Here is a 230,686-nt window from a genome sequence, read left to right on the forward strand (position 1 = left end):
CTTTCGGCTCCAGGTAAGTCATTCAGCCCAGGAATACTCTCCGAATTCCTCCCAGCTCAGCCGGGAATACATCAAGGCGCTTCCATGGCGCACTCGGCCCACACGGTCTTGCCGCTGGGCGGATACGGATCCGTGCCCCAGCGGTCCGCGAGGGCGGTGACGAGGATGAGGCCGCGCCCCGACTCACTGTCCGGCGGTGTCTCGAAGTCCACCGACAGGGCGGGCAGCCATTCACCGCGCGCGTCGGTCACCGCGATGCGGACGGTATCGGTCGCGGTGTCGAGCGTGAGACGGAGCTGGAAGTCGCGGCCCTGTACGCAGCCGTGCAGCGCCGCGTTGGCGGCCAACTCGGCGACGATCTGTTCGGCCCGGTCGGCCACGCCGGGTGACACCGGCCAGGCGCGAAGTTGTTCGACGACGAGCAGCCGGGCGAGGCGGGCGCCGCGACGGGTGGAGGAGAGCCGCTGCGTGAAGGTGTGCACGGTGGGGGCGGCGAGTCGGGGGGTGGTGGCGTTCATGAGGCCACTGTCGCGGGCGGGCGGAAGCGTGTTCCAGAGGCGAGACCCGTACGCTGCGTGAGCGTACGGACACTTTGTGTAGACAGTACGTCGATTTTGCCGTCACCCTGGGTGGATTGATCGCGGCGATGCCGCACCGTACGTACGCACCTGGAGGTGGCCGCGTATGCCGGACAGCAGTGATGTGACGGCTTGCGACCTGGAACGCGAGCCCGATCCCTCCGACAGCCTGCGGACCTTCGGGGCCGTCGTCCAGGCCCTGCGTGAGCACGCCGGCCTCAGTCGGGCGGACTTCGGGACGCGGGTCAGATTCTCCAAGCACACCGTGGAGTCGGTGGAGTTGGGCAGACGGATGCCGGACGAGTCGTTCGTGGAGCGAGCGGAGGAGGCGCTGGGTAACACGGGGGCGCTGCGGAAGGCGGCCGGGCATTTGACGCGGGGCGAGGCGGGGTTGGCGGCCTGGTTCCGGAGGTGGGCCCGGCTGGAGAAGGGGGCGGTGAGCCTGTGTACGTATGAGTGTCGGCTGGTGCCGGGGTTGTTGCAGTCGGAGGGGTATGCGCGGACGGTGTTCGACAACAGCGTTCCGCCGCTGTCGGATGAGCAGTTGGAGGCTCAGGTCGCCGCGCGGATGGAGCGGCAGAAGATGCTGTACGAGCGGCCGAACATGCCGTTCAGCTTCATCGTCGAGGAGCACCTGTTCCGGCGTCGGCTCGGTGGGTGTGAGGTGACGCGAGGGCTGCTCGACCACGTGCTGGACCTCACTGCGCCACGGAACGTGACGCTCCAAGTGGTGCCGTTGGATGCGGAGTTCCATGCGTGTCTGGACGGCCCCATGCGGCTCCTGGAGACCCCGGAGCGACGGCGGCTCGCGTACTCCGAAGGGCAGCAGAACGGTCGCCTCATTGCCGACGCGAAAGAGGTGAGCCTCCTCTACCAGTGCTATGACACACTGCGCTCGCAGGCCCTGAACCCCAAAGACTCGCGGGGTCTGCTGGAGCGACTGCGAGGAGAGCTATGAGCACGACGGAACTTGCCTGGTTCAAGTCCAGCTACAGCGGCACCCAGGGTGACGACTGCGTGGAGGTCGCCCTCACTGAGCAGGCCATCCACGTACGGGACTCCAAGGACGTGACCCGCCCGCACTTCGCCGTCGGGCGTGAGGAGTGGTCGCGGTTCGTGGGGTTCACGGCGGGAGCCTGAGCTGTGTTCATCCCGGCGGTCGCGTGGTCACGTACACCGCCGGGACACTGGATCAGTGGAGGTCGGGTCCGCCCGCCTCGGCTATCTCGTCGAGCAGGCTGATCTGCTCGTCGGCCTCGTCCGGTACGTCCGGGCTGTCAGGGCTGGTGTCGGGAAATGATCCGGCTGCCTCTTCGTCAGCGAGGTGCGGGTACTTGTCCAGGAGGAACCGCCGTCGGTATGCCACCTCGGCGGCGTCGACGATTCCTTCCAGGGTGGTCCAGTTGAGCGTGCTTCCGATGACGATCCCGAATGCGGGTACGGCCTTGCCGAGCCCTTTCTTGGTGAGGCGGAAGCCGAACGCCTTCGCGAACTGCTGAGAGACCTTGGTGACAACCGCGTCGTTCAGGACATCCCATGTCTTGCCGCGGAAGAGAGCTTGGGTGAGCCGCGAGATGTCGGCCATCGCGGCGTTCTTGGCGGTGGCCGAGCTTGCCGTCCCGACGTTGACGACGGACATCACGAAGAGTTTCTCGGCGGGCTCTTCGGGGTCGTAGCCGTAGAACAGCGAGACATGGCCGACGGCCCGGGAGGCGAGTCCGAGGACGACCGCGGTATCGGCGACGAAGGCGCCTGCGATCGCACCTCCCGAAGGCGCTGCGGCGGCACCGGCGGAAGCGGCGATGGCGAGCTGTCCTCCGGAGATCACCAGCCCCGCACCCGCTCCCGAGAGCGCCGCTGCCGCCGGGTAGTACACACTCGCCGCCCGTCCACGGACCGCGTCGACCTGCTCAAGGTCCAGGCGGCGCAGATCGAGCAGCGATTCGACGCCGTGCCCGCGCTTCTTGTGGAGCGCCACCACGCGTTTGGAGGAGAGGCCCGCCCGCGAGGCCCGTCCCACCGTCTTCCGTACGGATTCAGCGGCAGTGCCACTCCAGTCCGGGAGGGCGTCGGCGGCTCCGCGCGCCCCCGCGCCGACCTTTTGAGCGCCCTTGGCGACGACTCCCTGCCCCCGCGAAAGCGCAGACTTCGCCCGTGGGTGGTTCTCCAGTTGCTTCGCGGCACGCTTGCCGAGTTCCGAGACGCCGTTGGCCACTTGCTCGCCGGCGTTTCTCATCGCTCGGGACAGTGGGCGGCCCTTGAACTGCTGGACGGCACGCCATGCGTCGAGCTCGTAGTCCGACGGCGGTTGATCGGGCTGCTGCGGGTACTGCGGGTTGCTCATGGTTCCCCCTGGGCGTGGATATGGAATGGTGCTGCCCGTCTGGCCGGACTCGGTGCGCGAGGCGCGGCGGCCCTGCGGACCGGCGTGTGTACGGGACTGGGTCGTCGCGACGGCGGAGGCCGCCGTCGCGGGTGCGGAGGGCTGGGGTCGGTCTTGCTCGCGTCGGGGCCCACGTGGCGGGCGCTGGGGAGGACGAGTCCTTCCCGTAGCCGGAGGATACGACCGGAGAGGGCTCGCGGTCACATGACCGGCCGGACACGTCAGAGGCGTCGCGACGCCCGGCGCGCTTCCCCGGCCTCCGCGCGGGGCCGTCCGAGCGCGCCCCGAACGCTGCTCCTGCATTTACGGCGATCTACCAGAAGCCCCCTGGTCGGCCGTCACCGGCAGACGAGCCGAACTCGTCCTCAGCGCCCTCGATACGGCCCGGTGCCAACACGGCCCCGTGCCAACGCTGCCGGCCCGACGCTCCAGCCGACCCGGGCTGGGTCATCATCCGGACACGTACAGTCAATACAGGCCTTTCGCGTTCACCGAATGAGTCGTTGAAGCCGATATCGACGGCTTGATCGATACCGTCGGCGGCGCCCCGGACGGCGCGATCATGGAATTCCGGATCTGCCTCCGCGCGACACCGTTGATCAAGCCTGTCGGCCGTGTCATGCCTCCGGCGGCGTCGGAATCGGCGCTGCGGAAGGAGCCGCCCGGTTCCGTGACCAGCGCCTTCACGGGTCAACCGGGACCTCCCGCCCCACGGCCACGTGACCGGCCACCACGTTCGACGCAGGCCCCGGCCGGAGGCTGGAGTCGACGCGCATAGCGTCTACCGCTCATCGAGGACTTCACAGGTCACACGGCGTGTGTTTTTCGTCAAGGCACTCTCAAGTCTCAAAAGATGAGCGCAAGTTGCACACATCCCCTCTACATACCGGCCCTCATGGTCTAGATTGACCGTGCTTCAGCTGTTCGGACACATGACGACAAATAATGATCAAAAGGTTTGGCGCCACGAACAGGTTGGAGCCGCGTCCTAGACGCCAGACGTGGCAGTGATCAATTTGCAAAGCCCGTAAGGGCCTTCGGGTGCGGGGAGCACCCGGGGTTTCGGCGGGTTCCCGCGCACCTTGAGAATCCGGTGGGACCTGTCGGTCCGCCGCAGCCGGGGTGCGTGTCCAAGCAACGTGTGAACGGTCGACATTGTCGTGCGCGGGAGGCGGGGGCCTCCCGAGGAGAGAGAACAGCGCGACACGGGGGGCGGGGCCTCTCGGGGGGAGAACCGGTGCGGGGGGCGGGGGCCTCCCGGGGGGAGGGGCGGTGTTAGGCGAGCACGTCGAATCACTGGGGACCTTGGGGGGTTCTGTGCAGCGGGGGGATCTAGTCAACCCTTTTCCGTCGGCACGCGGGCAGCTGGCGAACGAGGCGATCAGCCGGCCCGCGGTCGACTGGGAACAGCGCTACCGCCGTACCGTGATCATCAGCGATACGGTGGCCACCTTCGTCGTGGTGGCGTCGATCGGCAACTTCTTCGGGGCCCGGGACGCGGCCAACTGGCACGAGAAATGGGTGATTCTCGCCTTCGGCACCGAGCTGCTGGTGCTGGGAGCGCTCGCGGTGAGCCGGTCGTGGGCTCCGGCCGTACTCGGCCAGGGCGCCGAGGAATTCCGCCGGCTCGGACGCTCGCTGTTCACGGCGGCCGTCGTACTGGCACTCGGCGGAATCGCCCTGACCTCGCGCAACATCAAACTCTGGATCTTCGTCGCGATCCCGGCGATCGCGATCGTCACCATGATCGCGCGCTATCTGCTGCGTCTCAGGCTGCACAGACAGCGCAAGGAGGGACGGTGTCTCAGACCGGTGCTCGCCGCCGGGAGCCCGGACACCGTGCGCGACCTGATCAGCAGGGCCCGCAAGCTCCCGCACCTCGGCTGGCGGGTGGACGGGGTGTGCACGACGGACGGCCTCGGGCCCGACGGTGACCACCTGGACGGAGTGCCGGTCGTCGGCCTGCTGGCGGACGTCGCCAACCACGTACGCCGCGACGGCTACCGTGTCGTCGCGGTCACGCCTGACCCGCACTGGTCACCGGACCGGCTGCAGCGGCTGGCCTGGAACCTCGAAGGCAGCGATGCCGAGATGGTCGTGGCCCCCGTGCTGATGGAGGTGGCCGGCCCGCGGCTGCACGTCGACGCCGTGCTCGGGATCCCGCTGCTACGGGTCAGCATGCCGACCTTCACCGGAGGCCGCCGGGCGGTCAAAGGGGTCGTCGACCGGCTGGGCGCGGCGATCCTGCTGATGCTGTTCGCGCCGCTGTTGGTGCTCGTCGCGACGCTCGTGCTGCTCGACAGCCGGGGCGGGGTGGTCTACCGCCAGCGCAGGGTCGGCAAGGACGGCCGCGAGTTCACCATCTACAAGTTCCGCACCATGGTCGCCGGGGCGGACCGGGCCCGTACCGCGCTGGCCGACCGCAACGAAGGCGCCGGCCTGCTCTTCAAGCTCCGCCGGGATCCGCGGGTGACCCGACTGGGAGCGGTGCTGCGCCGGTACTCGATCGACGAACTGCCGCAGCTCTTCAACGTACTCACCGGATCGATGTCGCTCGTCGGTCCGCGGCCCCCGCTGCCGGAGGAGTCCGCCGCGTACGGCCCGGACATCCGGCGGCGGCTGCTGGTCAAACCCGGGCTCACCGGTCTGTGGCAGATCAGCGGGCGCAGCGACCTGCCGTGGGAGGAGGCCGTCCGCCTCGACCTGCGGTACGTGGAGGACTGGTCGCTCGCCCTGGACACAGTGATCTTGTGGAAGACGCTGCGCGCGGTGCTCTACGGACACGGGGCGTACTGATGCGAGGGGGACTGCGGCTCACAAGCCGGTAGGCGCACGGACCGCGGGCCGGGAGGCCTGCCTGGGGGGAGAAACGGATCATGAAGGTCAGCGTTTTCGGGCTCGGCTACGTGGGCTGCGTATCAGCCGCGTGCCTGGCCAGCATGGGGCACGAGGTCATCGGGGTGGACGTCAACCAGGTCAAGGTCGACCTGGTCAACGACGGCAAGGCCCCGGTGGTGGAGGAACGTATCGGCGAGCTCATCGCCGACGTCGTACGGACCGGCGCCTTGAGAGCCACGGACGACGTCCGTGCGGCGATCATGGGCAGCGAGATCTCGCTGGTCTGCGTGGGCACGCCCTCGGAGGCCAACGGCAGCCTGTGCACCACGTACCTGGAACGGGTCACCGAGGAGATCGGCGCCGCGCTCGCCGAGCGGGGCGGGCGGCACACCGTCGTGTTCCGCAGCACCATGCTCCCGGGCACCTGCCTGAACCTGCTGCTGCCCATCCTGGAGAAGTACGTCGGCGGCACGGCCGGGGTGGACGTAGGGGTCGCGGTCAACCCGGAGTTCCTGCGCGAGGGCTCCAGCGTGCGGGACTTCTTCGACCCGCCCAAGACCGTCATCGGCGAACTCGACCCGGCGAGCGGCGACGCGGTGCGGGCGCTGTACGACGGCCTGCCGGGCGAGGTGTTCCGGGTGCCGATCCCGACGGCCGAGGCGATCAAGTACGCCGACAACGCCTTCCACGGCCTCAAGATCGGCTTCGCGAACGAACTGGGCGCCGTCTGCCAGGCGCTCGGGGTGGACTCGCACCAGGTGATCGACGTGTTCCTGGCCGACCGCAAGCTGAACATCAGCTCCGCCTATCTGCGGCCCGGCTTCGCCTTCGGCGGCTCCTGCCTGCCCAAGGACCTGCGCAGCCTGGTCCACGCGGCGCAGCGGGCCGACGTCTCGGTGCCCATCCTGTCCCACGTGCTGCCCTCCAACTCCGCCCATCTGCAACGTGCGGTGGAGATGGTCGAGCGCACCGGGAAACGCCGGGCCGGACTGTTCGGGCTGTCCTTCAAACCCGGCACCGACGACCTCCGCGAGAGCCCGCTCGTCGAACTGGCGGAACGTCTCTTCGGCAAGGGGTACGACCTGAAGATCTACGACGCCAACGTCAGCCTGTCCAGGCTGCTCGGCGCGAACCGCGAGTACATCGAGACCCGGCTGCCGCACCTCGCACACCTCCTCGCGGACTCCGTCGAGGAGGTGCTCGACCACGCCGAGGTGTGCCTGGTCGGCACCAGGGATCCGGCCGTCCTGTCGGCACTGCCCCATGGCGAGGGCCCCGTGCTCATCGATCTCATCCACCTTCCCGACGCCGAGGCGCGCCGGACCGAACCGGGGTACATGGGCCTTGCCTGGTAACACATCGTCCGACGACACGGCCGGCACCGACCGGCCCGGCCGGCGCGCGCTGATCCTCGTGGAGAACCTGTCGGTGCCCTTCGACCGGCGGGTCTGGCAGGAGTGCACGACGCTGCGCGACGCGGGCTGGGAGGTCCACGTCATCTGCCCGCGGGGAAGCAAGCGGGACACCGAGCCGGAGGCGGTGATCGACGGGGTGCGCATCCACCGCTACCCGCTGCGCGCCGCCACCGGAGGACCGGCCGGCTATCTGCGGGAGTACGGATCGGCGCTGTGGCACACGCTCCGGCTGGCCCGCAAGGTCGGCCCGGTCGACGTGGTCCACGCCTGCAACCCACCCGACCTGCTGTTCCTGCCCGCGCTGTGGATGAAGCGGCGCGGCGCGCGGTTCGTCTTCGACCAGCACGACCTGGTGCCCGAGCTGTACCTCTCCCGGTTCGACCGCGGCGAGGACCTGCTCTACCGCGGCGTGTGCGCGCTGGAACGGATGACCTACCGGGCCGCCGACGTCGTGCTCGCTACGAACGAGAGCTACCGGGACGTCGCGGTGAGCCGTGGCGGGCAGCGGCCACAAGACGTCTTCGTGGTGCGCAGCGCGCCCCAGACCGACCGGTTCCAGCCGGTACCGCCCGAGCCGGAACTCAAGCGCGGCAAGCCCCATCTGCTGTGCTACCTGGGCGTCATGGGCCCCCAGGACGGCGTCGACTACGCCCTGCGGGCCCTCGCGAAGCTGCGCGACGACCTCGGCCGGACCGACTGGCACGCGGTGTTCGTCGGCTCCGGCGACGCCTTCGACGCCATGGTGGAACTGTCCCGGGAGCTCGGCCTCTCCGAGCAGGTGCGGTTCACCGGGCGCATCCCGGACGCCGACCTGGTGCGCTACCTGTCCACCGCGGACGTGTGCCTCTCGCCCGACCCGCGCAATCCGCTCAACGACGTGTCGACCATGAACAAGGTCCTGGAGTACATGGCCATGGGCCGGCCGATCGTCTCGTTCGACCTCCGCGAGGCACGCGTCTCCGCCGGTGACGCCGCCGTCTACGCGCCCGCCAACGACGAGGCCGCGTTCGCGAAGCTCGTCGCGCTGCTGCTGGACGATCCGGCGAAGCGGGCCGAGATGGGCAGGATCGGCCAGGAGCGGATCAGCGGACAGCTCTCCTGGCGGAACTCGCAAGCGGCGCTGCTCGCCGCCTACACCGCTGCCTGCCGCGACCGCACTCCGGTGTCGGCGGGCGGCCCCGCCCGCACAGGGAGGAGGCCGCTCCGTTGAGCGACGACACGATACGCCTGGTCACGATCGGGCGGATCCTCCGCAGGCGCCGACGGCTGATCGCCCTCCTCGTCGTGGTGGGCGCGCTCGTCGGCTACGGCACCTCGGTGCTGTTCCCGCCGAAGTACACCGCGTCGGCATCGGTCCTGCTGCCGGGGCAGTGGGAGGAGCGCGAACTGCTGACCCAGGCGGAGATCGCGACCAGTTCGGTCGTGGTCGACCGCGTGGCCGCCACGCTCCACTGGCAGGGCGTCAGCGGCGGCGACCTGCGGGACCAGGTGAGCGCCGCGGCCGCCGACGGCAACATCATCAAGATCTCGGGAACGGCCGACACCCCGGAGCGCGCCCAGCGGCTCGCCGACCGGTCGGCCCAGCAGTTCGTCACCTTCGCCGCGCGCGTCGCGGGCGACAGCACCGACTCCGACGCGGCCACGGGTCCCGAGGCCCTGCGGCAGCAGGTGGAGGAGACCAACCGCCGGATCACCGACCTGTCCAAGGCCGCCGATCCGGGACAGACCGTGGAGAGCGTGCAGGCCCGCACCGCGCTCGCGAATCTGCGCACAGCGCTGGAAGAGGCCATGCAGAAACTGGACGAGGCCGACCCGGCGACCAACAAGGCCGGCATGGTGGTCATGGGACCGGCGGCCCGGCCGACCGGCGAGGCGCCACCGACCAGGGTGCAACTCATCGTCGGCGGGGCGCTGCTGGCGTTCCTGCTCACCGTCATCACCCATCTCGCCGCCGCCCGGATGAACCGGCGGCTGCGCACCGAACCCGAGATAGCCGCGGCACTGGGCTCGACGCTCCTCGGCACCGTCGACGTGCCCGAGGAACGGCCCGCGCACCGGCCGCAGGACAGTGGTGGCCGGTCGGCCCGGATCCGCCGGTTCCTCGGCGTCGACATCCGGTGGGACGTCCCGGACCCGCAGAGTTACGGCGACGAGGCCGGCCGGCGGATCCGCTACCGGCGGGTGTGCGTGCGTCTGCGCAACCAGCTGCCGGCCCCCCGGCGGCTGCTCGTCGTCGTACCGGACGGCGACGGAACCGCCCGCCGGGCCGCCGATCAGCTCGTCGCCGAGGCCCAGAGCGATCCGGTGCTGCGGGTGGTGGACGTCGCGGTGTCCCAGCCGATGGTGCCCGACCGTGACGCGGAGTCCGGCGTCCTGGTCGTGCTCAGCGCGGGCAGCTGGACCGCGGGGGAGCTCGCCGCCGTCGCCGAGGCCTGCGCGGACGCCGGACACGAGGTCGTCGGCATCGTCGTCGCCGGCACGGTCCGGGCCCGGCCGACGCAGACTGCCGACCGGCCCGCGGACAACACCCCTCTGGCGCTCGCGGTTCCCGGCAACACGACGGGAGGTCCGGCATGACGACGACTACGACCGAGGAGTCGTCGGCCGCCACTCCGCTGCTCGACCTGCACGCGCTGGTCGTGGCGGTGCGCAGGCGCCGCCGCCTCTGGGGTTCCGTGGCACTGCTGGGGCTGCTGCTCGGCGCGGCCGTGGCGGTCCTGCTGCCGCCACCGCCGAGCGCGACGGCCAAGGTGCTGGTCGTGCATCAGGAGGACCAGCCGAACGACACCGGGACGCTCATCCGTACCGACGTCGCGCTGCTCGGCACCACCCGGATAGCCGACAAGGCCCTGCAGGCCCTCAGGTCCCCGGAAGAACCGGAGGACTTCATGAAGGACTACCGGGGTACCGGCCTGACCAACAACCTGCTGCAGATCGATGTGACGGGCAAGAGCGACGAGGAAGCGGTGGCCCGCGCCAAGGCGCTGGCCGAGGCGTTCGTCGCGGACCATGTGCGAAGGATGCGGGAAGCCGCGCAGGCCGAGGCCAAGGCCCTGCTCGACCAGCGCGACCGCATGCGGGACGAGCTGACCGAGGTCAACAACGCGATCGGCGACCGTTCGCCGGAGAGCGACCCGCAGGCGTCGGCGACCCTTGAGTCCCTCTTCGCCCGCCGGGCCCTGCTCAACTCGCGTATCGCCGACTTCGACCAGCGCGCCGCGGACGCCCGCACCGGCACACCCAAGGTCATCGCAGGCACCCAGATCGTGGACGCCCCGCGCGCGGTCGAGCACTCCCTGCCCAGATCCGCCGCAACCAACGCCGTGATCGGGCTCGTCCTCGGGCTCGTCCTCGGCCTCGGGGTGGCCGCGGTCGGCACGGTGGTCGCGGACCGACCCGTACTGCGCCGGGAGATCGCGGCGAACCTGGGCGCCTCGGTCGTCGCGGAGCTGCGCTCACTACCCCGCTGGTCGGCCGGGCTGTGGCGGCCACGAAGGACCCGGGCGGCCCGCGAACGGCTCACCGCGACCCTGACCCGCGCCGTGCGCGGCTCCGCGGAACCGGTGTCACTGCTGGAACTGGGCTGTGCACGCAGCACGAGCGTGATCGCCCTGAACGTCGCCAGGGCACTGGCGGCGGAGGGGCCGGTGGTCGTCATCGACGGACTGCCCGGCCGGGAACTCGCCCACAGCCGCCAGGAGCCGGGAGGCCCGACCGTGGTCAGGGGCGAGGACGCCGCGGCCGTGCCGAAGCAGGCACGCCGGCTCGGCGTCGGCTCGGTCGCGCCCGGCACGGCGTGGACCGACCTCCAGTACCTCGGCAGCCGGACCGTGCTCGTCGTGCGGGCCGGACACGGCAGCGCCGCCTGGCTGCACACCGTGGCGCGGCAGCTCGCGGACCAGCGCATCCCGGTGATCGGTGTGGTGCTGATCGACCCCGATCCGCGCGACCGGACCGACGGCACGCTGTGGGACGGGCCGCACACCGCGCCGCGCGGCGCACATGAGCGGCCCGCCCGGCAGCACGGGGCGGGTAGGCCGTGGACGGAACGGCCCTCGACGACGGCCGCACGCGTCCCGTACAGCGACCAGGAGGCCAGGTAGAACATGTGTGGCATCGCAGGCACTTACCGATGGCCGGACGGAAAGGCCGTGACCGACCGGCTCACCGATGTCCTCGCCCACCGCGGTCCGGACGGGGCGGGCCGCTACGGCCACTTCGCCGGTGACGGCGAAGTGCAGCTCGGGCACCGCCGGCTGGCCATCATCGACCTGTCCGAGACCGGCGCCCAGCCGATGGTCTCGGACGGCCTCGCCCTCACGTACAACGGCGAGCTGTACAACGCGCCCGAACTGCGTACCGAGCTGGCGGCCGGCGGGGTGCGCTTCCGCGGTACCTCCGACACCGAGGTGCTCCTGGAGGCCTGGCGGCGCTGGGGCACGGACTGCCTGCCCCGGCTGCGCGGCATGTTCGCGTTCGCCGTCTTCGACGAGCGGACCGGTGAGCTGGTGCTCGCCCGCGACCAGCTCGGCATCAAACCGCTGTTCCTGCTCCGGCGCGGCGGGGGCCTGATGTTCGCCTCCGAACTCAAGGCGCTCGCCGCCGTGACCGGCGGAACGCTGGAAGTGGACCATGCGGCCCTTGTGGCCTCGCTGCTGTACTACTGGGTGCCGGACTCGCGCTGCGCGTTCAGCGAGGCGGAGAAGCTGCCGCCGGGAAGCTGGCTGCGGTGCCGGCCCGACGGCCGGATCGAGCGCGGCCGGTACTGGAACCTCAAGGACGTCGCCGCCGAGGGGCGGGAGCGCGCCCGCAGCGGTGATGTGCCGGACCTGGCCGCCGTCGTCGAGGAGTCGACCCGGCAGCATCTGCTCTCCGACGTCCCCGTGGCGACCTTCCTCTCCGGCGGTCTCGACTCCAGCTGGCTGACCGCACTGGCGGCCCGCCACCGGCCCGGGATCTCCGCCTACACGATCGGGTTCCGCGCCGAGGACGCCAAGTTCGAGGCGATGCCGGACGATCTGCGCTACGCCCGGCAGGTGGCCGAGCAGTTCGGCGTCGACCTGCACGAGATCGAGATCGCCCCGGACGTGCTGGACCTGCTGCCGAGGATGACGCACCACCTGGACGAGCCGATCGGCGATCCCGCCGCGATCAACACCTTCCTGATCTGCTCGGCCGCCCGGGAGGCCGGGGTCAAGGTGATGCTCTCGGGCATGGGCGCGGACGAGCTGTTCGCCGGTTACCGCAAGCACCTCGCCAACGTGCTCGCGCTGCGCTACCAGCGCGTCCCGCGACCCTTGCGGCGCGGCCTGTCGGCGACGGTGGACCGGCTGCCGGTCGCCACGGCCCGCCGCGGCTACCGGTCGGTGCGCTTCGCGAAGCGGTTCCTCTCCTTCGCCGATCTGCCGGAAGAGACCGCGTTCCGGCGCAGCTACACCATGTACGACCAGGACGAACTGCTCGCCCTGGTCAATCCGGACCTGGCCGGGACGGTCGACGACGTGCTGACCGAGCACGCGGACACCTACGAGGACAACGACCTCGACGACTTCGTCAACCGCATGTGCCTGGCCGACGCCCGGATGTTCCTGCCGGGCCTGAACCTCGCCTACACCGACCGCTCCAGCATGGCCGCGTCGACCGAGGTGCGGGTGCCGTACGTGGACGTCGAGGTGGTCAGGGCGGCGTTCGCCGTACCCGGCGACCGCAAGATCGTCGGACGGCAGGGCAAGGCCGCCCTCAAGGAGGCGGCCACCTCGATCCTGCCCCGGGAGATCGTCTACCGGCCCAAGGGCCTGTTCAGCGCCCCGCTGCGTGCCTGGATGAGCCGGGACCTGGCACCGCTGGTGCGCGAGGTGGTGAACGACGGCGTGCTCGTCAACTCCGGGATCCTGCGCCGTGACGCGCTGGCCCGCATGGTCGCCGAGGACGCCGCCGGGCAGCGGGACTTCTCCAAGCATCTGTGGCATGTCCTGACCCTTGAGTACTGGTACCGGGACGCCACCGCCGGCTCCGGCCGGAGCCAGGCGGCATGACATCACGACGGTTAGACGGCACGACGGCACGACCGCACGACGGCTTGACGGCGTAGAAATCAAGAGGAGCTCCGGTGAAACAGGTTGTGCAGAACTACAAGAGCGGCGAACTGGCGCTGCTCGACGTGCCCGTGCCGGGGTGCAAGCCCGGCGGCGTGCTGGTCCGCAGCGCCTTCTCGCTGATCTCCACCGGCACCGAGCTCATGAAGGTGTCCGAGGCCGGCATGTCGATGGTGGGCAAGGCCCGCTCCCGGCCGGACCAGGTGGCCAAGGTCATGCAGAGCGTGGCCACCAACGGAGTGCCCGCCACCTACCGCAAGGTGATGGGCAAGCTGGACTCCTACACACCGCTCGGCTACTCGCTGTGCGGGGTGGTCGAGCAGGTCGGCCCCGGGATCGACGATGTGAAGGCCGGCGACCTCGTGGCCTGCGCGGGCAACGAGCACGCGCTGCACGCCGAGCTGAACTGGGTGCCCAAGAACCTGTACACCCCGGTACCGGACGGCCTCGCGCCGCGGCACGCGGCCTTCGGCACCGTCGGGTCGATCGCGATGCAGGGCGTCCGCCAGGGCGAGCCGCAACTCGGCGAGGTGGCGCTGGTCATCGGGCTCGGCCTGATCGGGCAGCTCGTGGCGCAGCTCCTCACCGCCTCGGGCGTACGCGTCGTCGGGGCCGACCCCGACCCGGCGCGCTGCGAACTCGCCGAACGGCTGGGCGCCGCGGCCTGCGGGGATCCCGCGTCCGCGGCCGTGGAGGCAGCCGTCGCCGAACTCACCGGCGGCCATGGCGTGGACCAGGTGTATCTGGCCGCGGGCGGCGGCAGCAACCAGCCCGTCGAGCTGGCCGCCCGGCTCTGCAGAGACCGCGGCCGGGTCGTCGACATCGGCAAGTGCCGCCTGGACCTGCCGTGGAACGCGTACTACGAGAAAGAGCTCGACGTCCGCTTCTCCCGCAGTTACGGCCCCGGGCGCTACGACCCGGCGTACGAGCTGGAGGGACGGGACTACCCGATCGGCTATGTGCGCTGGACCGAGCGCCGCAACCTGGCGTGCTTCCTCGACCTCCTCGCCCGTGACCGCGTCGACGTGGAGCCCCTGATCTCGCACGTCGCCGACTTCGACGACGCCGTCGAGACCTACCAGCGCCTGAAGGACGGCGAGTTGAAGGCCGTCGCCGTACTGTTCCGCTACCCAGGACCCACAAAGGACCCGGCCGAGGCGGAGACCCCCGCGCCCACGGTGAACGTGCCGATGGTGACCGTGCCCGCGGTGCGACGCGGCGGCACAGCGCCCGCCCCGTCCCGGTCGGCCGACGCGCCGGTGCGGGTGGCGTTCGCCGGCGCGGGGAACTACGCGACGTCGATGCTGCTGCCCCACCTGGCACAGCGCGACGGCGTCGAGCTGTCCACGGTCGTCACCACGACGGCCCTGTCCGCGGCCAACGCGAAGCGGAAGTTCGGCTTCGGCGAGGCGAGCACCGACCTCGACGCCATGCTCGACGACAAGTCCATCGACGCGGTGTTCGTCGTCACCCGGCACAGCTCGCACGCCGAACTGACCCGCCGGGCGCTGCTCGCCGGCAAGGCGGTGTTCGTGGAGAAGCCCCTGGCGCTCTCCGAGGACGAGCTGGCCAAGGTGCTCGCGGCGGTGGAGGAGTCCGGCAACGACCGGCTGCAGGTGGGCTTCAACCGCCGCTTCGCACCGCTGCTCGTGGAGGCCAAGAAGCGGTTCGGCGCCCGGACCGGCCCGGCGAGCCTGCGCTACCTGGTCAACGCGGGCCGGCTGCAGCACGGCAGCTGGTACCTCCAACAGGGCACCGAGGGCTCGCGGTTCGCCGGTGAGGGCGGCCACTTCGTCGACACCGCGAGCTGGCTCCTCGACGCGGACCCGGTATCGGTGTACGCCGTCGCCGCGCCCGGCAACGAGGACCTGCACGTGGTGCTCCGCTACCCCGACGGGTCCACCGCCACGATCAGTTACGTCACCACCGGCGCGCCCGGCTATCCCAAGGAGACCCTGGACCTCGTCGCGGACGGCAAGGTGCTGCGGCTCGACGACTTCGTCCGTGCCTCGGTATATCCCGACGGCGGGGCCGGGCGTAAGCGGTGGGTCAGTTCGCGGCTGCCCAAGGCCCGGGACAAGGGCCAGAACGCCGAACTGGCCGCGTTCATCAAGGCCGTGCGGACCGGCGGGCCGATGCCGGTGCCGCTGGAGTCGCTGGTCGCCACCACGGCGGCCACCCTCGCTGTGCCGTCCGGCCTCGCCGGCGGCGCGCCGGTGACGTTGGCGAGGGCGCGATGACCGTGAGCACCACCGCGGGCTGGTACCTGCGGCGACTGTCCCGGATGGGACCGCTGGAGGTCGCCGGCCGGGCGGGCGACACGGTGCGCAGAAGGCGGTGGCGGGCGGAGCCGCCGAACTGCCCGAGCGTGACCGGCGCCCGGTTCACCGCGTCACTGCCCGCCGGGACGATCGCCGCGATACCCGCGGACGCCGCGAAACGTCTCGTGGCCGAGGCGGACCGGCTGATGGACGGCCACGCCGAGTTCTTCGGGGTGGCCCGCGACGACCTGGCCGACCCGGACTGGTGGTACGACCCGAAGACCGGGCGCCGGGCTCCGGGGGGCTACGCCTTCGACGTGCCGTACCGCAGCGAGGACGCGGCCGGGGACATCAAACAGATCTGGGAGCCGTCCCGGCACCAGTACCTCACCGTGCTCGCCGCCGCCTACGCGATCACCGGGAACGAGCGGTACGCCGAGCGCGTGGCCGGGCAGCTGCGCTCGTGGTGGGCGGTCAACCCACCGCTGCACGGCGTGCACTGGATCAGCGGCATCGAGCTGGGGATACGGCTGCTGTCCTGGGTGTGGATCCGCCGGCTCCTCGACGGCTGGCCGGGCGCGGCCCCCCTCTTCGAGGACAACCCGGTGGCGCGGAACCAGATCTGGCACCACCAGCGCTGGCTGGCCGCCTTCCCCAGCCGGGGCTCGTCGGCGAACAACCACGTCATCGCCGAGGCCGCCGGACAGTTGGCGGCGGCGTGCGCGTTCGGCTGGTTCCCCACCTCCACCCGGTGGCGGACCGACGCGCTGCGGTCCCTCGACCGGCAGTTGCGCGCCAACACCTTCGGCTCCGGCCTCAACCGCGAGCTGGCCGGCGAGTACCACGGACTCGTACTGGAACTCGGCCTGGCCGCGCTGGCCGAGGCGGACGCCGCCGGCGTTCCTGTCCCCGCGACGATCCGCCCGGTACTGCTGCGGATGACCGACGCGCTCGCCGCCGTCGTGGACAACCGGCTGCGGCCACCGCGCCAGGGGGACGCGGACGACGGACACGGCCTGGTCGTGGACGGCGCGGGCACCGACCGCTGGGCCTCGCTCCTTGCCACCGGGGACGCCGTCTTCGGCCGGCTCGACTGGTGGCCGACGGTGACCGGCACCGATGTGCGCACCCCTCTGCTGGCCGCGCTCATCCGCCCGTACGCGACGGGTCGGCCGTACGCGAAGACCCAGCCGTACCCGAAGACCCAGCTGCGCCCGGAGAACGAAACCGCACCGGCCGTGGCCGTGACCCGCCCGGCAACCCGGCCGGCCCACTTCGCCGACGCGGGCATGACGATCCTCCGGGACCCCGCCAAGATCTGGTGCCGCTGCGACGGCGGCCCGCATGGCTTCCTGTCCATCGCCGCGCACGCCCACGCGGACGCGCTGTCCGTGGAGGTCCGGCACGACGGGGTCGACGTCCTGGCCGACCCGGGGACGTTCTGCTACCACGGGCAGCCCGAATGGCGGCAGTACTTCCGCTCGACCCTCGGCCACAACACCCTGCAACTGGACGGCACCGACAGTTCCGTCTCCGGTGGCCCGTTCCTGTGGACCCGGCACGCCCGCAGCCGTGTCCTCGAAGCGGACACCTCCGACGAGGGCGTGTCCCGCTGGTGCGCCGAGCACGACGGCTACCAGGGCTCGGTGCACCGCCGCCGGGTGGAACTGACCGCCGAGACGGCGGAGTTGCGTGTGGTGGACGAGGTCCGGGGCCCGCGCCGGGCCGCGCGGCTTGCCTTCCACCTCGGGCCGGCGATCACCGCGGACCTGGTGGAGAACCGGGCCGTACTCACCTGGACGCGGGACGGTGAGAACCGCTCCGCGGTCCTCGACCTGCCAGGGCAGCTCGACTGGCGGGCGCACCGCGGTGAGAGCGACCCACCGCTCGGCTGGTACTCCGCCGGCTTCGGGCGCAAGGAGCCCGCCACCACGCTCGTCGGCAGCGGCTTCGCCGACAGCGCGCGGCAGTTCACGACCGTACTCGGGTTCCGCGACTAGGAGAGGGAGGGGAGGAAGCGTGCGATTCAAGTGGCGGAGGCGGACATTGCCTGTGGTGGCGCTGGCCGTGCTGGCGACCGGGTGCGTGAGTACGCCGAGCCCCTCGCCGGAGCCGACCGCCGCGCCGTCCACGTCCGGCGCCCGGTCCGTGGCCGGGGTGTGCGCCAAACCCGCGGCCGGACCGGCGAAGGCACCGGCGGGCGCGGTGACGATCGACCCCGCGAAGACCGGTGACCTGGCGGCCAAGACCAAGAACAGCCCCCCGAACACCACGTTCTGGCTCCGGCCGGGCACGCACAGACTCGAAGCGGACCGTTACGCCCAGGTCATCCCCAAGAAGGGAAACCGCTACCTCGGCGCGCCGGGCGCGGTCCTCGACGGCCGCAGGACCAACCAGTACGCGTTCGGCGGCAGCGCCCGTGACGTCACCGTCCGCCATCTGACCGTGCAGAACTTCGTCGCGCCGCACGACGAGGGCGTGGTCAACCACGACTCGGCCGACGGATGGGTGATCGAGCACGCCACGATCCAGCGCAACTCCGGCGCCGGGCTGATGGCCGGAGCCCGCCAGCAGGTCCGCGCCAGCTGTCTGCGCGCCAACGGCCAGTACGGCATGAACGCGTACAAGGCCGGCGGCCCCCTCAAGGACCTCGTCGTCGAGGGCAACGAGATCACGGGCAACAACACCGGCGACTGGGAGCGGCGGCGGGAGGGCTGCGGCTGCACCGGAGGCGTCAAGTTCTGGGCCGTCGACGGCGCCGACATCCGTGGCAACTGGGTGCACGACAACCGCGGCGCCGGACTGTGGGCGGACACCAACAACAACGACTTCCGCATCGAGAACAACGTGATCGAGGACAACGACGGCGCCGCGCTGATGTACGAGACCAGTTACAACGCGGTCATCCGGAAGAACGCGATCCGGCGGAACAACTGGGTCGAGGGCCGCAGGTACGCCGAGCGCGGCGACAGCTTCCCGTTCGCGACCGTCTACCTGTCCGAGTCCGGCGGCGAACCCCGGGTCCGCGCCCGCACGGACAAGATCGAGATATACGGGAACGTACTGGAGGACAACTGGTCCGGCATCACCCTGTGGGAGAACGCCGACCGGTTCTGCAACAGCCCCGCCAACACCTCGTCCGGTGACTGCACGCTGCTGATGCCGGACACCGACCGCTGCGTGCGGCCGGCGATCGCCAGAGCACCGCTCTACGGCGACTGCCGGTGGAAGACCCAGCGCGTGGACATCCACGACAACCGCTTCACGCTGGACACGTCCGTCGTCAAGTGCACGGCGAAGTGCGACCGCATGGCGGTGCTGTCCAACTACGGCACCTATCCGAAGTGGTCGCCGTACAAGGGCGAGCGGGTGGCCGAGGCGATCACCCGCAAGCAGCACAACCGGTGGCACGACAACGTGTACGTCGGACCATGGCAGTTCGTCGTCCACGACCCCAGTCGGGTGCTCGACTTCGGCCAGTGGCAGGGCACGCCCTACCGGCAGGACACCGGCAGCACCCTCGACCCACGGGCCGGTGGTTGAGATGACCGAGGACCTGCGGGGCGGCACACCGAAGCTCGTCGGGGTCGTCTGGGGCCTGCTGATCCTCAACACGCTGGGCTCCGCCGGGGCGAAGACCATCGTCCCGCTGCCACGCTCGCTCATCCAGCTGGTCACCATGGGCGCGCTGGTCGCCGCGTTCACGCTGGCCCTCGCGCTCAATCTCCGGCTGCGCATCCGGGCCAGCGCCTTCGTGCTCCTGCTCACCCTGCTGCTGGTGCCGAGCCTGATCTCCAGCCTGCAACTGGAGTCGGGGTTCGGCGCGTTGTTCCGCTGCGCCCGGCTGGCTCTCTTCGCCGGCACGCTGTGGCTGCTCAGCCGCTGGTGGAACGGCGACCTGACGTTCGTACGGCACCACATCCGGATGTACTTCGCGGTGCTCGCGTCGGTCGCCGCCGGCCTGGTCGTGTCACCGGGCGCGGCCATGCCCGAGCTGTACGGCGGACGGCTGGTCGGCGCGCTGTGGCCGCTCACCCCACCGCAGATCGGACAGTACGCGGCGGTGATCATCGGGCTCACCGTGCTGCTCGTACTGGGCCGCCGGGCCGACCGGACCAGCGCGACGGTCGTCATCGTGCCCTCGCTCGTCCTGCTCGCGCTGACCCACACGCGGACGGCCACCATCGGCATGCTCATCGGTCTTGTGCTGGCGATCGGCTCGCTCGTCCTGACCAGCGCCGCCGCCCGCCGCTTCTTCACCTGGGCGGTGCTCGTCGCCGTGGTGGGCGCGGTGGGATTCGCCTCCGCGCTGCGGGCCTGGTTCCTGCGGGGACAGAGCCAGGAGAACCTCACCAGCCTCACCGGCCGGGCCAAGGTCTGGGACGCCCTGCTGGCGGCGCCCCGGACGACGGGGGAGAAGCTGTTCGGGATGGGCCTGGGCGACAAGTCGTTCGGCGGGCTGCCGATCGACAACAGCTGGCTGGCCGTCTACCACGAGCAGGGCTGGATTGGCGTCACCCTCGTCTCGGCGGTGTTCGTCGTGCTGGGCGGGGTCGCGCTGCTGCGGCCGCCGTCGCTGCCGAGGGCCTGCGCGATCTTCCTGATCAGCTACTGCGCGATCGCGTCGTACACCGAGGCAGGCCTCGGCGACGCCTCGCCGTATCTGCTCCACCTGGCCCTGGCCGCCTCGCTGCTGGCGGTACCCGCCCCGCCCGCGCCCCTGGCGAGACCCGCGGTCCCCAGACGACATGTCCCGAGCTGGGCCAAGGAGGGGATATGACCTCGAACCTGCACGTCCTCGTGGTGCACAACCGCTACAACTCGGCACAGCCGAGCGGGGAGAACAAGGTCGTGGACCAGGAGGTGGCGCTGCTGCGCGCGGCCGGCCACCGGGTCGACCTGTTCGAGCGGCGCAGCGACGACATCGCCGCCCGGTCCCTGCTGGGCAAGGCCGCGCTGCCGCTCCTGGTGCCCTGGAACCCGGCGGTCCGCTCGGAGCTGGCCGCCCGGCTCCGTACCGAGCGGCCTGACGTGGTGCACGTCCACAACGTCTTCCCACTGCTGTCGCCCGCGGTGCTCGCCGCCTGCGCCGACGCGGACGTGCCCGTCGTGGCCACGCTGCACAACTACACCCAGGTCTGCCCGCCCGGCACGCTCCAGCGGGACGGCCGGCCGTGCACCGAGTGCGTCGGCTCCTCGCCGCTGCCCGCCGTGCGGCACGGCTGCTACCGCGGCTCCCGGCTGGCGACGGTGCCGCTCGCGGTCAGCCTGTCGGTCAACCGGCGCCGCTGGTGGTCCGCGGTGGAGCGGTTCTTCTGCATCTCCGCCGCGCAGCGCGATGTCCTGGTGCGGTCCGGCATGCCCGCCGAACGGCTGGCGGTGAAGCACAACTTCGTGCCGGAACCGGACGCCCGCCGCTCGGGCCCCGGCGAGCATCTGCTCTATCTCGGCCGCCTCGCGGAGGCCAAGGGCGTACGGCTGCTGATGGCCGCGTGGGACGAGATCGCAGCGAGCGGCGGGGTGGGTGTACCGCTCGTGATCGCCGGCACGGGGCCGCTGGAGGCCGAGGTGGCCGCCTGGGCGGCGGACCGGGACGACGTGCGGTACGTCGGCCTGTACGACCCCGCCCAGTGCCGGCGGGCCATCGCGCGGTCGGTCGCCGTGGTGGCCCCCTCGACCTGGCTTGAGGCCTTCGGTCTGGTGGTCGTGGAGGCCATGGCGGCGGGGGTCCCGACCGTGGCCGCCGGTCACGGCGCCTTCGTCGAACTCGTCGAGGACGGGGTGAGCGGGCTGCTGCACCAGCCGGGCGAGCCCGCCTCGCTCGCCTCCTGCCTGCGCCGGATCACGGCCGGACAGGAGCGCAACCAGGAGATGGGCCGGGCGGCCCGGCGCCGGTACGAGCAGGGCTTCAGCCCCGCCGTCGGCCTCGAACGCCTGGTGGAGGGGTACCGCACCGCGATCGCGGGTCGGTCGGGCGGCGGGCACGGCCCGTCGCCGATACGTGACGGAAACACTGGCTCGCGGTGGGGACACCGGCGCGAGCGGGATGGGGGCAGTAGATGACACGATGCCGACTCTGCGGCTCGGCGGCGCTGGAAAGCGTCGTCGACCTGGGAGCGACCCCGCCGTGCGAGAGCTTTCTCGCCGCGGACCGACTGGACGAACCCGAGCCGGCGTACCCGCTGCACCTGCGGGTCTGCACCGAGTGCTGGCTCGCGCAGATCCCTCCGCTGATCACGCCGGAGGACACGTTCAAGGAGTACGCGTACTTCTCCTCGTACTCGACCTCCTGGGTGGAGCACGCGCGGACGTTCGTCGCCGACGCCGTGGAGCGGGTGGGGCTCGGCCCCGACGCCTTCGTGGTCGAGGTCGCCAGCAACGACGGATACCTGCTCAAGCACGTGGTGGACCGGGGGATCCGCTGCCTGGGCATCGAGCCGTCGGTGAACGTCGGCGCCGCGGCACGGGACGCGGGGGTGCCCACACTCACGGAGTTCCTGTCCCCGGAGACCGGCGCCGCCGTCCGCGCCGAGCACGGGCCGGCGAACCTGGTCGTCGCCAACAACGTGTACGCGCACATCCCCGACGTGGTCGGGTTCACCCAGGGACTGCGCGCCCTGGTCGCCGACGACGGCTGGGTCTCCATCGAGGTGCAGCACCTGCTGACCCTCATCGAGGAGAACCAGTACGACACGATCTACCACGAGCACTTCCAGTACTACACGGTCGCGTCCGCGGCCCGGGCCCTGGCGAGCGGCGGACTCACGCTCGTGGACGTCGAGCTGCTGCCCACGCACGGCGGCTCCATCCGGCTGCTTGCCCGGCCCGCCGAGGTGGCGGGCGAGCCGGACCGGCGGGTGGCCGACGTACTGGACCGGGAGAAGGCCGCCGGGCTCCAGGAGCTGTCCGGGTACACCGAGTTCTCCTCGCGGGTCGCCAAGGTCCGCCGGGACCTCCTGAAGTTCCTCATCGGGGCGGCCGAGCGCGGCGAGAGCGTCGTCGGCTACGGAGCCCCCGGCAAGGGCAACACCCTGCTCAACCACTGCGGCATCCGGCCCGACCTGCTCGCGTACACCGTCGACCGCAACCCCTACAAGCACGGCAGGTTCACCCCGGGCACCCGCATCCCGATCCTGGCGCCCGAGCGGATAGCCGCCGACAGACCGGACTACGTCCTCGTCCTGCCGTGGAACCTGCGCACCGAGCTGGTCGAGCAACTGTCCTTCGTGCACGAATGGGGCGGCCGGCTGGTCTTTCCCATACCGGAACTCAGCATTGTCGAGGTCAAGCGATGAAGGTCGTCCTGTTCTGCGGCGGGTACGGGCTGCGCATGCGCGACGGAGCCTCCGACGACACGCCCAAGCCGATGGCGATGGTCGGCCCCCGGCCGCTGATCTGGCACGTCATGCGCTACTACGCGTACTTCGGGCACACGGAGTTCATCCTGTGCCTCGGCTACGGGGCCCGGCACATCAAGGAGTTCTTCCTCAACTACGAGGAGACGGCGTCCAACGACTTCGTGCTGCGGGGCGGGCGGACCGAGCTGCTGTCCACCGACATAGCCGACTGGACGATCACGTTCGCGCAGACCGGCATCGAGTCCCCGATCGGGGAGCGGCTGCGCCGGGTACGGCACCACCTCGACGGCGACGAGATGTTCCTCGCCAACTACGCCGACGTGCTCACCGACGCCCCGCTGCCCCAGATGATCGACCGGTTCGCCCGCCGCGACGCCGGCGCGTCGATGATGGTGGTGCCTCCGCAGTCCTCGTTCCACTGCGTCGACCTCGGCGAGGACGGCCTGGTGGGTGGCATCACCGCGGTGAGTGACATGCCGCTGTGGGAGAACGGCGGCTACTTCGTGCTCCGCCAGGAGATTTTCGACCACATCCCGGAGGGCGGCGACCTGGTCGCCGACGGATGCGGCCAACTCGCCAAGCAGGGACGGCTGCTGGCGCACCAGCACCGCGGTTTCTGGAAGCCGACCGACACCGTCAAGGAGAAGGCCGCGCTCGACGAGGCCTACGCCCGGGGCGACCGCCCGTGGGCCGTGTGGGAGCGGGACGGCGTGACCGCGGACAGAGCCGGCGTCACAGCGGGGACGGCGTGATCGGGCTCGGGTCCGGACGCCTGGACCGGATCGTCGCGGTGGGCGCGCACTGCGACGACATCGCCATCGGCGCCGGCGGCACCCTGCTGACGATGTGCCTCGCACGGCCCGGCCTCCGCGTCGACGCCCTGGTGCTCACCGGCGGCGGCGGCGAGCGCGAGCAGGAGGAGCAGGCCGCGCTCGAAGCCTTCTGCCCCGGCGCCGACCTGCGGCTGACCGTACTCAAACTCGCCGACGGCCGACTGCCCGCGCAGTGGGAGGAGGCCAAGGCCGCCGTCGAGGAACTGCGCGCGCGGACCGACCCGGACCTGGTCCTCGCCCCGCGCACCGACGACGCGCACCAGGACCACCGCGGCCTGGCGCGACTGCTGCCCACCGCCTTCCGCGACCACCTCGTACTCGGCTACGAGATCGTCAAGTGGGACGGCGATCTCGGCCGGATGGCGGCGTACCAGCCGCTGACGCCGGACACCGCCGAACGGAAGGTGCGGCTGCTGCAGGAGCACTACCCCTCGCAGCGCCACCGCCCCTGGTACGACCGGGAGGCCTTCCTCGGCCTCGCACGCATCCGCGGCATCGAATGCCACGCGCGCTACGCCGAGGCGTTCGCCGTCCACAAACTCACGCTCGACCTGGGCACAAACACACTGGGGGAATGAACCGTGCGCGTACTGCTGACCGGACACCAGGGCTACTTGGGCACCGTGATGGCCCCGGTCCTCGCCGCCGCCGGACACGAGGTCGTCGGTCTCGACGCCGGCCTGTTCGCCGACTGCGTCCTCGGCCCGCAGCCCGATGACCCGCAGGGGCACCGGGTGGACCTGCGCGACGTCACGGCCGACCACGTGGCCGGGGTGGACGCCGTGATCCACCTGGCGGCGCTCTCCAACGACCCGCTGGGATCGCTGGCGCCGGACCTCACCTACGACATCAACCACCACGCCTCCGTACGGCTGGCCCGGCTGGCCCGCGAGGCCGGGGTGCGGCGCTTCCTGTACGCGTCCACCTGCTCGGTCTACGGCGCGGCCGGCGGCGACGAACTCGTGGCCGAGGACGCCCCGCTGCGCCCCGTGACGCCGTACGCGGAGTCCAAGGTGCGGGTGGAGGACGACCTGCACGCGCTCGCCGACGACGACTTCAGCCCTGTGTACATGCGCAACGCCACCGCTTTCGGCTACTCGCCCCGGCTGCGCGCCGACATCGTGCTGAACAACCTGGTGGGCCACGCGCTCCTGTCCGGCGAGGTGCTGGTGCTCTCCGACGGCACGCCCTGGCGCCCGCTGGTGCACGCCGCCGACATCGCGCGGGCCTTCACGGCCGCGCTGAGCGCGCCCCGGGAGGCCGTGCACGACCGGGCGTTCAACATCGGCAGCGAGGTCAACAACGTCACGGTCGCCGAGATCGCCGAGCAGGTCGCCGAGGCGGTCGCCGGCTCGAAGGTGCGGATCACCGGCGAGAACGGCGCCGACCCGCGCTCGTACCGGGTGGACTTCTCCCGGTTCCGTGCCGCGATCCCCGGCTTCGACTGCGAGTGGACGGTGAAGCAGGGTGCCCACGAACTCGCCGACGCCTACCGGAAACACGGGCTGACGCGGGAGGACTTCGAGCGGCGCTTCACCCGCCTCGCCGTGCTGCGCGCCGCCTCCGAGGCCGGCTCCGTCGACGACACCCTGCGGTGGCGCCGATGACCACGCCCGGCGAGGAGATGCACGCGCTGGTGGAGCGGCTGTACCCGCTCTGCCGGAGCATCACCGGCGACGGGGTGCGCGCCACCCTGGAGATCGTCAATGAGTACGTTCCGCTGCGGGTGCACGAGGTGCCGACCGGGACGCAGGTGCTCGACTGGACGGTCCCGCAGGAGTGGAACATCCGGGACGCCTACATCGCCGACAGCGCGGGCAACCGGGTCGTGGACCTCGCCGCGTCCAGCCTGCACGTGCTCGGCTACAGCGTGCCGGTGGCGAGGACCATGCCGCTGGCCGAGCTGCGCGAACACCTCCACACCCTGCCGGACCAGCCGACCCTGGTCCCGTACCGCACGAGCTACTACGAGCCGAAGTGGGGCTTCTGCCTCGCCCAGGAGACCCTGGACGGGCTGCCGGACGGCGAGTACGAGGTGTGCGTCGACTCCACCCTCGCCGACGGACACCTCACCTACGCCGAGCACGTCGTCCCGGGGCAGGTCCCCGACGAGGTGATCGTCTCCTGCCACGTCTGCCACCCGTCGCTGGCCAACGACAACCTGGCCGGCGTCGCGGTGGCGACCTACCTGGCCCGGGCACTGGCCCGGACGACTCCGTACTACACCTACCGGTTCATCTTCGCGCCCGGCACCATCGGGGCGATCACCTGGCTGGCCCGCAACGCCGAACGGGTCGAGCGGGTCAAGCACGGGCTGGTGCTGGCCTGCGCCGGCGACTCGGGCCAGTTGAACTACAAGCAGAGCAGGCGCGGCGACGCGGAGATCGACCGCGTGCTGCGGCACGTACTGACCGCCTCCGAACGCCCGCACCGGATCAACGAGTTCACCCCGTACGGCTACGACGAGCGGCAGTACTGCTCACCCGGGTTCGACCTCGGCGTGGGCTCGCTCAGCCGGACCCCGTACGCCGGCTACCCCGAGTACCACACCTCGGCGGACAACCCGGACTTCGTCTCCCCGGAGGCGATGGCGGACACCCTCGCCGTCTGCCGCGAGGCCTTCGCCGTGCTCGACCGCAACCGGAGTTACGTCAACCTCAGCCCCTACGGCGAACCACAGCTGGGAAGGCGGGGGCTGTACGACTCGCTCGGTGGCCGCAGCGACGCCAAGCAGGCCCAGCTGGCGATGCTCTGGGTGCTCAGCCTCTCCGATGGTGAACACAGTCTGCTGGACGTCGCCGAACGGGCCGGGCTGCCTTTCGACACCGTGGCCGTCGCGGCCGACGCCCTGCACGGCGCCGGGCTGATCAAGGCATGACGCCGATGGCCACCGAGGGGGACAAGACGCCGCCACCGGCGGACCGGGCCGCGGACGCCCGCCGGTCCGCCGACCGGTCCGCCGGCCGGGGGATCGTCGGCCGGCTGTCCTGGGGACTGGCCGACCAGGCGGCCTCCAGCATGACCAACTTCGCGGTGGGCATCTACGTGGCACGCTCGCTGGGGCTGACCGCGTTCGGCGTGTTCAGCCTGGCCTGGCTGACCTACGGCGTGGTGCTCAACGTCGCCCGCGGGCTGGCCACCGATCCGCTCGTGGTCCGCTTCAGCGGCGTACCGGAGGCGTCCTGGCGCTCGGCGGCGGCCCGGTCGTCGGGCGCCGCACTCGGCGTGGGCACCGCCCTCGGCGCGGTGTGCCTGCTGGTCGGGCTCGGTCTCGGCGGGCGCGTGGGACCCGCGTTCACCTGCCTCGGCGTCGCCCTGCCCGCCCTGCTCCTGCAGGACGCCTGGCGGTTCGCGTTCTTCGCCGCGGGAGCCGGCCGCAAGGCGTTCCTCAACGACCTCGTGTGGGGCGTCGCGCTGATCCCGGCCATGGTGATCGCGGCCCGCGTGGACACCGTGGCCGCCTTCGTGCTCGCCTGGGGCGCCTCCGCCGCGGTCGCCGCCGGGTACGGCTGCTTCCAGTCCGGTATCCGGCCCCGGCCGGCCAAGGCGCGCGGCTGGCTGCGCGAACAGCGCGATCTCGGCTACCGGTACCTGGTCGAGAACGTCAGCCTCAGCGGCGCCGGCCAACTGCGGGCGTACGGGCTCGGTGCGATCGTCGGCGTCGGCGCGGTGGGCGCGGTCCGGGGCGCGGAACTGCTCCTCGGCCCGTTCCTCGCCCTCCTCATGGGCCTCTCGCTGGTCACCGTCGCGGAGGCGGCCCGCGTACTGCGGCGGGCCCCGCACCGCCTGGCCACGTTCTGCCTCCTCCTCGGCGGCGGCCAGGCCGCCGCCGCGCTGCTGTGGGGCGCGGCACTGCTGCTGATGCCGGACCGGGCGGGCGAGTTCGTGCTCGGCGACGTCTGGAACTCCGCCTCACAGCTCATCGTGCCGGCCACGCTCGGCGTCGCGGGCGCCGGCCTCGGCAGCGGCGCGGCGGCCGGGCTGCGCGCACTCGCCGCGGCCGGCCGCAGCCTGCGCTGCCAACTGTTCGCCTCCGCCTGCTATCTGGGCGGCGGCCTCGGCGGGGCCGCCCTGGCCGGCACGGTCGGCTCGGCCTGGGGCGTCGCCGCCGCGACCGTCTGCGCCTCGGGCGTCTGGTGGCTCCAACTGCGGTCCGCGCTGCGCGAGCGCCATCACAACTCCGTTTTCGAAGTGAGGACTTCATGACCGCCCAACCCAGGCTGAGCATCGGTCTGCCCGTCTACAACGGCGAGGAGTACCTCGCCGAGTCGCTCGACGCCCTGCTCGGCCAGACGTACGAGGACTTCGAGCTGGTCATCTCCGACAACGCCTCGGCCGACGGGACCCAGGACATCTGCCGCGCGTACGCCGCGCGGGACTCGCGCATCCGCTACATCCGGCTGCCCCGGAACATCGGCGCCGCCCCGAACCACAACCACGTGTTCACCGAGTGCCGCGGCGAACTGTTCAAGTGGGCCTCGCACGACGACCTGTACGCCCGCGACCTGCTGCGGGCCTGCGTCCAGGCGCTGGACGAGCGACCGGACGTGGTCCTCGCACACAGCGGCCAGGCGGTCATCGACGGCGAGGGCCGGGTGAAGGTCCCGTACGAGTACGGACTCGCCACCGACTCGCCGCACGCGCCGGTGCGCTTCCGCAGCCTGCTCTTCGAACCCGGCGGCGACGACTTCTACGGTGTGATGCGGGCCGACATGCTGCGCCGGGTGAAGCCGCACGACAGCTACCACCACGCGGACCGCACGTTCGTCGCCGAGATCACCCTGCACGGCCCCTTCCACCAGGTGCCGGAACTGCTGTACTTCCGCCGCGACCACCCCACCCGCGCCGAGCGCGCGAACCCCTCCAAGCGCTCCCGCTGCGTCAACCTCGACCCGCGCCGGGCAGGCCTCCTGCACCCGACGCCCCGGCTGCTCGCCGAGTACGTCCGGGGCTTCGCCTCGGCGATCCGGCGGGCGCCGCTGTCCCCGGCCGACCGGCGGGCCTGCTACCGCCACCTTGCCTCCTGGATGACCAGCAGGGCCCGGCCGGGCGCCGGTGAGCGGGTCGAGGACCGTGCCCCGGTCGACCCGGGCCGGCTCACCGTCTCCGTGGACGCCGTCGTCGCCGGCCGTGAGGGCAGGCAGGCATGAGGTCCGGAACTGAGGGGCCTGGGGGTGAAACCCCGGTGCGGGTCGGGCTGTTCGGCCTGCTGGGCTCCGGCAACCTCGGCAACGACGGGTCGCTGGAGGCCGTGCTCGGATACCTCCGCACCCGGCACCCGGACGCGGCCGTGGACGCGCTGTGCGGCGGGCCCGAGGCCGTCGCGGCCCGGTACCGGATCCCCGCGACCCGGCTGCACTGGTACCGCGGCGAGTACCGGACCGCGTCACGTCTGGGCGCGATCGCGGGGAAGGGCCTCGGCAAACTTGTCGACGTGTTCCGCACCGCCGCCTGGGTGCGCAGGCACGACGTGGTGATCGTGCCGGGCATGGGCGTCCTGGAGGCCACGCTGCCCCTGCGGCCGTGGGGCTTCCCGTACTCGCTGTTCCTGCTCTGCGCGAGCGGCCGGCTGTTCGGCACGCGGGTCGCGCTGGTCGGCGTCGGCGCCGCCCCGATCGGCGACCGGCCCACCCGGACCCTGGTGCGCTGGTCGGCGCGGCTGGCCGCCTACCGGTCGTACCGGGACGCCCTCTCGCGGGACGCACTGCGGGACATGGGCGTGGACACGGCACACGACGAGGTCTACCCGGACCTGGCGTTCGCCCTGCCGACACCGCCGGCGAGCCCGCCCCCGGAACAGGCTCCGGGCTTCCCGGGTCCGGTCTGCGTCGGTGTCATGGACTTCCACGGCGGCAACGACGACCGTGCCCGCGCCGAGGAGATCCACCGCCGCTACCTCGACGGGACCACCCGGTTCGTCCGCGCGCTGGTCGAGGACGGCAGGACGGTCCGGCTGCTCACCGGCGACGAGTGCGACGCGTCGGTGGTCGCCGCGATCCTCGACGCGGTGGACTCCCCGCTGGTCACCGCCGCCGAACCGGCCTCGCTCGCCGACCTGATGAAGGAGATGGCGGCGGCCGACACCGTCGTGGCGACCCGCTACCACAACCTGATCTGCGCGCTGAAGGTCGGCACACCGACCCTCGCCCTCAGCTACGCGGCGAAGAGCGACGCGCTCATGGCCCGGATGGGTCTCGACGCGTACTGCCACCCGGCCCGTGAGATCGACACCGACCGGCTCCTTCGGCAGTTCCGGGAGCTGGAGCGAGGATCGCCGGAGGTCCGGCGGACCCTCGCCGAGCGGAACCTGATCGCCGGCCGCCAACTCGACGAGCAGTTCACCGCGTTGACCTCGGCCCTGTTCCCGGCCGCCCACCGAGCCCACGCCCTGCGGGAGGCCTCATGAAAGCGACCGGAGTTTCGGCGATCGCCGGCGCGTACCTGTTCGAGCCGACACCGTACGCCGACGAACGCGGCTTCTTCTGCCGCACCTTCGACGCCGACGTGGTCCGCTCGGTGGGCCTGGACCCGAACGCCTTCATCCAGGACAGCCTGTCGCGCTCCGTCCGGGGGGTGCTGCGCGGCCTGCACCTGCGCTCCGGTGCGGGCGAGGCCAAGCTCGTGCGGTGCTCGTACGGGAAGATCTTCGACGTCGTCGTGGACCTGCGGCAGGACTCGCCGACGTACCGCAACGTGGCGTGGTTCGAGCTGTCGGACGAGACGCAGAAGACCCTCTACATCCCGGCGGGCTGCGCGCACGGCTTCCAGGCGCTGACCGGGACCGCCGACACCTCGTACCGCATCGACCGACCGCACGATCCGGCCGAGGACGTGACGATCGCCTTCGACGACCCGGAGCTGGCCGTTCCCTGGCCGCTGCCCGCCACATCGATGTCTCGGCGGGACCGGGAGGCGCCCAGCCTCGCCGAGGTCCTGAAGCAGAGAGAGAGCTGAAGCAGGCGTGGACACCGAAGCCACCGAAGCCACCGAAGTCACCGCAGCCACCGAAGTCATACAGGAATTCACCCTGCCCCGGTCCCGGCTGGCCAACGAGCGGCTGCACGCCCTGATCCCCGGGGGCGCGCACACGTACGCCAAGGGCGACGACCAGTACCCCGAACACCTGGCCCCGGTCATCGACCACGGCCGCGGGGCCCACGTCTGGGACGTCGACGGCAACCGCTACATCGAGTACGGCTCCGGCCTGCGGTCGGTCAGCCTCGGCCACGCCCACCCGCGCGTGATCGAGGCGGTACGCCGCGAACTGGACCGCGGCAGCAACTTCGTACGGCCCTCCATCGTGGAGGCCGAGGCCGCGGAACGGTTCCTGGCCACCGTGCCGACCGCCGAGATGGTGAAGTTCGCGAAGAACGGCTCCGACGCCACCACCGCCGCGATACGCCTCGCCCGCGCGGTCACCGGGCGCCCACGGGTGGCCATCTGCGGCGACCACCCGTTCTTCTCCACCGACGACTGGTTCATCGGCACCACACCCATGCCGGCCGGCATCCCGGCAGCGACCACCGACCTCACGGTGGCGTTCCCGTACGGGGACCTGGCGGCCACGGACGAACTGCTCACCCGGCACCAGGACGACATCGCCTGTCTGATCCTCGAACCCGCCACCCACACCGAGCCACCGCCCGGATACCTCGCCGGGCTGCGCGAACTGGCCGACCGGCACGGCTGCGTACTGATCTTCGACGAGATGATCACCGGCCTCCGCTGGTCCGAGGCGGGCGCCCAGGGCCTGTACGGCGTCGTCCCCGACCTCTCCACGTTCGGCAAGGCGCTGGGCAACGGGTTCGCCGTCTCCGCGCTGGCCGGGCGCCGCGACCTGATGGAGCGGGGAGGGCTGCGCCACTCCGGCGAGCGGGTGTTCCTGCTGTCCACCACGCACGGTGCGGAGACGCACTCCCTGGCGGCGGCGATGGCCGTACAGACCACCTACGTCGAAGAGGGCATCACGGCACGGCTGCACGCCCTCGGTGAGCGGCTGGCCGCCGGTGTCCGCGAGGCCGCGGCCGGTATGGGCGTCGGCGACCACGTCGTCGTCCGGGGCCGGGCCAGCAACCTGGTCTTCGCGACCCTCGACGAGAAGGGGCAGCCGTCGCAGGAGTACCGCACGCTGTTCCTGCGCCGGCTCCTGGCGGGCGGCGTGCTCGCCCCGTCGTTCGTGGTGAGCAGCGCGCTCAGCGAAGCCGACATCGAGCACACCGTCGATGTGGTGGCCCAGGCGTGCGCGGTGTACCGCAAGGCGCTGGACGCGGGTGACCCCACCCCGTGGCTGGGCGGGCGCCCGGTGAGGCCGGTGTTCCGCCGCCTGGCGTGATGTGACGCGATGTCAGCGCGGCTCTGGCTGACCGGTCGGGCGACGGCGGTCAGCCGTGCGGTCGATCAGCCAGGCCGTCGCCGGTACCACCGTGAGCGCGGTGCACCAGCCGCCGAGGACGTCGGTCGGGTAGTGCGCGCCCAGGGCGACCTGCGCCCAGCCCATGGTGGCGCCTGCCACCAGGCCCGCGGCGAGCACGAGCAGCGTGCCGAGCGCCCGGCCGAAGCCGAGCCGGCCGACCGCGAGCAGCGCCACGATGAGCGCGAACGCGGTGAGGAAGGCGGTGTGCCCGCTCGGGTAGGACAGGTTGTCGGGACCGTGGATGGTGCGTCCCACCAGGGACTTGAGGAGTGTGGCCGTCACCACGGTGACGCCGACCCCGGCAACGACGAACACGGCCGCGCGAGTTCGCCGACGCAGCAGACAGCCCGCCACGGCGACCAGGATCAGCGCCGCCGCTCCGACAGGTTCACCGAGGAAGTCAACGGCGAGCGCGACGCCCCGCCACGGCGACCGCACACTGTCCGCGGTCGGCTCGACGAACCACCTGTCCACCGTGCCGGGTTCGCTGTGACCGGCGTACATGGCTCCGAGCGCGATTACCACGAGGGCGGCGAGAACGGCGATCGACGCGATGCAGGTGCGCAGCGGCGTGGGCAGTACGGCGGGCGCCGGGCGGGTATCGGTGTCCAGGGCCACCTCTGCCTACTCCGCCGCAAGCGCTATGAACGCCGCCCACTCGCCCCGGCCGACCCGCAACACCGGCCCATCACATACGACTTTCGAGTCCCGTACGAGGACGGAGTCCAGCCTGGCGGCCACCTCCACGCAGTTACCGCCGTCCGACCCGCTGTAGCTGCTCTTGATCCAGGTCAGACGCTCGCTGCTGCTCATGTCGCTGTCTCTCCTGCCAGACGTTCGATGAGGCATGCAGACTGCTCGGTGTTGAGGGCCTGCGACCGCAGCATCCCATAGCGCAGGCCGAGGTGGCTGGCCGCGCCCACCTCGGCCACCACGACGCCGACGCCCTGTGACTCCACGTATCCGAAACGCTGGTTCTCCCCTGTCTCCAGCACGACAAAAGACCCGTTGAGGCCCAGGTGAAAGTCGCGTGCCGGGGGCATGATCTGAATCTGTACGTTCTCCAGCCCGCTCACAGTCAGCAGGTGATGCAGTTGTCTGCGCATCACCTCGGCGCCGCCGACCGAGTTGGTCAGTGCCGTCTCGGCGATGACGAACGAGAGATCCACCGCAGGAGCCCTCGTGAGGATCCTCTGCCGGTTGAGGCGTGCCTCGGTGTGGTTGTCGACGACATCCAGCTCAAGCTTTGGCCGATGGCCTGCGTACACGGCACGTACGTACTCCTCTGTCTGCAACAAGCCTGGAATCAGCAGCGGCTCGTACTCGAAGCGACTTACCGCCCCGGCCTCGATCAGCGCGAAGTTCCTGAAGAAGCGGGGCAACTTTGCCCGGTCAACCTCCTCCTGCAGCACCTCCAGGACCCCGCCCGCCTCCAACGCCCGGTCCGCCCCCGCGGTGAACGCGACCTTCGCCGGTCGCCGCCCCTGCTCGACCGAGGCCACCTGCTCCAGCGAGTAGCCGATCGCCTCGCCGAGTTGCTGCTGGTTCCACCCGGCCCGCTTGCGCAGATGCCGGAGCAGCACGCCGTACGCCGACCACGCTCCCGGCAGATCGGGCCCCTCCTCCTTCGGCTTCGCCGTGCGCGCCGTCCGCGTGTCCCCGACGTCCCGTACCGTCCTCACAGCCCACGCCCTTCCATCCCGCTCCGCACCGCACCGGTCGATGTACAACGCGGTGCGCGGAAACCGGGACACGCGCCGGACCCGTACAACGCCCGTACAGCGCCCGTACAACTCCCGTACAAACAAGGGCGCGGCCAGTCGCCGTCGCCGTACGAGCAGGGCGAAGTACGGTCGTCATCCCTGTTCAGCAGGCCATGCGCCGCCCCACGCTGACACCGTGACCCAAGATCAGCTCACCGACGGGGCGAAGTCGCCGCACACGTCCGCCCGACGGCTGGCCCTGTGCCTCAGCGGCACGAGACGCGGCGCCCGCCTGGCCCGCCACCTCACCGTCCAGCAGTTCACCGAGTGGACGGGCCTCCCGTACGACTCCGACCCGGCCCGGGCGGTCGCCCTCGTCACGGCCGAGCTGGCGTCGAACGCGGTCCGCCACGGCAGCCTCCCCGGCCGGGACTTCCGCCTGGCACTGCACCTCCTGCCCGACCACCTGCGCGTCGAGGTGACGGACACCCGCCCCGAACGCCTGCCCCCGGCCGTGACACCACAGGCCGCGGACGAGACCTCGGGCCGCGGCCTGCTCCTCGTCCAGGCCTACGCCGACCGATGGGGCCACACGGTCCACGACGCGTACACGAAGACGGTCTGGGCGGAGGTGAGCCGGGCGCGACAGGCGAGTTGACCCGCTGATCCACACGACACCCAAACCCCGTCGAGGCGCGCCACGGCGGGAACTGGTGCTGTGAAACCGGCGATGTCACCGATGCCGTAGGGCCGGAGCGGCCCTATGGTGATGCTGCTCCGAGTGGCACGGGCCCCCACGGCCCGGTCGCACGGTGTCCCACCGGGTCCAGTTCGCACGCAGGACCGTGCACCGCCCCAACGCGCCATCCGAGACAACCTCGTTGCTTCCGTGAGTGACGCCGTGTCCTTCGACTCGCGTCTTCCGACTCGCGTCGGACACGGTCGGGCAAGCCGCGGCTCGACCAGCCACAGGCACGCTCGACCAGCCATGAGCAGGGCACGCACCAACGGAGTCACCGCTCCCGTGTCACCCACGGAACCAGGTGAAAGGACCGATCGTGCAAGCATCCCCCACACCCAGACCCACCCCCGCACCCGCCTTCTCCCCGTCCCCCGGGTCCTCCGCGCGGGCGGAGCGCGCGCGCCGCCTCCGCCGACCGCGTGGCCGGCTCGTGTCGTTGCTGGCCACGGCCGCCGTACTCGCCGGTCTGACCACGTCCCTCACCGGGGTCGCGGACGCCGCGGCCAACCCCTACGAACGCGGCCCGGCGCCGACCAACGCCAGCATCGAGGCCGCCCGAGGCTCGTACGCCGTCTCGCAGACGACCGTGAGCAGAGCCGGCGTGAGCGGTTTCGGCGGCGGCACCGTCTACTACCCGACCAGCACCAGCGACGGCACGTTCGGAGCGGTGGCCATCTCGCCCGGCTTCACCGCTTCGCAGTCGTCGGTGTCGTGGCTGGGCCCCCGACTGGCCTCCCAGGGCTTCGTCGTGATCACCATCGACACCCTCAGTACCCTCGACCAGCCGGCCGCCCGCGGTGACCAACTGCTGGCAGCCCTGGACTACTTGACGCAGAGCAGCAGCGTCCGGACCCGGATCGACAGCACCAGGCTCGGCGTCATGGGGCACTCCATGGGCGGCGGTGGCTCGCTCGAAGCGTCCAAGGACCGGCCGTCGTTGCAGGCCGCGGTCCCGCTCACGCCGTGGAACACGGACAAGACCTGGCCGGAGGTCCAGACGCCCACCCTGATCGTCGGAGCGGACGGTGACACGGTCGCGCCGGTCTCGTCGCACGCCGAGCCGTTCTACACCAGCCTGCCGTCCGCTCTGAACCGTGCGTACCTGGAGCTGAACGGCGCCACGCACTCCGCCCCGACCTCGTCGAACACCACGGTCGCGAAGTACAGCCTTTCCTGGCTGAAGCGGTTCATCGACAACGACACCCGCTACGAACAGTTCCTGTGCCCGCTGCCCGCGGCGAGTACGACCATCGAGGAGTACCGAGGCAACTGCCCGCACACCGGCTGAGCCGGCCACGACCTGTCCGCCGGCCCGTTCCACCGGGCCGGCGGACAGGTCGTGCCGGGCACAGGCCTCCGTACTCGCCCGTCGCCCGGTACGGGACAGCCCCCAGCTCCAGCACCAGTTCGTCCCGGGCCCCGGCGGTGAGCGCGTCCAGCAGAAACGCACGGTCGACGCCCACACGGCCCTGATCGTCGTCACCGTCGTCGCCCACGACCACGGTTCCGTCCTCCGCCACCCTGAGCACGCTGAGGTCGCGGGGCGCGCCGTCCGGCTCCCTGGCCTCGCTCGTCCGGACAGGACCGTTCGACAACCGTATCGTGGCGCTCGGATCGGACGCGTCCGAGCCGGTACCGAGTTCGGGCCACGAGCGCGGTCCGCAGGCCGTCCCTACGGCCTGACCCGCACCGCACCCGTACCCCGCACCCGCACCGCACCCGTCCAGTACCCACGAGGAGCATCCATGAGCGACATCACGATCCGCGACGACCGGGCCCGCGGCCTCCTGGAAGCGTACGTCGGTGACGAGGTGGCGGGCCGCATCGCGTACTTCGTCCTCGATAGCCCCGGCCGTGCCCTCGTCCCGGTACATACCGTCGTGGAGCCCGCCCACGAGGGCAAGGGCATCGCCGGCTCCCTCGCCCGAGAGCTGTACGCGATCTCCGAGCGCGAGGAAGTGCCGGTCGCGCCGCTCTGCCCGTACGTCGTGAAGTGGGCCGAGCGGCACCCGCAGGAGGCGCCGGTGGCGGACCCCGCGTTGCTGGGCGCGGCGAAGCGGTGGCTTGAGAGTCATCCCGGTCGCTTCTGAGCGAGTCACCAGATGAGGGCGGTACTCACGGCGCGGGCAGGCTGGGCCGGTCGCGCCCCGCGGCGGAGCCGCACGATGTCACTGCCCCGCGCCCCTGACGGGGCCACATGGGCCCCGTGCGGTTCGCGACGGAGTGAGTGGGTGCACGGGGCACGGGTAGGCGGGGGAGAAGTCCAGAGCCGACGTTCCCTCTGGCTGGAGGACATGATGACGCAACCGTTCCCCGATCCCGTACATCCGGATCCCACGCCCGGCCCCGGCCCGGACCGACCGCAGCCCTTCCCGGACCCGGACCCGGTGCCGGCTCCGAAGCCCCGCCCGGTCCCCGGTCCACCGCCGACCCCGGTGCCGCCGCGCCCGGCGCCCGGCCCGGACCCGACCCCGCCCCCGGAACCGCAGCCGGACCCACTGGGCTGAGGGCAGCCATGAAGAAGGGTCGGGGGGGGGGGGGGGGGCGCCCCCCCCCCCCCCCCACCCCCCCCCCCGCCCCCCCCCCCCCCCCCCCCCCCCCCCCCCCCCCCCCCCCCCCCCAACCCCCCACCCGGGCCCCCCCCCCCCCCGCCCCCCCCCGCCCAGGCCCCGGGCCTGCGTCGGCGCGGTGGGGGGGGGGGGGGGGGGGGGGGGGGGGGGGGCGCGCCCCCCCCCCCCCCCCGACCCTTCTCAGGGGCGCGACCAACCTCCACCGGCCCGCGCCCCGCAACGAACCCGCAGTTCCCCAGCCCTCAGCGCCCAGCCCTCAGCCGGAGACCTCGGACCGGTCCCCGCCCCACAGCGTGTGGAACGACCCCTCCCGGTCGGTCCGCCGATACGTGTGCGCCCCGAAGAAGTCCCGCTGCCCCTGCGTGAGCGCAGCGGGCAACCGCTCCGCGCGCAGCGCGTCGTAGTAGGCCAGCGCCGCCGCGAAGCCGGGCGTCGGCACCCCCTGCCGCACGGCGGAGACCAGCACCGCGCGCCAGTCGTCCTGCGCCGCCCCGATCTCCTGGGCGAACGTGTCGTCGGAGAGCAGGCTCGGCAGATCCGCGCGCGCGTCGTACGCGGCCCGGATCCGGTCCAGGAACGCCGCCCGGATGATGCAGCCTCCGCGCCAGATCGAGGCGACCGCGCCCAGGTCGATGTTCCAGTCGTACTCGGCGCTGCCGGCCGAGACCTCGTGGAAGCCCTGCGTGTAGGACACGATCTTCGACGCGTACAGCGCCTGCTCCACCTGGTCGGCGAAGGCCGCAGCCTCCGACTCGCTCAGCGTCGTCGCCGAAGGACCGGCGAGCCCGCGGGAGGCCTCGCGCAGCGCGCTGTGGCCCGACAGCGACCGGGCGAAGACCGCCTCGGCGATGCCCGACACCGGTACGCCCAGGTCCAGCGCGATCTGCACGGTCCAGCGGCCCGTGCCCTTCTGTTCGGCCTGGTCCTGGACCACGTCCACGAACGGCTTGCCCGTCGCCGCGTCCACGTGCGACAGGACCTCGGCGGTGATCTCGATCAGGTACGAGTCGAGCCGCCCGGTGTTCCAGGTGCGGAAGATGTCGGCGATCTGCGCGGGGGAGTAGCCCGCCACGTCACGCAGCAGCTGGTAGGCCTCGCCGATCAGCTGCATGTCGGCGTACTCGATGCCGTTGTGCACCATCTTCACGAAGTGCCCGGCGCCGTCGGGACCGACGTGCGTGACACACGGCGAGCCGTCCTCGGCCTTCGCGGAGATCTTCTCCAGCATCGGACCGAGCGACTCGTACGACTCGACCGGACCGCCCGGCATGATGCTGGGGCCGTTGAGCGCGCCCTCCTCGCCGCCGGAGATGCCCGCGCCGACGAAGTGGATGCCCTGCTCGCGCAGCTCGCGCTCCCGGCGCCGGGTGTCCGCGAAGTGCGCGTTGCCGCCATCGATGATCATGTCGCCGGGCTCCAGGAGCGGGGCGAACTCCTGGATCACCGCGTCGGTCGGCTCACCGGCCTTCACCATGATCACCAGGCGGCGGGGCCGCTCCAGCGCGGCCACGAACTCCTTGGCCGTCTCCGTCGCGATGAAGTCGCCCTCACTGCCGAACTCCTCCACCAGCGCGTGCGTGCGCGCCGCCGTCCGGTTGTGGAGGGCGACGGCGTATCCGTTCCGCGCGAAGTTACGGGCGAGATTGCGCCCCATCACCGCGAGTCCCGTGACGCCGATCTGCGCTGAGTTGCTCATACGGTTTGGCTCCTAAGATCCTGAATCAGTGGTGCCGGTCCTGCCCGCCAGTATTGACCCACCGACCATCCTGACTTGCCGGTTCTCCGGCCGCACATCCTGCCTTGCCGACGATGTGTACGCAGGAAAGGCGCCCTTGCCTCAGCCTCCCGGCGAACTTCACCCCCGTACCTGCCACCGGCATGGACACCAACCGTCGTGAACGAAGGTGCATTCCTGGTCACTTGGCAGGATAGGGAGGCTGGTTGCCCTCTTGTCATGGCCTGTTAGCAGCGTTTACTTTTGCCGCTCCTGACGCTTGTTTAGGGGGCACCTTCATGTCCGTACGCGGTCGGCACCGCCGGTATCAGCCCAACAGGATCAACCGCGCGTCACTCACCGTCACGGTGGGCGGTGCCGGAATGGCGATACCGCTCATCGGAACCGGCGTCGCGAACGCGGCCGACGTGGACACCTGGGACAAGGTCGCCGCCTGTGAGTCCACCAACAACTGGAACATCAACACGGGCAACGGCTACTACGGCGGGCTCCAGTTCAGCCAGTCCACCTGGGAGGCCTACGGCGGCAGGGCCTACGCGGCCCGCGCCGACCTCGCCACCAAGGACCAGCAGATAGCCGTCGCCGAGAAGGTCCTGGACGGCCAGGGACCGGGAGCCTGGCCCACCTGCTCGCAGCGGGCGGGGCTCACGCGCGGTGGCGACAGCCCCGACATCAGCCCCTCCGGCACCTCCACGCAGACCACCAAGCGCAAGGTCGACGTACAGCCGCAGACCACGCCCCAGTCCCGGGCCGGCACCGCCGAGATGTACACGGTCGTCCACGGCGACACGCTCTCCGAGATCGCGGGCACCCGCAAGATACCCGGCGGTTGGCGGCAGTTGTACGACGCCAACCGCAGGACCGTCGGAGCGGACCCGGACCTGATCGTTCCCGGCCAGCGGCTGAGTCTGCACAGCGAGGCGCCCGGTTCGAACGGCACCTCCACGTCATCGTCCGACAAGGCGCAGACGAAGGACAAGAAGGCCAAGAAGGGGGAGGGCAAGAAGGAGAAGGCGCAGAAGACGGAGAAGGCGGAGAAGAAGACCCAGTCGGTCACACACACCCTCACCGCCCCGGTGAGCGCCGGCACCGGCACTCCGTACCACGCCGCGGGTTCCTCCTGGTCGAAGGGCTACCACACGGGCGTCGACTTCCCGGTACCGACCGGTACGTCCGTCAAGTCGGTCGGGGCGGGCAGCGTGGTGACCGCCGGTTGGGGCGGATCCTTCGGCTACCAGGTGGTGGTCCGGCACGGCGACGGCCGCTACAGCCAGTACGCCCACCTGTCCGCAATCTCCGTGAAGGCCGGGCAGAGCGTGGGGGCCGGCCAGCGCATCGGCCGGTCCGGTTCCACGGGCAACAGCTCGGGCCCGCATCTGCACTTCGAGGTGCGGACGGGGCCCGGTTTCGGCAGCGACGTCGATCCGGTCGCCTATCTGCGCGCCGGCGGTGTCAGGATCTGACTTGGGGCGTCAGGATCTGACGCAGGAGCGCAGCACCATCGGGGCGGGCAGCAGGGGCAGGCACGGAATGCCGTAGTAGAGGCCTTCGGGCCACGCCACCTCGTCCATGTCCGAGCCGTCCGGTACGTCGCCGGGCGGCGGGGGCCCGTTGGCCCCGGGCGGCGGCACCAGGGACCTCTCGCTCGCCGCGGCGAACATCCCCGCCGGGGCGCGCGGCTCCTCCCGGCCACCGGGTACCACGGCGCCGGACGCGCGCGCCTCTTCATGGACGCCCTGGGCCGTGCGCGTGGCCGGTGCGACCGGCTTGCCCCGCACCGCAGCCGCCGTGAACGAATCTTCTCGTACACCCGCCGCCGTGTACGCCTTGTCCCGCGCTCCCGAGGAGACCCGTCGCCCGGCGGAGACCGAAGCGGAAGCGGAGGTGGAGGCGGAGGCGGAGGTGGAGGCGGAGGCGGAGATGGAGATGGAGGTAGAAGCGGAGACGGCCGGCTGCTCGGGAGGAAAGAGCGCTGTCGCCTGCTCGAAGCGGCTCGGCGTGAGGTCCGCACCGGTGTCCGGGACCGCTGCCTGGACCGCGTCCGAAGCCACGGGAGCCGCTCCGGCGACCGACGCAGCCGACGCAGCCGACGCGACCGGCCGCGTACGCTCCGAGCCGGTGATCCGCTCCGTGGTGAGCAGGATCAGGCCGCCCGCGGCCACGACCCCGCAGCCGAGTGCGAGCATCGTGCCCGTTTCGCCGTAGCGGAACGTCTCACCGAACATCGTCAGACCCACGGCGGCGGCCACGATCGGGTTCACGACGGTCAGCGTGGCCAGCGGGGCCGCGAGTCCGGCGCCGCGGTAGGAGGCCTGCGACAGCAGCATTCCGGCGGTCGCCAGAACGCCGATCACGGCGAGGCTCGGCAGGTCGGCGAGGGCGACGCCACCCGTCCAGTCCACCGCGACCGTCTTCGTGAACACCGAGGACATACCGAAGGCGACACCCGCCGCGATCGCCAGCAGCACACTGCGCACGGCCGGGTGCCGGTGCGCCGCGCGGGCCGCCGTCATCAGCGCCACCACGGCACCGCCGGTGACCAGGGCCACCACGACGCGCTGGGTGCTGTTCAGGGACTGCGAGTCGGCGGTGCCGACCAGTGCCAGGATTCCGGCCAGACCGACCGTCGCCATGATCGCGCCCCGCCAGGCGGTCGCCCCGGCCCTGCGGCGGACGAAGACGGCGGCCATGGGCAGCGCGAACACGATGGTCAGCGCGCCCAGCGGCTGGACCAGACTGAGCGGCCCGTAGGCCAGCGCCACGACGTGCAGCAGTCCGCCGAGCGCGTTGAGACCGACCGCGGCCCACCAGGCGAGCTGGCGCATGGGGGCGTACGTACGGTCGGGCGTGGTCGCCGCGACGCGTTCCTGCACGATGGCCCCGCCCGCGTAGGCGACGGCGGAGACGAGGGAGAGCACCACAGAAAGCACTAGTGCGCTCATGTGTCTCTCCTCTGCGTGTGGCGGACGCGCTCCGGCGGGTGAAGAGTCCGGTGCGGCGAACGGTCGGCTTCCATGGTGATGACGATCCCTTGTGAAAGGTCCCGTGTCGTCGTACCTGAGCAGTCATTGGGTCCTACTGCCGATGGAGTACGTCTTGACCGGAGTCCTCCCCAGGTCGGGTGACACGAAGTACAACCCGCCCTCCGGCGCCGTTATGCCCCCTTGGTGTACTTGTTCTTCGTGAATCTCGATCCGGACCTCGATCGGCTCGCCGCTCTCGAAGGATTCTTCGCCCTGCGCACGGGACCACCGCACCGGCGCCCAGGACGGCCGCCGCTGCCGACGCTCGCCGAGGTCTACGCGGCACCGAGCGGCACCGCCGGGCCGGACCACGGGGAGGCGGATCACGGGGAGGCGGATCCGCTCGCTTTCCGTGTCCGCAAGGTCGTCCGGCTGCTGGCCGCGCCTGAGGTGCGCGTCGGGGTGTCCGTGGCGCAGCAGGGGCTGGCCGCCCGGCTGTGGTCGGTGGCCCTGGGCGCGGCCGTGCTCTACGGCCGGGTACCCGACCTCGATCCCCGCCTGCTGCACTGGGACGCCGACGGCAGCGCCCCCGACGACCTGTGGCTGTCGCGGGTGCGCCCGCTGCCCGGCGACGCGGCGACGATCCGGCGGCTCGTGCACCACGGCCACCTGGAACCCCTCTCGGCGGCGCTGAGAGCCCGGCACCCGGTGGCCGCGGGGCTGCTGTGGGGCAACGCGGCCTCCGCCCTCGCGAGCACCGCGCGCCTGCTCGACGGCTGGGCCGCCGCCCGCGGCCGTACGGACGTACGCGATCGGGTGCGCGCGCTCACCGCCGAACTCCTCGGCCACCCCGACCTCCGGGACACCGGAACCCTGGACGGAACCGTCTTCCGCCGACGCACTTGCTGCCTCTATTACCGGGTACCAGGTGGCGGGGTGTGCGGCGACTGCTGCTTCACCAAGGCACCGCGCTCTTCCCCAACCGACCCATCTGGGTGACCATGTGGGAACCAGCCGCAGAGACAGGGGGTTCCGGGTGCGAGTGGGACTGCTGACCCGCGAGTATCCGCCGGACGTGTACGGCGGAGCGGGAGTCCATGTCGAGTTCCTCGCCCGGGAGCTGAGGCCCCTCACCGATCTGGGCGTGCACTGCTGGGGCGAGGGCGCCGGCGGCGGGGTGGTCCGGCACCGGCCCTGGCCCGTGCTCGACGGCGCCAACGACGCGTTGCGCACCTTCTCCGTGGACCTGTCCATGGCGGCCGCGCTGGAGGACCGCGACCTCGTCCACTCGCACACCTGGTACGCCAACCTCGCCGGTCACCTCGCGAAGCTGCAGTACGGCATCCCGCACGTCATGACCGCCCACTCGCTGGAGCCGCTGCGCCCCTGGAAGGCCGAGCAGCTGGGCGGCGGTTACGCCCTCTCCAGCTGGGCCGAGCGCACCGCCGTCGAGTCCGCCGACGGCGTGATCGCCGTCTCCGGGGCCATGCGCGAGGACATCCTCGGCTGCTATCCGTCCCTGGACCCGGCCAGGGTGCACATCGTGCACAACGGCATCGACACGAGCCTCTACCGCCCGGACCACGGCACGGACGTCCTGGAGCGGCTCGGCCTCGACACCTCCCGGCCGTACGTGCTGTTCGTGGGCCGTATCACCCGCCAGAAGGGCGTGCCCCACCTCCTGCGCGCGGTGCGTGACATCGACCCTGCCGCACAGGTGGTCCTCTGCGCGGGCGCGCCGGACACCCCCGAGATCGACCAGGAGTTCCGTGTCCTCTTCGAGGAGCTGAGCCGGGTCCGTGAGGGGGTGCACTGGATCCCGCAGATGCTGCCCCGCCCCGAGGTCATCCAACTCCTCACCCACGCCGCCGTGTTCGTCTGTCCCTCGGTCTACGAGCCGCTCGGCATCGTCAACCTGGAGGCGATGGCCTGCGGAACCCCGGTGGTCGCCTCCCGGGTCGGCGGCATTCCGGAAGTCGTTGAGGACGGCGAAACCGGGGTACTGGTGTCCGTGGACGAGGACTTCGAGACAGGACTCGCGCAGGCGCTGGACTCGGTCCTCGGGGATGCCGGGGCCGCCCGGCGGATGGGCGAGGCCGGACGGCGGCGCGCGGTGGGGGAGTTCGGCTGGGACGCCGTCGCCCGGCGCACGGTCCGGCTCTACGAGGAGATCCTCAAACAGGCGTAGTCCGGGCTGCTTCGAGGCAGGCCCGGATCAATGAGGGTTAGGGGAGCGGCCATGCGTCGTGGTGGACCTTCGGTGCTCGGGATCGTACTGGCGGGCGGGGAAGGCAAACGCCTGATGCCACTCACCGCGGACCGCGCCAAACCAGCGGTCACGTTCGGAGGCACGTACCGCCTCGTCGACTTCGTACTGTCGAACCTCGTCAACGCCGACATCCTGCGCATCTGCGTCCTGACGCAGTACAAGTCGCACTCGCTCGACCGGCACGTCACCACGACCTGGCGGATGTCCAGCCTGCTGGGCAACTACGTGACGCCGGTCCCGGCCCAGCAACGCCTCGGCCCGCGCTGGTACCTGGGCAGCGCCGACGCGATCCTGCAGTCCCTGAACCTCGTGTACGACGAACAGCCCGAGTACGTGGCGGTGTTCGGCGCCGACCACGTCTACCGCATGGACCCGCGCCAGATGCTCGCGCAGCACATCGACAGCGGGGCGGGTGTGACCGTGGCAGGTATCCGCGTCCCGCGGACGGAGTCGTCGTCCTTCGGCATCATCACCCCGGGCACGGACGGGCAGACGGTGGAGCGCTTCCTGGAGAAGCCCACGGACCCGCCCGGTCTGCACGACGACCCCGAGTGCGTCTTCGCCTCCATGGGCAACTACATCTTCACCACCAAGGCCCTGATAGAGGCGCTGCAGCGGGACGCCGAGGACCCGAACTCCGTGCACGACATGGGCGGTTCGATCCTCCCTCAGCTCACCGACCGCGGCGAGGCCGGGCTCTACGACTTCAGCGACAACCATGTGCCCGGCGAGACCACCCGCGACCAGGGCTACTGGCGTGACGTCGGCACCCTCGACGCGTACTACGACGCCCATATGGACCTGATCGCAGAGCGGCCCGCCTTCAATCTCTTCAACCGCAGCTGGCCCGTCTACACCAGTTCCGGGCAGCTGTCGCCGGCCCGGTTCAACGCGGGCGGCATCGCGAGCGAGTCGATCATCAGCGCGGGCTGCCTCATCCGGGGGCAGGTCACGCGCTCGGTGCTCTCCCCGGGTGTCCTCGTCGACCCGGGAGCCGTCGTCCAGGGGTCGGTCCTCCACGACAACGTGCACATCGGGCGGGGCGCGGTCGTGCGCGGCGCGGTCCTCGACAAGAACGTGCAGGTACCCCCGGGCGCGACCATCGGCGTCAATCCGGAACGGGACCGGGAGCTCTACACGGTCTCCAAGGACGGCGTGATAGCGCTCGGCAAGGGCCAGCAGGTGCCGTAGGGGGCCGCATGGGCCACGGCCGAGATGACACGGCCCGGCCCGCGGCCTCGTGATGTCGACCACTCCGGTCTGTCTCACGCGTCACATGGGTCCCGTTCCCGCCAGCGGTAACGGTGGGAGCGGGACTTAATCTGCTGTTAACTGAGCGTAGCGCGATCGTACTTGACCGTAATCGTCCAGCCGGGATTGACTGCTGGCTTCACCCGTCGTCGACGCGAGAGCCAAGCCATTGAACGTAAGGCCCTCTGACTCCGACCTTCTCGCACCACTCGACCTGGCGTTCTGGCACATCGAATCCCGCGAGCACCCCATGCACCTCGGAGCGCTGGGCGTCTTCGCGGCCAACTCGCCCGCCGCGGGCCGGCACGCGGCCGATCTCCTCGCGGCCCGCGCGGCAGGCGTACCCGGCCTGCGCATGCGGATCCGCGACATCTGGCAGCCCTTCGGCCTTCGGCGGGCATCGGGGTTCGACCCGCGTCGGCCGTTCGCGTTCGGCGGCGCCGTCCGTGAGGCCGCCCCCGACTTCGAGCCGCTCGACCACGTCCGTCTGCACGCCCCCGCCGCCGACTTCCACGCCGTCGCCGGCGCGATCATGCAGCGGCCCCTTGAGCGCGGCAGGCCGCCGTGGGAGGCCCACGTCGTACCCGGTGTGGACGGCACCTCCTTCGCCGTGCTGTTCAAGTTCCACCACGCGCTGGCCGACGGGCTGCGGGCGTTGGCGCTCGCGGCGGCCGTCCTCGACCCCATGGACATGCCGGCGCCCCGCCCACGCCCCGCGGAGCCGGCGCGCGGCCTCCTCTCCGGCCTCGTCCCCGACGTGGCGAAGCTGCCGGCACTGGTCCGCGGCGCGCTCTCCGACATGGGCCGGGCTCTCGACATCGGCGCCTCCGTCGCCCGCGCCACCTGGGACGTACGGTCCTCCGCCGCCCTGGCCTCCAAGCCCACCGGCACCCGCCGGGTCGCGGGCGTGGCGGTGGAGCTCGACGAGATCCACACGATCCGCAAAAGTGTGGGCGGCACCGTCAACGACGTCCTCATCGCCGTCGTCGCGGGTGCCCTGCGCCGCTGGCTCGACGAGCGCGGCGACGGCAGCGAAGGCGTGTCGCCCCGCGCCCTGATCCCCGTCTCCCGGCGGCGCCCGCGCACCGCGCACCCGCAGGGGAACCGGCTCTCCGGGTACCTGATACGGCTTCCCGTCGACGACCCGGACCCGCTCGCGCGGCTCGCCACCGTACGCGCGGACATGAACCGCAACAAGGACGCGGGACCCCACCGTGGCGCGGGCGCCGTCGCCCTGCTCGCCGACCACGTCCCGGCGATCGGCCACCGGCTCGGCATGCCCGTCGTCGGCCAGGCGGCCCGGCTCCTCTTCGACATCCTCGTCACCAGCGTGCCGCTGCCCAGCCTCGGCATGACGCTCGGCGGCTGCCCGCTGACCGAGGTGTACCCGCTCGCCCCGCTGGCCCGCGGCCAGGCCCTCGCGGTCGCGGTGTCGACGTTCCGCGGGCGCGTCCACTACGGGCTCGTCGCCGACGCGGAGGCCGTCCCGGACCTCGACCTGCTGGCCAAGTCGCTGGCGGTGGAGGTGGCGGAACTGAACGCCGCCTGCGTGTCCTGAGACACATCTCGCGGGCCCGGCGGATGCCCGGGGCGCCGCGGCGCACGGGCCCGCGAGGGACCGGCCACAGGGGTGTCGGAGAGCGGTGATCATCGCGGGTTTGGTGCCTTCGGCCTGTGCTCCGTAAAATTCCGCCTTCGAAGGCGAGCGCGGTTCGAGCGCCGCGCGAGAACCCTAGGAACGGCAACGACGATGACGGTGACAGAGGACAGCCCGGCGGCACCCGCCGTGGACACGGCGCAGGCCCCGGACGGTTCGTACGGTCCCGGTATCGACCCGGAGCGGCTGGCTGTCTGCCTCGCCGTGCTCGACGAGCTGGAGAAGATCGACGTCGACCACCCCGACGCGATCGCCGTGCGCCGCGCCACCGCGGGGATCTACCGCTCGGTCAAGCAGCGTCGCAGGCAGGACCGCAGGGCCGCCAAGACCGCCCACGACAAGGCGGTCACCGAGGCCACGGCCACCGGCTCCGCCCAGCGCATCGACGACGAGACCGAGGGCGTCCTGCCGTCGTCCGGCACCGAGGCGGGCGCGATCGCGGGGATACTCCAGCGCCCGCGCTCCTGCTACACCTGCAAGGTCCGCTACACCGAGGTCGACTACTTCTACCACCAGCTCTGCCAGAAGTGCGCCGCCGACAACCGCGCCCGCCGCGACGCCCGCACCGACCTCAGCGGCAAGCGCGCGCTGCTCACCGGCGGCCGGGCCAAGATCGGCATGTACATCGCGCTCCGGCTGCTGCGCGACGGCGCGCACACCACGATCACCACGCGCTTCCCGAACGACGCGATCCGCCGGTTCAAGGCCATGCCCGACAGCGACGACTGGATCGGCCGGCTGAAGATCGTCGGCATCGACCTGCGCGACCCCGCGCAGGTCGTCGCGCTCGCCGACTCGGTCGCCGCCGCGGGGCCGCTCGACATCCTGATCAACAACGCCGCGCAGACGGTGCGGCGCTCGCCGGGCGCCTACAGCGAACTGCTCGCCGCCGAAGCGGGCCCGCTGCCCGCCGGTGAACTGCCGCCCGCCGAGGTCATCGGCACGTTCGGCTCCGGGGCCGTGTCCGCGCTGCCGGTGGCCGGGGGCGGTGCGCTGACCGCGCAGGACGTGACCGACCTCGCGCTCGTCTCCGGCTCCGCCTCCCTGGAGCGGATCGCCGCCGGTACCGCCATCGACGCGGGCGGACTCGTGCCCGATCTGCACGACACCAACAGCTGGATCCAGGCGGTCGAGGAGGTCACGCCGATCGAGCTGCTGGAAGTCCAGCTCTGCAACTCCACCGCGCCGTTCATCCTCATCAGCCGGTTGCGGGGAGCGATGGCGGCGGCCGAGGCCGGGCGGACGTACATCGTGAACGTGTCCGCCATGGAGGGTGTCTTCAACCGCGGTTACAAGGGCGCCGGGCATCCGCACACCAACATGGCCAAGGCCGCGCTCAACATGCTCACGCGCACCAGTGCGCAGGAGATGTTCGAGAAGGACGGCATTCTGATGACCGCCGTCGACACGGGGTGGATCACGGACGAGCGGCCGCATCCGGACAAGATGCGGCTGGCCGACGCGGGGTTCCACGCGCCGCTCGATCTGATCGACGGGGCGGCGCGGGTGTACGACCCGATCGTGCGGGGTGAACAGGGGGAAGATCTGTTCGGGGTCTTCTTGAAGGATTACGCGCCCGGTAAGTGGTAGTTCGCTGCGCCGGCTTGAGCGGGGACGGGGCTGGGGCCGGGGCCGCGGACAGGGTTTGAGCTGGGGCTCGGGTGCCTGGGGGCCGTGAGGGCCGTGAGGGCCGTGAGGGGTTGTGGGTCCGGTGGGGCTTGTCGCGCAGTTCCCCCGCGCCCGTCACGGGGCGGCCCTGTGTGCCCGGCGCACCCTTGTTCCGCCGTCCACCAGTAGGTCCGTGCCTGTGATCCACTCTGCTGCGTCCGAGGTCAGCCACAGGACGGCTCGGGCTATGTCCTCCGGTTCGCCGATGCGGCCGAGGGGTGGTAGGGGTGGTTCGGCGGCCGGCTCCTGGTCCGACCGGTCCCAGACGAAGCGGGCCATCTCGGTGCGTACGAGACCGGGGGAGACCGAGTTGACCCGGACCCCTGGGGCCAGTTCGCCCGCCAGTTGTTGGGTCAGATGGAGCAGGGCCGCCTTGCTGGTGCCGTAAGCGCCCAGGTCGGGGCCGACATGTGTCGCTCCCTCGGTGCAGATGTTGACGACCGAGCCGCCGTGCTTGCGCATCCAGACCCGCCACGCGTGCTGCGTCAGCCGCAGTGGGGCCTCGACGTTGACCGTGAACGCCTCGCGCCACCGGTCCGGGTCGGCGTCCATCAGCGGGCCGTAGGGCTGATTGGTCGCCGCGTTGTTCACCACCACGTCGATACGGCCGTACTCGTCCATCGCCAGCTCGGTCAGCCGACGCAGATGAGCCGGGTCGGCCACGGTGCCCGCCAGGCCCACGGCGTCGCCCAGTCGTGCGGTGGCCCGGCCCAGCCCGTCGGCCTCCCGTGCCGTGACGCACACCCGTGCGCCCGCCGCCACGAACGCCTCGGCGACGGCCAGCCCGATCCCGCGCGAGGCCCCGGTGACGATGGCGACCCTGCCCTCGAAGCCGTACGGCGACGTCATCCGCGTACCGTCTCATGACGGCCCGTCAGTCAACAGGGGCCGTCGGGCAGCGCCTCGTGGCGGAGGGGGCGGGGAGGGATCGGTGGAGTGGGCGGCGGGGGTCGGCGGTGGAAGGGGCGGAGGGGTCGGCGGTGAAAGGGGCAGAGGGGTCAGTCGACCGCACCCAGGCGGGCGTGCCGGGCCGAGACGAGTGTGAGTACCGTGCGCCAGTCCTCCAGCACTCCGGCGTCCAGGCCGGCGGTCCGGGCGGACTCGTCGGCCTGGCGCAGGATCAGTGCGTCCTCCGTGAATGGACCGTCCCGTGCCGGACCGACGGGGGCCGGCTCGTGCGGCCGGTCCTCACGGTGGAGGCGTACGAGGCCGGAGACCCGCTCGCCCAGCAGTGACCGGACCGCGTCGGCCGCGAGGCCGGCGTGACCTGTGGGTTCGCCCGGCCGCAGCAGCCGCCCGACGACGTGCACCAGCCCGGCCACCTGGAGTTCCTTGTCGGCGGGGCGACTTCGGCGCAGCAGCGCGGCGGTCTGCAGGGCGTGATCGTGCAGATCGACCGGGGTGCCGCCGAGGCAGGCGGTGTCCCGGGCTCCTCGGCAGGCGTGCAGCAGATCCATCAGCTCTTCGACTCCGCGCAGCTCCATGCGCCAGTCCTCCCTGCGGGCGAGAAAGGCCGTCGTCTCGCGCCAGCAGATCATGGCCAGATTTCAATCAAGCCAACGGGAACTGAACTGCGCGCCTGTCCGAAGGCTCGCCGGCTCGTTCAGTGGCCCCTGTCGATCCACTCCTGGAGGTTCGGGGCCTCGGCGCCGACCGTCGTCGTGTCGCCGTGGCCGGTGCGGACCACTGTCCCGGCGGGCAGGTCGAGCAGGCGGGTCCTGATCGACTCCACGATCGTCGGGAAGTGGGAGAAGGACCGGCCCGTCGCGCCGGGACCGCCCTGGAAGAGGGTGTCGCCGGTGAAGACGGTGTCCAGCTCCGGGGCGTACAGGCACACGGCTCCCGGCGCGTGCCCCGGCGTGTGCAGGACGGTCAGTTCCACGCCCGCCACGGAGAGCCGCTCGCCGTCGGACAGCTCGGCGTCCGGGAGACGGTCCGGGTGCGTCTGCTTCCACAGCGGGAGGTCGTCCGGGTGGAGCAGGATCGGTGCGCCGGTGCGCGCCGCCAGTGCCGGGGCCGCGTCGATGTGGTCGTTGTGCGCGTGTGTGCAGATGATCGCGCGCAGGGTGCGGGTGCCGAGTGCCTCCGCGATGGCGTCCGCGTCGTGCGCCGCGTCGATGACGACTGCCTCGGTGTCGTCGCCCACGATCCATACGTTGTTGTCGACGTCCCAGGTGCCGCCGTCCAGGCTGAACGTGCCCGAGGTGACGAGGTGCTCGATGCGGGCGGTCGTCACAGCTCCACCACCGATCGCAGGACGTCGCCCTCGTGCATGCGGTCGAAGGCCTGCTCGACCTCGTCGAGCGTGATGGTCTCCGTCACGAAGGCCGCCAGGTCCAGCCGGCCCTGCTGATGGAGGTCGATCAGCATCGGGAAGTCCCGTGAGGGCAGGCAGTCGCCGTACCAGGAGGACTTCAGGCTGCCGCCGCGGCCGAAGACGTCCAGCAGGGGCAGTTCGAGCTTCATCTCCGGTGTGGGGACGCCGACCAGGACCACCGTGCCCGCCAGGTCGCGGGCGTAGAAGGCCTGCTTGTACGTCTCCGGGCGGCCGACCGCCTCGATGACGACGTCCGCTCCGAAGCCGCCGGTCAGCTCGCGGATCGCCTCGACCGGGTCCGTCTCCTTGGAGTTGACGGTGTGGGTGGCGCCCATCGTGCGGGCCTTCTCCAGCTTCCGGTCGTCGATGTCGACGGCGATGATCTTCGCGGCGCCCGCGAGGTTCGCGCCGGCGATCGCCGCGTCGCCCACGCCGCCGCAGCCGATGACGGCCACCGAGTCGCCGCGGCCCACGCCGCCGGTGTTGATGGCCGCTCCGATGCCGGCCATCACGCCGCAGCCGAGCAGGCCCGCGACCGCCGGGGACACGGACGGGTCGACCTTGGTGCACTGGCCGGCCGCGACCAGGGTCTTCTCGGCGAAGGCGCCGATGCCCAGGGCGGGGGAGAGTTCGGTGCCGTCCTCCAGGGTCATCTTCTGCTTCGCGTTGTGCGTGTCGAAGCAGTACCAGGGGCGGCCGCGCAGACAGGCCCGGCACTGGCCGCACACCGCTCGCCAGTTGAGGACCACGAAGTCGCCGGGGGCCACGTCGGTGACGCCTTCGCCGACCGACTCGACGACGCCTGCCGCCTCGTGGCCGAGCAGGAAGGGGTAGTCGTCGCTGATGCCACCCTGCTTGTAGTGCAGGTCGGTGTGGCAGACCCCGCAGGCCTGGATCTTCACCACGGCCTCGCCGGGGCCCGGGTCGGGGATGAGGATCGTCCGGATCTGCACCGGCTCGTTCTTGCCGGGGGCGATGACACCGCGTACCTGCTGGGCGGCCATGTCGGGCTCCTTCACATGGACAGTGGGGCGCTGATCATGTTGGCACAGGGGCGGACCGGTGCGTCATCGCCTGTGGACAACCGAGGTGTACAGGGAGTGGGGTATGTCGAGCTGACGATCGAACAAAAGGTCGAACAAATGGTCGTATGGGTGGTCGCGGAGGGCGGATGACTTCAGATGGTTACACCTTGTTTTCAGCCCCATCGAGCGGCGGACCGCTCATTTGGTTACTCTGTGCGGGACGGACAGCTCATTTGGGTCCCACCCGCACCCACGGTCCGTCCCGGGACAAGCCAGTCACCACGGCCTGCTCTCATGTGAGTTGACCGGCGCCACCGCGTCCGAAGTGCCCTTGTTCAGACCCGAGTGGACGCAGGCGGCCGACAGCAGAGTGGTCCTGTGCGCCCCGAGGGTGACCCGACACATAAGGAGTGCGCGGTGACACCGGAGACAACGAATCTCGATCAAGGCCTCAAGGCACGGACAGAGGTCACGGACCGGGCGGAGAAGCTCGGCAGCCTGGACGTGTGGGCCAGGTCCGCCCCCATCAGGCTGGCGGGCTACGAGGACGATCTGGCCGAGCCCCACATCCTGCCCAGCGTGGACTGACCGTCGGGCCGTGACGGATGGGCCGTGACCGACGGGCCCGCGCCGTGCCGAGCCGGGACCGTCGGGTGGCCGTCCGGGGCGCCTGGCGGTGGTCAGTCGGTCGGTGGTCAGTCAGTCGGTGGGTCGGGGCCGTGCCGGTACGTCGATCCTGTCGCCTTCCGGGTGTACTGCCCCAAGAACGAAGAGTTCGGTCGATTGCAGGAGCCCTGTGCGACGGGCTGCGACGTACCGGCACGGCCCGCTCCCGCGGTGTTGTGATCGGGGGGACATGTCAAACTCGTGTTCATGCTGATCAGAGACGCCGTGGCCGACGACTGGCCGCGGATCTGGCCGTTCTGGCGCCGCATCGTGGCCGCCGGCGAGACCTACGCCTGGGACCGGGACACATCCGAGGAGGATGCCCGCGCCCTGTGGATGGCGCCGGGCAAGCGCGTGTTCGTCGCCGAGGACGAGATCTCGGGTGCCGTCGTGGGCTCCGCCTACGTCACCCCCAACTACGGCGGCCCCGCGGCCGATGTGGCCAACGCCGGGTTCATGGTCGACCCGGACCGCACCGGCCGGGGCGTGGGCCGGGCCCTGGCGGAGCACGTCCTGCGGGCGGCCGAGGCCGACGGTTACCGGGCGATGGTCTTCAACGCCGTAGTGGAGACCAACCCGGCCGTGAAGCTGTGGACAACCCTGGGCTTCGAGATCGTGGGTACGATCCCGGCTGCCTTCACCCACCCGACCCACGGCAGAGTAGGTCTGCATGTGATGCATCGAGCACTCTGACGGACGGTGTCGTGGCAATCGGGGTGCCCGTTCGGCTGCAGAGGTGCGGGGAACGGCACGGTCAGCCCTCAGCGACCCGCATCCGATCCACCACCCTCACCCCACAGCCAGCGGAGCTGTACGCGTCCAAGGTCGCAGCCTCTCCAGCTGTCCTGCCACTGCCAGCAGGACGCCCTCGCTCCCGGGCCGTCCCACCAGCTGGACAGCCCCCGGCACCCCCGAGGGCAACACCCCGAACGGCACCACCATCGCCGGCCACCCCGTCAGATTCCATGGGGGAGTCAACGGCGAGTAGTACGTGTTGACCAGGACATTCCGCAGCCAGCCCCGCTTGTGCCACTCCGCGGCGGCGGGCCCCCGCCGGGCCAGCGCGGGTGTGAGCAGCACATCGTGCTCCGCGAAGAAGGGTGTGAGCCGCTCCCGCAACTGCTGCCGGCGTACACCGGTCCGTACCGAGTCCACGAACCGGCGCCCCAGCCCCGCGTGCACCCGCGTGCGCGGTGCCAGCCGCCGGGGATCGAGCCCCTCCGCGTCCACCGCCGTCCCGGCCGTCCAGTGCGCCAGCGAGGTCGTACCCAGCCACACCGGATACGGCGGGTCCGCGCGACGCACCCGATGCCCCGCCCCGGCGAGCAACCGGGCCGCCGCACGGGCCGCCGCCGCGTGGGGCCGGGTGACGGCGACGCCCGCGAGGGGGCTGCGCACGGAGACGGCGACCGAGAGAGCGGCGGGCTCATCGGTGCGTACGGCGTCGGTGGCGGCCAGTACCGAGAACATCAGCGTTGCGTCCTCGACCGTCGTCGCCAGCGGCCCGTTCTCGGACATACCGAACCAGTCGCCGTGACCGATGCCCGCCGGAATCAGCCCGTGTCCCGGCTTCAGGCCGATCAGGCCGCAGTTGGCGGCGGGTATCCGCAGCGAACCCATACCGTCGTTGCCGAGGGCCAGGGGCACCATCCCGGCGGCGACCGCCGCAGCGCTGCCCCCTGAGGACCCGCCCGCGCTGCGTGTGGTGTCCCACGGGTTGCGAGCCGTGCCGTACACCCCCTCCGTGGTGCCGAAGACACAGAGCTCGGGGACGTTCGTCAGGCCCACCACGACGGCTCCCGCCGCACGCAGCCTGGCCACCGTGACGTGGTCCTCCCGCGCCGGGGTGTCCGGGCTCGCCGCGCTGCCGTTGCGGGTGGACTCGCCGCGTACGGCCAGGTTGTCCTTGACCGCCACCGGTACGCCCGCCAGGGGGAGGTCGGTCAGGTCCGCCCGGGACGCCACCTCGTCCGCCTCGGCGAGCGCCGCCGCCGCGCGTACGTGGCGGAAGGCGCCCACGCGCGCGTCGAGCAACTCGATCCGCGCCAGGTGCTCGGCCACCACCTCGCGCGGCGTGACCCGCTTCTCGCGGACGGCGGCAGCGATCTCGGCGGCGGTCCGGCCGGCCCAGCTGGTCACGATGGCTCCTCGGGGACGTGGTCTCAGCGATGAGTACTCATGCATACGAGACGTACTGTGCCTCGGTGTCGGCCGTCGCGTCGAGAGCCGACGTGCCGGGAGCCGTCGTGCCGGGACGCGCTTGGACATTCGATTGGACTTCGCGCTCTCGTACGACGCCCCGGACATCGGCGGCCGGGACGCCCTGGTCGCGGCACAGCCGGTCGCCGACCACCTGCAGTGGTGGCCGGCGGAGGCCGACGTGTCCATCCGGGACGGCTGGTTCTACCACGCCGACCAGCAGCCCAGGTCGGTCCAGCAGTTGACGGACATCTACTTCGGCTCGGTGGGCCGCAACGCGGTCCTGCTGCTCAACGTCCCGCCGGACGACCGGGGCCTCCTCCCGGCCGCCGACGTGATCCGCCTGCGGGAGTTCCGCGAGCGTATCGGCAGGGAGCTGCCGGAGGACCTGGCACGCGGGGCGCTCACCACTCGGTCCCCGGGCGTGATCACGGTGGACCTCGGCCACTCCCGAGAGGTGGACCGCGTCCGGCTCGCGGAGGACATCCGATACGGCCAGCCAGTGGAGGGCGTGGTGATCGAGGCCCACACCGACGGAGCCTGGAGGCGCGTCACCGAGGCGGGCACCATCGGCGCCAGCCGGATCCTGCTCCTACTCACCCCGGTACGGGCACGCCGCTGGCGAGTACGGGTGACAGCCACCCGCCACACCCCTCACCTGGCCAACTTCGAACTACACCGCTCCCACCTCTGAGAGCGAAGGCCCCCGGCCCCCAGGGCAGGGGCGCGGGGAACGGCGCGCTCAGCCACGACGAGCCCGCACACAACGAACAACCCCCGCCCCCGCCCCCCATCCCGCTCAAGCTCCGCAGGACCCGCAGGGCCCCGTACTGTCCCGCTCGATCAACCCCGGCACAGGCACCCCCACAGCCCGCGCGGGCCCCCCGTCCAACAGCGAGGTCAACTCCACCGCCGCGGTGCGGCCGAATGCCACCGTGTCCCGGGACAACGCCGACAACCACGGCTTGACCATGCGGCACAGCGCCGAGTCCTCCCAGGCCACGACCGATACGTCACCCGGTACCGAGAAGCCCAGCTCCGTCGCGGCGGCGACCCCGGCGACGGCCATCACGTCGTTGTCGTAGACCAGCGCGGTCGGCGGCGAGCCGCCCTTCAGCACGCCACCCTCCAGGACGCGGCGCGTGACGGCCGCACCCTCCGCGTCGGAGTAGTCCGTGGTCACCGAGCACACCTCCGCGAGCCCGCGCCGGTCCGCCTCGGCGCGCAGCGTACGGATCCGTCGCTCCGTGTGCGCGAGCCCGGGCAGCCCCGCGATGTGCACGATCCGCCGGTGCCCCAGCTCGTACAGCCGCCCGACGACGGACGCCATCGCCCCCGCGTCGTCCGCCCAGACCGTGGACAGACCCGGATGCCGGGCGTCCGGGGCCCCGCCGATGACCACCGCCGGCAGCCCCAGTTCGTCGAGCAGGTCGGGGCGCGCGTCGGCGGTGCGCGGGTCGACGACCAGCACCCCGTCCACGCGGTGCTCCGCCCACCAGCGCCGGTACACCGCGCACTCGTCGTCGACGTCCTCGACCACCTGGAAGAGCAGTCCGAGGTGACGCTCGGCCAGAACCTCCTGTATGCCCGAGATGAGCTGCAGGAAGAACGAGTCCACGCCGAGGGTGTGCGCGGGCCTGGCCAGGACGAGGCCGACCGTCGCCGTGCCCTCGCCGGACAGCTGGCGCGCCGCCGTGCTGGGCCGCCAGCCCAGCTGTTCGGCGACCCGGCGCACGCGGTCCCGAGTGATCTCGGAAACCCCTGGCCGGTCGTTGAGCGCGAACGAGACCGCGCTCTCGGAGACCCCGGCGCGCTGCGCGATGTCCTTCATCGTCGGCCGGCGCGCGGGAGACCGCTTGGCTGGCAACTGCTCCCCATTTCACTGAAGCCCTGCTCAATGGCGCCTCGTACTAAAGCGCTTGAGTCAGGTCACTCTAAAGCGCATTAGTGATCTGTCGCAAGAGGAGAGGGAGAGCGCCTCTGACCTGGATCTATGTCGAGCTGATGAATTTAGCGAGGCGGAATCCATTGACTTCCCCACCGCGCAGGATGCAAGGTCTGCCCGTCACCCCTGACCCACACCGTCGCAAAGGAGCCCGGTCACCGTGCGCATGCCTCGCAGAGCACTCGCCGCCGCTGTCGTCGCCCTGGTCCTGCCGCTCAGCGCCTGCGGCTCCGGGGGTGACGACAGTGGTTCCACGGACGCCTCCGGCAAGGTCGAGGGCGACATCACCTTCCAGACCTGGAACCTGCGGGCCAACTTCAAGCCGTACTTCGAGGGTCTGGTCGCCGACTTCGAGAAGAAGTACCCCGGCACGAACGTGAAGTGGGTCGACCAGCCCGCCGAGGGCTACGCAGACAAGATCAGCGCGGACGCGGCCGGCGGCACCCTGCCCGACGTCGTGAACGTCTCGCCGGACCTCGTCGCCCCGCTCGCCAAGGCGGGCCTCGCGCTCGACCTCGACAAGGCCGCCGCGAAGTACAGGAAGGAGTACCTGCCGGGTGCGTGGGCCAGCCACGAGATACCTGGCATGGAGGGCACGTACGCCTTCCCGTGGTACCTGAACACCGGCCCGCTCTTCTACAACAAGTCGCTGTTCGAGGAAGCGGGCCTGGACGCCTCGAAGCCGCCGAAGACGTACGACGAACTCTTCGACGACGCTATGGAGTTGGCGGACAAGAGTGACGGCGAGGTCGCGACTCTGGCGAACGTGCCCACCATCGAGGACTTCGGCCGTTACGGCGTCGAGTTGATGAACAAGGAAGGCACGGCCTTCGCCTTCAACGACGCCAAGGGCGTGCAACTCCTGAGTAAGTACAAGGAGTTGTACGACCACAAGGCACTCGACTCGCAGGCGCTGACCGCGACCCCCGAGTCGTCCGGCAAGAAGTTCCTCACCGGCGCCGTCGCCATGAACCCGGGCAGCGCCCTGGACCTCGGCAGGTTCAAGCAGGAGGCGCCGAACCTCTACAAGAACATCGGCATCACCGACCAGATCACCAGCACCGGCAAGGTCAACATGTACGTCATGGGTGTGATGGTGAACGCCCGGACGAAGCAGAAGCCCGCCGCCGTCGCCTTCGCGCACTTCGTCACCGACGCGCAGAACCAGATGTCGTTCGCCAAGAAGGTCGCGATCTTCCCGAGCACGGCCGGTTCGCTCGACGACCCGTACTTCACCAAGGAGGACGGCACGGACGAGACCCGCGTCCGGATCGCCGCCGCCGGCTCCCTGAAGAACGCCGTCAACTACACGCCGGTGCTGTTCAGCGAGCAGATGAAGACCGAACTGCGCAACTCCGTCGCCAAGGCGCTGCAGGGCAAGGTGAGCCCGAAGGAAGCCCTCGACAACGCTGTCAAGGCGTGTGACCGCCTGCTCCAGCAGCAGGGCTGATCGACATGTCGAGTTCCCCCAGTACGGCTCCCCCCGGCAGGGTCTCCTCCGGCAAGGCGTCCGTCGGTGCCGTTCCTCCCGACAACGGCAGCGGCGACGGCGGCAGCGGCAGTGGCGACAGCGGCGGACGCCCGGCCGGGACCGCGGCCCGAGTGCGGCGGCAACTGCCCACCAGCCCCTGGCTGTTCGCCGCCCCGGGACTGCTGGTCGTGGGCATCTTCATCCTCTATCCGTTCGTCTCGACCGTGGTCAACGCCTTCACCGACCGCCGGACCCTGATCCCCGGCGAGTTCGTGGGCCTGGCCAACTTCCGGGAGCTGCTGCACGACGAGATGTTCTGGATCGGCCTGCGCAACAGCACGCTGTACGTCGTGGGGGTGGTCCCCGCGCTCGTACTGCTGCCTCTGCTGCTCGCGCTCCTGGTTCAGAAGAACATCCCCGGCATCGCCTTCTTCCGGTCGGCCTTCTACACCCCGGTCGTCGCCTCCATCGTCGTGGTGGGCCTCATCTGGGTATGGCTGCTGGACGAACGCGGCCTGGTGAACTCGCTGTTGGAGGCGGTCGGGGTCGGCCGCGTCGGCTTTCTGAGCGACCAGTGGCTGCTCCTGCTGAGCGCCATGGCCGTCACGGTCTGGAAGGGCCTCGGCTACTACATGATCATTTACCTGGCCGCCCTCGCCAACGTGCCGCGCGAGCTGCACGAGGCGGCGGCCGTGGACGGGGCGGGCTCGATCCGCCGGTTCCTCACGGTCACCGTGCCCGCCGTCCGCTCCACGATGGTGCTGGTCGGCGCGCTCTCCTCGGTCGCCGCCTTCAAGGTGTTCTCCGAGGTGTACCTGATGGCGGGGCCCGGCGGCGGCCCCGCGGGCGAGGACACCACGCTCGTGATGCTCGTCCAGCGCACCGGCACCGGCCTGACCGGCCGGGTCGGCTACGCCTCCGCCATCTCCGTCGTCGTCTTCGTCGTCACCGTCGCGCTGATGCTGCTCGTGCTGCGCGCCGACCGGAAGGAGGACGCGTGAGTCCGGAAGGAGGACGCGTGAGTGTCGCCGACAAGGTCCGCGAGGTGCCGGCCGGCGCGGACGCGCCCCGCCGTCGTCGTCGCCAGCGCGTCACCGACGAGCACGGCAAGCATGTACGGGTGTGGGAACTCGCCCTGCGGTACGTGTTGTTGCTCGCCGTTCTGGCGCTGACCGTCGGGCCGTTCCTGTGGCAGCTCTCCACCTCGCTGAAGGGGCCGACCGAGGACATCTTCAGTTCGCCGCCGAAGTTCCTGCCGGGTGAACCGACCCTGCACAACTACGACCGGGTCGCCCGGACCATCCCCGTGTGGGACTACGCCTTCAACTCGCTGAAGGTCGCCACCGCCAACGTCGTCACGAACTGCGTGGGCGCGGCGCTCGCGGGCTACGCGCTGGCCCGGCTGCGCTACCGCGGCCGCAAGGTGGCCACGCTCGTGTTCATCCTCGCGATGCTCGTGCCCGTGGAGGGCATCATCATCGCCCAGTTCACGACCATGCGTGAGCTGGGCCTGAACAACACCCTCATCGGGGTCGTCCTGCCCGGCTGCATCGGCGCGATGAACGTCCTGCTGATGCGCAACGCGTTCCTCAACCTCCCGTACGAGATCGAGGAGGCGGCCTTCGTCGACGGCGCGAACACCTGGCAGCGGTTCCTGCGGATCGCGCTGCCCTCGGTGAAGGGCACGCTCGCCGTGGTCGCGATCTTCGCCTTCATGGGCGCCTGGGACGACTTCCTGTGGCCCTTGATCGTGCTCAGCGACCCGGACAAGTTCACTCTGACCATCGGGCTCAACTATCTGCACGGCACCTTCGCCAACGATGAACGGCTGGTCGCCGCGGGCACGATCATCGCGGTGGCCCCGCTGATCGCCCTCTTCGCCTGCCTGCAGCGGTACTTCTTCCGTGGGGTCGGCGAGGGTGCGGTGAAGGGGTGAGGCCCGCGGCTACCGGCCGTAAGCCTCGCGGGCCGGGCGCGGTGACCGGTCGCCTGGCTTGCGAGCCGCGCGCGGTGACGGTGCCACCGAGGAGCGGCGGCCGGTCGTCGGGTGCGGGCCGGTGGGGGCTGGTCGCGCAGTTCCCCGCGCCCCTGAAGGGCGGCGGCCGTGTCGCGGGACGGCCCCCGACGGCGAGCAGCCCGTACACCCCCACATACGCACCACAGAAACAGGACTAGGACTCCCGGATGTCTTCTGCCGTGCGCTTCGGCGTCAACTACACCCCGAGTGAAGGATGGTTCCACCACTGGCTCGACTTCGACCTCGACTCCGTGCGCGCCGACCTCGACTCGATCGCCGCACTCGGCCTCGACCACATACGGGTCTTCCCGATCTGGCCCTACTTCCAGCCGAACCGCTCGCTGATCCGCCCGCGTGCCGTGGAACAGCTCGTGACGCTGGCGGATGCGGCAGCCGAGCGGGGTTTGGACGTCAACGTGGACGGACTGCAGGGCCACTTGTCGAGTTTCGACTTCCTGCCCGCGTGGACGCAGACCTGGCACCGGCGGAATCTCTTCACCGACCCGGAGGTCGTCGAAGGGCAGGCCGAGTACCTGCGGACCCTCGCCGCCGCCCTCGCCGACCGGCCCAACTTCATCGGCATGACCGTGGGCAACGAGGTCAACCAGTTTTCGGCGGGCCCCCACCCGGACCCCGACCGGGCGGCAGCCGATGTGATCGACGCCTGGCTGGAGCGGATGCTCGCGGCGTGCGAGAAGGGCGCGCCCGGCAAGCTGCATCTGCACGCGGAGTACGACGCGGCCTGGTACCAGGACGACATGCCGTTCACCCCGGCGCAGGCCGCGCGGCGCGGCGCGGTCACCGCCGTGCACTCGTGGGTCTTCAACGGCACGGCCCAGCGGCACGGCCGTACCGGCGTCGCGAGCGAACACCACGCCGCCTACCTGATCGAGCTGAGCAAGGCCTGGGCCGACGACCCGTCGCGCCCGGTCTGGCTCCAGGAGGTCGGCGCACCGGCGCCGCTGGTCCCCGCGGAGCATGCCGCCGCCTTCACCGAGGCGACCGTCGCGAACGCCCTGGACTGCACGGACCTCTGGGGCATCACCTGGTGGTGCTCCCACGACGTGTCCCGCGACCTCGCCGACTTCCCCGAACTCGAATACGGACTCGGGTTGTTGAGCAATGACCGCCGCCCCAAGGACAGTGCGCGGGTGCTGGCCCGCGCCGCCCGCTCGGCCCGCGAGCACCCGTACACCCCCAAGGCCCGCAGCACGGCACTCGTCGTGCCCGACGACCCCGCCGGCCGTTCCGTCTGCGCACCGGGCGGCCCGGTATTCGAGGCGTTCTTCCGGCTCACCGCCGACGGCGCCCGACCGACCACCGTCCTCGCGTCCCGCGCGAGCGACGTGGAGCACCTCACCGCACGAGGCATCACCGAAGTCGTCACTCCCGGTCAAGTTCCGTAACCCCCACAGGAAACAAGAACTCCCACAAGGAGGCACTTGCTCGTGAACCCCACCAGACGCACCGTCCTGCTCGTCGCCGGCACCGGGACGGCAGCGGCCCTGCTCCCGGCGACACCCGCGGCAGCGGCGGAGGCGGCGACCGCCCCCGCCGCCGAGGCCGCCGCCTCGGCGCTCCAGCCGTACGCCTCCTACTGGTACCCGGACTCGTTCCCCTCGGGCTCACCGGGCGCGGGCATCACCTGGCGCAGTCTGAAGGCGTGGAGCGCCGACACCGACACCGACCTCGCCTTCAACACGGCGTCCGTGCCGCTCGCCGAACGGTTCACCCCGACGCCGGTGAACACGACGGCACGCGCCGGACAGGCCCGTATCCAGTCGCTGGTCTCCTTCGGACCCACCGCGAGCAACCCCTCGCAGGGCGCGGCCACCGCCGACTACTACGCGCTCACCCACTGGAGTTACGTCGACGAGCTGGTCTTCTGGGGCGGCTCCTCCGGCGAGGGCCTGATCCTGGCGCCGAACGCGCCCGTCGTGGACGCCGCCCACCGCCACGGCGTACCCGTTCTCGGCAATGTGTTCCTGCCGCCCGCCGCGTACGGCGGCCAGTTGCAGTGGACCCGTGACCTGGTGCAGAAGGACGCGGCGGGACACTACCCCCTGGCGGCCCAGCTCGTCGCGGTCGCCGAGGCGTACGGCTTCGACGGCTGGTTCGTCAACCCCGAGACGGGCGGCGGCAACGCGGCGCTCGCCACCGACATGCTCGGCTTCCTCACCGAGCTGAAGGCGCTCAGCGCGGCGAAGGGGCAGCGGGTCACCTGGTACGACTCGATGACCGTCAACGGCTCGGTGAGCTGGCAGGGCGCCCTCAACAACCAGAACCGGGTGTTCTACCAGGCCGCCGACACGATGTTCATAGACTTCCGCTGGTCGGCGAGCAGCCTGGTCTCCTCCGGTACGGCCGCCCAGCAACTGGGGCGTAGCCGTTACGAGTTGTGGGCGGGCGTCGATGTCGAGGCCAACGGCTGGAACCGGTCCGTGAACTGGGACGCCATGGTTCCCAGCGGCTCGGCGCACATCGTGTCGGTGGGCTTCTACCGGCCCGAGTGGACCCGCAACCACCTGCCCGCCACCCGCACGCCCGGCGACTTCCACGCCGCCGACGACCGCTTCTGGAGCGGCCGTTCACTCGATCCGGCGCGCCCCGACACCACCGACACCTGGCGGGCGCCCGCCGTCTCCGTCGCCGACCGCTCGACCGTCACCGGGCTCCCGTTCGCGAGCACGTTCAACACCGGGCACGGACTGCGCTGGTACGAGGACGGCGAGGTGACGTCGACGGCGCAGTGGAACCATCTCGGCCTCCAGGACCGGCTGCCGTCCCGGCGCTGGGTCACGCGCACGACGGGACAGCACCCCGCCGTCACCTTCGACTTCGGCGACGCCTGGCGCGGCGGCAGCAGCGTCCTGGTCGACGGCACCCTGGACGCTCCCACCACGCTGGATCTCTACGCGACCCGCCTGCCGATCGGCGCGGACACGGTCGTCGAGCTGACCCACCGGGCCGACTCGGGGAATGTGAGCGTCGAACTGGCCGTCGCCACCGCCGAACCGCCGGGGCCGGGGCAGCCGTACGCCTACACATACTTCCCGGTCACCGCCGGCGACGGCTGGCAGACCTCGACCGTACGGCTGACCGGTCTGCCCGCGGGCGGCACCGTCCACGCCCTCGGGGTCCGGCTCACCGGGGCCGGGGGTGGTGGTGCCGTGAAGTGGCGGCTCGGGGGCCTCGCCGTACGCGCTCAGGACACCGAGGCCCCGGGCACGCCCGCCGACGCGCGCGTCACCGGCGCCTCCGGGGGCGACCTGCGCCTCGCCTGGCGCGCGGCCACCGGCGGCGGCGTACGCCACTACACGCTGCACCGGGTGATGCCCGACGGCACTCGGCGTTTCCTCGGCGGAACCGCTCAGCAGGCCTTCTTCGTTGGAGGACTGACAGCGGAAGGAGGCGAGACGGCGGCGAGGTTCGAATTGCGGGCCGTTGGGGAGCTTTACACCGCGTCGGCCCCCGCGACCCTGACCCACACCTGGTGACCGCCGACCACCGGTACCACCGGTACCACCGGTAACAGCGACAACCCGCACAACGGAGTTACGGAGCACCCCGCATGCATGACGACCGCGGCCTGGTCGAAGCCCGCCTCAAGCGCGTGCTCGACGAGCGCATACGACCCGCCGTGTACCCCGAGTCCCTGCCGCTGGAAGTGGCGGTGTGGAACGCGCCCGGCGAGCCGGTGCCCGTCGAAGAGGGGCTGGCGGCCACGCCGTCCCCGGTGGCGGTCGGCGACAGGTGGGGTGCTCCCTGGGGCACCAGCTGGTTCCGGGTGACGGGGACCGTGCCCGAGGAGTGGGCCGGGAGGACCGTCGAGGCGCTCCTCGACCTCGGCTTCGACGAGAACATGCCCGGCTTTCAGTGCGAGGGCCTCGTCTACCGGCCCGACGGGACCCCCGTGAAGGGCCTCAACCCCCGCAACCAGTGGGTGAGGATCGGCGCGCCCGTCGTGGGCGGCGAGGAGGTGCGCCTGCACATCGAGGCCGCCTCCAACCCCGTCATCCTCGACTACCACCCCTTCCAGCCGACGCGGCTCGGCGACAAGGAGACGGCCGGCGGCGAACCGCAGTACAAGCTGGCCCGGATGGATCTCGCCGTCCTCGACGAGACGGTGTGGCAGCTCGTCATCGACCTGGAGGTCCTGGGCGAGCTGATGGCCGAACTGCCGGTGGAGTCCGCACGTCGCTGGGACATCCTGCGCGCGGTGGAGAAGGCCCTCGACGCCGTCGACCTGCAGGACGTCGGCGCCACGGCCGCCGCGGCCCGCTCCCAGCTGGAAGCGGTGCTGTCGGCTCCGGCCGTGCCCTCCGCCCACCGCATCAGCGCGGTGGGCCACGCGCACATCGACTCGGCGTGGCTGTGGCCGCTGCGCGAGACCGTGCGCAAGGTCGCCAGGACCACCTCGAACATGACCGCACTCCTGGAGGACGAGCCCGACTTCGTCTTCGCCATGTCGCAGGCCCAGCAGTGGGCCTGGGTGAAGGAGCACCGGCCCGAGGTGTGGACCCGGGTGAAGAAGGCGGTCGCCGACGGGCGGTTCGTGCCCACCGGCGGTATGTGGGTCGAGTCGGACACCAACATGCCCGGCTCGGAGGCCATGGCCCGCCAGTTCGTGCACGGCAAGCGGTTCTTCATCGACGAGTTCGGTGTCGACAACGACGAGGCCTGGCTGCCCGACACCTTCGGCTTCGCCGCCGGACTGCCGCAGATCATCAAGGCGGCCGGCTCCAAGTGGCTGCTCACGCAGAAGATCTCGTGGTCGCAGACCAACAAGTTCCCGCACCACACCTTCCAGTGGGAGGGCATCGACGGGACGCGGATCTTCACGCACTTCCCGCCCGTCGACACGTACAACTGCTCGATGAAGGGCAGCGAGATCGCCCACGCGGCGAACAACTTCAAGGACAAGGGCGTCGCCCGGCACTCCCTGGCGCCGACCGGCTGGGGCGACGGGGGCGGCGGCACGACCCGGGAGATGGTCGCCAAGGCGGCCCGCCTCAGGGACCTCGAAGGCTCGGCGACCGTGGTCTGGGAGGCCCCGGAGAAGTTCTTCGAGAAGGCGGAGGCCGAGTACCCGAACGCCCCGGTCTGGGTCGGTGAGCTGTACCTGGAACTGCACCGCGCCACCCTCACCAGCCAGGCCAGGACCAAGCAGGGCAACCGCCGCAGCGAGCACCTGCTGCGGGAGGCCGAGCTGTGGGCGGCGACCGCGGCCGTCCGGACGAAGTTCACCTATCCGCACGAGCAGTTGGACCGGCTCTGGAAGACGGTCCTGCTCCACCAGTTCCACGACATCCTGCCCGGCTCGTCCATCGCCTGGGTGCACCGCGAGGCCCGCAGGACCTATGAGGCGGTGGCCGAGGAACTGAACGGCGTCATCGGCGCCGCCCAGCGCGCGCTGGCCGGTGAGGGGACGACCACCCTCGCCTTCAACTCGGCGCCGCACACCCGCGACGGAGTCCCCGCCGGTGGTGCGCGGACCCCGGCCGTCGGCGGCGAGTGCACGCTCGTGCCGCGCACGGACGGCGGCTTCGTCCTCGACAACGGATGTCTGCGGATCGAGATCGACGCGCGCGGGCTCGTGGTCTCCGCGTTCGACCTCGCCGCGGACCGCGAGACCCTCGCACCCGGCGAGGCGGCCAACCTGCTGCAGATCCACCCCGACTTCCCCAACATGTGGGACGCCTGGGACGTGGACGAGTTCTACCGGAACACGGTCACCGACCTGGTCGACGCCGACGAGGTCGCCCCCGGTGACGACGGCGTCTCGGTCCGGATCGTGCGCACCTTCGGGGCGTCGAAGGTCACGCAGGTGCTGTCGCTCGCGCCGGGGGAGTGGCGGCTCGACATCGACACGGAGGTCGACTGGCACGAGACGGAGAAGTTCCTGAAGATGGCCTTCCCGCTCGACGTGCACGCCGAGCGGTACGCGTCCGAGACGCAGTTCGGGCACTTCTTCCGGCCGACGCACACCAACACGTCCTGGGAGGCCGCCAAGTTCGAGGCCTGCAACCACCGGTTCGTCCACCTGGAGGAGCCCGGCTGGGGCGTCGCCGTCGTCAACGACTCGACGTACGGCCACGACGTGACGCGTACGGTCCGTGGCGACGGCGGTACGACCACCACGGTCCGCGTCTCGCTGCTGCGTGCCCCGCGCTTCCCCGACCCCGAGACCGACCAGGGCGTGCATCGCTTCCGGCACGCGCTCGTGCCCGGTGCCGCGATCGGTGACGCCGTGCGCGAGGGGTGGCGGATCAACTCGCCCCAGCGGAAGGTCGCCGGCGGGGCTTCGGAGGTCGCGCCCCTGGTGACCGTCGCGCAGGACGCGGTCGTGGTCACCGCGGTGAAGCTCGCCGACGACGACAGCGGCGATGTCGTCGTCCGCTTCCATGAGTCGAGGGGCGGGCGCAGCCGGGCCACGCTCACTGCGGGCTTCGACGTCGAGTCGGTGACGGTGACGGACCTCTTGGAGCGTCCGCTCCCGGACGCCACCGCCCCCGACCAGGACGGCAACCGGCTGACCCTGAAACTCCGCCCGTTCGAGTTGGTGACCTTGCGGCTCAAGCGCGCCTGAGGCCGTTTTCAGGCTGCGGGCGCGTTGTGGTTGCTCGCGCAGTTCCCCGCGCCCCTAGAAACGGGGCTGCGCCCCGGCTTTCGTGCTTCCAGGGGCGCGGGGAACCGGGCGACGAGCCCCCACCGGCCCGCAGGTGCGCACCGGGCCCCGGTCTTTCGCTTCCAGGGGCGCGGGGAACTGCGCGGCCAGCCCCCACCGGCCCGCAGACGAACGCACCACCCCCGATGTCGGGCCGCCCAGCTTCAGCCCCCTAAGGCTGGAGCTGGGCCCGAAGCCACTGCTCCACCTCGCCCACATGGGCCGCCGCAGCCGCCCGCGCCGCCTCGGGATCATGCGCGACCAGCGCCCGGTGGATGGCGGCATGTTCCCGCCGGGTCCGCTCGAACGCCCCCTCCTCCTGATACCCCCGCCACACCCGCGCCCGGAACGTCCGCGAGGACAACCCGTCCAGGATGGCCGCCATCGTCTCGTTGCCCGCGGCCCCCGCGATGACCCGGTGGAACGCCAGGTCGTGGGAGAGGATCTCCTCCGGATCGTCCGTGGCGTTCATGGCCGTCAGATGCTTCTCCACCTCGGCGAGCTGGTCCGCGGTGATCCGCGCGGCGGCCAGTGCCGTCGCCGTCGACTCCAGGATCCGCCGCACCTCCAGCAGTTCGACCAGACGTGGGCCGCGCGAGAGGTCCGCGACGACCCCGAAGGTCTCCAGCAGATCCCCGGCCTCCAGCTGGGTGACGTAGATCCCGGAACCGTGCCGGGCCTCCAGTACGCCCAGCACCGTGAGCGCCCGGATCGCCTCGCGCATGGAACTGCGTGAGATGCCGAGCTGCGAGGCCAGATCGCGCTCGGTCGGCAGCCGCGCGCCAGGCTCCAGACGGCCCTCGCCGATCATCGCCTTGATCCGGTCGATGGCGCGCTGTGTCACGGTCCCCTTCTGGGGGGCCGCAGCCGGGGCCGCCGTCGCCGCCTCGGGCAGGCTCTCGTCCACGCCATGTCCTCCTGTCGCCGGATGCGCCGCAGTCTAACCAGTCAAGTGGTCCGACCACTACGCGCAAAAACAGCAAAATTAGCGACCCAGGGGTGTTGTCAGAGCGAAGTGGTCTGATAAATATGCGTGGCACCTGCTCGATCACGCTGGATCACGCTCAATGAGGAGCCGATAGATGGCCGGCAGAACTGTGCGGTACAGGAACGGGCGAAACGCCTCGCGAGCGATCTGTGCGACGGCTGCGGCCGTCTGCGCCGCCCTCGCGCTCACGGCGTGCGGCAGCACCAAGGACACCGTCGACTCCGGCGGCGGCAAAGGCGACGGCAGCGGCAAGGTCGGGGTGATCCTGCCCCTGCTGACCTCGCCGTTCTGGCAGTCGTACAACGACTACGTGCCCAAGATGGCGAAGTCCGAGGACGTCGACGCCCTCAAGACCGTCAACTCCAACAGCGACCCCTCGCAGCAGATCACGGACATCAACAACCAGCTCAACCAGGGCGTGAAGGGCCTCGTCGTGGCCCCCCTGGACAGTGCCGCGATCTCCGCGGGCCTCGACCAGGCCGAACGCAAGGGCGTGCCCGTGGTCGCCGTGGACGTGGCGCCCGAGAAGGGCAAGGTCGCGATGGTCGTCCGCGCCGACAACGTCGCGTACGGGGAGAAGGCCTGCGAGTACCTCGGCGAGCAGATCCCCTCCGGCAAGGTCGTCCAGATCATGGGCGACCTCGCCTCGGTCAACGGCCGCGACCGCTCCGAGGCCTTCCGCGCCTGCGTCAAGGAGAAGTTTCCGAAGCTGAGGGTCCTGGAGATCCCCGCCAAGTGGGAGTCCGACACCGCGGCCTCCAAGCTGGACACGCTCCTCAACGCCAACCCGGACATCAAGGGCATCTACATGCAGGCGGGCGGCGTGTACCTGGCGCCCACGCTGCAGACCCTCAAGTCCAAGGGGCTGCTGAAGAAGGCCGGCGAGAAGGGCCACATCACGATCGTCTCGAACGACGGCATCACGCAGGAGTTCGACGCGATCCGCAAGGGCCAGATCGACGCCACCGTCTCGCAGCCGGCCGACCTCTACGCCAAGTACGGCATGTACTACATCAAGGCGGCGATGGAGGGGAAGACGTTCAAGCCCGGGCCGACCGACCACGACTCGGAGATCGTCAAGCTGTCGAGCGGCATCCTTGAGGACCAGCTGCCCGCGCCGCTGGTGACCAAGGAGAACGTCGACGACCCCGAGCTGTGGGGCAACACGGTCGAATGAGTACTCCACTCGTTGAGGCGCGGGGCATCGCCAAGCGGTACGGCCCCACCGTCGCCCTCGCCGACGGACAACTGACCGTGCACGCCGGCGAGTCCCACGCTCTCGTCGGCCGCAACGGCGCGGGCAAGTCCACCCTCGTCACCGTCCTGACCGGTCTCCAGGCACCCGACGAGGGCACGGTCCACTTCGACGGCGAGCCCGCGCCCTCGCTGACCGACCGGGACGCCTGGCGGCGCAAGGTGGCCTGCGTCTACCAGAAGCCCACCGTCGTACCTGAGCTGACGGTCGCCGAGAACCTCTTCATCAACCGGCAGCCCCGGGGTCGCGGCGGCTTCATCAGCTGGCGCCGGCTGCGGAGCGAGGCCGCCGAGGTCCTCGACACCTGGGACGTGCACGTCGACCCCGAGGCGCGGACCGCCGACCTCAAGGTCGAGGACCGCCAAATGGTGGAGATCGCACGGGCGTTGAGCTTCGGCGCGCGGTTCATCGTCCTCGACGAACCGACCGCCCAGCTCGACAACCGGGAGATCGAGCGCCTCTTCACCCGGATGCGCGCACTCCAGGAGTCCGGCGTCACCTTCCTGTTCATCTCGCACCACCTCCAGGAGGTGTACGAGGTCTGCCAGACCGTGACGGTCCTGCGGGACGCCCGCTGGATCACCACCGCGCCGGTGGCCGACCTGCCGCGGGCCGCCCTGGTCGAGGCCATGGCGGGGGAGTCCATCGCCGCGGTGGAGGAGAAGGCCGCCCGCGGGGAGGTGGACGCCGACGCGCCCGTCGTCCTCGAAGCGCACGGGCTGACCTCGGACTCGTACGAGAGCGTCGACCTGACCGTGCGCGGCGGGGAGGTCGTCGGTCTCGCCGGGTCCAGCGGCAGCGGCAAGATCGAGCTGGCCGAGTCCTTCACGGGGCTGCACACACCGACGGGCGGAAGCGCCCAACTTGAGGGCAGGCGCTTGCCGTTCGGCGATGTGACCGCCGCTCTGCGGGCCGGCGTCGGCTGCGTGCCGCGCGACCGGCACGGCCAGGGTCTCGTCTTCGGCATGACCGTCGGGGACAACGCGACCCTGAGCGTCCTGGACCGGCTCGGGCGGTACGGATTCGTCGGCACCGACCGCAGACGCGGCTTCGCCGGCGAGCTGATCGAGCGCCTCGACATCCACACCGAGGGGCCCGACCAGCCCGTGTCCGACCTCTCCGGCGGCAACGCCCAGAAGGTCGTCATGGCCCGCGCCCTCGCCTCCGACCCCAGGCTGCTGGTCCTGATCAACCCCACCGCGGGCGTCGACGTGAAGTCCAAGGAGTCCCTGCTCTCCCGCATGGACTCGGCCCGCGACGACGGCACCGCCGTCCTCGTCGTCTCCGACGAACTCGACGACCTGCGGCGCTGCGACCGCGTCCTTGTCCTCTTCCACGGCCGTGTCGTCGCCGAGCATCCGGCGGGCTGGCGCGACCACGAGCTGATCGCCTCCATCGAAGGAGTGGACCACCATGGCTGACACGAAGGCCCCGTCGGCCTCGGCCCCCACCCCCCTGCGGCCACTGCGGAGCAAGGCCGACGCCAAAGCCGTACTCCTGCGCAGGGCACGCGAACTCGCCCTCGTACCGGCCCTGTTGCTGCTGCTCGTGCTCGGTGCGTTCGTCAACGACGCCTTCCTCACCGAGCAGAACCTGATCTCCATCCTGGGTGCCTCGGCGGCCCTCGCGATGGTGGTCCTCGCCGAGTCGCTGGTGCTCATCACGGGCAAGTTCGACCTGTCCCTGGAGTCGGTCGTCGGCATCGCGCCCGCCGTCGGCGCACTGTTGCTGCTGCCCGCGGCGCAGTCCGGCTGGGGCACGGAGATGCCCGCGGGGGTCGCCCTGCTCGCGATCCTCGTCGTCGGCGCGGTCATCGGCGGGTTCAACGGCTTCCTCGTCGTGAAGCTCAAGCTCAACGCGTTCATCGTGACGCTCGCGATGCTGATCATCCTGCGCGGTCTGCTCGTCGGCGCGACCGAGGGCAAGACGCTGTTCGGGATGCCCGACACCTTCTACACGCTGGCCACCACCACCTTCCTGACCGTGCCCATCTCGGTGTGGCTGGCGGCGGCGTCGTTCGGAGTGGCCGGCTGCGTCCTCAAGTACCACCGCTGGGGGCGGGCCCTGTACGCGATCGGCGGCAACCCGGACGCGGCACGCGCGGCCGGTATCCGGGTCGAGCGCGTCATGCTCGGCGTGTTCGTCGTCGCGGGGACGCTGGCCGCGGTCGGTGGGCTGATGCAGACCGGGTATGTCGGCGCGATCAACGCCAACCAGGGTCAGAACATGATCTTCACGGTGTTCGCTGCCGCGGTGATCGGTGGGATCAGCCTCGACGGCGGCAAGGGCACGATGTTCGGCGCCCTTACGGGCGTTCTCCTTCTCGGAGTGGTCCAGAACCTGCTCACCCTCGCACAGGTGCCGTCCTTCTGGATCCAGGCCATCTACGGGGGGATCATCCTGGTCGCGTTGATGATCGCCCGCGTCACCACTGGCCGTGCGCAGGACTAAGGGCTGTCCCGTAATCCCCGGCGGGCGCACGACGACAGCTACGGCACCTCGCCGCGTTGTCGGATCGCCCGAATACGCCCAGTATGAGGACGACCCTCCGCCTTGCGATGCACCGCATCTGACGCCGCGCGCTGATCCACCGGGGATTACGGGACAGCCCTTAGGGCGTTGTGTGCGCCTGCGGGTCCGCTGTGGCTGAGCGCGCCCATGCGGCGGAGCCGCGGATGTCACAGCCCCGCGCCCCTGACGGGGCGCGATGCCGCACCGGACCTCGACAGTCCGCCTCCTTGTCCCTGACCGAAAGGCACTCCTGTGTCCTCATCCGCCGCTCCCCGCATCACCGCGGTCGACACCTATGACATCCGCTTTCCCACCTCGCGTGAGCTCGACGGGTCCGACGCGATGAATCCGGACCCCGACTACTCGGCGGCGTACGTCGTCCTGCGCACCGACGACGACACCGGCGACTGCCCGGAGGGGCACGGGTTCACCTTCACCATCGGGCGGGGCAACGATGTCCAGGTCGCCGCGATCGAGGCGCTGCGCCCGCACGTCCTCGGGCGGTCGGTCGACGAGCTGTGCGCGGACCCGGGATCACTCGCCCGCGACCTCACGGGCGACAGCCAACTGCGCTGGCTCGGGCCCGAGAAGGGCGTGATGCACATGGCGATCGGCGCCGTCGTCAACGCCGTCTGGGACCTCGCGGCCAAGCGCGCCCGCAAGCCCCTGTGGCAGCTCCTCGCCGACGCGACCCCCGAATGGCTCGTCACCCAGGTGGACTTCCGGTACATCGCGGACGTCCTCACTCCCGAGGACGCGCTCAGCCTGCTGCGCCGGGGCAGGGAGGGCTCGGCGGAACGTACCGCGCTGCTGAGGGAGCGCGGCTTCCCCGGCTACACCACCTCGCCCGGCTGGCTGGGCTACTCCGACGAGAAGCTCACCCGGCTGGCCCGCCAGGCAGTCGCCGACGGCTTCACCCAGATCAAACTGAAGGTCGGCGCCGACCTCGCCGACGACGTACGCCGCTGCCGGGTGGCCCGTGCCGTCGTCGGGCCCGACATCCGGATCGCCGTCGACGCGAACCAGCGGTGGAACGTCGACGAGGCCATCGAGTGGACCAGGGCGCTGGCCGAGTTCGACCCGTACTGGATCGAGGAGCCCACCAGCCCCGACGACGTCCTCGGGCACGCCGCCATCCGCAAGGCCGTCGCGCCGGTCAAGGTCGCCACCGGTGAGCACGTACAGAACCGGATCATCTTCAAGCAGCTGCTCCAAGCGGGCGCCATCGACGTCCTGCAGATCGACGCGGCCCGGGTCGGCGGCGTCAACGAGAACCTCGCGATCCTGCTCCTGGCGGCCAGGTTCGGCGTCCCCGTCTGCCCGCACGCCGGCGGTGTCGGACTGTGCGAACTCGTCCAGCACCTCTCGATGTTCGACTACGTGGCGCTCTCGGGGACGACCGAGAACCGCGTGATCGAGTACGTCGACCATCTGCACGACCACTTCCTCGACCCGGTGGTGATCGGAGAGGGTCGCTACATGGCACCCACCCTGCCCGGCTTCTCGGCGACCATGCGGCCGGAGTCCATCGCCGAGTTCACCTTCCCCGGCGGCACGTTCTGGGCCGCCGACCTCGACCGGCAGCAGACCGAGCAGAAGCAGCAGCAGACGCACAAGCAGCAGAAGGAGCAGGCGGCATGAGTGACTTCGAGGGACTCAAGGCGCTGGTGACGGGTGGCGCCTCCGGCATCGGCCGCGCCACCGCGGAACTTCTCGCCGCCCGCGGCGCCCGGGTCGCCGTGCTCGACCTGGACCCGGAGGGCGTCCAGAAACCCCTGCTCGGCTATCGGGCCGACGTCACCGACGACGACTCCGTACGCCGGGCCGTCGCCGCCGCGGTCACCGACCTCGGCGGCCTGGACGTGCTGATCAACAACGCGGGCATCGGCGCCCAGGGCACCGTCGAGGACAACGACGACGAGACCTGGCACCGCGTGATGGACGTCAACGTCGTCGGCATGGTCCGGACGGCCCGCGCAGCCCTGCCGCACCTGCGGAAGTCGTCGCACGCGGCCGTCGTCAACACCTGCTCCGTCGCCGCCACCGCGGGCCTGCCGCAGCGCGCCCTGTACTCCGCGTCCAAGGGCGCCGTCCTGTCGCTGACCCTCGCCATGGCCGCCGACCACATCCGTGAGGGCATCCGGGTCAACTGCGTGAACCCCGGCACGGCGGACACCCCGTGGGTCGGCCGCCTCCTGGACGCCGCGTCCGACCCGGCCGCCGAGCGGGCCGCCCTGGAGGCCCGCCAGCCCACCGGGCGCCTCGTCTCGGCCGATGAGGTCGCGGGCGCCATCGCCTACTTGGCGAGCCCGCTGTCGGGCGCCACCACCGGTACGGCCCTCGCGGTCGACGGCGGGATGCAGGGGCTGCGGCTGCGCCCGGCGGGCCGGTGACCGGCATGCGGAAGCAGATACGCACCCATGCGCTCGGCCGCGGTGCCGTCGAGGTCACCGCGCTGGGTCTCGGGGCCGCCGGTATCGCCGGCCTCTACAGCGAGGTCCCCGAGGAGCAGGCGCACGCGACCGTGAACGCGGCCTGGGACGCGGGCATCCGCTACTTCGACACCGCGCCCCACTACGGCATCGGCCACTCCGAACGACGTCTCGGCGCGGCCCTGCGCGAGCGTCCCAGGTCGGCGTACACCGTCTCGACCAAGGTGGGCCGCCGGCTGGAACCCACCGACGCGGGCGGCGACGACCTGGCCAACGGGTTCGCGGTGCCTGCCACGCACCGCCGGACGTGGGACTTCAGCGCGGACGGGATACGCCGCACCCTCGACGCCAGTCTGGAGCGGCTCGGTCTCGACCGGGTGGACGTGGTCTACCTCCACGACCCGGACGACCATGCCGAGGAAGCCTTCCGCGAGGGGTATCCGGCGCTGGAGGAACTGCGTGCGGAGGGGGTGGTGGGCGCGATAGGCGCGGGCATGAACCAGGCCGAGATGCTCACCCGCTTCGTCCGCGACACGGACGTCGACGTGGTCCTCTGCGCCGGCCGCTACACGCTCCTCGACCAGCGGGCGCTCACCGACCTGCTGCCGGCGGCCCAGGAACGCGGCACGTCCGTCGTCATCGGCGGCGCCTTCAACTCCGGGCTGCTGGCCGACCCGAAGCCCGGGGCCAGGTACGACTACAGCGCCGCGCCGCCCGAGTTGCTGGACCGGGCGCTGGCCCTCAAGGCGGCGGCGGACCGGCACGGCACGACTCTGCGGGCGGCGGCCCTCGCCTTCTGCGCGGCCCACCCGGCGGTCGCGGCCGTCCTCGTCGGAGCCCGGTCGCCCCACGAAGTACGCGACTGCGCAACGCAGTTCACGGCCCTCGTGCCCGCCGGTTACTGGCAGGAGCTGCGGGAGAGAGGACTCCTGCCCGTCGAAGCTCCGGTCCCGTCCGAGGAGCCGTCATGAGAGTCGCCCTGCACACCAAGGTGCGCGTCGACCGCGTCGACGCGTACGAGGCCGCCCACCGCGAGGTCCCCGGAGAACTCACGGACGCGATCCGCGCCGCGGGCGCCACGTCCTGGACCATCTGGCGCAGCGGCCCCGACCTCTTCCATCTCCTGGAGTGCGAGGACTACGCACGGCTGCTCGCCGAACTGGAGAAGCTGCCCGTCAACATCGCCTGGCAGTCCCGGATGGCCCAGCTGCTGGACGTGGTCCACGACTACTCGGCCGAGGGCTCGCAGGCGGGGCTGCCGGTCGTGTGGGAGCTGCCGTGACGGGCCGCACGGATGCCGTGGATGCCCACCATCACGTGTGGGACCTCTCCGTACGCGACCAGGACTGGCTCGTCGGCCCCGAACTCACGTCGCTGCGGCGGAACTTCACGGCCGAGGAGCTGGGCCCGCAAGCCCGCGCCGCCGGAGTCGCCCGAACCGTCCTGGTGCAGACGATCACGGTGGCGGAGGAGACCCCCGAGTTCCTGGCACTGGCGGACAGCAGCGAGCTGATCGGCGCGGTCGTCGGCTGGACCGACCTCACCCGTCCCGACGTCGCGGACGAACTGGCCCGCCTTCGAGGGCTGCCGGGCGGCCGGCACCTCCGGGGCATCCGTCACCAGGTGCAGGGCGAACCGGACCCGGAATGGCTGCTGCGCGAGGACGTACGCCGAGGACTGGCGGCGGTCGCGGAAGCGGGCCTCGCCTATGACCTCGTCGTCCTGCCGCACCAACTGCCCGCCTGCGCGCGGGCGGCGGAGCGGCACCCCGGCCTCACCTTCGTGCTCGACCACGTGGGCAAGCCGTCCATCGGCACAGGTGAGCTGGAGCCCTGGGCCACCGGCGTGCGGGCCCTCGCCGCCCTGCCGAACACCGTCTGCAAGCTCTCCGGGATGGTCACGGAGGCGGATCCGCGGGGCCGGCCGGTGGGCGACCTGGTGGATGACCTGGCTCCCTACGGGGACACGGTGCTCGAAGCCTTCGGACCCGGCCGGCTCATGTTCGGCTCCGACTGGCCGGTGTGCACCCTCGTGGCCACGTACGCCGAAGTCGTGGACATCGCCGCCCGGTTGACCGGGAAGCTCGGTGAGAGCGAGCGGGAGGAGATCTTCTCGGGCACCGCCACCCGTGTCTACGGTCTCTGAGCCCGGACACCCCCCAGAAGCACCCAGCAGCCTCCTAGGAGTCCAGGCGCGTCGGCGGCAGGAACTCCCGCACATACGACCGCTCCCAGCACGCGCCCGTCCTCCGCAGTTCCTGCCACGTCGTGTAGCGGTAGCGGTAGAGGCGAGCCCGGACGTAGCGGGGTGGGGCGTCCGGCGGGAACGGGGAGCGGCGCAGGAGGCGCAGCGTGTCGCGGTCGTTCTCCAGAAGCCGTTCCACGAAGCCGCCGAACCAGGGCCCGGCGTAGGCGGGGGAGAGCGCGGCGAACCACATCATCCAGTCGAGCCGCAGGTGGTAGGGCGCGAACTGGCGCGGCCAGCGCCGGGGATCGCCCGGCTTGCCCCGGAACTCGTACTCCAGCCAGCCCGCGTCCTGGCGAGGTACGGGGTCGGCCGTGCCCTCGACCACCACCTCGTACCGGATCCGGCTGACGCTGCCGAACGCCCCGTAGGTGTTCACCAGGTGGAGCGGGTCGAAGGAGCGGTTCATGGTCTGGCGGCGGGAGACCATGTTGCGGACCGGGCCGTGGCTGAGGAACACGATCAGCGCCGCGACCGACAGGACCACGACCTCGTACCAGAGCGGGGTGCCGGGGACCTCAGGGGCCTTGCCGGGCAGGGTCAGGGCCGGGACGGCGAGCACGATCGTGATCCAGTTCAGCCAGGAGAAGTTGCCGGACAGGACCAGCCACAGCTGGGTGACGATCAGCAGGGCCGCGGCTGCCGCGGCGACCGGCTGCGGGACGAACAGCAGGAACGGAACGACGAGTTGGGTGACGTGGTTGGCGGCCACCTCGACCCGGTGGAACGGCTTCGGGAGACGGTGGAAGAACCAGCTCAGCGGACCCGGCATCGGCTGGGTCTCGTGGTGGAAGTCGAGGCAGGTCAGTCTCCGCCAGCAGGCGTCGCCCCGCATCTTGATCAGGCCGGCCCCGAACTCCACCCGGAACAGGATCCAGCGCAGCAGGAAGAGCACCACGACGGGCGGCGCGATCTCGTCGTTGCCCAGGAACACCGCGAGGAAGCCGGCCTCCAGGAGCAGGGACTCCCAGCCGAAGCCGTACCAGGTCTGGCCGACGTTCACGATCGACAGGTACAGCACCCAGGGGGTGAGCCAGAGCAGCATGGCGCCCCACAGCGGAAGGCGGTTGTCCAGCCCCGCGACGAGTGCCAGCGACACCGCGCAGCCCGTCCAGGCCCAGGCCGCGAAGAAGCGGTCGGAGCAGTGCAGGTGGAACACGCTCGGCGCCCGCCGAAACGGCACCCGGGCCACGAACCGGGACACCGGCAGCATGCCGCGTTCGCCGATCAGCGCGCGGAACTGGAGAGCCGCGCCCAGGAACGCGACGAGATAGACCACCGCCAGTGCCCGCTGGAAGACCAGTCGGCCGGTCCAGTACTCGGGGGCGGTGAACCACTCCACGCCGACCGCTCCCTTTCCTCTCGTCCCTCTTGTCGTCCCTCGTGCCCCTCGTGTGTCCCCTCATGGTGGCGCAGGGCGGCCCTGTTCGCGGAGCGACCGGACTTCACGCCCTGCGCCGAGTCGAGGATTCGGATAAACCCTGACAAGGTGGGCTCATGGTTGATCGGGGTGAGAGCGCTCTGTCACTCCCGGACGACTGGCCGGACCAACCGGATCCGATCCTGGCGCTCAACCGCATGGGCAGCTTCGACTGGGACCTGGACACCGGTCTCATGCGCATGGACGCCCTGGCGCACGAGATCTTCGACGTGCTTCCCGAGGAATACGCCGACCGTCCGGAGAACCTGGCCCCGCGCGTGCCGCCGGACGAGGCCCACCGCCTGGACACGCACGTCTCCCAGTCCCTCAAGGACGGCAGTGAGAACTACGGGGCGTACTTCCGCGTCCGCCGCCGGGACGGCACCCTGCGCTGGACCCACACCCAGGGCTACATCCAGCGCGGCGCGACCGGCCGGCCGCGCCGCATCATCGGCATCATCCGTGACGCCACCCGGGAACTGAGCGAGGCCCAGGACCGTCGCGAGAAGGCCGTTCTGGACATCGAGGCCCGCCGCCGGCAGACGAACGTCGTACAGATCACCACGGCGGCCCTCGCCCACGCCCGCACGGTCCAGGACGTCATCGACGCCCTGAAGAACAACCAGGGCGTCGCCCACCTGGGCGCGACCAGCCTTGTCATGGGGCTCGTCGAGGCCGGCCGCATCCGGCTGGTCGCGGAGGGCCCCAAGGGCAGCTTCGTGCCCGGCACCCTGGTCACCGGCATCGACGAGCAGTACCCGATGAGCGAGGTCGTGCGCACCCTGACCCCGCGCTTCATCGAGTCGCCGAAGGAGTTCGCCCAGCTCTATCCGCTGCTGTGGCCCCACATCACCGAACTCGCCGTCACCTCGGCGGCCTATCTGCCCCTCATCGCGCAGGCCAGGCCCATCGGAGCCATGGGGCTGCTCTACAACGACCGGAGCGGCTTCTCCGCCCAGGACCGCAACGTCCTCGTCGCCCTCGGCAGCAGCATCGCGCAGAGCCTCCAGCGCGCCATGTTCTACGAGCAGGAGAAGGACCTCGCCCAGGGCCTCCAGCAGGCCATGCTGCCGCGCACGATCCCGAAGGTCCCCGGCGCCGACGTCGCCGTGCGCTACCGCGCCGGTTCCCTCGGCCGTGAGATCGGCGGCGACTGGTACGACGTGATCCCGCTGCCCGGCGGCAGGGTCGGCGCCGTCATCGGTGACGTCCAGGGGCACGACACGCACGCGGCCGCGGTCATGGGTCAGCTGCGCATCGTCCTGCGCGCCTACGCGGCCGAGGGCCACACCCCGGCGACCGTGATGGCCCGCGCCTCCGTCTTCCTGCACGAACTCGACACCGAGCGCTTCGCGACCTGCCTGTACGTCGAGGCCGACCTGTCCACCGGAGTGATGCAGCTCGTCCGGGCCGGCCATATCGACCCGCTGCTCCGTGACACGGACGGCGGCTGCCGCCGGCTTCCCGTCGAAGGGGGCCTGCCGCTCGGTCTGTCCGCCCTCTTCGGGCGCCTCGAATACCCGGTCAGCACCATCGAACTCGACCTCGGACAGACGCTGCTCCTGTGCACCGACGGCCTGGTCGAACAACCGGGCGTCGACCTCGCCGACGGCATGCGCACCCTGCGCGCGCTCGTCTCCACGGGACCCGACGACGTCCACGAGCTGGCCGACCGGCTCATCGACGTCGCGGAGGAACGCGGCGGCGAGGACGACGTGGCACTGCTCCTGCTCCGTCGGGCGGCCAGGGACGCGCAGCGCTCCGGCGGGCGGGTCCAGCAGCACGTGGGGCCCGGGGACCCGGAGGCGCTCACCGAGGCCCGGCACATGGTCCGCGCCGCCGTACGGGCCTGGGGCGCCCGCGAGCGCGCCGACGAGATCGAGCTGATCGCCGACGAGCTGATCACCAACGCCCTCATGCACACGGAGGGCGCCACCGTCGTCACCCTGCGCGCCCTCACCGGTCCGGACCGCCGGATCCGCGTCGAGGTCGAGGACGCGTCCAGCGCGCTTCCCCGGCGCCGGGAGGCGGGGGAGTCCGGTGTCTCCGGGCGGGGCCTCCTGCTGGTGGACCGCATCGCGGACGTGTGGGGCGTGGAGGCCCGCGGCGGCGGCAAGTGCGTCTGGTGCGAGTGCGCCCTGGAGGCGTCTGAATGTATCCCCGGCTGAGCCGGGAGGGATTTGGAGGATATCCCTGGGTCCAATGACTTACCTGAAGTCGAAAGGCGGAGGGGACCGTAGCATGTCAGGAAAGCGGTGACCGGGTCCAGGTATTAGGGACGGTGCGCCGCGAGACCCGCGCGACATGGTGAAAGCTGGATTGCCTGAACCTCAATCTCCAGTCGACTAAAAGACAGGTCCGCCGGAAAGATACCTGATGCCGGCGCGGTTCTCTGCACGGGCTACTTTGCACGGCCCGTGCAACTCCAGGGAGCGGGGCGATTCCCAGTGAGGGAATTCAAGGAGATGAGTGGGGCGCCTAAATCGCGCTAGAACGTACATTCAGATGAAACAGGGGATCACCTAAAGGGCGCGAGCCCCATGGTGACGGAGTGCCCGTAGTAGTCGCAGGAGTAACGACCTGCCAAGGAGTCCGGGAAAGCCGGAAACAGGGCGAAGGGGCACAGGTGATGTGGGATCAACAAGACCGGGAGGTATGCGAAATGCAGAACGCCGAAGCGGTGCTTGAGATCCTCCGTGAACGCGGCAGGCGGAACCTGCCATGCAATGAGCTGTATCGGCAAATGTTCAACCCGCAGTTGTATCTGATGGCCCACGGACGCATCTACTCCAACCAGGGGGCGATGACACCCGGGGCCTCAGGGGAAACCGCAGACGGCATGTCACTGGAAAAGATCGAACGCATTATTGATGCGCTACGTCACGAGCGTTTTCGATTCGAGCCAGTGCAGCGGACCTACATCCCGAAAAAGAACGGGAAGAGGAGGCCGCTGGGCCTGCCGTCATGGACGGACAAACTGGTCGGTGAAGTGATGCGCCTCCTGCTGGAGGCGTACTACGAGCCACAGTTCTCCGACCGGTCCCACGGTTTCCGCCCCGACCGAGGCTGCCACTCGGCACTGCGTGAAGTGGCAGTGGTGTGGACAGGGACAACCTGGTTCATCGAGGGTGACATCGCCCAGTGCTTCGACTCGCTTGACCATCAGGTGATGCTCGAAACCCTGGGTGAAAGAATCCACGACAACCGGTTCCTGCGACTCGTGCAGAACATGCTCCGAGCCGGATACTTAGAGGACTGGACGTGGAACGCCACACTCAGTGGCACACCACAAGGTGGAGTTCTCTCGCCCACCCTGTCCAACATCTATCTGCATAAGCTGGACACTTTCGTCGAAACAGTTCTCATGCCGGAATACACCCGTGGAAAGCTCAGGGCGAGGAACCCTGAGTACCGTGTGGTCGAAGCGGCTATCTTGCGGGCACGCAGGCGCGGAGACCGCGCCGAAGTGCGCGCCCTGCGCAAGCGGCAGCACAGCCTCCCGAGCCAGGACATGTCCGACCCGGGATACCGCCGTCTACGCTACGTGAGATACGCCGATGACACCCTCATCGGGTTCACCGGACCGAAGGCTGAAGCCGAGGAAATCAAACAGCGCCTGACTCAGTTCCTGCGAGACGATCTCAAGCTCGAACTGTCGCAGGAGAAAACGCTGATCACTCACGCCGGAACCGGCAGGGCAAGATTCCTCGGATACGAGATCACGATCCACAAGGACGACAGCAGGGCAGAACGGAGATCAGGCCGCAGGCGCCAGCGCCGGTCGGTCAACGGCACCGTTCAACTGCGCGTCCCGAAGGACGTGATCAAGGCCAAATGCGCCCCGTACCTGAAACGCGGAAAACCCGCGCGGCAGACCTCGATGCTCAACTACGACGACTACACCATCGTCAGCATCTACGGCGCCAGGTACCGCGGAATCGTTCAGTACTACCTGCTCGCCGGTGACGTCTTCCAACTGAGCCGGTTGCACTGGGTCATGCAGTCCTCGCTGCTGTGCTCCCTGGCGAACAAGCATCGCTCGACCATGTCGAAGATGGCCCGCAAGTACAAGGCCACCATCGACACCCCGGCCGGGCCTCGCAAGTGTCTCCAGGCCAGCATCACCCGTGCCCCGAGCAGGAAACCGCTGATCGCACAGTTCGGTGGCATTCCACTCAAACGGCAGAAGTCCGCAGTCCTGAAGGACCGCGACCCCGCCCACAGTCCCCCTCGTCGACGTGAGTTGACCAGGCGGCTGCTGGCAGGCTTCTGCGAACTCTGCGGACAGACCGAGAAGATCCAGGTCCACCAGGTCCGCAAGCTCGCAGACCTCGACCGGCTCGGGCAGGAACAACCCAACTGGGCGGCTCTCATGACCAGGAAACGACGCAAGACACTCGTGGTCTGCTCAACCTGCCACGACGGCATCCACGTTGGACGCGCAACCGCAGCTCACGGCAGTCACTGGAGAGCCCGTTGCGATTAACGTCGCACGACGGGTTCGGGAGGAGGCCGCTGGGAAAAGGGGCAGCTCTGCTGCCACCTCGCCCGGCGGCCCACCTCACGTTCCTCGTGCCGGAACGGGAGTGAAGGGGCCGGTTCGCGTGGGGGTGAAGTGCGGCCTGGTGGGGCTGGGCGCGCCCCTTACGGGGCGTCGGTGGCACCCTGGGATCTATGCCGGAACTGCCCGAGGTCGAAGCGTTGAAGGACTTCCTGGCCGAGCACCTGGTCGGCCACGAGATCATCCGCGTACTGCCCGTCGCGATCAGTGTGCTCAAGACGTACGATCCGCCGCTCGGCGCTCTGGAGGGCCGCGAGGTCACGGCCGTGCACCGGCACGGCAAGTTCCTGGACCTGCGGACCGCCGGCGGCCCGCACTTCGTCACGCATCTGGCCCGGGCGGGCTGGCTCCACTGGAAGGACCGGCTGCCCGACGGGCCTCCCCGCTCCGGCAAGGGCCCGCTCGCGATGCGTGTCGCCCTGGAGACAGGCGAGGGCTTCGACCTCACCGAGGCGGGCACCCAGAAGCGGCTGGCGGTGTACGTCGTACGGGATCCCTCGGACGTACCCGGGGTGGCCCGCCTGGGCCCGGACCCGCTGGCCGACGACTTCGACGAGGCCCGCTTCGCCGCCCTCCTGGCGGGCGAGCGCAGACAGCTGAAGGGTGCTCTGCGCGACCAGAGCCTGGTCGCTGGGGTGGGGAACGCCTACAGCGACGAGATCCTGCACGCCGCGAGGATGTCGCCCTTCAAGCTGGCCTCCGCGCTGACCCCGCAGGAGACCCGACGGCTGTACGAGGCGCTGCGCGCCACCCTCCTGGAAGCCGTCGGGCGTTCCCGCGGAGTCGCCGCGGGCCGGCTCAAGGCCGAGAAGAAGAGCGGACTTCGCGTCCACGGCCGGACGGGCGAACCCTGTCCGATCTGCGGGGACACCGTCCGCGAGGTCGCTTTCAGCGACTCGTCGCTCCAGTACTGCCCCACCTGCCAGACGGGCGGCAAGCCCCTCGCGGACCGCAGGACGAGCAAGTTCCTGAAATAGCGGGCGCTCAGGGCGCCTCGATCGTCACGAGACGTTTCCCGTCCGTCGTGCGCACCTCGTACCGGACGATGTCCGCGGGATGCATCGCGGCGGCGCCCTGCATACCGGCGGAGGGCGCCGAGGCACCCTTGGGCACGGTCCAGCTCAGGACGACCTGTTCCGAGCCGTCGTGGCCGATGGCGACGAGTTCGCATGACTGCTCGGCCGAGGCGTTCTTGACCTTGGCGTCCACCTCGCTGCCGAAGGCCCGGTCCTGGGCGGTGACCTCGGCCCACACGCCGGTTCCCGGATCGGTCGCGGCGACCGTCCTGACGCCGGAGCTCTCGTCCCCGGAGAAGACCGCGACCGCGGGCCCGCCGACGGCGAAGACCACGGCGGCGGCGACCGCGAACAGCCAGCGCCTGCGCCCGCTCCTGCGTGCCGTGACGACATCGTCCAGGAGCCGGTCCAACAGACCCGGTCCCGCCTGGGTCATGGGGTTCACCGAGCGTGGCGTCGCTTGCGCGTACGCCCGCAACGACCGTGTCGTCGCGGACAGTTCATGTATCTGAACCGCACACTGGGGACACTCCATGAGGTGGTCCTCGAAGCGGAAGGCATCCGCCTCGTCCAGCACGCCTAGCGCGTATGCGCCGACGTCGCGGTGGCGTTCCAGCGACCTCATACCAAATCCTCATGCCGTGCCGATGGGTGGGGGTGTGCGGGGAGTAGCTACTTGCCCACCGGTACGCAGGAGACCGCCGAATCACTCAAGCCCCGTCCGGAATGCAACCTGGAGATTCGGAGCGGTCGGACCCACGGATTGGTCGAGGTTCGAGAAAAACTGGTCAGGGGAGCCGCCGGGGGCTCCGTCGGTGGATCGGTGTGTGGATCGGTCTGTGAAGCGGTGTGTGAAGCGGTGTGTGGATCGGGCCGGAAAATCAGAAAAGATGGATCGCCAGATGCCCGAGCGGCAGCCCCAGCTGCCATGCCGGGGTCCACACCTTGGGGCCGTCGTCCTCGCCGATGACGGGGCCACCGCCCGGCACCGCGTCCAGGTCGGGCGCGAGCAGTTCGGTCTCCTCCAGCCAGCGCCAGGCCGCCGTCGCCAGATCGAGATCCGGCGCGGGACCGCCCGCGTCGGCGGCCTCGGCCGCGAGCCCGGCCAGGCGCTCGCCCACCCAGTCCTGCCACGGCTGGTCGTACGCCGTCAGCGAGAGCCACGTCTCCAGCTGCGTCACCACCCGGATGCCGGAGAGCTCGCCACTGGTGTCCGACAGGAAGATGGTGAGAGCCAGGGCATCGCGCCCGGCGCGGAACTCGAAGGACGTCGGCGGCATCAGGTCGCCGGTCCGCAGCAGTTCGTCGGCGATGTACTCCGCGTACAACCACGCCATGGGGACGGTGAGTTCTCCGCCGCCGGCGCCGTCCGTGCTCTCTTGACCTCTGTGCAGCATCCCTTCCTGCCTTCCTCCGGTGCGTGCGCGTCGCCCGAACCCGGGCCCCGTCGGGAAACACGGATGAGGACAGCTGATTGCTCAAACATGATCCTCAGCAAGGCGCTTTACGGAGGCTTGACCTAACCCGCGGTTTCATCGCAGGTCGGGCGCATAACCCGGAAGAACCCTGCGCAGGGCGCGCAGCGCGTAGTACGCGCGGGACTTCACCGTACCGGCCGGAATACCCAGGGCGGCGGCGGCCTCCGCCACGCTGGCCCCGCGGAAATACACCTGCACCAGGACTTCACGGTGTTCGGGAGTGAGAGTCTTCACAGCCTCCCGCACATCGAGGGTCGCCACGGAGCGTTCCGCGTGATCCGCCGCGACCCGCGCGCTCTCCAGCACGGCGTCCCCGACCTCCGCCGGCCGCGCCTGCCGGGCCCGCCGCGCGTCGATGGCCAGGCGCCGCCCCACGGTCAGCAGCCAGGGCCGTACGGAATCGAAGTCGTCGGCGCGCAGGGCCTCGGGATGCTGCCAGGCGCGTACGAATGTCTCCTGCACCAGATCCTCGGCGCGCTGGCGGTCTCCGTCGGAGAGCCTCAGCATCAGGGCGAAGAGCGGTGCCCCGTGCTCCCGCTGCAATTCGGCCAGCTCGTGCTCGGCGGTCGTCCTGCTGGTCATGGTGATGGCGGCCGTCATGGCCGTATGCCAGCGCAGGGCGTCCCGCCAGGACAGGGCCAGGACACGGCTCGTCGGCAAACGGTCGAACCCGTCGGCGAACGGTACGACGAACGGTCAACCGGGAGGGAAGGCTCCGCCTCCGCATGTGTCCCGTCCTCGACGGTCCGGCCCACGGCACTCCGTCACCGGCCCACGGGCACAGCGCCACCGGCCCACCGTCACCGGTCTACGGCACCACTGTCACCGGCCAGCGGCCCGCCTTCACCAGCCGGATCGCGACGGAACCGACGATCCGGTGGCCCGCCTGCTCCGACGCGCCGACCACGACGGCGTCCGCCTTCAGCTGCTCGGCCGCCGACACGAGCCCGTTGTACGGGTCGCCGCGGAAGGTGTGGAACTCCCAGCGGACATCGAATATGCCCTTGACCTGCTCGGCCGCCTCCTGGATGTCCCGGACCAGCCCTTCGGCGATCTGGTCGGTCGTGTCGGCGACCGGCACCCCGAGCGCCGCACCCGCCGCCATCACCGGCTGTACGTACACCAGCGTGAGCAGAGCCCGCTGCCGCCGGGCCAGCCCCGCGGCGTAGGAGGCCGCCCGCAGCGAGGACTCGGAGCCGTCCACGCCGGCCATGATGACCCTGGGTCCGTCGGTGCCACGTTCGAACTGGTGGGAGTGCTGTTCCGTCACGGCCCGAGGCTATCGGAACAGGCGGAGCCGGCCGTGGTCCGGGACCCCCGCCCGCCGGTTCCGGGCCACCCGGCAGATGCTCCCAATGGGTGTTTTCATACGACCGCACCGGTGGCGAGGTGCTGTGGCACACCACCGCCGGGCGAGTGATCAGTCATGAAAAAGGATCAGTTCCTCTCGCGGCGCCGGGCGTTGCTCGCCGGTGCCGCCGCCCTGGGAGCGGCGGGTGCGGCCGGCGCGGCACAGCGGCTCGGCGCCGAGCCGGGCCCTTTGGCCCGGTCCTCCGCCGTGCCAGCCGCGCCCGCGGCCGGGGCCCAGGCGAACAGAGCGGTCCGCAGGCCCTCCGCCTACCGGCTTCAGCCCATCGCCGGATACGGGCCGGCCCGTGGCACGCCCGCCCGCACCCTTGTACGGCACGAGCCGTTCCTGCGGATGTCGGGGCGGGAGCGCAGCATGGTGCTGAGCTTCGACGACGGCCCCGATCCCCGCTACACCCCCGGCATCCTGCGGACCCTCAAGGCGCACGACGTACGCGCCATGTTCTTCGTGTGCGGCGAGATGGCCGCCGACAACAAGGACATGCTGCGCCGGATGTCGGACGAGGGGCACGTCGTCGGCAACCACACCTGGTCCCATCCGCTCATGACCCGGTTGAGCAGATCCGCGATCCGCTCCCAGATGGAGCGCACCTGCGATGTCATCGAGGAGGCGTACGGCGAGCGGCCCGGCTGGTTCCGCGCGCCGTACGGGGCCTGGAACCGGGCCGTCTTCGAGGTCGGCTCCGACCTCGGCATGGAGCCGCTGGCCTGGACCGTCGACACCCTGGACTGGACCACGCCGGGCGCCAGGACCATCGAGCGCCGGGTCATGAAGGGGGCCGGCCCGGGTGTCGTGGTCCTCGCGCACGACTCGGGTGGCAACCGCTCACAGAGCGTGCGGGCCCTGCGCGACTATCTGCCGCGGCTGCTGGACTCGGGGTACCACATCACCGTGCCCCGGCGGCGATTCACCTAAGGGCTGTCCCGTAATCCCCGGTGGATCAGCGCGCGGCGTCAGATGCGGTGCATCGCAAGGCGGAGGGTCGTCCTCATACTGGGCGTATTCGGGCGATCCGACAACGCAGCGAGGTGCCGTAGCTGTCGTCGTGCGCCCGCCGGGGATTACGGGACAGCTCTTAGGACCTCGGACGGACCCCGGACGGACTCCGGCCGGGCGGGCTCCTTGCCCACCCGGCCGGCGGCGTTCAGCGGACGTCGACCAGGCGGGCGAACGCGACGACATTCCCGTCGTAGCCGTTCTGCTTGGAGAAACCGCCTCCGCAGGTGATGACCCGCAATTCGGGGTTCCCGGTGTTCCCGTAGACGCGGTCGCCGGGAAAATTGTTCTTCTCGAAGACCTCGATGCCGTAGATCTCGAACACGGCGGTCTTTCCGTCCCTGCGTCGGACCTCCACGCGGTTCCCCTTTTTCAGGGCACCGAGACCGTAGAAGACGGCGGGTCCCTGTTGGTTGTCGACATGGCCCACGACGACGGCCGTGCCCTTCTCGCCGGGAGACACCGCGCCCGAGAACCACCCCGCGAGATTGGGGTCCTCCGGCGGCGGCGCGTCCACCCAGCCCTCCATGTCGAGGCCCACCGGCACCGCGGGGGCGTCGACCTGGATCGCCGGGATCCTGATGCGGTCCGCCACGGAGAACGACAGGGGGGCCGGAGCGCCGGGCCGCGACCTGTCCGTGCCCGCGCTGTCCGCGGCGGCGGCCGTCGCGGGTTGCGGGGGCCCCACGTCGAACTCTCCCGAGCCATTGCGAATGAGAGCGAGGCCGGTCAGCAGAACAAGCGCTATGACACCCCAGGGAGCGCGCTTCTTCGGGCGCTCCTCCTCTTCGGCCAGCTCGGACACGGACATTCGCAAACCCCTCTCGACGCGGCCGTCGCCAACGTCCGTCGCGCATACGAGAACGCTAAGCGCAGCCCGCGCGAGGGGCGACGGGAGAAAGGCGAACGGGTGGTGGACAGGGCCGCCGTGCGCCATCCGAGTCGTGGCCGCGAGGAAATTTCTGACGGTCCGTGACCTGCGGCAATATCCGATTGTGTTCCTTTTCGTCGGCGTGTCCTCTCACCAGGACGGACCATTCTCGAAATGCGGCCCTGTGCACGACAACTGAGTGTCTGTCTGGGAGGCGTTCTCTCGCCGATCGACCCGGGGACGTTCCCCGGGGCGCCTCCCGCGGAGGATCACATGCGTAGCACTCGTGCCCTGGCGGTCTCTGCGACAGCAATCGCCGCCCTCGGACTCACCGCCTCCCAGGCCGTCGCCTGGGACACCTCTAGCAATATCGTCGCCATGCCCAGCGCCATCGCCCGGGGCGGACAGCTCACCGTGACCGTCGACGGGTGCCCGCACGGCGGCAGCATGACGTCGAGGGCCTTCCCCCGGGCCGATCTCTCGCCGATCAGGAACCACAGCGAGACGTCGAAGGGAACCGCGACCATCAACAGTTCGGCCTCCCCCGGCGCGTACGACATCAGGGTCCACTGCCAGGGCAAGCCCGCCCTGACGAAGTCCGCCGCCTTCACCGTCATCGGCGGTGTCCGCGGTGGTCTCGGCGGCAGCAGCTCCGACGGCGCCACGCCGACCGACATGGCGATCGGCGGCGCTCTGGTCGGCCTCGCGCTCGTCGGCGGCGGGGTGTTCTGGATGCGCCGCCGCGCCGAGAGCAGGATCTGACCCCCGCCTCCTCGTCGGACGGGCTTCTTCCCCTCGGAGACCGGAACGCACTCGGAGACCGGAACGCACGTGAACGGCCCTTCGCCCCGGACCCTCAAGGGTCCCGGTGCGAAGGGCCGTCCGGTGCGTCAGCCGCCCTGTTCGCCGGCGCGCCTGCGCGACCAGCGGTACGCCGCGCCGACCGAGCCGGCGATGAGCGCCGCCCCGAGGCCGATCTGACCGAGGTCGAAGCCGCCCGCCGTACCGCCGACGCCCGCCTTGACGCCCCGGTGGGCAGGCGGGTGCGTCGGGTCGTCCGGGCGGCCACCCGCGATGGTGAGGTCCGTGTGGCCGGATTCGTGCCCGCACTGGAACGTCACCTCGTACACCGCGCCCGGCTTGGCGTCCCAGTCGACGGTGGCTGAGGCGTTGGACTGGCCCCTGCGGATCGTCACCGTGTCGAAGACACCGGAACTGACCCTGGTCTCCTTCTTGCAGCCGTTGACCGACAGCGAGACGCGGCCTCCCGCGGCGATCGTCGTCGGCGAGACGTTGAAGCCGAACGAGGTGATGTTGCGGTCCGGCTCATGGCCCCCGTCGCCCTCGGCGACGGCGACGGGCGTGGCGAGGGCGAGTGCGGTCATGCCCAGCAGTGCGGCCGAGGCGACGCGTATCGCGCGCATGGTGAGTCCTCCGGGTCCCGAGGAGCAGCCCGCGGACCGTTTCCGCTGCGCCGTACATGCACCTCGATGACCGAAACGCTAGGAAAGTGCGGGTGCGGGCGCGATCGGAGTCGCGCGAACGGGGTAATCGTGTGGGCCGAACCGGGTATCCCGTACCCGCGTCCGGGGGACGGGCACGGCGTGGCGCCCGCCCCCGGGCACGGGTACGGGCGCCTGGAAGCGGGTCCGTCAATCCCCGGCGCCGGGGGAGGTCATTTCCCGGCGTCGGGGAAGTGCGTCAGGAACGGGTCGGCGGTCGCCGTGATCCCGCGGCTGTACGGCGCGTCGAAGTCCCAGATCAGGAAGAGCAGGAAGGCGATCAGCGAGGCGAACAGGCCCGCCAGGATCACCTCGCGCGCGGTGCGGCGGATCTGCAGGGCGAAGATCAGCCCGACGGTCACCACGGCCCCGGTGATCAGACCGAACCACACGACGCCCGGCATGGTCGGCGCCGTCGAGTCCGCGCGGGCGGTGCGCGCGGTGTCCGCCGCGGTCACCTGGTCGAGGAGCGGCTGGTAGGCCTGGGCCTCGAAGTCCGTCCTGGGTTCGTAGGCGGTGACGTCCTGGCGGACCCGGTTCAGCAGTTCGGTTCCCCGCCCCGTGACGTGGCCGTGGTCGGCCATGGTCTTCCACTCGGTGGTGACGACGTGATCGACATAGGCGTCGACGTCCTTCCGGATGCGGTCGCGGACGTCGGGCGGATAGACGCGTACACGCTCGTCGATCTCGTGCAGCGCCTGCGACTCCGTCTGGACGTGGTCCTCGGCGAGGCCCCGCGCCTCCCAGACTCCGGCGATGGCGAGGCCGAGCACGATGGCGTACACCACGCCGATCATCATCGTCATGTACTCGATGACGTCCGGGGTGTCGGACGGATCGTCGTCCTCGGAGACCGTGCGGTGCCGTACGAAGGTGACGACGAGGACGACGACGGCCGCGGCGGCCATCGCGAGGGCGAGAACAAGCCATTCCGACAAGGATTCCTCCAGGGGTCAGTGCGGGCGCCGGGTCAGCGCGGGCGCAGCGCGGCGGCGGCGAGCACGGCGGGCGCGGTGATGAGCAGGGTGAGCGACACCAGGGACGGGCCGCCGCGGGGCGGGGCCTTGCGCGCCCTGACGCGGTACGGCGGATAGCTCACCGGGGTCGGTGACGGACCGGGCCGCGCGCTGGGGGGCGGTGCCGGGCGTGGCGAGGGAGGCGTCGGACGTGGCGTGGCGGGGGTGGGCCGTGGCGTCACGGGAGCGGGCGGTACGACGACCGGAGCGACGGGCGCGGGTCGCGGCGGGGGTGACGGCTTCGGCGGGGGTGTCGGAGCGGGGGTCGGCTTCGGCGGCGGTTTCGGTGGGGGCGGGGGCTTCGGCGGCGGACTGGGCGGAGGCGTCGGCGGGCACGGAGTCGAGGGCGGGGGCGGGGGCGGGGGTGGTGTCGGGGTCGGGCAGGTGCCCGCGACCGACACCGCCGAGACTCCGCCGGGGCCCGAGGAGGCGTACGCGCACGCGTCGGCGGTCGCGGGGGCAGGCGCGCCGCCCGCGATCCAGGTCAGGGTGAGCAGCGCCAGTAGCCGTATGCCGAGAGCGAGTCGGAGCGGCCGCTTGGTTCTTTTTGGTCCAGGCACGATCGCGATCATCGGTCCCCGTGCGCCCACATATACGGGACTGGCCGTTTAATTGCCCCGAAGGAGGGACAAAGGCGCCTCAGGCCGTTGCCGAACGGCGCCGGAAGCGTTGCGGGGCCGGGCCGAACCGGGTGCCGGAGTCCCGCGGTGACCCCTCCCCGCCGCCTCACCGCCCCCTCCCTGAGCAGGGCTTCCGGGCGTTATCAGAAAGAAATGTGTGCTCACTTTGAACACTCACCGCACCCCTGCCCGTACCTAGGGCCATACGCGGTGCTGAGCAGTGCCGCAACACCTATGCAAACAGCGGGAGTTACCAATGAAGACCTCCTGGCGGAGCGCCTCACTCGTAGCGTCAGCTGCGGCAGTGCTGGTGCTGACGACGGCGTGCGGTCAGGAAAAGGCGAGCGATTCGACCGGCAGCCAGAACGTGGGCGCGGCGCCCGCGGCGAATGGTTACGGGTCGGCGGGAGCGGGGGCGACCGAGACGGGCGCCGCCGCCGCGGACGGGCAGGGCGCCGTTGCGCAGAGCGCCGGTCAACTTGCCGTGGCGGACACCGAGAAGCTCGGTGAGGTGGTCACGGACAGCGCGGGCATGACGCTGTACCGCTTCGACAAGGACACGGCCGAGCCCCCGAAGTCGACCTGTGACGGCGACTGCGCCACGGCCTGGCCCCCGGTCCCGTCCTCGGGTGCGGCGGCCCCGGTGGGTATCGACAAGGCCCTGCTGGGCGAGGTCACCCGGACCGACGGTACGAAGCAGCTGACCATCGACGGCTGGCCGCAGTACCGGTTCGCGAAGGACACCAAGGCCGGTGACGTCAAGGGTCAGGGCGTGGGCGGCACTTGGTACGCCTCGGCCCCCACGGGCAAGAAGGCGGCCGCCGGCGGCGGGGGCGGCACGGCGGAAGCCGCCGACCTGCCCGGCCTGTCGACGCGTAACGACCCGGAGCTCGGCGAGGTCGTCATCGACAAGAACGGCATGACGGTCTACCGGTTCGAGAAGGACGTCCCGTGGCCGATGAAGTCGAACTGCATCGGCGCGTGCCTGGAGAAGTGGCCGGTCGTCGAGCCGGTGGACGCCGCCGACACCAAGGGCATCGACAACAAGAACGACGGCAAGCGCGGCTACGTCATCAACAACCGCCCGGACGGACTCAAGCAGCAGAGCATCGACTGCTGGCCGCTCTACACCTTCGCGGGTGACAAGAAGCCGGGCGACACCAACGGCCAGGGCGTCGGCGGTACCTGGTACGCCATCTCCCCCGAGGGCAAGCCGCTCGGCAAGCCGAAGTAGCCGCACCGCGGGAAGCAGCAACAGCAAGAATCACAGCAAGTGGGCACATTCGCCGTTTCGCTCCCTCCGTACCGCGTGGAGGGAGCGAAACGGCTTTTTCACATCCGAACGCGTCCCGGTCGTTCCTCCCGGATCTCTTTGGAATGCTTCGGGGCGATTTCGCTGGGCCTTCCATTCGGCACGTGCCCGAGGCAGTGGCCTTGAACGGACGGTCAATTTCCGTTTCCACTCGCTCCATTGGCGGGCGATCAGTAGCCTCAGCTCGAACACCGGATCGTCTACGCCTTGGAGACATAGATGGAGCGTCCCGCCTGGGCCCCACGCGGCATCGACATCTCGGTGCCCAGTGTGAGCCGCATCTACGACTACTACCTGGGCGGATCGCACAACTTCGAGGTCGACAGGGAAGCCGCGCGCAGGGCCATGGAGTTCATGCCGGGACTCCCCAAGATCATGCAGGCGAACCGGGCGTTCCTGCGCCGCGCGGTGCGCTTCGCGGCGGCCGAGGGCATCGACCAGTTCCTGGACATCGGCTCCGGCATCCCCACCTTCGGCAGCGTCCACGAGGTGGCCCAGAGCGCCCGTCCCGGCGCCCGCGTCGTCTACGTCGACCACGACCCGGTGGCCGTCGCGCACAGCGAGGCCGTCCTGGCCGGCAACGAGAACGCGGACGTCGTCACCGCCGACCTCCGCAAGCCCCGGGAGATCCTGGCGAGTCCGCGTCTGCAGCGCCTGATAGACCTGAATCGACCAGTCGCTCTCCTTCTCGTTGCCATACTGCACTTCGTGGAGGACGAGGACGACCCGTACGATGCCGTGGCCGAGCTGAGGGACGCCCTGGCGCCCGGCAGCCTCGTCGTCGTCACGCACGCCTCGTACGAGGGAATCCCGCTCCCCCCGGAGCGGGCGGGGGGCGCCGTCGACGTCTACAAGGACATCCGAAACCCGCTGATCATGCGCTCGCGCGAAAACATCGCGCGGTTCTTCGAGGGGTACGACATGGTGGAACCCGGACTGGTGCCGATGCCGAACTGGCGGCCCGACCCGGCACCCGAGGACGAGGATCCTTATTCCTACTCGGGTTTCGCGGGCGTGGGGCGCACGGCGTGACCGCGGAGCCGGACGGGCCGGAGGACAGACTGCGCAGGTTCGCGACGATCTGGAGCCGGGCCGTCTTCCCGGTGACCGCCACGTCGCTGACCCGCCCGGAGTTCGAGCAGCGCCTCGTGCCGCTCGCCAGGCGGCTCAGTGAGGCGCTGCGGGCCAGGACGTTCGAGGCGGCCGAGGGACAGGCCGTCGGCGCCGCGCTCATCGGGGCGCACTGCACGGAGCCCGAGGCCCTCAGTGCCACACTCGACTGCGTCGACGCCTATCTGGTGCTCTACTGCGGCGGGGACGGAGAGCAGGACGCTCTGCGCGCCCGCTCCGCGCGGCTGCAGCACGCCATGGCCGCCGGGTTCGCGAAGGCGCTGCGGGAGCGGACGCTGGCGGAGCAGGAGACCATCGCACGCGCCGCCCTCCAGGCCCAGGGCGTCGTCGCGGACGCGCTGCACGCGACCGAGGCACGCTTCCGCGCGGTCTTCGAGGGCGCGGCCATAGGCATCGGCGTCGCGGACCTCGACGGCAACATCCTGCAGGTGAACAACGCCCTGCTGCGTATGTTCGGCGGCACCGAGCAGCTGATGCGCGGGCGCAACGTCACCGAGTGGACCCATGCCGAGGACGGCGCCCAGGTCTGGCGGCTCTACGAGGAGCTGGTGCGCGGCGACCGTGAGCACTACCACGTCGAGAAGGCGTTCTACCGACCTGACGGAACGGTTCTGTGGACCAACCTCACCGTCTCGCTGCTGCGCGACCCGGACGGCCGGCCGCAGTACCAGCTCGCCCTCATGGAGGACACCACCGAGCGCAGGCTGCTCAACCTCCGGCTCCGGTACGAGGCCACGCACGACGCGCTCACCGGGCTGCCCAACCGCACGCTGTTCTTCGAGCGGCTCGACAAGGCCCTCGCGGCGGGCGACGGCCAGCGCTTCGGCCTCTGCTACCTCGACCTCGACGGCTTCAAGACCATCAACGACAGCCTCGGGCACGCGGCGGGGGACCGGCTGCTCGTCGAGGTCGCCGACCGGCTGCAGTCCTGCGCGACCGCGCCCGGTGAGATGGTGGCCCGGCTCGGCGGCGACGAGTTCGTGGCCCTGACCACCGGGCCCGACACCGAGAGCGAGGTCGACGCGCTCGCCGACCGCATCATGAACGCCCTGATCACCCCGGTGCGCATCGACGGCCGGGAACTGACGGTCCGCGGCAGCATCGGCATCGTCGAGGGGCCGGCGGGCGAGCGCGGCCCGGCGGAGGTGCTGCGCAGCGCCGACATCACGATGTACCGGGCCAAGTCGGCGGGCGGCAACCGTTACGAGCTGGCCGACGCCGAGGCCGACGCCCGCGCGATCACCCGGCACGGGCTCACCACGGCGCTGCCCGCGGCGCTGGACCGGGGCGAGTTCTTCATCGAGTACCAGCCGCTCGTCCGTCTCGGCGACGGCACTGTGCACGGTGCCGAGGCCCTCGTGCGCTGGCTGCATCCGCAGCACGGTGTGCTCGGTCCCGACCGGTTCATCCCGCTCGCCGAGCACACCGGCCTGATCGTGCCGCTGGGCCGGTGGGTCCTGGAGCAGTCGGTCCGGCAGGCCCGTGAGTGGCAGGAACGTCACTCCGGCGCCGGTCAGCTGCGCATCAACGTCAATCTGTCGCCGTGCCAGCTGACCCATCCCGGTCTTGTCTCCGACACGGTGGACATCCTGGAGCGGGTCGGTCTCGAACCGGACTCGCTCTGCCTCGAAGTCACCGAGTCGGCGCTGATCGGTGCGGACGACGACCTGCTCAAGCCGTTGCGGCGGCTGGCCGAGATGGGTGTCGACATCGCGCTGGACGACTTCGGTACGGGGTACTCGAACCTGGCCAATCTGCGCCGCCTGCCGGTGAGCATCCTCAAACTCGACCGGTCCTTCACGCAGGGCATGCAGCAGTTTCCCGCCGACCCGGTCGACCTCAAGATCGTCGAGGGGATCGTGTCGCTCGCCCACAGCCTGGACCTCACGGTCACGGTCGAGGGGGTGGAGACGGGGGCGCAGGCGGAGCAGTTGCGGCTGCTGGGCTGTGACACGGCTCAGGGCTGGTACTACGCCCGCCCCGGTCCGCCGGACCGTCTGCACGACCTGGCCCTGGTGGACGCGACGGGCTGACGGTGGTGGTGTCTTGTCGCGCAGTTCCCCGCGCCCCTGAGGGGGTTGGGGTGCGCGTTGTGAGTCCGGGCAGGGCGTGTCTTGTCGCGCAGTTCCCCGCGCCCCTGGAGGGGGTGGTGACGGCCTGTCCGGATGTGCGGGCAGGTCGTGGCTGAGCGCGCAGTTCCCCGCGCCCCTGAAGGGGCAGCGCCCCCAAGGAGCACGCCGAACGCCGCGCGCAACCATGACGCACGCGCAAGGTCAAAACGGGCCGCACCACCAGCGCCCCCGTAGGGGCGCGGGGAACGGCGCACGCAACCACGACGCTTCCGCGCGGTCAAGACGGCCGCGTCACCGGCGCCCCCGTAGGGGCGCGGGGAACGGCGCGCTCAGCCACGATGTGCCCGCACGGTCAAAACGCGCCGCAACCCCCTCAGGGGCGCGGGGAACGGCGCGGTCGGCCGCAACGCACCCGTACCCGTACTCGCAGCCGTGATTGGCGCCAGCCGAACGCGGCTCACCGTTCCAGCAGCATCCGCTGCAGTTCGCGGGCCGCGCGCGGTGGCGCCACGTCACTGCGGTGGGCCAGCGCGATGGTCCGGGCCAGCCCGGGCCGAGCCAGCGGCGTCACCCGCAACCCCGCCCCCGACCGCACCGCCACCATCCGCGGCACCACAGCCACCCCCAACCCCGCCCGCACGAACCCCAGCACCGCATCCATCTCCCCGCCCTCCACGGCGAAGTCCGGCTCGAACCCCGCGGAGCGGCACGCGGCGACGGTCAGCTCCCGCAGGTCGTACCCGTGCCGGAACATCACCAGCCGTTCCCCCTCCAGGTCAGGGACACCGACGGTCCGCCGCCCACCCCCCGGCGCCGCCGCCTCCGGCGAGGACACCACCACCAGGTCCTCCCGCAGCACCTCCACCGTGGTCAGCGCGGGCGACGGCGTCGGCAGTGGCAGGACGACGAGAGCCAGGTCGAGCGCCCCGCGCGCCAACTCCCGTACGAGGTCGTGGGAGCCGCCCTCCTCGATCAGCAGCCTGATCCCCGGATAGCGGTCGTGGAAGGCGCGCAGCACGTCCGGCAGCAGCCCCGTGCACAGGCTCGGGGTCGCACCGAGCCGCACCCGCCCGCTGCGCAGCTGAGCCAGTTCCTGCACCTCGTGCCGAGCCGTATCCGCGTCCGCCAAAATGCGCCGGGCCAGCGGCAGCAGCGCCTCCCCGGCGTCCGTGAGCGTGATGTTCCCCCGAGCCCGGAGGAAGAGGTCGGCCCCCAACTCCCGCTCCAGCGCCTTGATCTGCTGGGAGAGCGACGGCTGGGCCACATGGACCACATCGGCGGCCCGGGTGAAATGCCGGGTCTCGGCGACCGCCACGAAGTACTGGAGCTGCTGGAACTGCATGCCCCCATCGTACGCTCACGATAGGCATCACCTATGGAAACGAGCTGGTCCATGTCTTGGACCGATCGACCTTGTCGGCCGTAGCGTCGAGCACATGGCTCTGGCAACGCGGACGGAACGAAAACCGTCCATGACGCGCACCATGTGGGACTCGTCCGTCGGCAAGAAGGCCGTGATGGCCGTCAGCGGTCTGATCATGCTGGGGTACCTGGCCGTCCACATGCTGGGCAACCTCAAGATCTTCTTCGGAGAGGGCGAGTTCGACCACTACGCCCACTGGCTGCGCACCCTCGGCGAGCCCTTCCTGCACTACGAGTGGGCCCTGTGGATCGTCCGCGTGGTCCTGGTCGTCGCCGTCGTCGCGCACGCCGTCTCCGCGTACCAGCTCAGCCGCCGTGACATCGGGGCGCGCCCCACCAAGTACGTGCACAAGAAGCCCCGCGCCAGTTATGCCACGCGCACCATGCGCTGGGGCGGGATCATCCTCGGCCTGTTCATCGTCTGGCACATCCTGGACCTGACCACCGGCACCGTGCACGCGAACGGCTTCCAGTCCGGACACCCGTACCAGAACGTGATCGACACCTTCTCCACCTGGTACGGCAACGTCGTCTACATCGTCGCCGTGCTCGCGCTCGGCCTGCACGTCCGGCACGGCTTCTGGAGCGCCGCACAGACCCTGGGCGTGGGCAGCCGCGCCCGTGACCGGGCCTTCAAGGCCATCGCCAACGTGCTCGCCGTGGTGCTCACGGCGGGCTTCGTCGCCGTACCCGTGGGCGTGATGACCGGAGTGGTGAGCTGACATGACCGCTGAATTCGCCGGACACGGCACCTTCGCCGAGTACGCGACCGGAAAGCCGGTCGTCGACACCAAGGCCCCGAAAGGGCCGGTGCACGAGCGCTGGGACACCCGCCGCTTCGAGGCCAGGCTGGTCAACCCGGCCAACCGCCGCAAGCACACCGTGATCGTCGTCGGTACCGGGCTGGCCGGGGGCGCGGCCGGGGCCACGCTCGCCGAACAGGGCTACCACGTGGTGCAGTTCTGCTATCAGGACTCGCCGCGGCGGGCCCACTCGATCGCCGCGCAGGGCGGGATCAACGCAGCGAAGAACTACCGCAACGACGGCGACTCGGTGCACCGGCTCTTCTACGACACCGTCAAGGGCGGCGACTTCCGCGCACGGGAGTCGAACGTGCACCGCCTCGCGCAGATCTCGGTGGAGATCATCGACCAGTGTGTCGCGCAGGGTGTGCCGTTCGCGCGCGAATACGGGGGTCTGCTGGACACCCGGTCGTTCGGCGGGGTGCAGGTGTCCCGGACGTTCTACGCCCGCGGGCAGACGGGGCAGCAGCTCCTGCTCGGCGCCTACCAGGCCCTCAGCAGGCAGATCGCGGCCGGGAACATCGAGATGCATCCGCGCACCGAGATGCTCGATGTGATCGTCGTCGACGGGCGGGCGCGAGGGATCGTGGCCCGCGATCTGATCACCGGGAGGATCGACACCTACTACGCGGACGCCGTGGTGCTGGCCACCGGCGGCTACGGCAACGTCTTCTATCTGTCGACCAACGCCATGAACTCCAACGCCACCGCGATCTGGCGGGCGCACCGGCGCGGCGCGTACTTCGCCAACCCGTGCTTCACGCAGATCCACCCCACCTGCATTCCGCGTACCGGTGAGCATCAGTCGAAACTGACCCTGATGAGCGAGTCGTTGCGCAACGACGGGCGGATCTGGGTGCCGAAGGCCAAGGGCGACGACCGTCCGGCGAACCGGATCCCGGAGGACGAGCGCGACTACTACCTGGAGCGGATCTACCCGGCCTTCGGCAACCTCGTACCGCGTGACATCGCCTCGCGGGCCGCCAAGAACGTGTGCGACGAGGGCCGCGGGGTCGGACCCGGCGGGCAGGGCGTCTACCTCGACTTCGCCGATGCCATCGCGCGGATGGGGCGGAGGGCCGTGGAGGCCAAGTACGGCAACCTCTTCGACATGTACGCACGGATCACCGCCGAGGATCCGTACAGCGTGCCGATGCGGATCTATCCGGCCGTGCACTACACGATGGGCGGCCTGTGGGTGGACTACGACCTGCAGACCACCGTCCCTGGCCTGTTCGCCGTCGGCGAGGCCAACTTCTCCGACCACGGGGCGAACCGGCTGGGCGCGTCCGCACTCATGCAGGGCCTGGCCGACGGCTACTTCGTACTGCCGTCGACCATCAACGACTACCTCGCCCGCAACCCGCGCCAAGAGGCGCTGGACGACGAACACCCGGTCGTGCAGGAGGTGCTGGCCGACACCGAGGACCGGCTGCGCCTGCTGCTGGCCGTGGACGGGGACCGCACTCCCGACTCCTTCCACCGTGAACTGGGCGAGCTGATGTGGGAGTTCTGCGGCATGGCCCGTACGGAGAGCGGGTTGCGCAAGGCGTTGGAGCGGATCCCGCAGATCCGGGAGGAGTTCTGGCGGCGTATCAAGGTGCCCGGCAGGGGGGAGGAGTTCAACCAGTCGTTGGAGAAGGCCAACCGGATCGTCGACTATCTGGAACTGGCCGAGCTGATGTGCCTGGACGCGCTGCACCGCGAGGAGTCCTGCGGCGGGCACTTCCGGGAGGAGTCCCAGACCCCCGACGGTGAGGCGGCCCGCCGTGACGAGGAGTTCTCCTACGCGGCCGCCTGGGAGTTCACCGACACCGGCGACGCGCCCGTCCTGCACAAGGAAGACCTCGTCTTCGAGTACGTCCACCCCACCCAGCGGAGCTACGCATGAAGCTCACCCTGCGCGTCTGGCGGCAGCCGAACGCAGACGCCGACGGAGCGATGTCCACGTACGAAGTGGACGGCATCTCGGCCGACATGTCCTTTCTGGAGATGCTCGACACCCTCAACGAGGACCTCATCCTCGCCGGCGACGATCCGGTCGCCTTCGACCACGACTGCCGCGAGGGCATCTGCGGCGCGTGCTCGCTGGTCATCAACGGTGACGCGCACGGCCCTGAGCGCACCACCACCTGTCAGTTGCACATGCGGTCCTTCCGCGACGGGGACACGATCGACATCGAGCCGTGGCGGGCCTCGGCGTTCCCGGTCGTCAAGGACCTGGTGGTCGACCGGTCCGCGTTCGACCGGATCATCCAGGCCGGCGGGTACGTCAGCGTGCCGACCGGGGCCGCGCCGGAGGCGCATGCCACGCCGGTGCCCAAGCCCGATGCGGACTTCGCGTTCGAGCATGCCGAGTGCATCGGGTGCGGGGCGTGTGTGGCCGCCTGTCCCAACGGGGCCGCGATGTTGTTCACCTCGGCGAAGGTGAATCATCTGAACGTGCTGCCGCAGGGGGCTCCCGAGCGGGAGACGCGGGTGCTGGACATGGTGGCGCAGATGGATGAGGAGGGGTTCGGGGGGTGCACGCTCGTGGGGGAGTGTGCGACTGCCTGTCCCAAGGGGATTCCGTTGTTCTCCATCACCGGGATGAACAAGGAGTGGTTGCGGGCCGGCCGGAAGGTCGCGAAGCGGTAGGGCTCCGCCGGGCAGTGGTTCGTCGGGTGCGGGTGCGGGTGCCTGGAGGCTGGTCGCGCCGTTCCCCGCGCCCCTGAGGACCGAAAGACTGCGCCGTTCCCCGCGCCCCCCAAAAAGGGGCGCCGCCCCTGGCATTCAGCAAGCTCACACCCGGGCTCTCTCCGTGGGTTACTCGGCGGTCAGCCGGCGTCGGAAGAACAGGAACGCACGGACCGGTACACCCCGGTCCGCCGCGCCGCTCCGCCGCATCCGGCCTGTGACCAGGAGAGAGCCATGACCGGCGTTTCCACGCTCGACAGCCCCCCACTGTCGACGGCACCCACCCGTTACACCGTCACCCTCGCCCGCGACGAGTCCGACGTCCGGGACGCACAGCGACTGCGCCACGACGTCTTCGCCGGGGAGCTGGGCGCCCTGCTGGCCACTGAGCAGCAGGGCCTGGACGTCGACGCCTTCGACGCGTACTGCGACCACCTGCTCGTACGCGACACCACGACCGGCCAGGTCGTCGGAACCTACCGGCTGCTGCCGCCCGAGCGTGCCGCGGTCGCCGGACGGCTCTACTCGGAGGGCGAGTTCGACCTCGGTCCCCTCGCCGCGATCCGCTCCGGCCTGGTCGAGGTCGGCCGCTCCTGTGTCCACCCCGACCACCGCGACGGCGCTGTCATCGGTCTGATCTGGGCCGGTATCGCCCGCTACATGACCGACGGAGGCCACGAGTGGCTGGCGGGCTGCTGCTCCATCCCGCTCGCCGACGGCGGGGCGCTCGCCGCGGGCACCTGGGACCGGGTGCGGGACAAGTACCTGGCACCCGAGGAGTACCGCGTACGGCCGCTGTCGCCCTGGAACTCCGAGGGCGTCGCCCGGGCAGGCCGCGCCGAACTCCCCCCGCTCCTTCGCGGCTATCTGCGCCTGGGCGCCTGGGTCTGCGCCGAGCCGGCCCACGACCCGGAGTTCGGCGTCGCCGACCTGTACGTGCTGCTGTCGATGCGCCGGGTCGACCCGCGCTATCTGCGGCACTTCCTCTCCCTCGTGCCCGCGTGATGAGCGCGTCCCGCATGGGGGTGATCCTGCGTCCCCGCCGGGGGCCGGCGGCCTACGCCGGCCCGGGCGCGGGCGGTCCCCCTTTCCCGGGCCCGGACACCGCGAAGGTGCCGAGCCCGCGTCGCGGCGGTTCGCCGGTCACCTCCCGCCCTGCCGGGACAAGCTCTGCCGGGACAAGAGCTGCCGGGGCAAGCCCGTCCGGGGCGCGCCCGGCCACCGCTCCGGCGAGCGCCTGGCTGCCCGGCGCCCCGTGCACCCCGGGGGCCTGCGTGGAGTCCGTAGGGACGGTCGCCGCCGCGCCGCGTGCCGTGCTGCGGCTGGTCTCGCTGCTCGTCGTGGTCGCCGCCGGAATCGTACTGATCCCGGTCGTCGCGCGGGTTCCCGCAGGTCTGCGCGACCGGCTCATCAGAAGGTGGTGCCGGACGATCGTGCGCGCCGCGGGCGTGGAGCTGCGGACCACCGGCGCGGCCCCGCCCACCGGCGGCCTGCTGCTGGTGGCCAACCACATCTCCTGGCTCGACATCCCGCTGCTCGCGGCCGTCCGGCCGGCCCGGATGCTCGCCAAGGCGGAGATCCGTCAGTGGCCCGTGGCCGGGGCGCTCACCGCGAGCAGCGGCGCGCTGTTCATCGAGCGCGACCGGCTGCGTGCGCTGCCCGAGACGGTCGGGCGGATCGCGGAGTCCCTGCGCGACGGCGGGGCGGTGGTGGTCTTTCCCGAGGGCAGCACCTGGTGCGGCCGGGCCCAGGGCCGGTTCCGCCGGGCCGCCTTCCAGGCCGCCCTCGACGCGGACGCGGCCGTCCAGCCGGTGCGCCTGCGGTACCGGCACGAAGGGGGCGCGGTGAGCACCGCACCCGCTTTCGTGGGCAGCGACCCGCTGCTCGCCTCCGTGTGGCGGGTCGTGTCGGCCCGCCACCTCGTGGCCGAGGTACAGGTGGGGCCGGTGCTACCGCCAGGCTCCGCCCCCGACCGGCGGGCCCTCGCCCGGGCCGCCGAAACGGTCACCACCCACCCCCTCCGTGCCGTGCATCCGGTCACCCGCGTCCGCGTGGACACGGAAGCGCACGCACACCTCTGACGGTCCGTCATCTGAGCGGGGTACCGTCCCCGCATGTACCCCGGAGCGTACGACCCCGCCAGGACGGCCGTCGTCACCGCCGACGGCGGCCGTGCCCTCACCTACGGCCAGTTGGAGGACCGCTCCCTGCGGCTCGCCGACCACCTGCGGTCCGCCGGACTGCGCGTGGGCGACCATCTGGCCCTCCTCGCCGACAACGACCCGCGCGTCCTGGAGGTCTACTGGGCGGCACTCCGCTCCGGCTTCTACCTGACCGTGGTCAACCACCACCTGACCGCCGACGAGGCCGCCTACATCGTCCGCGACTGCGGGGCCAGGGCGCTGATCGTCTCGGCGCCCCTCGCCGAACTCGGCCGCGCGGTCCGTGCGTCGGCCCCGGAGACCGAACTGCATCTCGACTTCGACGACGGCTCGTACGAACGCGCCCTCGCCGGTGCCTCACCCGAACCCCCGGCCCACCAGCCCCGCGGCGTCGACATGCTCTACTCCTCCGGCACCACCGGTCTGCCGAAGGGCATCGCGCCGACACTCCCCGAGGGGGACGTCCGCGAGGAGATGAGCATGTACCAACTGCTCTTCCAGCCCATGTACGGCTTCGGTGAGGACACCGTCTACCTCTGCCCGGCCCCGCTGTACCACGCGGCGCCCCTGCGCTTCAGCTTCGTGGTGACCGCGACGGGCGGCACGGTCGTCCTGATGAACTCGCTGCGCTCCTTCGATCCACGAGCGGCGTTGGCGGCGATCGAACAGCACCGGGTCACGCACAGCCAATGGGTGCCCACCATGTTCGTGCGGATGCTGAAGCTGCCCGACGAGGTGCGCGGCGCGTACGACGTGTCGTCGACGAGGGTCGCCGTCCACGCCGCCGCGCCCTGCCCCGTCGAGGTCAAACGCCGCATGATGGACTGGTGGGGGCCCGTCCTGTACGAGTACTACTCGGCGACGGAAGCCAACGGGATCACCTTCGTCGGCCCCGGGGAGTGGCTCCGCAAACCCGGGACGGTGGGCCGCGGCGGATTCCTCGGCGAGCTGCGGATCTGCGACGACGACGGCAAGGTGCTGCCCGTCGGCGAGACCGGGACCGTGTACTTCGAGCGCGACGAACTCCCGTTCCGCTACCACAACGACGAGATCCGCACCCGGGAGGCGCAGCATCCCGAACACCCCAACTGGACGACCACGGGGGACATCGGGCACGTCGACGAGGACGGCTATCTCTTCCTCACCGACCGCAGGGCGTTCACCATCATCTCCGGCGGCGTGAACATCTACCCGCAGGAGATCGAGGACTGTCTCACCCTGCACCCCCAGGTCGCCGACGTGGCGGTCGTCGGCGTACCGGACCCGGAGATGGGCGAGGCGGTCAAGGCGGTCGTCCAGCCGGCCCCCGGCGCGACCCCCGGCCCGCGACTCGCACGCGAACTGCTCGACTTCGTCCGCGACCGCATCGCCCACTACAAGGCACCCCGCAGCGTGGACTTCACGGACGCGTTGCCGCGTACGCCCACGGGCAAGCTGGCCAAGTCCAAGCTGCGCGAGGCCTACTGGGAGTGAGGACTGTGCCCACGGGGACCGGGAGCCGTGCCTATCGCGGCCGGGTGCCGCTCCGCGGCAGCGCACGCGCGAGGTACGGAGCCGTGGCGCTCCCCGTCGCCCGCGCGACCTCCGCCGGAGGTCCCGCCGCCACGATCCGTCCGCCCGCGTCGCCTCCGCCCGGTCCCAGGTCGATCACCCAGTCGGCGCCCGCCACCACCGCCATGTCGTGCTCCACGACCACGACGCTGTGACCGCCGTCGACCAGACCGTGCAACTGCCGCATCAGGACCTCGACATCGGCCGGGTGCAGACCGGTCGTCGGCTCGTCGAGGAGATAGAGCGTGTGACCCCGGCGTACGCGCTGGAGTTCGCTCGCCAGCTTGATGCGCTGTGCCTCGCCGCCGGACAGCTCGGTCGCCGGCTGGCCGAGCCGCAGATAGCCGAGGCCGACGTCGAGGAGCGTGGCGAGGCTGCGGGCGACGGCAGGGGTGTCCGCGAAGAAGCCGGCGGCGGCCTCGACCGTCAGGTCCAGCACCTGCGCGATGTTCCTTCCCCGGTAGGCCACTTCGAGCGTCCCGGGGTTGTAGCGCGCCCCGCCGCAGTCCGGGCACGGGGCGTAGGTGCTCGGCAGGAAGAGCAGTTCGACGCTGACGAACCCCTCGCCCTGGCAGGTCTCGCAGCGCCCGCCCGCGACGTTGAACGAGAACCGGCCGACCCCGTAGCCGCGACCGGCAGCCTCCCTCGTCCCGGCGAAGACCTTGCGCACGACGTCGAAGAGACCTGTGTACGTGGCCAGATTCGAACGGGGCGTACGGCCGATGGGCTTCTGGTCGACGCTCACCAGCCGCCCCACTCCCGGCAGTTCCTCCGTGATCTCCCCGATGAGTGTGGACTTGCCCGAACCGGAGACACCGGTGACCGCGGTGAGCACGCCGAGCGGGAACTCGGCGCTCACGCCGCGCAGATTGTGGCGAGTGACCGGCCCGGCCTTCAACCAGCCCCTTGCCGACCGGACTTCACGCTCCGGAGCGGGGGAGCGGTCGAAAAGGAACCGGCCCGTCGCCGATTCCGCGACGCGCTCCAGCTCTGCCACCGGGCCGCTGTGCAGCACCTGCCCGCCGTGCTCGCCCGCCTTCGGGCCCACGTCGACCAGCCAGTCGGCGCTGCGTACGACGTCGAGGCTGTGCTCCACGACGAACACCGAGTTGCCGGCCGCCTTCAGCCGGTCCAGGACCGTGAGCAGGGCCTCGGTGTCCGCCGGGTGCAGTCCGGCGGACGGTTCGTCCAGGACGTACACGACCCCGAAGAGGCCGGAGCGCAACTGCGTCGCCAGGCGCAGCCGTTGCAGCTCGCCCGCCGACAGGGTCGGGGTGGCCCGAGCGAGACCGAGGTAGCCGAGGCCCAGTTCGGTGACGGGGGAGATACGGGCGAGCAGGTCCTCCGTGAGGACGCGGGCCGTCTCCGGACCCCCGTGTTCCGCGAGGGTGCCGGCCAGTTCGACGAGCGGCAGCGCGGCCAGCTCCGCGATGGTCCGGCCCGCGAAGGTGACCGCGAGCGCCTCGGGCCGCAGTCGGCTGCCGCCGCACATCGGACAGGGCGTCGCGGCGAGGAACCGCTCCGCCTTCGCCCGCAGCGTCCGGCTCCTGGAGTCCGCGAACGTCTTCAGGACATAGCGCCGCGCGCTCATGTACGTGCCCTGGTACGGGCGTTGGATCCGCCCCGCGTCCCGTACCGGATGGACCGTCACGACCGGCTGCTCGTCCGTGAAGAGGATCCACTCGCGCTGCTCGGCGGGCAGGTCGCGCCACGGCCGGTCGACGTCGTGTCCCAGCGCGTCGAGGACATCGCGCAGGTTCTTGCCCTGCCAGGCGCCCGGCCACGCGGCGATCGCGCCCTCGCGGATCGACAGCGCCGGATCGGGGACCAGCAGCTCCTCGGTCGTGCGGTGCACCTGACCGAGCCCGTGGCACTCGGGGCAGGCCCCGGCGGCCGTGTTCGGCGAGAAGGAGTCCGAGTCGAGCCGTTCGGCGCCCGGCGGGTACCGGCCCGCGCGGGAGAACAGCATCCGCAGCGAGTTGGAGAGGTTGGTGACCGTACCCACCGACGAGCGCGAGGTGGGCGTCGACCGCCGCTGCTGGAGCGACACCGCGGGCGGCAGTCCGCTGATGTCCCCGACCTTCGGCGCCCCCACCTGATGGATCAGCCGCCGCGCGTACGGGGCCACCGACTCGAAGTACCGCCGCTGGGCCTCCGCGTAGATCGTCCCGAAGGCCAGCGACGACTTCCCGGACCCGGACACTCCCGTGAACACCACCAGCGCATCCCGCGGAATGTCGACATCGACGCCCTGAAGATTGTGCTCACGGGCACCACGCACGCGGACGTACGGGTCAGGGTGGCTGTGCATGGGGTGACTCCTGCGGAAGGAAGGGCGTGTCTTGTGCCCCGTAAGGGGCGCGGGGAACTGCGCGACCAGCCCCAGCCGGCCCGCACCTACCGCACCGACCCGGGGTCACCCCAGTGGACCACTCATACGGGCCCAAGCCCCACCACCCGCGCCAACCGCCGGAACGAGTCCACCAGCCCCGCCCGGTCATATGTACTGGTCGTGACCAGCACCTCGTCCGCCGAGGTCTCCTTGATCACCGTCGACAGCTCATGGGCGACCTGCTCCTCGGTCCCGGCGATCTGGCCGGAAAGACCGGCCTCGTAGAAGCCCCGCTCCTTCTCCGTCATCGTCGGCGTGAGCGCCTCGACACGCTCGGCGGACGGCAGCGGCGGAAACGTACCGTGCGTGCGCGAGTACGCCATCGACCACGCCTCCGGCAGCAGCAGCCGCCGTGCCTCCTGCGGCGTCCCCGCGACCGCCACCGTCCCGGAGATCACCACGTACGGCTGCGACGCCCACACGGAGGGCCGGAACGTCTCGCGGTAGTGGTCGATGCCCCGGCGCATCTTCTCGCGGTTCCTGAGGTCGCCGATCACCATGGGCAGCCCGGCCCGCGCGGCGATCGTCGCGCCCTCGCCCATGGCCAGCACGAACGGCGGCACGGTCAGGCCCTCGGCGGGGCGTGCGCGCACTCCGGTCGGGGACGTGCCGCGGAACCAGCCCAGCAGCTCGTCGAGCTGTGCCGCGAAGTCGTCGGCCACGTCCTTCTCCCGGCCCAGCGCCCTGCGTACGCCGTCCGTGAACCCGACGGAGCGGCCGAGGCCCATGTCGATACGGCCGGGGAAGAGGGATTCCAGGACGCCGAACTGTTCCGCCACCACCAAGGGCTGGTGGTTGGGCAGCATCACCCCGCCCGTGCCCACCCGGATCGAGCCGGTCGCGGCGGCGACCGCGGCGGCCAGAACGGTCGGCGCGGAACCGGCGACACCCGGGACGCCGTGATGTTCCGACACCCAGATCCGGTGGTAGCCGAACCCCTCCAGCTCCCGCGCCAGCCGGACGGTGTCGCGCAGCGCCTCGGGGGCGCCGTGGCCCTCCCTGGTGCGCGAGCGGTCGAGGACGGAGAAGCGGGTCTCGTGATTCTGCTGGTGTGACATGGCTTCTCCGCTGACTTCTCCGCTGGCTTCTCCGCCGGATGGACTGTTGTGGGGCTGTGCTCCGTCGTCCGTATCAACAGTCGTTTCGCTGATTTCTTCCGCGTGGGTCCCGCCCGGGGTGCGAATGACGGGAAAAAGATGGACACGATGAGGCCCCGCTGAGGGATCCACCCCTTCATTTTTGTGCCGGGATGCACTTAACGTTGCGCCATGGACACTCGAATGCCCCGGATCGCCGGAGCGCCCATCTCGTGGGGCGTGTGCGAAGTACCCGACTGGGGTTACCAGTTGACGCCCGAGCGCGTGCTGAAGGAGATGCGCGAGGTCGGTCTGGCCGCCACCGAGTTCGGGCCCGAGGGCTTTCTGCCCGGCGAGCCGGCGGCCATGGCGCAGGTCCTCGCCCACCACGACCTGCGGGCCGTCGGCGGCTTCACCCCGCTGCTGCTGCACGTACCCGGGAGTGATCCGCTGCCCGAGGTCGACACGCTCCTGGAGAGCTATGCCGCGTCCGGGGCCGACGTCCTCGTCCTCTCGGCCGTCACGGGACAGGACGGCTACGACTCCCGGCCCGAGCTGGACGCCGACGGCTGGAAGCTGCTGCTGTCCAACCTGGACCGCCTGACCGCGCTGGCCGCCGAACGGGGCGTACAGGCCGTCCTGCACCCGCACGTCGGCACGATGGTCGAGAACGGCGAGGAGGTCCAGCGCGTGCTGGAGCACTCCGCGATCTCGCTCTGCCTCGACACCGGGCACCTGCTCATCGGCGGTACCGACCCCGCCGAACTCACCCGGCAGGCACCCGAGCGGATCGCCCACACACACATGAAGGACGTGGACGCCGCCCTCGCCGCCAAGGTCCGGTCCGGCCGCCTCAGCTACACGGACGCCGTCCGGGAGGGCATGTACCGGCCGCTCGGCGCCGGTGACGTGGACGTCCGGGCCATCGTGAGCCACCTCGGAGCGCGCGGCTACGACGGCTGGTACGTCCTGGAGCAGGACACCATCCTCACCGGGGAGCCCGCGGGCAAGGGACCCGTGGACGACGTGTGGAGCAGCGCGGAGTACCTGCGCTCGGCGCTGGGCGACGCACACCGGTGAAGCGCTGAGGCAGCCGGGAAGAGAGAAGACCGCGAACGGTCCTGCCGGCCTGAGGGTCCTCAGGCCGGCAGGACCGTTCGCGGCCGGAGCGGGAGGCCCGCACCCCGGTAGCAGTCGTCGATGAGGCGCATCGTGGCGAGCGCGTCATCGGCGTCCAGGCGCAGCGGCGCGCCCCGGCGCAGGTGGGCCGCGAAGGCTTCGAGCTGGTAGGTGTACGAGGACCGGCGGCCGTGCATCTCGACGCGGTCGCCCGAGGCCGTACGGACCCGGACCCGGTCGTCCAGGTGCGGCTGCACGAAGTTCACCGCCGTGGCCTCACCGAGTGAGCCCACGATCCGGCAGCTCATCTCCCACTCGTCGTGCGCCATGTGGCAGCGGGCCGTACCGGTGGCGCCGCCCGGGAACTCCAGGTCGGCGTCCAGCCACTCGTCGACCCCGGGCGCGCCCGGCCTCCCCCGGACTCCGTCCGGGGGTACCCCCGTCTCGCTTCGCTCGCCGCCGCGGGCCGCGACGAGCCGCGGCGCGCCGCCCGCCCAGGGCGCGAGCATCCGCTGGGCGTGCAGGCTGTAGCAGCCCAGGTCCATCAGAGCGCCGCCCGCCAGCGGAAACGACCAGCGCGGGTCGGTGTCCGGCGGTGGCGGCATGACCATCGTGGTCTCCACGTGCCGCAGTTCGCCCAGTTCCCCGCTCGCCAGCAGCTCGTGCAGGCGCCGGGTGACCGGGTGGAACAGGTAGTGGAAGCCCTCCATGAAGACCGTGCCGGCCTTCGCGACGGCGTCCCGGACCTCGACGGCCTCCTCGGTGTTGCTCGCGGAGGGTTTCTCGGTGAGCACATGCTTGCCCGCGGCGAGCGCGGCGAGGTTCCAGGGCCCGTGCAGACCGTTGGCGAGCGGGTTGTAGACGACCTCGACCGCGGGGTCGCAGACGACGTCGGCGTACGAGTCCAGGACCCGTTCGACGTCGTGCTCGGCGGCGAAGGCCTCGGCTCGGGACCGGTCGCGGGCGGCCACCGCCACGATGCGGTGGCCGGTCACCCGGGCCGGTCCCGCGATCGACAGCTCGGCGATGCGGGCCGCGCCCAGCACACCGATCCGCAGGGGTTCGTCCGTCATGCTGTGCGCACCTCTTCCAGTCGTACGGGCCGGTGTTCGCGCAGCGACAGCGTGCAGGCCTCGGCGATCCAGCTCGCTTCGAGGGCGTCGGCCACGGTGCAGGGGGAGGGGCGTGAGCCCGCCACGACCTCGGTGAACGCGGCGAGTTCGGCCCGGTAGGCGGCGGCGAAGCGGTCCATGAAGAAGTGGTGCGGGGGGCCGGCGGGGAAGGTGGCCCCCGGCTCGACGGACCGCAGCGGCAGCTTGTCCTCCAGGCCCACGGCGATGCTGTCCAGCATGCCGTGCACCTCCAGGCGGACGTCGTAACCGCGGGCGTTGTGCCGGGAGTTGGAGATGACGCCGATCGTGCCGTCGTCGAAGGTGAGCAGCGCGGAGGCGGTGTCGACGTCCCCCGCGGCCGCGATGAAGTCGGCGCCCCGGTTGCCGCCGGTCGCGTACACCTCGACGACCTCGCGGCCGGTGACCCAGCGCACGATGTCGAAGTCGTGCACGCCGCAGTCGCGGAAGATGCCACCGGAGACGGCCACGTACGCGGCGGGCGGCGGCGCGGGGTCGAGGGTGGTGGACCGTACGGTGTGCAGCGGGCCGAGCTCGCCGCTCACCACGGCCTTGCGCGCGGCGACACAGCCCGCGTCGAAGCGCCGGTTGTAGCCGATGTGCACCTCGACCCCGCCGGCCTCCACCGCGCGCAGCACGTCGAGGCTCTCCTCGACGCCGCGGGCCACGGGCTTCTCGCAGAAGACCGGGATGCCCGCCTTGACGGCGGCGAGGAGGAGTTCGGGGTGGGCGTCGGTCGCGGCGGCGATCACGACACCGTCGACTCCGGCGGCGAACACCGCGTCGGGGGAGTCCACCGCCGTCGCCCCGAACCGCTCCGCCGCCGAGGAGGCCGCCGCGGCGACCGGGTCGGTGACCACCAGCGAGTCGACCGCTTCGAGTCCGGACAGGGTTTCCGCGTGGAACGCGCCGATCCGGCCCAGCCCCATGATGCCAATACGCATGCGAATCGTGCTCCTTCAAACCAAGGTTTCAGCCCGGAGGGCGGTTCAGTCGAGGCCGCCGAAGACGGTCTGGTCCCAGTCGATGACCGAGCCGGTCACCACACCGCTGCGGTCGGAGAGCAGGAGGACGACGAAGTCGGCGATCTCGTCGACCTGTCCGAGCTTGCCCATCGGCTGGGCCGCCGCGGCCTTCTCCCGCCAGTCGTCGCCCGCGCCGTGAAAGGCGCGCTGGGTGGCGTCCTCGCCCTCGGTGTCCGTCCAGCCGATGTTCAGGCCGTTGATGCGGATGCGGTCCCAGCGGTGCGCGTGGGCCGCGTTGCGGGTCAGCCCCGCGAGGCCGGCCTTCGCCGTGGAGTACGGCGCCAGATGCGGCGGGCCGCCGTGCGCGCAGTTCGAGATGATGTTCACGACCGTGCCGGGCGCCTTGCGGCTCGTCATGTCGGTGACCGCGGCCTGCGTCGCGAAGAAAGGCGCCCGCAGGTTGATCGCGATGTGCGCGTCGAACAGCTCCGGCGTGGTGTCGAGGAGCGAACCGCGCGAGGTGAGCCCCGCCGCGTTGACCAGACAGTCGATACGCCCGTACGCGTCCACGACCTGGACGACGCTGTCGCGCGCCTGCGCCGCGTCCGACAGGTCGGCGCGGACGAAGCGGGCGCCGGTGTCCACGGCGAGCTTCTCGCCCACCTCGGCCCGGCGTCCGGTGAAGACGACGGTCGCGCCCTCGCGTACGGCCGCCCGGACGACCCCCGCGCCCACCCCTTGGCTGCCGCCGTTGACGAGGACGACCTTGTCCTCAAGAAGTCCCATGAGTGCGTTGTCTCCTTCGGCTCAGGCTTCGGCTCCGGCGGCGCTGCTGTCAGTCTTGTGAACCAGAGCCCGTCATACAATCCGCAGAGACCCATCAAAAGTCCGTCATTTGCATGCGAGGGCCGCCGTGCGACATCCCTATCCGATCAGAGAGATCGCCCGTCAGGCCGGTCTGAGCGAGGCCACGGTCGACCGGGTCCTCAACGACCGCGGCGGCGTACGGGAGAGCACCGTCATGGAGGTGCGCCAGGCCGTCAAGGACCTGGACCGCCAGCGGACCCAGGTACGCATCGGTGGCCGCACCTTCATGATCGACATCGTGATGCAGACGCCGGAGCGGTTCTCCACCGCCGTACGGGACGCCCTGGAGGCGGAACTGCCCTCCCTGCACCCCGCCGTGGTGCGGTCGCGCTTCCACTTCCGGGAGACCTGTCCCGCCTCCGAACTGGTCGCGACCCTGGACAAGATCGCCAAGCGCGGCTCGCAGGGAGTGATCCTCAAGGCCCCGGACCTGCCGGAGATCGTCGCCGCCGTCAGCCGGCTGGTCGCGGCGGGCATCCCCGTCGTCACGCTGGTGAGCGACCTGCCCAGCAGCGCGCGCATGGCGTACGTGGGTATCGACAACCGGGCGGCGGGCGCCACCGCCGCCTATCTCATCGGGCAGTGGCTCGGCGACCGGCCCGGCAACGTGCTCGCCACGATCAGCCGGGGCTCCTTCCGCGGCGAGGAGGAGCGGGAGATGGGTTTCCGCAGTGCGATGCGCAGCGCGCAGCCCGGAAGATCCCTGGTGGAGGTCACCGACAGCGACGGACTGGACGCCACCCAGCGGGACCTCGTCCTGGACGCCCTCAAGCGGGACGAGGACGTCATCGCCGTCTACTCGGCCGGGGGCGGCAACGCGGCGACCCTCGACGCGTTCGGCCTCCTCGGGCGGGAGTGCGCGGTGTTCATCGCGCACGACCTGGATCACGACAACACCGGATTCCTGCGCGAACGCCGGCTGTCCGCCGTGCTCCACCACGACCTGCGCCAGGACATGCGGCGCGCCTGCCAGACCATCATGCGCGCGCACAAGGCCCTTCCCGACGAGGGTCCCTTCCTGCCTTCGGCGATCCAGGTGGTCACGCCGTACAACATGCCGCCGGGTGTCCCGCTCGCGTCATCGGGCCCGTCCGGCGTCTGAGGAGACCCCTGCCGTCTGCATATGTAGATGCCGTCTATAGGGTGGAACGACCGTGTGTGGCGGGCCAGGACGCCACCCCACCCCTTCAGGACAAGAGGGTCACGTGCAAGCGCTCATCGCCGGGATCGACTCCGGCCGCGTCCCGCTGCTCCTGGCCGCCGGAATCGCCTCCGGGCTCGCCGGTTCGATCGCCGGTCTGGCCTCGCTGTTCAGCTACCCCGCTCTCCTTGCCGCGGGCCTGCCGCCCGTGGCGGCCAACGTCACCAACACCGTGGCCCTCTTCTCCAACACCGTGGGATCCGCGGTGGGGTCCCGGGAGGAACTGCGCGGGCAGCGCGCCCGGCTCGTCCGGCTGGCCGTCACGGCGGCGCTGGGCGGGGCGATCGGCGCGGCCCTGCTCCTCGGCACACCGTCCTCGACGTTCGAGCTGGTCGTTCCGTGGCTGGTGGCCCTGGGCTCGGTGCTGATCCTCATCCGCGAGCCCCTGCGGCGGCTGACCGCGAGACTCAGCACCGATCCGGCCTCCTCCGTACCCGGACTGCCCGTGGCCTGCGCCGTGCTGCTGGTCGGTCTGTACGGCGGCTACTTCGGCGCCGCGGCGGGCGTCCTGATGCTCGCCGTGCTCTCCCTGTCCGCGACGGAGCCGCTGCCGGTGACCAACGCGGGTAAGAACATCGCCACCGGCGCGGCCAACGTCACCGCGGCCGTCGCCTACGCCTTTCTCGCCCCGGTCGACTGGAGCGCGGCCCTCACGCTCGGTGTGGGCTGCTTCGTGGGCGCCTGGATGGGGCCCGCGGTCGTACGGCGACTGCCCGAGGCCCCGCTGCGGATCGCGATCGCCTTGGCCGGCTTCGGACTCGCCTGGACGCTGTGGCGGGACGCGACCGCGTCCTGAACGGAGGAGAGCGGCGTCCTGAGGTGGCCGCGGCGGGGCCCCGAAGTGACCGAAGCGGCGTTCTAGGGTGGCCGCTGTGACGAACAACAGCACGCCCCTCGCCGTCTTCGACCTCGACGGCACGCTCGCCGACACCGCGCACCGGCAGCGGTTCCTGGAGCAGAAGCCGCGGAACTGGGACGCCTTCTTCGCCGCCGCGCCGCACGATCCACCGCTGGCCGAGGGCGTGGCACTTGCCCTGGAGCACGCGGAGGAATGCGAGGTCCTCTATCTGACCGGGCGGCCCGAGCGCTGCCGCAAGGACACGGTGGCCTGGATCGCCGCCCAGGGCCTGCCCGGGGGTCGCGTCCGGATGCGGCGCAACGACGACCGCAGGCCCGCCCGGCGCACCAAGCTGCAGATCCTCCGCGAGCTGGCCCGCGACCGTGCGATCAGGGTGTTCGTGGACGACGACGAGCTGGTGTGCGAGGACGCCGAACGGGCCGGGTTCACCGTCGTACGGGCCCGCTGGGCCGCCGCGTCGGCGGCGCTGAAGGAGGCGCAGGAACGGGAGGGGCGGACCTGACGGGCGGGTCCGACGGGCGCCGGCCCCTCCCGAACGCGAACGCGTCGGAAGGGGCCGGCGCCCGTGCCGGGTACGGGCCGGGCAGGGCCGCCGTCAGGCCGAGTCCTCCAGGCGGAAGCCGACCTTCAGGCCGACCTGGTAATGCTGGACCTGCCCGTTCTCGATCTGCCCGCGCACCTGAGTGACCTCGAACCAGTCGAGGTTGCGCAGGGTCTGCGAGGCCCGGGTGACCCCGTTGCGGATCGCCTGGTCGATGCCCTCGTGCGAGGTTCCGACGATCTCGGTGACCCGGTAGGTGTGGTCGGACATGCGGGTGCTCCTCTCCGCCGTGGCCCGTGTGCCACGTGTCGTTCCACGGTGCCCCACGAGGCGGGGGACCGCGAGATGTGGGCCCGGGGAACGCGGGTTCCGACGGGCTCCGGTCCGGTGCGGTTCACCGGGCCGTGCTCAGCGACAGCGCGAACCTCCCCTCGGCGTCCGTCCACCAGTGGGTGAGTTCGAGTCCGGTGGCGGCCAGTTCCGCGCGTACGCCCTCCTCGCGGAACTTCGCCGACACCTCGGTGCGCATCTCCTCGCCCTCGGCGAACTGCACGGCGATGTCGAGTGCGGGGATCTTCACGGTCACGGCCGAGAGAGCGCGCAGCCGCATCTCGATCCACTCCTGCTCGGCGTTCCAGCGGGCGACATGGCTGAACCCGTCGGGATCGAAGTCCGCGCCGAGCTCGCGGTTGACGACGCTCAGCACGTTCTTGTTGAACGCGGCCGTCACCCCCGCCGCGTCGTCGTAGGCGGCGACGAGCACCGACTCGTCCTTCACCAGGTCGGTGCCGAGGAGCAGTGCGTCGCCCGGTGACAGCAGGGAACGTACCGACGCCAGGAACGAGGCACGTTCGGCGGGCAGCAGATTGCCGAGCGTGCCGCCGAGGAACGCGACGAGCCGCGGGCCGGGCGTGCCGGGCAGCGTGAGGCCACCGGTGAAGTCGGCTATCAGCGCGTGCACGTCGAGCGTGGGACGCTCGGTGGTCAACGACTCACCGGCCTGCGTGAGCGCGCTCTCGCTCACGTCCACCGGCACATAGGTGTGCAGCGCGGGCAGCGCGTCGAGCAGGTGCCCGGTCTTCTCGGACGAGCCCGAGCCCAGCTCGACGAGCGTGCGCGCACCGGTCGCCGCGGCGATCTCGGGCGCCCGGGCGGCGAGGATCTCGCGTTCGGCGCGCGTGGGGTAGTACTCGGGCAGCGCGGTGATCTTCTCGAAGAGCTCGCTGCCGAGCGCGTCGTAGAACCACTTGGGCGGGAGCGTCTTCGGCGTGCGGGTCAGGCCGTGCAGGACGTCGGCCCGCAGAGCGGCGCCCGTGGCGTCCTCGGGCAGCGTGCGGGTGACCAGGAACGGACTCACGTACGGGGCTCCTTGCTCGGAACGGATGCGCTCGGTACGGGTGTGCTCGGTACGGGTGTGCTGGGTGCGGAAGCGCCCGGTACGGATGCCACGGGTTCGTCGATGTCCTTGAGCGGGGTGAGCAGGACGTCCGTGCGGCTCGCGGCGAGCAGTGTGCGGTCCGGCACCTCCTGCCAGCGCGGATCGTCGTCGTACGGCTCGGACGCGACGACGGTGCGCCGGCCGGGCTCGGTCAGATACCAGAGCGTGTCGCCCCAGGCGGTGGCGGCGATCACCTCGCCGTTGGTGAGCAGCAGGTTGAGGCGGGAGCCGGGAGCCGCCGCCGCCACGTCGAGAACCGTGTCGGCGAGGGCCTGGCCCTCCTCGTCACCGCCGCGCAGCCGGTTCAGGACCAGCGCCCAGACGAGCGCCGAGTCGCAGCGCGCCTCCATCGACAGCAGGTCCTCGGCGGGCAGCGTCCGGGCCGGCGGGGCCAGTGAACGCGGCCAGCCGGCGATCGCGCCGTTGTGGCTGAACAGCCAGGTGCCCGCGGCGAACGGCGCCGCCGCGGCCTCCCCGTCCGCCCCCGCCAGGGTCGCGTCCCGCACCGCGGCGAGCAGCGCGCCCGAGCGCACCACCCGCGCCAGGTCGGCGAAGGACCGGTCGCCCCAGATCGGCCCGGTACGCCGGTAGCGGCCGGGCACCGGGTCGCCCTCGGCGTACCAGCCGACGCCGAAACCGTCGGCGTTGACGGTCCCGTACCGCTGGCGCCGGGGCGCCCACGACTGGCGGTACAGGCTGTGGGCCGGGTCCACGAGGAGCCGCCCCAGCGGCTCCTCGGGCCCCAGGTATGCCAGATGACGGCACATCAGACGGTTTCCGGGTGGGCGTCCCGAGCGGTGCGGAACCCGGAGAAGATCTGCCGCCGGACCGGATGGTCCCAGTTGCGGAACGTCCCCCGGCACGCCACCGCGTCCACGGCGAACGAGCCGCCGCGCAGCACCTTGTGCTCCGACCCGAAGAACACCTCCGAGTACTCCCTGTACGGGAAGGCGTGGAAGCCCGGATAGGGGAGCAGATCGCTGGACGTCCACTCCCACACGTCACCGATCAACTGCCGTACACCGAGCGGCGACTGGCCTTCCGGATAGCTGCCGGCCGGCGCCGGGCGCAGATGGCGCTGGCCGAGGTTGGCATGCTCGGGAGTGGGGTCGGCGTCGCCCCATGGATAGCGCGTCGAGCGGCCCGTCTCCGGGTCGTGCCGGGCGGCCTTCTCCCACTCGGCCTCGCTGGGCAGGCGCCGTCCCGCCCAGCGCGCGTACGCGTCGGCCTCGTACCAGCTGACGTGCAGGACGGGCTCGTCCGGCGGTACGGCCTCGGTGACGCCGAAGCGCCGCCGCAGCCACTGCCCGCCGTCGCGGCGCCAGAACAGCGGCGCCTCGATGGAGTGTTCCCGGATGTGGGACCAGCCCTGCGGTGCCCACCAGCGCCGGTCGGTGTAGCCGCCGTCCGCGATGAACGCCTGGTACGCCCCGTTCGTCACCGGAGTGGTGTCGATGAGGAACGGCGGCACCAGACGCGCGTGCGCCGGCCGTTCGTTGTCCAGCGCCCACGGCTCGGTGGACGTGCCCATCGTGAACGGGCCGCCCGGGACCAGTACTTCGGCGGGTCCGTTGTACGCGGGTACGGATATCGGGTCCGGAGCCGTCAGGGCCACCGGCCCCCTGCGGAGCTGATGGGTAATCAGCATGGTCTCGTCGTGCTGCTGTTCGTGCTGGGCGATCATGCCGAAGGCGAAGCCGGCCTCGGTCAGCCGGGCGCCGGTGCCCTCGAACGCGGCGCTCTCCAGGATGTCGAGCGCCCGGTCGCGAACCTCTGCCGCGTAGTCGCGGGCTTCGGCGGGCGGCAGCAGCGGAAGCGAGGGCCGCTCGGCACGTGGGTGCTCGAACGCGTCGTACAGGCCGTCGATGTCGGGCCGCAGCGCGTCACGGCCGGCGACCGCCCGCAGCAGCCACAGCTCTTCCTGGTTGCCGATGTGCGCGAGATCCCACACCAGCGGGGACATCAACGGCGAGTGCTGCGCGGTCAGTTCGGGCTCCTCGACACAGGAGGTCAGCAGTGCCGTGCGCTCGCGGGCCGTGAGCAGCGCCGCCAGCGCACGCTTTCTGAGCGTCTCCGGGTCGTCGAGCGAAGTGCTGGTACCGGGGTCGGTCATGGGCGGAGGTCCTTCCCGCTGAGCAACTGTTCCGTGCTGTGTTCCGCGTCCTGTCCGGAGCCGAGGAGCGTGCCGTGCTGCGGATGACCGGAGTCGGCGGCACGGTCGAGCAGGTCGTCGGCGGGACAGCGGCCCCGGGCGACATAGCGGTCGGTGAACTCCGCGACCGCCCGCTGCACCTCGGTGCTCGCACCGATCCTGGGCAGCGCGTCGGCGGCCACCGCGAAGCAGGTCGCCGCCGCCTCCCGCAGCTCGGGATCGGCAAGGCCCGAGCGGGCGGCTGCCGTCCACAGCGGGTTGCACGGGGCGGGCAGCGAGCCGGCCCGTTCGGCGAGCGGTTTCACCGTCCGGTAGGCGGTCTCGGCGGCCTCCGGGTCGTCGAACAGCGCCGCCGTCACGGCCAGCGGCACGATCCAGCCGTCGTCGCCCGGCTGCGCGTCGATCATGCGCAGCTCCAGATGCCCGCGCGGGCGCACCGGCGGGAACAGGGTCGTCTGGTGGTAGTCGAGGTCATCCCGGCCCGGTGGTGCGTCGGACCGGGTCCACGCCCGGAAAGTCAGCCCCTCCGGTACGTCCCAGGGGCCGCTGGGCGCGCGTACGCACATCACCGGTGCGTCCAGGACGTGCCGTGCCCAGGCGGCCCGCGGGTCGCCGTCGAGGGGCGGGGCGCTGGTGCGGCCCGGATCCATCGCGGCCCACAGGGACTGCCGGGTGGAGCGCCAGCCCGTGGGCCGGCCCTGGGCCATCGGGGAATTGGCGAACGCGCCCACCAGCACCGCGCCCAGCAGGTGCGCCAGCAGCCAGCGGCGCCCGAGACCGAGCGGTCCGGGCTCCTCGTACCCGGCGTCCAGACAGACCTGGACGGAGGCGGAGGAGCACATCATGGCGCGGCCCTCGGGGCCCGCACGGTCGAGGCAGGTCTCCATGGCGTCGTAGCGCGGCTCATGGAGGAAACGGGTGGGTTCGTTCCAGGGGTCCTGGCCCAGTCCGCAGAGGGCGAGACCCGCCTCGCGCAGTACCGCGCGTACGGCGTCGAGGTCGGCGGAGACGGAGGCGACGCACTCCGTCAGGGAGGCGGCGGGTGCGGAGCTGAGCTCCAGCTGTCCGCCCGGTTCGACGGTGACCGCCGAACTCAGGGGCAGGGCCCGCACTGCGGCGTAGGCCGCTTCGCGACGTTCAGGTGGTACGGGGAGCCGCGGGGAGCGCGGCTCGTGGACGAGCCATTCGAGTTCCACACCGAGGGAGCGGGGCGGTCCGGTCTTGAAGCATATGCCGCGGACCAGTGCCTCCACTTCGGTCTCGGTGACGGTGGAGCGGCGGGGCGCCGTACAGTCACTCGCCGAATCGGACATGTCGGGATCCTCCTGAGATTCCATCCATGCCGCCGGACCGGCTTCGGATGGGCCGGTCCGACAGACGCTCGTCCCACCCAAGACCCTTGAGCCGGTTCGCACAAGGGTGCGTATCGCCGCTTATGGGTGCGTGAAACTCTGTTGCGACTCCAGACCAGGATCGCTCACCATGCGTTCATGAGCACGACGGGGGATGCGACAGGGATACCGGGGGAGATCGTGCGGGACGCGAGCACGGCGCCTACAGGGGTGGCGCCATGAGCGCACGGCTGCGCGCGATCGCACGGCAGACGGAGGAGATCGTCGCGGCGGGCTCGTACCGCGCGTCCGACGGGCGCGAGGTGTCGATCGCCGCGGCGGTGGCCGCCGCCCGCGCGGGCACCCGGATGTACGGCCCGGAGCCCGTCGAGACACCGCGTGCCACCGGTTCCGCCGGTTCTGTCGGCCTCACGGGCTCTTCCACGGACACGTTCTTCGAGGTCACGGGCGAGAGCAGCCTGGAAGCGGCCCGCCGGCTGACCGGTCCGGCAGCGGTACTGAACTTCTCCTCGGCACGCAATCCCGGCGGGGGGTATCTCAACGGCGCGCAGGCCCAGGAAGAGGCCCTGTGCCGGGCCTCCGCGCTCTACACGTGCCTGGTGGGGGCCCGTGAGTTCTACGACCACCACCGGACACACCGCGACCCCTTCTACACCGACCGGGTGATTCACTCACCGGCCGTCCCGGTGTTCCGCGACGACCGGGGAGCGTTCCTCGACGAGCCGTACACCGCGGGATTCCTCACGGCCGCCGCACCCAACGCCGGAGTGATCAAGCGCACGACGCCGGAGCGCGTACCTGAGCTGCCGCACGCGCTCGCCTCCCGCGCCGAGCGGGTGCTGGAGACGGCCGAGGCGCACGGCTACTGCCGGCTGGTGCTCGGCGCATGGGGCTGCGGAGTGTTCCAGAACGACCCGGCGCAGGTGGCGAGCACCTTCTCCGCGCTTCTCGGGGACGGCGGACGTTTCTCCGGCACCTTCGAGCACGTCGTCCTCGGCGTCCTGGACCGGACGAGGGGAGCGGTGGTCCGGGCGGCCTTCGAGCAGGCGTTCAGGCCTCTTCAGCGCCAGCCGTAGCGCTCCCGCAGCCGGTGCACCACCAGGTTGAACCGCATCCGGTCCAGCGCGCACGCCTCCCGGCGCATCCCCTTCTCGTGCAGTCGCAGCACCCGGTCCACGTCGACCCACGAGTCGCGCCCCGACCGGTCCCAGGGCCCGCTGCCGATCGGCACCCACTCCCGGTCGCCGTGGTGCCCCTTGCTCGACAACTGCACGGCGAGGAACGTGTCGGCACCCTCGCGGGCGACCACCAGCACCGGCCGGTCCTTGCCCCGTCCGTCGTTCTCCTCGTAGGGCACCCACGTCCACACGATCTCGCCCGGGTCAGGGTCGCCGTCGTGCGCGGGGGAGTACTCGGTCCGCACGACCCCGACCCGCCGCGGATCGGCCTCGGCGGTGGCGGAGGGCCCGAATCGCCCGGGAACATCTTGCTCGGCTCGCTCGGCAGAAGCAGTCACAGCAGACACGTTAACCCGCGCCGCTGAGCGGGGGTCTCGCGCACCTCCCTGGCCAGGGGCACGGTCAGCGCCCTGCTTCGTTGCTTGTAAGGGGCGCGGGGAACTGCGCGACCAGCCACAGCGGACCCGCACCCGCCTCGACGATCTCCGGCCAGTTCTCCGCGAGTTGCCGCGCGACCACGGCCTCCTGGTTCTCATCCTTGATACGTACTGCACGCTCACATGGTCAAGACGCCCGCGCAGGCTTCAACCGCCGTACGCGTTCGAGGAAGCGGCATGGGCGAGGAAGTGCTCGGCGCCGCCACGCACCCGGACGATCACCTCGCCGACGAGGCCGGGCCCGACCGTGCCGGTGACCCGCCCCATGAGCCCCACCATCGACGCGTCGTGCATGCCGCCAAGCCTACGGGCCCGCGGGCCAGGGACCGGCGGGCGGACCGAACTCCGCCCCACCGCCGCCCGGTTCGCGATCCGTCGTGCGGCCGGGCCACCGCTCGTACCACCGCTGGTCCGCCTCCAGCCGCGCGGCGAGTGAGACGAGGAGCGGCTCGCTGTTCGCGGGGCCGAGGAGTTGGGCGCCCACGGGCAGGCAGCCGTCGACGAACCCCGCCGGGACGCTCACCGCGGGCCAGCCCAGCACGTTCCACGGCCACGCGTACGGACACGCGGCGATCATGGCCCGGTCGGTGCCGAAGCCACTCAGACGGTGCAACGCGCCGATCCGCGGGGCCGGAGCGGCCGTCGTCGGCGCCAGGATCACGTCGTACGTCTCGAAGAGCGCGCCGATCCGCCGGTGCAGCCGTGCCTCGGCGCGCCGGGCGGCCCGCAGCGGGGCCCCGCCGAGCAGCCGCCCGAGCCGGGCCGCCTCGCGGGTGCGCCGGTCGAGGAGAGCGGGGTCGGGCACGTCACGCGCGCGCTCGGCGATCCCGGCGGTGGCGCGCGGTACGAACGCCAGACCGATCCGCCCGTACGCCGGGTCGGCCTCCTCGACCTCGTGCCCGAGCGCGGCCAGCCGTTCCGCGAGGGCGACGACCCGGGCCCGTACGTCGGGGCGCAGTCGAGCCGGCAGCGCCGTGAACGGAGGCTTCAGTGACAGCGCGATCCGCAGCCGCCCCGGATCCCGGCCCACCGCGTCCGCCGTGCGGAGCGCGGGCGGGCGGTGCAGGTCGTGTGCGTGGCTGCCGCTCGCCGCGTCCAGGAGCAGCGCGGCGTCCTCGACGGTACGGGCCAGGGTGCCGTTGACCGTGATGCCGTAGAAGGACTCAGGGCGCGGCCAGGTCGAGATCCGGCCGCGCTGCGGTTTGATGCCGATCAGATGGGTCCAGGACGCGGGGATGCGCACCGAGCCCGCCCCGTCGGAGCCCAGTGCGGCGGGGACCAGGCCCGCCGCGACGGCGGCGGCCGAACCGCCGGACGAGCCGCCCGGTGTGTGCCCGGTGTGCCACGGGTTGCGGGTCTCACCGAAGGCGGGGCCCTCGGTGAAGGGCCACTGTCCCAGCTCGCAGGTGTTGGTCTTGCCGACGATCACGGCCCCGGCCGCACGCAGCCGGCGTACCGCCTCGCCGTCCTCGGCGACCGGTGGGAACGCGCCGCGGCAGCCGAAGGCCGTCGGTTCGCCCGCCACGTCCATGTCGTCCTTGACCGCCACCGGTACCCCGAGCAGCGGCCGGTGGGCGCCGGCCGCGAGTTCCCTGTCGGCGGCGTCGGCCTCGGCGAGCGCGGCCTCGGCGCGCACCAGCCGGAAGGCGTTCAGTGATCCCTGGGTTGCCGCGATCCCGGCGAGGGCCTCCTCGACGAGCGCCCGCGAGGACACCGAGCCCTCGGCCAGGGCACGGGCGTGCTGCGCGAGTCCCGCGGCACGGCCGGACGTCATGCGGGCTTCCGTACGGCGTGGGGAGTCATAGCGGGCTGCCACCTCCGGGAGCACGATGTCTACCGAACGGTAACCTCCGGATGGCGTATGCGGTACGGGGCGGGCAACTCCATTGGCGGGAACGGAGGTTCGCCCGCGTGCCGAGCCCTCCCCGGCGGTCTCGACCCCCGAGGAGGTCGGGCGCAAGCTGGGCGTCCTGCGCGGACACCGCGACGCCGTGGGCCGCGACCACGCCGAGGTGCGCGGGACGATGGTCCACTCGGGCGACCCCAGGAGCGGGGCCGAACCGAACCGGACGCCTTCACACGGGAGTTGGCGGACTACGCCAAGCTCGGCATCGAGACCGTGATCCCGGGTTCGCGCGTCGACGAGCCCGCCGAGTGGATCGAGCGCGGCGTCGCCCCGGTGGTGGAGCGGCCGGCCGGACTCGGCTGAGGCGAACCTGTCACCGCGTACGACGGTGACGCGCGGCGGTGGCCGCGCGTCACGCGAACGCGGAGTGTCCCGGTCAGGCGGCGACGGGCGCGGTGGCCTCGCCGTGGATCCGGCTGATGACCTCGGTCAGCTGGGCGGCGACCTCGGCGTCGTCGGAGGGGTGCGTCTCGGCGAAGCGGACGACCGAGCCGGCGATGGAGAGCTTGATGTCGCCGAGAACCCTGGCGCCGGCGATCCCGGCGGACTTGCGGGCCTCGTCCTGGGCCCAGACGCCGCCGAACTGGCCGTAGGCGGTGCCGACCACGGCGAGGGGCTTGTCCTTGAGGCCGCTCGCGCCGAACGGGCGGGACAGCCAGTCGATGGCGTTCTTCAGGACGGCCGGGATGGTGCCGTTGTACTCGGGCGAGAAGAGCAGGATGGCGTCGGCGCCGGCCGCGGCCTCGCGCAGCCGGGCGGCGGCGGCCGGGACGTCGCCCTCGATGTCGATGTCCTCGTTGTAGAAGGGGATGTCGGCCAGACCCTCGAACAGGTCGACCTCCGCGCCCTCGGGCGCGAGCTTGACGGCGGCCTCGGCGAGCTGCCGGTTGTGGGAGCCGGCGCGGAGGCTGCCGACGAGCGCGAGGATACGAACAGTCATGGGGGGCTCCAAGGGGGATGAAACATTGCCGTTACGATCCGGACCGGGGTCCGTTTAAAGTTCTACCAGTCAAACGGACCACGGTCCAGTTTTCTTCCCCGGCGTTACGCTGTCTTCATGTCAGCCTTCCTGCCGCCCTTTCCCAAGCCTCAGGCGCCGACCGGCGAGCCCGTTCTCCTGGAGCTCACCTCCGGTGAGGACGAGCCGTGCCTGCGTGCCGACGCGGCCCGCAACCGGGCCCGGCTGCTGGAGGCGGCCACCCGCCTGGTCGCGGAGCACGGCGCGGCCGGCGTGACGATGGAGGCGGTGGCCGTGGCCGCCGCGGTCGGCAAGGGAACCGTCTTCCGCCGCTTCGGCGACCGCACCGGCCTGCTGATGGCGCTCCTGGACCACTCCGCCAAGCAGCTCCAGGCCGCCTTCCTCAGCGGGCCGCCGCCACTGGGCCCCGGCGCACCTCCGGTCGAGCGGCTGAGGGCGTTCGGGTGTGCCGTCCTGCGTCAGTCCGTCGAGCAACTGGATCTGCAACTGGCCGCCCAGCCGGAGCCGGCCCGCCGCTTCTCGTTCCCGCCCCAGCGTTTCCTGACCGGCCACGTCACCCTGCTGCTGCGCCAGGCGGTGCCGGACGCCGACTGCGCCCTCCTCGCCCAGGCGCTGATGGGGTACCTCGACCCCGCGCTGATCCACCACCTGACCAAGGAGTGCGGGATGCCGCTGGAACGGCTGGAAGCGGGCTGGACCGACCTGGTCGCACGCATGACGCGTACGGAGTCGCACGGCTGACCCGTACGGAACTGCCTTGGCGGGGAAGCGACTTGGGCCGCCCCCCGCCCCTGGGCCCGCGCGGGGCTTCTGCAAGGATGCCGTACCTCATGGTGCAGCTACCGAAAACGTCCGCCCCTCCGCCGCCCGCGCAGCACTCCGTGCCGACGAGTGCCGATGTGGCCCGTCTGGCGGGAGTGTCACGCGCGACCGTCTCCTACGTCCTCAACAACACCAGCGCCGTACGGATCAGCGAGCCCACCCGCCGCCGCGTCCACCGGGCGGCCGAGGAACTCGGGTACGTGCCGCACGCCGCGGCCCGCAGTCTGCGCGCCGGGCACAGCCGCATGGTCCTGATGCCCGCGCCGGACGTGCCCGTGGGCCCGCTCTACAGCCAGTTCTTCAACGAACTCCAATGGGCGCTCAGCCGTCTCGAATACACCGTCGTGCAGTACGGGGGACTGGGCCTGCGGGGCGACGAGGCGGCCCGCGCCTGGGCCGAGCTGCGGCCGGTCGCCGTACTGGCGCCCGGCGGGGGCCTTGGGCCGCGGGGCGTGTCCGTGCTCAAGCGCTCGGGCGCCCGGGCCGTGGTCACCCTCGGTCCCGACCGCATCGAGGGCGCACACGCGCTCCTCATGGACCACCAGGAGGTCGGCCGCAGCGTCGGCGCGCACCTGCTGGCCCGGGGCTACCGCCGCGTCGGGGTACTGGTCCCCGAGGATCCCGGTCTGGAGATCTTCTCCAGGCCCCGCCTCGTAGGCGTACGGCAGGCTCTGGCCGGTACGGACGCCACGGTGACCGAGGTGCCGCTCGCCTACGACGAGAAGGCCGCGGCCGATCTCGCGGGGCGCTGGCGGTCGCTCGGCCTGGACGCCGTCTTCGCGTACAACGACGAGTTCGCGATGCTGCTGATGCGCGCGCTGCAGGACGAGGGAGTCGGTATACCGGGCGAGACGGCCGTCGTCGGCGCGGACGATCTGATGCTCGGGCGGCTGTTGCGGCCGCGGCTGAGCACGGTCCACATCGAGCTGCCGTCCGGGCGTGAGCTCGCCGAGCTGGTCGACCGCGCGGTGCGGGAGCCCGCGACGGAGCCGGAGGCGCACGAGGTGTTGGGGGCGGAGATCGTCCACCGGGAGTCGAGCTGACGGCCCGCCGGCCGGCCCGGGGCGTTGCCCTGCGGGCGGCCGACATGCGGTCGTGCGTGGTGATCCGCGGCTGCGCGCGGGTTGCTCGCGCCCGCGCGGCGGAGCCGCATACTGATACAGCCCCGCGCCCCTTACGGGCGCCGGCCGTTATTCGGCCTTCTTCGCCTGCTCCTCCGCGACCGACTTGCGGACCTCGTCCATGTCCAGCTTGCGGGCCTGGCCGATGACGTCCTCCAGGGCGGCCTCGGGCAGCGCACCCGGCTGGGCGAAGATCGCCACCTGGTCGCGGATGATCATCAGAGTCGGGATCGACTGGATGTCGAAGGCCGCGGCGAGCTCCGGCTGCGCCTCCGTGTCCACCTTGGCGAACACCAGGTCGGAATTGGCCTTGGCCGCCTTCTCGTAGACCGGGGCGAACTGCCGGCACGGGCCGCACCAGGACGCCCAGAAGTCGATCAGGACGAATTCGTTGTCCGTGACCGTCTGGTCGAAGTTCTCCTTGGTGAGCTCCACGGTGCTGCTCATGGCGATGATTCCCTCTTCTCGGGGTCGGTGCGCGGCCGTTGTGCACAACGGCACCGACCGGCGCCGTATTCCGCGCGCATACCCGTGTGGCCACGACCCACACCAACGGCCAGACTGGCCCCATGACGGAAACGGAAACCAACGTGTACGACGTCGTGGTGCTAGGGGCCGGGCCCGTGGGGGAGAACGTCGCCGACCGCGCCCGCGCGGCAGGCCTCTCCGCCGCGATCGTGGAGAGCGAACTGGTCGGCGGCGAGTGCTCGTACTGGGCCTGCATGCCCAGCAAGGCCCTGCTGCGACCGGTGATCGCCCGCGCGGACGCCCGCAAGGTGCCCGGCCTGAGCCAGGCCGTGCAGGGCCCCCTCGATGCCTCGGCGGTCCTCGCCCACCGCGACTACTACACCTCGGACTGGAAGGACGACGGCCAGGTCCAGTGGCTGGAGGGCGTCGGCGTCGACCTCTACCGGGGACACGGCCGGCTCGACGGACCCCGCCGGGTCACGGTCGAGGGCCCCGACGGGGAACGGCACGTACTGACGGCCCGGCACGCCGTGGCCGTCAGCACCGGCACCCGGGCCGTGCTGCCCGACCTGCCGGGAATCGCCGAGGTCAAGCCCTGGACCAGCCGCGAGGCCACCAGCGCGCAGGCCGCCCCTGACCGCCTCGTGGTCGTCGGCGGCGGAGTCGTCGGAGTGGAGATGGCCACCGCCTGGCAGGCCCTCGGCTCCCAGGTCACGGTCCTCGTCCGCGGCAAGGGCCTGCTGCCCCGCATGGAGCCCTTCGCCGGGGAGCTGATCGCCGAGGCGCTCACCGAGGCGGGCGCGGACGTGCGCACCGGTGTCTCGGTCGAGTCCGTGACACGGGACGGCGGCACGGTCGTCGTCACCACCTCCACGGGCGACCGCATCGAGGCCGACGAGATCCTCTTCGCCACCGGACGCGCCCCGCGCACCGACGACGTCGGCCTGGAGACGGTCGGCCTCACCCCCGGTTCCTGGCTGGAGGTCGACGACAGCCTCCGGGTCACGGGCAGCGACTGGCTGTACGGGGTCGGCGACGTCAACCACCGCGCCCTGCTCACCCACCAGGGCAAGTACCAGGCCCGGATCGCGGGCGCCGCCATCGCCGCCCGGGCGGCCGGTGTGCCGCTCCTGGAGAGCGACCGCTGGGGCGCGCACTCCGCGACCGCCGACCACGCCGCCGTCCCCCAGGTCGTCTTCACCGACCCGGAGGCCGCCGCCGTGGGCCTCTCCCTCGCCGAGGCCGAGCAGGCCGGCCACCGCGTCAGGGCGGTCGACGTCGACCTCTCCACGGTCGCCGGCGCCGGCCTGTACGCAGACGGCTACCGCGGCCGGGCCCGGATGATCGTCGACCTGGACACCGAGACCCTGCGCGGCGTCACCTTCGTCGGCCCCGGCACCGGCGAGCTGATCCACTCCGCCACGATCGCGGTCGTCGGAGAGGTCCCGGTCGACCGGCTGTGGCACGCGGTCCCGTCCTACCCGACGGTCAGCGAGGTGTGGCTGAGGCTGCTGGAGGCGTACCGCGACAGCAAGTAACCCGACCGCGAAGCGGCCCGGAGCAGCGGCCCGGAGCAGCGGCCCGGAGCAGCGGCCCGGAGCAGCGGCCCGGACCAGCGGCCCGGACCAGCGGTCCGGACCAGCGGCCCGGACTACAGGTGGAAGCCCAGCCGCTTCGCCGCCTCCGACGGAGTCGGCTGGGCCCACCACCGCCCCATCGCCTCGTTCGAGGACAGCGAGCGCAGTTCGGCGCGGTCGAGGTAGAGCGTGCCGTCCAGATGGTCCGTCTCGTGCTGCACGATCCGGGCCGGCCAGCCCGTGAACACCTCGTCCACCGGACCGCCGTGCTCGTCCCGCGCCAGGAGCCGCACCTCGACGGGCCTCGCCACCACCGCCTGCCAGCCCGGCACGCTCAGACAGCCCTCGAAGAACGCGGCACGCGCGGTGCCCACGGACTCGTACACCGGGTTGACCAGGACCCGGAAGGGCAGCGGTACCCGGCCGCGTACCTCGCGGATCTCGTCCGGTACGGGCGCCGGGTCCTCGATCACCGCGATGCGCAGGGGGATGCCCACCTGGGGCGCGGCCAGCCCGACTCCCGGCGCCGCGTGCATGGTGTCGCGCAGGGCCGAGACGAAGCGGGCCAGGAGCGCGGGGTCCAGCTGGCCGTCGAACGGTTCGGCCGCGCCGCGCAGCACGGGGTCACCGGCGGAGACGATCGGCAACGGGCCCGGACGGGCGAGGAGTTCCTCCACTCGGTCGCTGACGGGCGTGAGGTCACTGGATGATGCCATCGTGCCAGCATGCCAAGCCGGTGTCCGGGGTGCGAGGCGGCTCCCTGGCACAGGAACAGCCGTGTGACCCACGGCACACGAATCTCCGGGAACTCGACGGACCCGCCCACCGACTACTGCACCGCAACGGCCGAGTACGGCCCCGTCGTCACCTGCCCGACCGGAGAAGCCAGCCGATGTCCACCGCTCCCACGACCGAGACGGACGAGTCCCCGAAGTCCGCCACCCCCGCCACGCCCAAACCCGGCGGCTGGGCGCCGCTGCGCCCGCTGGTGCTGCGGCTGCACTTCTACGCCGGGGTGCTCGTCGCTCCGTTCCTGCTGGTCGCCGCCACGACCGGATTCCTCTACGCGGCGTCGTTCCAGGCCGAGAAGATCCTCTACTCGCACGAGATGACCGTCCCGGTCGGCGACGAGAAACTGCCGATCTCCGAGCAGGTCGCCGCCGCGCGCAAGGCCCACCCGGAGGGAACGGTCTCCGCGGTACGCCCCTCGCCCGAGGACGACGCCACGACCAGGGTGATGCTGTCCGGCGTCTCCGGCATCGGCGAGACCCACACCCTCGCGGTGTTCGTCGACCCGTACACCGCCAAGGTGCGCGGGGCGCTCGAACAGTACGGATCCACCGGCGCCCTGCCGCTGCGCACCTGGATCGACGAGTTCCACGCGAACCTGAGACTCGGCGACGACGGCCGCCTCTACAGCGAACTCGCCGCCAGCTGGCTGTGGGTGATCGCCGGCGGCGGTCTGGTCCTCTGGTTCGGCCGACGCCGTACGCAGCGGAAGATACGTGGCACCAGCGGGCGCCGGCGCACCCTCGGTCTGCACGGCTCGGTCGGCGTCTGGGCCGCGGTCGGCTTCATCTTCCTCTCGGCGACGGGCCTGACCTGGTCGACGTACGCCGGAGCGAACATCGACGAGCTGCGCACCTCGCTCCGCCAGGCGACCCCGTCGGTGTCGGCCGCCACGGGCGGCGAACACTCGGGCCACGGCTCAGGTTCGGCCGAGGGCGGCGTCGAGCACGGTGTCGGCCTCGACAAGGTGCTGGCCGCCGCGCGGGCCGAGGGCCTGGGCGACCCGGTGGAGATCGTGCCGCCCGCCGACGACTCGTCGGCCTACAAGGTCGGCCAGGTCCAGCGCAGCTGGCCCACCAAGCAGGACGCGGTCGCGGTCGACCCGGCGACCGGCGAGGTGACCGACACCGTGCGGTTCGCCGACTTCCCGGTGCTGGCCAAGCTCACCCGCTGGGGCATCGACGCGCACACCGGTGTCCTCTTCGGCATCGTCAACCAGCTGGTGCTGATGGCCCTCGCCCTCGGCCTGATCCTGCTGATCCTGTGGGGCTACCGCATGTGGTGGCAGCGGGGCCGGGCCTCGGCCTTCGGCCGTCCCGTCCCGCGCGGCGCCTGGCAGCAGGTGCCGGCGCACGTCCTCGTCCCGCTGATGGCGGGCATCGCGGTCCTCGGGTACTTCGTGCCCCTCCTCGGCATCTCGCTGGCCGCCTTCATCGCGGTGGACGTGGTCCTGGGCGAGATCGCCCACCGGCGGGGCAAACGCACGTACGGCCCCGCGAAGGGGGCCGTCAAGGAGGCGGTGCGGCAGACCGAGAAAGAGACTGAGAAGGAGACCGCCAAGTAGCGCGGGCCCCGGGCCCCGGGGCCCGGCGGCGCTGTGTCGCGCCGCCGGGCCATCCGGGCCGCCAGGGGTCCTTCGCTCACAACGACTCACAACGAGTCGAAATCTCCCGCGAGGGCGGAGGCGAGCCGCAGGTGCGGCCGGGCCTCGTCGTCGCGGCCCTGGCGCTGGAGCGTCCGGCCGAGCATGAGGCGGGCGTAGTGCTCCACGGGGTCACGCTCGACGAGGACGCGCAGCTCGGCTTCCGCCCGGCTCAGCTGCGCCGAGTGGTAGTAGGCGCGGGCCAGCAGCAGGCGGGGGCCCGTCTCCTGCGGCACCTCCTCGACCAGACTGTCGAGAACGCGCGCCGAGGCGGCGTAGTCCTTGGCGTCGAAGAACATCCGGGCGCGCTCCCAGCGCTCCGCGGTCGTCCCGTGGGCGTAGTAGGTCGTGTCCACGTCTGTGACCTCCTCTGTTTCCTTCGACGGGCAGAACCGCCCCAGGTTGTTGAATATTCCACGACCTATGGAGGGAGGACAGCATGACGGACGGTCCTCCACGGGGCTAGGTTGTGGGCCATGAGCAATCTTGATCGCGAGGCCGTTCCCGCTCTGTGCGGCGGCCGGGGTTTCGTGGTGGCGGAGCCGGTACGTGAACTCCTCAGCCCCCGCCGGGTCAAGCTCGGCGAGTCCAGCGAAGTCCGGCGGCTGCTGCCCAATCTGGGCCGGCGCATGGTGGGCGCCTGGTGCTTCGTCGATCACTACGGTCCCGACGACATCGCCGAAGAGCCCGGGATGCAGGTCCCGCCGCATCCGCACATGGGCCTGCAGACCGTCAGCTGGCTGCACGAGGGCGAGGTGCTGCACCGCGACTCCACGGGCAGCCTGCAGACGATCCGCCCCCGTGAGCTGGGTCTCATGACCTCCGGCCGGGCCATCAGCCACTCCGAGGAGAGCCCCAGGTCGCACGCCCGCTTCCTGCACGGCGCGCAGTTGTGGGTGGCTCTGCCCGACAGCGACCGCCACATCGACCCGCGTTTCGAGCACCACAGCGAGCTGCCCGTCATCACGGCCCCCGGCCTCAAGGCCACAATCGTCCTGGGCGGCGTCGACGGCGCCGCCTCGCCCGGCACGACGTACACGCCGATCGTCGGTGCCGATCTGGCCCTCGCCCGGGGCGCCGACGTACGCCTGCCGCTGGAGCCGGACTTCGAGTACGCCGTGCTGTCCATGTCCGGCGAGGCCCACGTGGACGGCGTGCCGCTGCTGCCCGGCTCCATGCTCTACCTCGGCTGCGGCCGCACCGAACTGCCCCTGCGGGCCGAGTCGGACGCAGGCCTGATGCTCCTCGGCGGCGAGCCGTTCGAGGAGGAGCTGGTCATGTGGTGGAACCTCATCGGGCGGTCCCACGAGGATATCGCACAGGCCCGCTCGGACTGGATGACGGGGGCGCGGTTCGGTGAGGTGAAGGGCTATGACGGTGACCGGCTCCCCGCCCCGAACTTGCCGCCTGGGGCGCTGAAACCGCGGGGACGGGTACGCTGACCAGTACGGATGCTGCGGTTGCTGTCGGCGGGGGCGCGGCCCGGGGAGGTCCTGAGCGCATCGAATGCGGGTAGCCCTGGGCGAGCGATCATGCTCGGCCCGGAGGGCTTGGGGGTGCGCACCAATTCGCGGGTTTAGCCGTCTGTAGCAAGGTCTGGCAAACCGAATGCTGACCCAATGCTGACTCTACTGACGCGTAATCAGATGAGCTCGCGGCTGTGTGCCGCAGACGTGCTTAGGACTACCTCGGCCCCTTCCGGTAGGCGTCGCCGACATCGGACCGTGCGGGGCTCGCAAGGCAACGCGCGGCCGCGTGGGATCCCGTTCTGCTGCGCGTGGGTGTCGCGGTTGTCTGTCGGGAGCCGACAACAGTGACAGGGGGGTAGCGAGCGGCAGCCTTGTGGTGCGTGTCATCGCCTGCCCGCGAGTGCGCGTCCTTTCGATCGGCGGAATGCATCGGTCTGTAGACGGTCGGACGTCTCTCGAGGGCTTTGCGAGGAGTCGCGCCGTTGCTCGTCGAACAGGTCCTCTGGCTGGACGCGGCATGCGCGCGGCGATGCCGGAACGTGAAGGCGTCGGTGTCCTGGCGAAGTGCTGTGCCAGCGCGTAGCATCAGGGCGCCCTCGTGATCAGTCTCCCTCCGCCGCAGGCAGCGGGACTCCCTGGGCGCCTAACCAGATTGCGAACCAAGCGGCCGGCCGTTGCACTAGACGAAATTCAGAGCGTGCCGCTTGCGCCCTCTCCTGATGTCCCTACCGCCGGGAAAGCTGAAGAGCCCGGAGAAGCTACTCCGGGGCCACGCTCCCTTGTCGGTCTCGGTGGGTGGTGCTGGTGACCGTAAACGGGGCTGCCACTGCCACGGGCGGGTGGCGAATCGGTCGTCAGCGCTCATGGCTCATTCGCTTTGGGGCTGTCGTCGGTGATTGATAAGGAACAGGCGGGGGGCCGTCTCTGCCGTGCGGGTGGTGGTCAAGCGACCGTATCCGAGTACGTGACTGCTCCTCGTGAGGGAGGCCAATGGGGCAAGGCGCGAAAGCGGCAGGCCGATGATCTCTGTCTCCCGTACCGCCTCATTCGTACGACGCCGTGGCGGCACCCGAGGCGGTGACCGAGCCGCTGCTCGTCATGGCAAACAGCTATGGGAGGTGTGGTCGCCTCCGGCGCGACGTCGCAGTGCTGATCGTCCTGGCCCGAGCGGAGTCGTTGGCGCGTGGGATACGCGATTTCCACGCGGGTGTGCGTTCGGTTGAGTGCCTGGCAGCGCCCAAGACGGGGAAGTAGGTTGTCAGTGAGGCTGGCATCGCTTGTGGGCAGTGTGGAGGAGAAGGCGTTCAACTCGGCCGTAGGGCGGCTGATCCGTGAGACCAGAACCCGATCAGGGCTGACGCAGGAACTGCTGGGACGGCGGGCCGGGCTGTCGCGTGGATCAATCACGAACATCGAGGCCAGCACGCAGACACCGCCCCTATACCGACTCGCTCGCATCGCGGCGGTGCTGAACGTGCGGCCGGCCGAGCTGCTTCCGTCGCTCCTGCCGGAAGAGGTCGTGGGTATCCCGGCCCGGCATGTGGCCGATGTGGCGTCCGTGTGGTCCGAAGCTGGGAAGCTGAAGGACGCCCATGGCCAGGGCTGACGTTGCCGCACGTGCCCTCCTGCGGGCATTCGAGATCACCACTGTGCCCATCGACCCGTATGAACTGGCGCGTCGCCTGAATGTCGTGGTGGTGCCGCAGGAACTGGATGACGATGTCTCGGGCATGTTGCTACGGCGGGATGGCAGCTGTGTGATCGGCGTCAACCGGACGCATTCGGAACACCGGCGCCGCTTCACGGTGGCGCATGAACTCGCCCACCTGCGTCTGCACCGAGGCCGGCCGTTGATCCTGGACACCGACACCCGTGTGAACTACCGCAGTACCGTGTCAAGCATGGCCACCGACCGTGAAAAGATCGAAGCAAACCGTTTCGCCGCGGGTCTACTCGCCCCCGAGGCATTGGTGCGCGGCGCGGTGCACCAGATCAGTTTTCGGACCGTCGACGAACTGGTTGGCGTGCTGTCCGGAAAGTTCAAGCTGAGCGAGATCGCGATGACCTACCGCCTCATGAACCTGGGCATCATCTCCGGCCCAGGCCAGTAAGCCTTCGTGGCCTCCGCGGAGAACCGTGGGCGGGGCGAGTTCGCTCACGAGTGTGACTTGCCCTGCGCCCAAGCGAGTTGAGGGCGTGTCAGTAGAGTCGACCGACCGGATGTCAGTGAAACTGTCCACCGAAGAATGTCTTGCGCTGAGATGGCTCTGTGCGCTGTGCTTGTTACAGCAGTGAGCAGTCGCGCTTTCTGTGAATGACGTGCACCCTGTGCGGCATTGGTCGAGTGGGTGTGCACCTGACTGGGCTGTGCCAGGCGTGTCTTCCTGTCCGTGACGATGGACAGCGGCACTGGCCGGACAGCACCGTTTCAACTGGCCTGCCGCACAAACACTGCCTCAACCAGTTACCCACAGCGACCAGTCGGCTTGATCACATCGTCAGGTGAAACAAGGCACTGGGCGGTCGGCTTTCCTTTCACCCGCCGTGACGTTCCGGGCATTCGGCCAGCCCTCCATAACTCTCGGCGCTGCGCCACAGCCCGCAACCCTCGTGTGGGGACGCTGCGGCCGATGTGCTTCACCAGCCGACCTGCGGTCTGTGTGTCTGCTTCTTCAGGACCAAAGACCGCGAGGCATCACCCGCTCTCGATCCAGCCGCCGTCGCGGCGAAGGGCAGCCCTCACTCCGCCATCTCGGGAAGGATTCCCATGCAACACGTCAACTGCTTCTCCACGTTCCTACGGGAGACCGTCAACCTCAGCCAGGCCAAACTCGACCTCCTCGCCGTGCGCGTAGAGGCCATCTACCAGGCCCTCAAGAGCGACCCCGAACTCGGCCCGCTGATTATCGGCAAGAAACCCCAAGGGTCCTGGGCGCAGCGCACCATCATCAATCCGTCCGGTCGCCTCTCGGTCCGGCCATCGTCGGCAAGTCGATATGACTGCCGGGGCAACGCCTCGGACGACCACAACCGCACCCACCTGGGCGGCGCCCGATACCAGGCGTCCGAACAACCGCTCCTCGAATATTGAACCGAACGGTTGGGAATGGGGTACGCTCTTCCCATGGCACGCACCAAGGGGTTCGATCCGGACGCGGCACTGAGTCATGCGGTGGAGCTGTTCTGGCGGCGGGGGTACGAAGGCACCTCCATCTCCGACCTCGTGGCGCACCTCGGGGTCGGCCGGCCGAGCATCTACGCCACGTTCGGCAGCAAGCACGAGCTGTACGTGAAGTCGCTGGAGAAGTACGCGGAGGCGAGGGTCGCGGCCGACCTGGAGCAGTTGTCGCGCCCCGGGGCGGTCATGCCGACGGTCCGGGCATGGATCCGGCGGTACGTCGACGAGGTGAACGGCGACGAGATGCGGCTGGGCTGCTTCGTCGTCAACGCCGCAGCGGAGCTGATGCCGGACGACCACGAGGTGGCACGGGTCGTCGAAGGCGCCTGGGGGGCAACGGAAGCCGCGCTCACGGTGGCCCTGCTGAGGGCCCACGCACAGGGCGAGCTGCCCGAGGGGCGTGAGCTGAGAGCCTTGGCGCGGTGCCTGATGGCACTGCTGCACGGGATCCGAGTGTTCGGCAAGCGCAGGTCGGACCGGGGCTACCTGGACGACGTGGTGTCTCAGGCCTTCCTGCTGCTGGGCTGACCCTCTACCTCCAACCTCAGTACAACCTCCGTACCACCGCCAAGCCATGGCCCCATTTTGAACTAAGCGGTCGATTAAAGGAGTCTTCATGTTTCCGACCGAACCCACGACCATCCGCCCGACCACCACGACAGAGCCGCCCCGGCCGTCGCGCGCGGTGCAGCCGCTGCCCATCGATCCCCACGCACCGTTCGACGAGCGCGCGTTCTTCCAGCTCTTCCGCCACGACTACGCACACGTGAACGGCGTCCGACTGCACTACGTCATCGGTGGCCCCGACCCCAAGAACAGCGCGGGGCTGGTCGTACTGCTCCACGGCTGGCCGCAGACCTGGCACGAGTGGCGCAAGATCATGCCCGCGCTCGCGGAGAAGTACACCGTCGTCGCCCCGGACATCCGTGGCACCGGCGACTCCGACAAGCCCCTGACCGGATACGACGCGGGAACTCTTGCTGACGACACCTACCAGCTCGTCCGCCACCTCGGGTTCGACAGCGCCCACATCGTCGCCTACGACGTCTCCGGGCGCTCCGGCTACGCCTACGCCGTCGAACACCCCGAAGCCCTGGACAAGCTCGTGTTCATGGAGACCCTCATCCCCGGATTCGGCCTTGAGGCTGCGATGGACGTCGCGAACGGCGGCTCGTACCACTTCGGGTTCCACGCCACCGTCGATCTCGCCGAAGCTCTGGTGCGGGGCAAGGAACGTTTCTACATCACCACACTGATGCGCTCCTGGCTGCACGACAAGGCGGCCATGACCGAGGGCGACTTCGACGAGTTCATCCGCTGCTACTCCGGTCCTGGCGGTCTGCGCGGCGGGTTCTCTCACTACCGCGCCTTCCTCTCCGACCCCGAGCCCAACCGTCGACGGGCCGCCAAGGGCAAGCTCACCGTGCCCGTCCTGGCCCTCTACGGGGGCAGTGGCGGCCATGCCCCCACCCTCCCCCGCGACCTGACTGCCCTCGCCGAGAACGTCGAGGGAGAAGGTGTCCCCGGTGCGGGCCACCTCATCGCGGAAGAGCGCCCCGACTACCTCGCGGCACGCCTTCTCGACTTCTTCGGGGAGTAAGTCCCACCCCGCCCGGCCCTTCAGCGCCGCGTGCCGCCCCACGGCCCGCTCGGTCCGGCTGCCTCCTCCGGCAGCCGGACCGAGCGGGCCGACCCATCCGGCCCTCCGCGACCCACACCCCGCACGCAGCGCCCTCCGCCCTGCGGCCAGCCCAAAGCCTCATTCCAACGGAGAGAAATGCCCACACCCCGCGGCTCCCTGCCGCACCGCACTCTGCTACGGCTCGGCCTCGCCGAGTTCGCCGGAACCGCCCTGCTGCTCTCCCTCGGCGTTTCCGTACTGATCGCCCTGGACTGGGCCGTCCGCCCTTGGACGGAACCCCTGCCAGGAGGCGTTTACCTGTTCGGATCGTTGTCAGGGTTCGCTTTCGGCTTCTCCGCGATGGTGGTCATCGTCTCCCGGGTGGGACGAGCCAGCGGCGGACACATCAACCCCGTCGTGACACTCATCCTGTGGTTCGAGGGGGAGAGAAGGGGTTCGACCGCACTGGTCTACGTGGTCTCCCAGTTCGCCGGCGCGATCGCCGGAACCGCCCCCCTCATGCTGTGGGGCGCCCGCGCGGACTCCTTCCGCTATGCGGCCACCGTGCCCGATCCCGACGTGCCGTTGTGGCAGCCGTTCGCCGGAGAGACCCTGGCGACCTTCCTGCTCCTCATCGCTCTCTTCCTCCTCCGAGGGCAGCGCGTCACGGGCAGACCCGCCTTTTACGTCTTTCCCCTGCTCTTCGCCGTACTCACCCCGCTCAGCATCATGCCGGGACTACAGGGATTCCTCACCGGCTTCGGAGCCAATCCCGCCCGCAGCCTCGGCCCCGCCGTGGTGGCCGACGTCTACGACCATCTGTGGCTGTACTTCCTCGCACCTCCGGTGGGCGGCATCCTCGCCCTCATCCTCGCGCGGGCCACCGGGCTCACCCCCAGGAAGCCACGCCGTCGCAGCAGAGTGGTCGCTCAGGCCCCCGCTGTAACACCCACCGCACCCGTCGCAGCGGTCACACCCTCCGCACCCCCCACGGTAGCCCGCACCGGCGGGCGGCACGGTCCCGCCGCCCAACTGACGGACCAGATCCCCCTTGCTCGGCTCATGCACCGTTGCAGGTCAGGGGGAAGCCCTCACCGCACTGGTGAAGGCGCGGCTGAAACGGATGCAGTACCGACCCCTTCTCGTCGAAGGGTTCATTGCCAGGACCGGACTCGACCTGCAACCGCCGTAACCGCAGACATTGAAGATCTCCAGCCGGGCACGAACTTGTCCGAGGGCCGGCCGCTGTAGCCGTAGACGTGGCGCCGTGCACGTTGTGAGCACCGAGGAGCCCAAGGAGAAGCGGGCCAAGCCCGCTCTCGGCACACAAGGCGCGGGCGCAAACCGCTGCACTGTTGACACCTGAGCAACGTTTGACCTCTTGCTGACCTGGTGAACGGCCTTCGTTTTTCCGATAGTTAACAGAAACCGGGAGGCCGGGTGACGAACATCTGGGCAAACACAACTGCCTCCTTGCGGCGCGGCAGCCGTGTCGGTCCTTCGGGCCGGAAACCGCTGCGGGTGAATGCAAGGGCGGATGTTCAGAGAGGGCAGCAGCCGATGTTCAGGGCACCGACGTGGTGAATCACTCGGCTGCCCGCCATTGCAGCCGGTCACCGTGGCGAAGCAACTGTGACCGGCGAACGCCTTTCTGATCAACCGGCACCTTTACCTTGAGGGAACTTCACCGTGCGTGCACACACCGCCCCGCAGCGCCTGCCGCTGTCCGCCGGCCAACGGGAGATATGGCTCAGCCAGCAACTCGACCCGGCCGGACCGGCCTTCCGAATCGCCGAGTACCTGCTGATCCGTGGGCCGATCGATCCTACGGCGTTCGAGGCGGCCCTGCGCCAGGCGATTGCGGAAGCAGAGCCGTACCACGCGCGCTACGGCGAGGAGGACGGGGTTCCCTGGCAGGTGATAGAGCTGGTGGACGACTGGGAGTTCCCCATCGTCGACGTCAGTGCGGAAACCGACCCACTGGCGGCTGCCGAGAAGCGGATGCGGGAGATCGTCGCACAACCGATAGGGCTGGACCGGCCGCCCCTGTTCATCCATGTCCTGTTCAGGCTGGGTCCCGAGTGCTTCGCCTGGCTCCAGTGCCTGCACCACATCGTCGCCGACGCTGCAGGCGGCGCCCTCGTGGCCCGCCGTGTGGCCGAGCTTTATACGGTGAGCATGGAAGCGCAACTTCGAAGTGGTGGGCAGCCCTGCAGTTCACAGACCGCCGCTCGCACTCCAGCATCTGATGACGAGACCCCCCGAACACGGCCCTTGGGGCCGCTGAGCGCGCTGCTGAACAGTGACGCCGCCTACCGATCCTCCGATGCCTTCGTCTCCGACAAGGCGTATTGGATGGAACACTTGGCCGACTGGCCGACGCCCGCCCGGCTGCAGGGCAGTCCCACCGGGCTGCCCACCAGTGTGATCCGCCGCACCGTCGTACTCTCGGAAGGAGAGGCGGCCGGTCTGCGAGCGGCCGCCCGCGCCGCGGGTACCCACTGGTCCGCTCTGATCGTCGCCGCGACTGCCGCCTACCTGCATCGCATGACCGGGCGCGACGACATCATGCTCACGCTGCCCGTGAGCGCACGCACCGACGTTGCCCAGCGGACCGTGCCCGGCATGTTCGCCAACGTCGTACCACTTCGGCTGCGGGTCACCGCGGACACACCGATGCGGCAACTGATACGTCATGCCTCCCGGGAGATGCGCCAGGCACTACGCCATCAGCGCTTCCGCCGCGCCGACCTCGCTCACGCCCTTCGCCTGCCGCAGGGCGGGCAGCACCACCTCGGCCCGCACGTCAACATCATGGCGCTCGACTACGACGTCACATTCCACGGACACCCCGCGACGGCGCACAACGTTTCCAACGGCCTGGTCGACGACGTGGCCATCATGGTATACGACCGTTCGGACGGTCAGGGTCTGCGTGTGGATCTCAACGCCAACAGCGACCTGTATTCACCGGACGCTCTCGGCAACCACGCCGACCGGTTCCTGCGTCTGTTGAAGGACTTCGCCCACCAGAGCGACCCCGAACGCACGGTGAGCGCCGCCGAGTTGCTGACAGCGGACGAGGAGATCCGGGTCCGGAGGCAGAGCACCGGAGCCCTGCGTACGACACCCGAGTCGACCTTGGTCGGCATGCTCGCCGCGCAGGCGCTGCGTACACCGCACCGCACCGCACTCATCGACGGCGCGAGCAGTCACACCTACCGCGAGCTGCACGAGGCCGCGAACCGCCTCGCCCACCTGCTGGCCGAGAGAGGCGCCCGACCCGGCAGGACCGTCGCCGTCGCCCTACCACGCTCCGCCGACCTCGTCATTGCCCTGACCGCCGTTCTTGCCACTGGTGCTGCCTATCTGCCGCTGGACCCGGAGTACCCGGCCGATCGGCTGGCGTACCTGTTGGACGACGTCGAACCCGCTCTGGTGGTCACCCGCACCGATACCGCTCCCGTGTTGCCTGGCGACCGGACCTCCCACCTTCTACTCGACACCGCGGAGACCCAGGGCCTTCTCGATGCCCAGCCGGCCACCGCCCCCACGGCCGACGGCCTGCGGCCGCAGGACCCCGCCTACCTCATCCACACATCCGGCTCCACCGGTGCGCCCAAAGGCGTCGTCGTTCCACACCGGGCCGTTACGAACATGCTGCGGTGGATGCAGCACACCTACCGAATAGACGGCAGCGACCGGCTGCTGCAAAAGACACCCACGGCTTTCGACGCCTCCGTGCCCGAACTCTTCTGGCCCCTGACCAGCGGCGCCACGCTCGTTCTGGCCGCCCCCGGCAGCCACCGCGACCCCCACACCCTGGCACGCCTGATCTGTCGTGAGGCCATCAGCGTCGTACAGTTCGTCCCCACTGTGCTCGACGCGTTCCTTGACGTGCTCGCCGCCGACGCAGACACCGCCAAGCAGTGCGAACGTACTTTGCGGATGGTGTTCAGCGGCGGCGAAGTCCTTACCCGCACGACGGTGGACCGCTTCCACTCACTGCTCCCCGGCGTGCCGCTGCACAATGTCTACGGTCCCACCGAGACCGCCGTCGACGTCGCCCACCACACGCCCCGGCCTGGTGAGCGTGGTCCGGTCCCGCTGGGAACCTCTGTCTGGAACACCCGGCTGTATGTCATGGACGAGCGACTGCGGTTGTGCCCACCCGGCGCCCCCGGTGAGCTGTACATCGCCGGGAAGCAACTGGCCGACGGATATCACCGCCGCGCGGAACTCACCACCGAACGCTTTCTCACCGACCCCTACGGACCTCCTGGCGACCGGATGTATCGCACGGGCGACCTGGCCCGCCGCGACGACGACGGGGCCCTCCACTTCCTCGGACGCGCTGATGACCAGGTGAAACTGAACGGCTTCCGCATCGAACTGGGGGAGGTCGACACCGCACTCCGTGCTCTGCCGGGGGTGCGGCAGGCCGCCAGCACTCTGCGGACCACCGCATCCGGCGACCGGCAGCTCGTCGCTCATCTCGCCGGTGACTGCGGGATGCCACAGGACGCCGAAGAGATCCGTGGCCTACTCGCCCGCACCCTCCCCGCGCACTTGGTGCCCGCAACTGTCATGGTCCTAACCGAACTACCGCTCACTCCCAGCGGCAAGCTCGATCGCGCCAACCTTCCCGAGCCCGCCACGCCCCGCGTCGCTGCCGGCGGCAGGCCTCCCCGTACTCCGCTGGAACGACAACTGTGCACCTTGTTCGGCCAGATCCTCAACGTCGATGACGTATCCGTCGACCACGACTTCTTCGACCTCGGCGGCACCTCGTTGGCCGCTTCCCGACTCGCCAGCCACGTGCGGACCGATCTCGGGATGCCCTTGTCCTTGCATGATCTGTTCAGCGCCCCTACGGTCGCCCGCCTTGCCGTGCACCTCGATGACGAAACGACCACCGTCGCCTCGCGGGCTGAAGCGGATCTGGCACCTCTCCTCGTCCTGCGTGAGCTTGATGCCGCCAGTGGTGCAGCACCGCTGTTCTGCCTCCACCCCGGCGGTGGCATCGGATGGATCTACGGAGCGCTGTTGCGTCATCTCGGCGTCGACCAGCCCGTCTACGCTCTCCAGGCCCGCGCCCTGACTCCGCCGCATCCGTTGCCGAGCAGTGTCAAGGAGATGGCCGACGACTATGTCGAACTCATCCGCACGGTGCAACCGACAGGCCCATATCACCTTCTCGGCTGGTCCTTCGGCGGTCTGCTCGCACATGCCGTCGCCACCCGTCTGCAAGGCGCCGGCGGCCAAGTCGCCACCCTCACCGTCCTGGACGGATACCCTGCCGAATCCGATTCGCTACCTGATCTGCCCGAGCTCGACCGAAGCGAATGGCTCGGTCTTCTCCGCGAGGCTCTTCCTTCTCACGCGGCTCCGGACGCGAACACGCAGCACGAGAAAGCGGATCCCGGTGACGCGGATGGAATGCTCGCCGAAGCCGTCCAAGCACTTGGTCTGCCCGCGGTGCTCCTGGAAGGAGATGACACCTTCCCGCTGCAGGACATCATGCGCAACGACCTGCGTCTGCAGAATGAATACACCCCGGACATCTACGACGGTGACATGCTGCTGCTGACGGCAGATCTGCCCACTGCTGGAGGACTGTTCGAGCAGCCCTCTCCTGACGCGTGGGGCCCTTACGTGAACGGCACCCTCACAATCCAGGGCGTGCAAGCTCGGCATCACCACATGCTGCGTGCCGAGTCCCTCGATCTGATCGGGTCTCTTCTGGCCGGAGCGCTGTCCGGCGAACGATCTTTCCCGCGAGCAGTCGAAGGCTCTCGACCACACCCGTACGCAGGCGGGCGCTGAGAGCCCGCACAGCCCTCCCTGAGGCGAACACGGCGGGACCCGCGCCGGTGACAGCAACTCAGGGCCGCTGTGCCGGGTGCCTTCGGTCCGCGGCAGTCAAGACGCCGCGGACCGAAGGTTGGGAGGCCGTCCGCCTAGGGCGGGGTCAGCCCCGGTCGTTGTGCCAGGCGTTCACCGAGCCGTCGTCCGCGACGACGAGGTATTCGGCCCGCCCGTCCGCGTCGAGGTCGGCGAACTGTACTCGCGCGGCGCTGTCGGTGGCGCCGTCGATCAGGGTGCCCTGCTCGATCCAGCCGTTGTCGTCGTCAGCTCCGTTGTTCTGGATGACGCGGACAGAACCGTCGTTGTCGACGGCGAGGTAGTCGGCGTGGAGGTCGTTGTTGATGTCGGCGAACAGGTGGGATTTGTAGGACACCGTGGCCCGGCCGGAGTAGATGGCGCCCTTGTCGATCCAGGTGGGGCTTCCGCCGTTGACGTCGTTGTTGATCCAAGCCTTCACCAGGCCGGTCTGGTCGTCGGTCAGGAGATAGTCGGCCCAGCCGTCACCGTTGATGTCCGCGAACTGCGTACTGCTGCGTGCGGCGCCGACCGCGGAGGCCACCTTGCCGAGGGACGACCAGACGGGGTCGCCGTCGGTGCCCGCCGCGTTGGTCCAGGCCCGTGTCGAGCCGTCGTCGGCGACGGCGAAGTAGTCCGCGCGGCGGTCACCGTTCCAGTCGGCCAGGCGGACCTGGTCGGCGGTGGCGCCGAAGCCGTCGGCGACCTTGCCGCGGTAGACCCAGGAGATGGCGCCGTTGCTGCCCTTGGTATTTCGCCAGCTGTAGAGAGATCCGTCGCTGCCGACAAGGTTGTAGTCGCTGCGGCCGTCGCCGTTGAGGTCGGCGAACAGGGTGCGTGCGCCCTTGACCGGCGCCGACCCCGAGGCCCACTGGCCGTAGTCCGTCCAGTGTGGATTGCCGCCGTTGACGTCGTTGTTGATCCAGGCTCTCACCGATGCGTCGTCCGCGACGGCGAGGTAGTCGGCGTATCCGTCACCGTTGATGTCCTCGAAGCGGACTTGGGAGGCGCTGGTGACGCCAGTAGCGGAGGCCCACTGGCCCTTGTCGGTCCAGCGCGGGCTGCCACCCGACTTGTCGTTGTTGACGTAGGCGTGGGTGGAACCGTCCGCCGAGACCGTGAGGTAGTCGGCGTAGCGGTCGTTGTTGATGTCCGTGATGCGCACCTGGTCCACGCTGGTGACACCGGTGGCCGAGGCCCACTGGCCGTAGTCCGTCCAGCGCGGGCTGCCACCCGTTTTGTCGTTGTTCACCCACGCTTTGACCGAACCGTCGTTGCTGACGGCGAGGTAGTCGGCGTATCCGTCACCGTTGATGTCGGCGAAACGGACCTGCCCTGCGCTGGTGACGCCGGTGGCGGAGGCCCACTGGCCGTATTCCGTCCAGCGCGGGTTACCGCCAGACTTGTCGTTGTTGATCCAGGCCTTCACCGAGCCGTCGTCCGCGACCGCCAGATAGTCAGCGTAGGCATCGCCGTTGACGTCCGCGAAACGGACCTTGTCGCCGGAGACCCCGACTCCCGAGGCGAACTGGCCGTAGTCCGTCCAGCGCGGGCTGCCGCCCGACTTGTCGTTGTTGAGGTACGCCCGCACGGACCCGTCCGCGGCGACGGCGAGGTAGTCGGCGTATCCGTCACCGTTGACGTCGGCCGCCTCCACCCGGGTCGTCGGGATCGACGCGGAGCCGGAGACGACCTTCCCAAGTGCGGAGAAGGAGTTCGCCTTGCACGCGGGAGTGTCCGTGGCGGCGGCATAGGGGCCGTCGAGCCAGCCGGCGATGGTGACTTCGTCGAGAGCCTTGTCGAACGCGTCGGCCATCTTGCGGTAACCCGTGTCGCCGGGATGCAGCTTGTCCGCGAGGTCCCCGGTGGTGACTGCGCCCATGTCCGCAGTGATCACCCTCTGCCCCTGATTCCTCCGTTCCGTCACCAGCTTGGTGACGGCGGCGTTGAACGGGGTGATCATCGCCTGAATCTCCGGCTTGGAGGTCGGCACCAGGGTGGCCACGACGACCGTGACCCCCGGCGATTTCTGCTGGAGCATGTCGATCAGCCCGTTGAGGCGGGCGGGCGCGTTCCCGGTGTCGTAGAACTGGTTGAGATCGTTCGTACCCACGTGCAGAGTCACAACATTGGGTCGCAGGGACTCGACCCAGCAGGACGCGAAGGCGGAAATCTGGTCGATGCGCCAGCCCGAATGCCCTTCGTGGTCCATGTCGGGTCCGTCGCCGCCCTGCTGCGTTCCCACGAAGTCGACGCCGTTGTCGTTGCCGAGGTCGGCGAAGAGGGAGTCCCGGTAGCCGGACATGTCGCTGCTGCCCACACCGGTGGTGATCGAGTCGCCCATGGGCATGACCCGCAGAGGGCTCGTCGGGCCGACGCCGCTGGTCTCCTGGATCCACTCACTGACGGACTCGATCCGCAGCGCGTCGCTGAATTCGTTCTCGTCGCCGCCGGTGATCAGCCCGTAGATCGCGCCCCTGTAGAACAGGCCGGCACCGGAGTCACCCAGCGCGGAGATACCTGTTCCGATGTTGTCCAGGTAGTACAAGGAGTTGTCGGGTCCCGGTGAGGGAGCATCCGAGTCGTCCGGATCCGCAGGAACGGTATACGTGTTGGAGCCCACCCGCGCTGTCGCCACCCGCAGGGTCTCGGAGCGGTTGGGCTCTCCCGGTTCGACGGACGACGGGCCCCAGCCTCGGAACGAGACGCTCTTGCCGACCGGTACCGCACCCAGCCGGTACGGGACGACCCAACTCGACTGGGCCGTGGGCGTGGCCAGTTCCAGAAGTACCGCGTCCCATTCCGGATGCGCGTGGATCTCGGCGATCTGGTGTTTCTCGCCCTGGCCCAGCTGGCGGTTGCCGAGCATGACGTAGGTCGTCTCGGCCGTGGCTTCGTTGTCCGCAATGCAGTGCTCGACGGTCAGGACCCACTTGACGTCGATGAGGTTGCCGACACAGTAGTTGTCGTAGCCGTCGCCCTCGCCGTCGTCGATCCAGACCTGGGCTTCGCCTCGCAGCCTGGCCGAATCCGTTCCGCCGATGATCGCCTGGGCGGCCGGCGCGATGCCCACGATCATGCTGAGCACACTCGCCAGTCCCACCACGAGTGCGGTAAGTGTTCTTCGCAAAGAAGGTTCCTCCATAGTTCCGTGCCGTGAGCGGAGGAGACCGTGACACATCGCATGCGGCGAACCCGCACTGCGGCCTCCGTTCCAGCCCCAGCTATGGCAACTCTCGACAGCGTGGGAGCAGGGGGCCAGATCATTGCCTGGCCAGTCACTGTTCAGAGGGCGCCCGCGCACGGAAGTTCCGCTGCGCTGCGTCGGAAATCCTTCAACTGGCTTGCGTGAACTGCGAAAACGTTAACCAACCGGCCCTGGGACAAGGCCCTCACGCGCTGGCCCCGGTACCGTTCACGGCGCAGAATGTGCCGGGCGTCGCACGCCGCCGGGGCTCGGGGGGCCTCGAAGATCGAGCGCGGCGCCATCGCGTGTCCCGACCAGGAGACACGAGCAGTGCGAGGGCCCCGGTGTCGAATGGGCCGAGGGCGGGGCGGGGGCAGTGAATGGAGTGGTCGGTGGAGGATCGTGTCCCCGGCACGCTGCCCGGACTCAGCGCCCCGCGCATGGTCGGCCGGGCGGACGAGCTGCGCCGGCTGACACTCGCGTTGACCCGGCCGCCGGCCCTGGTGCTCATCGAGGGCGAGGCGGGAATCGGCAAGAGCCGGCTTCTCCAGGAGGTGTTGGGAGAGCCGGGAGTCCTTGGCCGACGCCCTCTGGTCGCCCTGTGTCCGCCGTTCCGGGAGGCACTGACCCTGGGCCCGATCGTCGACGCGGCCCGCGACGACAGGGCGGGCGTGGCCGGGCTGAAACTGACGCCGCTCGCCGGTGTGCTCCGGCCGCTGTTCCCCGAGTGGGCACAGGATCTGCCGCCCGCGCCCGACGCGCTGTCGGACGCCGGTGCCGCCCGGCACCGGCTCTTTCGTGCCCTGGCCGAACTCCTCGACGCGATGGAGGTCGGCGTCCTGGTCCTGGAGGATGTCCACTGGGCCGACGAGGCGACCCTCGACTTCTTGCTGTTCCTCGTCTCCCGCCCCTCCCGGCGGGTGAGCCTGGTACTGACCTACCGCGTCGAGGATGTCACCCCGGGCTCCGCCCTGCTGCGGCTGCCCTCCCGCTCCCCGGCGGGGACCGGAGCCGAACGTCTGGTCCTCGGCCCGCTGGATGTGGACCAGACCGCCGAGCTGATGTCGTCGATGCTCGACGGGGAGCATGTCTCCGAGGCGTTCGCGTCGTTCCTCCAGGAGCGGACCGACGGGGTGCCGTTGGCGATCGAGGAATCGGTGCGGTTGCTGCGCGACCGCGCCGACCTGGTGCGACGGGACGGCGAGTGGGTCCGCAGGACGCTGGCGGACATCGTAGTGCCGCCCACCATCCGTGACGCCGTGGCCGAGCGGGCCGCACGCCTGTCCCGAGTGGCGCAACGCGTCCTCCAGACCTCGGCCGTGCTGGCCGAGCCGGTCGGCACCGAGGTCCTCGCGGCGGTCAGCGGTCTGCCGGACAACGTTGTTTCCGGCGCCGTGGACTCGGCCGTACGCAGCGGGCTGCTCGGGGAGGATCGCACGGGCCGGGTCAGCTTCCGGCACGCCCTCGCGGCCCGCGCCGTGTACGACCTGACACCCGCGCCCGACCGCCGGTCCCTGCACCGCGAAGCGGGCCGCCATCTGCGGGAGGCGACACCGGAGCCGGCGGCCCGACTCGCCCACCACTACCGGGAGGCGGGCGACACCGGGCAGTGGCGCCGGTACGCGGAACGGACCGCGGACCTCGCCCTCGCTTCCGGCGACCACCACACCGCCGTCGGACTGCTGCACGAACTCATCACCGAGGCTGAACCGCCGGCCGCCTCGGTGGCCCGCTGGGCGCAGAAGATGCCGGTCCTCGCCTTCACCGGTCATGTCGGCCGGGGAGATCTGACCCGCGCGCTGCGCGAGGTGCTGGAGGGCGACACCCTCGACCCGCGGGACCGGGCGGCCGTCCGCACGCAGTTGGGCCGGATGCTGCTGCACGCCGGTGAATACGCGGCGGGAGCGGCCGAGTTGGAGCGGGCACTGCCCGATCTCGCGGGCGAGCCGTTCCAGACGGCGTGGGCGATGAACACACTGGGCAGTCCGTCGGGCTCCCTGATGCCCGCGCCAGAGCACCGGCGATGGCTGGAACGGGCGGCGGACACCGCCCACCTGCCGATGACATCGGATCAGCGCCTGGCCCTCGTGGTCGACCGTGCGACCGCCCTTCTGGACATGGGGGAGGACGTCGGCTGGTCCGTGGCGGCGAACCTGCCCGACTCCGCCACGACGCCGGAAGGGATGATGCAACTGGCTCGCAGCGGCCTCAACGTCGGCAACGCGGCCATGCGCTGGGGCCGTTACGGTCAGGCACGAGAGCTGCTGACGAGAGCGCTGGTTCGGGCGGAAGGCCACCGCTACCAGCGCCTGCACGACATGGTGCTGGTCACGCTCGCCCACCTGGACTGGTTCACCGGAAACTGGGACGGGCTGGCCGAACGAGCCGCCGCTCTGGCCGAGGTGGACGCCGAGCCCCTGCTCCAGCTGGACGCCGTACTGATCACGGCGCTGCTCGACGGGGCGGTCGGCACCGCCGGCCCCGCGTCGGCCGTGAGCGTCGCGCCCGGGACCGCGGCAGGCGGGAGTGCCGCGGCCGGAAGTGTCGCCGAGCGGTTGCGGGAGGTGCTCGACGCCGGTCTGCGACGCGGCATCGTGGACCTCCCGCTGGAGCCCGCCGCGGCGCTGGCGCGTATCCGTCTCGCCGAGGGCGCGGCCGCCGAGGCCGTCGAGCTGACGGACGGACCGGCGGACGTGGTGGCCCGCAAGGACATCTGGCTGTGGGCCACCGAGTTCGCTCCGGTGCGCACCGGAGCGCTGTTGGCGGTCGGCAGGCCCGAAGAGGCGAGGAAGTTCGTGGCGGACCTGGCCGAAGGCCTGTTGGGCCGGAGTCTGCCGGCGGCGGACGCGGCCCTGGAGGCCTGTCTCGGCGTACTGGCCGAGGGCGAGGGCAGGTTCACCGAGGCCTCGGAAGCGTTCGGCCGGGCGTCCGCCGCCTGGCAGCGCCTGCCGCGGCCGTACGAGGCTTTGCTCTCGGCCGAGCGGAGCGCGGCCTGTCTGTCGGCCGCACGGCATCGGGAAGCAGCACTGGCCGAACTCGTCCGGGTGGAGACCGGGTTCACGGCACTCGGAGCCCGCGTCGACGCCGAACGTGTACGGGCGGTGCTGCGCGAGGCCGGGGCCCCGGTGAAGGAGGTGTGGCGGGGTGGACGGCGCGGTTACGGCGACCAGCTCTCCCCGCGCGAGCTCGAAGTGGTCAAGCTGATGCTCACCGGTCTGACAAACCCGGCCATCGCGCAGGCTCTTTCGCGATCCCCGAAGACCATCGCGGCACAGCTCAACTCGGCGATGCGCAAGTACAAAGTCACCTCACGCACCGCCCTCGCGGTCAGCGTGATCCGGGCCGGGATCAACTCCGACGAGGATTCCGCAGACCGCAACGGCACGGATCTTTAGGTCATCCGCCCAATCGCGACGTCCCGCCGCGGGCGTCGATACTCGGTGCGCGGAGGGATCCGAAAGCCCCCCTTCACCCAGACATCACCCGAAGGGCATCCGTCCGTCCGATGAGCAGCACAACCCCCGAAATCGAAGCCGAACCCGGCCCTCACGCGCCGGACTTGCGCGATGCCGCCACCGACCCCGCCACCGGAGTCCGGCACACCGACGTGCCGTCCGCCCTGGAGCCCCGCCCCGAACCGACGCCCGCCGCACCGGGCGCGCCCACCGCCGACACGACGACCCTCCCCGCCCCTGAGGACGGCCTGTATAGCGGTTACAAACCTCTCTGAATCCTCCCCCGGATCCTGAACGTGACGAAAAGGGTGCCCCGTTGCCTGCCTTCAGAGTTCCGCGCCTTCGCGCGCCCCTCTCCCTGCTCATAGCCGGCTGTCTCGGCGCCGCGGTCCTCGCCGTGGCGCCGCAGGCCACCGCGGTCACCCCGGCCGGCTCCGAGGCAACCGCCGCCGACTCCACCACGACTTCGGACCTGCTCAACTCCGTACCGCAGGACAACGTCCCGAAGAACTACATCCCGGCCGACTGCAACAGCCCGAGCCGGAAGGACGATGTCGCCCAGTGCTTCGCCGACATCCACACCGACTCCGAGCACCGCGTCCGACCGCACGCGAGCGCACCGCCGTCCGCCGCGCTCGGCCCGGCCGACATTCAGGCCGCCTACGGTCTTCCCGACGGTGGTGAGGGCCGGACCGTGGCGATCGTCGACGCGTACGGCAACTCCCGCGCGGAGGCCGACCTCGCCGCCTTCCGCGAGCACTACGGCCTGCCCGCCTGCACCACCGCCAACGGCTGCTTCCGCAAGGTCGACCAGGACGGCGGCACCGACTACCCCGAGGACGACGAGGGCTGGGCGCTGGAGACCGCGCTCGACCTCGACGCCGTCTCCTCCGCCTGCCCGAAGTGCGACATCCTTCTGGTGCAGGGCGATTCGGCGAGCCTGGACGACCTGGGTACGGCCGTCGACACCGCCGTCCGGCTGGGCGCCAAGTACGTCTCCAACTCCTACGGTGTGCCCGGTGAGACCGCCGGCCAGACCGCGTACGACCACCACTACGACCACCCCGGGGTGGCCGTCGTCGCATCCACGGGCGACACCGGACATGTGCAGAACTGGCCGTCCACCAACCCCAACGTCGTGGCCGCCGGCGGTACCCGGCTGACCCGCGCCGAGGGCACCGCCCGGGGCTGGACGGAGAGCGCCTGGTCGGCGGGCGGCTCCGGCTGTTCGCTCTACGAGACCAAGCCCGACTACCAGGCGGGACTCGACACCGGCTGCGACACCCGCGCCACCGCGGACATCTCCGCGGTCGCCGACCCCGCGACCGGTCTGGCCGTGTACGACACCCTGAGCCAGGACGGCTGGGTACAGGTCGGCGGCACCAGCCTGTCCGCCCCGCTGCTCACCGCGATGTACGCACTGGCGGGCACCCCCGTCGAGGACACCTACCCGGTCACGTACCCGTACGTCAACGCCACCGGTCTGAACGACGTCACCGAGGGCACCAACGACACCTGCGGCACGGTCCAGTGCGCCGCGGGCCCCGGCTGGGACGGACCGACCGGCCTCGGCACCCCGGCCGGCGTCTCCGCGCTCGCCTTCGGCGCCCACGGCACCCTGTCCGGCCACGTCACCGACAGCACGGGCGCCGCGCTGGCAGGGGCCACGCTCACCGTCTCCGAGGAGGGGGACAGCGGCCGCGAGTACCACGTCACCACCGATGCGAAGGGCGCGTACGGCCTGCCCGCCGCGGTGGGCACCTACCGGGTGTCCGCCACCGACTACGGATACCGCGAGAACAGCCGCTCCGGGGTGCAGGTCACCGAGAACAACACCAGTACCGTCGATCTGAAGCTGGTGAAACTTCCCACCCGTACCGTGTCCGGAACGGTCAAGGACGGCAGCGGGCACGGCTGGCCGCTGTACTCCAGGATCACCATCGACGGCTATCCGCACGGCGCGGTCTACACCGACCCGTACACCGGCAAGTACAGCGTGGACCTTCCCGAGAAGGCGGGCTACGAGCTGCACATCACACCGGTCTACCCCGGCTACCAGGGCACGGACCTGAGTGTCCCGGTGGGAACCGCCGACGTGCGCAGCACCGTGACGCCCGATGTCGACCCGAAGGCCTGTGTGGCTCCCGGCCACGCCTACCCCGCCTCCGCCGGCTTCGAGGGCTGGACCGGCACCACCCCGGAGCACGGCTGGACCATCGACAACCACGGTGCGGACGGCGCCGGTTGGGACTTCTCCGACGAGTGGCTCCCCAACATCACCGACGGGACCGGGAATTCGGCGGCCGCCAACCCCTACGGCCGCGGCGGAGCCCACCAGGACACCGAACTCGTCTCGCCCACCTTCAGCCTGGCCGGCCAGACCTCGCCCGTTCTCGGCTTCGACGCCCTCTACGCTCCGAGCGACGACTCGGCGGCCGAGGTCGACCTCAGCCTCGACTCGGGAACGACCTGGACCACCGTGTGGCAGCGTGACTCCACCGAGTACGTGGGTCATGCCGAGGTCCCGCTGACCCGGGCCGCGGGAGAGAAGCACGTCAAGGTGCGCTTTCACTACGCGGGCAGCGGCCTGTCCATCTGGCAGCTCGACACCGTCACCGTCGGGTCCTGCTCCGCCGTGAGCGGCGGCCTTGTCGCCGGAAAGATCACCGACGCCAACACCCGCTCCACCCTCAGGCCCGCCACCATCACCGACACCGCCGACCGCTACGCGACGGCGACCACCGTCGCCACCCCGGAGGACCCGGCGCTCGCCGACGGCTGGTACTGGCTGTTCAGTTCACCCGCCGGCCGACACACGTTCCGTACGACCGCCGCCCGATACACCACCTCGACCGACACCGTCACCACCCGGGCCAACACGGTCAACCGGTACGACCGGTCGCTCAAGGCAGGCCGCCTGAGGGTGAGTTCGGAGAGCGTCACCGTCAAGGAGACCCTGGGCGGATCGGGCAGTAAGAAAGTCACCTTCACCAACAGGGGGCAGGCACCGCTGCACGTCGAACTCGGCGAGCTGAGCACCGAGTACACCTCCCCCGACGGAACCTCCACCACGGCGACGGACGCCACCCCCGGCGCCCCGGCGCAACGCGTGAAGGGCACCTACTCACCCGGGCCGGCGAGTTCCACCGGCACGACCCCCAAGACGTCCACGGGCACCGGCACGGCCGTCTCCACCGGCCCTTGGGCCGGCATCGCCGACTACCCCGAGCCCGTCATGGACAACGTCGTGGGCACCTACCGCGGCAAGGTCTACTCGGTCGCCGGAGTCTCCGGTCTGATCGGCGGCGAGTACCTCAGCCGCGGCTACGTCCACGACCCGGCCACCGACGCCTGGACCCGCATCGCCGACCTGCCCGAAGCGCTGGAGTCACCCGGCGGTGCCTTCATCGACGGCACCCTGTACGTCGCCGGGGGCTGGACCCTCGACGGCGCCCGGGCCTCCCTCTACGCCTACAAACCCACCACCGACACCTGGACCCGGCTGACCGACCTGCCCCGCGCGATCGGCATGCCCAACGTGACCGTCCTCAACGGCAAGCTCTACGTCGTCGGAGGCTGCACCGGCTCCGGCTGCGGGGACGCCGTCGACACCGTCTACCGGTACACCCCGGCCACCAACACCTGGACCCGCCGCGCCGACTACCCCGCCCCCATAGAGCGCGGTGCCTGCGCCGGTGTCACAGGTGAACTGATCTGCGCGGGAGGCATCTCCGTCGTCGGCGGACATGTCGCCACTCCCAAGGGACAGACCTACCGCTACAGCCCGTCCGCCGACACCTGGACCCGCCGCGCCGCCGACATGCCCTACGCGGGCTGGGGAGCCGTGACGAGCGGCCACGACGGCAGGCTGCAGGCCGTGAGCGGAGTCGTCGACGGCTACGCGGTCAACTCCGTCGTGGAGTACGACCCGGTGTCCAACACCTGGTCCGACCTGCCCCGGATCAGCAACCCCGTGCTCCGGGCGGGCGGCGGCTGCGGCATCTACCGGATCGGGGGAATGGCCTCCCCGGGCTGGAACACGACCGAATCGGCCGAAGTCCTGCCGGGACACGACCAGTGCGACGGCGACGACGTCAGCTGGCTGTCGATGAACAGGACCTCGTTCGACCTCGCTCCCGGCCGTTCCGTCACCGTCACCGTCCGCGCGGACTCCTCCGCGGTCACCGCGGCCGGTACCTACAGCGCACGCCTCACCTACAGCACCGACGCCCCCTACGCCGGATCCTCGGTCAAGGTGAGCTTCAAGGTCCGCTGCACCCGGGGCAGCGGGAACCGACCGACCTGCGGCTGACCGCGGCCAGACGGTTCGCCGTCGACCTGACCGCCCACGTCTTGCCCTTCGGACTCCGGTCCGAGGGTGAGGCGTGGGCGGTTGTCGTTCTCGCGTCGAGGGGGGAGCGCATGGGGGACGAGGGGGTGCCGTCCCTTGCGCCGGTTGCCGAACGGTTCACCGGTACCCCTATAGTGAACGCTGTTCACGTGAGCAATGTTCGCTAAATTGAGGAGTGCCTGGGATGGACACGGATGTGATCGTCGTGGGCGCCGGCCCGACCGGGCTGATGCTTGCCTGCGAGCTGGCACTGGCAGGTGCTTGTACGCGGGAACGCAGCGCAGTGTGACTCGCGTGCGTTGACTCTCCATCCGCGCAGCATGGAGTTGCTGGATCTGCGGGGCCTCGCACCTCGCTTTCCCGCCGCCGGCCGGACTCGGCGTTGTCATGACCGTCCGGACACCTGATGGCAGAACCGAAACCCTGCGCGCCAGGTACGCGGTGGGGTGTGACGGCGGGCGCAGCTTTGTCCGGAAGGCGGCGGAAATAGACTTCCCCGGAACCGACGAGTCCCTGACCGGAGTCCCGTTCGGTCGCCGCACGGAACCACCGCAGTAGGTCCATCCCGTAGGAGCGAACTGTTGCCGCGCTGCGGCCGGCCGCTTGCAGATCACGGAAGTACGCGCTCACCGCCTCGACTGGAACCTCGTCGCAGTCAAGCAGGCGATACGGCTCCCACGGATCGCCGGTCGCTGCGAGCGAGTCCACCAGCGGAACCACCAGGGACGCGAGATCCCGCTGCGACACCTCGTCTGTCGTCACGGGCAGCGACCGTAAAGCAACGAGCCCCGACATGTCCTGTGAACTGCGAAAACAGCTGCCTTAGTTCAGTCAACATGAGCGCGTAGCGGTCCACTCGTGGGGTCAGCAGCCGCCCGGTCTCGACGTGGTCCCCGGGCAGCGGCCGCAGCAAGGGCTTCTCGATGGCGAAGTGCTCGCCGACGGTGCGCGGGCGCTCACCGATCCGGCGCTGGTCGTCCTGCTGGCCCCCTCGACCTGGGCGTTGAGCTCGGCCAGGTGGCGACGTCGGGGACGGGGACCAAGTGGTTGCGGCGGAATCGGCCGACCTCACCCTTGACGCCGCCCTTCTCGTGGGCGCCGTCAATGCCGGGCCGGCAGTAGAAGACCTCCAGGCCGGCCCAGGAGCGGAACGCGGTCCATCGCTCGGTCTCCACCCGGGCCCGGGTGAAGCCGAGGACCTGAGCGACCGCAGAGCTGAGGTTGTCATAGCGGACTTTCCCGCGCGGCAACCCTCCCAGCACCTGGAAAGCATGGAGGTGACCCTCGAAGTGGGCTTCCTGAGCTTGCGAGACGAAACCGCGGCGAACCAGATCATTGGCTGGCCAGTCCCTGCTCAGAGACGACCGGCGCACGGGACACACCAGGCGTGCTCAGCCAAGCGGTGGCGTTCAGATCTGGGCAGCTCGCCTAGCGCGGGCGGCGACTGCATTCAACCGCCGGGCAGTTCAGGTCTCCGCCCTCCCGCTGTCCGGTTGCCGGCAGCCCCGACAGCGCGGATGGACTCAGCGGACGCTATCGGCCCGGCACGAGCGGCCCGGGCCCCCAGCCTGAGTTTGAGCAGTGTTTGACCGGCTGCTGACCTGGTGATCGGCCCCCACCTGGTAGATAGTCAAATTTTGAGAGGCCGGGGAGACCGGTTGAAGGGGGCAGGATGCATCCCGACACCGGCGCGGCAACCCGTGTCACCCCTGCGAGCCGAGAACCACTGTGTGCGAGCGGTGAGTTGGGAAGAGCATGCCCAAGCATCGGAGGAGTGCGGGCGAGCGGAGCATTAACCGGAAGTGGTGTCTCGGCTCTCAGCACAGCCTTCGTGCTGGCCGGAGCTTGGAGAGCGCGTGGCTCTGCCGTGTACGCCTCCTCGGCCGATGCGGCGTACAGACCTACGGCGCACGCGGTGTCCGGGCTGAGTTGTGCGGCCAGATACTCGAAGTCGACGGGTGACTTCTTCCAAGGGTTTTCCCAACGGACATGCACACACGTGTGATCGCCGTCGACATGGGTGGGCTGCCTGCCGTATCGGAGAGATGCTCGGTACCCACTGAACTAAGGACAGCAGTGATGACTGAACACACCACTGATGAGGACACCATGGCGAACCCGGGCGAAGCGCGAGACGCGAAAACGGTTGAGGACGCCGAGACACCGGTCAGCTCGGCCCCGTCGCCCGCAACCTTCCACACCGAGTCGGTGCGGGCCGGGTCCAGAACGGACAACGGTCCTGGGACAGCGGTCCACAGCGGGATCCTGGAGGGCGTCGACGGCCTGCCGATCCCCGACGAGATCCGGGAAGCGGGCAGGTCCGTACCGGACCAGTGGCTGGACATGGTGGACCCGGCGTGGTCTGGAGAAGGCGAGCCCCCGAAGTGGGCGTCGGTAGGTCGGTGGCGCACGGGGCTGGACGGCGAGATCGAAGAGTGGCAGGACAATCCGGAGTACCGGCCCTCCCCTCGGGCGCTCGGTTGGCCGGAACCGGAGGACGACGTCGACAAGGCGATCCAGCTCGCTGCGACCGGCTACGGCCCAGGGGAGGCGGTGCCGCGCGCGCTGGCCGACCGGGAGGTGGCCGTCCTGGCCAGCCCTGGGGGCGGCCCGCTTGCCACCGTCACCCCCGGAGGGGACCCTGCCGTCCCCCTGTTCACCTCCCTGGTTCACCTGCACACCGCCGGGCGTTTCGGGTTCGAGTTGATCAGCGCGGTCGAACTACTGGATCGACTGCCCGAGGGGCACTTGCTCCATCTGAATCCCTCCGCGCCGGTCAGCATGATGCTGGAACCCGATGCCCTGCGTGAGGCCGCTGAAGCCCGCACCGATGTTCCGGACAAGGTTGCTCCTCAAACAGACAGCGACATACCGGCCGCTCCCCGGCCGGGCACCTCCGGTTCAGACACCCCCGGTGGTGGCCCGGCGATCGATGAGTAGACCACGGCGTGCTCTGCAGAGCAGATCGCCGGGAGCGGCGCTGCCGCGAGTGTCGTACGGGGATGGAAGGGTGAGCCGTTGGTCCTCCGCCCTCCCATGCCGGGGTGGTGGCTCCGGGGTGTTTGATGTCCGCTGCTCACGGCACTGGCCGCGAACCCGGACAACTGCACCATCGACCTCGGTTCCACAGGCCGGTCCCGCGTCCAACGACGGGTCGGCACTTGAGGGGCCGCCTCACCTGGACGGCAGGCATGCGCGCAGAGCCGCGCGTCATTGGGCGCCTGTCAGCGGGTAAGTGATCGTCCCGTGTTGGCGCCGCCCTGCGAGCGGGTGTACAGGACCTGTACGGCAGGCGCAGTAGGCAGTACCACGGGCGTGGAAGCTTGAAGTGCCCGCGCAGGGCTGACGACCGGGAGATCCACGATCGGCAACCTGAGGACATGATTGAACTCAACAACCTGACGAAGCGCTACGGCAGCAGGACCGCCGTCGATTCACTCACCTTTTCCATCAGGCCGGGCATCGTCACCGGGTTCCTCGGTCCCAACGGAGCCGGCAAGTCCACCACCATGCGCATGATCCTCGGCCTCGATCGGCCCACCTCTGGAACCGCGACCGTGAACGGCCGTCCCTACGCCGAACATCGAGCGCCCATGCACGAGATCGGCGCCTTGCTGGAAGCCAAGTCCATCCATCAGGGACGCTCCGCCTTCAATCACCTGCGGGCGATGGCCGCCACCACTGGTGTCCCGCGCCACAGGGTCGAGAAAGTGATCGACCTCGTCGGACTGACCGAAGTCGCCCACAAGCGGGCGGGCGGCTTTTCCCTGGGAATGGGTCAGCGCCTCGGCATCGCCTCGGCGCTGCTGGCTGACCCCCAGGTGGTCATGCTGGACGAGCCAGTCAACGGCCTCGACCCCGAGGGCATTCTCTGGATCCGTAACCTGCTCAAGGGGCTGGCCGAGGAAGGCCGGACCGTCTTCGTCTCCTCGCATCTGATGAGCGAGATGGCACTTACCGCGGAACACCTCGTAGTGGTCGGACGCGGCCGGCTGATCGCCGATGTGTCGGTGGCCGAATTCACCGCGCAGGCGGCCGGCAACACCGTACGAGTGCGTTCACCGCAGGCCGCGCAGATTCGGGAACAACTGGCAGGACCGGACGTCACAATCACTCGTCTCGAACCAGAGGTGCTGGAGATCGCAGGGCTCACGCCCCATCAGATTGGGGACCGTGCCGCGGAGTTCGGGTTTGCCCTGCACGAACTCTCCCCGCAGCGGGTCTCACTGGAGGAGGCGTTCATGGAGATGACCCGGAACGCCGTCGAATATCACGCCACAACCTCTGCGGACAGAGCCGGAGCCACGCGAAGCGCACGTGGTGACAGGCCCATCGACTCCGGAAAGGCCCTCTGATGCCCGCCTCCCTCGCACCGGACCCGAGCTCTCGGCCCGGGCCCCCTGATCTGGGCGTCACCCTGCGACGGGTCGTCGCGTCCGAGTGGATCAAATTCTGGTCGCTGCGGTCCACCGCCTACACCCTCCTGGGGGCCGTCGTGGCCCTGGTCGGGTTCGGGCTGATCGCCGCCTCGGTCACGTCCGGCGGCGGCACCATGGAGGGTCCCGGTGAAGGAACCACCACCGACCCGACCGGCATCAGCCTGGCCGGCACCGAACTGGCCCAGCTCGTCATCGGTACCCTCGGAGTGCTGCTCCTCGCCGGCGAGTACAGCACCGGCATGATCCGCTCCACACTCGTCGCCGTACCCCGGCGTCTTCCGACGCTCTGGGCCAAGGCCGCCGTGTTCACCGGCGTTCTGCTCACCGTCGGAGCGATCTCGGTCACCGGTACGTTCTTCGCCGGGCAGGCCGTTCTCGGCTCCGACGGCGCCTCCCTCGCCGACCCCGGAGTCCTGCGCGCGGTCGCCGGAGCCGTCGTCTACCTGACCGGCATCGGACTCCTGGGGATGACGTTCGGTGCCATCTTGCGCAACACCGCGGGCGCGGTGACCACCTTGTTCGCTGTGATCTGGCTGATACCCGGGCTGATGGAGGTCGCTCTCCCGGACAGCTGGCACGACAGAGTCGGGCCCTACTTTCCTTCCACGGCCGGTTCCGCTTTCATGACCGTGAACCCCGGTCCGGACCTGCTGTCGCCGGGTGCGGGGCTGGCGGCGTTTGCCGGCTGGCTGGTCGTACTGCTGGGCGCGGCCGCATGGCAGCTGAAGCGACGGGACGCTTAGAGACATTGCCCATGCGGGTGATGCTGGAGCAAAGTCTCGGTGGGGACGATGAGTCGTCGGCGCCGCTTTTACTGAACGTCGTTCACTACAGTGTCGGGCATGGATATTCCGTCGACGCCCGTACGAGGGCGTCCCGCCCGCCTGGACGCAACGAGAACCGTCGAGACGGCTCTGGACCTTCTCGACGCGCACGGTCTCGATGCGTTGACCATGCGACGGCTGGCCGATGCCGTAGGCGCGCGGGCCGGTGCTCTGTACCGGTACTTCGCGACGAAGCAGGATCTGCTGACCGCGATGGCGGAGTACATGCTGGCTGACGTGCAGAAATCCGTCGCTGCACGTCCGGGAGCGGCGGGGGACTGGCAGGATCGGCTGGCCGGCCTTGCGTATGGCTTGCGTGCTGCCCTGCTGGCCCGCCGTGATGGTGCTCGCGTGTTCGCCGGCACCCATTCGACCGGTGTGAACACCCTCGGATTCTCCGAAGCGGTGACGGGAGTGCTGAGGGAAGCGGGGTTCGCTGACGACGATGCGGTTCGGGCCCTTCTGGTGTTGGCCAACTTCACGTTGGGGCACACCCTTGAGGAGCAGGCCGTGCTTCAAGTGGAGCCTTCCGAATCCGCTGAGATCCGTCGCTTGTCCGAGGCCGTGGCGGCGGGCAGGTTTCCGAACCTGGCGGCGGGTCTCCACGCGCTGGCCAGCGCCGATTACGAGGCCCACTTCGAGTTTGGCCTGAGCCTGCTCATCCGTGGGCTGGAGGCGCTGGATCGCAGGGTGGAGACGCGGCGCGGCGCTGGCCGGCCGTCATAGAGCAGAGCGGTTCGGTGCGGGCGGGTCTGTCCGGCCCTCCTTCGGCGACGACGGTGCCGCCGAAGGAGCGGCCATGCTGCGTCGGGAGGCATTCCACGAGGAGCCTGCCGAGCCGGGAGTTGCCCAGCTACGGCGTAACGTGCGGAATGGTGCCAACAGCTGCGATCACCCTTACCTCGACGAGATCTTCTGGTGCGAAGAGGGTTGGTACGCACACGAGTGTGCTTGCGGGCGCCATAGAGACCCCGTCTCGTAGGGGCCCGAATACTGCTGGCAACAGTAAGGCGATGTAGTCGACGACATAGACGGTCTCTTCGATGACGTCGTCCCGCGTAGCGCCGACCGCGGCCAAGGCGGTGTCGAGATTACGAACGATCTGTGCTGCCTGGGCGGCATGGTCACCAAGTCCTTCAAGCCGTCCTTCGCTGTCCCAGGCGACCTGCCCGGACAGAAGGACAAGTTGATTTCCCTCGACGGCAACGACCTGGCTCATCTGGTCGGACGGGTTGTACAGAGAAGGGGGATCGACGCGAGTCGCTGTCAAGAGCCGGCGACTACCGCAGGGGTGCCGGCCCAGTCGGCCAGTGCACGCGTGCGCTCGGCGCGCCGGAGCTGGAGGTCGGTGCGCCGGGTGGCCCAGGCGACGTGCCCGTCGGGTCGGACAAGGATCTCGGTTACGCCGTCGAGACCGGCGTGCTCGGCGTAGTGAGTGACCGTGAAGCTGTCGACATGTGAGTCCCGGCCTGAGGTGATGGTCTCCGCCGGATTGACTTCTCCGGTGAAGTCGAGCAGTACGAAGTGCCCGGAAGAGAACAGGTCGTAGGCCCGTGTCGCGTCCGAGCCGACCACGCTGAGCTCGATGTCGGGCATGCGCCGCCCTTCCAGTGGATCCGCGTCGGCGCGAGCCGAGGGATAGACGGTATCGAGGGCCGAAACCTGCCCGGCGACAAGGCGATTGACCTCGGGCAGGCCGAGCAACTGATCCAGGAGTTTGCGCAGGGCGGTTGCGGGCCGCTGATACTGGGGCACGAGGGTGAGTTCCGCCAGCAGGGTCTGGACCTCCGTGTTCTCGGTGACGGCCTGGCCCACCGGGCGGCGTTCGGTGTCGTAGGTATCCAGGAGCCCGAGCGGTGCCCATCCGCCGATCACCGCGGCCAGCTTCCAGCCCAGGTTCATGGCGTCCTGCAAACCGGTGTTGAGCCCTTGGCCCGCTGCGGGGAAGTGGATATGGGCGGCGTCTCCTGCCAGCAGCAGGCGCCCCGCACGGTAACGCTCGGCGAGCCGGGTGGCATTGCCGAAGCGTGACATCCACTGAGGCTCGGCGACCCCGCAGTCGGAGCCGGTGATCCGGATCAGCGACGTACGGAACTCCTCCAGAGTCACCAGCTCACTGGAGGGCACGCGCAGCCGCTCCGGATCCATATAGACGAAGCGAGTCACTCCGCCCTCCAGCGGGACCACGAGAACACCGTGATCGCGGGCCGAGGCGAGAGCGGCAGGATCCGGGGTTGCGACCGCGAAGTCGCCGAGGACGCCGGTCAGGGATTCGTCGGTTCCGGGGAAGCCGATCCCCGCCGCCTGCCGCACGAAACTGCGCCCGCCGTCACACCCCACCGCGTAACGGGCCCGTATGTTCTCGACGCTTCCGTCAGGTACTCGAACGCTCATGTCGACGCCGTCGTCGTCCCGGCTCAGGCCGACGGTCTCGTACCCGCGGTTGATCGTGACACCGAGTTCGAGTGCGCGTTCCTCCAGCAGTGCCTCGGTACGTGCCTGGGCCAGGAACAGGGTGTAGCCATGTCGGCTGTCCAGCGCGGCGAAGTCGAGCCGCGTGTCGAGGGCGGCGAAGTGCCAGCCGGGCAGGGTCCGGCCGGGGGCCAGGAAGCGCGGTGCGAGGCCCCGCAGATCCAGCAGCTCCACGCTGCGCGGATGCAGGGTCAGCGCGCGGGAGTCCCGTTGCGGTTCGGTGCGGCGCTCCACGATCTGCGTCCGGGTGCCCGCCAGCGCCAGCTCGCAGGCAAGCATCAAGCCGGTTGGGCCCGCGCCCACGATGATGACGTCAGTGTCCATGTCAGCTACCTCACGTATTTAGTGAACGACGTTCACGTGAACGCTGTTCACTATAGCGACACCGCTGGACCGCGACGCAAGGGCAACAGTCCTCAGAGGCCTTCACCGGCCCGTCGGTTGGGTAAAACGGAGATGACCAAGGACTGACCAGTGAATGGTCTGTAGCACGTGACGCCTTGGCACGGACACTTCCTGACGGCGCGGGGTGGACCGGGCGGACTGCCCGTCCCACTGTGCGCGTGTACATTCCCGATTCAGACTGGTGCTGCGACCGGCACCGCTTGGTGTGCCGACGTCGCCGGACAGGAGAAGACAAAGATGATTCGCAGACGGCTCGCCCGCACTCTGATGACGGCGTCTGTGCTGGTTGGAGCGCTTGCTACGCTCAACGCCGGTACCGCGCAGGCTGGTTCCAGTCAGTGCAAGGCCGGACAGTTCTGTATCTGGGAAAACTCCAGCTACCAGGGCATGTTCGCATCGAGCCAGTACGACAAGTCCAACGTTGGCAGCGCGATGAACGACCGTACGACTTCCTTCTGGAACCGTACGGATCACACCGTGTGCATGTACGAGAACAGCAACTTCCAGGGCGAGCCTTTCGCATGCACGGCCGCCGGTTCCTCGTCTCCTGCGTTGAAGTCGCGCAACGACACGCTGACCGGCTTCAAACACTTCCGCTGAGAAGGGCCGTACCGCTCTGACAAGTTGACGGCTCCGGGGCCCGATCCCCGGGGCGAGATGCCTGGGCATGGACTCTGACACCGATGCAGGTCACTACCGGTGGCCTGCATTCAGGCGTCCCATAGCGCCTCCCGTGGGGCGTTGCGCGGAGCGAAAGGCCACTCCCGGCGGCACACCCACATGATGAGCACTGTCTGACCTGGTTCTGGCCATGATCACCTCGCACTCTGGTGGGCACGAGACGTCCACCCCACGGAGTACAAGTGCCTCACATTGTGGTTATCGGCGCGGGACCGACGGGTCTGCTGACCGCCGCGCTCCTCGCGAATGAAGGAATGCGCGTCACGGTTCTCGACCGCGATCCCGGAGACACCGCCAGTACCGACGCGACACCGCCGCGGCCGGGCCGACGTCCTGGCGTCGCACAGTCCGGCCTGGCGCACTGCCTGATGCCCGGTGGCGCGTTCATCCTGCGTGATGAAACCCCGACGACGCTGGACGTGCTACGCGAGCTTGGCGGGCGGCCGCACAACGTCATCGGCGGGACATGGGGCATCGGAAATGCGGGATTCCGTCAGCCGGACGACGACCGCTTCGAAACCGTTGCTGCCCGCCGTTTCCTTCTGGAAGCAGCTCTGAACGCCACTGTCCATGAAATGCCAGGAGTGACCGTACTCCGCGGCCCCAGCCACGCGGTCACCTCACTGGTGCAAAGCGCGGAGTCGCACGGTGTGATTCCGCATGTAGCAGGCGTGACCACTGCTGACGGGCGGACGCTACCGGCGGATCTGGTCGTCGATGCCTCGGGGCGGTCCACCCGGGTTCCGGCCCTGCTGGCGGACTGTGGGGTACCCGTGATCTCCGAAAGGGCCGATGCGGGGTTCCGCTACTACACACAGCACTTCCGCTCGCCCACCGGATCAGTCCCCCCGCCGACCTCATGGCCGGTCTACCACCATGACAGCCTGTCCGTGGTGGCGCTGCCCGGCGACAACGACACGTGGTCTGTCACCCTCGTGACGTCCGAGCGGGACCAGGAGCTGCGCGTGCTAGGCCAGCGGGACACATGGCGACGGGCGGCCGCCCTGTATCCCCGGGTGGGCCACTGGATGGACGGCGAGCCTGTGGACGGCATCCTTGCGATGGGTAGCACCGCCACCTCGCACCGGCGCTACGTACGGGACGGGCGGCCGGTCGTGACCGGTCTGGTCCCGGTGGGGGACGCCTCTGCCACCAGCAACCCGCAGTTCGGTCTTGGCATGACGCTGGGGTTCCGCCAGGCAGTGCTGCTCCGGGATTCCTTGCTGGCCGCTCCGGCCCGCCGGCCGGACGAATTCGTGCTGCACTTCGCCGCGGAAACCGAAGAGAAGATCTCTCCGGTGCTCGCCGGTCTCGCGGCGTGGGACCGGGAACGGCTCGCCGAGGTGGACGCCTCGATCAAGGGGCAGACCCACCGGTCCACCGATCCGCAGTGGCTCTTCCGCGTCGCGCTGGACACTGCCCGCTGGAAGGACGGGAGGATCCTCCGAGCCATGGCCTCTGTCGGCTGCGGCATTTCCACCACGCAAGAGGCGTTCGCAGGCGCAGACCTTGTGTCGCGTGCGATGGAACTGGGAGCGGACGCACCGCGCTACAGCGACCCCGGGCCCACGCGCGGGGAGTTGCTCGCCGCGCTGGACTCTCACTGAGGCATCCGAGACGCTCTGTCCGCGCCCGCCCGCTCTGCCCGCGTTGGGTCGTCGTCCCGACGCGGGCACCTGGACGTACCGCGTTCATGGCGAGGCCCTCGATCAGGTGCGAGGCTCTGCCCGGCCCGCGCCGCCCTGAGAGGCGAGACGGTCCAGCAGCTCCACGAGTGAACTCAGCTGGGAGGCTGAGAGGGAGGCGAAGATCGACCGTTCGACGAGGTAGGTCATGAGTTCCTGGCGCTTCTTCTCGCCGTCGGGCGTGAGATGCACTGTCTTGGAGCGCCGGTCCTGTGGGTCCTCACGCCGTTCCGCGAGTCCGGCTTTGACGAGGCGCTCCACCAGGGGGGTCACGTTCGAGCGGTCGCAATGCATGGCCGTGGCCAAGTCCTTCATGGCGGGCGGTTGCTGCCCCGGGACGAGATGCCACATCAGCTCGGCGAGAGGAAAGGTCAGCCCGGTGGCGCGCACCACGCCCTCCATGCTCGCGGCCACGGTTCGTGAACCGGCCGCGAAGGCGATGGCCAGTCGGCGCATCAACTCCGCGGATGAGTCTTGATCGGCAGTGTGTGTCATACGTGACCCTCGTCTCTTTGGGTGAGTGCTTCTATAGTTGAGTAGCTAAATGATTTGCTGATATCTTCATTCTATGACCACCTTCAAGCGGTCCCCCGATAGCTGGACCCCTGCCGATGTGCCCGACCAGACCGGTCGAACCTTCGTCGTGACAGGAGGCAACGCGGGTATCGGCTACTTCATCAGCGAACATCTCGCCCGTGCCGGCGCCCATGTCGTCATCGCCTCACGCAACGCGAAGAAGGCGGCAGCGGCTCAGTCCGCGATCCGCCACGAAGTGCCAGGCGCTTCTCTGGGATACCTGCACCTCGACCTCAACTCGATCGACGAGGTGCGAAAGGCGGCTGACGATCTCGCACGACTGCCGCGCATCGACGCGCTCATCGAGAACGCGGGAGTCATGTCGCCGCCCAGCAAGGGCGAGCGGACAGCGGACGGGCACGAGCTGATCATGGGCGTCTCCCATCTGGGCAACTTCGCCCTCACGGCGCTCGCGCTGCCCGTTCTGCAGCTCACACCGGGCAGCCGCATCGTGACCACGAGCAGCATGATGGCCAAGCGCTTCAATACGCCGGTCGATGACCTGGAGTCGCCCGCCCGTAATGCGGTCCTGGCCTACGCCCGGGCCAAATCCGCCGTCGAACTGTTCTCCTACGAGCTCGACCGGCGGCTGCGTGCCGCGCGCTCGCCGGTCAAGGCCGTCATCACGCATCCTGGAATGGGGCACGACTCGCTCAGCCCGAACCGCCCGGGTGTCCATGTCCACCGGCGCTTCGAACGGCTCAAGGAGCCCTTGTTCGCATTGGTGGGTCAGGGCAAGGACCTCAGCGCATGGTCCGCCGTGCGGGCGGCGACAGACCCTGCCGTCGAAGGCGGTCAGTACTGGGGCCCGCACAAGCGCGTCACGGGAATGCCCAGCCTCGTCGAAGGCGCGGCGCGCAACCGTGACCAGGCCACGGGTGAGCGTCTGTGGGCCGACTCCGAACGACTCACGGGAGTCACTTTCCGGGTGCCGGATGCGGCGCATACGGATGCCACGTCCTAATACTGCAACGGTGTCTACCGTGACTGCTGGCCAGCTCGGTCGTTGGTGTGGTTATGGGTGGGGACCTTGCTGATGTGCGTGTGTGGGCGAATGAGTTGGATGCGGTGCATGGGCGGTTCGTGCACCGGTTCAGCCGGTCGGAGCCGAGGGAGTCGGCGCTGGCCTATATGCGGGGACTGATCGCTCCGCTTGAGCGCAAGAACGGCTGGACGCTCGCGGAGGAGGCCGGCCATGGTGGGCCGGACCGTATCCAGCGGATGCTGAACCGGATCGAGTGGGACGCCGACGAGGTCCTCGACGATGTGCGCCGCTATGTGGTCGACCACCTCGGTGACCGGGAGGCGGTGCTTATTGTCGACGACACGGGCTTCCTGAAGAAGGGCACCCGCTCTGCGGGAGTGCAGCGGCAGTATTCCGGCACCGCGGGGGCCCGTATTTCAATAACTGTCAGCTACCGATTTCTGTTGGGGGATTTCGGGCGTGTAGTTGTTCCAACGTGCGGGCGGGCGATCCGGGTATCGGCGTGACGAGGATTCGGTGCAGGTCCAGGAGCCGTTTTGCGTCCTGGTACTGGATGGACAGGTTGGTGCGGTTGACGCCCAGTAGTTGGGCCAAGAACGTCATGGTCACCGCTCTGCGGCGGCGCAAGATGGCTGCCAGGAGCCGGTGGGTGTGGTCGACACTGCTGGTCTGTGGATGGCGGTAGCTGCGCGGGCGGTGGAAGCGTCGCTGGAATGCCGCCTCGGCCATGGCGTCCCAGAAAGGCTCCGAGACCTTCACCAAATGCTCGAAGGCGGTTCGTGACATGCCGGTCAGGGCCGGATCGGTGAGCATCGCGGTCAGGGCCGGGTCGGCCCGGCACGTCGTTGCCGGCGCGTCTGGCGCTCGCGGTGGAACGGGAGCCAGTGTGTAGTTCCAGTCGCCGTGGAAGACGTTGGGTGTGATGGGAAGGGCATGGAACTCCGCCGACGTCACGCTGATGCCGAGGTCGTAGCTGCCTGTGTCCAGTTCGGCCCCAATGGCCAGCCCTGTCTTGGTTGTTGTGGCAGCGATGGTCTCGAGGACGACCTGGTAGCTGGTCAGCGGTCGTCCTCGCCAGTTCGCGGTGATGTGACAGAACATCCGGTGCTCTATCTTGTTCCACTTCGAAGTGCCCGGCGGTAGGTGACAGACCGTGATCTCCAGGCCGCTCTCTCGTGCGAAGGTGGCGAGGTTGCTTTTCCAGGTCCAGCGACGGGGGTCGTTGGAGCCTCCGGAGTCGGCGGTGATCAGGAGCCGACTGGCATTCGGATGGTCCGCCCGTCCGCGGTGCTGCCACCAGCGGCGGATGGACTCCACCGCGAACTGGGCGGTGTCGTGGTCGGTGCCGACGTTGACCCATCCGCTGTTGTTGGCAATGTCGTAGATCCCGTAGGGGATCGCCATGGGCTGGTCGTTGGTGGTGAACGTGTGGCAGTCCACCTTGATCGCGTCTTTGCCCGGCCGCCAGGTGCGACCGGGCCGGTCCCGGTTGCCGAGCCACTCCTTGGCCTTGGTGTCGACGCTGATCACCGGCTGGGAGTCGTTGAGAAAGGCGGCGGCGGTGGCATTCAGGTGGGAGAACTGGGCATCGCGGTCCGGATGACTGATGCCCTCCGTCGTCTTCGCGGTTCCCTGCAGGCTGTAGCCCAGAGTGTGCAGCAGGTGTCCGACGGTTGAAGCGCTGATTGGGTGGTTTTGCGCGGTGAGGACCGATGCCAGGGCTCGCAACGACAACGTGGTCCACCGCAACGGGGAGACGGGGTCGCCTCGGGTGTGCGGCTCGATCAGCGACTCCAGCGCGGGCAGCAGACCAGGGTCGGTGTCTGTCAGCCGCTTGCGGCCCGCACCAGGAGCCCGGACCCGCAGAGTCGGCGAGGAGCAACCGGCCAACTCGGTCATACCGCGCGCGATGGTGGCAGTGCTGGTGCCGGAGGCGGCGGCAACCTGGACGATCCCCCCCGTGGCCGAGGGTCGTCGCCTCACTGGCCAGGTACAGCCGACGGCGACGCTCATCGAAGTGCGGCAGGATCTGATCGAACTTGGCCCGCAGAGCACGAGCGGCAACGCGGCCTGACAGACACGGGGTCATATCTCAGACTCCCACCAACACCCCTCTGCCGAGCACTTATTGAACTACGCGCCCCGGGCCGCACGGAGAACTCCCAGATCGGTGTGTTCCTCGCCTACGCCACCGGCCGCGGACGTACCCTGATCGACCGTCGTTTGTATCTGCCCACGTCGTGGACGGACGACCGGGAACGCTGCCGCCGGGCCGGCATCGGCGACGAGGTCGCTTTCGAGACGAAGGTGGTCATGGCCAAGGCGATGGTCCGCAGGGCCATCGCGGACCGGATCCCGTTTCGGTGGGTGACCGCGGATGCCGCCTACGGTTTCAGCAAGGGCTGGCGCTTCGAACTCGAGCAGGCCGATGTCTTCCACGTCATGGCCACGACCCGGCACGACACCGTCGTCACCCGCTGGGCACTCGACCATCCCGTCCATGACCTGTTTCCCAACCTGCCCCGGCAGAAGTGGAAGCGCCGTTCCTGCGGAGAGGGAGCACATGGCCGGCGGATCTACGACTGGGCCCGCGTCGAGGTGAGGCCCTGGCACCGCGAAGACCGCAGGCACTGGGTCATCGCCCGCCGCAGCGTCAGCCGGCCCGAGGAAATCTCCTACTACATCGCCTACTGCTCCGCCGACACCACCCTGGATCAGCTGATCCGGATCGCCGGCAGCCGGTGGGCTGTCGAGGAGTGCTTCCAGACCGCGAAGCAGGAGTGCGGCCTGGACGACTACCAGGTCCGCCGCTACCCCGGCTGGCACCGCCACATGACCTTCGCAATGGCCGCCCACGCCTGCCTCACCGTCCTGCGCGCCCGGCAGCTGGACACGGAGAAAGCAGAAACGGATCCTCCCAGCTCATCCAGCTGAGCCTCGCCGAGATCAGACGTCTGATCACCCGCCTCACCGACCGCCGCCCCACCCCCATCGACCACATCCTGCACTGGTCAACATGGCGCCGACGACGCCAGCACCAAGCCCGCCTCAGTCACTACAAACGACGCGGACACAGCCCCTGAAAACTGCCCAGCACTCAGAACAAGAACCGTTGCAGTACTAAGCCACGTCAGCCCCCTCGTTGCAGTCGGCAAGGTGGTCGGCCGTCCGCTCGCCATGGCCAGCGGTGCAGGCCCGCCGTCACGCCGATCGGCGGCGAGAGTCAGAAGGCGCGGAAGTCATGCAATGCATCTGACCTCCAAGTGCGCGTGAGATCTCGTGGTAGACGCCTTCACTCAGTTTTGCAGCACGGGAGGCCAAAGGTCTGTACCGGCGCTCTTTGCCTTGCTGTGATCTCGCGTACCTTACGCTCATGAAGGAACTCGCCCATTCGGACCGCAGCCTGGGGTGCATCCCCTGCAGCTCGTGCGGTCTCGGTGCCGTGACCCGTCCGCTGCAACTGATCGCCGTGGGATGCCAGGTGGACGCCGCGAAGACTGCCTTCTCGGCAATGCCCCTCCGCTACGCGCGCACCGCCGTCGGAGCAGGCACGGCATGAGCGAGGCAAACAACGCGAGTATCGGCGAGCGGATGGCCGATCGGCTGGACGGCGCTCACAGCCGCAACTTCGTGGGTCGGGCCGAGGAGACGAATCTCTTCCGGTCCGCTCTGCAAGGGGGGCCGGGAGAGCCTGTACTTCTCCTGGTGCACGGGCCGGGCGGCATCGGCAAGACCACATTCCTGCAGCACTGTGCGGTGCTGAGCCGGGCGGCCGGGCGCGCCGTCGTGTGGCTCGACTCCAGAAACATCGTTCCCCGGCCCGACGCGTTCGCGGAAGCCGCGGCGGAGGCCGCGCACCTGACCCGCCCGGTCCTGTTCGTGGACACCTTCGAGCGACTGCAAGAGATGCAGGGCTGGCTGCGGGATTCGTACCTGCCGCAGCTGCCCAGCGGCGCCCTGATCGTGCTCGCGGGCAGACTGCCTTTCGAACCTCAGTGGGAAACCAGCCTAGGCTGGGGAGAGTTGACGCGCACCGTCCTTCTGCGTGATCTGGCGCCGGGCGACGCGATGGCGCTCCTGGAGAGGCGAGGGGTCGAGCGAGAGCGCCGTGCACCACTGCACGCCTTCGCCGGCGGGCATCCCCTGGCGCTCCGCCTGGCCGCCGCCGTGTCCTTGCGCGCGGAGGCGAACTCCGAACCGGCCATTTGGGCACCGACACCAGAAGTGGTGGAGACGCTGCTGGGCGAGCTGATCGGTGAGGTGCCCAGCATGGCTCACCGGCGGGCACTGGAGATCTGCGCCTACGCACTGACCACGACAGAAGGACTTCTACAAGCCGTACTGGGCGAGCACGGCCCGCAGCTGTTCGCGTGGTTGCGGCAGTTGCCGTTCATTGAAGCGGGCTCGGGCGGGCTCTATCCACACGACGTGGTCCGGGACATCCTGGAAACGGATCTGCGCTGGCGCAACCCCGAGCGACGCGTGGCCATGGACGGCGCCATCCGCTCCCACATGATCCAGCGAGCGCGCACCGTCACGGGCAGCGACGGACTCCGTGCCGCGGCGGCGTTCAACCATCTGCAGTCGAAGATCGACTGGGTCGGCCGGTACCTCTCCGACCCGACCGAGCCGGACGTCTTCGAGGCGCCCTACGAACCTGGGGACAGGGACGCATTGCTGCGCATCACAGAACAGGTGGAAGGGGTGGAGTCGGCGCGACTGGTCGACCAGTGGCTGCGGCGGCAGCCTGAGGGCTTCCACGTGCACCGGCGCACCGGCACCGGTGAGCTGATCGGCTTTCTGGGCTGGCTCCGCCTGCACCCGGACGAGGACGCGGAGAACAGCACCGACCCGGTCGTGGCGGCGGTGTGGGAACACATCGCCCGGCACGGCCCGCTGCGGCCCGGTGAGCACGTGGCCGTAGCCAGGTTCCTCATCAACTCCGAGGCATATCAGCGCCCTTCGCGTTCCTGGGATCTGCTGAACGCACGCACCGTAGCCGAGATTCTGCACGCCGAGAGGTGCGGCTGGACGGCCACTGTCCTCGCGGACCCCGACTTCTGGCAGCCGCTGATGGACTATTGCGACCACCCCCGCTCACCCGTGGACGCCAAGGTCGGCGATCGCTCGTACGCCCTGTTCTGTCACGACTGGCGTGCCATCAGGGTGGACGAGTGGTTGGAGAGGATCAAGGACCGCCTCCAGCCTGGGCAGAGCCGGCAATCAGATGCCGGTGCGACACTCCTCGTGCTGTCCCGCGCCGACTTCGGTGACGCAGTACGCCACGCGTTGCGTTCCTGGCACGACGACAGCGAATTCGCCGCCACGCCGCTCGCGCGAAGCAGACTGGTCGCGACTGGGGAGAGTGACGACCCGATCAGGGAGCTGCGATCTGTTCTGTCCTCCGCCATCGATGCCCTGAGCCGAAACCCCCGCACGGTAGACGTACACGCCGCTCTCAAGGTGACCTTCTTGGACCGCACCCGTACGCAGGAAGACGCCGCGCGGCGCCTGGCAGTGTCGTTCAGTACGTATCGTCGGCACCTCGCCCGAGGGCTGGAAATGGTGTCGGATCGACTGTGGGAGCTTGAGATGCACGGTTGATGTGGCCGCGAACGCCGACCATGGCCGAGTCGGGCGCGGTGTCCTTGCTGTAGACCGCCTTGACCTGATTGGGCATCTGCATCACGGCGGCGGGTTCCGCGCCGTCGTGCATGAGGGAACGGGCGTACTGCTCGCGGTCGAGCGCGTAGCTGAGCGCACGCCGCAGATACACGTTGCCGAAAGGCTTCTGCCCGGTGTCGAAGGACAGGTACTTCACAGAGATCGATTCCGTGAGGAAGGTTCGTACATTCTTCGCCTTCCGCCAGCGGACCACGTCGTCCAGGGGAGCCTCGATCGTTCCGTCGATCTCGCCCGAACGCATGGCAGAGTCGAAGGGTGTCGGTGTCCGCCACCGTCTTGATGACCAGGCGGTCGGCTTCCGGCCGGGGCCCCAGTAGTGGGGGTTGCGGTGCAGGGTCAGATTCTTGACTGAGGAGAACGAGACCGCCCCGTAGGGCCCGGTGGCCACGGTGCCGATTCCCGGACTGCCGAGGTCCGAGGGATGCGCGCGGGCGAAGGACTTTTTGACGACCTGCCAGCCGACCGCGGCAACGGCCGGGAAAGTGGGATCGGGCTTGCTGAGGGTCACCGCTACCGTGTGTGCCCTCACAGCTTTGAGCGAGCCGAGCGCGAAGCCGTAGGCGGACGCCACCGCGGGATCCAGATGGCGGCGCAGCGAGTAGGCCGCACCCTCGGTGGTCATGGGCGTGCCGTCGGAGAACCGGACACCACTGCGGATGGTGTACGCGTACCGGGTGAGACTCACCTGTTTCCACGAGGACGCGATGCGGGGCACCGGGCGGCCCTCGATGTCGGTGCCCAGGACCGGGCGGAGAGAAGAAGTTGAGTTGCACACCGCTGCCTTTTTGTGATGCAGAAGTGTGGGAAGGGTGGTGATTCGCGGTCTTCGGGTCGGGCTTCGGGGGAGTGACCAAGATTTGGATAAGACATGACCTGGTTCACGGGTGGCGTGCGCGCCAGGCTGAAAGCCAGAAGAACCCTATGGCGCACTTCATGTCCGTCATGATCTCTCCTGTTGTGTGACCCTGATCGCCCTCTGTGCCCGGTTGCGATGCGCATCGTGTCGGAGTCGATGCTGTCACGGGTCCACTCCTCGGACGTCGGGCTTTTCGGTAAAGAATACGATCGTGAAGATGGTGGAAAATGTTCCCCTTTCTGCAATGAACCGGTAGAGACAACCGTGGGCGGTATGGCGGGTATCGCGCCGGCTCGCTCGGCCGTCTGCCGCATGGCCGGGACTGCTGTGGATCCCCCTGGAGCGCGGCCGGGTTCACTGTCGAGGCGATCTGCGACGTCCCGCCCCGACCCCGCAGAGCGCGTCCCGGTCCTGGACTTCCGCGCCATGAAATCTATGGACGAGGCACTCGTATTCCGTCACGTATCCAACCTATCCGTTCTGCCATCAGTCACCCGTCAGCCCTCATCATTTGTCAGTCGCTATTAAGGGTTACGCATTTCCATGCGCGCGAAGCTTGACTCTCTTTCTGTGGCGGCAGTCACCGTCACCGTGATCGCATTCTCGGCCACAGCGCCATTGACCGCATTTGCTGCCGCTCCCGCCCTCACGTTGGCCTTCGGCCGCAATGCTCTGGGGTTGTTAACTCTGGGTCCGATATTTATGCTGGTCCGCCGCGGAGAGATGCGCCGGATATTTCAGGGAAAGCGCGCCGTCTTCCGAAAGGAGCAACGGAGGGCCGTCTGGTTCAGCTTTTTCGCGGGAACTGCCCTGGCCGCCCACTTCGTGACATTCATGAGCGGTACGCGGATGACGAGCGTCGCCATGGCCACCGCCCTGGTCGCCACGCAGCCGGTATGGCAGGCCGTCATCGCGACCATGCAGAAGCGGAAGCTGGCTCCTACGGCATGGATCGGGCTTGGGATCTCGGTGGCGGGTGCCGCGGTCGCGAGCGGTGCGGATGTGCGGACAGGCTCCACCGCCGTCATAGGTGACCTGCTCGCTCTGGCCGGCGCGGTGGCACTCGCGGTCTACACGGCACTCAGCGAGAAGGCCCGGCCCCACGTCAGTACCCCGATGTACTCGGTTCTGTGCTTCTTCGTGTGCACGGTGGAGCTTCTTCTCCTCTGCCTGGTGACGGGAACCCCGGCCGTCTCCTTCACCGGCAACACCTGGATCGCGCTGCTGGGTCTGCTCATCTTTCCCCAACTCCTGGGGCTGTTCTCGCTCAACTTCGCCCTCGGTAGGGCACCGGCAACCGCTGTGAGCGTGATGCTCCTGCTGGAGGCACCGGTGGCCGCACTGATCGCGTGGCTGTGGCTCGACCAGCTTCCCGCCGGGCTCGCGTGGCCGGGACTTCTCATGATCATGATGGGGGTCGCGGTCGTCGTGGTCGGCGACGCGCGTCAACCGGATGCGGCCGCAGGGGACATGGGAGGGACGGGCGTCCCTCTCACACTGCCGCAGCATGCACTGCTCACTCCGGATTCAGCGTCGGCGGGCGATGTTCATTCCTTGCTCTGGCGTGAGGCGCGAGAGGGCAGATTCGAGGAAGTCGAGGCGCGCATAGCGAAGTTGGAGGTCGCGTCCATTCGCACCCATGGTGCGAAGTCTTCAGAGGCGACCCATTGGATAGAGGTGCGTGCGGTCGTGGCGCGGATCGCCGGGAAACACAGCCTCGCCGCACGGCTCTGGCTCAGTGCGGCCCGTTTCCATGCCTCCAGCTCCCTCTCGGACCCGGTGAAGGTACGGGCCTGCCTCGATCAGGCCCTTCATGAGTGGGGAAACGAAAAGGCCAATGACGCCATCGGAGCCCTGGCGCCCGCTCTGCGCGACATGCTGGCCAGGTACCCGGATCATCGTCCGGAGGCGCTGAACGCCATCGATGAACGTCTGCGCAGGCGGGGCCTGGAAGCCGCGGTCAACTCTTGCTAGTGCCGTATCCAGCAACGTAGGCCCTGTTCGGCCGTGGGGAGGTGTCGCCTGGTAGCGTCGTTCCTTTCGGTCAGGGCAACCTGCTGGAGTTTCGACGGGATGTCTTGTGACTCTTCCAGATGCCGATGTCCTCGCCGCTGCGGTGGCCCGGGTCGCGAAAGTCTTCGGCGGCATGACGGCCCGAGTGGACGAGACCGGCTGTGGCCGGTGCTTCGATGCGGGCGAGGTTGGGCTGCTGCGGACTCCCGATGTCCCAGTCCCAGCGGATCTTGTCCGCCGCGTAGCTCAGAAGGATCCTTCCCACTGGGACGACCAGCCTGCGATCATCAGACGGGTTTTGCCGGAGCTCGTCGTGATCCTGGCTGAGGGGGCCGGGGAGCGCGAGTCTGCCCTCATGGCTCGGGGACTGGCTGCGGCAGCCTGGCCGCAGTGGCCCTGCCAGCAGGCCCAGGCCGTCGCGGGTTTCCTGGACGCGTGGTGGACCGAGACCCTGCGGACGAAGTCTCCGCCGACCTTGGTATCCGAGGTATTCGAGAGTTGCGTGACGGCGGGGTCCTCGGTCGCTCCGTGGCTGGCCCGCTGGGAGATGGAGAAGGGCCCGATCGCCCGTCAGCACCTGGACGAGAGCGTCTACTGGTGGCGGGAGGAGCTGGATTCGGGCGACTCGCCTTTCTCCTGGTGGTGGGGCGCGGAGGCAGAGGGGCGGGCCGCCTGGCAGGAGGTGAGGCTCTGGCTGGCTGGTCAAGACTGGTAGTCGTGTTGAGTAAGAGCTGCGGCCTGCCTGGCATGCGGACATGACCGCCCAGTGCCGCATCAGGCAATGTTGCCCGGTCGTGATGTGACGCGCCCCTCGGGTCCGGTTCCGGGCGCCGGGTGGCCGTCAGGCTTTGTGCGGGTGGCAGAACGAGTACGTGGCCGCAGGATCGATGACGATGAAGGCAGACGCCTGCTGCGGATCATCAGCAGGGGCACCGGGTCGGTGGTGATCTGGCGTCGAGCTCAGATGGTCCTGCTGTCCGCTCGGGGCATGCCGGTGGCGAGGATCGCCGAGGTGTCGTTCACCAGCGACGACCGGGCCCGGAACGTGATCCACAACTTCAACGCTGACGGCTTCGCCTCGCTCTACCCGAAGTACAAGGGCGGACGGCCGAAGACGTTCAGACTGCCCGAGCGCCGCGAGATCAAGAAGACCGACGCGGCCGAACTCAAGGAGATCCGGACCGCCTGCCCCGAACTCGACGCCGCCGCACGCCACGTCCGCGACTTCGCCACCATGATGCGCGACCACCGCAGCGACCTCCTGCCCGGCTGGCTGGACCGGGTCCTCGCGGACGATCTGCCTGTCCTGCACTCCCTCGTCAACGGCCTGCGCCGCGACATCGACGCCGTCACCGCGGCCTTTCCACTTCCTGGAGCTAAGGCCAGGTCGAGGGCCACGTGACACGTGTCAAACTCCTCAAGCGCATGGGATTTGGCCGGGCCAACCTCGATCTCCTCCGCAGACGCGTACTTCACAGCCCGTGATCCTGCCGATATCTCAAGATCGTCGACAGAGCCCGAACCTCCCCACCCGGCATAGGGTCTGCGGTGACCGCCCTGTCATGCTGATCGGCCGCCAGGGCGGAACGGTCTCTGGAAAAGAAGAGAAGACACGATGCGAATTCCATGGCGCCGACGGCCGGCCGGGCGGTCTCGGCGACTGCTTGATGTTGCAGGGATCAGGCCCGGATCGACAGATGACGGCAACGACCAGATCGTCGGTCGAGAGGTTGCCTATCGAGTCGCCCAGCGCAACTCCGGCGCGATCGCTGAGGTTCTGGCGATCGTGGAGGAACTGCTCGAGGACGAGCAGAACTACGAGTTCGTCGTCTCACTGCTGGAGAACATCCAGAACCTTGTGTCGCACGGTCTCGACATGTTCTGGTCGCCCGACGAGATGTATACCCTGCTAGGCCCCCGCAGTGCAGCCTGCTGGGGCACCCTGACCGGCTTCTGGACCGCAGTGGCCGATTGGTGCGCCCGTACCGGCCTGCCGTTGGAGCCGGTCGAACCGCTTCTCACCATCCAAAACGAGCAACTGAAGGTGCTGCTGTGGACAGGGAACCGGACCCTGTCCACTGGGGAGAAGCTCGGGCTCGCACAGGCAGTCCGTTACGAGAAGGCCAGCGGAGCGTCCATACCCAGCTACAGCCACATCGCGGTGGCACTGCGCAGTACCGGACAACAATGATCCTGCTCAGCGGGCTCGATCGGCAGACTTCACAAGATCCTCGCCAGAGCCGCATTTCCCACGGCAGTGGCTACCGGGCGGTGTTCACCACCGGCGCGGTGGCCGGCGGTGCCGTGCTCGTCCTGTTGGGCGCCCACGCCTTCGTCGTACGCCGAAGGGCGGTCCGACGGTCCCTGGACGCCCGGTCCGTCCTCCTGCCGGGTCCAGCCGCCAAGGACGCGAAGACAGATCCCACCACAGCGGACGCGGAATTCTGAACAGAGAATGACCTGGTATTGAACACCGGGCCGGGCCCAGGTTGACGACGTACACGCCCACCGCAACCCATGCCGAGACCCGTCCGGACGGCATAGAGAACCGGAACCGCCCATGCGCCCCTCGGCCAGCGACATGACGACGCCGAGGCGCATGTACGAGACCGGGGAACCCGCGGCGTCCAACGAGGCCGGGCCCACGAAGACGGGACGCGTGGGCGTGCCGGTGCTGCCCCTGTGGGAGCCGATACCCGTACGTATCGAGGCGCCCGATCCCCTCTCGCAGGCGGGAGCCGTCGCCCAACTGGGCCGCCACAACGCGATCGAACTGATCGACAATCACTCGACGCGGTCCGGCACCGTGGTGGTCGTGCTTGCCGATGGGGTGCGCGAGACCACCCTAGTGCGACTGCGCAGCCTCGTCCGGACGGACGGCGTCCGGCTGGTCCTCGTGGTCGATGAAGTGCGGGACGAACACCACGCGGCACTCATCGCATGCGGTCTCCACGCGGTTGTTCTGCGCAGCGAGGCGACCGAAGGGAGACTGCTGCGCGCGGTGCTCGCAGCTGCCCGGGACAAGAACGACCTGCCTGCCGACCTGAGAGGGATTCAGGCCGGGCGGGTGAGCACCTGTGATCAAGGCGGCCCGGCCCGGAGCCTGCTCACCGGTCGTGAGGTGGAGGTGCTGAGCCTGTTCGCCGAGGGAATGAGCACGCTGGACGTTGCCGCAGGGCTCGGATGCTCGGAACGGACGGTCAAGAACATCCTCAGGGCCGTGACCACACGGCTTGGCCTGCGCAACCGGGTGCAGGCTGTCAGCTTCGCGCTGCGCCACGGATACATATAGGCGCGTGGAGACGTGGATGTGGTCCCTGCCGCAGTGCCACGAGGGGGAGCGGCGTCCAGTTGGACACTGCAGTTGTGCAGCCCCCTTGACGGCCGCGTTGAAACGTTTCTAACGTACCTCCCAGTCAACTCTTCCACATGAACAACAATCATGTACGTGAACAGTCGAGTGGCAGACAACGTTGTCACTCGTGGAGCGAGTCGAGCCGGAGAGCCCATGAAGGTCGTTGATGTCGTCATCACTCCCATTGCCTTCCGGGACCCTCCTCTGCTGAACAGCACCGGTGTCCATGAACCCCTGGTGCTGCGCTGCGTCGTCCAGCTGGTCCTTGAGAACGGCATCGTGGGTCTGGGTGAATGCCCGGGAGGCGCCGCCGAGACCGACCGGCTCCTGACGGCGGCCCGAGCGATCCAGGGCATGGACGTCTTCGCCACCACTGCGGCGCGCCGAGTGGTCCACCAGGCTCTGGGCGGTGCCGACGTACGTGTGGAGGAGCGGGACTCCGCCTGGGCCCCATTGGAGGTCGCGGCACTGGACGCGCAGGGAAAACTCGTCGGTCGGCCGGTGAGTGACCTCCTAGGGGGCGCGGTACGGGCAGCCGTGCCTTTCAGCGGGTACCTCTTCTACAAGTGGGCCGAACACCCGGCCCTGGACGGCAGCCCGGCCCGGCCGGATGTCTGGGGCCCCGCCCTCGACCCGGACGGCATCGTCGCCCAGGCACGACGCATGATCGACGGGTTCGGGTTCGGCTCGCTGAAACTCAAGGGCGGAGTCTTCCCGCCGGCGGACGAGGTCGCCGCGATCCACGCGCTGGCCCGCGCCTTTCCCGGGCTGCCCCTGCGTATCGACCCGAACGCGGCCTGGACGGTCGCCACCTCGCAGAACGTGGCGCGAGAGCTGGCCGGAGTCCTGGAGTACCTGGAGGATCCGGCACCCGGTATCGACGGCATGGCGCAGGTCGCGCGGTCCACCTCCATCCCGCTCGCCACCAACATGGTCGTATCGAACCTGGCCCACCTGCGTCCGGCGGTGCGTCAGGACGCCGTCCAAGTCCTGCTGCTCGACCACCACTTGTGGGGTGGTCTCCGGCGCAGCCGAGACCTGGCCATGCTGTGCGAGGCCTTCGGAATCGGCCTGTCGATGCACTCCAACTCCCATCTCGGCATCAGCCTGGCGGCCATGGTGCACCTGGCCGCCTCCGTACCCCAACTCGCGTACGCCTGCGACACGCACTATCCGTGGAACGCCGAGGACGACGTGGTCCGCCCCGGTGCCCTGCGTTTCGTCGACGGAGAGGTCCCCGTACCGGCCGGTCCGGGCCTCGGGGTCGAACTCGACGAGGACGTGCTCGCCCGGCTGCACCAGGCCTATCTGGACGCCGGCCGCGAACGCCGCGACGACACCGGCTACATGCGTCGCGTGGTGCCGGACTACGACGCCACGCTGCCCCGCTGGTGAGGTGCCACACCGTGGCCCCCTGAACGGGCCGACCCCGCCCGGCCGAAAGGAAACACTCCGTGCCCGCTCCCCGTACCCGTCTCGAAGCATGCCTGTGGCTGACACCCAAGGTCTTCGACGACCTCGACGACCCCCGGCCCGGCGTCGAGGAGTTCTTCGCCCACCACGCCGCCTGGTGCGAGGACCGCGACGTCACCGTGGTCTTCTGCGCGGGAAACGGCGACCACATCCTGAACTACACGGGTCGGCGCCACGAGACCTTCGACTGGGCGCGCTACAACTGCTATGCCGCCGAGACGCACCCCACGGGCCCGGCGGCCCTCACCCGCCGGCACAACGCGGACTGGCTGGCGCGTGTTCGTGAGGGAGGAGAGCGTTCGGCCAACCCCTATTCCGCCGGACCCATGTTCACCCTGTCCGAACAACCCCTGGACTATCACCGTCTCGCGGGCATCTACCGGGCACTGCGTGAGGGAGCGGAGCGGCACGGCGTCACACTGACCCTGCTCGAATACCTGGAACCCGGACCCGAGTTCTGCCGCAGCGAATGGAAGACGGTCCGGCACCCCGAGGTCTCCTCCGCGGCCGCCGACGCGGGCGGTCACCTGGTGCCCGGCGTCGTCGACGTCACTCTTCCGCTGGCCGCCGACGAGCGCCCGTACCGCGCCTTTCCGCAGGGTGTGCCGGAGGGCATGCCGGCCGGCGACTTCGTGGCCGCCCAGACAGCCGCCTTCGTCGAGGACTTCGAGCTCGACGGGGTGATGCTGGGGAACCAGTTCGGTCTGGTCGGTTTCTGGCACCCGGACAACGCACCGGCGCTCACCCCCGAACGTACCGCGGGCATCGAGCGCTTCTTCCGGCAGATGCGGGAGAAGATGGGCCGTCGGCAGGTCTACTGGATGGACACCTACTGGCGGACCGACGTCGAGAAGAGCGCCTGGGGAATGACGGACGCCTGCTACGCCACCCTCGACGCCGTCCTCGTGTCCACCTTCGCCGTGCTGGTTGAACGCACCGAGATCGTGCCGAACCTGCTGAGCAAGTCGGCCCTCGCGGCGAACTCGGGCCCGCGCACCCTCTTCGGCCTCGACTTCGTCGACCCCTGGTACTGGTACCGCACTCATCTCGACGACCGGCGCACCTACCAGTACCAGCGCGAGATTCTGCTCCAGCAGGCGGCCCACATCGACGGCGTCTCCTTCTTCGCCAACGACACCTTCGGCCACTACGTGCCCCGGGTGCCGCTCGACGACACCCTCCGGGACGTGCGGGGCGCCGACGCCGCCTCGCCACCGCGGGCGGCCTCGGCCCGACCACGCAGCACGCCGACCGGCAGCTGACCCCGCCCCGCCTCCCGCCTTGTCTCCTCCCCGGCCCGCCGGTCGGCGAAGGGCCTCGCCGATCCTTGACTCGCCCGTCTCTGAAGGGACGCAGCATGAGCGACACCGCAGCCACCCATTCCCCCAGCAGCACACCGGGCCGTTTCAGCCGTCCGCGTACCCGGGTGGGGCTCGTCTCCGGCGGGCTCGGGGCCTACTGGCCTCAGTTCCCCGGGCTCCTCGACCAACTGCGCGAGTCCGCCGACTTCGTCAGCGAGCGATTCAGGAACATGGGCTGTGACGTCGTCGACGCGGGATTCATCTCCGACCCCCAGGACGCGGCCCGAGCCGCGGAGAAACTGCGCGTGTCGGACTGCGATCTGGTGGTCACCTTCCTGACCACCTATCTGACCGCGTCCATGGTCCTGCCGATAGCCCAGCGCACCCAGGCACCGGTCCTGGTGATCGACCTGCAGCCCACCAAGGCCATGGACCACGCCAACACTAATACCGGCAAGTGGCTCGCCTACTGCGGACAGTGCCCGCTGCCGGAGATCGCCAATGTCTTCCGCCGCAGCAACATCCCGTTCCGTTCCGTATCGGGACACCTCCACGACGACAACGCCTGGGCCCGCATCGGGCGTTGGATCTCGGCGGCCTCCGTCCGCAAGGTGCTGCGCCACGGGCGGCACGGCCTGATGGGGCATCTCTATCCGGGCATGCTCGACGTCTCCACGGACATGACCCTGGTCTCCGCCCAGCTGGGCGGACACATGGAGGTACTCGAATTCGACGACCTCCGCGTCAGGACCGCCGCGGTCGAGGACAAGGAAGCCGCCGACCGCGCGGCCCTGGCACGCGACGTCTTCACGCTGGACGCCTCGGTCGAAGATGACGACCTGCTGTGGGCGGCGCGAGTCTCGGTCGGACTGGACCGGCTCGTCGACGACTTCGCCCTGGACAGCGTGGCCTACTACCACCGAGGCCTGGAGGGTGAGGTCCACGAGAGACTCGGCGCCGGCATGATCCTCGGGGCGTCGCTGCTGACCGCACGCGGCGTACCCATGGCCGGGGAGTACGAGCTTCGCACCAGCCTGGCCATGCTCGTCGCCGACACCCTGGGCGCGGGCGGCTCGTTCACGGAACTGCAGGCCCTGAACTTCGACGACCGCGTCGTGGAGATGGGCCACGACGGGCCCGCTCATCTGGCCATCAGTTCGCGGGAGCCGCTTCTGCGAGGGCTCGGCGTGTACCACGGCAAGCGGGGCTGGGGCGTCAGTGTGGAGTTCGATGTGAAGCACGGGCCCGTGACGGCGTTCGGACTGGGCCAGGAGGCCGACGGCACCTTCGTGTTCGTGGCCTCGGAGGGAGTCGTCGTGCCCGGCCCGCTGCTGGAGATCGGCAACACGACGTCACGGGTGGACTTCGGGTTCGACCCGGGGGAGTGGACGGATGCCTGGGCGGCCACCGGCATCGGCCACCACTGGACCCTGTGCACCGGACACCGGGCCAAGGACCTGAGGGCCTGCGCGGACCTGCTGGGCCTGCCCTTCCGCACGGTCACGCAGGCCAACGTCCTGTAGTGGAACGCTTGGCGGAGAGAGGTGCCGGCCCGGGGCGCTGAAGCGGATCCGGACCGACACGGCTCAGGGCATCAGGGGCTCAGGGCTGGATCGTGAGCGTGTCGTAGTCGGACAGGTTGGTGAGGTTCACTTGGGCCAGGGTCGTTGCTGAGGCGCTGCTGCCGGGCATCACCACGTTGCGCAGAGCGACGTTGCCGACGGGGGCACCGGGCTGGCCGTTGATGCGGGCGGGTGTGGTACCGGCGTTGCGAATACGGATGTTCGACAGGGTCACATCGCGGATCGGTCCCACTCCCAGGGTGTTGCCGGTCCAAAGGGCCAGCCAAGTGCGGTTGTTGTCGTTGCTGTAGCTCAGGTTCTCGATGTCGATGTTCTCGAACCGCACGTTGCTCGTCGCCGCGGAGCCGTACTTGTGGTGGATGCCGATGCCCACCGCCGCGTCGTGGACCACGACGTTCTTGAACACGACGCCGTCCTGGGCCTGGATGACACCTTGGCCGACCTTGACGCCATAGCAATACGTCCAGGAGACGAGGTCGTCGAACACGACGTCCGACAAGGGCCGTGGCGCTCCCGGCACACGGCGGAAGAGGTCGACGTCGCTGTTCCACGTCTTGGTGCTGAAGGGGTCGTCCAGTCCGATGCCGATGGCATGGGTGACACGAACGTTGCTGGACTCCATGACGTCGATGCCGTCGTTCTCGCCCATGTCGAAGCGGTTGAACATCTTGATGTTCGTGAAGCGCATGTCGGTTGACCGGGTCGGCATGATCGCCCAGCTGCTCGACTCGCGGAAGGTGATGCCGTCGACCCGGAAGTTCGTGGTGTAGATCGGTGTCAGCAGGTTCACACCGAGGTTGTCGGGTGCGAGGGCTGCCTGGCCGTTGCCGTCGATGACACCGCGTCCCTGGATCGAGATGTTCTTGGACGAGTAACGCGTGGAGAGGAACCAGGTGACGTCGCGCTGCTGCGAGTCCTTGTGCCAGTGCACGTCATAGTGCTCACGTTCGCCCGTGTAGCGCAGTACCGCTCCCGGCTCCAGATACAAGGAGAGATCGCTCCGCAGATAGAGGTTGCCCAATGTGTATACGCCCGGCGGCACGTAGACGGTGCCCTGGGTGCCATGGGCCGATCCCCAGGCCGCGGCGTCGTTGAGAGCTGTTTGAAAAGCTGTCGTCGAGTAGTCCGAACCGGGCTGTGCCGCATAGGGAGCGCTGCGCACGTTGAACACGCCGTTGCCCGAAGAGGCAGGCCGGTCCGTCTCGGCCGGGTCGATGGCTATGACCAGCTTGGGTCGGCCGTCGAGCTTGACGATGAGGTACTCGTCCTGGTGGACGGTGAACCTGAGGGTGGACCCGCTGACGATGCCGGTGAGGCCGAGCTTGACCGGACTGATGGAGTACGAGCCGATGTCGGTGTTGTTGATTTTCGTGAGGGCGAGGTCGGCCTGTCCGGTGCCGATCGCGAACTGGGCGATGTCGTAGCCGGTATACCGCGTCACCGGCACGTTGAGCCCATTGGTGGTGAGCGTGTAGTCGGCCGAGGCCTGGTAGATCGACGGAACAGGATAGACCTGCACGTCAGCGGGGGCGGCCTGTGAGACGGCGGGCAGGGCGACGACGGACGTCAGAGCCATGAGCAGGGTGGTGAGGGCGAGCGTGAAGAGCTGCCCTCGACCGCGGGGGGCGGGGCGCCTTCTCTTTTCGAATCGTTTCAACACAGGTGAGTCCGATCCCTCCAGGTCAGGCCTCGATGAGGCATGGGGGAAGCCGGGGAACGTGCGTGCCGTCATGAGGGAGGCGTGCGGCATCCGGCGGGTGATGGCGCGCCACGCTAGCGGATGAAATCGTGTATGTGAACGGACTTCACGAATATGTCAGAGTGTTTACGCGTCCCGATCTGGGACTTTCCCTTTCGGGCAACCCGAGCGAGACGTCAATTTCTCGAAAGCTGCTGGTGGGAGCGCTCCATCCTCATATGCAGACAACGTTGTCAACATAATCAAACAACTGGCGCGCGCTTGTTGACCGTGCCGACGGGGCGTACCTAAAGTGCGCTCATCGTTCACAAACGTGAAACGATTCATGTACATGGACGGAGTCGCCATGCGAACCGCTTCTTCTCGTGCCCCTCTCGCTCTGCTGACCTTGTCGGGCCTGCTCGCCACGCTCACCGCGTGCGGGGGCGGCGACGTCGGCTCGTCCAGCGCCGACGCCCCTCTTGAGGTGTGGACCCGCAGCGCGCCCGAGCCGGCCGCCACGTACAAGAAGGTCTTCGCCGCCTTCACCAAGAAGACGGGCATCAAGGTCGACTATCAGCCCGTGCTGGAGTTCGACAAGCAGCTCCAGGCGCGCGCCTCGTCCAAGGACCTGCCCGATGTCTTCATCAACGACTCCTCGTCGCTGGGCACTTACCAGTCGCAGGGCCTGCTCACGCCCATCGACCGCGAGTCGGTCGCCGGGGCCAAGAGCATCTCCGACGTCAACTGGAACTACGCCCGCGGCATCGACGGCAAGACCTACGGAGTGCCCTTCTCCCGGCAGGCCTTCAACACCTACATCCGCAAGGACTGGCTGAAGAAGCTCGGCCTCCAGGCACCCACGACCTGGGACGAACTGACGAAGACCGCCACCGCCTTCGCCACGAAGGACCCCGACGGCAACGGCAAGGACGACACGTACGGCATGGTCGTCCCCGGTTCCACCGAGCGCGGCTACCTCGCCTGGTGGGCCGCCTCCTACATCTGGCAGGGCGGCGGCGACTTCATCAAGAAGACGGGCGACGGCAAGTACGAGAGCGTCATCGACTCCGCCGGTACCGCCCGTGCGGTGAAGTGGATCAAGACGCAGTTCTGCACCAAGGGCAACGTCCAGCCCGGCGCGCTCACCTCGACCACCTCCAACGCCCCGCACTTCGGCGAGGGCACCGCCGGCATCTACCTCACCGGCCCGTACATGATCTCCGGCTTCGACCAGCAACTGGGCAAGGACAAGTACGAGATCATCCCCACCCCGAAGGGGCCCGCCGGCACCACCACGCTGGCCGAGGGCGAGAACATCTACCTCGGGGCCGGCTCCAAGAAGACCGACGCCCAGAAGGAGCTGGCCGAGTTCCTGATCACGCCCGAGGCACAGAAGACCGCGATGGAGAGCGCCACCCAGCCCGTGGTGCGCATCCCCGTGAACACGACGCTCAACGCGGCCGAGGTCCGCGGCGACGACCGCTGGCAGACCGTGCAGACGCAGTACGACGACGACTCCCGCGCCTTCCCCCTCGACATCGACTTCACCGCCGTGAAGCAGACCGCGGCCGAAGGACTCAACAAGATCGTCGCCAGCTGTGACAGCGACAACATCGCCTCCGGTCTCAAGGACCTGGACAAGGACATCAGCAGCGAGCTCGAAGCACAGGACCTGACGTGAGCGCACCAGTGATCGACCGGCCGCACACAAGGGCGGCCGAGCCCGAAAAACGGCGGCGGATCCACCCGCGAACCTGGCGGCGAGGCGCACTGCCCTGGCTCTTCGTCGCCCCCGCTCTCCTGCTGGCCGTGTACTTCAAGTTCATCCCGATGTTCAAGGGCATCAGGATGAGCCTGTACGACGTACAGCCGTTCCTCGGAGACCAGTGGGTCGGGTTCGACAACTACCAGAAGGTGCTGGAGGACGAGCGCTTCCGGGAGGCGATCGGGCACACCCTGGTGCTGGGCGCCGGCCAGACACTCGGCGCCATCGTCGTCGGATTCGCCCTCGCCCTGGTCCTGGAGGGCCAGAGCCGCACCCTGTGGTTCCTGCGCTCCGCCACCTTCCTGCCCGTGGTCACGGCCACCGCGGTGGTCGGCGAGATCTGGCGGCTGCTGTACTCACCGACCGCCGACGGGTTCGTCAACACCGTCCTCGGATACGTCGGCATCGGCCCCCTGCCCTTCCTGGACAGTCCCGACAGCGCCCTGTGGTCCGTGATGGCGGTCGGCACCTGGATGGGCGCCCCGTACAACATGGTCATCCTGTTGGCCGGCCTCGCCGGGGTCGACCGCTCGCTCTACGAGGCGGCCGCGATGGACGGGGCCTCCACCCTGCAACGGCTGCGGCACATCACCCTGCCCGCGCTGCGGCCGGCCATGACCATCGTCCTGACACTCGCGGCCATCCGCAGCCTGCGGACCTTCACCGAGGTGTACGTGCTCACCGGGGGCGGACCGGCCGGATCCACCGAGGTGTGGATGACGAGGGTCTTCTCGCTCGGCTTCGAACGCAACGACCTGGGCGTCGCCTCGGCCGCGTCCGTCGTGCTGCTCGCCGTGACCCTGCTGTTGACGCTCGGCGTCTCCCTTCTGCGGCGAAAGGCGGACCGATGACCGCGCCGACCACCGAGGCCATCAGGCCCACGTCCCGGTTCTCCCGGTCCCGTAAGGACAGTGGCCGCTTCGAGACGGCCCTGGGCTGGACGCCCCGGTTCGGCCCGGCCCTCGTCCTGCGGGTCGTCCTGTGCGCCCTGATCCTGTTCGTCTTCGCCGCGCCGTTCGTCATCATCCTCAGCGGCGCCTTCGACGCGGACGCCCGCTCGACATCGTTGTCGCTGTTCCCCGGCGACACCACGCTGCAGAACTTCCAGGTCGCCAACAGCCGCAACATCTGGGGCTACTTCACCAACTCCCTGGTCATCGCGGGAGGTGGACTCCTGCTGCAGATGACCGTGTCGGTGCTGGCCGCCTACGCGCTGGCCCGCCGCCGCTTCCGGGGCCAGGCACTGGTGATGTCGCTGTTCCTCCTCACGATGATGCTTCCCGAGGAGGTCATCGCCGTTCCGCTGTCGCTGGTGATCGGCGACCTGCCGGTACTGCACGTCAGCCTCAAGGGCACCATGCTCGGAGTGGTCCTTCCGGTCGGCATCTGGGGCTTCTCGATCCTGGTCATGACCGAGTTCATGCGGGAGATCCCCGCGGAGATCGAGGAAGCCGCCCGCCTCGACGGGGTGGGAGAGTTCCGCATGCTGTGGCAGATCGTCCTGCCCCTGTGCCGACCCGCACTCGGTGTCATCGGGATCTTCGGCTTCCTGATGATCTGGGACCAGTACCTACTGCCGCTGATCGTCGCCAACGACCCCGGCGACTACACCCTGACCGTCGCGCTGTCCGTGATGCGCACCGACCCGGTCGTGGGTCCGGGCGCACTGCTCGCGGGCGCCCTCATCGCGCTCGTTCCGAGCCTGACCGTCTACTTCTGCCTGCAGAGCTCCATGATCCGCGGAATCTCAGCGGGAGCGACCAAGGGATGAACACCCTCACATGAACCTCTCCGGAGTCCTCTTCTTCCCCCTCACCCTCACCCCCTTCGCCTCCGATGGGACCGTCGAGGAGGAGGCACTGGCCGCGCACGTCTGCCTGGGAGCGAGTGCCGGTGCCGGGGCCATTTTCGCGGCCTGCGGCACGGGCGAGTTCCACGCCCTCTCACCCGAGGAGATCGGAACCTGCGCGCGCGTCGCCGTCACGGCTGTCGGCGCCACCGTCCCGGTCGTGGCAGCAGCCGGCGGACCCCTGCCCCAAGTGCGGGAACAGACGCGTCACATCAGGGAGTCGGGGGCGGACGGTGTGCTCCTGCTTCCGCCCTACCTCGTCGACAGCACTCAGCACGGACTGGTCCGCTATGTCGAGGAAGCGGTCGCGGCGGCGGGCCTTCCCGTCATCGTGTACCAGCGGGCGAACGCCGCCTTCACCCCGCGAACGGCGCTGCTCCTCTCCCGGATTCCCGGTGTGATCGGGATCAAGGACGGATTCGGGAACCTGGAGCTGATGCACCGGACCGTCCGTACCGTGCGCTCCGAACAGGAGGACTTCCTGTTCTTCAACGGGCTGCCCACGGCGGAGATGACGATGCACGCCTACCGGGGGATCGGCGTGTCGCTCTATTCCTCGGCCGTCTTCTCCTTCGCGCCGGAGATCGCCGTCGCCTTCCACCGTGCCTTCACGTCCGGGCACACGGAGACCGAACACCTTCTGCTGGACGAGTTCTACGCACCACTGGTGGAGCTGCGCGACACCCGACCCGGTTACGCCGTCTCCCTGGTCAAGGCGGGCGCTCGGATACGCGGCCTGAAAACGGGCTCCGTGCGCGCGCCGCTCCTCGACCTGGCACCTGAAGACCTCGAACGTCTGGAGGAACTGCTGGACCACGGGCTGCGGTTGGTGGCTGCCTGAAGCCCGCGATCCACCGGAGTCCTCGTACCACCCGACATGACCTTCACGCAGAAAGACCGCACCCCGTGGCCCAGTTCGACATGCCCTTGGACCGACTGCGCGTCTACCGGCCGCAGGCGTCTGTCCCGGACGACTTCGACGCGTTTTGGAGCCGGACCCTGACCTCGGCGCGAGCCCACCCGCTCGACGCCCGCTTCGAACCCGAGAGGACGCCGCTGACCACGGTCGACGTCTTCGACGTGACGTTCGCGGGATACGACGGCCAACCGGTCAAGGCCTGGTTCGTCCTGCCGGCCGGAAGACGGGAACCCCTACCCCTGGTCGTGGAGTTCGTCGGGTACGGGGGTGGCCGGGGTCTGCCGCACAGCCATCTGCGTTACGCCTCACTGGGGTGTGCGCACCTGGTGATGGACACCCGCGGCCAGGGCAGCGGCTGGTCGGCGGGCGGTACCGCGGACCCCGTGGGCAGCGGCCCCGCACATCCCGGCTTCCTGACACGTGGGATCGAGAGCCCCGGCACCTACTACTACCGGCGGGTGATCGTGGACGCGGTGCGGGCGGTGGAGGCCGCGAGGTCACACCCGTTGGCCGATCCCACGCGCACGGCGGTGGTCGGAGTCAGCCAGGGCGGTGGTCTCGCCCTGGCTGTCGGTGGCCTCGTGGACGATGTGACGGCCGTCGCGCCCGACGTGCCCTTTCTCTGCGACTTCCCCAGGGCGATCCACTTGGTCGACCGGATTCCCTACCGTGAGGTCGCGACCTACCTGACGGTTCATCACAGTCGTACCGAGCAGGTGCTGCGGACGCTGTCCTACTTCGACGGAGTGCACTTCGCCGCCCGAGCCCGCGCGCAGGCCTTCTTCTCCGTCGCGCTCCAGGACCACACCTGCCCGCCGTCGTCGGTCTTCGCCGCGTTCAACTGCTACGGGGGCCAGGACAAGCACATCGAGATCTACCCGTTCAACGACCACGAAGGGGGCGGTCCGACGCACGAAGCAGCCCAGCTCGCCTGGCTTGCCGGGCGCCTCTGTCCTGCCTGAGACGGAAGCGGTCCCTGCCGTGGGCCGGGACACATCGGCTGGGCCGGTCCGGTTTTGGTACTCAACGCACCTGTACGGCTCCGCCGTTCACGGAAATGATCTGTCCCGTGATGAAGCGTGCGTCGTCGGAGACGAGGAACTTCAGCACGGGAGCCAGGTCGCCGGAGGGGTCTCCGAGCTTGCCTCCGAGGGGGATGACGTGGACCTGCTGCGCGTCGTGCGCGGCCAGTTCGTCGGGGCTCATGCGGGCACGGTAGTTCTCGTAGCCGTCGGTCCACATCATGGGGTTCACCGCGTTGACGCGGATGCCGTGTCCGCCCCACTCCGCCGCCAGGGTTCGGGTGAGGGAATGTACGGCTCCCTTGGCCGCGGAGTAGTGGGCGCCGTTGGGGTAGGGGACAAGGGCCACGTCGGAGGCGAAGTTGATGACGCAGCCGCCGTGCTCCTTGAGGTGAGGGAGCGCCGCCTGGGTGGTGAAGAACGTGCCCTTCGTGTTGACCGCGAAGACGTGGTCCCAGTCCTCCTCGCTCAGTGACTCGGCCGGGGCGTGCATTTCGACGCCCGCCACGTTCACGAGGGCGTCCAGGCCGCCCAGCGCCCGGACGGCCAGATCGAGTGTCTGCCGTGTGCCGGCGACATCGGAGACGTCCGCCCGGTAGTAGGTCGCGGTACCGGGCCCCTCCGCCGAGACCTTTTCCGCGAGTCGGCGGCCGGGCTCCTCGCTGATTCCGAGCACGGCCACCTGGGCCCCGGCTTCGGTAAAGGCTGCTATGGCGGCTGCGGAAATACCCCGCGAGCCGCCCGTCACGATGATGCGCTTACCTGTGACAGTCACGAAAGATCCTCTGCGAACATGCTCGGCCGCCCCCTTCACGGGCGTGGCCCTTACCCTGTCGATGATCCGCGGCCGGGTGACCGTCGACCAGACCAGACGCTGTTCATTTGGCTGTCACCCGCAGGGGGGGACCGAGCCCGCGGTGTGGATGTGACTGGGACGAGGTGTGAGCGGGGCGGTGCGGGGCGTAATCGTCAGCCCCGCACCGTCATCTGTTGCGTCAGGTAGTTGTGCGTGCACCTGCCAGAGGGTCCGGTGCGACGGTGTGGCCCAGCAGGTGCAGCGGGCCCGCTGTCACTCCCGCGCGTTCCACGGCCTCCCAGTAGGCGTGGGCGGTCTTCTCGTCCACCAGGCCGTGCACAGGTGGCAGCTGGGGGTCCGCCGCGTGCAGGAGGGATTCCACCCGGCAGGAGGCGAGGGTTCCCTCCAGCCACGGCTGGGCCAGGTACCCGGCTGCCGCCGCTGACGGCAGCCCCTCGGCGGTCTCCCGGCTCAGGTCGCCGAGGTGCAGGAGCCCGCCGCCCAGGACGAGTACGTCCCGGTGTTCCCGCATCCGGGCGAGCGCCAGGCCGGTGTCGAAGCAGTGGGGGAAGGAGTCGTCGATCACGATGGTGCCGGGCGTCAGCCGGTCCACGTCCAGGAGGGCGACGGAGCTGCTCACCGCGGTCACCAGCAAGTCGGCCGCGTACACCGCGTCGGGCAGTGCGGACCGGGATTCCAGCACCTTCACCTCACCGGCCCGGCCGTGCTCCTTCAGCCGTTGTGCCAGCTGCCGCAGCCGTGGTCCGCTGCCGGGCACGTCGCACAGGAGCAGTCGCCGTGGGGGCCGGGCCGCCCGGGAGAGCAGCAGCTCCAGGGAGGAGGCGCCGATCGACCCCAGTCCGACGAACGCGACGTCGAGGGCCGCCAGATCCTGCCCCGTGGCGTCCAGCGCCGCGTGTACCGTGCGGACGACGGAGACGACGGTGGCCGCGTGTCCGGTCGTCACGGTCACCGCTCCCTCGCTGGGCGTGGACCGCAGCACGTCGAAGCCGTAACCGGTCAGCGAGGGGATCATCCCCGCCAGCGACACGCACCGGGCTCCGAGCGAGGAGGCGAGCGACACCGCGCGGGTGGTGTGTGCGACGAGTTCGGGGTCGCGGGCGAGTTCGTCGGAGAAGAGGGGTACGCAGACGAAACCTGACCTGCCGAGGGGTGTCCGGACGGTCTCCAGCAGGCGGGGCGCTCCGTCGGGGAACAGCATCCGGCGCAGGTCGTCCCGTGGGAGGGCGCCCTCCGGCAGGCCCGCCAGTCGTGCCAGGTGGGCGGGGGCGGGCAGGTAGCCGACCAGTGCGGCGTCCATTGTTTCCCGGGGGCCCGTCGGGCGGTTCGCGCCGCGGGAGCGCACGGCGCGTGCGTTCACGTCGCCCGGATGCACGGCGCGTGCGAGCCGTTCCCGGAGCGCCCGCGCGAAGTCTTCCAGCGCGGACGGGGAGAAGGCGGCGGCGGATCCTCGTACCGTCACTCGCAGCCCGGTGGCCTCCGGCCGTACGGCGAGGAACACGTCCGTCGCCGACGACGGCGGTGCGAACGTGCTGTCGCCGTCGTCCCAGGACGCGGTCAGTGACTGCCCGTACTGCCCGTGCGGAGTGCCCAGGACGGAGAAGTCGAGGTAGGTGAAGAAGAACTGCGATGTGAGTGGAAGCCCGTCGCCGTTGCGCGGTACGACGTCCTCGTGCCTGCGCGCCTCCTCGACCTCGGTCACGATCCGCCGCAGGGCGACACCGAAGCTCTCCTCCGCGGGTCCATCGTTCTGCACAGGCGTCGGCCGTACGGGTACGGCGGTGGCGAACGGGCCGAAGATCCGGTGCACGTCGGGCAGCGGGTGGTCACGGCCGCTCACCGCCAGGCCGACGATCAGATCCGCCTGGCCCGTGAGCTGTGCCAACTGCTGGTGGTAGGCGGTCAGCAGCGGGGCGTACAGGGTGGCCCCGGCCTTCGCCGCGAGCGCCCGCAGCGCTGCCGTCCGGCTCGCGTCGAGTACGAACCCGGCCGACACGAACCCCGCGTCAGTCTTCCCGCCGGTAGCGCGCAGTACGGGCTGCCGGTAGGGGGCGTCGACCCGGGCCCGGCGCTCTGCCGTGTCGAGCGCTGTGCCGGGCGCGGTGTCGGGATCTGCCTCCGCGGACAGCAGGGCGTGGTCGCGGAAAGAGGCGCGGGGCGCGGGCAGGTCGACGGCGCGACCGGCCGTCAGACGGTCGTAGACGGTTGTCAGTTCCTGTACGAGGAGTGCGGCGCTGTATCCGTCGCCGATGAGGTGGTGTGCGTGGACGAGGAGGACGTGCTCGCGCTCTTCGAGGGTGAGGACCCGGAGCCGTAGCAGTGGCCAGGCCCATGGTTCGAAGCGCCGTTCCGCCTCGGCCGCCGCTCGTTCGTCCACTTGGGCCGGATCGGTGAGTGTCTCGAAGGTGACCGGAAGTCGCAGGGCGGGCGGGAGTTCCTGCTGGACGGGCGGCCGGGTGCCGGTGGGGAAGACGGTACGCAGCATGCCGTGGCGCTCCACCAGCAGGTCCACCGCCGCCTGGAACATCTCCGGTTCCAGTGCCCCGGACAGCCGCAGCCGCGCGGGCCAGGAACCGCCGCCTCCCGGCGAGAGTGCTTCGGCGAGGAGGAAACCGCGCTGGGCCGGTGTGACGGGGAAGGGCGCCGCATGATCCATGCTTCCGGTTGCCGTGGGTGCGGGGTGTCGTTCCGTGGCGATCGCGTCCACCGCGGCGGCGAGCTTCGCGAGGGTGCGGTTGTCGTAGATCACGGTGGGGCGGGGCAGTGGTGCCCTGGTCTCGCCGAGCCTTGCGAACACCTGGAGGACGAGCAGCGAGTCGCCGCCCAGGTCGAAGAAGTCGTCGTCCGGGGAGACGGAGTCGAGGTCAAGCAACTCGGTCCAAATGAGGGCCAGTTGTTGCTCGGTCGGTGTGCCCGGCGTGCTCGGGGGCCTGGTCCCACTGGTGGTCACTGCCGGCTCGGCGGGAAGCCCGGCGAGCGCACGGCGGTCCACCTTGCCGGTACCGCTGAGCGGCAGCCGGTCCAGTATGGTGATCCGCGCCGGGATCATGTACGGCGGCAGGAGGCCGGCCAAGTGACGGCGTATCGCGCGCGATTCAGGTCGCCCGGCACCGGACCGGGCCGTCACGAACGCCAGGAGCCGCCCCTCGCGTGCGATGACTGAAGCCTGTGCGATGTCGGGATGTGTCTGGAGGGCTGCCTCGACCTCTCCCGTCTCCACCCGGTTGCCGCGGATCTTCACCTGGTCGTCGATCCGTCCGAGGAACTCCAGAACGCCGTCAGCGCGGAGCCGGACCCGGTCGCCGCTGTGGTACCAGCGGCGTCCGCCCCGCACCGCGAACGCCTGCGCGGTCAGCTCGGGTTCGCCCAGGTAGCCGGGTGTCAGACCGACCCCCGCGATCAGCAGTTCACCCGTCCCCTCGGTGCGGTTGAGGGCACCGTCCGCACCGATGACCGCCAGGTCGGTTCCGGTCACCGGCCGTCCGATCGGCAGGGTCTGCACCTCGTCGGTCGGACGTGTCGTGATGATGTGGCAGGTGGCGTTGATGGTCGTCTCGGTGGGGCCGTACAGGTTGGCGACGCGCTGTCCGTCGCCGAACAGGTCGAACCAGCGGCGTACGTGCGCGGCGGGCAGGGTCTCACCGCCCACGTGCACCCATCGCAGCGCCGACAGGTCCGGCCGCCCCGCGCCCTGGCGTACCCGCTCCTCGGCGGCCGACAGCAGCTGCTCCCACAGCGTGGGTACGGAACTCCAGACGGTGATCCGGGCCCGTTCCGCGTACGCCAGCAGCAGTTCGGGATCCCGCAGCAGCTCCCGCGGTACGGTCACGACGGTGCCGCCGACCAGCAGGGGTGCGAGCAGTTGGCGTACGGAGGCGTCGAAGCACGGGGACGCGGTCTGCGCCAGGCGGTCGTCGTGGCCGTAGCCGAAGGTCCCGATGGCCCAGTCGAGGTAGTTCTCCATCGCCCGGTACGTGATGGGAACCGCCTTGGGGCGGCCGGTGGAGCCCGAGGTGAAGATGACGTACGCGATCGCGTCGGCGTCGGGCGTGGGTACGGGTACGAGCGCCTGTCCGGCCGTCCGCCCGTTCGGCGGACCGTCGCCGCGTACCGCCCGCACTCCGTCGAGCGACCCCGCGGCCTCCAAGGTCGGCGCGTGGCACACCACGGTGGAGACGTTCGCCCGCTTCAGTTGATCCGTCAGCCGGGCGGGCGGGTACGTCGGGTCCAGCGGGACCCAGCCGGCGCCGGCACGCAGGATGCCGACCACGCCGATCACGGTGTCCTGGCCGGGCTCGGTGAGCAGCCCGACCAGCCCGCCCGCGCGTACACCCGCGGCGCGCAACCGTGCCGCCAGCAGACGGGAGGCGCGGTCGAGTGCCGCGTAGGTGAGAGTCGTTCCGTCGGCTTCCACGGCGGTCGCGTCGGGCGTGGCCCGGAACTGACGGAGTAGTCGGCCGACCACACCGTGCGCCGCGTCGGCTTGGCGAGGGGACGCGGGGGCCGAGAGAGCGGCGGTGGGCGCGGCTTCCTCAAGGAGTGTGCACTCCAGGAACGGCGAGCAGAGAGCGGCCAGTTCCTCGCGGTACTGGCTGTCCAGTCGCGCCACCGTGCTCGGTTCGAACAGCGGCAGCGGGAAGTTCCACGACATGCGCAGCGTCGATCCGTCCGCCCAGCACAGCAGGCTGAGCCGGGTCGCGGCGGAGCCGGTGCCGGCCGCCTCGGCCCGTACTTCGACCGGGCAGTCGTCCGCCGTACGGGACGGGAAGCGGGCGAAACTGAAGCCCGCCGGGCTCGCCGTGCGGGGGCCGCCGCCGGGCAGGAGAGCGGCCAGGTCCAGGCTGCTCAGCCCGGAGTGCTGTTCGCTCTCCAGCCAGCTGCGGCGCAGCCGTTGGGCCAGCGCGACGACCGGTTCGTCGGGGGCCGTGTCGCACAGCAGGGGGAGCGTGTCGGCGAGCGGGCCGACGAGCCGGTCCACCCCGGCGAAGCGTTCCTCTCGCCGGGCACGGGCCACGTTGACCGCGATGTCCCGTCGCCCCGTCCACCGCGACAGGCAGCGCACATACGCGGCGAGCAGCAGATGGAACAGCGACACGTCGTGCGCGGCGGCCAGCCGTTCCAGGCCTGCGGTGAGGGTCGCGTCGAGCGAGCCGTAGTGCTGCGTGAGCGGGCCCGCCGGAGGCGCGTCGGGATCGCCGTCGTAGGGCAGCCGCAGCGGTCCGCCCCGCCCGGCCAGCCGCTCGGCCCAGTAGCGACGGTCGCCTTCCGACGCGGCGGCGGCAGAAGAGGTGGTGCCGGTGGCGGCGTACGCGGCGAAGCTCGGCGCGTCCGGCGCCGGGAGCGGGTGTTCTCCCCGCCACAGCACGGTGTACGAGGACCACAGTTCCTCGGCCAGGAGGTTCAGGCTGTAGCCGTCCGCCGCCGCGTGGTGGACCACCAGCAACAGGTGCGCGACGCGCGCGTCCTGGCGGAGCAGCACCGCCCGTACGGGCGGTTCCGCGGCCAGGTCGAAGGGCTGGTTGCAGAGAGCCGTTTCGAGGTCGGCCACCTGCTCGGCACCGCACTCGCGGACCTCGTACCAGGTCGACAGCGGCGTGGCCGGAGCGAGGCGTTGCACGGGGCCTGTCGGTCCCCTGTCCGGGTCGTCGATCCGTAGCCGCAGCATGCCGTGCCGGTCGGCCAGGCCTGCCAGCGCCTGCCCGAGTACATGGGTGTCCAGGGGGCCGCGGACCGTCATCCGCAGATGACCGCGGGCCGGGACATCGGGATGCAACCGGCTGCTGGTGTGGAGGGCCAGTTGTACGGGGGTCAGGGCGAAGGAGGTGTGCTTCGCGGTGGGCGCGGGTGTTTCCCCCTCCGCCTCCGCTGCCTCCTTCGGTGCGGGTGCGGGTGCGGCGCCGGACTCGGTGTCCAAGTGGGTGGCCAGCTCACGTATGGTCCGGTATTCGAAGAAGAGGGTGGCGGGCAGGGGCCGTCCCACCTTGCGTTCGAGTCGTTTGACGAGGTCGACCGCGCCCAGCGAGTCCAGACCCAACGAGAGGAAGGGCGCGTCGTCGTCGACGGTGGCCGCCGTGATACCCAGGGACTGCGCCAGCAGTTCTCGGAGGACCGCGGCGGTGGCCAACATGGAGGGCACTCCATCCGCCTCGGCACACTGGTCTCCCGACGCGTACCGTGGCGCGGGCAGTGGTCCTTGCGTCGGCGGTCGGGTACGGGTGCGCTTCGGCTGGACCGCTGTCCGGTCGGCGAGGACCAGTTGGGCCAGATCGGTGCCGCACGCGGCCCGAAGTGCCGTCAGCGCGGGTGCGGTGGCCAGTGGCCGGCCTCCGTCACGGGGGACACGAGTGAGGGCTTCGGCGTTGAACGCGGTGGCGAGACCCGTCTCGGCGAACGGCCCAAAGTTCACTGACAGCCATGGCCGTCCCGCCTGTCGTTCGGCGCCGGCGAACGAGTCCAGAAAGGCGTTTCCGGCCGCGTAGGCGCCAAGTGCCCCCGCGAGTCCGGGCAGCACCGAGGAGACGGAGGAGAACGCCACGCACACCTGAGGGTTGTGGCCGTGCCGGATGAGCGCCTCGGACAGGAGCATGGTGCCGAGCGTCTTCGCGCCCAGCGCCTCCATCGTCTCGTCCACCTTTGTCCCGCGCAGGCTTCCGGGGCGTACGACTCCGGCCGCGTGGAAGACCGCGTCCGGCGCGGGCAGTTGTGCGATCAGGGCTTCGACGTCGTCCGGTGAGGTGAGGTCGGCCCGGTGGTAGCGGGCGTCGGCGCCGAGACCGGCGAGTTCCGCCAGCAGACCTGCGGGCGGCTGCGGGGAACGGCCCGTGAGGCAGAGCACCGGCCGGCCACGCCCGGCGAGTTCCCGGGCGAGGGCGGAACCGAGGCCCCCGCCGCCGCCCGTGATGAGGAAGGTGCCGTCGGCGGGCAGCCGGTCCTGGACGCCGGATAGCCGGTCTCGGGCGCCGGGCGACTGGTTTCGGATGCCGGACAGGTCCACCGCTTCCGGGGAGACGGTCCGTACCAGCCGCTGTCCGCCCCGCCAGGCGACGGCGCCGGCCGCTTGGGGCGCCGCCGTCTCAGCGAGTACGGCCCGAAGCCGTTGCCCAGGGTCGTCGAGGGAGGAGAGGTCGACCCAGTTGGCCAAGGCACCGTCAGACTCCGACGGTACGGCGAGTGTCAGACCACCCAGTACCGCCTGCATCGGGTCAGGACGTTCGCGTCCGTACCCGGTGGCGTGCGCGTCCTCGGTCACGACCAGCAGCCGGTCGGCCCCGGTCAGGTCGAACAGAGCCAGGGCCTCATGGAACGCCGTGACCAGCTCACCTTGGATCCGCTCGACCTCCGTGGCCGTACCGAGCGTGGCGGGCCCGGCCAGCAGAAGCACCGTCTGCGGACGGGTGTCGGGGGCCAGGGTGGTCTGTACGCCCTGGTCCGAGAGCCGTTGTGCGAGGTCGTACACCGCCGTCGAGTCGGGGCCGGTCACCAGCACCCGCCCCGTCTCCGGTGCCGGCCCAGGACCATCAGGCGGCAGGGGCGCGGCCTGCCAGGTGACGTGATGCAGCAGCCCGCGCTCTGTGGCCCCGGGCCAGTAGCGGCGCCGCTGGTAGGGATAGGGCGGCAGAGACACCCGCCGACGGCCCGCGTTGAGTTCCGTACGGTCCAGTCCCGTACCGCGCGCCCACAGGTGTGCCACCGTCCCCATCAACTCGTGCGCCCCGCCCGCGTTTTCGTCCCTCGGAGCTCCGGAAGGCTCCGGGCCGAGGGGTGCGGAGATCACGAGGACGTCCCTGTCGGGGCCACCCTTGTCCGCGGGTTCCCGCACGGCGGCGATCGCCCGTACCAGGCCGGCGAGGGTCTCCCGCGGGCCGAGTTCCACGAACGTGTCGTAGCCCTCGTCGAGGAGTCGGGACACGGCCTGTCCGAACAGCACCGGCCGCAGCGCGTGTTCGCGCAGGTGGTCCGGGTCCATGCGCGGCTGCCACTCGGCGGTGAGCGTGCTCATCACGGGAAGGCCGCCTGTCATGTTCCCCAGCCATCCGGCAGAGCCGTCGGCCAACCTGCCCGCCGCCTCGGCCAGTTCCTCGGCGACCGGCTCCATCAGCGGCGAGTGGAAGGCGCGCGACACCTCCAGCGCGCGTACGGACGCCCCACGCGTGGAGAGCTCCCGCATCGCCCGCTCGACCGCGCCGGGGCTGCCGGACAGCACCAGCCTGCCGGGGCCGTTGTAGGCGGCGACCGCGAGTTCGTCGGGGGCCGCCGCGATCAGGGCTGTCACGTCCGTCTCGGCGGCTCCTCGGACCGCCGCCATCGCGCCCGGCGGGGTGGAGGCTCCCATCAGCCGTCCGCGTTCCGTCGCGAAGGTCAGGGTGTCGGCGAACGGCAGTATCCCGCTGACGCAGGCGGCGGCGAGTTCGCCGACGCTGTGCCCGGCGAGTGCGTCGGGCCGTATGCCCCAGGCGAGCAGCTGCCTGGCCAGCGCGACCCCGTGGGCCACCAGCAGCGGCTGCGCCACCTCCGTCGCGGCCTGGGCCTCCGCGTCCACCCCGATGTTGACGCACCAGTCCGTCAATTCCCGTCCCTGCACCGGGCCGACGTGGGCCGACGCCTCGTCGAGTGTGTCCCGGTAGACCGGCGCCGTCGTATACAGGGCACGGCCCTGGCCCGGTCGGAGTGAACCCTGGCCGGGGAACACGAAGACGGTCCGAGGCCGGTTCGCCACCGTCCCGGTGACCGACCCCGGCTGCCGGCCGCCACCGGGAGCGGTGGCAGTGGTGGCGGCGGTCAGGCGTTCGCGCAGGTCGCCGTCGGCTACGACGGCGAGGCGGTGCGGGCCCTCGTCGCGGGCGGTCGCCGCCGCCCGGCACACGTCACCCTCGTCCAGTTCCGGGTGTGCGTCCAGATGGTCGCGGAGACGGGACGTCCAAGCGTCCAGCCCGGCCGCGCTGTTCGCGGACAGGGTCAGCAGGTGCGGGCCGTTGCCGTCGCCCGGTTCCTGTGCCGTGGGCGCCGGTGCCTGTTCCAGCACGGCGTGTGCGTTGGTGCCGCCGAAGCCGAAAGCGTTGACACCGGCCCTGCGAGGGCCGGACGGGCCGGCCGACGGCCAGTCGGCCGCCTCGGTGACCAGCGCGAATCCGGACCGTTCGACGGCGGGCGAGGGCGGTGAGTGGTGCAGGGAGGCGGGCAGTCGGCCGTGCCGCAGCGCCAGGACCACCTTCACGAGCGAGGGCAGGGCGGCGGCGTTCAGCAGGTGTCCGATGTTCGTCTTCACCGAGCAGAGCAGGCGTGGTCGGCCGTCCGCGCGTGGCGGGAAGGCGTGTGCCAGGGACCGTAGTTCGATGGGGTCGCCGACGGCCGTGCCCGTGCCGTGCGCCTCGACATACGTCACCGACGCGGGGTCGATGCCGCCGACCTCGTACGCGCGAGTGATCACCTCGCGCTGTCGCAGCGGGTTGGGTGCCATCAGGCTCAGCGACGTGCCGTCGTTGTTGACGGCGGTGCCCCGCACGACGGCGAGGACGTCGTCGCCGTCCCGGCGGGCGTCCGCCAGGCGCCGCAGGACGAGTGCCGCCCCGCCCTCACCCGGTACGAACCCGTCGGCCGCCGTGCTGAAGGCGCGGCTGCGTCCGGTGGGCGACAGGGCCTGTGCGGCTTCCAGGGCCTGGTACCCGTCCGGGGTCAGGTGCAGGTTGACCCCGCCGACGACGGCGATGTCGCACTCGCCGTCCGCGAGGCTGCGCCGGGCCAGATGGAGCGCGACCAGGCCCGATGAGCAGGCGGTGTCCACGGCGAGTGCCGGGCCGTCCAGGTCGAGGCAGTGCGAGACCCGGGCGGCGATCAGGTTCGGAAGGTTGCCCGTCAGCGTCGTCGCGGACGGGGGCAGCGTGGGGGAGGCGTCGGCGAGGATCTGGCGGTAGCCGCTGTCCCCGACGGCTGTGAAGACACCGACCCGTAGGCCGCGTCGGCGGGGTCCGGCGTATCCGGCGCGTTCCAGGGCCTCGTGGGCGAGTTCGAGGAAGATCCGGGCCTGCGGGTCCAGTGTGCGGGCCTCTTCGTCGCCGATGCCGAAATGGCCGGCGTCGAAGGTGGCCGGGTCGTCCAGGAAGGCGCCCCAGCGGCCGGTGGAGTCGGTCGGCAGTGGTCCGTCCGTCGCTGACTCGGGCAGTGCGGTGCCCCAACGGTCCGGTGGCACCTCGGTGACGACGTCACGGCCGGCCGTCAGCAGCTCCCAGAACTCCTCCGGTGTGCTCGCGCCGGGGAAGCGGCAGGCCATCGCGACGACCGCCGTCGAGGACGACACGTCGTCTGCCGAGGCCGGGGCCGCGTGGCTGCCCGAAGTGGACTTGTGCCGAACGGACTTGTGCGGAGCGGGGGCTTGCTCCATCGAGGCCAGGTCCATCGAGGCCAACAAGTGATCGGTGAGTGCGGCGACGGTGTCGTTACGCATCACGGCGGGACCCAGCGTGACTTCCAAGGCATCTTCCAGCTCGGCGAGTGCTTCCATCGCCTTCAGCGAGGTGCCGCCCAGCTCCGAGAACCGGTCCCGGTCACCGAAGGAACCCTCGGGCAGCACCAACACACGGGTCCAGATACCCCGCACGACCTGCCGTACGTCGCTGCGCGAACGCGGCACCGCGGACCGTCGACGACCCGGCCTTGTCGGCGTCACCGACTCCTCCGAGGGTTCCTCAGAGCTGGTCGGCGGAACACGTCGTACGGGAGAGGAGGGCATCCCGGACGACGCGGCGGGCCGGTACACCCCCTCCTCGAAGCGGGCCCGCATCCGCTGCCGTTGCAACTTGCCGCTCGTGGTGCGCGGGAAGGCCGACGGCGGCAGAGTGAGCACCCGTACGTCGTCGTGCCCCAGCGCGGAACGCACCCGTCGCGCGACCCCGTCCAGGACCTCGGCCGCAGCGCGTGGCGGCCGGGCCCAGGGAACGAGCACGACCACCCGTTCGCCGCCGGTCACGGGGTCCGTGGAACCGACCACCACCGGGCTGCCCGGCGGCAGCCCAGGACTCGCGCTCACGACCTCCTCCATGTCCGGGGCGTGGAACGTGCGGCCGTTGAGGAAGAGGACGTCCTTGTGGCGGCCGGTGACGCACAGTCGGCCGTCCCGCAGGAACCCCAGGTCCCCGGTCCGTAGCCACCCGTCCTTGGCGAAGGACAGTGCTGTCGTCTCCGGGAGCCGGTGGTAGCCGCGGGCGATCTGCGGGCCGCGCACCTCGATGTGTCCCACCCGCCGGTCACCCAGCGGCCGGCCGGTGTCGTCGGTGATCCGGACCGAAGAACCTGGCACCGGCAGGCCCACGTCCATCACTTCCACGACGTCACCGCCCGCCGCCTTGTGTTCCACGGCCACACCCCGGCTGAGCGCCGCCCGCTCCAGGGCGACGGGGACCGCTACCTCACCGATGGGCGGGCAGGTGACGCCCAACGTCGCCTCGGCCAGCCCGTACACGGGTGTCGCCGCCCGCGGGTCCAGTCGGGCGGGACGCGTCTTGGCGGCGAAGTCCCGCCACACCGTCGCGGAGATCGGTTCGGCCCCCACCAGGATCAGCCGCACCGCACTCAGGTCGAGCCCGGTGAGTACGTCGTCGGGGATGCGGCGAACAGCCAGCGCGAGCGCGAAGTTGGCGGCCGACAGGACCGTGCCCCGGTGCCGGGCGGCCACGTCCAGCCACAGGCTCGGGTTCTTCGCGAACGACAGCGGGCCGATCTTCACCTGCTTCATGCGCGCGGCCAGCGGTGTCAGGTGGGTGCCGATGAGGCCCATGTCGTGGAAGTAGGGCATCCAGCTGACCATGACATCCTGCTCGGAGAGGGCCGAGACGGCGATCATCTGCCGCAGGTTGGCCACCACGGCGGCGTGGGTCAGCTCCACGCCCTTGGGCGCGCCGGTGCTGCCGGACGAGAACTGCAGGAAGGCCAGATCCTCGGGGGCCGGCTCGGCGGGCGAAGCTGGTGTGGGGCACTCCCGCAGCGTCTCCAGCCGCAACACCCGCACGCGGCCCGGCAGATGATCGGCCACCTCCGCGCAGGCCGCGTCCACCACGACGGGTGGGCGGCCGAGGTGCTCCCACACCGGTTCGGCCCGCCGCGCGTCGGGCGCGAGCGGAACCGGCACCAGGCCGGCCGCCAGCGCACCCCAGAACATCGGCTGGAAATCCTCACTGCGGTCCGCGAGCAGCGGCACGCAGGTGCCCGGCGCGATCCCGGCGGCGCGGAGGCCGCCCGCGACCCGCAGGGACTCCTCAAGGAGCTGCCGAAAGGTGACGGTCACCTCGCTCCCGTCACCGCGGACGTGGACGACGACTTGTCCGGGGGCCTGGCGGGCCGCGTCCAGCAGGACGTCCAGGAGCGTTTCAGGAGGAGTCATGAGTCCGTTCGATCGTGCGTGGGCGAATAGTGGGTGGGTGCGGGATACGTCGTTCGGGGTGAGCGAACGGCGTGCGCGTGGCGAAACGGAGGCGGCGCGCCGCGCAGCTCCCCGTATGAAGAAGGCGTAGGCCCCTGACCCGTTCCCCGGTTCGGGCACTGGGAGCAGGGGCCTACGCGAACCGTTCATGGTTCCTCGGGACTACAGGGCCCCGGCGCTACCGTGGAGCTGTGCTCAGTTCCTGTTGACGAACGGCTCGATTACGGGCAGGGACATGACGAACTGTCCCGTCGCGTTGGGGTGAGCCGGCGCGCCCGTGCTGGTGGTCAGCGGTTCGATGAGGCGTGCGGCCGACGAGCGGCACATGTCGTGTCCGACCGTGGGCGTGTAGGTGTCCGCGTAGGTGGCGCTGGCCGCCTTGGCGGTGTCCGCGAGCATGGTGTTGACCTTCTTGGTGGTGTCCCGCAGGTAGGGGACGTCCTGGTCGGCGATGGGCACCGAGGGACGGCACTTCGCTCCGTCGTCGGGCACGATGGAGGGGTAGCCGACCACCACGACCTTGGCCTTGGGGCTGCGCTGCTTGATGGCTGCCAGTACGGCGGCGACCTTCGGCTTGGTGGCCGCGATGCGCGTCTCCAGCTGATCGGTTCCGCTCGCCTGGTAGTACGTGCGGCAGGGCGCCCCGGTCGGATTCGAGCTCGCCGTGACCACACAGGTGGTGAGGATGCCCGAGAAGCCGATGTCGTTGCCGCCGATCGACAGCGTGACCAGGGTGGTCTTGCTGCTGAGGGCATTCAACTGGGCAGGGTTGCTGCCCTGTGCCTGCGTCATCTGGGCGGTGGTGGCACCGCTGCAGCTGACGTTCCGGAAGGCGGCAGCCTTCAGGGAGTCGGCCACCACGCCCGGGTAGCCCCGCCGCGAGCGGTCGCAGGCCGCGTTCGTCTGCTCGCTGAGGCCCGCGCCGGAGGCGTAGGAGTCCCCCAGCGCCACATACTCGGCAGTAGTACCCAGGGTGGGTGTCGCCGCGGAGGCCGACGCACCCAGCGGCACCAGGGCGCCGGTGAGAAGCGCGGTGGCCACACCGACAGATTGCATGAATCGAGGCATTGTGCCTTCCGTAACAGCATGGTCGAAGAAGTGACGGCAGGCTGGAGAGAGCCCTTACAGGGGACGCCGAAGCAGCCCGAGCGCCTGCGCAGCACGCATTGTGTGTGGAGGACGGGCACTGCCGACAGGTCAGACACTGGTCAATGAGTGATCAGTTGGGATGGCGTCGGGTCGGGGGCGGCTCGGCGCCGAAGCGTCCACAGCGCCCATGACAGCCGCCGCTGAGGCATCTCACCAACCCTCGCCGGCCTTGGCACGCGGTATTCCGGCTGGATGGCGGAGAAAGCAACTGGGTTCGTTCTGAATGCAATTGATGCTTGGAGTCATGCGACATGACCGGGGCCGGGATGACCAGTCTCTGAACAGGGATTGGCCTGGTGCGAGGTCGCGACGCCGCGAAGACTGAAGATCGGCTGTCGGTCGGCGGGCGCATCATGCCCCCGGCCGATCGGCTCGTTTCGACGACCGGCCGCTGTGACTGGAGGCGGCCACAGTTCGTCAAGGCACGGCCGAACGGCGGCCGTGACCCCGTCCGGTTCCGACAGCCGTGCCCCTTGGGAGGTCCCGGCGCAACGGTGGGACCTCCCAAGGCCGTAGCTGCCGCGAGGAGTACTCGTCAGAACACCAGGACCTCTGCGACTCAGCACGGCCAGGAATACAGAAAGTCTTTCGAGGGGGAGAGTTGTACGAACGTTGGCACACCCTGCGCTCCGTGTCGCTCACAACGGCCGCTGCCGTCGCGGTGGCTGCCGGGGCCGTACTCGTCCAGGCCGAATCGGCGTCCGGACATCCGGAGTTCGGGGGAGTCGGCTCGGGAGCCCGGCCTTCCGGCGAACTCGGAGGTCAGGGGACGGCCGTCACGCTGGTCACCGGGGACACCGTCACCGTCGATGGCAAGGGGGCGGTCGTCCGTGTGGACGCCGCCGAGGGGCGCGAGGACATACCGGTCAAGGTCGAGCGGGCGAACGGCCATGCCTTCGTCTTTCCCCTCGACGCGGCACAGCTGGTCAGCAAGGGCATCGTCGACCGCCGCCTCTTCGACGTGACGATGCTGAGCGGACCCGAGTACAGGGACCGGGCGCGCAAGGGCCTGGGTCTCATCGTCGCGTATCGAGGGAGTCGGCCCGCCGCCAGGGCAGCGGTCCGTGACATCGGTGGCACGCAGGTGCGGCGGTCCTTCGAGCGGCTGAACGCCGATGCCCTCGTCACACCCGCGAGAAACGCCGCGAAGATGTGGGACGCCCTCATCGGCACTCCGGCGGCCGGCCGGGCCACCGCCGCCGCGGGTGTCGGCAAGGTGTGGCTGGACGCCGTCCACAAGGTGGCGTTGGACAAGAGCGTGGCGCAGATCGGTGCTCCGAAAGCCTGGGCGGCCGGGTACGACGGCCGCGGCGTCAAGATCGCCGTCCTGGACACCGGTGTCGACCAGACCCATCCGGATCTGACCGGCCAGGAGGTCGCCGAGAAGAACTTCACCGATTCGGCGACCATGGCCGACAAGGTCGGTCACGGCACCCATGTCGCCTCCACGATCGCGGGAACCGGCGCCAAGTCCGCCGGGAAGTACAAGGGCGTGGCCTCCGGAGCACGGCTTCTCGACGGCAAGATCCTCGGCGATGACGGCTACGGCAGTGATTCCGGCACCATCGCCGGCATGGAATGGGCCGTTGCCCAGGGTGCCAAGATCGTCAACATGAGCGTCGGCGGGCCCGACGGCGAGGGCGTCGACCCGGTGGAGGAGACCGTCAACCGGCTGTCCGCCCAGAGCGGCGCTCTCTTCGTGGTAGCGGCGGGCAACGACGGCGAGGCCGGCGACAGCACGCTCAACTCGCCGGGCACCGCGGACGCCGCACTCACCGTGGGTGCCGTCGACGCGAAGGAGCAGCTCGCCGACTTCTCCAGCCGTGGGCCGCGCATCGGGGACGGCGGTATCAAGCCCGACCTGACCGCCCCCGGAGTCGACATCACGGCGGCCGCCGCCCCCGGCAGCTCCATCGCCGCCGACAGCCCCTCACCGGCCGCCGGATACGTCACCATCTCCGGTACGTCGATGGCCACCCCTCACGTCGCCGGCGCCGCCGCGATCCTGGCCCAGGAGCACCCGGAATGGACCGGCGCACAGCTCAAGGCCGCCCTGGCCGCGTCGACCGATCCGGGTGACCTCACCGTCTTCGAGCAGGGATCGGGCCGCGTCGACGTGGCCGCCGCCATCAAGCAGGCCGTGGTCGCCGAACCCACCTCGCTCACGTACGCCACCCAGAGCTGGCCGCACTCCGACGACCGGCCGGAAGCCCGGACCGTCACCTACAGGAACCTCGGCACTCGTGACATCACTGTCGCCCTGCAGCCCACCTTCACAGGGCCGGAGGGAGACGCGGCCCCGACGGGGTTCTTCACCCTCGACAAAAAGACACTGACGGTCCCCGCGGGCGGCACGGCGGCAGCCACCCTTACGGTGCACACCAAGGGTGGCACCCTCGACGGCTCCTACAGTGGGTACGTCGTGGCGACCGGTGGCGGCCAGACCGTACGGACCCCGGCCGCGGTGGAACGCGAGATCGAGAAGTACACGTTGACCATCAAGCACCTCGGCCGTGACGGCAGGCCCACCCCCGCACACGAGACCAGCATGACCGGCCTGACGGGTCCGGCCGGCGACCTCGGCGTCCGCCTGGAGCCGTACGGCGAGAGCGGGACCGCGACCGTCCGTGTCCCCAAGGGCCGCTACGGGCTCAACAGCAGCATCTACACCGGCAGCGCCGAGGCTCCGACAGGCGTCGACTGGATCGTCCGGCCGGACCTCACCATCACCAAAGACACGGTCCTCACTCTCGACGCCCGGACCGCGAAGCCGGTCTCGCTCGGTGTCCCGGACTTCAGGGCCGCCCAGCACTCCGCCACCGCGAGCTACGCGGTCAACATCGACGGGGAGACCGCGACTGACAGCCGCTGGGAGCTGAAGAACTTCAAGGGCTTCCGGGTCGCCCACTCGGGCCCCAAGACGAAGGCCGGTGAGCTTCACCAGCAATTCCAGGGCAGTTGGGTGCACGGTGCCGGGACCGAGTACAACCTTGCCTATGGCTCCAACCCGACCGCCTTCGCCAATGGTTTCGCCAGGCGTGCCAGAACCAAGGATCTCGCCAAAGTCACCACGACGGTCGGTGCCCCGGCTTCGGGCAAGTACGGCGAGTTGGTGTTCACCCCGGTCACGCCCGGAGACAGCGCTGCGTTCCCCAAGGCCGTCACGGTGAAACTGCCGACCGTTCGCACCGTGTACGTCAACACCGCCGGAGTGAGGTGGGACGTCAACCTCTACCAGTACGACGGCAGCACACCTCCTGACCCGGACGAGGAGGAGGCCGGTGAGGCCCGCTACTGGCTCGCCACCCAGAACTTCAAGGCGGGTAAGTCGTACAAGCGCAAGCTCAATGTCGGTGTCTTCGGCCCCAAGACCGGCGGTGACTACGGCATCTTCCGCTACGACAACAACATCCAGGCCTACCTCCCGCTGGTCGCCGACGGAGTCGGCAACGAAGGCACCTCCGCCCCGTACGACACGGCGATCACCACGCTCTATCGCAACGGAGTCAAGATCGCTTCCAACCAGCAGGCCGTACAGGGCGGCCTGCTCACCGTCCCGAGCGGCAAGGCCGACTACCGGCTCACCACCGCTCTGACCCGCAGCAAGGTCTCGGGCGTCTCCACCAAGGTCACCGCCGCCTGGACCTTCTCCTCCACGAAGGTCCCCGACTACACAAGGCTCCCCGCGTCCGTCGTGCGGTTCACCCCGGCGTTGAGCAGCCGCAGCACCGCCAAGGCGAAAGCGAGAATGCGGATCCCCGTCGCGGTCACCGGCACAGGGGCCGGGAAGAACCTCAAGTCGCTCGCCGTCTCCGTCTCCTACAACGGCGGCAAGACCTGGAGGAAGACCACCGTCAAGAGTGGCGCCTTCACGGTCCGCAACCCCACTGCGGGAAAGGGAATCTCGTTGCGGGCCACCGCGCGCGACAAGCAGGGCAACACCGTCACCCAGACCATCATCAACGCCTACCGCGGGGCGTAGGACCACCTGACGGACTCTCCGGCCCCGGAACCCGGGTCCGGAGAGTCCGCGTTTCGATTCGCACAACCGAACGGACCACTCCGATGTGCAAGCCGCCGAAACCCGCAGCCGACGAGACCATCACGGAGTTCGCGCCCGATGTCACGGAACTGCTGACGCAGACCGTCCGGCGTGCCCTCATCTTTGAGGACCACACCGTGGGCACGGAACACCTGCTGTTCGCGCTGGTACGTGGTGACACCGACGCCGGCGCCGCGCTCGCCCCCGGCACGTCCGACGCAGGCGGGCTGAGCGGCCTCATCGTCTCGCGTACGGACGGAGGTTGGGCACGGCTCGACGACGGTGACCATGCCTCCGCGGACGTCGAGGACGAGGACGAGATCCTCGCCACCTGGAGAGAAGCGCAGTGGCAGACAGCCCGGCGGTACCCACGCGCACTGCCGCAGGGCGATCATCGCCTGCCCGTACTGTCCGGAGCGCTGAGTGGGTGTTTGGTGGGGGCCCTTCGTCTCGCTCGCCAGGAGGGCACCAGCAGCGTGCGGTGCCGACATGTGGCCCGATCTCTGCTGGGTATGACCGACAGCCGGGCCGTGGAAGCTCTGCTGATACGCGGGGTGGACCTGGGGCGGGCCGCCGCGGCGCTGCGCACGCCCGCCGACGCGGAGACGAGCCGCACCGGGCCGGAATCCGCGATGGTGACACTGCTGAAGCAGGCGGGACAGCTCGGCGAACCCGCCAACTGGTGGATGCGGAAGGTGTCGGCCTGGGTCTCGAAGAGCTCCGGCGATGGAACACCGGTGCTGCTCGCGATCTGCGGCGAGGCCAAACGCCAGGCCGTACGGCGCGGCAGGGACGCGGTGGAACCGGTGGACCTGCTGCTCGCCGTGCCGGCCTTGGACAGAGCACTGACAGTGGCGGGGCTCTCCTTTCCCGAGCAGCAGGCGGCCACCAACTCCGGCGCGCAGTTGCTGTATGCGTGCGGTGTACGGCCGGCGGTCCTGGCCGTGGCCGCCAGGACCGCGGAGACCGTCGCGGCGCCGGTTCCGTATGACGTCCCCTTCACCGCCGCTGCCGGGCGCACGGTCGCCCGGGCACGCCTGGCGGCCGCGAAGACCGGCAGCGGCGAGGTCGGCACGGTGCACCTGCTGAGCGCGTTGCTCGACGACCCGGAAGGGCCGATCACGCGACTGCTGCGCGAGCAGGGCACGGATCTGGCCGTGCTTCACACACGGCTGTCCGGTGCGGAGGGAACCAGCTTGTAGGTGTCGCCCTGGGGGACGACACGGCCTGCGGTCGGCGGCGGGAAGTGGCTGCCGAGAAGCAGCGTCTCGGTGCCGGAGAGTGAACCGAGGATGCGCTGCCTGGTCCTGGCGGCGGCCGTTGGGTCGATGTCCACGCAGCTGCCCAGGTCGGGGTGGACCAGCTGGACGGGGTGGTGGATGCAGTCGCCGGTGACGAGCGCGGTCTCACCGTGGCTGCGCAGCTCCACCGCCACTTGGCCCGGCGTATGACCCGGGGTGGGCAGGAGGCGGACGCCCGGCGCGATCTCCGTACCCCCGTCCGGGACATCGACGAGGTCGAACAGGCCCGCGTCCCTGATGGGGTGTACGGAGTCCCGGAACATCTGACGCCGGGCCTCCTCCATGTCGACCCCCGCCCAGTAGTCCCACTCCGTGCGGGTGGTGAGGTAGCGCGCGTTCGGGAAGGTCGGTACCCAACCGGCGCCCTGCGCCCGGGTGTTCCAGCCGACGTGATCGGTGTGGAGGTGGGTGAGGACGACGAGGTCCACTGTCTCCGGGTCGAAGCCGGCCTCCGTGAGCCGCTTCAGATAGTCGCTGTCCAGGTTGTCCCAGGCCGGATTGGCCCGCTGCTTGCCATTGCCGATACCGGTGTCGACGAGCACACGCAGACCGTTCACCTCGACGGCGAAACTGTGGCTCGCCAGGCGCAGGACGCTCTGTTCGTCCGCGAAGTCCGGCTGCAGCCAGGGAACCTGTCCGACGATCTCCGGGGTGGCTCCGGGCAGCAGCCAGGGACCGGTCTGCGGGGGAAGGTGCACCTCGTCGACGCGGTGGATCGTGAGGTCTCCGACTGTCCACGTCGGGATGCCGGTACCGGTGGTGCCGGTCGTGTGGGGGAGGGGTGCGGTGGGCATCGGGTGTTCCTTTACTTGTGGTGGGTGAGGGGGCGAGGTGCGATCGCCGAGGCTGTGCAGCCGCTCGATCGGATTGGTTGCAGCGGTTCCGGTGCTTCCCGGGAGCGGTCGCGCAGGGCCCTGGTGAGTGCTCCCACGGCCGCGAGGGCCAGCAGGATCACGGCAGCCGCGTACAGGTGTGCCGCTGTCCGCAGTCCGTAGTGCACGGTTAGGACCCCCGCGCCGATGGCCGGCAGGCTCATCGCCAGGTAACTGAGGACGTAGTAGGACGCGAGGGTGCCGCTTCTTTCGTTCTCGCGGACCGGGGCGAGGACCATGCGCAGGGCGCCCTGGGACACGGCCCCGAAGCCGAACCCGGCCAGCGCGGCGCCGGCGAAGAGCAGAGCCAGGCTGGTGAAGTGCATGGCACCCACCGACAGCAGTACGGCCGGGATCACTGCCAGGGAGCCGAGGGCGGCAGCCGTGACGGCGCGCAGTGAGCGAGTCGCCCACACGGTCAGGGCCGCACAGAAGGTCAGCGTGAAGAAGACCAGGCCGCCGGCTGCCTGAGGGGCGGCGGGGGAGATGAGCCGGGTGAAGGCCGGGCCCAGTGAGGAATAGAAGCCGCCCAGGGCCCAGACGGCCACGACGCCGGCGCCGGTGAGTACGAGCGCCCGCCGCGCCGCCCCCGGCAGCGCCAGGTGTGGGCGCATCGACCGCAGTGCGCCGGCATGGGGGTGGGCGGTCTCGTCGGTGAAGGCGAGAGCGACGATCTGCACGGCGAAGAGGGCCATCAGCAGCACGTACACGGTGACCGTCGGGCCGGGCGCGAAGTGCACGAGCAGGGTGGCGCCCATGACTCCGGCAGCCATTCCGGCGACCGGTGAGACGCTGTTGGCCAACGCCGAGCGGCCGGGGCGGGCCGGGTTCTCCAGGTCGAGCAGGGCGGCGCCCGCGGCGCTGGTGGCCGCGCCGGTCGCGAGGCCCTGCAGGACACGAGCGGTGATCAGTGTTCCCACGCCGTCGGCCGCCACGAAGACGCCCATAGACACGACCTGAAGGGTCAGGGCGCCCATGAGGACCGGGCGTCGTCCGATGTGATCGGAGAGCGCACCGGTGGTCAGGAGGGCGGCCAGCAGTGCCAGTGCGTACGCGCTGAAGACGACGGTCACGGTCAGGGCGGAGAGCCGCCACTGGTCCTGGTAGAGGGCGTAGAGCGGGGTCGGCGCGCTGGAGGCGGCGAGGAGTGCGATCAGGACGGAGGCGTTCAACGTGAAGGGCAAGCGCCTTGAAAGAGGAGTGCGTCGCGTGGCCGGGCCAGCGGAGGCGCTCTGCATGAGCTTCCTTCCCTGAGCTAAAAGCGATGGGTTTGCGTTTAGCCACCGTAGGCTCTAACGTCCACTAAAGCAAACAGTTCGCGTTTGGCTGTCGCGAGGTCGGATCACGGCCCCGGCACGGCACGACGTACAGAGCCGAAAGGGCACTCATGAACACCGACCGAATCACTCCCCAGGAAGCAGCCCGGTGGGCGCTTCGGGCAGGGCTTCCGCTGAGCGACGAACGCCGTGAGGCGGTGGCGGGTACCGCCGAATACATCCAGTCCGTCATCGCCACCCTGCGGGAACTCGACTTCGGGGACATCGCGCCGGCGGCCGTCTACATCACCGGACAGGAGCACGTCGATGCAGCCGTTTGAGTTGTCACTGACCGAAGCGGCCCGTGCCGTGCGGGCGAAGGAGCTGTCGCCCGTCGAGCTGACCGACTCCGTCCTGAACCGTATCGGCGCGGTGGAGGAACGGCTCCAGGCCTACGTCACCGTGGTCGCGGACGACGCCCGTCACACGGCGTCCCTGGCCGAGCGGGAGATCGCCGCCGGACGGTCACGCGGTCCGCTGCACGGCATCCCCATGGCGCTGAAGGACCTGATCGACGCCGAGGGCATGCCGACCACGGCCAGCTCCCGCGTCCGGGCGGACCACGTGGCCGACGGCGACAGCGCCGTGGCCTCACGGCTGTCCGAGGCCGGCGCGGTCCTGCTCGGCAAGACCCACACCCATGAATTCGCCTACGGGCTGACGACACCCCAGACCAACAACGCGTGGGACCACAGCCGTATCGCCGGGGGTTCGAGCGGCGGCTCCGCCGTGGCCGTGGCCGCGGGAGAGGCCACCTTCGCACTGGGCACGGACACCGGTGGCTCCATCCGCGTCCCCGCCGCACTGAACGGCGTGGTCGGACTCAAGCCCACGTACGGCCTGGTCTCCCGGCGCGGCGTGACCTCGCTGTCCTGGTCCCTGGATCATGTCGGGCCTGTCACCCGCACCGTCGAGGACGCGGCACTCGTGCTGGACGCACTGGTGGGACAAGGCCCGCGCGACCCCGAGAGCGGTCCCTTCGCGGCGAAGGGTCGGCTGATAGGCGAGCTGTCCCGCTACGACGCGGATTTGACCGGACTGCGCGTCGGAGTCCCGCGCAACTACTACTTCGAGCGGATCTCTCCCGAGGTCGACGCGGCGGTTCGCCGGGCCATCGGGCAGCTCCAGCAGCTGGGGGCCGAGGTCGTCGAGGTCGAGATCCCGCTGACGCGCTACGTGCAGGCGATTCAGTGGGGGCTGATGGTCCCGGAGGCCACGGCTTACCACGAACAGACGCTGCGCTCGGTCCCCGAGCTGTACGCGGCGGACGTACGCATCCTGCTGGAAGCCGGTGAACTCGTCCTGGCCGGTGACTATCTCCGTGCCCAGCGCGCGCGGACCATGATGCGGGACGCCTGGACCCGGATGTTCCGCCACATCGATGTCATCGCCGCTCCCGCGGTGCCGATGACCGCCGCCAAGTCGGGGCAGGAGACCGTCGAATGGGCCGACGGAACGGTGGAAGCCGTCTCCGACAGCTATGTACGTCTCTCCGCGCCGGCCAACATCACCGGGATTCCGGCGCTCACCCTGCCCGTCGGCCATGATCACGCGGGCATGCCGATCGGCATGCAGCTGATGGGCCGCCCGCTGCATGAAGCGACCGTGCTGCGTGTGGGCCGCGCCTACGAACTGGCGGGCGCCGACGCGGGAAGACTCGCCCCGATCGCGGCCTGAGCGTGCGACGCGCACTGCCCGGCCGACGAGCAGGTCGGCCGGGCCGGCTGCCGGGCTCGGGAAAGGGCTCGACTAGAGGCAATGGAATTGCATTAAGGTGGATCTCATGAGCCCCAAGCCCATGGTTCGCCCCGGCGGGCGCAGCGCACGCGTGCAGGAGTCCGTACACGCGGCAGTCCGTGAACTCGTGGCCGAACTGGGGCGCGAGGCCTTGACGGTCCCGCTGGTAGCGGCACGAGCCGGGGTGACGCCGTCGACCATCTACCGCCGGTGGGGCGATCTCCAGGAGTTGCTCTCCGATGTCGCCGTGGAGCGCCTGCGTCCCGAGGAACTTCCGGCCGACCTCGGCAACCTGCGTGAGGATCTCGGCGTATGGGCGGAGCAATTCCTGGAGGAGATGGCTTCCCCGCCGGGGCGCGCCTACATCCGCGACGCGCTCCTCGGCGACCCGGACGGCAGTAACGCCGGCCAGTGCTCGGAGTACGCCGCCGACCAGATCGACATAGTGCTGACCCGGGCGTCGGAACGTGGTGAGGCTGTCCCGGGCACGGAGCGGGTCATGGACCGTGTCGTGGCTCCCATCATGTACCGGATCCTGTTCCGTCCCAGCCTGCTGGACGCCGCGTACGCTCGTGAGCTCGTCGACCACGCCCTGGACCGGCCCTGAGGCTCTCGGAAAACCGAGGGCCGGTCCAAATCACCCGCACGGCAATGGGGTTCACGCGCTGACGGTGCTGCGGCGCTTGGCGCCCACCATCTTGCTGATGAGCCACGCGTTGACGACGGCACCGACGGCGCTCGCGACGAAGAGGCCGGCCGTCCAGCCGTCGGGCAGGGCGAGGGCAGCCATACTGACCGGGGCTGTGGCGAGCAGCGGGATCACCGCGGCGAAGGACCCGTCCTCGTGGTCCACCAGCGTCGCGTCCCCCACGGCCCAGAGCAGCAGGACGGCGCAGACGGCGAGGTAACCGATCGAGTACCGGTTTCCCGCGATGGTGCCGATCAGCTTGTTGTTCGACATGGCTCTCTCTTCTCACCCGTTGACCACTTGGTTGCTTGCGGGTTCAGCTTGTCCGTGATCGTTGTGCCAGGGCATGAGTAGTTGTGCTCATCCCTGACCGGCATCGGAGGCTGGGAGGCTGCCGCTTGCGGCAAACCCGCCGGCCGGGGTGGGGCATCGCAGGCGTGTCGGCCGTACCGGGCGCTGTCGCGGCGCGCGGAACGTGAGCGGCGTTTGGACACCTCTTGAGCTGTCGGCAGGGCAAGCGGCCCCGGCATGCTCAGGACACTTCGCGATGGCGCCCGGTACCCGCAGGAGGGAGGCCGGGCCGAACGGGCCCAGGAGCACAGTGGAACAACCGAACGGAGCTTCGGCCGAGGTCTTTGGCGTGGACCGGATCAGGATCGTCGTCCACGCGCCCGATCCCATCAGCCGGGCCGGTGCGATCACCCTGCTCGGGGACAAGGCGGCGGTCCTTGTCACCACGAGCGCGCAAGAGACCCTGGCCGGTACGGGCTCGCAGCACACTCGCCACACCGTGGTCGGACTCGTGGTGGCCGACACGCTCGATGTGCCGACTCTGCTCACGTTGCAGGAGCTGAGCAGGGACGGTCTACGGGTGGCACTCGTGGTGACCGCACTCCGGGACGACGAGCTGCCGATCGTGGTCGCGAACGGAGTGAAGGTCATCCTCCATCGGCACGAGGCCACCGCGCAGCGGCTGTGGCGGGCCGTTGAAGCGGCCTCCCGCGACGACGTGGACCTGCCTCGGAGCCTGCTGAGCCAGGTGATCGGCCAGCTGGCCCGGCAGGCACCCGGCTCGGGCGTGCCGAGGGCGGAGACGCCCGCCGCCGGGGCCGCCGGCCCCGACCGACCGTCCGAGCGGGAGCTGGGCGTGCTGCGACTCATCGCGGACGGTCTCAGCACCGAGCAGATCGCCGCACAGCTGTCCTGCTCGCAGCGCACCGTCCGCAACGTGGTCCAAGGGCTCACCGATCGCCTGGGCCTGAACAATCGCCCTCATGCCGTGGCCTACGGCTTCCGTGCCGGTCACCTCTGAACGTCTGCCCGGCGCCGACCGCGCGGCGGCGGCCGGGTGCCGCTCCTTACGGGGACAGCGGACTTCAGACGGAATAGCGGACGCCGGTGAGCTCCTCCGAGAGCGCCCACAGCCGTCGCTGGGCCTCGACGTCGTGCGAGCGCGGGTGGGAGTCGGTGCGACGGGGGTCTCCGCGCATCTCACCGGGGCCTTTCGGACCGTAGTACTCACCGCCGAGAGCGTCCGAATCCGTGGCGGCCCGCAGCGCCGGCAGTGCGCCGCGTTCCGCGCTGTGCGTCAGCAGCGGCCCGAGGACGGTGTTGAGGAGCCGCATGTGGGCGGGCGCGTTGCGGGTCAGACCGGTGGATGCTCCGCCGGGATGTGCGGCCAGGGCCGAGGTCGGAGCACCCGCGTCAGTGAGCCTGCGGTGGAGTTCGTAGGTGAAGAGGAGGTTGGCCAGTTTGGACTGGGAGTAGGCGGCCTGTCGGTCGTACGAGTGGTGCGAGTTGAGGTCCTCGAACGAGATGTGACCGCCCCGGTGACTGTTGCTGCTGATCGTGACGACCCGTGAGTCGGCGGTGGTCAGCATGTGGGGCAGGAGAAGGCCGGTCAGGGCGAAATGAGCCAGGTGGTTGGTGCCCATCTGCAGCTCGAAGCCGTCGCTGGTGCGCGTCAGCGGTGTCCACATGACACCGGCGTTGTTGATCAGCAGGTCGATGGTGGAATGCCTGGCGGTGATGTCCCGCGCTGCCTCGCGGACGGATGCGAGGGAGGAGAGGTCAAGGAGCTGCACCTCCACGGAGGCGGCGGGCGTGTCGGCGGTGATCCGGTCGGCGGCCCCGGCTCCGCGTTCGGCGTCGCGCACGGCGAGGACGACGTGCGCCCCGTGCTGGGCCAGGGCGGTCGCGATGGCGAGGCCGAGACCTGAGCTCCCGCCCGTGACCACGACGTTGCGGCCTGTCTGGCTCGGTATGTTTCCCGGTGTCCACGCTGTGCGCTGGTGCATGAGGCATCTCTTCCGTGGTCGTGACGATGGGACGGGGCGGTGTCTGGGTGCGTGTCGGCCACCGGTGGGGTGTGTCGGCCACCGGTCGGCCGTGGCATGAAGCAGTCCTTCAGGCGGCGGGCGTACCGACCGAGCCGCTGAAGGTGTCCACGCGCTGCACGTGTGACGGGCCCGCAAGATAAGGTGAACTGCGGTTCATTTTTATAGTGAACCATGATTCATCTTTTCGCAAGCGCCCTTTGGAGGGTTCATGACACAGGCCCGAGCGCCCCGCGCCGATGCCGTTCGCAACCGCAAGAAGATCCTTGTCGCAGCCAGGGACCAGATCACCCTGCACGGGCCCGGCGTCGGCATGGACGAAATCGCCGCGGCGGCAGCTGTGGCCGTGGGAACGCTCTACCGCCATTTCCCCACCAAGACCGACCTGGTGGCCGCCGTGATCGCCGAGAGCATCGGAGAGGTGGCGGACGACGCGGAGGCCGCTCAGGAGCGGGTGGAGTCCGGAGCGAACGCGATGCGGGAGGTCGAGGCATTTCTCGGCCGGACGGTGGAGAAGTCCGCCAGGGACCGAGTGGTCAAGACAGCCGCTCAGGCCCTGGGTGCCGCCTCGACCGACACAGCGGAGGAGACGAGGGCACGTGCCGCGCTGGCCACACTGATCACCGCGGCGCAGAGCTCTGGGGACCTTCACCCTGATGTCACAGTCGAGGACTTCTACCTGCTCCTTTCCACCGCTCCCTCCGACCGGTCGTCCGAGGCACGGGCCCGCTGGCTCACCTTGACTCTGCCGGGACTCACCAGTCGGGGGCGTGTGCCTCACCTCTGATCGACGCTGTCTCCCTGGTGCAGTCGTACCGGAACAGGGAGCCTCAGGAACACCTTGGACGCGTACTTCCAGGTTGTGTGAAGCGCGGCTGTGAGGAATCGTCGTCACGTCGCGGTGGGATGGTGTTCCGCCGGAGGAGCGGGCGCTCCCACCAGGCCGCTCTGGTACGCGATCACGACAAGTTGTGCCCGGTCTCTCACCTGGAGCTTCGCCATGGTCCGGTTCACATGCGTCTTGACCGTGACGGTGGCGACGAACAGGCGCGCGGCGATGTCGTCGTTGCTGAGCCCGGCGGCGACCAGGGCCAGCACTTCGGCCTCGCGCGGAGTGAGTGTGGCCAGCTGTTGGGGCGTCGCGAGTTGCTCGGTCTCGGGTTGTGACAGGAGCCGGGCGATGAGACCCCGTGTGGCGGTGGCGGACAGGAGGGCGTCGCCGCGTGCGATGGTCCGGATGCCTTCGATCAGTTCCCTGGGGCCGGCCCCCTTGCCGAGGAACCCGCCGGCGCCGGCCCGCAGCGCCTCCAGGACGTAGTGGTCGACTTCGAAGGTGGTCAGGATGAGAACCTTGACTCCGGCGAGGTCCTCGTCCGCGCTGATGGCACGCGTGGCCTCCAGCCCGTCCATGTCGGGCATCCGGATATCCATCAGGACGACGTCGGCGCGGGTGGAGCGGACCAGGCGCAGAGCCTCCCGGCCGGTGGACGCCTCGCCGACGACTTCGAACTCGGGGTCGGATTCGATGAGCGAGCGCAGGCCCGCGCGGATGAGTGCCTGGTCGTCGGCGATCAGGATGCGAGTGGTCATCGTTGCTTCCCGGGAGGTCGAAAGGGACGGGACGGGGTGGTCATGCGTCTTTGCCGTCGGTGAGACCAGTGAGACCGGTGAGACCGGTGAGCGGGAGAGTGGCGTGGACGTGGAAGCGCTGGTCGTCGTCGAGGCCGGTGCGAAGGGTGCCGCCCACCGCGTGAGCGCGTTCGCGCATGCCGATCAGGCCGAGGCCGGTGCCACCGCGTTCCGGGAGGGCGGGCCGGAGCGGGGTGGGGTTGGCGATGTCCAGGGTCAGTGCCGTGCGGGTCCGAGCCACGGTGACCTCGGCCGTCCCGGTGCCGTGGCGGTGGGAGTTGGTGAGCGCCTCCTGGATCAGGCGGTAGGCGACGAGGTCGGTGGCGGCGGGGAGCGGGGGCATGTCGTCAGCCGGCGTCCAGCGCACCTGGAGCCCGGCGGAACGGTAGGTGCCGATCAGCCGCGGCAGTTGGGCGATACCGGGTGCGGGCTCGGTCGGTGGTCGGCCGTCGTCCTGCGAGCGCAGGACGCCCAGCAGTCCGCCCAGCTCCTTCAGAGCGGTACGACTGGCCTTGCGGACCTCGCCGAGTGCCTCGGTCGCGGTGGCGGGGCGGGTTGACAGCAAGTGCTCGGCGACCCCTGCCTGCAGGTTGATGACAGCGATGTGGTGGGCGACGACGTCGTGCAGTTCGCGGGCGATGTGCAGACGCTCCTCCGCCACCCGGCGGCGTGCCTCCTCCTCGCGGGTGCGTTCGGCGCGTTCGGCGCGTTCCTTGATCGCGGCGATATAGGCCCGGTGGCTGCGGACGGCGTCGCCCACCGCGGCCGCCATGCCGATCCAGCCGAACCGTCCCAGCGGATCCCTGGGGTCCGACTGCTCGGGGCTGAACAGGATGGCCACCGTGGCCAGTACGACGGCGACCGGGATGGCGCAGGCCCAGGCGGTACGCCGGTCGGTGCGGACGGCGACGGTGTAGACGGCGAACACCACGGGGGCGACAAAGGTCTCCAGACCGGAGCCGCATGCGACAGCGATCATGGCGATGGCCGAGGTGACGGCAAGGGTGTGCAGGGGCCACCGGCGGCGGACGGCGAGCGCGGCACAGGCGACCGCGAGCATGAGGAGCGCGGGCAGGCTTTTGGTCGGTGCCGGTTGGTAGTCGTCGGGGGAGAGGGCGAGGGGGAGATAGAGCGCCGCGGCGGCGAAGGCGTCGAGTGCGCCGGGCTGCCGCCGGGCGAGCAGGCGCAGCCTGTCGAGGGTGGCTCCCGCGAAGTCGAGGACTCCTGGCTGCCGTTCAGGAGCCGACGGCCGGCACGCGGTCCCGGCGGCCGGGGTGTCGCGCGTCGGGCGGCGGGGTCCCTTGAGAAAGGTTCGCATGCGGGTCACGGGGCACCTCATGTCGGCCGGGTCGGCGGCTCGGGACGGGTCGGGATACGGCGAGCGGGCACGGCCGTGGCTCCGCCGCAGCGCGACATGCTGCGCTGCGGCGGAGCCGACCGTTGCCCTTCGGCGGGCGGGAGGGTGTCACCGCTCGCGGACGATTCAGCCGGCGGGAGTTCGCGCGGCGCTCGGCCGACCGAGCCGGGCGGTGTACTCGCTCAGGCTGCCGCGGCGCAGCCAAACCAGGGCGCCACACAGGGCGAGGACCGCGAGAGGAATGACCGGGTTTCCGTCGTCGACGAGGACCGTCTCGCTCACTGCCGCTCCGACCATGACGCCGGAGAGGGCGAGTGCGGCGAGTGCGGCGAGGAAGGGGACGAGCAGGCCGACGCCTCCGGCGATCTCGACGGCGCCGGTGACGTACCGCAGCCACTGGCCGGCTCCCACCTCCTCGAAGGTCTGGCGGGTCTGCTCGCCGCCGAGCCACTTCGTGACGCCGCTGAACAGGAAGACGGCCGCGAGCAGGGCCTGCATGACCCAGGCCGTGATGTGCGCGGGCCGGGAGGTCGCGGTGGGCGGGCGGGGGGAGCTGATGTGCTGGTTCATGGAGTCACCTCGGGTGAGGGCGCTGAACTGCGAGCGCCGGTACGGCTGTCGATATATGTGGTGACCGGAGCGGACGGCCGGGTCACCGGTGGGTCGGACGGTCAGACCTTGGTCAGGCCGGAGGTCGGGTCAGGAGCCGAGCCGGTGTCGTCGTGCGCGAGCTCCGGCCGGTCCGCGCCGAGCTGCCCGCGCAGCTTGCTGCCCTCGATGTCGACGTCGGGCAGGAGCCGCTCCAGCCAGCCGGGCAGCCACCAGGCGGAGCGCCCCAGAAGGGTGAGGACGGCCGGTACGAGCGTCATGCGGACGATGTACGCGTCCACGAGGACGCCGACGGCGAGGGCGAAGCCCATCATCTTGACCATGGCGTCGGCCGACATCACGAAGCCGAGGAAGACGCTGATCATGATGGCGGCGGCAGCCGTGACCACCCGTGCGCCGTGGGTGAAGCCGGAGACGACGGCCTCGGTCGGACCGGAGCCGTGGACGTACTCCTCGCGCATCCGGGCCACCAGGAAGACCTGATAGTCCATGGCGAGCCCGAAGACGATGCCGATCAGGAAGACCGGCATCATGCTGACGATCGGCCCGGTTTGGGCGACCCCCAGGAGTTCCGCGAGCCATCCCCACTGGAAGACCGCGACGACGGCACCGAAGGTCGCGGCGACGGTGAGGAGGAAGCCCAGGACGGCCTTGACGGGGACGAGCACGGAGCGGAACACCAGCATCAGCAGCAGCATCGCCAGGCCCACGACGACCGCGAGGTAGGGGATCAGCGCGCTCTGGAGCCGGTCGGACATGTCGATGTTGAGCGCGGTCAGGCCGGTGACGGCGATGGTCGCCCCGGTCGAGGCGCGCAGGTCCTGGCCCTGGTCGCGGATGGTGTTGACCAGGTCGGTGGTCGACTGGGCATTGGGGCCGCCGTCCGGAACGACCTGCAACAGGGCGGTGTCGCCGGCCGGGTTGACGTTGGCGGGGGAGACGCTCTTCACGTCGGGCAGTGTCTTGACGTCTTCGCTCACCTGCTGTGCCGCGGCCTTCGGGTCGGCGCCGGGCCCGGTGCTCACCACGATGACCAGCGGTCCGTTGAATCCCGCCCCGAACCCGTCGCTCACCAGGTCGTACGCCTTGCGCTGAGTGGTCTCCCGCGAGGCCATGCCGTCGTCGGGCAGCCCGAGGCGCAGGTCGAGAGCGGGCAGCGCGGCGACTCCCAGCCCCAGGGTCGCCACGATGAGTACGGCCACCGGGCGGCGCGTCACCAGGGTTACCCACCGGCGTCCCATGGTCGCGCGCTCCCCTTCCTTCCGTTCCTTCCCTTCCGCACTGTGTGCGGTGACACGGCGGCCGGCGAAGCCGAGAAGCGCGGGGAGCAGGGTGATCGCGATCAGGACGGCGACGGCGACAGTGGCCGCGGCGCCCAGGCCCATCTGCGTGAGGAACGGAACGCCGACCAGGGAGAGCCCGGCCAGGGCGATGATGACGGTGAGTCCCGCGAACACGACTGCGGACCCGGCGGTGCCCATGGCGCGGCCCGTCGCCTCCTCGCGGTCGGAGTCCTCGGTGAGTTCATTGCGATAGCGGGAGACCACGAGCAGCGCGTAGTCGATCGCGACCGCCAGACCGATCATCAGGGACAGGGTCTCGGTCGCCGGGGAGAGTTCGACGAACCCGGTCAGTGTCATGATGCCGGTCAGTCCGATGCCCACGCCGATCAGCGCGGTGGCCAGCGGCAGGCCCGCCATCAGCATGGACCGGAAGGTGATGAGCAGGACCAGGGCGGCGATGGCGACACCGATGATCTCAGTGAAGCCGCCGGGCTCCTCACCCTCCATGGCGTCCCCGCCGATCTCGACGGTCAGCCCCGCTTCGCGCGCCTCGTCAGCGGCCTTCAGCAGGGCGTCGTGGGAGCCCGCGCTCACCTTCTCCCCGGGGACCTTGTACGTCACCTCGCTGAAGGCGATCGCCTTGTCGGGGCTGACGGTGCCCGCGTCGAACGGGTCCTGCGCACCGACGACCTGCGATCCGCCGGCGAGTGAGGCCACCGTTCGGTCGAGGACCCGCCGGTACGCCGGGTCGGCGAGCGTCGAGCCGTCCGGGGCGGCGAACACCACGCGAGCCGTGGCGCCGTCGGCTGCCGCCTGCGGGAACTTCTCCTCTAGCGCGTCCAGTGCGCGCTGGGCCTCCAGACCGGGGATCCGCTGGGCTTCCGAGGTGGGACCGGACAGGGTGACGGCTCCCGTCACACCCGCTGCCAGAAGGACGAGCCACATCAGCAGCACGAGACGTCGTCGCCGGAACGACCACCGGCCGAGTCGGTAGAGCAGGACAGCCATGAAGAACTCCAAGACATGAAGCGGAAGAGGCATATGGGGTCGCGGCCAGGGCGTACAGGCGGCGGACGGGGTGGTGATCACGCGGTGATTGGGGGAGACCAGGAGGGCTGACGCACGTCGGACGGGTGCCGGAGAGTGCTCCGGCCGCCGGCGGTTGAGGTGTCGGCATCGGCCGAGCTGTTGACCGGACAGGGAGCGTCGAGGGGGGTGTGCCGCACGACGCGGCCGGGCCGGTCCCGGAGGACCTTCCTTTTATTGAGCGCCTCAAGGTTATTCTTTGAGCTACTCAATGAGTTTGTCAAGCGATACTCTATGGACATGCCTTCGCAAGCCGACACGGCCGTTCTCGCCCACCAGGTCGCCACCCTGTCGCAGCTGATCAGGGAACACATGAGTGACCTGCTGCAGGAGCTGGACATCACCGAACCGCTGGCCAACCTCCTGTGGTACGCCGATGCACAGGCCGACCCCGTCCCGCTGCGCAGGCTTGCCGTGCGGCTGCACTGCGACCCCTCCAACGTGACCCTGATGTGCGCCAAGTTGGAGGAGAAGGGGCTGGCCCAGCGTCGGCCGCATCCGAAGGACGGCCGTGTACGCACGCTGGTGGCGACCGAGGCGGGTCGCGTGGTCCGGGACCGGCTGCTGGAGCGAGCCCATGCCACGCCGTCGCTGAGTGCACTCGACACCGATGAACGCACAGCCCTCCAGACCTTGTTGTCGAAGGCGCTCGCCGCGGGGAAGTGAGAGCGGGTGCGTCGCGTCGACAACGCGACGCTCACGGTGGGCGGTTGTTGAGATCGCGGCGATCGCGGCGGGTGGACGGCGTCCTCTCTCCTGGTCGGACGTGAGGGCGTACATGAATGTCTCCAAGGAGCGGGAAGGTGTTCCGATGCCGCCAAGACTGGCCCCGGGCACCCGTGTCGCACGTCCTCCAACCGCAGACACTTGTGGCACCGGCTCGTACTGCGGTCGCAGCAGCGGGCGTTGTCTGCGAGGGGCTGACGCGGACGTCCAGGCTGGGAGCGAGGGTTGGACGCACCCCGTCTCATTTCAGGAGCGCCCATGACCCCTGCCGAACCGACCACACTCTCGGGTGCGAGCCGACCGGACCGTAAAGCTGGCCGACGGCCATTGCGTGCCCTCCTGCTCGGGGCCACCGCGGTTCTGGTACTGGCCGCCTGCCAGACCGGGTCCGAAAGCCCCGGGGCGAGCGGCCGCGTACCCGATCCGGCCGCCACCCGTACACCGGCGGGAGCCCCGAGGACGGTCCTCGTGCAGGCCGGCGACTACCGCCTCGGTGCCGAGGCCGGGCCCGCCGACGAGCGCCCCGCCCACAGCGTGCACCTGGACGCTTTCCGCCTCGACCGCTACCCCGTGACCAACGCGGACCTCGCACGCTGGGCGAACCGCAACAAGGACCGGCTGCGTAATGCCACTGGAGGCCGACAGGTCCCGGCCGACCCACGGATGCCCCGTGAACCGGACGCAGTACGGGACAGCGACGACCGTGACCTGTTCGTCCCCGCCGACGCGGACGGCAACTCGCATATTCTGCGTAACAGAGGCAGTTTCGACGTCGAGAGCTCGTACGCCGATCATCCGGCGACCGAAGTGACCTGGTGGGGGGCCTACAGCTACTGCCGTGACCGCGGAGCACGGCTGCCCACGGAGGCGGAATGGGAAGCCGCGGCCCGAGGCGTGGAGGGTCGGACCCACCCCTGGGGCGATCAGGAACCGGACGATCGCCGAGCCCGGTACGGCCGCGCATCGGGCGGCACATCCCCTGTGGGCGCGCATCCCGACGGGGCAACCCCCTTGGGTATCCATGACCTGGCCGGGAACACCTACGAATGGACCAGCACCCTGTACCGCCCGTACCCCTACCAGGCTGACGACGGCAGGGAGGAAGTCACCTACTCCGCCGAGGAACGCGTGACCCGGGGTGGCGCCCACGACGACGAGGCCGACGCACTCCGTGGCACCTACCGCTCCGGCTACTCCCGTGAGCCACAGGGCGGGCATCACCACATCGGCTTCCGGTGCGCCGCCGACCCCCGCTCCTGAAGCAACCCCTGACGGTCGAGGAGCTCTGGGTCTGTCCCGCATGAACGTGTCTCTTCCGATGGGGCGCACCGGACTGAGCCCCACCGGCACGACAACCTCTGCACGATCCACCGGTCAACTCCAGCCCGATCCCTGGTCAACTCACAGCCCGTTCCCCGGTCAGGAACTGACCGGGGAACGGGCTGCGGGCGTTCTCGTGAGGGTTGGCTCAGCCTCTTTCGCGCAGGAGTTCCTCGGCTGTCAGTTTCTCGTCGCCCGCCGCCGGGTGGATCCGCACCGGCGTGGCCGGTACGGGACGGGCGGTCGGCGATCCGGAGGCGCGGACAGCCCAGACGCCGATGGCGAGAACGGTGACGGCCTCGGCGCCGACCAGCAGGCGTTCCACGATTCCGAGCGGGAGGATCTCCCACCACGGCGTTCCTGTGAGCATCATGTGGCCCACGGCGTACAGGATCGGGGCGAAGGCAAGAGCGGACAGCAGACCGAGCCGGCGGATCCGGCCGGCGTACGAGCCCCAGGTGGCGGACCGCCTCCACGGACGGGCGAGGAGCCGTGCCGCGATCGGCAGACTGACGAATGCGATCAGGCTGGCCACCCTGTGTATCTCGCCGCCGAGGGTGTCCTCCACGAGAGCTCGGTCCTCCTTGGGCACCAGCGCGACCACGGTGAGCCCTGCCGACCACAACACGGTGGCCATCGCCGCGCCGGATCGCCACCGAGTGATCCGGCTGGACACGAGGGCGGCGACGACGGCCAGCGAACCGAACGCGAGCGACAGCACCGCCACAGCGAAGAGCCACCGCTGTGGCCCCAACCCGTACTCACTGATCGTGTGACGGAGCACTCCGGGCGACACGATCGCGAGCCGCGCATCGAGCGCGACGATCGTCAGCACAGTGAGGGCGGCAGCCGCCGTACCGCCCACAGCCAGCGCGTGTGCGGGCGAGGTGAGGCGGCCGGTCGGCCTGCGGGGGAGAGTCCTGGGGGCGGGTGGGCCGACGGTCGGTACATTTTCCATGCGGTCGAGATTGCCCGTTCACCTGCGTCGGGTCGTCGTCCCTGCGCGGACACGTGGTCGTACCGCGAACGCAGTACGCAGGTGAACTGAGCAGGCTTTGACCTGTGGATGACTATCCGGCGGACCGAACATGAGAGGCAGCGAGGCGGATCCACGCGTGCTTCCGCCGACGGGCCGCGATCACGGCGGCACACACTCCCGTAGCGGGACCCCGCAGCCGTGTCCGGTGTGCTTCATTGCGTTCATCAGGAGAGAACATGAGCAACAACGACACCGCCGAGCGCGGTATCGCGCCCACTGACGGCCACCACCAGTCCGTCCCGGTGCACTTCGGTGACCTCGACTCGTTCGGAATGGTTCACCACGGCCAGTACGCGGCACTTTTCGAACGGGGAATCACCTCGTACTGGATGGAGCGCGGGGTGTCGTTCGACCGGGCGAAGTCGCAGATCACCGACGTCCTGCAGGTCGTGCGCAAGATGGAGATCACGTACGACCTGCCGATCACCGAGGTCGGCGAGGTCCAGGTGCACTTCTGGATCGACCGTATGGGCCGGACCAGCTACACGTACGGCTTCCGTGTGCTGTCGGCGGACCGGACCGTGGTGCACGCCACAGGGCAACGCGTCCAGGTCAATCTGGACCCTGTGACGCTCCGCCCCGCGCCGTTCGGCGAGGAGGCCCGCGCTGCGGCCGTCCTCCTCATGCCGGCGTCCGCGTCAGGAGCCTGACCGCGGCTGCCCGGCCTGGGGAGTGCCGTGGATCTCCAACTGCCACAGCAGACCGCAGATCCGTTCCAGGGCGGCGGCGAGGTGCCTGCGATAGGTGCTGAACGAGATGTGCAGCCGCTCGGCGACCGCCTCCTGGTTGGGCACGCGCTTGAAGTAGGTGGTGGTGACGACCTTGTGCAGCTGCTCGTCGCGGGCGGTGCCATGCAGGGTCTCGATCGACGTGGCGACGGCGTCGCGCAGGGCGTCGACCGCGTCTGTTTCGGGATGCTCGACCACCAGCCTGCTGCGTACCAAGGGGTTGGTGAGTAGCTCGTCCGGGCGGTGCCACGCGGTGAGCGCCGCCCGCACGGCCTCGTCGAACTCCTCGCGGGTGAGCACTACGCAACCGCCGGTCCGGTGTGCCGTCCTGCCCGCTTCGAGACCGCCCAGTTCCAGCGTGACGCTGAAGTCGAGCCAGATCCGGGGCGGGATGACCCGCCAGTCGTGGGCGTACAGCGACTGGATTCGCTCCCCGGTGCGGACCGGTTCGGTCAGCAGGTGCTGGTCCATGTAGGCCATCAAGGGGTGCCAGAAGGAGTTCTCCGACATAGCGATGTAGGACCACGCGAGTCGGTCGGCCAGCACAAACTCGTACACCGCCCGGTGCAGGAAGAGATCCATGACCGGCGAGGGCCGTTCGCACTCCTTCGGCTCCAGAAGGAAGCGCACGATCTCCAGGTGTTCCCCGTCCCTCATCGGAGTGCTGCCGCGGCTGTGTTCCCAGGCCGCCGACACGACGGGGTCGGCCGCGAGTTCCGCCGGGTCCGGCCGGTCCATCGTCAGACAGGCCCATGCGGCGACGATCCGGCGGGAGTCCGTCCTGCGGCAGACACGCAGTGCCTGGGGCCGCCTGCCGATCCAGAAGGCGGTCAGGGCTTCGGTATCGGGTCCTTCCGCGTCCCGGACCAGTGAGAGCACCTCGTCGGTGTCCTCGGGCACGAAGGTGTCCTCGTGAACATCGCCGTCGGCCTGCCAGGTCACGTACTGCGACAGGAAGCCGTTGGTGCGGTGGAGATAGGTGAGGGCCGACATGGCGGGCAGCACTGCCGCGCCCTCCGCCGCCTTCGCGCGGGTCAGGAGATGGGCGTGTAGTCCGCGGTGCATGGTTTCGTACGTCTGCGGGTCCCGCCAGCGCAGATCCGTGTCGAGGACCTCCCTGACGACGTCGTGCGGGAACAAGCCGTGCCGGCCGGTCTCCACGAAGGGCAACTCCCGCAGCCAGGCGAACAGTTCAGCAGCAGGGGCGTCGGGCAGTGCTTCCCTCAGCAGTTCCTCGGTCGTGGCGAGCGCGTGGGCGCACACCTCCAGGGCCCGGCGGTGCGCGATGTCCGGCAGCGCGCCCACGAGCTGCCCGAGCAGTGTCTTGATGACGTCCGTGCTGGCGGCGGATGGCGCGTGCATGCGCTCGCCGCTCAGAGAGACGTCGGCCGCGAGCCGCAGGGCCAGCGGATGGCCGCCGGCGAAGGCGATCAGGGGGGCCTGCTCGTCCGGAGGCACTCCGCGCGAGGTGAGCAGGGTGCCGGCCTCGTGCGGTGGCAGGTCGTTGAGGCGTACGACGCGCAGCAGGCCGTCCCAGCCGGGGTCGGTCCGCCAGGCGAGGGCGGGTGGCCGCCGACCGGCGATGACCACGACCGCGTCGCCTGGCAGGGAGGGGAGGTAGCTCTCCCGGAGCCAGCGTTCCAGCGCCTGGCACCGCTCGAAGGTGTCGACGAGCAGGACAACCTGCTCGTCGGCCCCCACCGGGCCGGCCTCCGCCTCGAAGTCCTCCTCACGCGCGGTGAGGTCACGGCCGTCGACCCTGATCACTCGGCGCCCCCGGGCCTGCGCCTCGTCGGCGAACCGGGCGAGCAGAGCGGACTTGCCCACACCTCCGGGGCCGTGCAGGTACAGGACGCGGAAGGCCCCCTCAGCGCCGTCCAGCGCCGCCGCGAACTGTGACAGTTCCTCGGAACGGCCGACGAACGATGCACCGCGTGCCGACCGGAGGCGCTCCGCCAGCGGACCCAGGGGAAGTTGAGACATGAAGCAAACTTAAACGATGGAGGCGCCGGCCCAGGCCACGAGGAGCAGCCTGGTCGCCTTGAGATCGTTGTCCGCGAACTGCTCACGGGCGTAGCGGGTTCCGTCTTCTCTGTCTGGCCGCCACAGCACCGACAGGCCGAGCGGATGAGGACGTGAACAGGTTCTGAACAGTGATTGACCTTGATCATGAGCCCCGTGACGCTGTCTGCCGCACTGAGGCGTTCGGCGCCATCGTGAAGCCTCACCCAGGCCAGGCTGTACGACAGCAGATCGTGCTCGACCTGTGCCAGACCCTCACCCTGGCCATGGTCACCGAACAGCTCAGCCTGTCCATACCGCGCGTCGACCCACTCGCGCCGCAGGTCAACTCACGCGGTATTTGTCGAGCACTAGCAGGATTCCTACCATCATGAACTTTCCGCGGCCCCCCAATACCCCGTAGATTTCGACAAAAGTGTCCCCCGAATTGGGTATTGCCGCGATCCTCAGGATGAACGTGCGTCGCGGCCCTGCGATCCGGTGGCTGTACCACGTATTATTCTCGATGTTCGTCCCGGGAAGGGCTGCCTCGACGACCTCCCATTCGGTACCCACGAAGTCCCGCTCGGCGAAGTAGGCCAGCACCTCACACAGGGGCCGGAGATTCTGGCTGTGAATTCGCCGTTTATCCATGGCGCGGGTCCAGCCGATAGGCCGGGCATGGACACCGTCCCAGACCCCCTCTCTCACCAGTCGGCGCTGACGGCGTCTCTCAAGCAACGCAAACATCGCCATCACTGTGCCGTACGCGACGGCAATGCCAAGCGGCAACAAGACTTCGCCCCCGGCAGCGAGGATGATGGGTCCCCAAACGAAGAGTCCTGCCACGAGCCAGATGACGAGTGGCCGTCTTGCCGCGAACATTTGCTGTCTGGTCGGAGGCTGCTGTCCTCCAAGAGCGCGGTTGACCGCCCAATAAGCGCGCGCCACTTTCCCACCCCTGATCGGCATGCCAGGATCCTAATCTGTCCCGACCCGTGGTAGGACACCGTTAATTCCTTCCAAGTCATGCGTCATTGGTGCAGTAAAGCGCCCCACCTGGACCTATTGCCCACGCCCGCTCCGTAGCGTGCGGGTCTACGGCGGACGGAGTGGGAGCTAGGGAGTGGTGGGTTGAGGTGGAAGGGCAAGGCAGCCGTCTGACCTGCCTCTCAGGACGAGCCGGTTGAACGGCCCGTGGCCGCCACGGAGACGCCTCGGCCTGGTCATTTGCGTAGGTCCCGTAGCGCTGCGCCGTCCAGGTTGAGGCGTCGGAGTAGAGGTGCTCGACTGGTCTTCTTCGCGGCGTAGTCCGGGGCGCAGGAGGCTTTCCTGGTCTGTATGCGTTGATAAGCACACTGCCCGAAAGTCGCGAAATCAAGAAGATCGCCAAGTCGAAGCCGGTCGAGCACGGCCTGCCGTTTTCGACCTGGAGCCTGGTCAAACTGGCCGACTTCCTGGTCGCCGAGGGGGTGGTTGACGGCATCAGCCGCGAGGGCCTGCGCATCCTGGTCTGTGAGGAAAGCGTCTCCTACTCGTTCTGCCACCCGCGCAGCCTGACGGCCACACGCCTCCCGGAACCGGACGCGAGGGGCGCGTCATCTCACGATCGGGCGACGTTGGCCGGCGCGGCACTGGGTGGAGATCCACATGCAAGGCCGCCGCCCTTGCCCAGCTCGACTACCGGCCTTGTCCAGTCAGTCAGAGCGTCACGTCCTGTCAGAGATTTCATCCGCAGGGTCCTGGTCCCCCACGCGTCCAGGAAACCCACGACGGCCTGGGCCTGCGGGCGGGGCCACTGCGGCCAGTCTGCCGAGGCCAGTCCCCGAGCCGTGAGGTCGGACTCGTACTCGCCCTCAGCCAGGATCGAGACGAGCTCCGGCAGAACCCGTCTGATGATCGCAGGCTGGTCGTCTCAGTAGGAAGGATGCTTCTGCGCTACGCGGCGGAACCCGGGCCACCGGGCACCGGCCGACCTGCCGCTGACCGCGACCTCACGATTCGCCCCCGGGGAGGGACTCCGCCCCTCGCGGCCGTCTCTGTCGCGTGCGTTGTGGCCTTCGAACCCGACATCGTAGGTCTCGACGCGTTGCCGCGGGCGGCCGCAGCCTGCCTGACCGCCGTCACCCCTGGCGGCCCGCCGACCTTGATCCTCCTGCGGTCCCGCCGAAGTGCTCGTGGTACGGCGCTCTCCTGACCACTGTGGCAATGGGGCCCTGCACAGCTGACGGATCAACCCCGCTTATCGTGTTTTGCGTCCCATGATCCGTAGGGGCTGTGCATGAACCAGGAACGCCGCTCATGTCGCACGCCCAGGTATGTCGATGCCGAATACCGCAGACCGACGCAGGAGGAGTGAGTCTTGAACGCCGCCCCGTCCAGGGATGGAACGATGGTAGGAACGGAGCCCTTGGCAGGCGGCTTGAGCGCACGGTTGCGTGCCGCACGTGAAGATGCTTTCGTCGGACGGGCCGCCGAACTCTCGCTCTACCGACGGGCGCTCGACGCCGAACCGGGCGCACCGGTGGTGCTGCACGTCCACGGTCCCGGCGGCGTCGGCAAGTCGACGCTGCTGCAACGCTTCGCCGACGAGGCTGAAACACTGGGACGCCCGGTCGTGCACCTTGACGCGCGCACCTTGCGTCTGACACCCGCGACCTTCAGCCAGGAAGCGTCGTGGGTCACGACAGTGTGCGGGTCGGTGTTGCTGGTCGACACGTTCGAATGTTGTCAGGGCCTGGAGGACTGGCTGCGTGAGACCTTCCTGCCCCGCCTGGCAGACAAGGCCGTCGTAGTGTTGGCCGGCCGACAGCCGCTCTGCTCCCGCTGGCGCACGGACCCCGGCTGGCGGCAGGCTCTGCAGAGCCTCGGGCTGCGCAATCTGACTCCCGAGGAAGCGGAATCCATGCTGGTCGCGCGAACCGTTCCGGTAGAGGAACGGGCGGCGATCATGGCTTTCGCGCGAGGTCATCCTCTGGCCCTCGCCTTGGCCTCGGACGGATCCGGCAGTGCTTTCGCGGCCGGGGCACGGGAGAATCCGCCGCACGATGTCATCAGCGCGCTGCTG

Annotated in this window: 182 protein-coding genes and 6 pseudogenes (1 of these 188 cut by a window edge); 124 read left to right on the plus strand and 64 right to left on the minus strand. The window is 70.0% G+C overall.

The window, feature by feature from the left end; genetic code table 11:
- Positions 1-71: 71 nt before the first annotated feature.
- Positions 72-518, minus strand: a complete 447-nt coding sequence (locus ACIOKD_RS24210; RefSeq protein ID WP_402087594.1) for an ATP-binding protein — start codon at positions 516-518, stop codon at positions 72-74.
- Positions 519-684: 166 nt separating this feature from the next.
- On the opposite strand from ACIOKD_RS24210, the gene ACIOKD_RS24215 reads away from it, so the two are divergent.
- Positions 685-1,536, plus strand: coding sequence for a Scr1 family TA system antitoxin-like transcriptional regulator (locus ACIOKD_RS24215; protein ID WP_402087597.1), 852 nt, complete (start codon positions 685-687; stop codon positions 1,534-1,536).
- Positions 1,533-1,718 (plus strand): DUF397 domain-containing protein, encoded by a 186-nt coding sequence (locus ACIOKD_RS24220; RefSeq protein ID WP_402087599.1) that lies wholly within the window; start codon positions 1,533-1,535, stop codon positions 1,716-1,718. The genes ACIOKD_RS24215 and ACIOKD_RS24220 overlap by 4 nt, the downstream gene beginning before the upstream one ends.
- A gap of 52 nt (positions 1,719-1,770) precedes the next feature.
- Here the strand turns inward: ACIOKD_RS24220 and ACIOKD_RS24225 are convergent, their stop codons facing one another.
- Positions 1,771-2,922 (minus strand): EcsC family protein, encoded by a 1,152-nt coding sequence (locus tag ACIOKD_RS24225; RefSeq protein ID WP_402087602.1) that lies wholly within the window; start codon positions 2,920-2,922, stop codon positions 1,771-1,773.
- Positions 2,923-3,429: 507 nt separating this feature from the next.
- The gene (locus ACIOKD_RS24230) at positions 3,430-3,648 is read right to left on the minus strand and encodes a hypothetical protein (RefSeq protein ID WP_402087604.1); all 219 of its coding nucleotides are present in this window, start codon (positions 3,646-3,648) and stop codon (positions 3,430-3,432) included.
- A gap of 630 nt (positions 3,649-4,278) precedes the next feature.
- Between ACIOKD_RS24230 and ACIOKD_RS24235 the strand changes: the two genes are divergently transcribed.
- From ACIOKD_RS24235 to ACIOKD_RS24335, 21 genes are all read left to right on the plus strand, one after another.
- Complete coding sequence (locus tag ACIOKD_RS24235) at positions 4,279-5,757, plus strand: sugar transferase (protein ID WP_402088130.1); 1,479 nt, start codon at positions 4,279-4,281, stop codon at positions 5,755-5,757.
- 80 nt (positions 5,758-5,837) lie between these two features.
- Positions 5,838-7,154 (plus strand): nucleotide sugar dehydrogenase, encoded by a 1,317-nt coding sequence (locus tag ACIOKD_RS24240; RefSeq protein WP_402087607.1) that lies wholly within the window; start codon positions 5,838-5,840, stop codon positions 7,152-7,154.
- Positions 7,144-8,424, plus strand: coding sequence for a glycosyltransferase family 4 protein (locus tag ACIOKD_RS24245; RefSeq protein WP_402087610.1), 1,281 nt, complete (start codon positions 7,144-7,146; stop codon positions 8,422-8,424). Before ACIOKD_RS24240 ends, ACIOKD_RS24245 begins: the two co-directional genes overlap by 11 nt.
- On the plus strand, positions 8,421-9,791 hold the full coding sequence (locus tag ACIOKD_RS24250; RefSeq protein WP_402087613.1) for a Wzz/FepE/Etk N-terminal domain-containing protein: 1,371 nt from the start codon (positions 8,421-8,423) through the stop codon (positions 9,789-9,791). The genes ACIOKD_RS24245 and ACIOKD_RS24250 overlap by 4 nt, the downstream gene beginning before the upstream one ends.
- Positions 9,788-11,317, plus strand: a complete 1,530-nt coding sequence (locus ACIOKD_RS24255; RefSeq protein WP_402087616.1) for a Wzz/FepE/Etk N-terminal domain-containing protein — start codon at positions 9,788-9,790, stop codon at positions 11,315-11,317. Before ACIOKD_RS24250 ends, ACIOKD_RS24255 begins: the two co-directional genes overlap by 4 nt.
- Positions 11,318-11,320: 3 nt before the next feature.
- The gene (gene asnB / locus ACIOKD_RS24260; RefSeq protein WP_402087619.1) at positions 11,321-13,249 is read left to right on the plus strand and encodes an asparagine synthase (glutamine-hydrolyzing); all 1,929 of its coding nucleotides are present in this window, start codon (positions 11,321-11,323) and stop codon (positions 13,247-13,249) included.
- A gap of 74 nt (positions 13,250-13,323) precedes the next feature.
- A complete protein-coding gene (locus ACIOKD_RS24265; protein WP_402087622.1) occupies positions 13,324-15,549 on the plus strand; it encodes a bi-domain-containing oxidoreductase in 2,226 nt (741 codons plus the stop codon).
- Positions 15,546-17,570 (plus strand): alginate lyase family protein, encoded by a 2,025-nt coding sequence (locus ACIOKD_RS24270; RefSeq protein ID WP_402087624.1) that lies wholly within the window; start codon positions 15,546-15,548, stop codon positions 17,568-17,570. The genes ACIOKD_RS24265 and ACIOKD_RS24270 overlap by 4 nt, the downstream gene beginning before the upstream one ends.
- Positions 17,571-17,589: 19 nt before the next feature.
- Positions 17,590-19,113: a right-handed parallel beta-helix repeat-containing protein gene (locus ACIOKD_RS24275; RefSeq protein ID WP_402087627.1), complete on the plus strand. Its 1,524-nt coding sequence runs from the start codon at positions 17,590-17,592 to the stop codon at positions 19,111-19,113.
- Position 19,114: 1 nt separating this feature from the next.
- The gene (locus ACIOKD_RS24280) at positions 19,115-20,350 is read left to right on the plus strand and encodes an O-antigen ligase domain-containing protein (RefSeq protein WP_402088133.1); all 1,236 of its coding nucleotides are present in this window, start codon (positions 19,115-19,117) and stop codon (positions 20,348-20,350) included.
- Between the two features lie 8 nt (positions 20,351-20,358).
- The gene (locus tag ACIOKD_RS24285; RefSeq protein WP_402088136.1) at positions 20,359-21,633 is read left to right on the plus strand and encodes a glycosyltransferase family 4 protein; all 1,275 of its coding nucleotides are present in this window, start codon (positions 20,359-20,361) and stop codon (positions 21,631-21,633) included.
- On the plus strand, positions 21,630-22,865 hold the full coding sequence (locus tag ACIOKD_RS24290) for a class I SAM-dependent methyltransferase (protein WP_402087629.1): 1,236 nt from the start codon (positions 21,630-21,632) through the stop codon (positions 22,863-22,865). The genes ACIOKD_RS24285 and ACIOKD_RS24290 overlap by 4 nt, the downstream gene beginning before the upstream one ends.
- Positions 22,862-23,680, plus strand: coding sequence for a glucose-1-phosphate cytidylyltransferase (locus tag ACIOKD_RS24295; protein WP_402087632.1), 819 nt, complete (start codon positions 22,862-22,864; stop codon positions 23,678-23,680). The genes ACIOKD_RS24290 and ACIOKD_RS24295 overlap by 4 nt, the downstream gene beginning before the upstream one ends.
- Positions 23,677-24,339 (plus strand): PIG-L deacetylase family protein, encoded by a 663-nt coding sequence (locus tag ACIOKD_RS24300; RefSeq protein WP_402087634.1) that lies wholly within the window; start codon positions 23,677-23,679, stop codon positions 24,337-24,339. The genes ACIOKD_RS24295 and ACIOKD_RS24300 overlap by 4 nt, the downstream gene beginning before the upstream one ends.
- 3 nt (positions 24,340-24,342) lie before the next feature.
- On the plus strand, positions 24,343-25,368 hold the full coding sequence (locus ACIOKD_RS24305) for an NAD-dependent epimerase/dehydratase family protein (protein WP_402087637.1): 1,026 nt from the start codon (positions 24,343-24,345) through the stop codon (positions 25,366-25,368).
- On the plus strand, positions 25,365-26,639 hold the full coding sequence (locus ACIOKD_RS24310) for a DUF4910 domain-containing protein (protein WP_402087639.1): 1,275 nt from the start codon (positions 25,365-25,367) through the stop codon (positions 26,637-26,639). The genes ACIOKD_RS24305 and ACIOKD_RS24310 overlap by 4 nt, the downstream gene beginning before the upstream one ends.
- Positions 26,636-27,967 (plus strand): hypothetical protein, encoded by a 1,332-nt coding sequence (locus tag ACIOKD_RS24315; protein ID WP_402087642.1) that lies wholly within the window; start codon positions 26,636-26,638, stop codon positions 27,965-27,967. The genes ACIOKD_RS24310 and ACIOKD_RS24315 overlap by 4 nt, the downstream gene beginning before the upstream one ends.
- A complete protein-coding gene (locus ACIOKD_RS24320) occupies positions 27,964-28,911 on the plus strand; it encodes a glycosyltransferase family 2 protein (RefSeq protein WP_402087646.1) in 948 nt (315 codons plus the stop codon). The genes ACIOKD_RS24315 and ACIOKD_RS24320 overlap by 4 nt, the downstream gene beginning before the upstream one ends.
- Positions 28,908-30,167 carry a polysaccharide pyruvyl transferase family protein gene (locus ACIOKD_RS24325; protein WP_402087649.1) on the plus strand — a complete coding sequence of 420 codons (1,260 nt, stop codon included), beginning with the start codon at positions 28,908-28,910 and terminating at the stop codon, positions 30,165-30,167. The genes ACIOKD_RS24320 and ACIOKD_RS24325 overlap by 4 nt, the downstream gene beginning before the upstream one ends.
- Positions 30,164-30,715, plus strand: coding sequence for a dTDP-4-dehydrorhamnose 3,5-epimerase (gene rfbC, locus ACIOKD_RS24330; protein WP_402087653.1), 552 nt, complete (start codon positions 30,164-30,166; stop codon positions 30,713-30,715). Before ACIOKD_RS24325 ends, rfbC begins: the two co-directional genes overlap by 4 nt.
- Before the next feature lie 7 nt (positions 30,716-30,722).
- A complete protein-coding gene (locus ACIOKD_RS24335; RefSeq protein WP_402087656.1) occupies positions 30,723-32,093 on the plus strand; it encodes a glutamate-1-semialdehyde 2,1-aminomutase in 1,371 nt (456 codons plus the stop codon).
- Between the two features lie 12 nt (positions 32,094-32,105).
- Here the strand turns inward: ACIOKD_RS24335 and ACIOKD_RS24340 are convergent, their stop codons facing one another.
- Genes ACIOKD_RS24340 through ACIOKD_RS24350 form a run of 3 tightly spaced genes read right to left on the minus strand, consistent with a single transcriptional unit; the run spans position 32,106 to position 33,856 of the window.
- Positions 32,106-32,792, minus strand: coding sequence for a phosphatase PAP2 family protein (locus ACIOKD_RS24340; RefSeq protein WP_402087659.1), 687 nt, complete (start codon positions 32,790-32,792; stop codon positions 32,106-32,108).
- A 6-nt stretch (positions 32,793-32,798) separates the two neighbouring features.
- Positions 32,799-32,987 (minus strand): DUF397 domain-containing protein, encoded by a 189-nt coding sequence (locus ACIOKD_RS24345; RefSeq protein ID WP_402087661.1) that lies wholly within the window; start codon positions 32,985-32,987, stop codon positions 32,799-32,801.
- Complete coding sequence (locus ACIOKD_RS24350; RefSeq protein ID WP_402087664.1) at positions 32,984-33,856, minus strand: helix-turn-helix domain-containing protein; 873 nt, start codon at positions 33,854-33,856, stop codon at positions 32,984-32,986. Before ACIOKD_RS24350 ends, ACIOKD_RS24345 begins: the two co-directional genes overlap by 4 nt.
- A 217-nt stretch (positions 33,857-34,073) precedes the next feature.
- Here ACIOKD_RS24350 and ACIOKD_RS24355 point away from each other — a divergent pair, with 217 nt between their 5' ends.
- The 4 genes and pseudogenes from ACIOKD_RS24355 to ACIOKD_RS24370 all read left to right on the plus strand — a co-directional run bounded on the left by ACIOKD_RS24355 (position 34,074) and on the right by ACIOKD_RS24370 (position 36,709).
- Positions 34,074-34,535, plus strand: a complete 462-nt coding sequence (locus ACIOKD_RS24355) for an ATP-binding protein (RefSeq protein ID WP_402087666.1) — start codon at positions 34,074-34,076, stop codon at positions 34,533-34,535.
- 514 nt (positions 34,536-35,049) lie between these two features.
- Complete coding sequence (locus ACIOKD_RS24360; protein WP_402088139.1) at positions 35,050-35,907, plus strand: alpha/beta hydrolase; 858 nt, start codon at positions 35,050-35,052, stop codon at positions 35,905-35,907.
- A 302-nt stretch (positions 35,908-36,209) separates the two neighbouring features.
- Positions 36,210-36,302 (plus strand): annotated as a pseudogene (locus ACIOKD_RS24365) (aspartate 1-decarboxylase); the annotation flags it as partial.
- A 62-nt stretch (positions 36,303-36,364) separates the two neighbouring features.
- On the plus strand, positions 36,365-36,709 hold the full coding sequence (locus ACIOKD_RS24370) for a GNAT family N-acetyltransferase (protein ID WP_402087669.1): 345 nt from the start codon (positions 36,365-36,367) through the stop codon (positions 36,707-36,709).
- Positions 36,710-37,445: 736 nt separating this feature from the next.
- On the opposite strand, the gene gndA is transcribed toward ACIOKD_RS24370, so the two are convergent.
- Complete coding sequence (gene gndA / locus ACIOKD_RS24375; protein WP_402087671.1) at positions 37,446-38,885, minus strand: NADP-dependent phosphogluconate dehydrogenase; 1,440 nt, start codon at positions 38,883-38,885, stop codon at positions 37,446-37,448.
- 317 nt (positions 38,886-39,202) lie between these two features.
- On the opposite strand from gndA, the gene ACIOKD_RS24380 reads away from it, so the two are divergent.
- Positions 39,203-40,387, plus strand: coding sequence for a transglycosylase family protein (locus ACIOKD_RS24380; RefSeq protein ID WP_402087674.1), 1,185 nt, complete (start codon positions 39,203-39,205; stop codon positions 40,385-40,387).
- 9 nt (positions 40,388-40,396) lie between these two features.
- On the opposite strand, the gene ACIOKD_RS24385 is transcribed toward ACIOKD_RS24380, so the two are convergent.
- The gene (locus ACIOKD_RS24385; protein WP_402087677.1) at positions 40,397-41,866 is read right to left on the minus strand and encodes a DMT family transporter; all 1,470 of its coding nucleotides are present in this window, start codon (positions 41,864-41,866) and stop codon (positions 40,397-40,399) included.
- A 240-nt stretch (positions 41,867-42,106) separates the two neighbouring features.
- Between ACIOKD_RS24385 and ACIOKD_RS24390 the strand changes: the two genes are divergently transcribed.
- From ACIOKD_RS24390 to ACIOKD_RS24410, 5 genes are all read left to right on the plus strand, one after another.
- Positions 42,107-42,886: a (2Fe-2S)-binding protein gene (locus ACIOKD_RS24390; RefSeq protein ID WP_402087679.1), complete on the plus strand. Its 780-nt coding sequence runs from the start codon at positions 42,107-42,109 to the stop codon at positions 42,884-42,886.
- A 37-nt stretch (positions 42,887-42,923) separates the two neighbouring features.
- Entirely contained in the window at positions 42,924-44,075 is a 1,152-nt protein-coding gene (gene glgA, locus ACIOKD_RS24395; protein WP_402087682.1) for a glycogen synthase, read from the plus strand.
- Positions 44,076-44,126: 51 nt separating this feature from the next.
- A complete protein-coding gene (gene glgC, locus ACIOKD_RS24400) occupies positions 44,127-45,347 on the plus strand; it encodes a glucose-1-phosphate adenylyltransferase (RefSeq protein ID WP_402087685.1) in 1,221 nt (406 codons plus the stop codon).
- A 229-nt stretch (positions 45,348-45,576) separates the two neighbouring features.
- Entirely contained in the window at positions 45,577-46,965 is a 1,389-nt protein-coding gene (locus ACIOKD_RS24405) for a wax ester/triacylglycerol synthase family O-acyltransferase (RefSeq protein WP_402087688.1), read from the plus strand.
- A gap of 192 nt (positions 46,966-47,157) precedes the next feature.
- On the plus strand, positions 47,158-48,654 hold the full coding sequence (locus ACIOKD_RS24410; protein ID WP_402087691.1) for an SDR family NAD(P)-dependent oxidoreductase: 1,497 nt from the start codon (positions 47,158-47,160) through the stop codon (positions 48,652-48,654).
- Between the two features lie 153 nt (positions 48,655-48,807).
- On the opposite strand, the gene ACIOKD_RS24415 is transcribed toward ACIOKD_RS24410, so the two are convergent.
- From ACIOKD_RS24415 to ACIOKD_RS24430, 4 genes are all read right to left on the minus strand, one after another.
- Positions 48,808-49,581, minus strand: a complete 774-nt coding sequence (locus ACIOKD_RS24415; RefSeq protein WP_402087693.1) for an SDR family oxidoreductase — start codon at positions 49,579-49,581, stop codon at positions 48,808-48,810.
- Positions 49,582-49,730: 149 nt separating this feature from the next.
- A complete protein-coding gene (locus tag ACIOKD_RS24420) occupies positions 49,731-50,216 on the minus strand; it encodes a hypothetical protein (protein WP_402088142.1) in 486 nt (161 codons plus the stop codon).
- 119 nt (positions 50,217-50,335) lie between these two features.
- The gene (locus ACIOKD_RS24425; protein ID WP_402087695.1) at positions 50,336-50,968 is read right to left on the minus strand and encodes an MBL fold metallo-hydrolase; all 633 of its coding nucleotides are present in this window, start codon (positions 50,966-50,968) and stop codon (positions 50,336-50,338) included.
- Entirely contained in the window at positions 50,965-52,053 is a 1,089-nt protein-coding gene (locus tag ACIOKD_RS24430) for an S-(hydroxymethyl)mycothiol dehydrogenase (RefSeq protein WP_402087698.1), read from the minus strand. The genes ACIOKD_RS24425 and ACIOKD_RS24430 overlap by 4 nt, the downstream gene beginning before the upstream one ends.
- 438 nt (positions 52,054-52,491) lie before the next feature.
- On the opposite strand from ACIOKD_RS24430, the gene ACIOKD_RS24435 reads away from it, so the two are divergent.
- Together ACIOKD_RS24435 and ACIOKD_RS24440 are read left to right on the plus strand one after the other, a co-directional pair.
- Positions 52,492-52,662 carry a hypothetical protein gene (locus ACIOKD_RS24435; protein WP_402087701.1) on the plus strand — a complete coding sequence of 57 codons (171 nt, stop codon included), beginning with the start codon at positions 52,492-52,494 and terminating at the stop codon, positions 52,660-52,662.
- Positions 52,663-52,947: 285 nt separating this feature from the next.
- Positions 52,948-53,433 (plus strand): GNAT family N-acetyltransferase, encoded by a 486-nt coding sequence (locus ACIOKD_RS24440; protein ID WP_402087704.1) that lies wholly within the window; start codon positions 52,948-52,950, stop codon positions 53,431-53,433.
- 96 nt (positions 53,434-53,529) lie between these two features.
- On the opposite strand, the gene ACIOKD_RS24445 is transcribed toward ACIOKD_RS24440, so the two are convergent.
- The gene (locus ACIOKD_RS24445; RefSeq protein WP_402087707.1) at positions 53,530-54,879 is read right to left on the minus strand and encodes an amidase; all 1,350 of its coding nucleotides are present in this window, start codon (positions 54,877-54,879) and stop codon (positions 53,530-53,532) included.
- 121 nt (positions 54,880-55,000) lie between these two features.
- Between ACIOKD_RS24445 and ACIOKD_RS24450 the strand changes: the two genes are divergently transcribed.
- The gene (locus ACIOKD_RS24450; protein ID WP_402087709.1) at positions 55,001-55,633 is read left to right on the plus strand and encodes an alpha-L-fucosidase; all 633 of its coding nucleotides are present in this window, start codon (positions 55,001-55,003) and stop codon (positions 55,631-55,633) included.
- Positions 55,634-55,738: 105 nt separating this feature from the next.
- On the opposite strand, the gene ACIOKD_RS24455 is transcribed toward ACIOKD_RS24450, so the two are convergent.
- On the minus strand, positions 55,739-56,806 hold the full coding sequence (locus ACIOKD_RS24455; RefSeq protein ID WP_402087712.1) for a LacI family DNA-binding transcriptional regulator: 1,068 nt from the start codon (positions 56,804-56,806) through the stop codon (positions 55,739-55,741).
- Between the two features lie 244 nt (positions 56,807-57,050).
- Here ACIOKD_RS24455 and ACIOKD_RS24460 point away from each other — a divergent pair, with 244 nt between their 5' ends.
- The 6 genes from ACIOKD_RS24460 (at position 57,051) to ACIOKD_RS24485 (ending at position 66,961) form a co-directional block, all read left to right on the plus strand.
- Positions 57,051-58,334, plus strand: coding sequence for an ABC transporter substrate-binding protein (locus ACIOKD_RS24460; RefSeq protein ID WP_402088145.1), 1,284 nt, complete (start codon positions 57,051-57,053; stop codon positions 58,332-58,334).
- Positions 58,335-58,339: 5 nt separating this feature from the next.
- Positions 58,340-59,356 (plus strand): carbohydrate ABC transporter permease, encoded by a 1,017-nt coding sequence (locus tag ACIOKD_RS24465; RefSeq protein ID WP_402087714.1) that lies wholly within the window; start codon positions 58,340-58,342, stop codon positions 59,354-59,356.
- Between the two features lie 17 nt (positions 59,357-59,373).
- Positions 59,374-60,291 (plus strand): carbohydrate ABC transporter permease, encoded by a 918-nt coding sequence (locus ACIOKD_RS24470; RefSeq protein WP_402087716.1) that lies wholly within the window; start codon positions 59,374-59,376, stop codon positions 60,289-60,291.
- Between the two features lie 248 nt (positions 60,292-60,539).
- A complete protein-coding gene (locus ACIOKD_RS24475; RefSeq protein ID WP_402087718.1) occupies positions 60,540-61,778 on the plus strand; it encodes a glycosyl hydrolase in 1,239 nt (412 codons plus the stop codon).
- Positions 61,779-61,820: 42 nt separating this feature from the next.
- Complete coding sequence (locus ACIOKD_RS24480; protein ID WP_402087721.1) at positions 61,821-63,869, plus strand: endo-beta-N-acetylglucosaminidase; 2,049 nt, start codon at positions 61,821-61,823, stop codon at positions 63,867-63,869.
- Positions 63,870-63,943: 74 nt separating this feature from the next.
- Positions 63,944-66,961 (plus strand): alpha-mannosidase, encoded by a 3,018-nt coding sequence (locus ACIOKD_RS24485; RefSeq protein ID WP_402087723.1) that lies wholly within the window; start codon positions 63,944-63,946, stop codon positions 66,959-66,961.
- Positions 66,962-67,211: 250 nt separating this feature from the next.
- Here ACIOKD_RS24485 and ACIOKD_RS24490 read toward each other — a convergent pair whose 3' ends face one another.
- Positions 67,212-67,946, minus strand: a complete 735-nt coding sequence (locus ACIOKD_RS24490; RefSeq protein WP_402087726.1) for a FadR/GntR family transcriptional regulator — start codon at positions 67,944-67,946, stop codon at positions 67,212-67,214.
- Between the two features lie 175 nt (positions 67,947-68,121).
- On the opposite strand from ACIOKD_RS24490, the gene ACIOKD_RS24495 reads away from it, so the two are divergent.
- The 8 genes from ACIOKD_RS24495 (at position 68,122) to ACIOKD_RS24530 (ending at position 76,370) form a co-directional block, all read left to right on the plus strand.
- Positions 68,122-69,204: a sugar ABC transporter substrate-binding protein gene (locus ACIOKD_RS24495; protein ID WP_402087728.1), complete on the plus strand. Its 1,083-nt coding sequence runs from the start codon at positions 68,122-68,124 to the stop codon at positions 69,202-69,204.
- Positions 69,201-70,703, plus strand: a complete 1,503-nt coding sequence (locus ACIOKD_RS24500) for a sugar ABC transporter ATP-binding protein (protein WP_402087730.1) — start codon at positions 69,201-69,203, stop codon at positions 70,701-70,703. The genes ACIOKD_RS24495 and ACIOKD_RS24500 overlap by 4 nt, the downstream gene beginning before the upstream one ends.
- The gene (locus ACIOKD_RS24505) at positions 70,696-71,733 is read left to right on the plus strand and encodes an ABC transporter permease (protein WP_402087732.1); all 1,038 of its coding nucleotides are present in this window, start codon (positions 70,696-70,698) and stop codon (positions 71,731-71,733) included. The genes ACIOKD_RS24500 and ACIOKD_RS24505 overlap by 8 nt, the downstream gene beginning before the upstream one ends.
- Before the next feature lie 312 nt (positions 71,734-72,045).
- On the plus strand, positions 72,046-73,434 hold the full coding sequence (locus tag ACIOKD_RS24510) for an L-fuconate dehydratase (protein WP_402087734.1): 1,389 nt from the start codon (positions 72,046-72,048) through the stop codon (positions 73,432-73,434).
- Entirely contained in the window at positions 73,431-74,186 is a 756-nt protein-coding gene (locus ACIOKD_RS24515) for an SDR family NAD(P)-dependent oxidoreductase (RefSeq protein WP_402087736.1), read from the plus strand. The genes ACIOKD_RS24510 and ACIOKD_RS24515 overlap by 4 nt, the downstream gene beginning before the upstream one ends.
- A gap of 5 nt (positions 74,187-74,191) precedes the next feature.
- Positions 74,192-75,196: an aldo/keto reductase gene (locus tag ACIOKD_RS24520; RefSeq protein WP_402087739.1), complete on the plus strand. Its 1,005-nt coding sequence runs from the start codon at positions 74,192-74,194 to the stop codon at positions 75,194-75,196.
- Positions 75,193-75,507, plus strand: a complete 315-nt coding sequence (locus ACIOKD_RS24525; RefSeq protein ID WP_402087741.1) for an L-rhamnose mutarotase — start codon at positions 75,193-75,195, stop codon at positions 75,505-75,507. Before ACIOKD_RS24520 ends, ACIOKD_RS24525 begins: the two co-directional genes overlap by 4 nt.
- The gene (locus ACIOKD_RS24530) at positions 75,504-76,370 is read left to right on the plus strand and encodes an amidohydrolase family protein (RefSeq protein WP_402087743.1); all 867 of its coding nucleotides are present in this window, start codon (positions 75,504-75,506) and stop codon (positions 76,368-76,370) included. The genes ACIOKD_RS24525 and ACIOKD_RS24530 overlap by 4 nt, the downstream gene beginning before the upstream one ends.
- 34 nt (positions 76,371-76,404) lie before the next feature.
- Here ACIOKD_RS24530 and ACIOKD_RS24535 read toward each other — a convergent pair whose 3' ends face one another.
- The gene (locus ACIOKD_RS24535; RefSeq protein WP_402087746.1) at positions 76,405-77,811 is read right to left on the minus strand and encodes a lipase maturation factor family protein; all 1,407 of its coding nucleotides are present in this window, start codon (positions 77,809-77,811) and stop codon (positions 76,405-76,407) included.
- A gap of 155 nt (positions 77,812-77,966) precedes the next feature.
- Between ACIOKD_RS24535 and ACIOKD_RS24540 the strand changes: the two genes are divergently transcribed.
- From ACIOKD_RS24540 to ACIOKD_RS24550, 3 genes are all read left to right on the plus strand, one after another.
- Positions 77,967-80,057, plus strand: coding sequence for a SpoIIE family protein phosphatase (locus ACIOKD_RS24540; RefSeq protein WP_402087748.1), 2,091 nt, complete (start codon positions 77,967-77,969; stop codon positions 80,055-80,057).
- Positions 80,058-80,551: 494 nt separating this feature from the next.
- Positions 80,552-82,375, plus strand: a complete 1,824-nt coding sequence (locus ACIOKD_RS24545; protein ID WP_402087750.1) for a reverse transcriptase domain-containing protein — start codon at positions 80,552-80,554, stop codon at positions 82,373-82,375.
- Positions 82,376-82,563: 188 nt separating this feature from the next.
- A complete protein-coding gene (locus ACIOKD_RS24550; RefSeq protein WP_402087753.1) occupies positions 82,564-83,427 on the plus strand; it encodes an Fpg/Nei family DNA glycosylase in 864 nt (287 codons plus the stop codon).
- A gap of 7 nt (positions 83,428-83,434) precedes the next feature.
- Here ACIOKD_RS24550 and ACIOKD_RS24555 read toward each other — a convergent pair whose 3' ends face one another.
- From ACIOKD_RS24555 to ACIOKD_RS24570, 4 genes are all read right to left on the minus strand, one after another.
- Positions 83,435-84,091, minus strand: a complete 657-nt coding sequence (locus ACIOKD_RS24555; protein WP_402087756.1) for an anti-sigma factor family protein — start codon at positions 84,089-84,091, stop codon at positions 83,435-83,437.
- Positions 84,092-84,347: 256 nt separating this feature from the next.
- The gene (locus ACIOKD_RS24560) at positions 84,348-84,863 is read right to left on the minus strand and encodes a hypothetical protein (RefSeq protein WP_402087759.1); all 516 of its coding nucleotides are present in this window, start codon (positions 84,861-84,863) and stop codon (positions 84,348-84,350) included.
- Between the two features lie 135 nt (positions 84,864-84,998).
- Positions 84,999-85,544 (minus strand): sigma-70 family RNA polymerase sigma factor, encoded by a 546-nt coding sequence (locus ACIOKD_RS24565; RefSeq protein WP_402088148.1) that lies wholly within the window; start codon positions 85,542-85,544, stop codon positions 84,999-85,001.
- 208 nt (positions 85,545-85,752) lie between these two features.
- Entirely contained in the window at positions 85,753-86,214 is a 462-nt protein-coding gene (locus ACIOKD_RS24570; RefSeq protein ID WP_402087762.1) for a universal stress protein, read from the minus strand.
- 156 nt (positions 86,215-86,370) lie between these two features.
- Here ACIOKD_RS24570 and ACIOKD_RS24575 point away from each other — a divergent pair, with 156 nt between their 5' ends.
- Positions 86,371-87,228: a polysaccharide deacetylase family protein gene (locus ACIOKD_RS24575; protein ID WP_402087765.1), complete on the plus strand. Its 858-nt coding sequence runs from the start codon at positions 86,371-86,373 to the stop codon at positions 87,226-87,228.
- A gap of 229 nt (positions 87,229-87,457) precedes the next feature.
- Here ACIOKD_RS24575 and ACIOKD_RS24580 read toward each other — a convergent pair whose 3' ends face one another.
- Positions 87,458-88,120 carry a class F sortase gene (locus tag ACIOKD_RS24580; protein ID WP_402087767.1) on the minus strand — a complete coding sequence of 221 codons (663 nt, stop codon included), beginning with the start codon at positions 88,118-88,120 and terminating at the stop codon, positions 87,458-87,460.
- A 333-nt stretch (positions 88,121-88,453) separates the two neighbouring features.
- On the opposite strand from ACIOKD_RS24580, the gene ACIOKD_RS24585 reads away from it, so the two are divergent.
- Positions 88,454-88,942, plus strand: a complete 489-nt coding sequence (locus ACIOKD_RS24585) for a hypothetical protein (protein WP_402087770.1) — start codon at positions 88,454-88,456, stop codon at positions 88,940-88,942.
- A gap of 128 nt (positions 88,943-89,070) precedes the next feature.
- On the opposite strand, the gene ACIOKD_RS24590 is transcribed toward ACIOKD_RS24585, so the two are convergent.
- The 3 genes from ACIOKD_RS24590 to ACIOKD_RS24600 all read right to left on the minus strand — a co-directional run bounded on the left by ACIOKD_RS24590 (position 89,071) and on the right by ACIOKD_RS24600 (position 91,139).
- Positions 89,071-89,604, minus strand: a complete 534-nt coding sequence (locus ACIOKD_RS24590) for a hypothetical protein (RefSeq protein WP_402087773.1) — start codon at positions 89,602-89,604, stop codon at positions 89,071-89,073.
- 251 nt (positions 89,605-89,855) lie between these two features.
- Entirely contained in the window at positions 89,856-90,620 is a 765-nt protein-coding gene (locus tag ACIOKD_RS24595) for a hypothetical protein (protein ID WP_402087775.1), read from the minus strand.
- Between the two features lie 15 nt (positions 90,621-90,635).
- Positions 90,636-91,139, minus strand: a complete 504-nt coding sequence (locus ACIOKD_RS24600) for a hypothetical protein (protein WP_402087778.1) — start codon at positions 91,137-91,139, stop codon at positions 90,636-90,638.
- Positions 91,140-91,574: 435 nt separating this feature from the next.
- Here ACIOKD_RS24600 and ACIOKD_RS24605 point away from each other — a divergent pair, with 435 nt between their 5' ends.
- The 3 genes from ACIOKD_RS24605 to ACIOKD_RS24615 all read left to right on the plus strand — a co-directional run bounded on the left by ACIOKD_RS24605 (position 91,575) and on the right by ACIOKD_RS24615 (position 95,794).
- Entirely contained in the window at positions 91,575-92,552 is a 978-nt protein-coding gene (locus ACIOKD_RS24605) for an SCO0930 family lipoprotein (protein WP_402087781.1), read from the plus strand.
- Positions 92,553-92,849: 297 nt separating this feature from the next.
- Positions 92,850-93,662, plus strand: a complete 813-nt coding sequence (locus ACIOKD_RS24610; protein ID WP_402087784.1) for an SAM-dependent methyltransferase — start codon at positions 92,850-92,852, stop codon at positions 93,660-93,662.
- The gene (locus tag ACIOKD_RS24615; protein ID WP_402087787.1) at positions 93,659-95,794 is read left to right on the plus strand and encodes a putative bifunctional diguanylate cyclase/phosphodiesterase; all 2,136 of its coding nucleotides are present in this window, start codon (positions 93,659-93,661) and stop codon (positions 95,792-95,794) included. The genes ACIOKD_RS24610 and ACIOKD_RS24615 overlap by 4 nt, the downstream gene beginning before the upstream one ends.
- Positions 95,795-96,290: 496 nt before the next feature.
- On the opposite strand, the gene ACIOKD_RS24620 is transcribed toward ACIOKD_RS24615, so the two are convergent.
- Positions 96,291-97,175, minus strand: coding sequence for a LysR family transcriptional regulator (locus tag ACIOKD_RS24620; protein ID WP_402087790.1), 885 nt, complete (start codon positions 97,173-97,175; stop codon positions 96,291-96,293).
- A gap of 130 nt (positions 97,176-97,305) precedes the next feature.
- Here ACIOKD_RS24620 and ACIOKD_RS24625 point away from each other — a divergent pair, with 130 nt between their 5' ends.
- The 6 genes from ACIOKD_RS24625 (at position 97,306) to ACIOKD_RS24650 (ending at position 104,369) form a co-directional block, all read left to right on the plus strand.
- On the plus strand, positions 97,306-97,977 hold the full coding sequence (locus tag ACIOKD_RS24625) for a succinate dehydrogenase (RefSeq protein ID WP_402088151.1): 672 nt from the start codon (positions 97,306-97,308) through the stop codon (positions 97,975-97,977).
- Between the two features lies 1 nt (position 97,978).
- Positions 97,979-99,949, plus strand: coding sequence for a fumarate reductase/succinate dehydrogenase flavoprotein subunit (locus ACIOKD_RS24630; RefSeq protein ID WP_402087792.1), 1,971 nt, complete (start codon positions 97,979-97,981; stop codon positions 99,947-99,949).
- Positions 99,946-100,695, plus strand: coding sequence for a succinate dehydrogenase/fumarate reductase iron-sulfur subunit (locus ACIOKD_RS24635; RefSeq protein ID WP_402087795.1), 750 nt, complete (start codon positions 99,946-99,948; stop codon positions 100,693-100,695). The genes ACIOKD_RS24630 and ACIOKD_RS24635 overlap by 4 nt, the downstream gene beginning before the upstream one ends.
- Positions 100,696-100,968: 273 nt before the next feature.
- The gene (locus ACIOKD_RS24640; protein WP_402087798.1) at positions 100,969-101,739 is read left to right on the plus strand and encodes a GNAT family N-acetyltransferase; all 771 of its coding nucleotides are present in this window, start codon (positions 100,969-100,971) and stop codon (positions 101,737-101,739) included.
- Positions 101,740-102,008: 269 nt separating this feature from the next.
- Entirely contained in the window at positions 102,009-102,815 is an 807-nt protein-coding gene (locus ACIOKD_RS24645; protein WP_402087799.1) for a lysophospholipid acyltransferase family protein, read from the plus strand.
- Between the two features lie 33 nt (positions 102,816-102,848).
- Positions 102,849-104,369, plus strand: a complete 1,521-nt coding sequence (locus ACIOKD_RS24650; RefSeq protein ID WP_402087802.1) for an acyl-CoA synthetase — start codon at positions 102,849-102,851, stop codon at positions 104,367-104,369.
- 31 nt (positions 104,370-104,400) lie between these two features.
- Here the strand turns inward: ACIOKD_RS24650 and ACIOKD_RS24655 are convergent, their stop codons facing one another.
- On the minus strand, positions 104,401-106,758 hold the full coding sequence (locus tag ACIOKD_RS24655; protein ID WP_402087805.1) for an ATP-binding cassette domain-containing protein: 2,358 nt from the start codon (positions 106,756-106,758) through the stop codon (positions 104,401-104,403).
- Positions 106,759-106,880: 122 nt separating this feature from the next.
- Positions 106,881-107,897 (minus strand): LLM class flavin-dependent oxidoreductase, encoded by a 1,017-nt coding sequence (locus tag ACIOKD_RS24660; protein ID WP_402087807.1) that lies wholly within the window; start codon positions 107,895-107,897, stop codon positions 106,881-106,883.
- Positions 107,898-108,107: 210 nt separating this feature from the next.
- Here ACIOKD_RS24660 and ACIOKD_RS24665 point away from each other — a divergent pair, with 210 nt between their 5' ends.
- Complete coding sequence (locus ACIOKD_RS24665) at positions 108,108-108,995, plus strand: sugar phosphate isomerase/epimerase family protein (protein ID WP_402087810.1); 888 nt, start codon at positions 108,108-108,110, stop codon at positions 108,993-108,995.
- 59 nt (positions 108,996-109,054) lie between these two features.
- On the opposite strand, the gene ACIOKD_RS24670 is transcribed toward ACIOKD_RS24665, so the two are convergent.
- From ACIOKD_RS24670 to ACIOKD_RS24680, 3 genes are read right to left on the minus strand one after another with little or no spacing between them, the layout of a single operon-like run.
- Positions 109,055-110,107, minus strand: a complete 1,053-nt coding sequence (locus tag ACIOKD_RS24670; protein ID WP_402087812.1) for a Gfo/Idh/MocA family protein — start codon at positions 110,105-110,107, stop codon at positions 109,055-109,057.
- Entirely contained in the window at positions 110,104-111,108 is a 1,005-nt protein-coding gene (locus ACIOKD_RS24675; protein WP_402087815.1) for a Gfo/Idh/MocA family oxidoreductase, read from the minus strand. The genes ACIOKD_RS24670 and ACIOKD_RS24675 overlap by 4 nt, the downstream gene beginning before the upstream one ends.
- 45 nt (positions 111,109-111,153) lie before the next feature.
- Positions 111,154-111,915 carry an SDR family oxidoreductase gene (locus ACIOKD_RS24680; RefSeq protein WP_402087818.1) on the minus strand — a complete coding sequence of 254 codons (762 nt, stop codon included), beginning with the start codon at positions 111,913-111,915 and terminating at the stop codon, positions 111,154-111,156.
- A 127-nt stretch (positions 111,916-112,042) separates the two neighbouring features.
- Between ACIOKD_RS24680 and ACIOKD_RS24685 the strand changes: the two genes are divergently transcribed.
- The 3 genes from ACIOKD_RS24685 (at position 112,043) to ACIOKD_RS24695 (ending at position 114,558) form a co-directional block, all read left to right on the plus strand.
- Positions 112,043-113,098, plus strand: coding sequence for a LacI family DNA-binding transcriptional regulator (locus tag ACIOKD_RS24685; protein ID WP_402087820.1), 1,056 nt, complete (start codon positions 112,043-112,045; stop codon positions 113,096-113,098).
- Between the two features lie 103 nt (positions 113,099-113,201).
- Positions 113,202-113,993, plus strand: a complete 792-nt coding sequence (locus ACIOKD_RS24690; RefSeq protein ID WP_402087822.1) for a sulfite exporter TauE/SafE family protein — start codon at positions 113,202-113,204, stop codon at positions 113,991-113,993.
- 76 nt (positions 113,994-114,069) lie between these two features.
- Entirely contained in the window at positions 114,070-114,558 is a 489-nt protein-coding gene (locus tag ACIOKD_RS24695) for a hypothetical protein (RefSeq protein ID WP_402087825.1), read from the plus strand.
- Between the two features lie 93 nt (positions 114,559-114,651).
- On the opposite strand, the gene ACIOKD_RS24700 is transcribed toward ACIOKD_RS24695, so the two are convergent.
- From ACIOKD_RS24700 to egtA, 5 genes are all read right to left on the minus strand, one after another.
- Positions 114,652-114,867 carry a dodecin gene (locus ACIOKD_RS24700; protein WP_402087828.1) on the minus strand — a complete coding sequence of 72 codons (216 nt, stop codon included), beginning with the start codon at positions 114,865-114,867 and terminating at the stop codon, positions 114,652-114,654.
- Positions 114,868-114,991: 124 nt separating this feature from the next.
- Complete coding sequence (egtD, locus tag ACIOKD_RS24705) at positions 114,992-115,954, minus strand: L-histidine N(alpha)-methyltransferase (RefSeq protein ID WP_402087831.1); 963 nt, start codon at positions 115,952-115,954, stop codon at positions 114,992-114,994.
- On the minus strand, positions 115,951-116,802 hold the full coding sequence (gene egtC / locus ACIOKD_RS24710) for an ergothioneine biosynthesis protein EgtC (protein WP_402087834.1): 852 nt from the start codon (positions 116,800-116,802) through the stop codon (positions 115,951-115,953). The genes egtD and egtC overlap by 4 nt, the downstream gene beginning before the upstream one ends.
- The gene (egtB, locus tag ACIOKD_RS24715; protein ID WP_402087837.1) at positions 116,802-118,148 is read right to left on the minus strand and encodes an ergothioneine biosynthesis protein EgtB; all 1,347 of its coding nucleotides are present in this window, start codon (positions 118,146-118,148) and stop codon (positions 116,802-116,804) included. The genes egtC and egtB overlap by 1 nt, the downstream gene beginning before the upstream one ends.
- A complete protein-coding gene (gene egtA / locus ACIOKD_RS24720; protein ID WP_402087840.1) occupies positions 118,145-119,500 on the minus strand; it encodes an ergothioneine biosynthesis glutamate--cysteine ligase EgtA in 1,356 nt (451 codons plus the stop codon). The genes egtB and egtA overlap by 4 nt, the downstream gene beginning before the upstream one ends.
- Before the next feature lie 257 nt (positions 119,501-119,757).
- Here egtA and ACIOKD_RS24725 point away from each other — a divergent pair, with 257 nt between their 5' ends.
- Positions 119,758-120,615 carry a TIGR02452 family protein gene (locus tag ACIOKD_RS24725; protein ID WP_402087842.1) on the plus strand — a complete coding sequence of 286 codons (858 nt, stop codon included), beginning with the start codon at positions 119,758-119,760 and terminating at the stop codon, positions 120,613-120,615.
- On the opposite strand, the gene ACIOKD_RS24730 is transcribed toward ACIOKD_RS24725, so the two are convergent.
- From ACIOKD_RS24730 to ACIOKD_RS24740, 3 genes are all read right to left on the minus strand, one after another.
- Positions 120,600-121,055, minus strand: a complete 456-nt coding sequence (locus ACIOKD_RS24730; RefSeq protein WP_402087845.1) for a type II toxin-antitoxin system PemK/MazF family toxin — start codon at positions 121,053-121,055, stop codon at positions 120,600-120,602. The two genes, ACIOKD_RS24725 and ACIOKD_RS24730, sit on opposite strands and share 16 nt — an antisense overlap.
- A gap of 246 nt (positions 121,056-121,301) precedes the next feature.
- Positions 121,302-121,448, minus strand: a complete 147-nt coding sequence (locus ACIOKD_RS24735) for a hypothetical protein (RefSeq protein ID WP_402088157.1) — start codon at positions 121,446-121,448, stop codon at positions 121,302-121,304.
- 10 nt (positions 121,449-121,458) lie between these two features.
- Positions 121,459-122,928, minus strand: coding sequence for an amidase (locus tag ACIOKD_RS24740; protein ID WP_402087847.1), 1,470 nt, complete (start codon positions 122,926-122,928; stop codon positions 121,459-121,461).
- 312 nt (positions 122,929-123,240) lie between these two features.
- On the opposite strand from ACIOKD_RS24740, the gene ACIOKD_RS24745 reads away from it, so the two are divergent.
- Entirely contained in the window at positions 123,241-123,363 is a 123-nt protein-coding gene (locus ACIOKD_RS24745) for a hypothetical protein (protein WP_402087850.1), read from the plus strand.
- A 73-nt stretch (positions 123,364-123,436) separates the two neighbouring features.
- Here the strand turns inward: ACIOKD_RS24745 and ACIOKD_RS24750 are convergent, their stop codons facing one another.
- Positions 123,437-124,000 (minus strand): NAD(P)H-dependent oxidoreductase, encoded by a 564-nt coding sequence (locus ACIOKD_RS24750; RefSeq protein WP_402087852.1) that lies wholly within the window; start codon positions 123,998-124,000, stop codon positions 123,437-123,439.
- A 117-nt stretch (positions 124,001-124,117) separates the two neighbouring features.
- Between ACIOKD_RS24750 and ACIOKD_RS24755 the strand changes: the two genes are divergently transcribed.
- Both ACIOKD_RS24755 and ACIOKD_RS24760 read left to right on the plus strand, forming a co-directional pair.
- Complete coding sequence (locus ACIOKD_RS24755; protein ID WP_402087855.1) at positions 124,118-124,780, plus strand: TetR/AcrR family transcriptional regulator; 663 nt, start codon at positions 124,118-124,120, stop codon at positions 124,778-124,780.
- Between the two features lie 89 nt (positions 124,781-124,869).
- The gene (locus ACIOKD_RS24760) at positions 124,870-125,904 is read left to right on the plus strand and encodes a LacI family DNA-binding transcriptional regulator (RefSeq protein WP_402087857.1); all 1,035 of its coding nucleotides are present in this window, start codon (positions 124,870-124,872) and stop codon (positions 125,902-125,904) included.
- Between the two features lie 147 nt (positions 125,905-126,051).
- On the opposite strand, the gene trxA is transcribed toward ACIOKD_RS24760, so the two are convergent.
- Positions 126,052-126,429 (minus strand): thioredoxin, encoded by a 378-nt coding sequence (gene trxA / locus ACIOKD_RS24765; RefSeq protein WP_402087859.1) that lies wholly within the window; start codon positions 126,427-126,429, stop codon positions 126,052-126,054.
- Positions 126,430-126,551: 122 nt separating this feature from the next.
- On the opposite strand from trxA, the gene ACIOKD_RS24770 reads away from it, so the two are divergent.
- Complete coding sequence (locus ACIOKD_RS24770) at positions 126,552-127,988, plus strand: dihydrolipoyl dehydrogenase family protein (protein WP_402087861.1); 1,437 nt, start codon at positions 126,552-126,554, stop codon at positions 127,986-127,988.
- A gap of 113 nt (positions 127,989-128,101) precedes the next feature.
- Here the strand turns inward: ACIOKD_RS24770 and ACIOKD_RS24775 are convergent, their stop codons facing one another.
- Positions 128,102-128,743 (minus strand): peptide deformylase, encoded by a 642-nt coding sequence (locus ACIOKD_RS24775; protein WP_402087864.1) that lies wholly within the window; start codon positions 128,741-128,743, stop codon positions 128,102-128,104.
- Between the two features lie 176 nt (positions 128,744-128,919).
- Between ACIOKD_RS24775 and ACIOKD_RS24780 the strand changes: the two genes are divergently transcribed.
- Complete coding sequence (locus ACIOKD_RS24780) at positions 128,920-130,380, plus strand: PepSY-associated TM helix domain-containing protein (protein WP_402087866.1); 1,461 nt, start codon at positions 128,920-128,922, stop codon at positions 130,378-130,380.
- Between the two features lie 86 nt (positions 130,381-130,466).
- Here ACIOKD_RS24780 and ACIOKD_RS24785 read toward each other — a convergent pair whose 3' ends face one another.
- Positions 130,467-130,814 carry a tetratricopeptide repeat protein gene (locus ACIOKD_RS24785; RefSeq protein WP_402087870.1) on the minus strand — a complete coding sequence of 116 codons (348 nt, stop codon included), beginning with the start codon at positions 130,812-130,814 and terminating at the stop codon, positions 130,467-130,469.
- A 120-nt stretch (positions 130,815-130,934) separates the two neighbouring features.
- On the opposite strand from ACIOKD_RS24785, the gene ACIOKD_RS24790 reads away from it, so the two are divergent.
- From ACIOKD_RS24790 to ACIOKD_RS24825, 8 genes are all read left to right on the plus strand, one after another.
- Positions 130,935-131,900 carry a pirin family protein gene (locus ACIOKD_RS24790; RefSeq protein WP_402087872.1) on the plus strand — a complete coding sequence of 322 codons (966 nt, stop codon included), beginning with the start codon at positions 130,935-130,937 and terminating at the stop codon, positions 131,898-131,900.
- 1,288 nt (positions 131,901-133,188) lie between these two features.
- Positions 133,189-133,533: a helix-turn-helix domain-containing protein gene (locus ACIOKD_RS24795; RefSeq protein WP_402087876.1), complete on the plus strand. Its 345-nt coding sequence runs from the start codon at positions 133,189-133,191 to the stop codon at positions 133,531-133,533.
- On the plus strand, positions 133,520-134,038 hold the full coding sequence (locus tag ACIOKD_RS24800) for an ImmA/IrrE family metallo-endopeptidase (RefSeq protein ID WP_402087879.1): 519 nt from the start codon (positions 133,520-133,522) through the stop codon (positions 134,036-134,038). Before ACIOKD_RS24795 ends, ACIOKD_RS24800 begins: the two co-directional genes overlap by 14 nt.
- A 656-nt stretch (positions 134,039-134,694) precedes the next feature.
- Positions 134,695-135,018: a hypothetical protein gene (locus ACIOKD_RS24805; protein WP_402087882.1), complete on the plus strand. Its 324-nt coding sequence runs from the start codon at positions 134,695-134,697 to the stop codon at positions 135,016-135,018.
- A gap of 33 nt (positions 135,019-135,051) precedes the next feature.
- Positions 135,052-135,633 carry a TetR/AcrR family transcriptional regulator gene (locus ACIOKD_RS24810; protein WP_402087884.1) on the plus strand — a complete coding sequence of 194 codons (582 nt, stop codon included), beginning with the start codon at positions 135,052-135,054 and terminating at the stop codon, positions 135,631-135,633.
- Between the two features lie 88 nt (positions 135,634-135,721).
- The gene (locus ACIOKD_RS24815; protein WP_402087887.1) at positions 135,722-136,705 is read left to right on the plus strand and encodes an alpha/beta fold hydrolase; all 984 of its coding nucleotides are present in this window, start codon (positions 135,722-135,724) and stop codon (positions 136,703-136,705) included.
- A 177-nt stretch (positions 136,706-136,882) separates the two neighbouring features.
- Complete coding sequence (locus tag ACIOKD_RS24820) at positions 136,883-137,977, plus strand: MIP/aquaporin family protein (RefSeq protein WP_402087889.1); 1,095 nt, start codon at positions 136,883-136,885, stop codon at positions 137,975-137,977.
- Between the two features lie 438 nt (positions 137,978-138,415).
- Complete coding sequence (locus tag ACIOKD_RS24825; RefSeq protein WP_402087891.1) at positions 138,416-142,552, plus strand: amino acid adenylation domain-containing protein; 4,137 nt, start codon at positions 138,416-138,418, stop codon at positions 142,550-142,552.
- 145 nt (positions 142,553-142,697) lie between these two features.
- Here ACIOKD_RS24825 and ACIOKD_RS24830 read toward each other — a convergent pair whose 3' ends face one another.
- Entirely contained in the window at positions 142,698-145,739 is a 3,042-nt protein-coding gene (locus tag ACIOKD_RS24830) for an FG-GAP-like repeat-containing protein (RefSeq protein ID WP_402087894.1), read from the minus strand.
- Positions 145,740-146,188: 449 nt separating this feature from the next.
- Here ACIOKD_RS24830 and ACIOKD_RS24835 point away from each other — a divergent pair, with 449 nt between their 5' ends.
- From ACIOKD_RS24835 to ACIOKD_RS24875, 9 genes are all read left to right on the plus strand, one after another.
- Complete coding sequence (locus tag ACIOKD_RS24835) at positions 146,189-149,191, plus strand: AAA family ATPase (protein ID WP_402087897.1); 3,003 nt, start codon at positions 146,189-146,191, stop codon at positions 149,189-149,191.
- A gap of 110 nt (positions 149,192-149,301) precedes the next feature.
- Positions 149,302-149,526, plus strand: coding sequence for a hypothetical protein (locus ACIOKD_RS24840; RefSeq protein WP_402087900.1), 225 nt, complete (start codon positions 149,302-149,304; stop codon positions 149,524-149,526).
- A 41-nt stretch (positions 149,527-149,567) separates the two neighbouring features.
- Complete coding sequence (locus ACIOKD_RS24845) at positions 149,568-153,563, plus strand: kelch repeat-containing protein (RefSeq protein WP_402087902.1); 3,996 nt, start codon at positions 149,568-149,570, stop codon at positions 153,561-153,563.
- 223 nt (positions 153,564-153,786) lie between these two features.
- Entirely contained in the window at positions 153,787-153,891 is a 105-nt protein-coding gene (locus ACIOKD_RS24850) for an FAD-dependent monooxygenase (protein ID WP_402087905.1), read from the plus strand.
- 98 nt (positions 153,892-153,989) lie between these two features.
- Positions 153,990-154,160, plus strand: coding sequence for an FAD-dependent monooxygenase (locus tag ACIOKD_RS24855; RefSeq protein WP_402087907.1), 171 nt, complete (start codon positions 153,990-153,992; stop codon positions 154,158-154,160).
- Positions 154,161-155,681: 1,521 nt separating this feature from the next.
- Positions 155,682-156,542: a type VII secretion system-associated protein gene (locus ACIOKD_RS24860; RefSeq protein ID WP_402087910.1), complete on the plus strand. Its 861-nt coding sequence runs from the start codon at positions 155,682-155,684 to the stop codon at positions 156,540-156,542.
- A 440-nt stretch (positions 156,543-156,982) separates the two neighbouring features.
- Positions 156,983-157,957, plus strand: coding sequence for an ABC transporter ATP-binding protein (locus ACIOKD_RS24865; RefSeq protein ID WP_402087913.1), 975 nt, complete (start codon positions 156,983-156,985; stop codon positions 157,955-157,957).
- Positions 157,957-158,784, plus strand: coding sequence for an ABC transporter permease (locus ACIOKD_RS24870; RefSeq protein WP_402087916.1), 828 nt, complete (start codon positions 157,957-157,959; stop codon positions 158,782-158,784). The genes ACIOKD_RS24865 and ACIOKD_RS24870 overlap by 1 nt, the downstream gene beginning before the upstream one ends.
- 99 nt (positions 158,785-158,883) lie before the next feature.
- Positions 158,884-159,591, plus strand: a complete 708-nt coding sequence (locus tag ACIOKD_RS24875; RefSeq protein WP_402087919.1) for a TetR/AcrR family transcriptional regulator — start codon at positions 158,884-158,886, stop codon at positions 159,589-159,591.
- 127 nt (positions 159,592-159,718) lie between these two features.
- Here ACIOKD_RS24875 and ACIOKD_RS24880 read toward each other — a convergent pair whose 3' ends face one another.
- Together ACIOKD_RS24880 and ACIOKD_RS24885 are read right to left on the minus strand one after the other, a co-directional pair.
- Positions 159,719-160,084, minus strand: a complete 366-nt coding sequence (locus ACIOKD_RS24880) for a RidA family protein (RefSeq protein ID WP_402087921.1) — start codon at positions 160,082-160,084, stop codon at positions 159,719-159,721.
- 47 nt (positions 160,085-160,131) lie between these two features.
- Positions 160,132-161,661: a monooxygenase gene (locus ACIOKD_RS24885; RefSeq protein WP_402087923.1), complete on the minus strand. Its 1,530-nt coding sequence runs from the start codon at positions 161,659-161,661 to the stop codon at positions 160,132-160,134.
- 318 nt (positions 161,662-161,979) lie between these two features.
- Between ACIOKD_RS24885 and ACIOKD_RS24890 the strand changes: the two genes are divergently transcribed.
- Positions 161,980-162,342, plus strand: coding sequence for a peptidase inhibitor family I36 protein (locus ACIOKD_RS24890; RefSeq protein WP_402087926.1), 363 nt, complete (start codon positions 161,980-161,982; stop codon positions 162,340-162,342).
- A 263-nt stretch (positions 162,343-162,605) separates the two neighbouring features.
- The gene (locus tag ACIOKD_RS24895) at positions 162,606-164,030 is read left to right on the plus strand and encodes an FAD-dependent oxidoreductase (protein ID WP_402087929.1); all 1,425 of its coding nucleotides are present in this window, start codon (positions 162,606-162,608) and stop codon (positions 164,028-164,030) included.
- Between the two features lie 102 nt (positions 164,031-164,132).
- Here ACIOKD_RS24895 and ACIOKD_RS24900 read toward each other — a convergent pair whose 3' ends face one another.
- On the minus strand, positions 164,133-164,603 hold the full coding sequence (locus tag ACIOKD_RS24900) for a MarR family winged helix-turn-helix transcriptional regulator (protein WP_402087932.1): 471 nt from the start codon (positions 164,601-164,603) through the stop codon (positions 164,133-164,135).
- Between the two features lie 73 nt (positions 164,604-164,676).
- On the opposite strand from ACIOKD_RS24900, the gene ACIOKD_RS24905 reads away from it, so the two are divergent.
- Positions 164,677-165,648, plus strand: a complete 972-nt coding sequence (locus ACIOKD_RS24905; protein WP_402087935.1) for an oxidoreductase — start codon at positions 164,677-164,679, stop codon at positions 165,646-165,648.
- A 53-nt stretch (positions 165,649-165,701) separates the two neighbouring features.
- Positions 165,702-166,103, plus strand: a pseudogene (locus ACIOKD_RS24910) (transposase); the annotation flags it as partial.
- Here ACIOKD_RS24910 and ACIOKD_RS24915 read toward each other — a convergent pair.
- A pseudogene (locus ACIOKD_RS24915) lies at positions 166,100-167,758 on the minus strand (ISAzo13 family transposase). The pseudogenes ACIOKD_RS24910 and ACIOKD_RS24915 overlap by 4 nt on opposite strands.
- Positions 167,759-167,814: 56 nt before the next feature.
- Here ACIOKD_RS24915 and ACIOKD_RS24920 point away from each other — a divergent pair.
- From ACIOKD_RS24920 to ACIOKD_RS24930, 3 genes and pseudogenes are all read left to right on the plus strand, one after another.
- Positions 167,815-168,603, plus strand: a pseudogene (locus ACIOKD_RS24920) (IS701 family transposase); the annotation flags it as partial.
- Between the two features lie 439 nt (positions 168,604-169,042).
- The gene (locus tag ACIOKD_RS24925; protein ID WP_402087938.1) at positions 169,043-169,228 is read left to right on the plus strand and encodes a hypothetical protein; all 186 of its coding nucleotides are present in this window, start codon (positions 169,043-169,045) and stop codon (positions 169,226-169,228) included.
- Positions 169,225-171,273 (plus strand): ATP-binding protein, encoded by a 2,049-nt coding sequence (locus tag ACIOKD_RS24930; RefSeq protein WP_402087941.1) that lies wholly within the window; start codon positions 169,225-169,227, stop codon positions 171,271-171,273. The genes ACIOKD_RS24925 and ACIOKD_RS24930 overlap by 4 nt, the downstream gene beginning before the upstream one ends.
- On the opposite strand, the gene ACIOKD_RS24935 is transcribed toward ACIOKD_RS24930, so the two are convergent.
- Positions 171,194-172,129: an ABC transporter substrate-binding protein gene (locus ACIOKD_RS24935; protein ID WP_402087944.1), complete on the minus strand. Its 936-nt coding sequence runs from the start codon at positions 172,127-172,129 to the stop codon at positions 171,194-171,196. The two genes, ACIOKD_RS24930 and ACIOKD_RS24935, sit on opposite strands and share 80 nt — an antisense overlap.
- Before the next feature lie 624 nt (positions 172,130-172,753).
- Between ACIOKD_RS24935 and ACIOKD_RS24940 the strand changes: the two genes are divergently transcribed.
- Complete coding sequence (locus tag ACIOKD_RS24940; protein ID WP_402087946.1) at positions 172,754-174,184, plus strand: DMT family transporter; 1,431 nt, start codon at positions 172,754-172,756, stop codon at positions 174,182-174,184.
- Positions 174,185-174,254: 70 nt separating this feature from the next.
- On the opposite strand, the gene ACIOKD_RS24945 is transcribed toward ACIOKD_RS24940, so the two are convergent.
- The gene (locus tag ACIOKD_RS24945; RefSeq protein WP_402087949.1) at positions 174,255-174,488 is read right to left on the minus strand and encodes a hypothetical protein; all 234 of its coding nucleotides are present in this window, start codon (positions 174,486-174,488) and stop codon (positions 174,255-174,257) included.
- Between the two features lie 90 nt (positions 174,489-174,578).
- On the opposite strand from ACIOKD_RS24945, the gene ACIOKD_RS24950 reads away from it, so the two are divergent.
- From ACIOKD_RS24950 to ACIOKD_RS24985, 8 genes and pseudogenes are all read left to right on the plus strand, one after another.
- Positions 174,579-174,938, plus strand: coding sequence for a hypothetical protein (locus tag ACIOKD_RS24950; RefSeq protein ID WP_402087951.1), 360 nt, complete (start codon positions 174,579-174,581; stop codon positions 174,936-174,938).
- Positions 174,939-175,079: 141 nt separating this feature from the next.
- Positions 175,080-175,373 (plus strand): annotated as a pseudogene (locus ACIOKD_RS24955) (helix-turn-helix domain-containing protein); the annotation flags it as partial.
- A 465-nt stretch (positions 175,374-175,838) separates the two neighbouring features.
- A complete protein-coding gene (locus ACIOKD_RS24960) occupies positions 175,839-176,414 on the plus strand; it encodes a hypothetical protein (RefSeq protein ID WP_402087953.1) in 576 nt (191 codons plus the stop codon).
- Complete coding sequence (locus ACIOKD_RS24965) at positions 176,411-176,671, plus strand: hypothetical protein (RefSeq protein WP_402087956.1); 261 nt, start codon at positions 176,411-176,413, stop codon at positions 176,669-176,671. Before ACIOKD_RS24960 ends, ACIOKD_RS24965 begins: the two co-directional genes overlap by 4 nt.
- Before the next feature lie 112 nt (positions 176,672-176,783).
- Complete coding sequence (locus ACIOKD_RS24970; RefSeq protein WP_402087958.1) at positions 176,784-177,515, plus strand: response regulator transcription factor; 732 nt, start codon at positions 176,784-176,786, stop codon at positions 177,513-177,515.
- 216 nt (positions 177,516-177,731) lie between these two features.
- Positions 177,732-178,973, plus strand: coding sequence for an enolase C-terminal domain-like protein (locus ACIOKD_RS24975; RefSeq protein WP_402087963.1), 1,242 nt, complete (start codon positions 177,732-177,734; stop codon positions 178,971-178,973).
- Between the two features lie 59 nt (positions 178,974-179,032).
- Positions 179,033-180,313 carry a hypothetical protein gene (locus tag ACIOKD_RS24980; protein ID WP_402087966.1) on the plus strand — a complete coding sequence of 427 codons (1,281 nt, stop codon included), beginning with the start codon at positions 179,033-179,035 and terminating at the stop codon, positions 180,311-180,313.
- Positions 180,314-180,408: 95 nt separating this feature from the next.
- On the plus strand, positions 180,409-181,875 hold the full coding sequence (locus ACIOKD_RS24985) for an arabinose isomerase (protein WP_402087969.1): 1,467 nt from the start codon (positions 180,409-180,411) through the stop codon (positions 181,873-181,875).
- Positions 181,876-181,954: 79 nt separating this feature from the next.
- On the opposite strand, the gene ACIOKD_RS24990 is transcribed toward ACIOKD_RS24985, so the two are convergent.
- Positions 181,955-183,511 carry a glycosyl hydrolase family 28 protein gene (locus tag ACIOKD_RS24990; protein ID WP_402087972.1) on the minus strand — a complete coding sequence of 519 codons (1,557 nt, stop codon included), beginning with the start codon at positions 183,509-183,511 and terminating at the stop codon, positions 181,955-181,957.
- A 436-nt stretch (positions 183,512-183,947) separates the two neighbouring features.
- Here ACIOKD_RS24990 and ACIOKD_RS24995 point away from each other — a divergent pair, with 436 nt between their 5' ends.
- The 5 genes from ACIOKD_RS24995 (at position 183,948) to ACIOKD_RS25015 (ending at position 189,111) form a co-directional block, all read left to right on the plus strand.
- Entirely contained in the window at positions 183,948-185,297 is a 1,350-nt protein-coding gene (locus ACIOKD_RS24995; protein WP_402087974.1) for an extracellular solute-binding protein, read from the plus strand.
- Positions 185,294-186,232: a carbohydrate ABC transporter permease gene (locus tag ACIOKD_RS25000; RefSeq protein ID WP_402087977.1), complete on the plus strand. Its 939-nt coding sequence runs from the start codon at positions 185,294-185,296 to the stop codon at positions 186,230-186,232. Before ACIOKD_RS24995 ends, ACIOKD_RS25000 begins: the two co-directional genes overlap by 4 nt.
- Positions 186,229-187,152, plus strand: coding sequence for a carbohydrate ABC transporter permease (locus tag ACIOKD_RS25005; RefSeq protein WP_402087980.1), 924 nt, complete (start codon positions 186,229-186,231; stop codon positions 187,150-187,152). The genes ACIOKD_RS25000 and ACIOKD_RS25005 overlap by 4 nt, the downstream gene beginning before the upstream one ends.
- 10 nt (positions 187,153-187,162) lie before the next feature.
- A complete protein-coding gene (locus tag ACIOKD_RS25010; protein ID WP_402087982.1) occupies positions 187,163-188,071 on the plus strand; it encodes a 5-dehydro-4-deoxyglucarate dehydratase in 909 nt (302 codons plus the stop codon).
- Positions 188,072-188,136: 65 nt separating this feature from the next.
- Positions 188,137-189,111 carry an acetylxylan esterase gene (locus ACIOKD_RS25015; RefSeq protein WP_402087985.1) on the plus strand — a complete coding sequence of 325 codons (975 nt, stop codon included), beginning with the start codon at positions 188,137-188,139 and terminating at the stop codon, positions 189,109-189,111.
- Positions 189,112-189,172: 61 nt separating this feature from the next.
- On the opposite strand, the gene ACIOKD_RS25020 is transcribed toward ACIOKD_RS25015, so the two are convergent.
- From ACIOKD_RS25020 to ACIOKD_RS25030, 3 genes are all read right to left on the minus strand, one after another.
- Positions 189,173-189,946, minus strand: coding sequence for an SDR family NAD(P)-dependent oxidoreductase (locus ACIOKD_RS25020; RefSeq protein ID WP_402087987.1), 774 nt, complete (start codon positions 189,944-189,946; stop codon positions 189,173-189,175).
- A 220-nt stretch (positions 189,947-190,166) separates the two neighbouring features.
- Positions 190,167-202,361, minus strand: a complete 12,195-nt coding sequence (locus tag ACIOKD_RS25025; protein ID WP_402087990.1) for an amino acid adenylation domain-containing protein — start codon at positions 202,359-202,361, stop codon at positions 190,167-190,169.
- 234 nt (positions 202,362-202,595) lie between these two features.
- On the minus strand, positions 202,596-203,456 hold the full coding sequence (locus tag ACIOKD_RS25030) for an SGNH/GDSL hydrolase family protein (protein ID WP_402087993.1): 861 nt from the start codon (positions 203,454-203,456) through the stop codon (positions 202,596-202,598).
- A gap of 724 nt (positions 203,457-204,180) precedes the next feature.
- Here ACIOKD_RS25030 and ACIOKD_RS25035 point away from each other — a divergent pair.
- The gene (locus ACIOKD_RS25035; RefSeq protein ID WP_402087995.1) at positions 204,181-207,531 is read left to right on the plus strand and encodes a S8 family peptidase; all 3,351 of its coding nucleotides are present in this window, start codon (positions 204,181-204,183) and stop codon (positions 207,529-207,531) included.
- 83 nt (positions 207,532-207,614) lie between these two features.
- Positions 207,615-208,793: a Clp protease N-terminal domain-containing protein gene (locus ACIOKD_RS25040; protein ID WP_402087998.1), complete on the plus strand. Its 1,179-nt coding sequence runs from the start codon at positions 207,615-207,617 to the stop codon at positions 208,791-208,793.
- Here the strand turns inward: ACIOKD_RS25040 and ACIOKD_RS25045 are convergent.
- Both ACIOKD_RS25045 and ACIOKD_RS25050 read right to left on the minus strand, forming a co-directional pair.
- Positions 208,754-209,686, minus strand: coding sequence for an MBL fold metallo-hydrolase (locus ACIOKD_RS25045; RefSeq protein ID WP_402088000.1), 933 nt, complete (start codon positions 209,684-209,686; stop codon positions 208,754-208,756). The genes ACIOKD_RS25040 and ACIOKD_RS25045 overlap by 40 nt on opposite strands.
- A gap of 11 nt (positions 209,687-209,697) precedes the next feature.
- Complete coding sequence (locus ACIOKD_RS25050; RefSeq protein ID WP_402088003.1) at positions 209,698-210,936, minus strand: MFS transporter; 1,239 nt, start codon at positions 210,934-210,936, stop codon at positions 209,698-209,700.
- A 215-nt stretch (positions 210,937-211,151) separates the two neighbouring features.
- On the opposite strand from ACIOKD_RS25050, the gene ACIOKD_RS25055 reads away from it, so the two are divergent.
- From ACIOKD_RS25055 to ACIOKD_RS25065, 3 genes are all read left to right on the plus strand, one after another.
- A complete protein-coding gene (locus tag ACIOKD_RS25055) occupies positions 211,152-211,361 on the plus strand; it encodes a hypothetical protein (RefSeq protein WP_402088006.1) in 210 nt (69 codons plus the stop codon).
- A complete protein-coding gene (locus ACIOKD_RS25060) occupies positions 211,348-212,757 on the plus strand; it encodes an amidase (RefSeq protein ID WP_402088009.1) in 1,410 nt (469 codons plus the stop codon). Before ACIOKD_RS25055 ends, ACIOKD_RS25060 begins: the two co-directional genes overlap by 14 nt.
- A 106-nt stretch (positions 212,758-212,863) precedes the next feature.
- Positions 212,864-213,424, plus strand: coding sequence for a TetR/AcrR family transcriptional regulator (locus ACIOKD_RS25065; protein WP_402088011.1), 561 nt, complete (start codon positions 212,864-212,866; stop codon positions 213,422-213,424).
- 51 nt (positions 213,425-213,475) lie between these two features.
- Here the strand turns inward: ACIOKD_RS25065 and ACIOKD_RS25070 are convergent, their stop codons facing one another.
- Positions 213,476-213,778 (minus strand): SCO4225 family membrane protein, encoded by a 303-nt coding sequence (locus ACIOKD_RS25070; protein WP_402088014.1) that lies wholly within the window; start codon positions 213,776-213,778, stop codon positions 213,476-213,478.
- Positions 213,779-214,145: 367 nt separating this feature from the next.
- Between ACIOKD_RS25070 and ACIOKD_RS25075 the strand changes: the two genes are divergently transcribed.
- On the plus strand, positions 214,146-214,817 hold the full coding sequence (locus tag ACIOKD_RS25075; RefSeq protein WP_402088017.1) for a LuxR C-terminal-related transcriptional regulator: 672 nt from the start codon (positions 214,146-214,148) through the stop codon (positions 214,815-214,817).
- Positions 214,818-214,881: 64 nt separating this feature from the next.
- Here the strand turns inward: ACIOKD_RS25075 and ACIOKD_RS25080 are convergent, their stop codons facing one another.
- A complete protein-coding gene (locus ACIOKD_RS25080; RefSeq protein WP_402088020.1) occupies positions 214,882-215,802 on the minus strand; it encodes an oxidoreductase in 921 nt (306 codons plus the stop codon).
- 250 nt (positions 215,803-216,052) lie between these two features.
- On the opposite strand from ACIOKD_RS25080, the gene ACIOKD_RS25085 reads away from it, so the two are divergent.
- The gene (locus tag ACIOKD_RS25085) at positions 216,053-216,628 is read left to right on the plus strand and encodes a TetR/AcrR family transcriptional regulator (protein ID WP_402088022.1); all 576 of its coding nucleotides are present in this window, start codon (positions 216,053-216,055) and stop codon (positions 216,626-216,628) included.
- A gap of 104 nt (positions 216,629-216,732) precedes the next feature.
- Here ACIOKD_RS25085 and ACIOKD_RS25090 read toward each other — a convergent pair whose 3' ends face one another.
- The 4 genes from ACIOKD_RS25090 to ACIOKD_RS25105 form a co-directional block, all read right to left on the minus strand.
- Positions 216,733-217,431 (minus strand): response regulator, encoded by a 699-nt coding sequence (locus ACIOKD_RS25090; protein ID WP_402088024.1) that lies wholly within the window; start codon positions 217,429-217,431, stop codon positions 216,733-216,735.
- A 40-nt stretch (positions 217,432-217,471) separates the two neighbouring features.
- Entirely contained in the window at positions 217,472-218,788 is a 1,317-nt protein-coding gene (locus ACIOKD_RS25095) for a sensor histidine kinase (protein ID WP_402088154.1), read from the minus strand.
- Between the two features lie 165 nt (positions 218,789-218,953).
- Positions 218,954-219,397: a DoxX family protein gene (locus ACIOKD_RS25100; protein ID WP_402088027.1), complete on the minus strand. Its 444-nt coding sequence runs from the start codon at positions 219,395-219,397 to the stop codon at positions 218,954-218,956.
- Between the two features lie 101 nt (positions 219,398-219,498).
- Positions 219,499-221,727 carry an MMPL family transporter gene (locus ACIOKD_RS25105; RefSeq protein ID WP_402088030.1) on the minus strand — a complete coding sequence of 743 codons (2,229 nt, stop codon included), beginning with the start codon at positions 221,725-221,727 and terminating at the stop codon, positions 219,499-219,501.
- 318 nt (positions 221,728-222,045) lie between these two features.
- Between ACIOKD_RS25105 and ACIOKD_RS25110 the strand changes: the two genes are divergently transcribed.
- Positions 222,046-222,471 carry a MarR family winged helix-turn-helix transcriptional regulator gene (locus ACIOKD_RS25110; RefSeq protein WP_402088033.1) on the plus strand — a complete coding sequence of 142 codons (426 nt, stop codon included), beginning with the start codon at positions 222,046-222,048 and terminating at the stop codon, positions 222,469-222,471.
- 318 nt (positions 222,472-222,789) lie between these two features.
- Positions 222,790-223,791: a formylglycine-generating enzyme family protein gene (locus tag ACIOKD_RS25115; protein WP_402088036.1), complete on the plus strand. Its 1,002-nt coding sequence runs from the start codon at positions 222,790-222,792 to the stop codon at positions 223,789-223,791.
- Between the two features lie 208 nt (positions 223,792-223,999).
- Here the strand turns inward: ACIOKD_RS25115 and ACIOKD_RS25120 are convergent, their stop codons facing one another.
- Entirely contained in the window at positions 224,000-224,809 is an 810-nt protein-coding gene (locus tag ACIOKD_RS25120) for a DUF998 domain-containing protein (RefSeq protein WP_402088039.1), read from the minus strand.
- A 257-nt stretch (positions 224,810-225,066) separates the two neighbouring features.
- On the opposite strand from ACIOKD_RS25120, the gene ACIOKD_RS25125 reads away from it, so the two are divergent.
- The gene (locus tag ACIOKD_RS25125; RefSeq protein ID WP_402088041.1) at positions 225,067-225,540 is read left to right on the plus strand and encodes an acyl-CoA thioesterase; all 474 of its coding nucleotides are present in this window, start codon (positions 225,067-225,069) and stop codon (positions 225,538-225,540) included.
- Here ACIOKD_RS25125 and ACIOKD_RS25130 read toward each other — a convergent pair.
- Entirely contained in the window at positions 225,529-227,601 is a 2,073-nt protein-coding gene (locus tag ACIOKD_RS25130; protein ID WP_402088044.1) for an AAA family ATPase, read from the minus strand. The genes ACIOKD_RS25125 and ACIOKD_RS25130 overlap by 12 nt on opposite strands.
- Before the next feature lie 363 nt (positions 227,602-227,964).
- Positions 227,965-228,468 (minus strand): hypothetical protein, encoded by a 504-nt coding sequence (locus tag ACIOKD_RS25135; protein ID WP_402088047.1) that lies wholly within the window; start codon positions 228,466-228,468, stop codon positions 227,965-227,967.
- Between the two features lie 470 nt (positions 228,469-228,938).
- Between ACIOKD_RS25135 and ACIOKD_RS25140 the strand changes: the two are divergent.
- Together ACIOKD_RS25140 and ACIOKD_RS25145 are read left to right on the plus strand one after the other, a co-directional pair.
- Positions 228,939-229,154 (plus strand): annotated as a pseudogene (locus tag ACIOKD_RS25140) (IS630 family transposase); the annotation flags it as partial.
- Between the two features lie 875 nt (positions 229,155-230,029).
- On the plus strand, positions 230,030-230,686 hold the start of the coding sequence (locus ACIOKD_RS25145; RefSeq protein WP_402088048.1) for an ATP-binding protein. 1,374 nt of this gene lie beyond the right edge of the window; the window shows 657 of its 2,031 coding nt (coding positions 1-657); its start codon is at positions 230,030-230,032; its stop codon lies off the right edge, out of view.

The sequence above is a fragment of the Streptomyces sp. NPDC087844 genome, assembly GCF_044742785.1.
Taxonomy (GTDB): Bacteria; Actinomycetota; Actinomycetes; order Streptomycetales; family Streptomycetaceae; genus Streptomyces.

Coding starts and splice junctions, on each gene's coding strand:
- ACIOKD_RS24810 (WP_402087884.1), top strand. CDS start 135,052: ATGGCACGCACCAAGGGGTTCGATCCGGACGCGGCACTGAGTCATGCG.
- ACIOKD_RS24815 (WP_402087887.1), top strand. CDS start 135,722: ATGTTTCCGACCGAACCCACGACCATCCGCCCGACCACCACGACAGAG.
- ACIOKD_RS24985 (WP_402087969.1), top strand. CDS start 180,409: ATGAGCGACACCGCAGCCACCCATTCCCCCAGCAGCACACCGGGCCGT.
- ACIOKD_RS25125 (WP_402088041.1), top strand. CDS start 225,067: ATGAGCAACAACGACACCGCCGAGCGCGGTATCGCGCCCACTGACGGC.
- ACIOKD_RS24290 (WP_402087629.1), top strand. CDS start 21,630: ATGACACGATGCCGACTCTGCGGCTCGGCGGCGCTGGAAAGCGTCGTC.
- ACIOKD_RS24820 (WP_402087889.1), top strand. CDS start 136,883: ATGCCCACACCCCGCGGCTCCCTGCCGCACCGCACTCTGCTACGGCTC.
- ACIOKD_RS24670 (WP_402087812.1), bottom strand. CDS start 110,107: ATGACGGACGAACCCCTGCGGATCGGTGTGCTGGGCGCGGCCCGCATC.
- ACIOKD_RS24990 (WP_402087972.1), bottom strand. CDS start 183,511: ATGGCTCTGACGTCCGTCGTCGCCCTGCCCGCCGTCTCACAGGCCGCC.
- ACIOKD_RS24860 (WP_402087910.1), top strand. CDS start 155,682: ATGACTGAACACACCACTGATGAGGACACCATGGCGAACCCGGGCGAA.
- ACIOKD_RS25040 (WP_402087998.1), top strand. CDS start 207,615: ATGTGCAAGCCGCCGAAACCCGCAGCCGACGAGACCATCACGGAGTTC.
- ACIOKD_RS25100 (WP_402088027.1), bottom strand. CDS start 219,397: ATGAACCAGCACATCAGCTCCCCCCGCCCGCCCACCGCGACCTCCCGG.
- ACIOKD_RS24590 (WP_402087773.1), bottom strand. CDS start 89,604: ATGCGCGCGATACGCGTCGCCTCGGCCGCACTGCTGGGCATGACCGCA.
- ACIOKD_RS24485 (WP_402087723.1), top strand. CDS start 63,944: ATGCATGACGACCGCGGCCTGGTCGAAGCCCGCCTCAAGCGCGTGCTC.
- ACIOKD_RS24295 (WP_402087632.1), top strand. CDS start 22,862: ATGAAGGTCGTCCTGTTCTGCGGCGGGTACGGGCTGCGCATGCGCGAC.
- ACIOKD_RS25095 (WP_402088154.1), bottom strand. CDS start 218,788: ATGCGAACCTTTCTCAAGGGACCCCGCCGCCCGACGCGCGACACCCCG.
- ACIOKD_RS24640 (WP_402087798.1), top strand. CDS start 100,969: ATGACCGGCGTTTCCACGCTCGACAGCCCCCCACTGTCGACGGCACCC.
- ACIOKD_RS25045 (WP_402088000.1), bottom strand. CDS start 209,686: ATGCCCACCGCACCCCTCCCCCACACGACCGGCACCACCGGTACCGGC.
- ACIOKD_RS25115 (WP_402088036.1), top strand. CDS start 222,790: ATGACCCCTGCCGAACCGACCACACTCTCGGGTGCGAGCCGACCGGAC.
- asnB (WP_402087619.1), top strand. CDS start 11,321: ATGTGTGGCATCGCAGGCACTTACCGATGGCCGGACGGAAAGGCCGTG.
- ACIOKD_RS24255 (WP_402087616.1), top strand. CDS start 9,788: ATGACGACGACTACGACCGAGGAGTCGTCGGCCGCCACTCCGCTGCTC.
- ACIOKD_RS24650 (WP_402087802.1), top strand. CDS start 102,849: ATGTACCCCGGAGCGTACGACCCCGCCAGGACGGCCGTCGTCACCGCC.
- ACIOKD_RS24775 (WP_402087864.1), bottom strand. CDS start 128,743: ATGGCATCATCCAGTGACCTCACGCCCGTCAGCGACCGAGTGGAGGAA.
- ACIOKD_RS24605 (WP_402087781.1), top strand. CDS start 91,575: ATGAAGACCTCCTGGCGGAGCGCCTCACTCGTAGCGTCAGCTGCGGCA.
- ACIOKD_RS24770 (WP_402087861.1), top strand. CDS start 126,552: ATGACGGAAACGGAAACCAACGTGTACGACGTCGTGGTGCTAGGGGCC.
- ACIOKD_RS25105 (WP_402088030.1), bottom strand. CDS start 221,727: ATGGCTGTCCTGCTCTACCGACTCGGCCGGTGGTCGTTCCGGCGACGA.
- ACIOKD_RS25085 (WP_402088022.1), top strand. CDS start 216,053: ATGACACAGGCCCGAGCGCCCCGCGCCGATGCCGTTCGCAACCGCAAG.
- ACIOKD_RS24805 (WP_402087882.1), top strand. CDS start 134,695: ATGCAACACGTCAACTGCTTCTCCACGTTCCTACGGGAGACCGTCAAC.
- ACIOKD_RS24675 (WP_402087815.1), bottom strand. CDS start 111,108: ATGCGTATTGGCATCATGGGGCTGGGCCGGATCGGCGCGTTCCACGCG.
- ACIOKD_RS24545 (WP_402087750.1), top strand. CDS start 80,552: ATGCAGAACGCCGAAGCGGTGCTTGAGATCCTCCGTGAACGCGGCAGG.
- ACIOKD_RS24870 (WP_402087916.1), top strand. CDS start 157,957: ATGCCCGCCTCCCTCGCACCGGACCCGAGCTCTCGGCCCGGGCCCCCT.
- ACIOKD_RS24755 (WP_402087855.1), top strand. CDS start 124,118: ATGTCAGCCTTCCTGCCGCCCTTTCCCAAGCCTCAGGCGCCGACCGGC.
- ACIOKD_RS24850 (WP_402087905.1), top strand. CDS start 153,787: ATGGACACGGATGTGATCGTCGTGGGCGCCGGCCCGACCGGGCTGATG.
- ACIOKD_RS24420 (WP_402088142.1), bottom strand. CDS start 50,216: ATGGAGCTGCGCGGAGTCGAAGAGCTGATGGATCTGCTGCACGCCTGC.
- ACIOKD_RS24520 (WP_402087739.1), top strand. CDS start 74,192: ATGCGGAAGCAGATACGCACCCATGCGCTCGGCCGCGGTGCCGTCGAG.
- ACIOKD_RS24560 (WP_402087759.1), bottom strand. CDS start 84,863: ATGCTGCACAGAGGTCAAGAGAGCACGGACGGCGCCGGCGGCGGAGAA.
- ACIOKD_RS24635 (WP_402087795.1), top strand. CDS start 99,946: ATGAAGCTCACCCTGCGCGTCTGGCGGCAGCCGAACGCAGACGCCGAC.
- ACIOKD_RS24565 (WP_402088148.1), bottom strand. CDS start 85,544: ATGACGGCCGCCATCACCATGACCAGCAGGACGACCGCCGAGCACGAG.
- ACIOKD_RS24525 (WP_402087741.1), top strand. CDS start 75,193: ATGAGAGTCGCCCTGCACACCAAGGTGCGCGTCGACCGCGTCGACGCG.
- ACIOKD_RS24620 (WP_402087790.1), bottom strand. CDS start 97,175: ATGCAGTTCCAGCAGCTCCAGTACTTCGTGGCGGTCGCCGAGACCCGG.
- ACIOKD_RS24855 (WP_402087907.1), top strand. CDS start 153,990: ATGACCGTCCGGACACCTGATGGCAGAACCGAAACCCTGCGCGCCAGG.
- ACIOKD_RS24540 (WP_402087748.1), top strand. CDS start 77,967: ATGGTTGATCGGGGTGAGAGCGCTCTGTCACTCCCGGACGACTGGCCG.
- ACIOKD_RS24665 (WP_402087810.1), top strand. CDS start 108,108: ATGGACACTCGAATGCCCCGGATCGCCGGAGCGCCCATCTCGTGGGGC.
- ACIOKD_RS24950 (WP_402087951.1), top strand. CDS start 174,579: ATGGCTCGGGGACTGGCTGCGGCAGCCTGGCCGCAGTGGCCCTGCCAG.
- ACIOKD_RS24240 (WP_402087607.1), top strand. CDS start 5,838: ATGAAGGTCAGCGTTTTCGGGCTCGGCTACGTGGGCTGCGTATCAGCC.
- ACIOKD_RS24505 (WP_402087732.1), top strand. CDS start 70,696: ATGGCTGACACGAAGGCCCCGTCGGCCTCGGCCCCCACCCCCCTGCGG.
- ACIOKD_RS24925 (WP_402087938.1), top strand. CDS start 169,043: ATGAAGGAACTCGCCCATTCGGACCGCAGCCTGGGGTGCATCCCCTGC.
- ACIOKD_RS24515 (WP_402087736.1), top strand. CDS start 73,431: ATGAGTGACTTCGAGGGACTCAAGGCGCTGGTGACGGGTGGCGCCTCC.
- ACIOKD_RS25030 (WP_402087993.1), bottom strand. CDS start 203,456: ATGCAATCTGTCGGTGTGGCCACCGCGCTTCTCACCGGCGCCCTGGTG.
- ACIOKD_RS25060 (WP_402088009.1), top strand. CDS start 211,348: ATGCAGCCGTTTGAGTTGTCACTGACCGAAGCGGCCCGTGCCGTGCGG.
- ACIOKD_RS24660 (WP_402087807.1), bottom strand. CDS start 107,897: ATGTCACACCAGCAGAATCACGAGACCCGCTTCTCCGTCCTCGACCGC.
- egtB (WP_402087837.1), bottom strand. CDS start 118,148: ATGACCGACCCCGGTACCAGCACTTCGCTCGACGACCCGGAGACGCTC.
- ACIOKD_RS25130 (WP_402088044.1), bottom strand. CDS start 227,601: ATGTCTCAACTTCCCCTGGGTCCGCTGGCGGAGCGCCTCCGGTCGGCA.
- ACIOKD_RS25090 (WP_402088024.1), bottom strand. CDS start 217,431: ATGACCACTCGCATCCTGATCGCCGACGACCAGGCACTCATCCGCGCG.
- ACIOKD_RS25070 (WP_402088014.1), bottom strand. CDS start 213,778: ATGTCGAACAACAAGCTGATCGGCACCATCGCGGGAAACCGGTACTCG.
- ACIOKD_RS24465 (WP_402087714.1), top strand. CDS start 58,340: ATGTCGAGTTCCCCCAGTACGGCTCCCCCCGGCAGGGTCTCCTCCGGC.
- ACIOKD_RS24270 (WP_402087624.1), top strand. CDS start 15,546: ATGACCGTGAGCACCACCGCGGGCTGGTACCTGCGGCGACTGTCCCGG.
- ACIOKD_RS24880 (WP_402087921.1), bottom strand. CDS start 160,084: ATGAGCCAGGTCGTTGCCGTCGAGGGAAATCAACTTGTCCTTCTGTCC.
- ACIOKD_RS24865 (WP_402087913.1), top strand. CDS start 156,983: ATGATTGAACTCAACAACCTGACGAAGCGCTACGGCAGCAGGACCGCC.
- ACIOKD_RS24220 (WP_402087599.1), top strand. CDS start 1,533: ATGAGCACGACGGAACTTGCCTGGTTCAAGTCCAGCTACAGCGGCACC.
- ACIOKD_RS24780 (WP_402087866.1), top strand. CDS start 128,920: ATGTCCACCGCTCCCACGACCGAGACGGACGAGTCCCCGAAGTCCGCC.
- ACIOKD_RS24970 (WP_402087958.1), top strand. CDS start 176,784: ATGCGCCCCTCGGCCAGCGACATGACGACGCCGAGGCGCATGTACGAG.
- ACIOKD_RS24475 (WP_402087718.1), top strand. CDS start 60,540: ATGTCTTCTGCCGTGCGCTTCGGCGTCAACTACACCCCGAGTGAAGGA.
- egtC (WP_402087834.1), bottom strand. CDS start 116,802: ATGTGCCGTCATCTGGCATACCTGGGGCCCGAGGAGCCGCTGGGGCGG.
- ACIOKD_RS24890 (WP_402087926.1), top strand. CDS start 161,980: ATGATTCGCAGACGGCTCGCCCGCACTCTGATGACGGCGTCTGTGCTG.
- ACIOKD_RS24965 (WP_402087956.1), top strand. CDS start 176,411: ATGATCCTGCTCAGCGGGCTCGATCGGCAGACTTCACAAGATCCTCGC.
- ACIOKD_RS24210 (WP_402087594.1), bottom strand. CDS start 518: ATGAACGCCACCACCCCCCGACTCGCCGCCCCCACCGTGCACACCTTC.
- ACIOKD_RS25010 (WP_402087982.1), top strand. CDS start 187,163: ATGAACCTCTCCGGAGTCCTCTTCTTCCCCCTCACCCTCACCCCCTTC.
- ACIOKD_RS24385 (WP_402087677.1), bottom strand. CDS start 41,866: ATGAGCGCACTAGTGCTTTCTGTGGTGCTCTCCCTCGTCTCCGCCGTC.
- ACIOKD_RS24940 (WP_402087946.1), top strand. CDS start 172,754: ATGCGCGCGAAGCTTGACTCTCTTTCTGTGGCGGCAGTCACCGTCACC.
- ACIOKD_RS24740 (WP_402087847.1), bottom strand. CDS start 122,928: ATGACGTCCGGCCGTGCCGCGGGACTCGCGCAGCACGCCCGTGCCCTG.
- ACIOKD_RS25110 (WP_402088033.1), top strand. CDS start 222,046: ATGCCTTCGCAAGCCGACACGGCCGTTCTCGCCCACCAGGTCGCCACC.
- ACIOKD_RS24725 (WP_402087842.1), top strand. CDS start 119,758: ATGAGCGCACGGCTGCGCGCGATCGCACGGCAGACGGAGGAGATCGTC.
- glgC (WP_402087685.1), top strand. CDS start 44,127: ATGCGTCGTGGTGGACCTTCGGTGCTCGGGATCGTACTGGCGGGCGGG.
- ACIOKD_RS24325 (WP_402087649.1), top strand. CDS start 28,908: ATGAGGTCCGGAACTGAGGGGCCTGGGGGTGAAACCCCGGTGCGGGTC.
- ACIOKD_RS25055 (WP_402088006.1), top strand. CDS start 211,152: ATGAACACCGACCGAATCACTCCCCAGGAAGCAGCCCGGTGGGCGCTT.
- ACIOKD_RS24630 (WP_402087792.1), top strand. CDS start 97,979: ATGACCGCTGAATTCGCCGGACACGGCACCTTCGCCGAGTACGCGACC.
- ACIOKD_RS24750 (WP_402087852.1), bottom strand. CDS start 124,000: ATGACTGTTCGTATCCTCGCGCTCGTCGGCAGCCTCCGCGCCGGCTCC.
- ACIOKD_RS24215 (WP_402087597.1), top strand. CDS start 685: ATGCCGGACAGCAGTGATGTGACGGCTTGCGACCTGGAACGCGAGCCC.
- ACIOKD_RS24875 (WP_402087919.1), top strand. CDS start 158,884: ATGGATATTCCGTCGACGCCCGTACGAGGGCGTCCCGCCCGCCTGGAC.
- ACIOKD_RS24585 (WP_402087770.1), top strand. CDS start 88,454: ATGCGTAGCACTCGTGCCCTGGCGGTCTCTGCGACAGCAATCGCCGCC.
- ACIOKD_RS25025 (WP_402087990.1), bottom strand. CDS start 202,361: ATGACTCCTCCTGAAACGCTCCTGGACGTCCTGCTGGACGCGGCCCGC.
- ACIOKD_RS24840 (WP_402087900.1), top strand. CDS start 149,302: ATGAGCAGCACAACCCCCGAAATCGAAGCCGAACCCGGCCCTCACGCG.
- ACIOKD_RS24625 (WP_402088151.1), top strand. CDS start 97,306: ATGACGCGCACCATGTGGGACTCGTCCGTCGGCAAGAAGGCCGTGATG.
- ACIOKD_RS25080 (WP_402088020.1), bottom strand. CDS start 215,802: ATGCACCAGCGCACAGCGTGGACACCGGGAAACATACCGAGCCAGACA.
- ACIOKD_RS24415 (WP_402087693.1), bottom strand. CDS start 49,581: ATGACGTCGCCGTACGGCTTCGAGGGCAGGGTCGCCATCGTCACCGGG.
- ACIOKD_RS25005 (WP_402087980.1), top strand. CDS start 186,229: ATGACCGCGCCGACCACCGAGGCCATCAGGCCCACGTCCCGGTTCTCC.
- ACIOKD_RS24575 (WP_402087765.1), top strand. CDS start 86,371: ATGAAAAAGGATCAGTTCCTCTCGCGGCGCCGGGCGTTGCTCGCCGGT.
- ACIOKD_RS24370 (WP_402087669.1), top strand. CDS start 36,365: ATGAGCGACATCACGATCCGCGACGACCGGGCCCGCGGCCTCCTGGAA.
- ACIOKD_RS24380 (WP_402087674.1), top strand. CDS start 39,203: ATGTCCGTACGCGGTCGGCACCGCCGGTATCAGCCCAACAGGATCAAC.
- ACIOKD_RS24610 (WP_402087784.1), top strand. CDS start 92,850: ATGGAGCGTCCCGCCTGGGCCCCACGCGGCATCGACATCTCGGTGCCC.
- ACIOKD_RS24320 (WP_402087646.1), top strand. CDS start 27,964: ATGACCGCCCAACCCAGGCTGAGCATCGGTCTGCCCGTCTACAACGGC.
- ACIOKD_RS24960 (WP_402087953.1), top strand. CDS start 175,839: ATGCGAATTCCATGGCGCCGACGGCCGGCCGGGCGGTCTCGGCGACTG.
- ACIOKD_RS24550 (WP_402087753.1), top strand. CDS start 82,564: ATGCCGGAACTGCCCGAGGTCGAAGCGTTGAAGGACTTCCTGGCCGAG.
- ACIOKD_RS24460 (WP_402088145.1), top strand. CDS start 57,051: ATGCCTCGCAGAGCACTCGCCGCCGCTGTCGTCGCCCTGGTCCTGCCG.
- trxA (WP_402087859.1), bottom strand. CDS start 126,429: ATGAGCAGCACCGTGGAGCTCACCAAGGAGAACTTCGACCAGACGGTC.
- ACIOKD_RS24430 (WP_402087698.1), bottom strand. CDS start 52,053: ATGGCCGCCCAGCAGGTACGCGGTGTCATCGCCCCCGGCAAGAACGAG.
- ACIOKD_RS24315 (WP_402087642.1), top strand. CDS start 26,636: ATGACGCCGATGGCCACCGAGGGGGACAAGACGCCGCCACCGGCGGAC.
- ACIOKD_RS25120 (WP_402088039.1), bottom strand. CDS start 224,809: ATGGAAAATGTACCGACCGTCGGCCCACCCGCCCCCAGGACTCTCCCC.
- ACIOKD_RS24760 (WP_402087857.1), top strand. CDS start 124,870: ATGGTGCAGCTACCGAAAACGTCCGCCCCTCCGCCGCCCGCGCAGCAC.
- ACIOKD_RS24700 (WP_402087828.1), bottom strand. CDS start 114,867: ATGTCCGACCACACCTACCGGGTCACCGAGATCGTCGGAACCTCGCAC.
- ACIOKD_RS24280 (WP_402088133.1), top strand. CDS start 19,115: ATGACCGAGGACCTGCGGGGCGGCACACCGAAGCTCGTCGGGGTCGTC.
- egtA (WP_402087840.1), bottom strand. CDS start 119,500: ATGTCCGATTCGGCGAGTGACTGTACGGCGCCCCGCCGCTCCACCGTC.
- ACIOKD_RS24905 (WP_402087935.1), top strand. CDS start 164,677: ATGACCACCTTCAAGCGGTCCCCCGATAGCTGGACCCCTGCCGATGTG.
- rfbC (WP_402087653.1), top strand. CDS start 30,164: ATGAAAGCGACCGGAGTTTCGGCGATCGCCGGCGCGTACCTGTTCGAG.
- ACIOKD_RS24410 (WP_402087691.1), top strand. CDS start 47,158: ATGACGGTGACAGAGGACAGCCCGGCGGCACCCGCCGTGGACACGGCG.
- ACIOKD_RS24655 (WP_402087805.1), bottom strand. CDS start 106,758: ATGCACAGCCACCCTGACCCGTACGTCCGCGTGCGTGGTGCCCGTGAG.
- ACIOKD_RS24680 (WP_402087818.1), bottom strand. CDS start 111,915: ATGGGACTTCTTGAGGACAAGGTCGTCCTCGTCAACGGCGGCAGCCAA.
- ACIOKD_RS24440 (WP_402087704.1), top strand. CDS start 52,948: ATGCTGATCAGAGACGCCGTGGCCGACGACTGGCCGCGGATCTGGCCG.
- ACIOKD_RS24310 (WP_402087639.1), top strand. CDS start 25,365: ATGACCACGCCCGGCGAGGAGATGCACGCGCTGGTGGAGCGGCTGTAC.
- ACIOKD_RS24975 (WP_402087963.1), top strand. CDS start 177,732: ATGAAGGTCGTTGATGTCGTCATCACTCCCATTGCCTTCCGGGACCCT.
- ACIOKD_RS24555 (WP_402087756.1), bottom strand. CDS start 84,091: ATGAGGTCGCTGGAACGCCACCGCGACGTCGGCGCATACGCGCTAGGC.
- ACIOKD_RS24930 (WP_402087941.1), top strand. CDS start 169,225: ATGAGCGAGGCAAACAACGCGAGTATCGGCGAGCGGATGGCCGATCGG.
- ACIOKD_RS24790 (WP_402087872.1), top strand. CDS start 130,935: ATGAGCAATCTTGATCGCGAGGCCGTTCCCGCTCTGTGCGGCGGCCGG.
- ACIOKD_RS25065 (WP_402088011.1), top strand. CDS start 212,864: ATGAGCCCCAAGCCCATGGTTCGCCCCGGCGGGCGCAGCGCACGCGTG.
- ACIOKD_RS24900 (WP_402087932.1), bottom strand. CDS start 164,603: ATGACACACACTGCCGATCAAGACTCATCCGCGGAGTTGATGCGCCGA.
- ACIOKD_RS24495 (WP_402087728.1), top strand. CDS start 68,122: ATGGCCGGCAGAACTGTGCGGTACAGGAACGGGCGAAACGCCTCGCGA.
- gndA (WP_402087671.1), bottom strand. CDS start 38,885: ATGAGCAACTCAGCGCAGATCGGCGTCACGGGACTCGCGGTGATGGGG.
- ACIOKD_RS24500 (WP_402087730.1), top strand. CDS start 69,201: ATGAGTACTCCACTCGTTGAGGCGCGGGGCATCGCCAAGCGGTACGGC.
- ACIOKD_RS24800 (WP_402087879.1), top strand. CDS start 133,520: ATGGCCAGGGCTGACGTTGCCGCACGTGCCCTCCTGCGGGCATTCGAG.
- ACIOKD_RS24885 (WP_402087923.1), bottom strand. CDS start 161,661: ATGGACACTGACGTCATCATCGTGGGCGCGGGCCCAACCGGCTTGATG.
- ACIOKD_RS24345 (WP_402087661.1), bottom strand. CDS start 32,987: ATGAGCAGCAGCGAGCGTCTGACCTGGATCAAGAGCAGCTACAGCGGG.
- ACIOKD_RS24225 (WP_402087602.1), bottom strand. CDS start 2,922: ATGAGCAACCCGCAGTACCCGCAGCAGCCCGATCAACCGCCGTCGGAC.
- ACIOKD_RS24735 (WP_402088157.1), bottom strand. CDS start 121,448: ATGCACGACGCGTCGATGGTGGGGCTCATGGGGCGGGTCACCGGCACG.
- ACIOKD_RS24580 (WP_402087767.1), bottom strand. CDS start 88,120: ATGTCCGTGTCCGAGCTGGCCGAAGAGGAGGAGCGCCCGAAGAAGCGC.